194 protein-coding genes and 6 tRNA genes (1 of these 200 cut by a window edge) are annotated in these 230,686 nt (G+C 43.8%); 82 read left to right on the top strand and 118 right to left on the bottom strand.

All coding sequences use genetic code 11. The features are described 5' to 3' along the window. The 3 genes from F7Y48_RS09435 to F7Y48_RS09425 form a co-directional block, all read left to right on the top strand. Positions 1-581, top strand: partial view of a bifunctional UDP-sugar hydrolase/5'-nucleotidase gene (locus F7Y48_RS09435; protein WP_316683676.1) — the 3' end only. 1,156 nt of this gene lie to the left of the window's left edge; 581 of the gene's 1,737 nt are visible here — the last part of the coding sequence; the start codon falls outside the window, past its left edge; its stop codon occupies positions 579-581. Positions 582-1,205: 624 nt separating this feature from the next. Further along, entirely contained in the window at positions 1,206-2,225 is a 1,020-nt protein-coding gene (locus F7Y48_RS09430) for a TerC/Alx family metal homeostasis membrane protein (protein ID WP_316683675.1), read from the top strand. A 278-nt stretch (positions 2,226-2,503) separates the two neighbouring features. Then, positions 2,504-2,695: a hypothetical protein gene (locus tag F7Y48_RS09425; protein WP_005376351.1), complete on the top strand. Its 192-nt coding sequence runs from the start codon at positions 2,504-2,506 to the stop codon at positions 2,693-2,695. Positions 2,696-2,886: 191 nt separating this feature from the next. On the opposite strand, the gene F7Y48_RS09420 is transcribed toward F7Y48_RS09425, so the two are convergent. From F7Y48_RS09420 to F7Y48_RS09405, 4 genes are all read right to left on the bottom strand, one after another. Beyond that, complete coding sequence (locus F7Y48_RS09420) at positions 2,887-3,444, bottom strand: PhnA domain-containing protein (RefSeq protein WP_005395511.1); 558 nt, start codon at positions 3,442-3,444, stop codon at positions 2,887-2,889. Between the two features lie 289 nt (positions 3,445-3,733). Further along, positions 3,734-3,943, bottom strand: coding sequence for a YgdI/YgdR family lipoprotein (locus F7Y48_RS09415; protein WP_109169951.1), 210 nt, complete (start codon positions 3,941-3,943; stop codon positions 3,734-3,736). A 135-nt stretch (positions 3,944-4,078) separates the two neighbouring features. Continuing rightward, positions 4,079-6,487, bottom strand: coding sequence for a VolA/Pla-1 family phospholipase (locus F7Y48_RS09410; protein ID WP_258505221.1), 2,409 nt, complete (start codon positions 6,485-6,487; stop codon positions 4,079-4,081). A gap of 20 nt (positions 6,488-6,507) precedes the next feature. Beyond that, positions 6,508-7,752 carry an outer membrane protein transport protein gene (locus tag F7Y48_RS09405; RefSeq protein ID WP_005395507.1) on the bottom strand — a complete coding sequence of 415 codons (1,245 nt, stop codon included), beginning with the start codon at positions 7,750-7,752 and terminating at the stop codon, positions 6,508-6,510. 423 nt (positions 7,753-8,175) lie between these two features. Between F7Y48_RS09405 and F7Y48_RS09400 the strand changes: the two genes are divergently transcribed. Then, a complete protein-coding gene (locus F7Y48_RS09400; protein ID WP_257887997.1) occupies positions 8,176-9,204 on the top strand; it encodes a site-2 protease family protein in 1,029 nt (342 codons plus the stop codon). A 74-nt stretch (positions 9,205-9,278) separates the two neighbouring features. Here the strand turns inward: F7Y48_RS09400 and F7Y48_RS09395 are convergent, their stop codons facing one another. Further along, positions 9,279-10,067, bottom strand: a complete 789-nt coding sequence (locus F7Y48_RS09395; RefSeq protein WP_152814675.1) for a M48 family metallopeptidase — start codon at positions 10,065-10,067, stop codon at positions 9,279-9,281. A gap of 203 nt (positions 10,068-10,270) precedes the next feature. On the opposite strand from F7Y48_RS09395, the gene F7Y48_RS09390 reads away from it, so the two are divergent. From F7Y48_RS09390 to cutA, 5 genes are all read left to right on the top strand, one after another. After that, positions 10,271-10,705, top strand: a complete 435-nt coding sequence (locus F7Y48_RS09390) for a hotdog fold thioesterase (protein WP_012842307.1) — start codon at positions 10,271-10,273, stop codon at positions 10,703-10,705. A gap of 6 nt (positions 10,706-10,711) precedes the next feature. After that, positions 10,712-10,945, top strand: coding sequence for a DUF3389 domain-containing protein (locus F7Y48_RS09385; protein WP_005395503.1), 234 nt, complete (start codon positions 10,712-10,714; stop codon positions 10,943-10,945). Between the two features lie 79 nt (positions 10,946-11,024). Next, positions 11,025-12,734: an SgrR family transcriptional regulator gene (locus F7Y48_RS09380; RefSeq protein WP_301606863.1), complete on the top strand. Its 1,710-nt coding sequence runs from the start codon at positions 11,025-11,027 to the stop codon at positions 12,732-12,734. Continuing rightward, complete coding sequence (locus F7Y48_RS09375) at positions 12,718-12,972, top strand: hypothetical protein (RefSeq protein WP_164665623.1); 255 nt, start codon at positions 12,718-12,720, stop codon at positions 12,970-12,972. Before F7Y48_RS09380 ends, F7Y48_RS09375 begins: the two co-directional genes overlap by 17 nt. An 11-nt stretch (positions 12,973-12,983) precedes the next feature. After that, a complete protein-coding gene (gene cutA, locus F7Y48_RS09370; protein ID WP_031780471.1) occupies positions 12,984-13,316 on the top strand; it encodes a divalent-cation tolerance protein CutA in 333 nt (110 codons plus the stop codon). On the opposite strand, the gene F7Y48_RS09365 is transcribed toward cutA, so the two are convergent. After that, positions 13,278-13,874, bottom strand: a complete 597-nt coding sequence (locus tag F7Y48_RS09365) for a DUF2238 domain-containing protein (protein WP_316683674.1) — start codon at positions 13,872-13,874, stop codon at positions 13,278-13,280. The two genes, cutA and F7Y48_RS09365, sit on opposite strands and share 39 nt — an antisense overlap. Positions 13,875-14,116: 242 nt before the next feature. On the opposite strand from F7Y48_RS09365, the gene F7Y48_RS09360 reads away from it, so the two are divergent. Then, positions 14,117-14,956, top strand: a complete 840-nt coding sequence (locus F7Y48_RS09360; protein ID WP_005376329.1) for an isopenicillin N synthase family dioxygenase — start codon at positions 14,117-14,119, stop codon at positions 14,954-14,956. 203 nt (positions 14,957-15,159) lie between these two features. Then, a complete protein-coding gene (locus F7Y48_RS09355; protein WP_150916615.1) occupies positions 15,160-15,780 on the top strand; it encodes a DNA-J related domain-containing protein in 621 nt (206 codons plus the stop codon). 82 nt (positions 15,781-15,862) lie between these two features. Here F7Y48_RS09355 and F7Y48_RS09350 read toward each other — a convergent pair whose 3' ends face one another. From F7Y48_RS09350 to tesA, 4 genes are all read right to left on the bottom strand, one after another. Further along, entirely contained in the window at positions 15,863-17,518 is a 1,656-nt protein-coding gene (locus tag F7Y48_RS09350; RefSeq protein ID WP_182036303.1) for an ABC-ATPase domain-containing protein, read from the bottom strand. Positions 17,519-17,589: 71 nt separating this feature from the next. Further along, the gene (locus F7Y48_RS09345) at positions 17,590-19,500 is read right to left on the bottom strand and encodes an EAL domain-containing protein (protein ID WP_053808423.1); all 1,911 of its coding nucleotides are present in this window, start codon (positions 19,498-19,500) and stop codon (positions 17,590-17,592) included. Positions 19,501-19,680: 180 nt separating this feature from the next. Further along, the gene (gene fabV / locus F7Y48_RS09340; RefSeq protein WP_316683673.1) at positions 19,681-20,880 is read right to left on the bottom strand and encodes an enoyl-ACP reductase FabV; all 1,200 of its coding nucleotides are present in this window, start codon (positions 20,878-20,880) and stop codon (positions 19,681-19,683) included. A gap of 82 nt (positions 20,881-20,962) precedes the next feature. Next, on the bottom strand, positions 20,963-21,565 hold the full coding sequence (tesA, locus tag F7Y48_RS09335; protein ID WP_005395483.1) for a multifunctional acyl-CoA thioesterase I/protease I/lysophospholipase L1: 603 nt from the start codon (positions 21,563-21,565) through the stop codon (positions 20,963-20,965). Between tesA and F7Y48_RS09330 the strand changes: the two genes are divergently transcribed. The 3 genes from F7Y48_RS09330 to F7Y48_RS09320 all read left to right on the top strand — a co-directional run bounded on the left by F7Y48_RS09330 (position 21,564) and on the right by F7Y48_RS09320 (position 26,505). Continuing rightward, a complete protein-coding gene (locus F7Y48_RS09330; RefSeq protein WP_005395482.1) occupies positions 21,564-22,256 on the top strand; it encodes an ABC transporter ATP-binding protein in 693 nt (230 codons plus the stop codon). The genes tesA and F7Y48_RS09330 overlap by 2 nt on opposite strands. After that, positions 22,256-24,712: an ABC transporter permease gene (locus F7Y48_RS09325; protein WP_316683672.1), complete on the top strand. Its 2,457-nt coding sequence runs from the start codon at positions 22,256-22,258 to the stop codon at positions 24,710-24,712. Before F7Y48_RS09330 ends, F7Y48_RS09325 begins: the two co-directional genes overlap by 1 nt. 353 nt (positions 24,713-25,065) lie before the next feature. Beyond that, positions 25,066-26,505, top strand: a complete 1,440-nt coding sequence (locus F7Y48_RS09320) for an FAD-dependent oxidoreductase (protein ID WP_012842296.1) — start codon at positions 25,066-25,068, stop codon at positions 26,503-26,505. 27 nt (positions 26,506-26,532) lie between these two features. Here the strand turns inward: F7Y48_RS09320 and F7Y48_RS09315 are convergent, their stop codons facing one another. From F7Y48_RS09315 to F7Y48_RS09305, 3 genes are read right to left on the bottom strand one after another with little or no spacing between them, the layout of a single operon-like run. Then, positions 26,533-27,468, bottom strand: coding sequence for a biotin-dependent carboxyltransferase family protein (locus tag F7Y48_RS09315; RefSeq protein WP_046876110.1), 936 nt, complete (start codon positions 27,466-27,468; stop codon positions 26,533-26,535). After that, positions 27,465-28,148: a 5-oxoprolinase subunit B family protein gene (locus F7Y48_RS09310; RefSeq protein ID WP_065646253.1), complete on the bottom strand. Its 684-nt coding sequence runs from the start codon at positions 28,146-28,148 to the stop codon at positions 27,465-27,467. The genes F7Y48_RS09315 and F7Y48_RS09310 overlap by 4 nt, the downstream gene beginning before the upstream one ends. Next, positions 28,148-28,903: a 5-oxoprolinase subunit PxpA gene (locus tag F7Y48_RS09305; protein WP_316683670.1), complete on the bottom strand. Its 756-nt coding sequence runs from the start codon at positions 28,901-28,903 to the stop codon at positions 28,148-28,150. Before F7Y48_RS09305 ends, F7Y48_RS09310 begins: the two co-directional genes overlap by 1 nt. A gap of 319 nt (positions 28,904-29,222) precedes the next feature. Between F7Y48_RS09305 and F7Y48_RS09300 the strand changes: the two genes are divergently transcribed. Further along, positions 29,223-31,181, top strand: coding sequence for a diguanylate cyclase domain-containing protein (locus tag F7Y48_RS09300; RefSeq protein ID WP_316683669.1), 1,959 nt, complete (start codon positions 29,223-29,225; stop codon positions 31,179-31,181). Positions 31,182-31,235: 54 nt separating this feature from the next. After that, positions 31,236-32,252, top strand: coding sequence for a UDP-glucose 4-epimerase GalE (gene galE, locus F7Y48_RS09295; RefSeq protein ID WP_074190671.1), 1,017 nt, complete (start codon positions 31,236-31,238; stop codon positions 32,250-32,252). 335 nt (positions 32,253-32,587) lie between these two features. On the opposite strand, the gene F7Y48_RS09290 is transcribed toward galE, so the two are convergent. After that, positions 32,588-34,669: a TonB-dependent hemoglobin/transferrin/lactoferrin family receptor gene (locus F7Y48_RS09290; RefSeq protein ID WP_193447304.1), complete on the bottom strand. Its 2,082-nt coding sequence runs from the start codon at positions 34,667-34,669 to the stop codon at positions 32,588-32,590. A gap of 232 nt (positions 34,670-34,901) precedes the next feature. Here F7Y48_RS09290 and F7Y48_RS09285 point away from each other — a divergent pair, with 232 nt between their 5' ends. Next, positions 34,902-35,789 carry a LysR family transcriptional regulator gene (locus F7Y48_RS09285; RefSeq protein WP_048625043.1) on the top strand — a complete coding sequence of 296 codons (888 nt, stop codon included), beginning with the start codon at positions 34,902-34,904 and terminating at the stop codon, positions 35,787-35,789. Between the two features lie 76 nt (positions 35,790-35,865). On the opposite strand, the gene F7Y48_RS09280 is transcribed toward F7Y48_RS09285, so the two are convergent. Then, positions 35,866-38,499 (bottom strand): bifunctional acetate--CoA ligase family protein/GNAT family N-acetyltransferase, encoded by a 2,634-nt coding sequence (locus F7Y48_RS09280; protein ID WP_316683667.1) that lies wholly within the window; start codon positions 38,497-38,499, stop codon positions 35,866-35,868. A gap of 236 nt (positions 38,500-38,735) precedes the next feature. Between F7Y48_RS09280 and F7Y48_RS09275 the strand changes: the two genes are divergently transcribed. The 4 genes from F7Y48_RS09275 to yciH all read left to right on the top strand — a co-directional run bounded on the left by F7Y48_RS09275 (position 38,736) and on the right by yciH (position 41,272). Next, positions 38,736-39,305 carry an SPOR domain-containing protein gene (locus tag F7Y48_RS09275; RefSeq protein ID WP_005390018.1) on the top strand — a complete coding sequence of 190 codons (570 nt, stop codon included), beginning with the start codon at positions 38,736-38,738 and terminating at the stop codon, positions 39,303-39,305. A 149-nt stretch (positions 39,306-39,454) separates the two neighbouring features. After that, positions 39,455-40,444, top strand: coding sequence for a D-alanine--D-alanine ligase (locus F7Y48_RS09270; protein ID WP_316683665.1), 990 nt, complete (start codon positions 39,455-39,457; stop codon positions 40,442-40,444). Between the two features lie 128 nt (positions 40,445-40,572). Next, positions 40,573-40,959: a DUF3319 domain-containing protein gene (locus tag F7Y48_RS09265; RefSeq protein WP_316683664.1), complete on the top strand. Its 387-nt coding sequence runs from the start codon at positions 40,573-40,575 to the stop codon at positions 40,957-40,959. Between the two features lies 1 nt (position 40,960). Further along, positions 40,961-41,272 (top strand): stress response translation initiation inhibitor YciH, encoded by a 312-nt coding sequence (gene yciH, locus F7Y48_RS09260; protein WP_248379874.1) that lies wholly within the window; start codon positions 40,961-40,963, stop codon positions 41,270-41,272. 359 nt (positions 41,273-41,631) lie between these two features. On the opposite strand, the gene F7Y48_RS09255 is transcribed toward yciH, so the two are convergent. Then, the gene (locus tag F7Y48_RS09255) at positions 41,632-41,802 is read right to left on the bottom strand and encodes a hypothetical protein (RefSeq protein WP_316683663.1); all 171 of its coding nucleotides are present in this window, start codon (positions 41,800-41,802) and stop codon (positions 41,632-41,634) included. A 437-nt stretch (positions 41,803-42,239) separates the two neighbouring features. Further along, positions 42,240-42,596, bottom strand: a complete 357-nt coding sequence (locus F7Y48_RS09250; protein ID WP_316683662.1) for a hypothetical protein — start codon at positions 42,594-42,596, stop codon at positions 42,240-42,242. A gap of 81 nt (positions 42,597-42,677) precedes the next feature. On the opposite strand from F7Y48_RS09250, the gene F7Y48_RS09245 reads away from it, so the two are divergent. After that, positions 42,678-43,517 carry a LysR family transcriptional regulator gene (locus tag F7Y48_RS09245; RefSeq protein WP_316683661.1) on the top strand — a complete coding sequence of 280 codons (840 nt, stop codon included), beginning with the start codon at positions 42,678-42,680 and terminating at the stop codon, positions 43,515-43,517. 306 nt (positions 43,518-43,823) lie between these two features. Next, the gene (locus F7Y48_RS09240; protein WP_152814274.1) at positions 43,824-44,036 is read left to right on the top strand and encodes a hypothetical protein; all 213 of its coding nucleotides are present in this window, start codon (positions 43,824-43,826) and stop codon (positions 44,034-44,036) included. Between the two features lie 101 nt (positions 44,037-44,137). Here F7Y48_RS09240 and F7Y48_RS09235 read toward each other — a convergent pair whose 3' ends face one another. From F7Y48_RS09235 to F7Y48_RS09190, 10 genes are all read right to left on the bottom strand, one after another. Next, positions 44,138-44,527 carry a universal stress protein gene (locus F7Y48_RS09235; RefSeq protein WP_282150142.1) on the bottom strand — a complete coding sequence of 130 codons (390 nt, stop codon included), beginning with the start codon at positions 44,525-44,527 and terminating at the stop codon, positions 44,138-44,140. A 929-nt stretch (positions 44,528-45,456) separates the two neighbouring features. Beyond that, positions 45,457-45,618 carry a YoaH family protein gene (locus tag F7Y48_RS09230; RefSeq protein WP_005394474.1) on the bottom strand — a complete coding sequence of 54 codons (162 nt, stop codon included), beginning with the start codon at positions 45,616-45,618 and terminating at the stop codon, positions 45,457-45,459. A 42-nt stretch (positions 45,619-45,660) separates the two neighbouring features. Beyond that, a complete protein-coding gene (locus F7Y48_RS09225) occupies positions 45,661-46,782 on the bottom strand; it encodes a conjugal transfer protein TraF (RefSeq protein ID WP_316683660.1) in 1,122 nt (373 codons plus the stop codon). 60 nt (positions 46,783-46,842) lie between these two features. Then, a complete protein-coding gene (locus F7Y48_RS09220; protein ID WP_005394478.1) occupies positions 46,843-47,724 on the bottom strand; it encodes a DUF2861 family protein in 882 nt (293 codons plus the stop codon). A 6-nt stretch (positions 47,725-47,730) separates the two neighbouring features. Next, on the bottom strand, positions 47,731-48,393 hold the full coding sequence (gene vxrB, locus F7Y48_RS09215; protein ID WP_005394480.1) for a response regulator transcription factor VxrB: 663 nt from the start codon (positions 48,391-48,393) through the stop codon (positions 47,731-47,733). Next, positions 48,368-49,822 carry a sensor histidine kinase VxrA gene (gene vxrA, locus F7Y48_RS09210; protein ID WP_005394482.1) on the bottom strand — a complete coding sequence of 485 codons (1,455 nt, stop codon included), beginning with the start codon at positions 49,820-49,822 and terminating at the stop codon, positions 48,368-48,370. The genes vxrB and vxrA overlap by 26 nt, the downstream gene beginning before the upstream one ends. A gap of 155 nt (positions 49,823-49,977) precedes the next feature. Then, positions 49,978-51,354: a Re/Si-specific NAD(P)(+) transhydrogenase subunit beta gene (pntB, locus tag F7Y48_RS09205; protein WP_164665637.1), complete on the bottom strand. Its 1,377-nt coding sequence runs from the start codon at positions 51,352-51,354 to the stop codon at positions 49,978-49,980. Between the two features lie 8 nt (positions 51,355-51,362). After that, entirely contained in the window at positions 51,363-52,919 is a 1,557-nt protein-coding gene (locus tag F7Y48_RS09200) for a Re/Si-specific NAD(P)(+) transhydrogenase subunit alpha (RefSeq protein ID WP_005394487.1), read from the bottom strand. Between the two features lie 435 nt (positions 52,920-53,354). Continuing rightward, positions 53,355-53,636, bottom strand: a complete 282-nt coding sequence (locus tag F7Y48_RS09195) for an HlyU family transcriptional regulator (RefSeq protein WP_104972608.1) — start codon at positions 53,634-53,636, stop codon at positions 53,355-53,357. Between the two features lie 41 nt (positions 53,637-53,677). Further along, the gene (locus tag F7Y48_RS09190) at positions 53,678-54,046 is read right to left on the bottom strand and encodes a late competence development ComFB family protein (protein ID WP_005394489.1); all 369 of its coding nucleotides are present in this window, start codon (positions 54,044-54,046) and stop codon (positions 53,678-53,680) included. Positions 54,047-54,300: 254 nt separating this feature from the next. On the opposite strand from F7Y48_RS09190, the gene F7Y48_RS09185 reads away from it, so the two are divergent. Next, complete coding sequence (locus F7Y48_RS09185) at positions 54,301-55,539, top strand: GGDEF domain-containing protein (protein WP_316683659.1); 1,239 nt, start codon at positions 54,301-54,303, stop codon at positions 55,537-55,539. A 24-nt stretch (positions 55,540-55,563) separates the two neighbouring features. Here F7Y48_RS09185 and F7Y48_RS09180 read toward each other — a convergent pair whose 3' ends face one another. Together F7Y48_RS09180 and F7Y48_RS09175 are read right to left on the bottom strand one after the other, a co-directional pair. Further along, complete coding sequence (locus F7Y48_RS09180) at positions 55,564-56,556, bottom strand: Solitary outer membrane autotransporter beta-barrel domain (protein WP_316683658.1); 993 nt, start codon at positions 56,554-56,556, stop codon at positions 55,564-55,566. Then, positions 56,553-57,512 (bottom strand): diguanylate cyclase, encoded by a 960-nt coding sequence (locus F7Y48_RS09175; RefSeq protein ID WP_012842266.1) that lies wholly within the window; start codon positions 57,510-57,512, stop codon positions 56,553-56,555. The genes F7Y48_RS09180 and F7Y48_RS09175 overlap by 4 nt, the downstream gene beginning before the upstream one ends. Before the next feature lie 273 nt (positions 57,513-57,785). Here F7Y48_RS09175 and F7Y48_RS09170 point away from each other — a divergent pair, with 273 nt between their 5' ends. Further along, positions 57,786-58,223 (top strand): DUF3069 domain-containing protein, encoded by a 438-nt coding sequence (locus F7Y48_RS09170; RefSeq protein ID WP_005394495.1) that lies wholly within the window; start codon positions 57,786-57,788, stop codon positions 58,221-58,223. A 71-nt stretch (positions 58,224-58,294) separates the two neighbouring features. Here the strand turns inward: F7Y48_RS09170 and modC are convergent, their stop codons facing one another. The 4 genes from modC to F7Y48_RS09150 form a co-directional block, all read right to left on the bottom strand. Next, a complete protein-coding gene (gene modC / locus F7Y48_RS09165; RefSeq protein ID WP_316683657.1) occupies positions 58,295-59,401 on the bottom strand; it encodes a molybdenum ABC transporter ATP-binding protein ModC in 1,107 nt (368 codons plus the stop codon). Beyond that, positions 59,401-60,087: a molybdate ABC transporter permease subunit gene (gene modB / locus F7Y48_RS09160; protein ID WP_316683656.1), complete on the bottom strand. Its 687-nt coding sequence runs from the start codon at positions 60,085-60,087 to the stop codon at positions 59,401-59,403. The genes modC and modB overlap by 1 nt, the downstream gene beginning before the upstream one ends. A gap of 27 nt (positions 60,088-60,114) precedes the next feature. Continuing rightward, positions 60,115-60,870, bottom strand: coding sequence for a molybdate ABC transporter substrate-binding protein (modA, locus tag F7Y48_RS09155; RefSeq protein WP_316683655.1), 756 nt, complete (start codon positions 60,868-60,870; stop codon positions 60,115-60,117). A 69-nt stretch (positions 60,871-60,939) separates the two neighbouring features. Next, the gene (locus F7Y48_RS09150) at positions 60,940-62,391 is read right to left on the bottom strand and encodes a cobyric acid synthase (RefSeq protein ID WP_074190172.1); all 1,452 of its coding nucleotides are present in this window, start codon (positions 62,389-62,391) and stop codon (positions 60,940-60,942) included. A gap of 155 nt (positions 62,392-62,546) precedes the next feature. Between F7Y48_RS09150 and F7Y48_RS09145 the strand changes: the two genes are divergently transcribed. Together F7Y48_RS09145 and F7Y48_RS09140 are read left to right on the top strand one after the other, a co-directional pair. Beyond that, the gene (locus F7Y48_RS09145; RefSeq protein WP_085343791.1) at positions 62,547-62,921 is read left to right on the top strand and encodes a YgiW/YdeI family stress tolerance OB fold protein; all 375 of its coding nucleotides are present in this window, start codon (positions 62,547-62,549) and stop codon (positions 62,919-62,921) included. Between the two features lie 153 nt (positions 62,922-63,074). Continuing rightward, a complete protein-coding gene (locus F7Y48_RS09140; RefSeq protein ID WP_005394515.1) occupies positions 63,075-63,611 on the top strand; it encodes a hypothetical protein in 537 nt (178 codons plus the stop codon). 113 nt (positions 63,612-63,724) lie between these two features. Here the strand turns inward: F7Y48_RS09140 and F7Y48_RS09135 are convergent, their stop codons facing one another. The 3 genes from F7Y48_RS09135 to F7Y48_RS09125 all read right to left on the bottom strand — a co-directional run bounded on the left by F7Y48_RS09135 (position 63,725) and on the right by F7Y48_RS09125 (position 66,620). Next, complete coding sequence (locus tag F7Y48_RS09135) at positions 63,725-64,408, bottom strand: ATP-dependent zinc protease (RefSeq protein ID WP_054867620.1); 684 nt, start codon at positions 64,406-64,408, stop codon at positions 63,725-63,727. Positions 64,409-64,419: 11 nt separating this feature from the next. Then, positions 64,420-65,607, bottom strand: a complete 1,188-nt coding sequence (locus tag F7Y48_RS09130) for an aromatic amino acid transaminase (protein WP_048625063.1) — start codon at positions 65,605-65,607, stop codon at positions 64,420-64,422. Between the two features lie 155 nt (positions 65,608-65,762). Beyond that, the gene (locus F7Y48_RS09125) at positions 65,763-66,620 is read right to left on the bottom strand and encodes an AraC family transcriptional regulator (RefSeq protein ID WP_109170291.1); all 858 of its coding nucleotides are present in this window, start codon (positions 66,618-66,620) and stop codon (positions 65,763-65,765) included. 120 nt (positions 66,621-66,740) lie between these two features. On the opposite strand from F7Y48_RS09125, the gene F7Y48_RS09120 reads away from it, so the two are divergent. Next, positions 66,741-68,126: an MATE family efflux transporter gene (locus F7Y48_RS09120; protein ID WP_258507511.1), complete on the top strand. Its 1,386-nt coding sequence runs from the start codon at positions 66,741-66,743 to the stop codon at positions 68,124-68,126. An 84-nt stretch (positions 68,127-68,210) separates the two neighbouring features. Here the strand turns inward: F7Y48_RS09120 and nrdG are convergent, their stop codons facing one another. After that, on the bottom strand, positions 68,211-68,681 hold the full coding sequence (gene nrdG, locus F7Y48_RS09115) for an anaerobic ribonucleoside-triphosphate reductase-activating protein (RefSeq protein WP_005394529.1): 471 nt from the start codon (positions 68,679-68,681) through the stop codon (positions 68,211-68,213). Positions 68,682-68,765: 84 nt separating this feature from the next. Next, positions 68,766-70,886, bottom strand: coding sequence for an anaerobic ribonucleoside-triphosphate reductase (gene nrdD, locus F7Y48_RS09110; RefSeq protein ID WP_005394532.1), 2,121 nt, complete (start codon positions 70,884-70,886; stop codon positions 68,766-68,768). A 309-nt stretch (positions 70,887-71,195) separates the two neighbouring features. Between nrdD and F7Y48_RS09105 the strand changes: the two genes are divergently transcribed. Further along, complete coding sequence (locus tag F7Y48_RS09105; RefSeq protein ID WP_316683652.1) at positions 71,196-72,062, top strand: endonuclease/exonuclease/phosphatase family protein; 867 nt, start codon at positions 71,196-71,198, stop codon at positions 72,060-72,062. 91 nt (positions 72,063-72,153) lie between these two features. Here F7Y48_RS09105 and F7Y48_RS09100 read toward each other — a convergent pair whose 3' ends face one another. Genes F7Y48_RS09100 through F7Y48_RS09080 form a run of 5 tightly spaced genes read right to left on the bottom strand, consistent with a single transcriptional unit; the run spans position 72,154 to position 77,768 of the window. Further along, positions 72,154-73,209, bottom strand: a complete 1,056-nt coding sequence (locus F7Y48_RS09100; RefSeq protein WP_145472948.1) for an efflux RND transporter periplasmic adaptor subunit — start codon at positions 73,207-73,209, stop codon at positions 72,154-72,156. Further along, positions 73,206-76,514: an efflux RND transporter permease subunit gene (locus tag F7Y48_RS09095; RefSeq protein ID WP_316683651.1), complete on the bottom strand. Its 3,309-nt coding sequence runs from the start codon at positions 76,512-76,514 to the stop codon at positions 73,206-73,208. Before F7Y48_RS09095 ends, F7Y48_RS09100 begins: the two co-directional genes overlap by 4 nt. Positions 76,515-76,542: 28 nt before the next feature. Further along, positions 76,543-77,001: a YeeE/YedE family protein gene (locus F7Y48_RS09090; RefSeq protein WP_048625068.1), complete on the bottom strand. Its 459-nt coding sequence runs from the start codon at positions 76,999-77,001 to the stop codon at positions 76,543-76,545. 10 nt (positions 77,002-77,011) lie between these two features. Beyond that, positions 77,012-77,431: a YeeE/YedE family protein gene (locus tag F7Y48_RS09085; RefSeq protein WP_048625069.1), complete on the bottom strand. Its 420-nt coding sequence runs from the start codon at positions 77,429-77,431 to the stop codon at positions 77,012-77,014. A gap of 28 nt (positions 77,432-77,459) precedes the next feature. Beyond that, the gene (locus F7Y48_RS09080) at positions 77,460-77,768 is read right to left on the bottom strand and encodes an ArsR/SmtB family transcription factor (protein ID WP_012842251.1); all 309 of its coding nucleotides are present in this window, start codon (positions 77,766-77,768) and stop codon (positions 77,460-77,462) included. A 178-nt stretch (positions 77,769-77,946) separates the two neighbouring features. Between F7Y48_RS09080 and F7Y48_RS09075 the strand changes: the two genes are divergently transcribed. Both F7Y48_RS09075 and F7Y48_RS09070 read left to right on the top strand, forming a co-directional pair. Continuing rightward, a complete protein-coding gene (locus tag F7Y48_RS09075; protein WP_012842250.1) occupies positions 77,947-78,132 on the top strand; it encodes a DUF2892 domain-containing protein in 186 nt (61 codons plus the stop codon). Positions 78,133-78,202: 70 nt separating this feature from the next. Beyond that, positions 78,203-79,906 (top strand): FAD-dependent oxidoreductase, encoded by a 1,704-nt coding sequence (locus F7Y48_RS09070; RefSeq protein WP_316683650.1) that lies wholly within the window; start codon positions 78,203-78,205, stop codon positions 79,904-79,906. Positions 79,907-79,982: 76 nt separating this feature from the next. Here F7Y48_RS09070 and F7Y48_RS09065 read toward each other — a convergent pair whose 3' ends face one another. The 4 genes from F7Y48_RS09065 to F7Y48_RS09050 all read right to left on the bottom strand — a co-directional run bounded on the left by F7Y48_RS09065 (position 79,983) and on the right by F7Y48_RS09050 (position 84,863). Then, a complete protein-coding gene (locus tag F7Y48_RS09065) occupies positions 79,983-80,678 on the bottom strand; it encodes an aspartate/glutamate racemase family protein (RefSeq protein ID WP_316683649.1) in 696 nt (231 codons plus the stop codon). A 144-nt stretch (positions 80,679-80,822) separates the two neighbouring features. Then, positions 80,823-81,623 (bottom strand): PhzF family phenazine biosynthesis protein, encoded by an 801-nt coding sequence (locus tag F7Y48_RS09060; RefSeq protein WP_109170297.1) that lies wholly within the window; start codon positions 81,621-81,623, stop codon positions 80,823-80,825. A gap of 141 nt (positions 81,624-81,764) precedes the next feature. Next, positions 81,765-82,241 carry a DM13 domain-containing protein gene (locus F7Y48_RS09055; RefSeq protein WP_046875407.1) on the bottom strand — a complete coding sequence of 159 codons (477 nt, stop codon included), beginning with the start codon at positions 82,239-82,241 and terminating at the stop codon, positions 81,765-81,767. A 297-nt stretch (positions 82,242-82,538) separates the two neighbouring features. Then, entirely contained in the window at positions 82,539-84,863 is a 2,325-nt protein-coding gene (locus tag F7Y48_RS09050) for an FdhF/YdeP family oxidoreductase (RefSeq protein WP_316683648.1), read from the bottom strand. A 666-nt stretch (positions 84,864-85,529) separates the two neighbouring features. On the opposite strand from F7Y48_RS09050, the gene F7Y48_RS09045 reads away from it, so the two are divergent. The 10 genes from F7Y48_RS09045 to F7Y48_RS09000 all read left to right on the top strand — a co-directional run bounded on the left by F7Y48_RS09045 (position 85,530) and on the right by F7Y48_RS09000 (position 98,895). After that, positions 85,530-86,414, top strand: coding sequence for a LysR family transcriptional regulator (locus F7Y48_RS09045; RefSeq protein ID WP_046875405.1), 885 nt, complete (start codon positions 85,530-85,532; stop codon positions 86,412-86,414). 53 nt (positions 86,415-86,467) lie between these two features. After that, positions 86,468-87,298 carry a formate dehydrogenase accessory sulfurtransferase FdhD gene (gene fdhD / locus F7Y48_RS09040; RefSeq protein WP_316683647.1) on the top strand — a complete coding sequence of 277 codons (831 nt, stop codon included), beginning with the start codon at positions 86,468-86,470 and terminating at the stop codon, positions 87,296-87,298. 406 nt (positions 87,299-87,704) lie between these two features. Beyond that, positions 87,705-89,099, top strand: a complete 1,395-nt coding sequence (uhpT, locus tag F7Y48_RS09035) for a hexose-6-phosphate:phosphate antiporter (RefSeq protein WP_104970731.1) — start codon at positions 87,705-87,707, stop codon at positions 89,097-89,099. Positions 89,100-89,237: 138 nt separating this feature from the next. Beyond that, positions 89,238-89,846 carry a transcriptional regulator UhpA gene (uhpA, locus tag F7Y48_RS09030; protein WP_046875403.1) on the top strand — a complete coding sequence of 203 codons (609 nt, stop codon included), beginning with the start codon at positions 89,238-89,240 and terminating at the stop codon, positions 89,844-89,846. Further along, positions 89,846-91,348: a signal transduction histidine-protein kinase/phosphatase UhpB gene (gene uhpB, locus F7Y48_RS09025; protein WP_316683646.1), complete on the top strand. Its 1,503-nt coding sequence runs from the start codon at positions 89,846-89,848 to the stop codon at positions 91,346-91,348. The genes uhpA and uhpB overlap by 1 nt, the downstream gene beginning before the upstream one ends. Positions 91,349-91,354: 6 nt before the next feature. After that, positions 91,355-92,698: an MFS transporter gene (locus F7Y48_RS09020; RefSeq protein WP_316683645.1), complete on the top strand. Its 1,344-nt coding sequence runs from the start codon at positions 91,355-91,357 to the stop codon at positions 92,696-92,698. Positions 92,699-92,822: 124 nt separating this feature from the next. Further along, complete coding sequence (gene manA / locus F7Y48_RS09015) at positions 92,823-94,058, top strand: mannose-6-phosphate isomerase, class I (protein WP_316683644.1); 1,236 nt, start codon at positions 92,823-92,825, stop codon at positions 94,056-94,058. A gap of 264 nt (positions 94,059-94,322) precedes the next feature. After that, on the top strand, positions 94,323-95,585 hold the full coding sequence (locus F7Y48_RS09010; RefSeq protein WP_316683643.1) for a hydroxymethylglutaryl-CoA reductase: 1,263 nt from the start codon (positions 94,323-94,325) through the stop codon (positions 95,583-95,585). Between the two features lie 406 nt (positions 95,586-95,991). After that, on the top strand, positions 95,992-97,560 hold the full coding sequence (locus tag F7Y48_RS09005; RefSeq protein WP_316683642.1) for a DUF1800 domain-containing protein: 1,569 nt from the start codon (positions 95,992-95,994) through the stop codon (positions 97,558-97,560). 9 nt (positions 97,561-97,569) lie between these two features. Then, a complete protein-coding gene (locus F7Y48_RS09000) occupies positions 97,570-98,895 on the top strand; it encodes a DUF1501 domain-containing protein (RefSeq protein ID WP_193448239.1) in 1,326 nt (441 codons plus the stop codon). A gap of 86 nt (positions 98,896-98,981) precedes the next feature. Here F7Y48_RS09000 and F7Y48_RS08995 read toward each other — a convergent pair whose 3' ends face one another. After that, positions 98,982-100,076, bottom strand: a complete 1,095-nt coding sequence (locus tag F7Y48_RS08995; protein WP_316683641.1) for a ketoacyl-ACP synthase III — start codon at positions 100,074-100,076, stop codon at positions 98,982-98,984. A 162-nt stretch (positions 100,077-100,238) separates the two neighbouring features. On the opposite strand from F7Y48_RS08995, the gene trxC reads away from it, so the two are divergent. Then, positions 100,239-100,673 (top strand): thioredoxin TrxC, encoded by a 435-nt coding sequence (gene trxC, locus F7Y48_RS08990; protein ID WP_256955906.1) that lies wholly within the window; start codon positions 100,239-100,241, stop codon positions 100,671-100,673. 176 nt (positions 100,674-100,849) lie between these two features. Beyond that, positions 100,850-102,010: an MFS transporter gene (locus F7Y48_RS08985; protein WP_316683640.1), complete on the top strand. Its 1,161-nt coding sequence runs from the start codon at positions 100,850-100,852 to the stop codon at positions 102,008-102,010. A gap of 48 nt (positions 102,011-102,058) precedes the next feature. On the opposite strand, the gene F7Y48_RS08980 is transcribed toward F7Y48_RS08985, so the two are convergent. Both F7Y48_RS08980 and F7Y48_RS08975 read right to left on the bottom strand, forming a co-directional pair. Next, a complete protein-coding gene (locus tag F7Y48_RS08980) occupies positions 102,059-102,448 on the bottom strand; it encodes a nitrous oxide-stimulated promoter family protein (RefSeq protein ID WP_182036267.1) in 390 nt (129 codons plus the stop codon). A 13-nt stretch (positions 102,449-102,461) separates the two neighbouring features. Continuing rightward, a complete protein-coding gene (locus F7Y48_RS08975; RefSeq protein ID WP_053808379.1) occupies positions 102,462-102,971 on the bottom strand; it encodes a GNAT family N-acetyltransferase in 510 nt (169 codons plus the stop codon). Between the two features lie 136 nt (positions 102,972-103,107). On the opposite strand from F7Y48_RS08975, the gene F7Y48_RS08970 reads away from it, so the two are divergent. Further along, positions 103,108-103,299, top strand: coding sequence for a DUF2986 domain-containing protein (locus tag F7Y48_RS08970; protein ID WP_012842232.1), 192 nt, complete (start codon positions 103,108-103,110; stop codon positions 103,297-103,299). A 49-nt stretch (positions 103,300-103,348) separates the two neighbouring features. On the opposite strand, the gene F7Y48_RS08965 is transcribed toward F7Y48_RS08970, so the two are convergent. Both F7Y48_RS08965 and F7Y48_RS08960 read right to left on the bottom strand, forming a co-directional pair. Next, a complete protein-coding gene (locus F7Y48_RS08965) occupies positions 103,349-105,520 on the bottom strand; it encodes a TonB-dependent receptor (protein ID WP_316683639.1) in 2,172 nt (723 codons plus the stop codon). Between the two features lie 89 nt (positions 105,521-105,609). Beyond that, the gene (locus tag F7Y48_RS08960; protein WP_316683638.1) at positions 105,610-106,347 is read right to left on the bottom strand and encodes a siderophore ferric iron reductase; all 738 of its coding nucleotides are present in this window, start codon (positions 106,345-106,347) and stop codon (positions 105,610-105,612) included. A gap of 420 nt (positions 106,348-106,767) precedes the next feature. Between F7Y48_RS08960 and F7Y48_RS08955 the strand changes: the two genes are divergently transcribed. Continuing rightward, the gene (locus F7Y48_RS08955) at positions 106,768-108,099 is read left to right on the top strand and encodes an anaerobic C4-dicarboxylate transporter (protein WP_005394592.1); all 1,332 of its coding nucleotides are present in this window, start codon (positions 106,768-106,770) and stop codon (positions 108,097-108,099) included. Positions 108,100-108,187: 88 nt separating this feature from the next. Here the strand turns inward: F7Y48_RS08955 and F7Y48_RS08950 are convergent, their stop codons facing one another. Then, complete coding sequence (locus F7Y48_RS08950) at positions 108,188-108,676, bottom strand: NYN domain-containing protein (protein WP_005394594.1); 489 nt, start codon at positions 108,674-108,676, stop codon at positions 108,188-108,190. Positions 108,677-108,793: 117 nt separating this feature from the next. On the opposite strand from F7Y48_RS08950, the gene F7Y48_RS08945 reads away from it, so the two are divergent. Next, positions 108,794-109,234 carry a DUF4174 domain-containing protein gene (locus tag F7Y48_RS08945; RefSeq protein WP_012842228.1) on the top strand — a complete coding sequence of 147 codons (441 nt, stop codon included), beginning with the start codon at positions 108,794-108,796 and terminating at the stop codon, positions 109,232-109,234. A gap of 13 nt (positions 109,235-109,247) precedes the next feature. Here F7Y48_RS08945 and cobA (F7Y48_RS08940) read toward each other — a convergent pair whose 3' ends face one another. From cobA (F7Y48_RS08940) to nirB (F7Y48_RS08925), 4 genes are all read right to left on the bottom strand, one after another. Further along, positions 109,248-110,006, bottom strand: coding sequence for a uroporphyrinogen-III C-methyltransferase (gene cobA, locus F7Y48_RS08940; protein WP_316683637.1), 759 nt, complete (start codon positions 110,004-110,006; stop codon positions 109,248-109,250). Between the two features lie 173 nt (positions 110,007-110,179). Then, positions 110,180-111,031, bottom strand: a complete 852-nt coding sequence (locus F7Y48_RS08935; RefSeq protein ID WP_316683636.1) for a formate/nitrite transporter family protein — start codon at positions 111,029-111,031, stop codon at positions 110,180-110,182. Between the two features lie 196 nt (positions 111,032-111,227). Then, positions 111,228-111,551, bottom strand: coding sequence for a nitrite reductase small subunit NirD (nirD, locus tag F7Y48_RS08930; protein WP_046875391.1), 324 nt, complete (start codon positions 111,549-111,551; stop codon positions 111,228-111,230). A 12-nt stretch (positions 111,552-111,563) separates the two neighbouring features. Then, a complete protein-coding gene (gene nirB, locus F7Y48_RS08925; RefSeq protein ID WP_316683635.1) occupies positions 111,564-114,128 on the bottom strand; it encodes a nitrite reductase large subunit NirB in 2,565 nt (854 codons plus the stop codon). 529 nt (positions 114,129-114,657) lie between these two features. On the opposite strand from nirB (F7Y48_RS08925), the gene rnk reads away from it, so the two are divergent. The 3 genes from rnk (at position 114,658) to F7Y48_RS08910 (ending at position 118,521) form a co-directional block, all read left to right on the top strand. Then, positions 114,658-115,065 carry a nucleoside diphosphate kinase regulator gene (rnk, locus tag F7Y48_RS08920; protein WP_005394604.1) on the top strand — a complete coding sequence of 136 codons (408 nt, stop codon included), beginning with the start codon at positions 114,658-114,660 and terminating at the stop codon, positions 115,063-115,065. Between the two features lie 238 nt (positions 115,066-115,303). Then, positions 115,304-116,257: a diguanylate cyclase domain-containing protein gene (locus tag F7Y48_RS08915; protein WP_104970831.1), complete on the top strand. Its 954-nt coding sequence runs from the start codon at positions 115,304-115,306 to the stop codon at positions 116,255-116,257. Positions 116,258-116,736: 479 nt separating this feature from the next. Then, positions 116,737-118,521, top strand: coding sequence for an Ig-like domain-containing protein (locus F7Y48_RS08910; RefSeq protein WP_316683634.1), 1,785 nt, complete (start codon positions 116,737-116,739; stop codon positions 118,519-118,521). 64 nt (positions 118,522-118,585) lie between these two features. On the opposite strand, the gene F7Y48_RS08905 is transcribed toward F7Y48_RS08910, so the two are convergent. Beyond that, entirely contained in the window at positions 118,586-120,181 is a 1,596-nt protein-coding gene (locus tag F7Y48_RS08905; RefSeq protein WP_124007964.1) for a DUF11 domain-containing protein, read from the bottom strand. A 679-nt stretch (positions 120,182-120,860) separates the two neighbouring features. On the opposite strand from F7Y48_RS08905, the gene F7Y48_RS08900 reads away from it, so the two are divergent. Continuing rightward, complete coding sequence (locus F7Y48_RS08900; protein WP_225461124.1) at positions 120,861-122,147, top strand: DUF11 domain-containing protein; 1,287 nt, start codon at positions 120,861-120,863, stop codon at positions 122,145-122,147. 72 nt (positions 122,148-122,219) lie between these two features. On the opposite strand, the gene F7Y48_RS08895 is transcribed toward F7Y48_RS08900, so the two are convergent. The 3 genes from F7Y48_RS08895 to F7Y48_RS08885 form a co-directional block, all read right to left on the bottom strand. Then, positions 122,220-123,902: an Ig-like domain-containing protein gene (locus F7Y48_RS08895; RefSeq protein ID WP_104973724.1), complete on the bottom strand. Its 1,683-nt coding sequence runs from the start codon at positions 123,900-123,902 to the stop codon at positions 122,220-122,222. Positions 123,903-124,884: 982 nt separating this feature from the next. Next, positions 124,885-124,958, bottom strand: a tRNA-Cys gene (locus F7Y48_RS08890). A 36-nt stretch (positions 124,959-124,994) separates the two neighbouring features. Continuing rightward, positions 124,995-125,081, bottom strand: a tRNA-Leu gene (locus F7Y48_RS08885). Positions 125,082-125,442: 361 nt separating this feature from the next. Here F7Y48_RS08885 and F7Y48_RS08880 point away from each other — a divergent pair. Both F7Y48_RS08880 and F7Y48_RS08875 read left to right on the top strand, forming a co-directional pair. Continuing rightward, positions 125,443-126,294: a CHAD domain-containing protein gene (locus F7Y48_RS08880; protein ID WP_316683633.1), complete on the top strand. Its 852-nt coding sequence runs from the start codon at positions 125,443-125,445 to the stop codon at positions 126,292-126,294. Between the two features lie 86 nt (positions 126,295-126,380). Beyond that, entirely contained in the window at positions 126,381-127,169 is a 789-nt protein-coding gene (locus tag F7Y48_RS08875) for a lipase family protein (protein ID WP_316683632.1), read from the top strand. Positions 127,170-127,243: 74 nt separating this feature from the next. Here the strand turns inward: F7Y48_RS08875 and F7Y48_RS08870 are convergent, their stop codons facing one another. From F7Y48_RS08870 to F7Y48_RS08855, 4 genes are all read right to left on the bottom strand, one after another. Continuing rightward, complete coding sequence (locus F7Y48_RS08870) at positions 127,244-127,498, bottom strand: hypothetical protein (RefSeq protein ID WP_012842214.1); 255 nt, start codon at positions 127,496-127,498, stop codon at positions 127,244-127,246. A 130-nt stretch (positions 127,499-127,628) separates the two neighbouring features. Further along, positions 127,629-129,152 (bottom strand): alpha-amylase, encoded by a 1,524-nt coding sequence (amyS, locus tag F7Y48_RS08865; RefSeq protein ID WP_053808368.1) that lies wholly within the window; start codon positions 129,150-129,152, stop codon positions 127,629-127,631. Between the two features lie 308 nt (positions 129,153-129,460). Further along, positions 129,461-129,534, bottom strand: a tRNA-Cys gene (locus F7Y48_RS08860). 36 nt (positions 129,535-129,570) lie between these two features. Further along, positions 129,571-129,657, bottom strand: a tRNA-Leu gene (locus F7Y48_RS08855). A 552-nt stretch (positions 129,658-130,209) separates the two neighbouring features. On the opposite strand from F7Y48_RS08855, the gene F7Y48_RS08850 reads away from it, so the two are divergent. The 4 genes from F7Y48_RS08850 (at position 130,210) to F7Y48_RS08835 (ending at position 134,624) form a co-directional block, all read left to right on the top strand. Continuing rightward, positions 130,210-131,841: a methyl-accepting chemotaxis protein gene (locus F7Y48_RS08850; protein WP_316683631.1), complete on the top strand. Its 1,632-nt coding sequence runs from the start codon at positions 130,210-130,212 to the stop codon at positions 131,839-131,841. A 199-nt stretch (positions 131,842-132,040) separates the two neighbouring features. Next, on the top strand, positions 132,041-133,270 hold the full coding sequence (gene alr, locus F7Y48_RS08845) for an alanine racemase (RefSeq protein WP_316683630.1): 1,230 nt from the start codon (positions 132,041-132,043) through the stop codon (positions 133,268-133,270). Between the two features lie 317 nt (positions 133,271-133,587). Beyond that, complete coding sequence (locus F7Y48_RS08840; protein WP_316683629.1) at positions 133,588-134,319, top strand: AzlC family ABC transporter permease; 732 nt, start codon at positions 133,588-133,590, stop codon at positions 134,317-134,319. Next, the gene (locus F7Y48_RS08835; protein WP_005396412.1) at positions 134,316-134,624 is read left to right on the top strand and encodes an AzlD family protein; all 309 of its coding nucleotides are present in this window, start codon (positions 134,316-134,318) and stop codon (positions 134,622-134,624) included. The genes F7Y48_RS08840 and F7Y48_RS08835 overlap by 4 nt, the downstream gene beginning before the upstream one ends. A gap of 140 nt (positions 134,625-134,764) precedes the next feature. Here the strand turns inward: F7Y48_RS08835 and dld are convergent, their stop codons facing one another. From dld to F7Y48_RS08805, 6 genes are all read right to left on the bottom strand, one after another. Next, the gene (gene dld / locus F7Y48_RS08830; protein WP_031780543.1) at positions 134,765-136,471 is read right to left on the bottom strand and encodes a D-lactate dehydrogenase; all 1,707 of its coding nucleotides are present in this window, start codon (positions 136,469-136,471) and stop codon (positions 134,765-134,767) included. A 384-nt stretch (positions 136,472-136,855) separates the two neighbouring features. After that, entirely contained in the window at positions 136,856-137,758 is a 903-nt protein-coding gene (locus tag F7Y48_RS08825) for a LysR family transcriptional regulator (protein ID WP_203342454.1), read from the bottom strand. Between the two features lie 236 nt (positions 137,759-137,994). Further along, positions 137,995-138,070, bottom strand: a tRNA-Gly gene (locus tag F7Y48_RS08820). A 36-nt stretch (positions 138,071-138,106) separates the two neighbouring features. Further along, a tRNA-Cys gene (locus F7Y48_RS08815) sits at positions 138,107-138,180 on the bottom strand. 206 nt (positions 138,181-138,386) lie between these two features. Then, a complete protein-coding gene (viaA, locus tag F7Y48_RS08810; RefSeq protein WP_012842207.1) occupies positions 138,387-139,841 on the bottom strand; it encodes an ATPase RavA stimulator ViaA in 1,455 nt (484 codons plus the stop codon). A 9-nt stretch (positions 139,842-139,850) separates the two neighbouring features. Beyond that, complete coding sequence (locus F7Y48_RS08805) at positions 139,851-141,512, bottom strand: ATPase RavA domain-containing protein (protein ID WP_005396405.1); 1,662 nt, start codon at positions 141,510-141,512, stop codon at positions 139,851-139,853. Positions 141,513-141,780: 268 nt separating this feature from the next. Between F7Y48_RS08805 and F7Y48_RS08800 the strand changes: the two genes are divergently transcribed. From F7Y48_RS08800 to F7Y48_RS08780, 5 genes are all read left to right on the top strand, one after another. Next, a complete protein-coding gene (locus F7Y48_RS08800) occupies positions 141,781-142,296 on the top strand; it encodes an NUDIX hydrolase (RefSeq protein ID WP_182035665.1) in 516 nt (171 codons plus the stop codon). A gap of 22 nt (positions 142,297-142,318) precedes the next feature. Continuing rightward, positions 142,319-143,323, top strand: coding sequence for a low-specificity L-threonine aldolase (gene ltaE, locus F7Y48_RS08795; RefSeq protein ID WP_005396402.1), 1,005 nt, complete (start codon positions 142,319-142,321; stop codon positions 143,321-143,323). A gap of 79 nt (positions 143,324-143,402) precedes the next feature. After that, a complete protein-coding gene (locus tag F7Y48_RS08790; protein WP_005396401.1) occupies positions 143,403-143,723 on the top strand; it encodes a c-type cytochrome in 321 nt (106 codons plus the stop codon). 205 nt (positions 143,724-143,928) lie between these two features. Continuing rightward, positions 143,929-145,461 carry a putative basic amino acid antiporter YfcC gene (gene yfcC / locus F7Y48_RS08785; protein WP_316683628.1) on the top strand — a complete coding sequence of 511 codons (1,533 nt, stop codon included), beginning with the start codon at positions 143,929-143,931 and terminating at the stop codon, positions 145,459-145,461. A gap of 109 nt (positions 145,462-145,570) precedes the next feature. Then, positions 145,571-146,566 carry a succinylglutamate desuccinylase/aspartoacylase family protein gene (locus tag F7Y48_RS08780; protein WP_316683627.1) on the top strand — a complete coding sequence of 332 codons (996 nt, stop codon included), beginning with the start codon at positions 145,571-145,573 and terminating at the stop codon, positions 146,564-146,566. 198 nt (positions 146,567-146,764) lie between these two features. On the opposite strand, the gene F7Y48_RS08775 is transcribed toward F7Y48_RS08780, so the two are convergent. Then, positions 146,765-147,298 (bottom strand): lipocalin family protein, encoded by a 534-nt coding sequence (locus F7Y48_RS08775; protein ID WP_256952379.1) that lies wholly within the window; start codon positions 147,296-147,298, stop codon positions 146,765-146,767. 314 nt (positions 147,299-147,612) lie between these two features. Here F7Y48_RS08775 and F7Y48_RS08770 point away from each other — a divergent pair, with 314 nt between their 5' ends. Next, positions 147,613-147,993 (top strand): cystatin family protein, encoded by a 381-nt coding sequence (locus F7Y48_RS08770; protein WP_005396397.1) that lies wholly within the window; start codon positions 147,613-147,615, stop codon positions 147,991-147,993. Positions 147,994-148,049: 56 nt separating this feature from the next. Here F7Y48_RS08770 and F7Y48_RS08765 read toward each other — a convergent pair whose 3' ends face one another. From F7Y48_RS08765 to tagH, 22 genes are all read right to left on the bottom strand, one after another. After that, positions 148,050-151,106, bottom strand: coding sequence for an AAA family ATPase (locus F7Y48_RS08765; RefSeq protein ID WP_258507464.1), 3,057 nt, complete (start codon positions 151,104-151,106; stop codon positions 148,050-148,052). Positions 151,107-151,115: 9 nt separating this feature from the next. Beyond that, positions 151,116-152,249 carry an exonuclease SbcCD subunit D gene (locus F7Y48_RS08760; protein ID WP_012842192.1) on the bottom strand — a complete coding sequence of 378 codons (1,134 nt, stop codon included), beginning with the start codon at positions 152,247-152,249 and terminating at the stop codon, positions 151,116-151,118. Between the two features lie 324 nt (positions 152,250-152,573). Beyond that, a complete protein-coding gene (locus tag F7Y48_RS08755) occupies positions 152,574-153,413 on the bottom strand; it encodes an NAD/NADP transhydrogenase subunit beta (protein WP_167427554.1) in 840 nt (279 codons plus the stop codon). Continuing rightward, entirely contained in the window at positions 153,414-153,704 is a 291-nt protein-coding gene (locus tag F7Y48_RS08750) for a PAAR domain-containing protein (RefSeq protein ID WP_005375969.1), read from the bottom strand. It lies immediately after the preceding gene. Between the two features lie 11 nt (positions 153,705-153,715). After that, entirely contained in the window at positions 153,716-155,551 is a 1,836-nt protein-coding gene (tssI, locus tag F7Y48_RS08745) for a type VI secretion system tip protein TssI/VgrG (RefSeq protein WP_258507462.1), read from the bottom strand. Positions 155,552-155,599: 48 nt separating this feature from the next. Beyond that, on the bottom strand, positions 155,600-156,079 hold the full coding sequence (locus tag F7Y48_RS08740) for an Hcp family type VI secretion system effector (protein WP_005375967.1): 480 nt from the start codon (positions 156,077-156,079) through the stop codon (positions 155,600-155,602). A gap of 208 nt (positions 156,080-156,287) precedes the next feature. Then, positions 156,288-158,855 carry a type VI secretion system ATPase TssH gene (gene tssH, locus F7Y48_RS08735; protein ID WP_258507460.1) on the bottom strand — a complete coding sequence of 856 codons (2,568 nt, stop codon included), beginning with the start codon at positions 158,853-158,855 and terminating at the stop codon, positions 156,288-156,290. A gap of 10 nt (positions 158,856-158,865) precedes the next feature. Then, a complete protein-coding gene (gene tssG / locus F7Y48_RS08730) occupies positions 158,866-159,831 on the bottom strand; it encodes a type VI secretion system baseplate subunit TssG (protein WP_258507458.1) in 966 nt (321 codons plus the stop codon). Next, positions 159,828-161,651 carry a type VI secretion system baseplate subunit TssF gene (tssF, locus tag F7Y48_RS08725; protein WP_258507456.1) on the bottom strand — a complete coding sequence of 608 codons (1,824 nt, stop codon included), beginning with the start codon at positions 161,649-161,651 and terminating at the stop codon, positions 159,828-159,830. Before tssF ends, tssG begins: the two co-directional genes overlap by 4 nt. Beyond that, complete coding sequence (gene tssE, locus F7Y48_RS08720; protein WP_012842186.1) at positions 161,648-162,112, bottom strand: type VI secretion system baseplate subunit TssE; 465 nt, start codon at positions 162,110-162,112, stop codon at positions 161,648-161,650. The genes tssF and tssE overlap by 4 nt, the downstream gene beginning before the upstream one ends. A 7-nt stretch (positions 162,113-162,119) precedes the next feature. Continuing rightward, positions 162,120-162,914 carry a type VI secretion system accessory protein TagJ gene (locus tag F7Y48_RS08715; protein ID WP_256894166.1) on the bottom strand — a complete coding sequence of 265 codons (795 nt, stop codon included), beginning with the start codon at positions 162,912-162,914 and terminating at the stop codon, positions 162,120-162,122. 10 nt (positions 162,915-162,924) lie between these two features. Next, positions 162,925-164,436 carry a type VI secretion system contractile sheath large subunit gene (tssC, locus tag F7Y48_RS08710; RefSeq protein WP_258507453.1) on the bottom strand — a complete coding sequence of 504 codons (1,512 nt, stop codon included), beginning with the start codon at positions 164,434-164,436 and terminating at the stop codon, positions 162,925-162,927. A gap of 52 nt (positions 164,437-164,488) precedes the next feature. Then, positions 164,489-165,982, bottom strand: a complete 1,494-nt coding sequence (gene tssC / locus F7Y48_RS08705) for a type VI secretion system contractile sheath large subunit (protein WP_005396386.1) — start codon at positions 165,980-165,982, stop codon at positions 164,489-164,491. Then, positions 165,982-166,512: a type VI secretion system contractile sheath small subunit gene (gene tssB / locus F7Y48_RS08700; RefSeq protein WP_005396385.1), complete on the bottom strand. Its 531-nt coding sequence runs from the start codon at positions 166,510-166,512 to the stop codon at positions 165,982-165,984. Before tssB ends, tssC (F7Y48_RS08705) begins: the two co-directional genes overlap by 1 nt. A 15-nt stretch (positions 166,513-166,527) precedes the next feature. Next, complete coding sequence (gene tssA, locus F7Y48_RS08695; protein WP_258507451.1) at positions 166,528-167,643, bottom strand: type VI secretion system protein TssA; 1,116 nt, start codon at positions 167,641-167,643, stop codon at positions 166,528-166,530. Beyond that, on the bottom strand, positions 167,636-168,430 hold the full coding sequence (locus tag F7Y48_RS08690; protein WP_258507449.1) for a PP2C family protein-serine/threonine phosphatase: 795 nt from the start codon (positions 168,428-168,430) through the stop codon (positions 167,636-167,638). The genes tssA and F7Y48_RS08690 overlap by 8 nt, the downstream gene beginning before the upstream one ends. Positions 168,431-168,439: 9 nt before the next feature. Next, positions 168,440-169,135: a type VI secretion system-associated protein TagF gene (tagF, locus tag F7Y48_RS08685; RefSeq protein ID WP_046875356.1), complete on the bottom strand. Its 696-nt coding sequence runs from the start codon at positions 169,133-169,135 to the stop codon at positions 168,440-168,442. Further along, positions 169,117-172,635 (bottom strand): type VI secretion system membrane subunit TssM, encoded by a 3,519-nt coding sequence (gene tssM / locus F7Y48_RS08680; RefSeq protein WP_258507446.1) that lies wholly within the window; start codon positions 172,633-172,635, stop codon positions 169,117-169,119. Before tssM ends, tagF begins: the two co-directional genes overlap by 19 nt. A 16-nt stretch (positions 172,636-172,651) precedes the next feature. Further along, positions 172,652-173,944: a type VI secretion system protein TssL, long form gene (gene tssL / locus F7Y48_RS08675; RefSeq protein ID WP_046875354.1), complete on the bottom strand. Its 1,293-nt coding sequence runs from the start codon at positions 173,942-173,944 to the stop codon at positions 172,652-172,654. Positions 173,945-173,955: 11 nt separating this feature from the next. Further along, positions 173,956-175,281, bottom strand: a complete 1,326-nt coding sequence (gene tssK, locus F7Y48_RS08670) for a type VI secretion system baseplate subunit TssK (protein WP_080936786.1) — start codon at positions 175,279-175,281, stop codon at positions 173,956-173,958. Between the two features lie 21 nt (positions 175,282-175,302). Beyond that, entirely contained in the window at positions 175,303-175,758 is a 456-nt protein-coding gene (tssJ, locus tag F7Y48_RS08665; protein ID WP_005395676.1) for a type VI secretion system lipoprotein TssJ, read from the bottom strand. Positions 175,759-175,769: 11 nt separating this feature from the next. Then, entirely contained in the window at positions 175,770-176,963 is a 1,194-nt protein-coding gene (gene tagH / locus F7Y48_RS08660) for a type VI secretion system-associated FHA domain protein TagH (protein ID WP_256952370.1), read from the bottom strand. Between the two features lie 312 nt (positions 176,964-177,275). On the opposite strand from tagH, the gene F7Y48_RS08655 reads away from it, so the two are divergent. The 3 genes from F7Y48_RS08655 (at position 177,276) to F7Y48_RS08645 (ending at position 180,416) form a co-directional block, all read left to right on the top strand. Next, positions 177,276-179,426: a serine/threonine-protein kinase gene (locus F7Y48_RS08655; protein ID WP_316683491.1), complete on the top strand. Its 2,151-nt coding sequence runs from the start codon at positions 177,276-177,278 to the stop codon at positions 179,424-179,426. Between the two features lie 428 nt (positions 179,427-179,854). Further along, a complete protein-coding gene (locus F7Y48_RS08650; protein WP_005395669.1) occupies positions 179,855-180,190 on the top strand; it encodes an Hpt domain-containing protein in 336 nt (111 codons plus the stop codon). Between the two features lie 34 nt (positions 180,191-180,224). Continuing rightward, the gene (locus F7Y48_RS08645) at positions 180,225-180,416 is read left to right on the top strand and encodes a hypothetical protein (protein ID WP_054868056.1); all 192 of its coding nucleotides are present in this window, start codon (positions 180,225-180,227) and stop codon (positions 180,414-180,416) included. A 32-nt stretch (positions 180,417-180,448) separates the two neighbouring features. Here F7Y48_RS08645 and F7Y48_RS08640 read toward each other — a convergent pair whose 3' ends face one another. From F7Y48_RS08640 to F7Y48_RS08625, 4 genes are all read right to left on the bottom strand, one after another. After that, positions 180,449-180,946 (bottom strand): ATP-binding protein, encoded by a 498-nt coding sequence (locus F7Y48_RS08640; RefSeq protein WP_053808346.1) that lies wholly within the window; start codon positions 180,944-180,946, stop codon positions 180,449-180,451. 23 nt (positions 180,947-180,969) lie between these two features. Further along, complete coding sequence (locus tag F7Y48_RS08635) at positions 180,970-182,163, bottom strand: PP2C family protein-serine/threonine phosphatase (protein ID WP_258507434.1); 1,194 nt, start codon at positions 182,161-182,163, stop codon at positions 180,970-180,972. A gap of 29 nt (positions 182,164-182,192) precedes the next feature. After that, complete coding sequence (locus tag F7Y48_RS08630; protein WP_005395662.1) at positions 182,193-182,453, bottom strand: hypothetical protein; 261 nt, start codon at positions 182,451-182,453, stop codon at positions 182,193-182,195. A 213-nt stretch (positions 182,454-182,666) separates the two neighbouring features. Continuing rightward, the gene (locus tag F7Y48_RS08625) at positions 182,667-183,281 is read right to left on the bottom strand and encodes a glutathione S-transferase (RefSeq protein ID WP_145535219.1); all 615 of its coding nucleotides are present in this window, start codon (positions 183,279-183,281) and stop codon (positions 182,667-182,669) included. A gap of 145 nt (positions 183,282-183,426) precedes the next feature. Here F7Y48_RS08625 and F7Y48_RS08620 point away from each other — a divergent pair, with 145 nt between their 5' ends. Together F7Y48_RS08620 and F7Y48_RS08615 are read left to right on the top strand one after the other, a co-directional pair. Then, entirely contained in the window at positions 183,427-184,002 is a 576-nt protein-coding gene (locus tag F7Y48_RS08620; protein WP_005395660.1) for a TetR/AcrR family transcriptional regulator, read from the top strand. Between the two features lies 1 nt (position 184,003). Next, the gene (locus tag F7Y48_RS08615; RefSeq protein ID WP_316683483.1) at positions 184,004-184,408 is read left to right on the top strand and encodes a DNA-binding protein; all 405 of its coding nucleotides are present in this window, start codon (positions 184,004-184,006) and stop codon (positions 184,406-184,408) included. A gap of 98 nt (positions 184,409-184,506) precedes the next feature. On the opposite strand, the gene nirD (F7Y48_RS08610) is transcribed toward F7Y48_RS08615, so the two are convergent. The 11 genes from nirD (F7Y48_RS08610) to F7Y48_RS08560 all read right to left on the bottom strand — a co-directional run bounded on the left by nirD (F7Y48_RS08610) (position 184,507) and on the right by F7Y48_RS08560 (position 198,146). Beyond that, complete coding sequence (gene nirD / locus F7Y48_RS08610; RefSeq protein WP_316683481.1) at positions 184,507-184,842, bottom strand: nitrite reductase small subunit NirD; 336 nt, start codon at positions 184,840-184,842, stop codon at positions 184,507-184,509. Continuing rightward, positions 184,843-187,362 (bottom strand): nitrite reductase large subunit NirB, encoded by a 2,520-nt coding sequence (nirB, locus tag F7Y48_RS08605; protein ID WP_316683480.1) that lies wholly within the window; start codon positions 187,360-187,362, stop codon positions 184,843-184,845. A 10-nt stretch (positions 187,363-187,372) separates the two neighbouring features. Continuing rightward, a complete protein-coding gene (locus F7Y48_RS08600) occupies positions 187,373-188,209 on the bottom strand; it encodes an ABC transporter ATP-binding protein (protein ID WP_005450080.1) in 837 nt (278 codons plus the stop codon). 11 nt (positions 188,210-188,220) lie between these two features. Then, positions 188,221-189,186, bottom strand: coding sequence for an ABC transporter permease (locus F7Y48_RS08595; RefSeq protein WP_012842517.1), 966 nt, complete (start codon positions 189,184-189,186; stop codon positions 188,221-188,223). A gap of 337 nt (positions 189,187-189,523) precedes the next feature. Then, positions 189,524-190,888 carry a CmpA/NrtA family ABC transporter substrate-binding protein gene (locus F7Y48_RS08590; protein WP_104972687.1) on the bottom strand — a complete coding sequence of 455 codons (1,365 nt, stop codon included), beginning with the start codon at positions 190,886-190,888 and terminating at the stop codon, positions 189,524-189,526. A gap of 265 nt (positions 190,889-191,153) precedes the next feature. Further along, positions 191,154-191,735, bottom strand: coding sequence for an ANTAR domain-containing response regulator (locus tag F7Y48_RS08585; RefSeq protein ID WP_005395647.1), 582 nt, complete (start codon positions 191,733-191,735; stop codon positions 191,154-191,156). Positions 191,736-191,808: 73 nt separating this feature from the next. After that, complete coding sequence (locus F7Y48_RS08580) at positions 191,809-192,726, bottom strand: dienelactone hydrolase family protein (protein WP_167713226.1); 918 nt, start codon at positions 192,724-192,726, stop codon at positions 191,809-191,811. 170 nt (positions 192,727-192,896) lie between these two features. Next, complete coding sequence (locus tag F7Y48_RS08575) at positions 192,897-193,850, bottom strand: glycosyl transferase family protein (RefSeq protein WP_134645740.1); 954 nt, start codon at positions 193,848-193,850, stop codon at positions 192,897-192,899. Next, on the bottom strand, positions 193,847-194,752 hold the full coding sequence (cobA, locus tag F7Y48_RS08570; RefSeq protein ID WP_316683438.1) for a uroporphyrinogen-III C-methyltransferase: 906 nt from the start codon (positions 194,750-194,752) through the stop codon (positions 193,847-193,849). The genes F7Y48_RS08575 and cobA (F7Y48_RS08570) overlap by 4 nt, the downstream gene beginning before the upstream one ends. A gap of 20 nt (positions 194,753-194,772) precedes the next feature. Then, positions 194,773-197,418 (bottom strand): nitrate reductase, encoded by a 2,646-nt coding sequence (locus tag F7Y48_RS08565; RefSeq protein WP_316683436.1) that lies wholly within the window; start codon positions 197,416-197,418, stop codon positions 194,773-194,775. A gap of 293 nt (positions 197,419-197,711) precedes the next feature. Next, positions 197,712-198,146 (bottom strand): GNAT family N-acetyltransferase, encoded by a 435-nt coding sequence (locus F7Y48_RS08560; protein WP_005395641.1) that lies wholly within the window; start codon positions 198,144-198,146, stop codon positions 197,712-197,714. Between the two features lie 381 nt (positions 198,147-198,527). Here F7Y48_RS08560 and F7Y48_RS08555 point away from each other — a divergent pair, with 381 nt between their 5' ends. The 5 genes from F7Y48_RS08555 to F7Y48_RS08535 all read left to right on the top strand — a co-directional run bounded on the left by F7Y48_RS08555 (position 198,528) and on the right by F7Y48_RS08535 (position 205,159). Next, positions 198,528-199,784: an aromatic amino acid transport family protein gene (locus F7Y48_RS08555; protein ID WP_150918067.1), complete on the top strand. Its 1,257-nt coding sequence runs from the start codon at positions 198,528-198,530 to the stop codon at positions 199,782-199,784. 616 nt (positions 199,785-200,400) lie between these two features. Beyond that, complete coding sequence (locus tag F7Y48_RS08550; protein WP_316683430.1) at positions 200,401-202,314, top strand: tetratricopeptide repeat-containing diguanylate cyclase; 1,914 nt, start codon at positions 200,401-200,403, stop codon at positions 202,312-202,314. A gap of 7 nt (positions 202,315-202,321) precedes the next feature. After that, positions 202,322-202,663, top strand: a complete 342-nt coding sequence (locus tag F7Y48_RS08545; RefSeq protein WP_256894154.1) for a hypothetical protein — start codon at positions 202,322-202,324, stop codon at positions 202,661-202,663. Positions 202,664-202,912: 249 nt separating this feature from the next. Next, complete coding sequence (locus F7Y48_RS08540; protein ID WP_164665693.1) at positions 202,913-204,691, top strand: S8 family peptidase; 1,779 nt, start codon at positions 202,913-202,915, stop codon at positions 204,689-204,691. 12 nt (positions 204,692-204,703) lie between these two features. Next, on the top strand, positions 204,704-205,159 hold the full coding sequence (locus F7Y48_RS08535; protein WP_164665694.1) for a hypothetical protein: 456 nt from the start codon (positions 204,704-204,706) through the stop codon (positions 205,157-205,159). Between the two features lie 147 nt (positions 205,160-205,306). Here F7Y48_RS08535 and F7Y48_RS08530 read toward each other — a convergent pair whose 3' ends face one another. The 3 genes from F7Y48_RS08530 to F7Y48_RS08520 all read right to left on the bottom strand — a co-directional run bounded on the left by F7Y48_RS08530 (position 205,307) and on the right by F7Y48_RS08520 (position 208,206). Next, positions 205,307-206,236, bottom strand: a complete 930-nt coding sequence (locus tag F7Y48_RS08530; protein WP_256949971.1) for an SRPBCC family protein — start codon at positions 206,234-206,236, stop codon at positions 205,307-205,309. 88 nt (positions 206,237-206,324) lie between these two features. Then, on the bottom strand, positions 206,325-207,566 hold the full coding sequence (locus F7Y48_RS08525) for a sensor histidine kinase (RefSeq protein ID WP_258507415.1): 1,242 nt from the start codon (positions 207,564-207,566) through the stop codon (positions 206,325-206,327). Next, positions 207,538-208,206, bottom strand: coding sequence for a response regulator transcription factor (locus tag F7Y48_RS08520; RefSeq protein WP_047009266.1), 669 nt, complete (start codon positions 208,204-208,206; stop codon positions 207,538-207,540). Before F7Y48_RS08520 ends, F7Y48_RS08525 begins: the two co-directional genes overlap by 29 nt. Before the next feature lie 90 nt (positions 208,207-208,296). On the opposite strand from F7Y48_RS08520, the gene F7Y48_RS08515 reads away from it, so the two are divergent. From F7Y48_RS08515 to F7Y48_RS08500, 4 genes are all read left to right on the top strand, one after another. Then, a complete protein-coding gene (locus tag F7Y48_RS08515; RefSeq protein WP_316683424.1) occupies positions 208,297-209,496 on the top strand; it encodes a DUF5666 domain-containing protein in 1,200 nt (399 codons plus the stop codon). A 125-nt stretch (positions 209,497-209,621) separates the two neighbouring features. Next, positions 209,622-209,921 carry a hypothetical protein gene (locus F7Y48_RS08510; protein ID WP_145472013.1) on the top strand — a complete coding sequence of 100 codons (300 nt, stop codon included), beginning with the start codon at positions 209,622-209,624 and terminating at the stop codon, positions 209,919-209,921. 292 nt (positions 209,922-210,213) lie between these two features. Continuing rightward, positions 210,214-210,846: a hypothetical protein gene (locus tag F7Y48_RS08505; protein WP_256894148.1), complete on the top strand. Its 633-nt coding sequence runs from the start codon at positions 210,214-210,216 to the stop codon at positions 210,844-210,846. A 3-nt stretch (positions 210,847-210,849) separates the two neighbouring features. Further along, complete coding sequence (locus F7Y48_RS08500) at positions 210,850-211,128, top strand: hypothetical protein (protein ID WP_046875328.1); 279 nt, start codon at positions 210,850-210,852, stop codon at positions 211,126-211,128. 488 nt (positions 211,129-211,616) lie between these two features. Here F7Y48_RS08500 and F7Y48_RS08495 read toward each other — a convergent pair whose 3' ends face one another. After that, on the bottom strand, positions 211,617-212,666 hold the full coding sequence (locus F7Y48_RS08495; protein WP_316683420.1) for a Preprotein translocase subunit SecY: 1,050 nt from the start codon (positions 212,664-212,666) through the stop codon (positions 211,617-211,619). A gap of 438 nt (positions 212,667-213,104) precedes the next feature. Here F7Y48_RS08495 and F7Y48_RS08490 point away from each other — a divergent pair, with 438 nt between their 5' ends. Together F7Y48_RS08490 and F7Y48_RS08485 are read left to right on the top strand one after the other, a co-directional pair. Next, positions 213,105-213,566, top strand: coding sequence for a hypothetical protein (locus F7Y48_RS08490; protein WP_164665699.1), 462 nt, complete (start codon positions 213,105-213,107; stop codon positions 213,564-213,566). Positions 213,567-213,659: 93 nt separating this feature from the next. Beyond that, a complete protein-coding gene (locus F7Y48_RS08485; RefSeq protein WP_301616579.1) occupies positions 213,660-214,133 on the top strand; it encodes a copper chaperone PCu(A)C in 474 nt (157 codons plus the stop codon). Between the two features lie 166 nt (positions 214,134-214,299). Here F7Y48_RS08485 and yegD read toward each other — a convergent pair whose 3' ends face one another. The 3 genes from yegD to F7Y48_RS08470 all read right to left on the bottom strand — a co-directional run bounded on the left by yegD (position 214,300) and on the right by F7Y48_RS08470 (position 217,034). Continuing rightward, on the bottom strand, positions 214,300-215,652 hold the full coding sequence (yegD, locus tag F7Y48_RS08480) for a molecular chaperone (protein WP_316683413.1): 1,353 nt from the start codon (positions 215,650-215,652) through the stop codon (positions 214,300-214,302). Between the two features lie 112 nt (positions 215,653-215,764). Next, positions 215,765-216,388: a hypothetical protein gene (locus F7Y48_RS08475; protein ID WP_316683411.1), complete on the bottom strand. Its 624-nt coding sequence runs from the start codon at positions 216,386-216,388 to the stop codon at positions 215,765-215,767. Positions 216,389-216,713: 325 nt separating this feature from the next. Next, on the bottom strand, positions 216,714-217,034 hold the full coding sequence (locus F7Y48_RS08470; protein ID WP_005375836.1) for a DOPA 4,5-dioxygenase family protein: 321 nt from the start codon (positions 217,032-217,034) through the stop codon (positions 216,714-216,716). A 656-nt stretch (positions 217,035-217,690) separates the two neighbouring features. Here F7Y48_RS08470 and pdhA point away from each other — a divergent pair. From pdhA to F7Y48_RS08455, 3 genes are read left to right on the top strand one after another with little or no spacing between them, the layout of a single operon-like run. Beyond that, positions 217,691-218,785: a pyruvate dehydrogenase (acetyl-transferring) E1 component subunit alpha gene (pdhA, locus tag F7Y48_RS08465; protein ID WP_012842500.1), complete on the top strand. Its 1,095-nt coding sequence runs from the start codon at positions 217,691-217,693 to the stop codon at positions 218,783-218,785. Then, entirely contained in the window at positions 218,778-219,761 is a 984-nt protein-coding gene (locus F7Y48_RS08460) for an alpha-ketoacid dehydrogenase subunit beta (protein WP_104972702.1), read from the top strand. The genes pdhA and F7Y48_RS08460 overlap by 8 nt, the downstream gene beginning before the upstream one ends. After that, the gene (locus tag F7Y48_RS08455) at positions 219,758-220,906 is read left to right on the top strand and encodes a dihydrolipoamide acetyltransferase family protein (protein WP_047009272.1); all 1,149 of its coding nucleotides are present in this window, start codon (positions 219,758-219,760) and stop codon (positions 220,904-220,906) included. Before F7Y48_RS08460 ends, F7Y48_RS08455 begins: the two co-directional genes overlap by 4 nt. Before the next feature lie 66 nt (positions 220,907-220,972). Here F7Y48_RS08455 and F7Y48_RS08450 read toward each other — a convergent pair whose 3' ends face one another. After that, a complete protein-coding gene (locus tag F7Y48_RS08450) occupies positions 220,973-221,938 on the bottom strand; it encodes an electron transfer flavoprotein subunit alpha/FixB family protein (RefSeq protein WP_316683383.1) in 966 nt (321 codons plus the stop codon). A 138-nt stretch (positions 221,939-222,076) separates the two neighbouring features. Between F7Y48_RS08450 and F7Y48_RS08445 the strand changes: the two genes are divergently transcribed. Next, a complete protein-coding gene (locus F7Y48_RS08445; protein WP_316683381.1) occupies positions 222,077-223,738 on the top strand; it encodes an electron transfer flavoprotein-ubiquinone oxidoreductase in 1,662 nt (553 codons plus the stop codon). A 159-nt stretch (positions 223,739-223,897) separates the two neighbouring features. On the opposite strand, the gene F7Y48_RS08440 is transcribed toward F7Y48_RS08445, so the two are convergent. Beyond that, a partial coding sequence (locus F7Y48_RS08440) for a VCBS domain-containing protein (RefSeq protein WP_316683380.1) occupies positions 223,898-230,686 on the bottom strand: 6,789 nt, incomplete at its 5' end.

The following is a 230,686-nucleotide window of genomic DNA, read 5'->3' as shown; positions in this document are numbered from 1 at the left end:
TTGGTGAGAGCGAGCTGGCTTCTTCTGTTGCGCGTTCATTTTTGTACAGCCTAAATAAACGCGGGCATGAGGTTCAATTTGCGATTCATAATGCGGGTGGCGTGCGAACATCATTGAATCCTGGCAATATCACAGTGGCAGATATTGCCGGACGGTTGTTGCCTTTTGCCGTTCCGATCGGCTTTTACGACGTAAAAGGCAGTGCTATTCGCCGAGCACTTGAAGGCGCCATAAACAATGCACTCAACAATGATGTGGAAGGTACTGGCTCTGGCAGTTATCCATACACTTACAATTTAAACTTTGAGTACCGAGCTGATGCCCCTAAAGGTGAAAGAATTCAGTCATTAGCAATTTTTGATGGTCAACAATGGGTCGACGTTCAAGACGACACCTGGTATCGAGGCACTTCCTCCGCTTATACCATGAAAGGGAAAGAAGGTTACGATGCGCTACTGGAGATGAAAGGCGAGGGGCGTGTAACCAACTTATCCATGGCAGACTGTTTTATTGAACTTCTGACCGATGAGCCAAACTGCTTGAATCAAAGTCACAAACTTTATACACAGCAACACAGGTAGTAGATATTGGTATCGATTTTGCTGTCTTTCAATTGCTACATGCGATGATGAGGGTGGCAGTATGTGGAATAAAGATTGGACAGATACGGCAGTGGTGGTTGCTTGGGTCGCAATTTGGTCAACGTTAGTTTACTTTGTACCTTTGAGCGGTTTTTGAATTGCTAATAACACGGAAGTTAGGAAAGGAGCAGTTATGCTCCTTTTTTTGTGTCTATGCTCTCAGAGACATCGCTCCGACTCTTAAATGTATCACCTTGAGTCACTTGCTGATCTTTACATCTAACAAAAGTTCACGAGGTTGAACCAATTCCTTTGTTTTTATATTTCTTTCTGATTTTTAATAAGAATTTTATTTCGATTGGACAAAGTTTTTTTGTTGGAAAGCGTGACATTCGGCGTTATCATTGCGGCGTTTGGGGAGTAGTTAGCGCAAGTTTACTTATCGTCATCTCGTTAAGCATCAGCTTATCCGGTAAGTAAAGGTGTTGCGTGATTCATCCACGCCGACACTTCAACGAGACCAACGCATTCATTGACTGGCAGCACATGATTACTATGTGACTGCTTGTTGTTATTGTCTGCGGAAGGTCACCAAACTCATGTCCTTCCGCCATGGGAGGAAGCATGTCTCTTATCGAAAGTACCACCCAATTGAGCCAATCGGCACCACTTCAAGAATCATTATCGATGTATGGTGCTTTTGGCCTTTTTACGCTTGTTCTTGTTACGCTTGATATCTATCAAACGCGTGGTGGCGTTATAACGATGAAAAAAGCCATCCTTTGGAGTGTTTTCTGGTTCTTACTTGCCTTTGTTTTTGCAGGTTCTATCTATTTATTCTGGGACTTTTACGCACCGCACAGCACTTATACGAACGATAAAGCAACGGTTTCATTCTTAACAGGCTACTTACTAGAGAAGTCGCTAAGCGTGGATAACTTGTTTGTGTTTGCCATCATCTTTACACAATACAGTGTGCCGGAGCATTTGCGTCCGCGAGCGCTGCTTTGGGGCGTGATTGGTGCGTTAGTTCTACGGGCTATCATGATTGCGGTTGGTGCTCAGTTACTTGCGCAGTACCACTGGGTATTGTACCTCTTTGCCGCATTCCTTATTTGGACAGGTATTAAGCTTGCTCGCGACAAAGGTGAAGCAGAAGAGGTTAACCCATATCCTGAGCAGTTTATTCGCAAAATATTGCCAGTTACAGATGATTACCAAGGAAATCACTTAATCTTAAAGCAAGCTGGTAAGTGGGTGGCAACACCAATGCTGATCGTAGTCGGTGTAATTGCTGTGATGGACGTAATGTTTGCACTGGATTCTATACCAGCCATATTCGCGGTAACACGAGAGCCATTTTTAGTCTTAGCCGCGAACGTGTTTGCACTGTTGGGTTTGCGATCTTTGTACTTTGTTCTGCAAGCGATGTTAGATAAGTTTGTGTACTTAAAACCAGCATTATCGGTGATCATGATGTTTATCGGTGTAAAGATGTTATTGGTAGGAACAGAGTATGAGATTCCGACAACGTGGTCACTCACATTCTTAATCGTTGTGATGACATCAGCGGTTGTGGCATCGCTCCTCAAAAATAAGTCGAGCCGTCGCTCTAGCGTTAAAATTACTAATCAAAAAATATAAGTAAAGCGCTAAAAATAAAATAAATAACGAAACTTAATGTTAAAAATATGTTGTTAGTCGAGATGACTTTATGCAGGTAACGTTAAGTTATTCAACATAATTAGACAGTTTGTGACTATTTATGCTGTTATTATTCATTTGTATTTTTGATGTTTGTAATGGGCTTGTTTTATTAGATAATCTAATTCGAATAGGTAAAATTTGTCATTTCTTAAACAATAAGAAACTGACTAATATACAACCAACAAAACAGACTACTGCTTTAAAGAGAGGCAATCATGGCACAAGCAATGCAAATGACAAATGTAGCTTTACCAACCTCTATGGATAAGAAAACCTACGCGGTTAACTTCAAAGGACTGATTGCTCACTTACTAGACATTCTATTCGTAGATAATACTGCACCACGCAGTTACTATGCGGAAGATTTGTCAGCTCACATTCAAAAAGATATCGGTATGTACCGTTAATCTTGAAATAATGAATGAAAATACCGGCCTATAAGCCGGTATTTTTTTAGCTGCTCAAACGTGAATAACGGAGCTAGAACTCTATACAGAGTCAATACCGGAGTAGAGGAGCTTATTCCAAATTGGTGTTCATTAGAAATGAAAACGGGGCACTAATAGTGCCCCGTTTTGACTTGTAGAGTAATACGATATTACTTCTTACGGCAGTATTCTGCGATCACGTACATTGACTGACCGCCATTTGCCTTGCCCGAAACTAGTTTCGGATCATCACCAAGGCTGATACCACGGATCACTGTGCCTTGTTTGATTACTTGGTTAGTGCCTTTAACTGGTAGGTCTTTGATTACCGTTACATCGTCACCTTTCTTAAGTTCAGTGCCGTTGCAATCCAGCGTTTTGTCATCATCAGACATACCCTTCATCGCCCAGTTCATTTGCTCTTCTTCCATGTACATCATGTCAAGAGCATCTTGAGCCCAGCTTTCAGAGTTTAGGCGAGTGAGTTGGCGCCATGCTGTCACTTGTACTGCAGGAACCTGGCTCCACATGCTTTCGTTTAGACAACGCCAGTGGTTAATGTCTTTTGGCTCATCGATCTCACCCAGACACTTATCACAAACCATGATAGCAGTATCAACGGTCACGTTACCGTGAGGTGGGACAGCGTATGCTGTTAGTTGAGATTCAGAAGAACACAGTTCACATTTTGACTCGCAGCGCGCAAGCAGAGTAGCTTCAATAGACATAAGGACTCACCTTAGTAATGTTATTTTGTGGCGGTATTATCCACTTTATCCTGAGAAATAAAAGGGTGTTAGCGAATTAAAGCCGAGATTTTACAATATTCCAACCTGATTAGGGTGAAGATGTAAAATATTCGCTAAACAAATAATACCTGTATATAAGAAAATGCACTGATTGCTTTGGGTGATGAATTGGTTGCTTCATTTCTTGAGGAAGTTAGAGGTTCGTTGGGAGTATTAACTGCGCTCAGAAGTATGGGTAGAGCCCTCTAAATACATAGAGGGCATGTTGCTAGCGTTCAATAATCTGCACAATTTGATCTTTTGAAATGCTCATTTCTTTCCCATCCATGTCTTCATACTCGTACATACCCGTTTCTTCGTTAAGGTCTGGTTTACCGTAAGAAGTAATAATTTTTCCTTCATTTGTCGACATAAGATATTGGCTACTTCCGCATGCAGCAAGAAGTAAAGCAGTGACCATTATAGTGAATATGCGCATAGAGTTTTCCTTTCAAACAAGTAAGTTAGGTACGACACCGATTTAACTATAGCAAAGGATATACGGGACGGTTTTTTATGATAGAGAACGAAAAAGCCCAGTCGAAACTGGGCTTTGGTAAGAGAGGTGATATGATTACTTCAGAACGGAAGTATTAGTCACACCCGTTAAAGTGTCATCCATTAAGAAGTCTGTGTTTTCCATTTGCATCTCAACGTGATGGTCAATATCAGAAAGTGTGCCATTTGGAGAAACAAACGTAATGTGCGATGCAGTAGCGTTATACTGCACAAAGCTTGCCATTGGAGACACTGCTGTATTAGCACTGTTTACGGTCGTTAAACCTAGCTTAGCTGCTAGAGGCTCAGTCCCGGCAAACGGTGCATTTGGAACGCTGTTTGGTACATTGCCATCGCCATCAACCTCGGTCATCAGGAATGGTGTTGTTAGTGAACCAGAAGCAACTAAATCTGACGCGTTTGTGAACGGGTCTACGGTATCTAGCGTGGTTTGTGCCGCGTAGATAAACTGGGAGAAGCCAGCTTCTAGTGTTGCTAACTGAGTTTCTGTTGCTGCGGCCTCAAAAGCTTCGTAACACGTTTTATCTTCCAATTGTGTACATGACGCATCTGCATAACTCGCGTAGTCTGCAGACGCAGCATATGCTAAGTTATGCCTGATCTGAGCGCCATAGGCTTCTGAACCTAGTAACAAATTGCCGATTTGGCCACCAGAGTTCTGTACAGAAGCAGAGCTAAATGTGTAAAGTGCATCTGCGTTGGGGCTACCTAGCGTGTTATTTGCTGCTGCCACGGCAGATGTAGCCACAATACCGCCAAGTGAATGACCTAACATTTTGACTTTAGAACCCGTCATTGGGTTAAAGCCTTGCAGAGGCCCTTCTGCCAACAGACCACCTTGCGCCGATACCACTAAGCTCGCGCGTAAACCCAATACATCCAGTACACTTTGGCGTAGGTTATCACGAGCGATTGCCAAGTTAGAAAGATTTAGATACGCCAAGATATTAGAATTAGCTGAACGTTGCTCATCTAAGCTACGTGTGCCGTGAATAGGTAAGTCGATAGCAATAACAGCCACACCTGCTTTCACCATATTAAACGCGAAGGCATATGAATCCTCTTTTGCAGAAGTGATGCCGTGTTGATAAATCACAACGTCGGTCGCGACACCAGATTTAGGTGTGAAGACAAGTACTTCGACATCTTCTACCGATTTAACGACTGGAACTGGGGAGTAGCGAGTCACAATACGTTCACTGTCGAGTTGGGTACCATCGCTTAATGTGAGTTTAGCACCCACCAGTTTTAGCTGCTCTGTAGGATCGGTTGCAAGCTTTGTCACGTCAACAGGGTTATTTGCGAAAACGCCAGTTGATAGCTGCTGAACCATGTTCGCTTGCTCGTTCGGATCCGCCAGTGCTGCACTTAGCTTCGCTAGGCTTGGCATCGCAGATACCATTGGCTGCATGTTCCAGTTTGCCCCTTTTTCTAGATAATGAGGCAGTCTGACCACACCTTGAGTCACATTTACATCGGCACCTGACTTCGCATAAAGGCCTTTAATTGCCGTTTTTGCCGCGTCTAGGTCACTAACGTACTTACTAAAGTCATCGTCAGAGTCTAGCGCAGTGCTAAAGTCTTGGGTTGCACCAAGTGTCATTGTGTAGGCTGTTGATAAATCTACTGAACCTTCGTTCGCATCGTTTTTGTAAACGGCGTTTAGTGTATTTGCACCTGTTGAGAAACCGGTTGCGGTTACACCTTTAACCGCCGCCAAAGTATCACCTACAGACTGAGTGCTGAACCATGAGGAGTAAACGATGTCGTCAGGGTTAACTTGAGCTAGACCAAAAATGCCTTCCACCGCTTGTGTCACCGCTTGAATAGAAGCAAGAGCACCAGTTTCATAAACGATTTCTTTAGATTTACCTGTCGCGTAACTGGCTGATGTACCGATTGGCTCACCATTCACGTCAGTGACATCTTGTGTTACTGCAAAAATGTACTCGCTTGACTCATCAAGCGCATCCATGAACTGGATATATAGAGAGTTGCCTTTTGCTTGAACAACGTAGTCTTGGTTCTGAACGAGAACTTCTTCGATTGGGTTAGACTTACCATCCCACTCGGTCAAACGTTGATTAATCTTGATGACTTTAATACCAGACGGCAGCATACCCGTTACAAAACCATCGCCTTTAAAGTTCAGAACGATTGGCATAGACGTTGACCATCCATCCATCGTATTCATCGAGGCTCTTGGGTTGGTTAAGGCATCATCACCTTCAGTTGGCAGACCAAGCGTGCCATCTGTTGTGTCCATTAATAGGTAAGAGGGCGCAGGTACATCCGCATTCGCACCTTGAAGCGTAAAGCTGATAGATGTTCCACGGTCGAGCAGTGCTTGGACTTCATCTTCAAATTGAACTTTGTCGGAAGTACCAGAGCTTGATGTATTATCACCACAACCAGCAAGAAGGATTGCAGAACAAAGCATTGATAATTTAAACGTGTGTTTCATTGGTTTACTCCGTAATCCCATTATTTGAAGGTGTAGTTCATCTGTACCGCGCTGATGTAAGCAGTACCTTCAGAGTCGAACTTGATCTCTTCATCCTGAGCGTTCGTCTCGGTGAAAGAGCCTGATTTACTCTTAACAAGTGCAAAGCCTGCATCGAAAGTTAAATTCTCATTCATTGCGTAAGTCAGGCCCGCGCTGTACCAAAAACGGTCACTGTCAGGGATGCTCAATGTGGCTTCACCTGCTTGTTCGTCGTATGCAAAGCCTGCACGGAATGTCCAATCCGCATTGAGGGTGTAAGTTGCACCAATAGAATAACGGTTGTTGTCTTCGTATTTCTCTGGTTTGTAGAAACATTGACCAGCAGTTCCATCATTACATTGAGGACTCGTCGCTTTCAGTTCTTTAAATGTGCTCCAATCGGTCTGTTGCCAGCCGTAATGTACTGCCCATTGTTCATTCAGTTGATGGAAAGCCGATAATTCGATAATTGAAGGGAGAGAGATTTTTAAACGGCCATCCACTTTTGGTGATGGAGCTCGGCCTGAGTCGTAACTACTAAACTCACCGTCGTCAAAATCTAGATCAACTTTAGAACGGTAACCAAAGCCAAAACGGTTGTTTTCATTTAGCTCGTACAAAGCGCCAATATTCCAACCCCAAGCAAAAGTTTCGCCTTCCATGCCGACAAGGTTATCGGACTTATTACCACCTAAAATACCGGCGAGTGCGCCTTTATGACGAGTCAGCTCCGCTTCCGCGTACACTAGGTTGATACCGCCACCGACACTGAAAGACTCATTGATACGGTAAGCGACATTAGGGTTGATGTTTACTGAAAGTAGGGAAGTGTCACCCGCCATGTCACCCGCAGAAATATCATCTGGATAATCAGTAGCAACACCGTATGTTGTGAACATACCGATACCCCAAGCCCAGTTATCGTTGATAGGGCTGATGTAATAACCCGCTGGCACGACTTGTAAAGGGGCAACATCTTTCGCATGTTCTTTGTTAACTGTGTCATACACATCGACTTCAGGATCGATGATAGATAACGCGCCCGAGAATTGAGCTTCTTTGAAAAGCGTCATCGCTGCTGGGTTTCGTGCAAGAACGCTGGCATTGTCTGCGACCGCTCCTTCACCTGAAAATGCTCGACCAAGACCAGATGCTGAATGCTCAGCTACCTGGAAGCCCGCTGAATGGGCATTACACGCAAACAATATCGAAATTGTAAGCAGAGAGCAGTGCTTCTTGTTCATCCTTGACCCTCCTAGGGTGTCATAGTGTTGGACCGAAGTCCTTGTAATTGTTGTGTGATACTTACACCAGTTGTTAATACGTGAAATACAACCGTGATGTAAATGTAATGTTAATTGTATGTTTAATAACTTGTCAAAGTTTGAGCGTATTTTGCGTTTTAAATATGATGCATAGGTCAAACGGTGATTCGTAAGGGCATGTATTATCGTTATATTTTTTAAGAGAATGGTACGACCAGAATTGTTTTACGGGCTTTATGGTTAAATGGCATTCAAACCAAGAGATAGCGGGCTTTGCCGTTTCTGTACTTAGCAGGCATAATTCGCGCCTCGCTTTGTTGTTATTCAATAGACGCAATAGGAATCGTGTTGGAATTACTGAATATTGAATTTTTAGGTCGTTCGTTAAGGCTCGAAGGATCGATGGCTGGTTGGCAGCAGTTATATTGGGATAACACCTTGGTGTCCCAAATAGATGCCAGTGATAATGTTGCAGACACTTGTCTTCACCAGTTTAGACTCTCTGCAGGGGAGGAAGTCCTGGTATGCGATTTGGAGTGTTCATTAACATGGCAACCGTTTGAATTGAGTTACAAGGTCACAATTAACGATGAGCTTATTAGCGAAGGTTGCCGAAATGAAAAAGACATCGAACGCCAAGTACCAGAAGTTGAGCCGCCAACGGAAAAGCGTTTAAGTGTGATAGGGCTAGTATCGCTTGGAATGAAAGCACTCAAGAGTGCGAAAGTAATCAAAGTGGCGCTAGCATCTGCAAGTCTTGCTGCATATTCTTGGCTATTTTCTATCGAGTTCGCGTTAGCTTTGATCGCCTGTTTAGTTTTCCATGAGTATGGCCATATCAGAGCGATGAAGTACTTTGGAATGAAGACCAAGGGCATCTATTTGATTCCATTTCTTGGCGGTTTAGCGCTGAGTGATGAAAAGATCAACACACGCTGGCAAGATGTGGTTATCTCGATTATGGGACCATTTTTTGGTTTAGTTCTTAGCATCGCGTTTACTTTGCTTTATTGGATGACTGGAGAGGTGCTCTTCGCTGGCCTAGCAGTGTTTAACGCGTTACTAAACCTGTTTAATCTGTTGCCTATTCTGCCACTAGATGGTGGTCATGTACTCAAAAGCATTACCTTCTCAATGAACACTTGGGTTGGATTAGTCGGCAGTATAGCTGCTGCCTTATTGGGTATTTTTATCAGCTATTCTTTCGGGCTGACGTTGCTAGGGTTTTTATTGTTAATGGGGATGCTAGAAGTGGTCATGGAATGGAGAGGTCGACATCATAGTCATTTATTGCCGTTAACCCGTTACGGACAACTCTTCTCACTTGCTTGGTACTTGGTTTCTGTCGGTGGTTTTGTCGCTATCATTTGGTATTTTGCTACCCTTGGAGATAGCCTGTTGAGCTTGCCACTACAGATACTGGGTACTTAAACTATTCCTTATACCCATTAAAAAAAGCTCCCTAGGGAGCTTTTTTGCGAATAATAGCCGCTTTTAGCAGAAGTTTAGCCACATTTTGGCGCTTTCGCCTTATACGCAGGCAACTTATTTATGGTTGCTTGTAAATCTTTAATACGCGTACTGTGCGATGGGTGAGTTGAGAAGAATTCAGGCGGTTGAGAACCACCTGATGCAGCACTCATATTTTTCCATAAATCGACACTTTGACGTGGGTCGAAGCCTGCTTTTGCCATAAACTCAAGCCCGACAATATCAGCCTCGGATTCCTGTGTACGACCGTATGGCAAAATAACACCGTATTGGACACCGACACCAAGTGCCGCCATCGTCATTTGCTGATACTGTTTGTACTCGGAAGCTCCTATAGCAACGTTTGCCAGAGACAATCCCGCATTTGCTAACTGGCTTTGTGAAAGGCGTTCATTACTGTGGTCAGCAAGGACGTGAGCCACTTCGTGACCAATGACTGTTGCCAACTGATCTTGGTTTTTCGCGACACCTAAAAGCCCTGTGTAAACGCCGATCTTCCCACCAGGTAGAGCAAACGCATTGACTTGTTCACTATCAAAAACAACCACCTCCCAATCTTTAAATCCAGCTTGCGCAGGGATGGTGTCAGTGATGTGTTTGGCAACGCATTGTACATAGGCATTCGTTTTGCGATCTTTGCTGATTGGGATATCTTTCTTCATTTGTTCGAAAGATTTGGCGCCAAGCGATGACATTTCTTGATCTGAAAACATCAGGATCTGGTTACGGCCGGTCGGTGATGCGCTACATGCCGTTAAGCCCGCGATAGTTAAAAGAGCAGAGGCTTTCATCCATACCTTCATAATAGGCTCCATCTAAATTATTTTTGTTTTGAAGCAATAGTATATACCCAAATAGTAACATGATGCATGGATCAAATTATTCATCAACTGGCAAAGAGGCCAAGATGTTACACCTTGAAGTTAGACCTAAGTAAAGTCTATGCTAGCTCTCTAATAAATCGTAACAATCCGACAAACCAATTTGTGAAATTAAGAGTAAAACAATGAGTATATGGAAAAAGCCCGTTAGCATAGAGATTCTGAATGCTACATCAAAAAATACCCTGATCGAGCACCTACAAATTGAATACACAGATTTCACGGATGACTCCCTTACAGCAACTATGCCCGTATGCAGCTTTACTCATCAACCTTTAGGAATGCTTCACGGTGGTGCATCAGTCGTGCTCGCAGAAACATTAGGCTCTTTAGCTGCAAACTTCTCTGTCGATGAGGGGAGTTACTGTGTCGGTTTGGATATCAACGCGAACCATGTACGTGCAATGCGAAGTGGTCATGTGATTGGTACGGCAAAACCCGTACACCTTGGCGTTTCAACACAAGTGTGGCAAATCGACATAACTGATGAACGAGGCCGATTAGTGTGTACCAGTCGCTTAACTATCGCAGTGAAGCAACATAAAACGAAGTCGGTATAAAGCAAGATGGTGATTGAGTTTTCATTAGGAAAAATCATTGCTACCCAGCGTGAAATCGTGATTAAGCTCTCCGGCAGTGCAATGGTAACCTTACAAGCGCAAACCGATTCTATCCAGTTACTGGGTAGAGGAGCGAACGTTGTTTTATCTCATGGTGCAGAGTGTAAATGGTCTATCAAGCTGGATAATGAGGAACAACTTGCCGATCTTGCACGAGAAATTGGCATCGATATTCAATAATTTACTGCGTGACGTTTGCACTTTTTGATAAAAATGAGGAAACTTAGCTTATCAACAATAAGATAAGAATTTCCTCTTTATGAGTAGCCCTCGTTTACGTGTTCAGTTCGAAACACTGTTTGAAAAATTCGCCGGTCACGATACGGACGTTCAGCTAGAAGACATTACCGAAGCGCTGTTTTGTACACGTCGCAATGCCCGTATTGTTCTCAATAAATTAGAAGAGGAGGGCTGGATTGAGTGGCATCCAGCGGCGGGTCGAGGAAAACTCTCAAAACTCGTTTTCAAACGTAATCGTAGCGATGTCAGTGAAAACCTCGCCAGACGTTATCTTGACGAAGGGAAAATTGGCCAGGCTCTAGATGCGCTTGATAACGACGCGGCTCGATTAACGCAGGTTATTCAGGGTTATTTAGGGCTTCAGCATCGGCAGGGCGAACAGGTGGTACGTTTGCCATATTATCGACCATTGGCGATGTTAAACCCACAGAAACCGATGCGGCGTTCAGAACAGCACATCGCCAGACAAATTTTTAGCGGGCTAACTCGCCTTGATGAAAATGAACAACTTCAGCCAGATTTAGCCCACACATGGGAAGCCATTTCTGATACGCACTGGCGTTTTTATCTTCGTCGTGGGGTGCGTTTTCATAATGGTGAACCGTTAACAACCAGTTGTGTACTTGAAAGTGTGCTCGCACTAAGTAGCCTGAACCTGTTTTCTCACATAAAAAAGGTATCTTCACCACAGGAATGGACCGTCGATATTGAACTTGTTCGTCCTGATCGCTACCTGCCTTTGGCGCTGAGTGAGTCGCAAGCAAAAATTTTGCTACCAAGCGCTTTACGTTCAGAAAACTTCGATAGACAACCGATTGGGACAGGGCCGTTCCAAGTTAAAATGAATGATGATAAGCGTCTCATTTTGACTGCTTTTGATGGCTACTTTGGCTTTCGTCCCTTGCTGGACCAAGTAGAGGTGTGGGTAATTGATGAAGCGTACTCTTCAATGGTCTATCCAAGCTTGTCTAAGCCAAAGATGGATAAACAAGGTTCATCTGATGAAGTCGAGCTGGACCCTGGCTGTACATTCCTATTACTAAACAAAAACACCGGGATTGCAAAAGATCCACGCTGGGCAGAATTTCTATCACAAACTCTCAACAGTCACCAGATTTACGCGCATGTTCCTCAAGATAAAGTGATGGAACTGGGAGTGTTGCAAGCTTTTGGCCTTAAGCCAGGTTGGATTGACCTTAGGCCAGCAGAGGCGGGCAGCGTGCCGCAGGCTGATAAGGTGATTTCTGTAGCGTATCAGAAAAAGCATCCGATGTTTCCAGTAGTTGCCAAGGCCATCAAGACACTCTTAAAACCGCATGGTATAGAGGTCGAGTTTATTCGTTATGATTCTCAACCGCCCGCACCTGAGGAAGTGGATATTTGGGTGAAAGCCATGGGCATCGCAACGAACCGAAATGACGCGTTAGCGGGCTGGCTTCTGGATTACAGTGATATTGAGAAATTCAGTTCTGGTTACGATTTTAGCGATTGGGCTAAGCTCGTTGATCAGTGGCGTGCTGGTGTTTATCCAGACTTCCCTGCACGTGAGTTAGGACGTCAGTTGGTAAAAAGTTGTCAGGTGATTCCGATGTTTCACTGCTGGTTGGGTGTCAATAAAGACCACAGCGGTGCCTTACAAAATGCAAAGTGTAATGCCTTAGGTTGGTTTGACTTTAATAACGTATGGGTAAAACCTGATATAGAAAATAATCATGGCGAAACCGAATAAGAAACAGCCGACGAAAACCGTCGATATCTATTGCTCAAAGTGTAAAACTCAACTATTCAAGTACCGTAAAGGCGGAAAAGGCGCACTGGTCAAATGCTTCAAAGAGCGCATTGTTGACGATTTAACACAAACCCCATGCATCTGCCCCAGTTGCGGGCAAGAGTTTGCAAGAGACACCCTAGTGAGAGGAACGCCCGCTTACAAAATGATTGGCGGTAAAGTGACGATGAAAAAATGAAGGGCTAGAAAATGAGTATAAAACATGACTACTGCATGGTGTTAAGCACAACCAGCAACGAAAAAAATCGAGATCAGATCATTAAAGGTTTGCTAGATGCCCAATTAGCCGCGTGTATTCAAACGATGCCTATTGAAAGTCACTATGTGTGGAAAGGGGAGATTTGTACTGACAACGAATGGTTGCTGGTGATCAAAACTCGCCGAGAGCTCTATGAATTGGTGGAAGAGAAAATAGAAAACCTGCACGAATATGAAGTAGCACAGATCGTACAGGTTCCAATTGTTGATGGGTTTAACCCTTATTTAGAGTGGCTGAGAGAATCGACGCTGAGCCGACATTAAAAACAGCGACAACGCTGCACCGATGGTGTCGCACAACATATCTTTCTGGGCGTCCCATATGTCACCTTGTGAGCCCAGAAAGGCGATTCCTTCATCGCCGCCAGCCAATTCTGCATACCACCATTCGATAATCTCATAGCCTGCAGCAAGCGACATGATCGCAAACAAAGCAAACCAGCAAGAGAACGTTTTGTTGAACTTGTTCTTGTGTATCAAGTATTCAGCTATCGGATACGCATAAAGGCCAATCGAAAAGTGCGCAACGCGATCAAAGTTGTTTCTATCTGAACCAATCATGTCGTTAAACCAGTCAAATGGTACTTCAGAAAACGTATATTTCGCTCCGATAGTGTGCAAACAGAGCCAAATGAACATTAAAAAGTAAGCCGTATTACTGAATTGATAGCGAATCGAGATTACCCAAATAGCAACAAGAATACCAATTGCTGGGATAATCTCTGCAAACCAAACGGCACGTGAGTTAGGTTCTAACGCAGAAAATAAAAACACGATGGCATAAAAAATCGTCAATCCTAAGAGTGTCGAGGTGCTTTTCATAGAGTTACTTGATCCTTCAATTTATCTTACAGTGGGACTCCATAGACTTGGGTAATGATTACACTTAATTGAACGGTGTGCAATTGTTATTTTGATGGTGTTTTTGATCACTGAAAATGTTGATTTATTGCCAAACTGCTCAACATTAAAACGTTTGCGCGTGCACTTTTCATTAAAGTTTGATTTACAACATGCCCATCCATAGAATCCGTGATTCAGTCTAATAAAAAAGAAGTAAAGCCATGAAACTGGAAACTGTCGATTATCTTGCTGACGATGCTGCTCAACAGTTCGTTACCTCTCTGCGCGAAACAGGGTTCGGTGTGTTAAAAAACCACCCGATTCCACAAGAGCTTGTAGAGTCAATTTACAAAAACTGGCATGAGTTTTTCTGTTCAGATCAAAAGAATGATTTTCACTTTAACGTAGACACCCAAGATGGCTACTTCCCACCTTCTGTGTCTGAAGTAGCGAAAGGGCACAAAGTGAAAGACATCAAAGAGTACTTTCATGTTTACCCTTGGGGCCAGATCCCAGAGCAACTTAAAGCTGAAATCTTAGAGTACTATGAGCGGGCGAATGCATTTGCTCAGGAGCTATTAGGCTGGGTTGAAGCGTACGCACCTAAGGACGTTCAAGAGAAGTTTTCTATCGCGTTGTCAGAAATGATCAATAACAGCGACAAAACATTACTACGCGTTCTTCACTACCCACCAATGACAGGCGAAGAAGAGCCTGGCGCTATTCGTGCTGCTGCGCATGAAGACATTAACCTACTAACGGTTCTGCCAGCCGCTAATGAGCCTGGACTGCAAGTAAAGAGCAAAGAAGGTGATTGGATAGATGTACCATGTGACTTCGGAAACTTAATCATCAACATTGGTGATATGCTTCAAGAAGCGTCGGGCGGTTACTTTCCTTCAACGACTCACCGTGTAATCAACCCAACGGGTGGCCGTCAAGAAAAGTCGCGTATTTCATTACCGTTGTTCTTGCATCCAAAGCCAGAAGTGGTTTTGTCAGAGCGCTACACCGCACACAGCTACCTTATGGAACGTTTACGTGAACTAGGGGTTATTTAACCTTTACGTGATCTCCTTACAAAGGCCGATGGTTGATGACTATCGGCCTTTTGTTGTTTATGGTACAAAATGATACCCACGCTTCATTCGGTGCCACAGAAATTAGGCCTGAAACACGCGTCAGCAAGCATTTTTACCAGTACAGATGAGCAGCTTTCTCTGAGATTAGTGCGATGCTTCAATATTAAAAACAGAGAGGATGAATGGAAGGACAACGCACGGTCAGTAGTATTGAGACTCACGCAATAGAAAACCCGTTGCTTTGGCCAATGCTAGAAATTCTTAGAAAGCAGCCTTCCGATTGGAAAGTTCACACCTTAGCAAGCAAGTTGAGTGAACAGGGCTACATTTCGACATTGGATGACTCTCCTGATAAGGATTTATTCAAACGAAATTTCTTAATCATGAACGCGCTATACCAACTGCAAGAAACGCTTTACCCAGATGCCTGGCTGCAAGTTGAAGCGATGAATATCCAACTGATGTCTTCGTTAGAAGCTTCGAGGCATATCGTTGATATTAACGATCCTTTGCGTGAATATTATCTGGATTGGCGCAACTACGAAGCGGACGAAGATGAAGTGCGTCGATTGTTGAATGAATTTTGGACCACTTATCAAAAATTCATTGGTGGTTCGTCTACAGTCAGTGTGGATAAAACAAAAGCACTCTCACTGTTTGAGCTTAACCTTGATGCAACACCCGCAGAAATTAGAAAGCAGTGGCGAAAACTCGCGCTTCGTTGGCACCCAGATAGAGAGAATGGTGATGCAGAAAGGTTTAGAATTCTTTGTGAAGCGTGGAATGTACTGAGAAACGAATGATTCGGTATGAATAAAGATAAAGGAAGGCAGCTAACTATTAACTGCCTTTTTTCATTGGATTGTCTCAATCAGCGTATCAAAACTAGCATGAAGGCTTAAACTGAGATTTTCTCATGCGGTTAAGCGCAGCCATTACGTCTAGTGTGCGTGGTTTGGCTAAGTCCCCTTGCTTAGGAAGCGATGCATGCCACTCACCAGACAGCATTTCTTCAATTTCTTTCGCTGGATGATTACACCAGCCTGGAAGCTGAGCGATTTGGAACCATAACCAGCCAATCGTGTTGACTTCATCAGCGGACTCAATCTGTTCCAAAGCGCTAAGGTCAGTAAACTCTTTGCCAAATCGAAGTGACTCTTTGCCTTTCGCATTCACACGGAATTTACCGTCAGTGAGAATATTCATCAAAGCAACGCGATTCAGGGCGCGAGGCGGGAAGGTTTGTAAACGTTCTTCCGATTCGTTATGACGTTGAGTAGGGTGCTGAGCGATCACTTCTTTCGCTTTTTCTGTCACATCAACCGCTTGGTAGTCGTGCATCTGAATGACTGTGTCGGCAACGTCTAAGTAGTCGCCTGAACCACCCATAACGATAATGGTAGAGATATCGAGATCATCTCGCAATTGACCAATGCGATCGACAAGAGGGGTAATTGGTTCATCACCTTTTGCCACCAATGCCTGCATACGTTCATCTCGAATCATGAAGTTCGTCGCAGAGGTGTCTTCATCAATCAATAACGTGCTCGCACCCGCTTCAATAGACTCTTGAAGCCAAGCAGCTTGTGATGTTGAGCCTGATGCATCTTGAGTCGAAAAGTCCGCTGTATCTTTACCCATTGGCAAATGGTTGATGTAATTCGACAGGTTCAAATGATGCACGCATCGACCATCTTCGGCGCGGATCTTCATTGCCTTGTCATCAGCTACGATGTATTCACGACCATCTCCTGGAATATGGTCGTAAATCGAACGCTCAATCGCATTCAGTAAGGTAGATTTACCGTGGAAACCGCCACCAACGATTAGCGTAATGCCCTTTGGAATCCCTAATCCCGTGACATGGCCTTTGTTTGGCGCATGTAAAGTCACTTGCAGCGATTCAGGGGCTTTGAACTCAACCGCCTCTTTCATTGGGAGATCACAGTTGCCAGCAATTCGAGGAAGAATGCTGCCATTTGCGACAAACGCAACTAGGTTATTGGCTTCCAACTGTGCACGCAGGGCATCTTGGTCTTCAACAACTTGGCAATGCTCAATCAATGCTGTTTTGTCGAGTTCACGTTCTAAGGTCGCTCGACGGATAAACTTAGGCAAATGGAAAGTCAGTATGTTGTTGGCTTTTTTCCCCAACACTGAACGACCTTCAGCAGGCAAGTTAACTCGAAAACGCAGTTCAATACCTTCCTCGGTAAACAATACTGCGGTGCTATCCAACACAGTTTGGCCATTCAATGAAATGGATACGGAGTTTTCTTGTTTAGCAAACTGCTCAAAACTGCGCGCAATAAAGTCACGTGCTGCTCGTTGAAAAGCAGGGGACTCGTCTTTCAACCATTCCAGACCAGTCAAGGACCAGGCGCGAGTTGCACGAAAACGTGACGCGGAAGCATACGGATCTCCTTGTACGTGATCGATGAACAAAGTGAAATCAGTGAAGTCGTATTGACCTTTGATTTGCTGATAAGCGCGGTAGTTCTGCTTTTCAATTTTCTTAAGCGTGGCAGTCAACTGATCCATGAAGATATTGGCCTTTTAATAGAAGCGGGCGGCGATTATAGAAACCACCGCCACCTTAGTAAAGAGAATGCTTAGGAAGAGTAGGCGTATTGTCCGCCTGAAAGACGCTGATTAAACAAACTTTGCTCAAATTCATTACAAGGCATCGGTTTACCATAGAGAAAGCCTTGCCCAATATCACAACCCTCACCAATAAGAAACTGCTCTTGTTGGGGGGATTCAATGCCCTCAATAACCACTTGGAGGTCCAGTTTTTTAGCTATGTGTATGATAGAGCAAATGATCGCACGATCATCGTCCGACTTTTCCATTTGCTGGACAAAGCTCTTATCAATCTTGATGGCATCAAATGGGTATTTCTTCAAATAGCTGAAAGAGGCGTACCCTGTACCGAAGTCATCTAGTGACAACGTCACACCTAGTTCGTGCAATTTGTTTAGCGTTGTGCGTGCTACGATTTCATCGGCAATTAAAGCGCTCTCGGTCACCTCGAGTTCGAGAAAATGTGCTGGTAAGTGAAAGGATTCGAGTAGGTGTTGCACTTGCTCCGCAAAGTTCACGTTTTGTAATTGAATTGGAGATACGTTAACGGCAATTTTGAAATTATCAATTAACTCCGACCACTGTTTAGCTTTGTCTATCGCGGTACGAAGAACAAAAGAGCCAACTTCAAAAATAAGTCCGTTTTGTTCGGCCATATGTATTAATGCTTCGTTAGAGACGTCTCCCAGTATTGGGTGTCTCCAGCGCAGCAATGCTTCTGCGCCAATCCATTTGTGAGTATGGGGATGAACTTTGGGCTGAAAGTACAGCATCAGGTCGTCATTTCTTACCGCTTGCAATAAGTAGCTTTCCAATTGATTGTGGTTGTTTAGCTCATTCGAATGACTTTCACAAAAATAACTATACGCTTCGCCAGACTCTTTACACAGCAGCATGGCATAGCATGCATTTTGAAGAAGTTGTTTGGCATTGCTGGTTTGGTGGGCTTGTACAACACCAATATAAGAGTTGAGGTGAACCTCTGTGTCTTTTATATAAAAGCTTCCCAAGCCAATATTGGTGATATCATCCAGTAGCTTACGCAATTTCATATCAATATCGTTGCCCCAAATGAGTAATACAAGGTCATTCGAGCTCGGCCTCCCGGTAACAAAATAACTCGATTCTCGTTTACCAAGGCGATACCGAAATTCTTTTAATATCTCGTCAAAGGCCTCAAAGCCATAACGGGTTTGGATACTGCGAGCATTACTAAAGCCAATGTTTATCACGAGCAGTGATTGCTGGCTATGATCCAACGTTCCGAGCGTTTCTCCGACAACACTTTCAAGTGCTGCGCGGTTTAAGAATCCGGTTCCCTGATCGTGTGTTTTTTGGTAGCTCACTTGTTTTTCTGCGGCCTTACGACGATCAATCTCTTTTGTTAGGGAGTAACTCAACTGCGCTAGGTCCGTAGTACGGTTCTCAACTCGATTTTTGAGTTCATTATTAAGACGCTGGAGTTTGTGTTGCTGATACACGACGGAGAGCTGCGCTTCGATTGAGTCTTTGAAAGTTCCGAGCAATTGGCGGTAAGTGTCGCTGTATTCATTCTTCTTGGAATCAAGCATGCAGATGGTTCCAAACGTCTCTCCATTTGGCCAGAATAACGGTAAACCGCAATAAGATATCATGCCTAGTTTGATGTCAGGGTTATTGCACCATTCTTCATCCTCGAGCGCATTAGGAACCATGAGTTCGCTCTTATGCTCAATGACATGCTCACAATATAAACCGTTGCCGAGTAGTTCAGCATCGCCGGTACGATAGGGGTTACCTTGAGTTTCACTGGATGTGTTGACTTCTATACGATCTGGGTGGATACGCATGATTAATGTGGTGGGTACGTGCGTGATTTGAGCCAGTAAGTTGACGATTTCCTGCCAGCTTTTTTGCATAGACTCAGGGATTTCATAATCTAATGTTTGCAATCTCCCCATATAGGTCATCCTTTACGTGGTTTCACTTCCTGTGAATTTAAAATGTAGACTGCTCTATCTTGTTCTCGGTTTTTAATTAAGTATAGGGTGGCTGGGGCTTGAAACAAAAAAAAGTCCTGAAAAGTGTTCAGGACTAGGAATAGTTATCACATATCTCATACTTGAAACAGATAACAAGCATTAAGGTTTAAGCGATTTTAGCGACTCAATAGAAATGTCTTGCGAATAGTCGACGTCTTCAAAGTTAAAGCCATTTAGCTTCATAAATTCATCTTTAAAGCCTTGGTAATCACCAATCTCTTTAAAGTTATTGGCGTTCATTTGTTCTAAAAGAGAATTGACTTCTTGTTGTACTTGCGGGTCAAGCTCTAAGTCGTCTATCCGGATTAAGCGTTCGCCGTCAACAGGCACTTTATCTTGAGCGTACAATTTAGTGGTAAACAGTCGCTGCATTTGTTCAATACAACGTTCGTGAGTACCTTTTTCCTTCATCACTCGATAAAGTGCTAATAGGTAAGGACTTAGCGCAGGAATGAACACACTGGCTTTCGTCACCAACGCCTTACACACTGTTGCGTAAGCACCGCCGTCAAAGTTGGCAAGTTTTAGATTCAACGAGTGACTGGTTTGGTGTAAATCTATTTTCGCTCGACCTAACGTACCATCGAGATAGATAGGGTGCGTAACGTCTGGTCCCATGTAAGAAAACGCGATGGTTTTGCAGCCTTGTGCAATCGAGTCGTTATTAATCAGTGTATCAATCCAGCTTTCCCAGTCTTCACCGCCCATCACTTTGATAGTGGCTTCGGCCTCTTCCTCTGTTGCGGGAGTTAAAATGGTTTCTACCCACTGATCGTTTTCCAGCATAATTGAAGCGCCAGTAACAGGCTCACCAATAGGCTTAATGACGCTGCGCCAAAACTCATCAGACTCTGGTTTAGGTCGAACACCCGTCGCTAAGCTATAGATGACTAAATCAACTTCACCTTCAAAGTACGTTTCAATGGCTTCAATCACTTGATTGCGGACAGAGTCAGAGAATGCGTCACCAACAATATTGATGGCGGTACGCCCCGCGTGATTTGCTTCTTGTTTAAAAAAGATGTTGTTATACCAACCCGCACTTCCAACGCCTTTGTCTGAAGGCCCGCGCTCGAAGGAGACACCAATGGTATCAGCTTTAGTACCTCCGAAGGTGAGGGCAATACGAGCCGCTAACCCGAAACCAGAGGAAGCACCAATAATCAAAACCCGTTTTGGACCGCTTTTGATCTGCGGGGCGTGTTTTACGTATTCAATTTGCTCTTTAATGGATGCATGACACCCGTATGGGTGAGCAGAGCGAGCAACAACACCTTGAATTAAAGGGTCTATTCGCATGTTGTTATCTATCCTCGATGAGTGGAATTGAAAATAGATTAACGTAAAGTTAAGTAAAACTTATTGAGCTAGACCATTAAAATTAGAGATGTTTAATTAATTCTTGAGCAACAAAGTCAGCAATCCAAGGCTGTGCATCAGGCTTTGGGTGAAGGCCATCATCCATCATCCACTCGGGTTTGATGACCACATGCTCCAAGAAGAATGGCATCAAGGTAACTTGTTGATGTTGTGCAAGCTTAGGGTAGATATCGTAAAACATATCGCTATAGCGCTTACCATAATTAGGTGGAACTCGAATTTGCATCATGACAACGTCCGCACCTGAATCTTTTATCATGGTAATCATTTTTGAGAGATTCGACGTAATAAGTTTAGGAGGGAAACCCCTCAGGCCATCGTTGGCACCTAACTCAATAAGTACCATATCAGGGCTGTGTTGGGTTAGCAGCTGTGGTAATCGAGCTAAGCCGTTGCCTGTGGTATCGCCAGAAATGCTGGCATTAATAACTGTTACATCTTGACCATGTTCTGACAACGCATCAGGGAGTAAGCTAGGCCAACTCTTTTCGATCGGCATCTGATAGCCCGCGCTCAGGCTATCACCTAAGACAAGTAGCTTTTCGCTCGCATGTGCAGTAGCGGAAAAACAAAAAAATAGAACTAAGGAAAGTATACGAATCATGCAAACACCTGTACTTAATGCACCTATTGTTCAAGCCAATTTGGTTTCTAAACAAGTCTCTACTAATCAAGAGCAATTAACAATCCTCAAAGATGTAAATGTTGACATCAGGAAAGGAGAAAAAATCGCCATCGTCGGTACTTCCGGTGCAGGTAAGTCAACGTTGATGACGTTGTTAGCTGGCCTTGATACACCAACATCAGGTGAAATTACCTTGTTAGGTCATGAGTTATCAAAACTTGACGATGAAGCTCGCGCAAAAATTCGAGCTGACTCTCTAGGTTTTGTTTTCCAAAGTTTCTTATTAATCCCGAGCTTGAGTGCATTACGCAATGTCACGCTTCCTTGTCTTTTACGTGGTGAAGCCGAAGACGAAGCAAGAGCCGCCGAATTATTAACCGCTGTTGGATTGGAAAAACGTGTCGATCATCTTCCAAGTCAATTATCTGGTGGTGAACAACAACGTGTCGCGCTAGCACGTGCCTTTATGACACAGCCTGAACTGTTGTTCGCAGACGAGCCTACCGGCAATCTTGACCATCAAACCGCAGACAAAGTGATTGAGCTGCTATTCGATCTTAATGAGCAGCATGGAACAACGCTGATATTAGTTACACACGATGGTCATCTAGCAAGTCGATGTGACCGTATTTATCGTATGGAGGCGGGTGAGCTTAAGGAGGAGGTGTAATGTCTGCAGTATCATCAAGCGAAGCAACATCGACAGAAAGAAGCAGTGCAATAAAGCACTCGTCAAACAAAAGCCTAATACGTTGGAGTTTCGGCGAAATAAGACAGGGGAACCTTTGGCCTATTAGCGTTGCTCTTATTCTTGTGATTGCGAGCATCTTTGCGCTTTCTGCATTAGCGGAGCGAATGGAGCAGGTGATCGTCAAACAGGGGAAGGATGCATTGACAGCGGATGCGGTGTTTGTGTCTGCTAATCCTATACCTGACACGTTGTTAGCCTCGACTGAAAACCTAGAACGTTCGACGATGACACGATTTGCCACGATGGCATTTAGCGACAATGGTATGCAGTTGATTTCCGTAAGGGCAGTGGACGACAATTACCCTTTAATGGGAGAACTGGTACTAGACAACAACCCATCCGGTCGCGTTAAAGAGAACCAACTCTGGCTTGATGAGCGGATTATGGCTCAACTAGACGTCAAGTCGGGTGACAGCGTCACTATAGGCGATGCCGATTTTACGGTTTCAGGTGCAGTGCTGATGGAACCTGGGTTAAGCTTTAACCCATTTCAACAAATGCCTTCTGCATACATCCATCAAAAAGACGTTGAGAAAACAGGAGCGATTCAAGTCGGGAGTCGAGTTCAATACCGTATGTTTCTACAAGCCGATGATAAAACGCTAAAAGGCCTGCAAGAAGATACTGTTCTTTCTCCTAGTGATCGCTGGCGCACGCAAGATACTGCCAGTCGTAGCAATGAGGTCTTTGAACGAACGACGCAGTATTTGTCTCTAACGGTTGCGATTGTCATCATTATGGCAGCGACAACATTGGTTCTTACTTGCCAAAACTATGTGAATAGTCGAACACAAACCATTGCGATGCTAAAAAGCCTTGGCGCAAGTCGACGATGGATTGAAAAATGGCTGTTTATTCAAGTCACAATCCTGCTCATTAGCGCCAGTGTCGTTGGGTTATTGTTGGGAAGTGGGCTGGAGTACTTGTTGCGCATTCCACTCAAAGACTTATTACCCGAGCCATTACCTAGTTACGGCGTCACTCCATATCTAGTGTCGTTTATCTCAGCGGTCCTGATCACCGTTCCTGCCCTTGGCATACCATTGTTAGGCTTGATTAAAACTCCAGCCTTAGAAGTGCTACAGCAGGGCAAAGCACAACGTTCTTGGAAGCGAATGTTGCTCGTTCTAGTCCCCGTTGTTCCATTACTTTTGCTTTATGCTGATAATACCTTAGTTTGGATTGTTCTTATTGGTATTGCAGTACTGTTTGTTGTGCTTGCTGCAGTGAGCGTCGCACTCACAAAATTGTTTGCGCGTATTTCAACACAACCAGCCATGAAGCTTGCGTTGAGTCGTATCAACCGCACACCAGTAACCAGTGGCCTGCAGTTTGGTGCTTTGGCGTTGTCTTTGATGCTGCTATCTATTATCTGGCTTGTGCGCAGCGATATTCTCGCGGATTGGGAGAGAACCTTACCTGCAGACGCGCCAAATGTCTTCGCATTAAATATTGGTGATTACGAACTCGATAGCTACCTAGAAACCTTAGATAAAAATGGGGTTACACGGTCACAAGCTTATCCAATTATTCGTGGTCGATTGACAGAGATTAATGGTCAAAACGTCAAAGAGATTGAATATGAAGGAGAAGGCTCTGACGCAATACGTCGTGAATTGAACCTTACGTGGGGAGACAGACTGCCAGAGTATAATGATGTGCTTGCGGGTGAATGGACAAATAAGGGGAGTGTCTCCGTAGAAGCCGATGTAGCAAATGACTTGGGCATCGAACTTGGTGACAAACTGCGCTTTGTTATTAATAGCCAGAACTACGATGCGGTAGTAGATACCATTCGTTATGTTGAATGGCGTGATATGAAGCCTAACTTTTACTTTATTTTCTCATCCGACGTTATGGCTAATCTACCGGGTTCTTACCTCATCAGTTATAGAATTGATGAAGGGAACGAAGCACTATTAACGTCTATGTCTCGATCTCACCCAACGGTATCTGTTTTAGATATTCGTACCATGGGCGAAAAAATCCAGGACTTGATTCAACAAATCGTATCGGCAATCACTATTCTTGCTCTTTTAGGCGTGGTTGCGGGGTTGCTACTTATCTTTACGCTATTGAGATTAAGCTTATCCCAACGTCAGCAGGAGATCCGTTTGTATCGCACATTAGGTTCAAGTAAAAAACGGATCAATACAACTCTGTGGGCCGAATACGGCATTATGGCGTTGATAGCTAGCGGTGTCGCGGTATTCGCTGCGGAAGTTTGTGTGGCCGCGGTAATGACATATGGCTTCGATCTGAACGCACAAATTCACCCCGAATTGTGGATAGCTTTACCACTGGCAACATTTGTTACGTTGGCACTTGTCGTAATGAGTTTGTTGAAAAGATTGTTAACGCCAGTAAACACTTAATCACTGCAAATGTTATTAAATGTGGAACACTCCATGACACTTTTATTTTAGTTATCCACAAAAACAGTGGATAACTTTTGGGATAACTAAATGGGGTAAAAAGTGGGGTGTTTCTGCAGGCTTTGCGCCATGGGTCTTACAGTGAAATTGTTATTCACATAGGCATAAAAAAGTGTCTTCCTAACCATGTCGTCAAGTACTTTTTTTGCAATTTTTTTCTACTTTAACGCACCATAAAGGCGCAGTTGGATATTTCGCAAACCCATGAACTTTTTGTGATTTTAATCAAGCCCAAACACGAGTAGAATCCACCGTTAGTAAAGAATTTTCCTTATAAAATTTTTAGTGAAGCAATGAAGTCTGAGTTTCCAAATTACAAAGATAAGCACATCGCTGTTGTTGGTGGCGGTGTCGCAGGTGCAACAGCAGCAATTCATTTTGCGGAGCTGGGTTTTAAAGTTTCCGTAATAGAGAAGGGTGTATCACTGGTAAATGGTCCGCCCATTTGCCATTTACATGCAGGTGGCAACTTATATCGAGAGATTTCTGAGCAACAATGTTTAGATTTGTTAGCACAATCCATTGATACCGTTCGCCTATATCCGCTTTCACTGAATATTCGCCCGACGATCATTGCAGTCCCTTATTCTGATGGTGGAGATCCATCCGCACTGATTCCTCGACTAGAGGTGGTGAAAAATGCTTATCAAACGCTCGTTGATAAAGATCAAAGCAACAAAGTGCTTGGTGAGCCAAGCGAATACTACAAATTGTATTCAAAAGAGGATCTAGAAGCACTCGCACAACGTACTCAACCAAGTCACCCTGCAACCTTTGATGAGTGGTGTATTCCTTTTGCTCAACATGCTGATCTAGAAGCGCTAAAGTACCCAGTCGTGGCGGTTCAGGAATATGGCTGGAGTGTTTTTCGCCTTGCCGCAATTGCCAACTTAACGTTGAACGCTCTGCCAAACGCCTCAGTATGCACACAAGCAACGCTCAAACAAGCGGACTGGATGGGTAATCACTGGCAACTTGGTTACGAACGAGATGGCATTGATTATCTTATGACATGTGACTACTTGGTCAATGCATGTGGTTTTGAAACAGGATCCATTGACAATACCATCGGTGCCAAGCGTGATAGGTTAGTTGAGTTTAAAGCCGCTTACGTAACCAAGTGGGCAGACTGCCAACAACTGTGGCCAGAAGTTATTTTCCATGGGCCGCGTGGAACTGATAAAGGAATGGCTCAACTGACCCCCTATGGTGATGGTTATTTTCAGCTTCACGGCATGACGAAAGGCATTACGCTATTTGAAGATGGCTTAGTTGAGAGTACGCCGTCTTCTGCTCAACCCGAACTGCCAGTACCTTTACTCTCAAAGATACGTAACGGTTGGCGAGAAGAAGTCTTAGAAGAACGAACCAATAATGCTATTAAACACATGGCGCAGTTCATTCCCGACTATCATTCTGCTATCAAAGGGGGAAAAGCCCTGTTTGGTGCCCAGCAAATTCCTGGAACGGATCCGGTACTCAGGGCAGCCGATGTGACCTTTGAAGACAACCATTACGCGCGGATAGAAGTGGTAAAAGCGTCATCAACACTACTTGCAGCGCAAAAAATGCTTCAGTTCTGGTTTGATATTGAACCTAACCAAAATGTGGAATCCCAACATCCTGTCGCTGTGCATTGGTCTGAACAAGAAATTGAACAGTACGCGATTAAACTCACTCAAGAGCGAGACTATCCGCAAGCATTAGCAGAGCGTTATGGGATGCCTGCATAACCGTTACGTATGGGCTCAGAGGTTGTACTAATATCCAAAAAACTGAGCCCATTGGCACCATACTTCTTGCAAGCCTTGTCTATCTCCTTTCACAAAATTGACTTTTTGCCCGGGTTTCGCCTGTGCCAACCTTGGCAGGTCAATACGTGCTACACAGCCAAACTTAGGATAGCCACCGATGGTTTGGTGATCGTTGAGCAACACAATGGGATTACCATCGTTAGGAACTTGAATCGATCCTAGCGCAATTCCTTCCGACAGTACGCCTTCGTAAGGCGGTTTGATTTTGTTTCCTTCAAGACGATAGCCCATACGATTTGAATCAGGGGATATGGTGAATGCGTTGCTATAAAAGGCTTGGCGAGCGTCTTCATCAAAGTCCTCATTTTGATAGCCTTCAATCACTCTCAGCTTGATAGGTAAGTTGTAATCCGGCTTAAAGCGAAATGTCATCAGCCTTGGTTTGTGTTTCGGTAAGTTATGAGGAAAAAAGGGAAGAATATCGCCTGCTTTTAAAGCGCCACCATTTGAGTCATAACCACCAAGAGATTCTCTCGTGACTGTAGAGGCACTTCCTAAGTGCTGAGCAATATCGAACCCACCTTTAACCGCAAGATAGGATCGAAGTCCATTTTTTGCGACTCCGAACTGCAACTTCTGCCCCTTCTTCAACGTAAAGTCAGACCAATTTGAGATAGGCTCACCATCTACTTTTGCATTCAAATCACCACCACATATTGCAAGATGGCAGTTATGTAGTGCGACAAAGCAAGCGTTACCCAAAGTAATTTCAATCGCTGCACAATTGACTACGTTACCAAGTAAATGGTTTGCCCAACTGTAGGCGTAATCATCTACGGGGCCACCTTGAGTCACGCCAATATGCGCTAAGCCAAAACGACCAAAGTCTTGAATCAAAGAAAGTGGCCCTGACTTTTCCACCAGCAATCCAGCGTAACTCATAGAACACCTCCTAACTCGATAAACTTTTGTTTGGAAATGGCATTAAACGTGACCTTGTCACCTACTTCAAACGGTATAAAAGGTGGCGTATCAGAGAAAAGGGGAAGCGGGCTTCTACCGATAATGTTCCATCCGCCAGGACTATCTGATGGATAGACGGCTGTTTTAGAGTCTGCGATTCCCACGCTTCCGGCTGGTACTTGCGTTCTTGGTGTAGCTAACCTTGGCATATGTAATTGAGTATCGACATCGGAGAGGAATGCAAAACCTGGAGCAAAACCAATCGCTGAAACCGCATACTCGGCTTGAGTATGTAAGGAAATGAGCGCGTCTAATGATAGTCCACGATCTTGAAAGCGTGGCAAATCTAGCGCGGTTTCTTCGGAGTAGTATACGGGAATAGTGATGTGGTTAGGTTGAACAAGGCTGAGCGATTGAGTATCAAACTGACTGATCATTTGATGCAGTTTATGCACTAAATCTTTTTCATTGATTCGAAAAGGCAAGTAATCAATCAGGATGGTTTGATAGGAGGGGACCACGTTCATAATGATTGACGCTAAAGTGTCTTTGATGTTGCGAGCAAGTTCTCCGACCGCATTTTCAGAGATACTCTCGTCAAACTTAATGAAAATACTGCACTCGGAGATCAAAGAGATACTAAATTTCTCTTTATGCATTAATTTCCTCCCGCGTATAGGCTTTGACGGATCTTTTGGATCAGAGCGATCGACTCTTCATTGTCACCATGAACACAAATCGTATCGGCTTCCAGTAAAATGTAGCCGCCAGAAGCGGTTTTGACACGCCCAGAATCTGCTAACGTACGGACTTGCTCAAGTATCGCATGCTCATTCTTTAACACGGCATCAGGCTGTGTCCTAGGTGTAAGTAATCCGTCATCTTGATACAAGCGGTCTGCAAATGCTTCAAACAGCAAGGGAACGTCATAATCATCTGCGATTTCTAAGTATTTTTCGTTTTCCTGTGACGCTAGAATCATTAACGGCACTTTGAATAAAGCTGCCGCCTTTACAACTGATCTAAATATCGCATCACTTTTCATCATGTCGTTGTATAACGCGCCATGAGGCTTTATATAGCTGATATCTGTGTATTGAGCCTGACAAAGTGCCTGTAAAGCGCCTACTTGGTATATAACCATGTTAGTAATTTCATCACCCGTCATGTTTATACTGCGCCTGCCGAAGCCTTGGAGGTCGGCGTAGCCCGGGTGTGCTCCAATATCAACATCGTTGTCGTTGGCGAGAGTGATAGTGTCGTGCATGACATTAGGATCGGAAGCATGAAAACCGCACGCGATGTTTGCCATATCAACATGAGGCATAACATCTTCGTCTGCCCCCATAATCCAAGAGCCAAAGCTCTCACCCATGTCACAGTTCAATGTAAGTTGCTGTTTATTCAATGTCATACGTTTTATTTCTACACAAGCAATGGGTTCACGATGCAGGAAAATGCATCTAGGTTCAGTGACTCACTTCATTCTTCTATCATGAAAGCGAGGTTTATGATCTGATGGCTGACGAAAAAGATCACTTTAGTCCATAAAGATGTTGCCGTTATTTGAGTTGATCCGAATTTTAAGGTATTTCGTTCCTTTTCCATCCAATTTTTGAGAATTTAAGGTTATTTTGCATTGGCATCGTGTTAATCTTGTCGCCCTTAATGGGTAATAGATTGCATAACAACGCTTCTGTCATTTTTAGTGGTTGTCTGCGACAGGAATACATATGTCATTACGAGCAAAGCTTATTTGGCCAATTTTGGTCTTTATAACGGCTATCTTTGTTATCTCAAAAGGTTATACCTCGTATACTGCATACCAATCGTCTAAGCATGAGTTGGTCGAACAAACGAGAAAGTTGATTAACAATGTTTCTTTCTCAATTAAAGATGCGCTAACGACAAAGAACAAGCAAAAAGCTCAAACTACTCTCATCAACTTTTTAAATCAGCCAAATGTTACGCGGGTCAAACTTTACGACCAAGATGATCAACCTTTCGTTGTTCTTGAAGGAAGTGGGGTATCAGCTCCCGTCCCTAATCAAACTGAAAGAAGCAAGTTACACGCGCTAGGTTATGCCTTATCAGCCAAATTTCTTTATGTTCTAGAACCGATTATTCACGATGGTCGTGTCATTGGCAGTATGAGGGTTACGCTTTCCCATCGTCCAATCATAGAAGCCCAACAATCTTTACTTCAAGATGGTGCTGTACTTCTTCTGTTGCTGTTCGCTGGTGGCACTATCTTTTACATAAGTATCGATAGGCTTGTTCTCAAACCTGTCATAGAACTGAGTCATACGATAGAGAGTGTGACACACGGACAAAATACGGATACTCAAGTTCGCTATTACTCCAAGGATGAAATTGGAGAACTCGCACATTCCTTCAATCAAATGATGAACAAGTTAACAACACGCGAGAAACAGCGGCAACATTCATTAGAAATGTTAGAACAAAAGCGGGCGTTTTCAGAAGAAGTCATTGAATCTATTCAACATGCATTAGTTATTACCGACAACTTCGGGCGTGTTATTTACTGTAATACTGCGACTCGGCAGATATTTCAAAAAAAGTCAGAGGAACTTGAGCATGCCAATATCCGTGATCTAATTAAAACGAAAACACCGAATGAGCTGAGCCAAATCCTAAGTAGGGGGTTAGAGTGCGATGACATTCACCTCAAAAATGCAGACAACGAACAGCAGTTGAGTTTAACCAGTCGTCGTTTGTCCACACATGGACACTTATTGTTTTCGATTCAAGATATCACCGAAATTGAAGAGGCCATGAGCAGGCAGCGTGTTGCGGGGCGTGTTTTTGAGAGCAGCCAAGATGGCCTCATCGTTCTTAATCATCGAGGTGTTATCACAATGGCTAACCCTGCGGTCACTAAGTTAGTTGGACTAGAGATGGATCAGCTTATTGGGAAGTCATTTATCCAAACACTTAAGTGGCGCAAGTTGCAGGAAATGATGCCTAGCATCATTGAATCGATAGAAAACTACGGGGTATGGCAAGGGGAAGTTATTGAACAGAACCATCTTGGCCAGTTTGTGCCGATGTTTGCAAGGGTTAATCGCATCGTTAAGTGTGAAGACCATGGGTTCTACGACCTGGTCATTGTTCTTACCGATCTTTCTGGCGCAAAAGAGATGGAACGGCTTGAGTACTTAGCTCATCACGATGCATTAACGGGGTTAGCGAATCGCTCTAAGTTCCATTTAGAGTTGGAAGAATTAGTACAACGGTCGGGATACTTACGTGACGAATTTGCGGTGCTTTACCTCGATCTCGATGGTTTTAAAGAGGTTAATGATACCTATGGCCATGACGCAGGTGATGAAGTTCTGAAAAAAGTAGCCGAGCGTCTAACATCTGCGACTCGACATAGTGATTTAATCGCAAGGCTTTCGGGTGATGAGTTTGTCATGTTGGTTAATCCTGCCAATCAAAAAGTCGTCACCCGAATTGCAGAACAACTGCTCGAAAGCGTATGCACACCAATCGAGTACAAAGGTAACTCGCTCAAGGTTGGCGTTAGCATCGGCGTAAAATTGGTCGGTGTTAATGAGCGAGATGCCACTCGAGTGTTAAAAAGTGCAGATACTGCAATGTATCAAGCTAAAAAAGCCGGAAAAGGCCAAGCAATATTAATGGGATGCGAATTGCAGGAGACAGTTTAAATCGTAACGTCAAAGCTTTAAACTAAACCCATTCGCGTCAGAAGGAATGATAAAATGAAAGTACTTGTTACGGGTGGTATGGGCTATATTGGTAGCCATACATGTATTCAAATGATCGAAGCTGGTATGACGCCAGTGATTCTAGATAACCTGTACAACAGTAAGTCTACGGTCTTAGATCGCATTGAAAAGGTATGTGGCGTAAAGCCAACCTTCATTCAAGCCGATATCAGAGATAAATCGACAATGGTAGAGGTTCTAAAATCGCACGATATCGAAGCGGTTATCCATTTTGCAGGTTTAAAGGCCGTCGGTGAGTCCGTAGCAAAACCTCTAGAGTATTATGACAACAATGTGAATGGCACTTTGGTATTGGTTGATGCAATGCGCGAAGCTGGAGTTAAATCGTTGGTATTTAGCTCCTCAGCAACTGTCTATGGCGATCCTGCATCTGTTCCAATCACAGAAGACTTTCCAACTAGCGCAACTAACCCTTACGGACGCAGTAAATTAATGGTGGAAGAGTGTTTAACAGACTTCCAAAAGGCGAATCCAGATTGGAGCATCACACTTCTTCGTTACTTTAACCCTGTAGGTTCACATCCAACAGGTGAGTTAGGTGAAGATCCTCAAGGTATTCCAAATAACCTAATGCCGTTTGTTTCTCAAGTTGCGGTGGGCCGCCGAGAGTTCCTCTCTGTATTCGGTAGCGACTACCCAACGAAAGATGGCACCGGCGTGCGTGACTACATTCATGTGATGGACTTATCCGATGGTCACGTCGCTGCTTTGGAAAAAGTAGGTAACAAAGCTGGGCTTCATGTCTACAACCTTGGCACTGGCAATGGCTACAGTGTGCTTGAAATGGTGAAAGCGTTTGAAACCGCAAGTGGTAAAGATGTTCCATACCAACTTGTTGAACGTCGTCCAGGCGATATTGCGGAGTGCTGGGCTGATCCATCAAAAGCAATGAATGAGTTAGGTTGGAAAGCGTCTCGCACTCTAGAAGAAATGACGGGTGATACATGGCGTTGGCAATCTAACAACCCTCAAGGTTATCCAGACGCCTAATTTTGATTTACACAATAATAACAAAAAGACGCATAATTGCGTCTTTTTTGATCCAAATCGGAAAAAATCGTAAATTACTGGTTAAAAGGTAGCAAGTCTATATAGAGCTGTTAAACTATGTCCGACTCTTAATTTGGGTTATAAATTTTCTCATAGCTATTGGGGTAGTTCATGGAACTCGGTCTGATCATCACTTTTATCATTGCAGCAGCAGTAATGGTGAAAAAAGAGATGGCAAAACAGTAAACTTTCATTTTTCATACTTTTCTTTACATTTTTGAAATGAAAGCCATAAAAAAGCCAGCATTAAGCTGGCTTTTGTGTTTTCGGAGGCTTTAGAACTCGTATTTAGCTGTAATTGACCAGTTCCGCCCAGCTTGAGTCAGATCTTTGTTTTCTGTCTGAAGGTCACGCACATCATTCCAATTGTAGTACTCTTCATCTGTTACGTTGAACATACCTGCTCGCAACGTAAGGTCTTTAATAGGTTTGTAGTACGCGGTGATATCTACAACCGTAGCTGCGGAGATAGGCAACACTTTATCGTCATTTATGTCGCTTTTATCTTTAGATGCGGTGTAGTTAATGGTTAACGTGGTTCCCCAGTTTTGTTCTGAATCGTAATTAAAACCAGCGACAAGGTTCCAAGGGTTAACACTGTTTAGTGGATTATTGTTTCCATCTTCACCTTCCGTATACGCCGCTGCTACACGAGAGCTAAATCCTTCGATTGGCATGAACTTGTTCCACGAAAGTTGGTTTGAAAACTCAATTCCTTTAATTGTCGCTTTGCCAATATTTACGTACTGCAGAATCGCAGGGTCAGTCACAGGAGTCCAAGTGCCAGAGACGGTTTTACTTTCGATGAAGTTGTCGTAATCGCTGTAGAAAACTGACACTTCACTGCTAGAAATGTCATTATTATGTCGCCAACCAAATTCGTACGAAATGCTGTCTTCTGCTTTTAAATCAGGATTTGGCTTAAAAATATAGCCATGCATTGGGTTGCCGAAGGAGTAGTACAACTCTTGGAAATCTGGAGCACGGAAACCTTGGCTGATTTGCGCGAATAAACGATGTTGTTCATTAAGCTTATAAACAGAACCTAAGCGGCCTGTAAATGCAGAATCAGAAAACTTTTTGTAGTCGCTAGCCGCGTTACCACTTGGGTTGCTGCTTGTGTCACCTGGATCGGTTTCAAATGCATCCCACCGTACGCCCGGGGTAATCGTAAAGTTACCTACCGTAATTTCGTCTTGTAAAAAGAGCCCGTAACGACGCTCGCTCGCAGAAGGGATATAGAAAATTTCTTTGTTTCCGCTTGCACTGTTGTACTCTTTGTTAACGTTCTTAATGTCTTTATCACTGAAGGATGCACCGTACACAAAGTAATGCTCTGTACTACCAAGCATGAGATATTTGTCGAACTGAGAATCAAACTGGTAGCCTTCATCCTCGTAGATGTAGTCTTTACGTTGGTTATTCTGACCTTTAACACGATCAGTAATGCCGTTTTCTTCTTTGCTAAGCCAATCTAGTTGCCAGGTAAGGGAGTCCGCTACGGCCGTTTGCATCTCCCAAATATGTTTTATACCAACTTGATATTGTTCTGTTACATCTTCACTTGTTGCATTAGTATAACCGTTGTAAGACTGCTTTCCGTTGCCTTTGTTGCGAATATAATTCCCATTGAACTCAACACGATGTGCATCATTGAGTTGGTACTGAAGCTTAACCAGTAAGTTGTTCGCTTCTGTATCTGCATCTGCTAGATCTCCAAAGTTATCCAGTTCATTGCCGTCGCGACGCGTATAAGCAAGTAAAGATTCCAAGTCGCCAGTTTTGTGCGCTAATGCCACAGATTCACTGAATGTATTGTCTTCGGAAGAGTAGTTGAACTTCGCATGCCCACCAAAGTTACGACCCTTAAGGAAATCAGCCGGATCTTTAGTTTCAAATGCAACAATGCCACCAATTGCGTCAGAACCATGTAGAGACGATGCTGCACCTTTTACAATTTCAACCGCTTTTATTAGGTCGGTATCCACGTTAACGCGAGCAGAGTTAATGAACGTATTCCCTGATTCGAACTGGTTACCTTGAGATACGCCGTCCACAAGAACTTTAATTCGATTGCCTTCGATACCACGGATATTGATACTCTGGACACCTTGGCGAGAGTTTGTCTTAACCGTGACTCCTGGCGTGTACTCAAAGAGGTCATCTAAGCCAGTGACCATGCTTTCTTCGATGTTCTTATCAGTAACGACCGCAACAGAAGCAGCAGTGTCTTCGATTTGGCTATTAGTACGAGTCGCAGTCACGACCACTTCATTGAAGGTTGAATGATCTTCAGCGTAGGCACCTTGGGATAGTGCAATCAGAATAGAGGCTGACAAAATTGTTTTTTTATACATTGGCTTCAATACCTTAGATCCATAATAGGTAACAACAAACGGGATATTAATGGATCTAAATAATAATTACTATCATTACCATTGTCGTTTGTGGTTTTATCTTGAGTAGAACTCTTAGGTTATGAGCATTTCTAGTCTTTAGTTATCAGTGTGTTATATTGTTTAACGTTAGTTCTTGATAAGATCATCCAAATACAATCAATGTGACAAAAATCACATTAAGAGAGGTCATGTGCAGAGTCCAATTACGTTAGAAGCGCTCCATATTCTGGATGCCATTGACCGAAGAGGGAGTTTTGCAGCTGCTGCGAGTGAGTTAGATAGAGCCCCGTCATCACTGAGCTACCAGATACAGAAACTCGAGCAAGACTTAGACATCATTATCTTCGATCGCTCTGGCCACAAAGCCCATTTTACTGAAGCAGGAAAGCTCATCCTTGAAAGAGGACGAGCCATTTTACAAGCCAGTGAAAAGTTAGTGAATGATGCAACGTTATTGGCGAATGGTTGGGAACTGGATATTACCATTGCTTTTGATGGCATTATTCCTATATCCAATTTCTTCCCTATGGTTGATGCATTGGCTGAAGTCAGCTCAACACGAGTCAGACTGCAAGAAGAGATCTTGGCTGGTAGCTGGGAATCGCTGAATACAGGTAGAGCGGATTTACTGATTTGCCCATCACTGGATACACTTCCTCAAGAAGTCAAATCAGAAAAAATTGGTAAGATGAGCATGTTTTGGGTAGCGGCAGCTGATCACTATGTTCACAAGCGTAGTGGTAAGTTTGATGAGGCGGCGCGAGAAAAGTACCGAATCATTGCCATTGCAGACACTGCACGCGAACAACCCGCGCTCTCAATTAATATCATTCAAAAACAGCCTCGCTTGACCGTCACCAACTTTACGGCAAAAGTAGATGCGCTCACTGCAGGTTTAGGCATTGGTACGTTACCAAGCCAAATTGCACAACCTTTGATTGATAGTGGCGTATTGAAGCGAATCGAAGGTACAGAAGAGCAGCCGATGGATATTATCTTAGCATGGCGCCGAAATACCATGGGTGAGGCGAAATCCTGGTGTATTCAATACTTGAAAAAGAATTGGAAACTAAAGTAACAACGTAACTTTTACTTCTTAGGTTCCCATTGCTTATCTAATCTAAGAAGTAAAGTTATCGCTAATGCTTTATTTTTCAATTTAAAGGGAGTACCATATCTGCCGTACCATCGGCAAACTGAACATCGACTTCAAATCCCAGGTTTTGAGCTAACATCAACATCCCTCTGTTTGTAGGCATGGTCATTCCAGACATTTGCTTTGTGCCTTTAATCTTGCAATAGCTGATAATTTTCTGCATCAGCACTTTACCTAAGCCTTTTCCTTTCAAATCTGAACGAACCAAAATAGCAAACTCAGCATCACTATTATCTGGTGTAATCAATGCGCGGGCTACGCCTATGATAGACGGTCCGTCGGTATTAAACGCTACCGCTACAAACGCCATTTCGCGGTCATAGTCGATTTGAGTGAAGTTTGCCAAAGCCTCATGGTTGAACTCACCAACCTCAGAAAAGAAACGCTTATAGAGATCTTCTTTCGATACGCTATTAATGAATTGAGCATGCAGCGGCTCATCTTCAGGCAGGATAGGGCGCAGCAGGATAGGCTGTCCATCTCGAAGCGTCACTGTTTCGACAAATTCTGCCGGGAAAGGACGAATCGCCAGACGTTTTTGCGCATCTCCCTCGTATTTACACAGTGTGATGTCCGCATCGAGGATAGTTAAATCGCTTCCCGATACCAGCACTGGATGGATATCCAGCCTTTGTATTTCTGGCAACTCAACCGCCATTTGGGAGATACGAACTAAGAATTTCGACAACTCACTAATATCGAGCGCATCTTTGTGTTTCTGCAGGCGAATCTTTCCAGACTTTAAAGCCACAACGACAAGGTAGCGCGCAAGCGTCATGTTCAAAGGAGGAAGTGCAGCGACGGCATCTTGGGCGATATTCCACTCCGAGCCGCCTTGACCAAGCAAGATCACAGGTCCAAAGACCTTATCTACTGCAATACTAATCCGTAGCTCTTCAGCGCTGCCGAGCTTTGCCATACCTTGCACCAGCAGACCGTGTACATTGGCAGAAGGGTAACTGAGCTTTACGGTATCTAAAATGGATAGCGCTGCGTTAGAAACTTCTCGACTGTTTCTTAAATTCAGGGCGACACCGTGTACATCCGATTTATGAGGAATGTCTGGAGATCGCAACTTAACCGCAACAGGGTATCCGATATTTTCTGCCATATGCACGGCTTCAATTTCGTCAGATGCAATCCATGTTGGCAGAACATTAAACCCGAACAGCTTAAATAATGGGCTGGTTTGATGCGTATCCAAGGTGACTGTATTTTTATCCAGTAGTCGTTCATTTACCCATTCTTTTGCAGAACTCACACTTCCAGAGTGCAATGGCTCAGCCGTCGTTGGCGTTTCCATTAATTGCTTCTGGTTTCGTCGATACTCAACCAAGTGCATGTATGCAACGACCGCACTTTCCGGCGTTCGATAGGTTGGAATGCCAGCTTGAGTAAATGCCAGTCGTGCCTCTCTCGACGTTTGTTCTCCTGACCAGTTGGTCAAGATATTAAAATGCTTATGCCGAGGGTGAGCCTTGATCGCTTCAATAACAGCTTGAGCAGTTTCAAGAGGGTCGGAAACTGCAGAAGGACTATGCATAATCAAGATCGCATCTGCACAGTCGTTATTCATCAGTGCGTTAATGGTATCAATGTAGCGTTTTTTTGTTGCGTCACCAGACAGATCAATCGGATTTCGAGCGCGCCAGTTGGACGGGAGTACAGTTTGTAATTGCTCAATGGAAGCGTCATCAAGCGTTGCTAGCTGACCACCACGTTCAATCAAAGTATCAACGGACATAACAGCAGGGCCGCCGCCATTGGTGATGATCGCTAAACGCTCCCCACGAAGTGGCACAGAATGCGTGAGTGTTTCTACCGCAGCGAATAGCTCATGCGTATTGCTGACTCGTAACATACCAGTTCGACGGATGGCAGAATCGTAAATTACATCAAGCGTATCACCATCTTGCTGTTCGAAAGTATTCATCTCTTTAGAGCGGCCCGCTTTTAATACCAATATACGGCGGTTCCGTGAAGCAGCTCGCGCAGCAGACATAAATCGCCGAGCATCCTGGATATTATCCACATAAAGCAGAATAGCTTCCGTATTCCCATCCATACTTAAGTAGTCAAGCAAATCTGCAAAATCGATATCCTGTCCGCGTCCAATCGAAATGAACGAAGAAAAGCCAATATTCTTATCATTTGCCCAGTCTAACACTGTGGTACACACCGCCGCAGATTGTGAGATGAACGCAATTTTTCCGGGCTTAGCCGCAACAGGAGAAAACGTGCAGTTAAAATTGTGCCAAGGCAAGATAATACCTAAGCTGTTCGGTCCTAAAACTCGAATATTCAATGATGAAATATTTAAAGGCTGAGCGTCATCAGAGATAACAATCGCAAACGGCGTGCCTCTTTCATCTAACTCTTTAAGCAGTTGCTCGTTGCGTGAAACGTTCGTACATAAAATCGCAATATCTGGCGTATAGGGTAGGGAAGCCACATCAGGGTAGGCTATAACTCCGGATACCGCTTTGTATCGCGGCGTTACTGGCATAATCGCGCCACCAAACCCACTTTGTAGAAGGTTGCGCATAACTACATGCCCTGCTCGCAATGCTTTTTGAGATGCCCCAATAACGGCCACAGAGTTGGGTTTAAAGAGTTTATGTAGTTTATTCATGCTGACTCCTAGCCGTTTGCAAGTAACGTTTGCCTATCGGTTTCATATCAATCATAAACGAATAATTTATTGATAAAACGTCTTCAGACCAGACATTGCATAAAATGTGGGCGATGCTTATGGAGTTTGTGTTATTCATCACATCAAAATCACAGATTATTGTATTTGATGCTTGATAAACGGCCCTGCTATCGGCATGATTTATCGTAATATTTATCCAGAGCATTTGTTACTTCATGAAAAAAATCGCAATCATCGGCTTGTCAGTCCTGCTTTCTGCTTGTGCATCTGAAACTTACATCACAGACGTAACTTCTGAAAGTTATCGAGAGGACTACAAATCAGATCGTATCTCTAAGCCAATTATGGCGTCTGAAAACGCTGTAGTAGAAAAAGACGTACAACCAACTGTTGTGAAAATGACGGCAAAGCCTGAAGAGAAGAAAGTAGTCAAGCTAACGCCAAAAGAGCAGGCGAAGCCAGTTAAGATCGTACCACCGAGTAAAAAGCAAGCAGGTATTCAACGATTCGGCTATACCATTCAAGTCGCGGCTGTGGGTAGCCAAGCGAAAGTCGATCAGTTTGCAAATAAGCTGCCACAGAACGGTCAGCCAATTTGGGAAAACTACAAAGTCGTCAACGGTACTAAGTGGTTCTCAGTTTTATACGGAGACTACGCAACAAGCGCGGAAGCCAAGCAAGCGATTTCGACTTTGCCTGCTCAATTTCAGCAGTTAAGACCATTTGTTAAAAGCATTGACGCCATTAAAAACTCAGCTTACCCAACGCTTAACAAATTAAACTAACACATCAAATAAGGGAGCGAATAGCTCCCTTATTTATTTGTTCAAATCCTACTCGAACAAAATTCCTCACACTAAAATTACTGTACGTCACACTTCAAAGGTTTATCATAATAAATAGTATCTTTTGTAGGTCACGGAAAGATTGATTCATGATTAAAAATATTCTTCTACTATGCGGCGGCGGCTCTTCTGAGCACGAGATTTCATTATTGTCTGCAAACTTTGTCGAACAACAATTAAATCTTATTGAAGACGTTCACGTTACACGCGTAGAAATAAAAAACGAAGGTTGGATGACCAACCAAGGTGAGTTGGTTTACTTAGATCTCAATACCAAGCAGTTGTGCTCAAGTGAATCTAATCAAACCATCGATTTCATTGTGCCTTGTATACATGGTTTTCCTGGCGAGACAGGTGATATTCAATCTCTGTTTGAAATCGCAGGCATTCCTTACCTGGGTTGCGGGCCAGAAGCAAGTAGCAATAGCTTCAATAAAATCACATCTAAGCTTTGGTACGACGCTATCGGCATTCCCAATACGCCATACTTATTCTTAACGCGCAACGATGAAGAAGCTCATGCTCAAGCTCATAAAGCGTTTGAAAAATGGGGAAAAGTCTTTGTCAAAGCCGCTCGTCAAGGGTCATCTGTTGGGTGTTACAGCGTCACAGAAAAAGATAAACTTTCCAATGCAGTAAATGATGCGTTTGGGTTTTCTGACCAAGTGTTGGTTGAAAAATCAGTAAAACCACGAGAGCTTGAAGTTGCTGCATATGAGATGAATGGCCAACTGCACATAACGAAGCCAGGCGAGGTTATTGCACCTGACGGTGCTTTTTACTCGTACGATGAAAAGTACAGCAGTTCAAGTCACTCGCTCACTGAAGTTGAAGCGAAGAATCTAACCCAAGCACAATTAGATGCAATTCAGCACGCATCTGAGATGGTATTTAAGCAAATGAATCTTCGCCATTTGTCTCGTATCGACTTTTTCTTAACGGAAGATGATGAGATTTACTTAAACGAAGTAAACACATTCCCAGGTATGACTCCTATCTCGATGTTCCCTAAAATGCTTCAAAATAACGGGCACAAATTCCATGAGTTCTTGGAAGATTGTATAAACAGTGCAAAGTGATTAACGTTATCGAGGCGCGTTTTATGATAGAAATTGTTTTCTAGAGCAAGGTTTATTCAAGCCGTATTTGAATATTGCTCAGTAGCAATTATGATTATATCAACGCATTAAACAGATGACTCAGTGGTATGGCGATTTCAAACTATAGAGGTTTTAACCTGCAGTCAGGCGGACCAGATGGCAGTATTTGGAAGGTTAAAATCAAGAACCACGTCTTACAAGGTAGTTTGACGGCGGTAAAGAAAAGCATTGATTGGTGGTGCGATACCGCATCAATTATTGATCCCAAAGAGTTTGCTGCGCTTGGACAAAGAGCGCAGCAAGTTGTTGGTGCAAAATCAGAAGTCTTTAACGGTTATACTATTCAAAATGATACAGGTCAGACCAACTCTTGGTACTGTATGTTTAATGGTAAACTGATTAAGGGTAGTAAAACTGCTATTCAACGTCATATCGAAGCTTATTTAGTTGCAAAGCAAAAAGCGATGCAAGCTCAACAACAAAAGAAACAATAGAATGACTCTGGTATATTCAACAGAAACCGGTCGAATTAAGCCGGAAGAAGAAAAAATATCTCGCCCCAAAGGCGACGGTATTGTACGAATTCAGCGCCAAACGAAAGGACGTAAAGGTAAAGGTGTATGCATCGTTACAGGTTTAGACTTGGATGATGCACCTTTAAAATTATTAGCTGCAGAACTCAAAAAAGTCTGCGGCTGTGGTGGCTCGGTAAAAGATGGCAATATCGAAATCCAAGGTGATGCTAGAGACAAGATCAAAGCGCATCTTGAAAAGAAAGGCATGACAGTCAAATTAGCCGGTGGCTAATTTACATTAAGGAAAACTCAGAATGGCGTCTAAAAATAGACGCCATTTTTTATTTTAGTAAGCAATACGCTAATTGAAGAACAAGCAATCGCAGATTGATAGATCGATATTAGCTATTTTATGGTAAATAGCCATTATGTTTAATGGTTATGATAGAGACCTTAAATTTCAAATCGACAGGGGAATAGGAGTGCTCATTGGCAACATTTGGCGTACGAGCATGTTCAATTTAACATAATATACATAATACGCACTTTAGACTTAGAAGATTAGCATTGGCGATGATAGCTTAGTGACACCGTATTTGGCTGTTGCGGCCTTGCAAGCTTCATCAGCTGTCTTGTATGGGCCGTGAACTTTTATTTCACCGCAGCGACCACTTGATAAGAACCAGTCATCAACTTTAAAACCGTGTAGCTGATTAAGTTCCTGCACTGTATCTTTGTATCTTTGATTACGTTCGACACTATACGCGTTTGTTCTGCTTCTTGCTCATTCAAGTAGACGAACAGTTGGATTGGATATTCCATTATTTCTCTGCAACTTTCTGAGTTAACAAGATCTTTTGCTGGCGTTCTTGAAGTTCTGATACTAACTCTGCTGGGCATGAGCTAGTGTTTAAGTTATATCAGATAAGCAACCTAACGATTGCTTAAAGCCTTTGTCTTCAAATCTCATTATATCCTTTCGATAACTTATGTTTTAAGTTATCGAAAGGACGAGAAAATTCAATGTTCTCACTTATGGCCACATATTGTTCATCCCCAAAAGTGTAATTATTACATTAGCTTTATAGGAACGTAAACTCTCTACTTTTCAATCTATACCTAGATCTTTCTTCATATGTTCACTCAACTCACTAGTGGTTCTTACATTAATTTTATTTTTGCAATGATGGATTCTCAACTCTTCACCAAATAATTTTACTAACGATTTTGTATACAAAGCACTAATATTATTTATTATTTTATACAATGTACCTTTCTGATAAACAGATCTTTTCGAATTTTGTATTACAGTCTTCATATTTAAATATTCTCACATTTTTAACTTTATAATTTAAAGAATTATTTTCAAGTTCGATCTTTATTATTGCTTTTGTCGATATTGAATGAGTCATTATCAATGATGCGCAATCGACAATTAAATTACCTGAATCTAACTTAGTAATTTCACGAGAGAGAACTTTTATTTTTAAATTTTCCGTTTCGTTATTTAAGTCGATTGAGTTAATTTCTTCAAGATATTTGTTTAACTTAATATCCAATATGGTTTTATTAAGATAGTAGTCTGCCATTATTTCATGACGGCTTTTAAATATCATTGTCCCCCTCCGTTGATGCAAGTTATACTTTCCCTCCCGTTAAAAGACAACGTGACTCAGAGTTGCAAAAAGGTAACAATCATGGAATTGATGAACAATGAGCTGGTCTGCTTTGCAGCCATTTGTAAACACCTCTCTCTTACAGAGGCATCAAAAGAACTTGGAAAGTCGAAAGCTCAAGTCAGCAGGCAGTTAGCGGCATTAGAAAAACAACTTGGTGTAACACTCGTCCACAGGACAACAAGAAAACTCGTTTTAACTGATCATGGTGAAAGCATTAGAGAGCTTGCCATCAAAACGTTAGAGAGCTTGCAGGAGTTAAATTACAGAGCTAGCTCGTTGAGTGAATGCATTAATGGAAAGTTTAAAATTACAATGCCCAACTCTATAGCCTCTTCTATTTTTGGCTCTGTTCTTAAAGGCTTACAAGAACGATATCCAGCAGTGAACTTTGAAATATCATCAAGTAACAATGTTGAGAATTTATTAGAAAGCAGTGTAGATTTAGCGATTAGGCTTAATAACATTATTGATGACACTCTGATTGCACATAAAATCGGTGATTATAACGATGTTTTAATATCTACAGTTAACAATGCCAATAACAACACGCTATTAATCTACAAGAATCACTCGAATAAGGAATCAATTAAAAAGCAGTATACTGACGTTATCGAAGTTGATAACACCTCTATTTTAATAAACTTTGTCTCTGAGGGGGCTGGGGTTGGCGTCATTCCAAATTACCTTGTAAAAGGTAACCATATAGACAACAATATCCAAATCTCACAAAATTTTGATATAGAACGCTCCATGTATATCGCCTACCCTTATCAAAACCCTCTACCAAGAAAGCTAGCTGAAATATCTACTTTTATTAGGTCTGAGTTATCAAAAATATTGAAAAATGAATCACTTTAGGATGGCTTTTCAGGTTTATAATTTTCCTTTGATAACTCATGAGGTCTAGCGAGAAGCTTTGTAACGTATTGTTTCAAAGAGTCTCGTTAGGCATTTATGAAAATCCCCATCTTTATGCTTGTTATCACAACATGAGATGCTATACCGTTTCATTATCAAGGCTTTGCGTGGAATAAATCACGTGGGTTAAACGATAGATTGACTTACATTAAAAATTTAATCGAAATCAATTTTATATTAAATTGATTTCATACAGTTCTGCGTGTATCTTCTACCCATATCCCCACAATAACCAAGGAGAATGCCATGGATAAGCTACTCGCGTCTGCACTAGAAATTAAGCAGCGAACTATGGTGACTGGCTTTTTTGCTAGAAATGGATTCAAAATCGCTATGACCGATTTTGATGATGTCACTTTTGAGCGAGAAGGTGTGCAAGTTAACGTACATTTTGATTTGCAGTCAAACGCAGAGTCTGCATCTGTTTTATCCCAAGAGGCATCTGCCATTCCTGGTTAATTATTTTGTTGTCAATCATACGCAAAGCCGAACACAAACGTTCGGCTTTTAATATGCGAAAAGCGGGATTACAGAAGATGTGGCACAAACCTTCGTTACTGTCACTCATTCAAGTAAACAATCAATAAATCCGCTTCAACCTCATTTGCTACCTTTGGTACCGATGAAAAGAAACGGCTCAATAAATTATGATGATGACCGCAGACAACTAGGTCTATTCCCTCTTTTTTTACGATTCCCGATAATTTGATATGAAGGTCACCGATAACTGCCATCGTCTCGTGTACTGGATATAGGCATTTATCAGCGAGTTCTTGTAGCTCCTTTTGCAACTTTTGTTCTTCTTTCGGCTCCATGATCACACGATCAACATCCACATAAACGAATGAAAGTTTGGCGTTCGAGTTCTTTGCTTGAGTTATTGCTTTTTCGATAACGACTTGGCTAGATTGAGATAAATCAACAGCGACTAAAACGTGCTTGTAACTCATTCTTTCTCTCCTAGTTAGTTTTCATGTGCTTATAGTAAGTCTAGTTCACTAAGAGCGAATGCAATGTCTAAACTCATATTTCATGAAAATATGGGAGTTTGATATAAGAATGTGGAAACAGCCGAGCGATCAGCTATCTAATAGCCATTGAAGGCTCGTGAAGTCAACTAGTGACTTAGGAACCGGTTATTGATATGTGGCCCATTTTGTTCTCCCTCCTTAAGATGTACATAACTATGTAACTAACGCAAACAAACCCACGCTACACTGTCACTACGCTTCTAAATCCTGTCAATTTCTATTGCAGCTTGTTTTATATTCCTAATTACAACGTCGCCTAGTTTAGTAAAACCACTTGGCAATAAGTAATTTCTTCGTGTAATCCATCGATCAAGATTAAGAGCTATTTTCATAGACAACACTGAATTAAAGACAAGATTTAGAGTTAAAACAGAGTCCAACACTCCTATGTTCAACCTAAAACCGACATACGTCTGCGAGCACTTACTGTCTCTATAAGGTCAACTATATAACTATATTCAGATTTTATTTTTCTGTTACAACGTGTCTTTTTTGTCTTTTCAGCATAATCCTCTACTTGAAAACAGACCCAATAACCGCCTTGTAATTTAATTACACAAAAAAACATGACCGAAATAGAAACGCAAGACAAAAAACCAATACAATTTGCTGAATTTATTGATTTTAATTTAAAAATAGCATTTTACCCCATATCCGTTCAAGCCAGAACGCATCAAGGTTAACTTAAACAAGTAAAATTTTACCAACTGCTTAGTACAGAATAGAGGGAGTTGAATAAATTGAATGGTATAGAAATAACGTTACGACGTAACTACGTTAAGGTGTGAAAATATTTGAGGATATTATGAGACCAAAAAAAACAGGGCCAAAGCCCTGATATGAATTAATTAGTTTTGTTGCTGTTGTTTTTCTGCGTATTCAGATCGAATTTGTTCGGCAACAATTTTGATGGCTTCTGCTGTACTTGTGCCCTTCGCCATCAATTCTTGAATTTTCTCTACAGCTTGTTGTTGCTCTTGGTGAGATAGAGGGGGTAAATCGTCAAACATAAAAAAGCTCCTCATTTTGAGGAGCAGACTATAACGATTCAATTAATAGGTCGCAAGGAAATTAATGGATGCCCCCATAGCGTTCTCGTTCGTGTACTGAGCAGCAATATCTAATTCGATCAACTTAAGTGGAGACAGTCCAATACCTGCAGTAATGGTACCTTCGTCGCTACTTCGAGCTAAGTTTTTCATATAACCCGCTCGCAATGCCAGTTGACGCAAGATATCAAATTCAATACCAGCTCGAATCATTTGTGTATTATCATCGAAGGATGAAAAACGTTTTTCTTCATTAAGATCGTAGTCGACACTCATAGTAAAGTAATCGGCAACAACCCCTGCCCCGACCGTATATACGGGACGCATGCTGTACTCGTATGATTTAATCGTATCACTGCCATACATGAACGATTTTGTTTTAACGTCTCTTCCGATCAAGTTTTTTGCTGAAATACCGACACGATATGGGCCAAAGAACCAAAGCGCGCCCGCATCCAAGTTAAACATCGTTTCCGCTGTTTCATGTTCACGTAAGTCTTTGGTATCGAAATTCTGAAAACTCGTGGCGTAAGAGTACGTATAAATACGCTGAAGTTTAGGCGTAACACCAAATGAAAGGTGTTGATTCATAAAGTTGGTGTATTTAGCAAGTGATACACCTGCTTCAGCAACACCAATAGAAACACCTTGTACGTAGCTATCGTCTAACGGATTAGTACCTGACGTATCTACTTTTGGTTGCACGAATGATTCAGTGTATAACTTACCGTATGCAGTTGCAGATAAAAATTTATTAGGAATACCTATAGCGACAACGCCACCAAGATCAAAGTCAGTTTTTTTTCCATCTATGGCATTCATCGATTTTTTGATTTCATCGACATCAGTCAATTTGCTGATGCGTTCGATTTCATCGACAAGATCATATTGATCATCGTAGTTACCACCAAAACTTGGCACGATCATTCCTGCATCATCGTTTCGGCGATAAATTGCAGTAAGTGCGGGGTTGAAAAAAGGAGCAGTCAGATAAGTTGCTGATACCGTACCAACGCCACCCATCGCATCGCTATGAGCTTCTATCGCATAAGTGGCAGCCGAAGCAACGTTTGCGAAAAGTGTGGTGGCAACAGAGGTGGCTAGAATTTTATATTTGGTTTTCATACTACACTTGTGATTTTGGTTCTTCCTGAACCTTTATCGGCACAAATGGTATTTCTTTAACTATTCTTCTTGGGAAAGATCATAGGTTCGGCTAATAGTTTGAGCTTGCTCAACAATTATATCGCCCTGCCAACGACGACTGTTGATACTCACTGCTAGCACGTATCTATCATTTGGGACGCCCGCAAGCTCTAGTGAATTGGGATAGTTAGACTCGTAAGTCTTTTTCCACATTTGCTCGTATTGACCATCAATGTAGTCATATAAACCAACTTCAAGTTGCGGTAATGGACAATGGGGATTACGAAGTGCGCTCTTTTCTACTTTCCAATTCTCTTTAGATGTCCAACGAACATATTGCGAAGAATTGGAATCTCCTAATATTACCCAAGTTCGATACTCTTGTTTATCTTTAGAAACAATAGTTAAGTGATACAAGCCTGCTTCAAGCTTACCCGTGAGGTTATAGCGTTTCGAATAACTACGCTCATTGGCTAATTCCGTACCGCTCGGCTGTTCTTCATAACTGAATGAACTGTCTGCGGATATAGAATCATCCACCCATCGATTAAATGAAATATTTTCGATGTCAGTTGTAGCTCTTAGCTTGATCACTAACCTAAATGTATCTCGCCCAGGGCTTTGGATGGTCTGACGAATAACGTTCACGCCACTTATCCATTCAGGCAGCGTTACACCAGTGAGAGACTTGCCACAGTTTTTAGATAGTGACTGACCAAGAAGATCATTGAGATGAGGAGTCAAATCTTTGCTTGGTTCCGTTTGCCACAGTTCAACAAGAGAGTTGAACATACCGGCAAGATCATCTTCAAGTAAGTGTTGATGTGCCTGCGTTAAAGGCGTGTTGGTTTGAAACCAGTCCATTGCATGGACTGGTTTCACTAACGCTAATGAGAGAACTACGGGGAGTAGTGTTTTCATTATGACTTATGCTTTCATCTTGTAGCCAACACCGCGAAGTGTTTCAATTTCCAGTCCGGGCAGTTTTTGACGAAGCTGCAATACGTGCGTATCCACAGTACGTGTTGTTGGGAAGTGATTATAACCCCAAACGTGGTCAAGTAGCTCATCACGAGTAAACACGCGACCTAAGTTCGACGCTAAAAATAGCAGTAGATCAAACTCTGTACGAGTTAACGTAATTAGCTCATCTTTATAGGTAACTTCACGAGTTGAACGATCAATTTCTAAGTCTTTTGTGATCACTTTATCAGCGCTGCTTTGCTCTGCTGAATCCGGTGCTCGTAGCTGTGCACGGATTCTCGCAAAGAGTTCCGCTTCAGCAAAAGGCTTCGTTAAGTAGTCGTTCGCGCCGGAATCAAGGCCTGCAACTTTATCTTTTACGGTAACAAGTGCCGTTAGCAAGATAACTGGTACGTCTTTAATCTGTTTCCATTCTGGGAGACATTGTACAGAGTCACCATCTGGGAGTTGGCGATCGAGAATAACCAAGTCAGCTTTTTTCCATTGTGGTTCTACGTCTGCAATACGTTCCACATGTAAACACTCATATCCTGCTTGTTCCAGGCTTACTAACAGGCCATCAGCCAAGTTTTTATCGTCCTCAACGAGAAGCAGTGTCTGTTTCACAAGGTATCTCCAATATAAAGGTTGTAGGTGGTCCCATCAGGGACATTTTTCCGCCCATGCGGCCTACCATAGATTCAACGATTGTTAACCCAAGTCCTAACCCGCTCTTACTGACGAACGGTTTCTTCAAATTTGCCCAATCTTTAGCCGTTAGGCCACCAGCATCTCGGACTTGGAATACTATTTTTTCTTCACTAGTTGAAACATCCAATTCAACTGGTGCAATACCGTACTTAAGCGCATTACGAAGCAAGTTATCGATACAAGTTCCTAACCAGTACACATTAACTTTAGCAGCCACATCTTCATTGATGTTGAAAAGCACGGCACTATCAAATTCTTCTTCGATCTTAAATTCTAACCAGTCTGCGACAGACGGAACCCAGTCTGTTGCAAGCATTTGGTTATCAGATTGCAAATAATCTTTACTCGCTTCTGCCAATTGACGCAAACGACGTGTATCTTCACACAATCTGCGAAACTCGTCATATACGCTTTCAGGTAGATGCTCGAACTCTCGGCGAAAGCCCTCAACCGTCAGTGATAGAGATGCAATCGGTGTTCTGAGCTCATGCGTTAAAATTTGCAACACAAGCATTCTACTACGGAGCTCTTCTCGCTTACTATTCCAGCGGTATACAGCCCAACCAATCACTAGAAGAATATTTGCGATTACCAGTATGATCATACTGATCCGCAAAACTTGTGAGTGATCTTCTACATCCCAACAAATATTGCCTCGTTTAACAAAGCAACTTTTGCTTTGAGACGCTAGAGCGTACGACAGACCCGCATTAGCGACGTTTTCTTCCCAGATATCTTTCTCGAAGACAAAGTAACGGTCACCACGTCGTAACCAAAGTTCGTTACCTTCGATAAACATGCTCGCGCCTGCAATCAAAGCATTAATGGCGTCGTCGTCCATGTTTTTCAAGCTTTCTAACAACTCATCCCCTTCCTCATTGTCACGCTCTTTAATATGCATGTATTGAGCAAGCTTGGGTTTGAGTTCTGGATACTTATCCACATAGCGTGCAGCGTAAGTCCCACCACCAGGGTGAATGAGGCCACTACGCGAGAACCAACGTGGTGTCAGTTGCGTCCCTTTACAGATAGCTCTTGTAAATACTAACGGCTCAGTAATTAAAGGACTTAGTGGCAATTTACCACGACAAGTATTCGCTAAGCTATAAAGCTGTTGTATATCTTTTAACGGATAGTCAGACGTTTGCGGCAGAAGCGAATCTGGCGCAAGTAACTTGGTAGGATAATTTGATTGCAGAATACGAATATCATACGATTTAAGAGCTACTTCATAATTAAATAGCTCTGTAAACGTATCTATTCTTTCTGGTAGTGAATCGGAAAATGCAGGTGCCGAAAAAAGCGGCAATACAGTTGCAAAACCGAGCAAAAACTTTTTAATCAAACTGTTACCGTCACTTGTTACATTAGCCAAAACTATACATCAATCTACAAGCAATTGACATCTGCTAACAGAAGGATTTGCATTACTATAACATTGAAACGGAACAAAAAAGGGCCAGCGATTGCTGACCCTGTATAGTTTTAAATCAAGAATGGTTAGAGTGCTTTAAAAATAGACTCAACACTTTCCTTCGCATCACCAAATAGCATTGATGTATTTTCTTTGAAGAACAGTGGGTTCTGTACACCTGCGTAACCAGTATTCATTGAACGCTTGAATACCACTACATTTTTCGCGTTCCAAACCTCCAGTACAGGCATACCAGCAATCGGGCTGTTCGGATCTTCCAGAGCTGCTGGGTTTACCGTATCGTTAGCGCCGATAACCAGTACGGTATCTGTTTCATCGAAGTCATCATTGATTTCATCCATTTCAAGAACGATATCATACGGTACTTTCGCTTCAGCAAGTAACACGTTCATATGTCCCGGAAGACGACCTGCTACTGGGTGAATACCAAAGCGAACCTCAATACCTTTTGAACGAAGTACGTCAGTAATTTCATGCACTGGATACTGCGCTTGCGCTACAGCCATACCATATCCTGGAGTGATGATTACTGATTTTGAGTTCTTCAGCATTTCAGCGACTTCTTCTGCCGTTGTTTCGCGGTGTTCGCCCTGCTCTTCGTCACCTGAAATTACAATCTCTTGACCAAAGCCACCAGCAATAACACTGATAAACGAACGGTTCATGGCTTTACACATGATGTAAGAAAGAATCGCACCTGAAGAACCAACCAACGCACCTGTTACGATTAATAGGTCATTTGCGAGCATGAAACCTGCTGCTGCTGCTGCCCAACCTGAATATGAGTTCAGCATTGAAACGACAACTGGCATATCAGCACCACCAATTGAAGCAACTAAGTGGTAACCGAACGCGAACGCAATCAGTGTCATCACAATCAGAGCGAACATGCTGCCATCTGCTTTTACGAAGTAGATCATAAGAAGCGTAGAAATCACAACCGCTGCAAGGTTCATTTTGTGCTTGTGAGGAAGGTTAAGCGGCGAAGAAGAAATCACACCACGTAACTTACCAAATGCAACAATTGAACCCGTGAATGTTACGGCACCAATGAAGACACCCAAGAATACTTCTACAAGGTGGATAACATGTTCAGCATGTGTCGCCGCTTCTGGCGCATCTAGGTAACTGTTGTAGCCAACTAAAACCGCAGCTAAACCTACAAAGCTGTGCAGTATCGCAACCAGTTCTGGCATTTCGGTCATTTCTACTTTCTTCGCATAGAAAATACCGATCGCCCCACCGATCGCCATCGCAATAATGATCCACCCAAAGCCTTGAGCATCAGGGCTGAAGATCGTCGCGATCAGCGCGATCGTCATACCTGCGATACCATAGTAGTTACCATTACGAGCGGACTCTTGCTTTGAAAGCCCCGCCAAACTCATGATGAAAAATAATGCAGCAACAATGTAAGCTGCTTGTACTAATCCTGCAGACATTGTAACTCCTATTTATCTTTGCGGAACATTTCAAGCATACGCTTGGTGACGGTGAAACCACCGAAGATATTGATGCTGGCGATCAATACAGCAATAAAGGATAGGAATGAAACGACCCCATTACCTTGCCCAATTTGCAGTAATGCACCAACCACAATAATGCCGGAGATAGCATTCGTTACCGACATAAGCGGAGTATGAAGTGCATGGGTAACATTCCAAACCACGTAGTAGCCGACAACACAAGCTAAAACAAATACAGTAAAGTGAGAAAGGAACGCTGCCGGCGCAACCGATGCAATCCAAGCAAAAGCACCTACTGCCGCGGCTACACCAATAATTTTCTTCGTTGGAGAGGTAGGTTCTTCTACTTTAGGCTCTGGTTTCGCAGGTTGCTCTTGTTTCACTTGCGGCTGCGCTGAAACCTGGATTGGTGGCGCAGGCCATGTAATTTCACCTTCTTTAACCACGGTGACACCACGGATAACAACATCTTCGAAATCAATATTGATGTTACCGTCTTTTTCTTTACACAGCAGTTTTAGAAGGTTAACAAGGTTTGTCGCGTAAAGTTGAGAAGATTGCGTTGGCAAACGGCCGACCATGTCAGTGTAACCAACAATTTTTACGCCATTATCTGTCATGATAACTTGGTCTTTCACAGTGTATTCACAGTTACCGCCATTAGCAGCTGCCAAGTCAACAATGACACTGCCCGCTTTCATGCTGTCGACCATTTCCTTGGTGATCAGCTTCGGAGCAGGTTTGCCAGGGATTAGTGCCGTTGTAATGATGATATCAACATCTTTAGCTTGCTCTGCATATAACTCTGCCGCTTTTTTGTTGAAGTCATCGGACATTTCTTTTGCGTAGCCGTCACCAGAACCAGAGTCTTCTTGGAAATCCACGGTCAGGAACTCTGCTCCCATGGACTCAACTTGTTCTTTTACTTCTGGGCGAACGTCAAATGCACGAACAATAGCCCCTAGGCTACCCGCAGCACCGATTGCAGCCAAACCAGCCACACCCGCACCAGCGACCAATACTTTCGCTGGTGGTACTTTACCGGCAGCCGTGATTTGACCTGTAAAGAAACGACCAAACTCATGAGCTGCTTCAACAACCGCACGATACCCAGCGATGTTAGCCATCGAAGAGAGCGCGTCTAAGGCTTGTGCACGAGAGATACGAGGAACAGAATCCATGGCAAGAACGTTAATGTTCTTACTTGAAAGTTGTTCCATCAACTCTGCGTTTTGAGCTGGCCAAATAAAGCTAACAAGTGTTGCACCATCTTGTAGTAGTGCGATTTCGTCAATGCCTTGTTCTTCATCTACGATTGGCGCATTAACTTTTAGAATAAGACCAGATGCCCAAACTTCTTCACTAGAAACGATTTTCGCACCAGCAGCTTCATAAGCAGCATCATCGAAACTCGCAAGCACCCCCGCTTGGGATTCAATCGCGATATCGAATCCCAACTTTATTAACTGCTCAACCGACTTCGGCGATGCAGCTACTCGCGATTCACCCGCAAGTATCTCTTTAGGTACACCGATTTGCAAAACGCATACTCCTTGTATACATATCAATAAATTAGTCCCAAAACAGAGCGTCGCTCTACTCTAACTCTTTTTTATTTCTATCTGTTTACCACGCAAGACAATTGCAAACGAAAGATGGTGTTTGGGGCCACCCATTTGCACAATAACACCTTGACTAACAGCCCTGTTATTATTCTGTTTGTATCGAACGCGTCTCATTACTTCAAGTGTTTTGTAATTTAAATACTAAATTTCATTACATATAACGCTAAGTAATGAATGATTGTCGCTCTGAGCACGAAAAATAACAACGCCATGCCTTACTAGACTGAGGTCTAACCAGATCATAATTAAATGCTGACTTAACAAACATTTAAGCTCTAAAAAAGAAAGAGCCATCAGCATATACACTAATGGCTCTTTTTAAGATGATTGGAATCAAGTTGCGGTGAATTGTTAGTCGAAGATTTTATCGCCCATTTGATCGATAAACATTTGAGATTTCTTCAACATAAGTTCATTGGCATCTTGTTCCGAGCCGAGCAAGTCTGAACGAATAAATCGATGCGTTTTCACTTCATCGTCGTATTGCTTTTCTATTCGACCAGCAATGCGGTATTGCCCACCCTCTGAAAGGCTCTCTTGATAAATAAAGAAACCTTTGTACTCAACTGGTTCCACAGTTTTTACTTCAGCAGTCTTTTCACTACCACCAAACAAACGCGAAAAAAATCCCACGGTTCCTCCTTGGGTAAGCTCATCGATAGATTAAGCTTGTATCACTTAATATTGACATTGAGGATTGGTTTTTCATACCAGTCCAATTCTTTGTCTTCATCATAACTGGTATGGGTAAAAATTACAGGTACATCATGATCTCGGTTTTTACGCCGGTCTTCTTTCACCATTTCTGCCGCGTTTTTCACCGCGATATCTGCACTTTGCTTAAATTGGGTGAGCTTTTGTTCCGGAAGCGAAGATAGAAAATCAATATCATGACGAATATAGACAGGTTTGAGCTGAATAAGTGCAAGGCACGCGATATCTGCGAGCTGCTCGTTGTCATACTGCTCTACAAACTGAGGCAAACTGAGCACTTGTCCAACAAGTGTTTCCATGTAGTTATGCACATCTGAACTTATCTGCATTGGCAAATCTCCCTTGTTCTATGAAAACAAGTATAGCAACGACTTGTTTATAACAACTTATTGATTGCTCTTAATTTAATCAATCTCTCTCTTTTTGTCGTAATGTCTCCCAAAATACTTGGGAAAATGAGCAAATAGACGTATTCTTGCTAGTTCTCGAAGAAAGAAAATCGATAGCAGATTAATATCTATATTGATGAAACGCTTAACCTAACCAATTATATAATCAACTATTTTCAGGCAATTTGTAATAGATGTCCTCATCATCAATGACTTCATCAGGCTTTCGATTCCTAATCCCATTTATGTTGCTGGGATTAGTGAGTTCGAGCATGAACAACATCATTCAGATGACTCAGTCAAACTGGGGTATTGCCGCAAATTTGCCGTACATACTGTTAGGCTGTGCACTGCTCCTTTGCTATTCATTTAAGCAAGGTAGGGAGTCAATGGTGTGCTTAGCGATGTTACTGGCCTATTTCGTGATACAGCACAGGCTACAAGTCCCACTTCAAAGTGGTACAGCCTTACTTGAGCTGACCATTTTAGCCACGCTACTTCCTGTTTCTTTTCTTGCGGTATTTTTGTTTAGTAAAGACGGTTTCGACTCAAGAGCCATGTTTACTTACCTCTTGATGTTAACGATGTTCGTTCTTTGGTCTTACCTTACGTTAGCGTATTACGTTGAAGGTGGGTTTGAACAATGGACAAGCGGCATTTTATTTATCGTACCTACGGTTTCTAAACTGCCTTTTATTCTAGTTTTATATTGTGTGGGTATTGTCTGCTTCCTCGGAATTCTTGTTTTAAAGAAGAATGAAATCATCCATGCTATGACCTACTCTGCAATGGTGCTGGCGTCCGCGACGTTCATTTTCTTTGATGTGCAATACATATCTAGCACCATGTTTACCCTAACGGGATTGCTTATCATTATTTATGCTGCCTCTGCCAGCCATCAATTGGCTTTCACAGATAGCTTAACTCGGATCCCGAGTAGGCGCGCACTCGACCTTGACTTAAAACACATGGGCAAAAAGTTCACGATCGCAATGCTTGATGTTGACCACTTTAAAAAGTTTAACGATACCTACGGTCACGATACGGGTGATGACGTATTAAAAATGGTCGCTTCGCGTCTAACTAAAACTCCCGGTGGCGCAAAAGTATATCGATTTGGCGGAGAAGAATTTACCATCGTCTTTAAAGGCAAGTACGCAGATGAGTGTAAAGAGTTTTTAGAAGAAGCACGTAAATCCATTGCAGAGTATGAGATGATTTTACGTGATGAAGAATCCCGCCCAGATAACCATAAACAAGGTCAAAAAAAGCGTGGTAACGACAGTTCGAGGAGAAAGTCGGTCTTTGTTACCGCAAGTTTCGGAGCGGCCGACAGCAAAAACGGGCAAGTACCTCAGGACGTGATTAAGTTAGCGGACGAAGCGCTTTACAAAGCGAAAAAAGCTGGACGCAATTGCGTGAGGCTTCATTAATCCCCCAGAGCGAAAGTTAGCTGACTAATCTTGATTAAAGAACAAGACTAAGCTTCCTCCTTTTAACGCACTGCCATAATTGATCGTTAATCCGATCCCGATATTATCTATCCAATCGGAGTCAAATGGTGGTGTCATTAACCATCCAACACTGGCTTCGTAGTAGTGCACAGTATTCATGGGTTTTCTTGTATCACCACCAATATCAACTCGATTGAAGCTCGAATACACTGACTGCACAGTATCTCTAATGTGGGTAAAATCATAAAACACCTTTATTCCATTGACCCAATACCAGCCTTCCGGATTGCCAATATCACCATTATTTGCTTTACCCCAGCCAGTGCCATAAAAATAGTGAGGAGCCGACCAGAGGTACCATTTCCCCCACGATTCATGCTCTAGGTATTTAAGCTTTGTGTTGACTTCTCCGACAACGGCCCAAGCACTGGTGTTTAGGTATACACCTTCTAGAAATGGTTTTAGGTCATTCAGTGCATTACTACGATAACTATAATCGTTTTGATAGTACATTAAGTGTGAGCCGATTGCGCCACTAAGCGTTAGCTTATCAGTGAGGTATTTTTCTCCAGCAAACTCAATATATCCGCCCATGACTAACTCTTTACTTTTATCTGGAATCTGTCCTTTTTGGTCTACATACACATCTTGCTCTGTACTTAAGGCATAAACTCGGCCATTCAATAGATAATGAGTTTGTATTCCCTCTTGTTCAAACAAATCAAAACTAAATGGTAGTGTTGATACAGCGATCTTCTTTCTGAGATCAACCGAATCTTGAGTACCAATGTCTTCGTTATCTATGTTGAAGTATTCGTTCGGATCGAAATCATGAAATCCTACCGTAAAGACATCGCTATCTGACAGAACGATCCCAATAGCAAAGTTCCTTTCATACTCTTTTTGTATCTGATCTTGAATCGAATTAGCCTTAGAACATAATGAAAAAAGTGACAGTGTAGCCAAGGCGTAACTATTGATAACAGCTTGTTTCAACTTGCATTTACCACCGTATGTGTATTTCTTCCTAAAGACTTTGAGGTATACAGTGCTCTATCCACCGTCGCATACAAATCAGACTGTTGCTCTTTTCCCGTCGGTTGAAAAACAAAAACACCTTGTGACACTGTCACCCTATTGGACACGCTAGAATACTCATGTGGGTAATCCAGAAAATACATGGCCTCTTGTATACGTTCTGCTTCTCTCTCTGCAGTTTGGGCGTCTGTGCAACCCAGTAACACCACAAACTCTTCTCCGCCATAGCGCCCTACGTATTCGCCAGAGCGACAAAATGTTGCTTTAAGTTGGTTCGCAATGGCTTGCAAGCAACGATCTCCTTCTATATGACCGTAATTATCATTAAACGGTTTGAAAAAATCGACGTCCAATAAAATCAAAGCCATTGGCATGTTGTGACGGCCATGCCATGCAACCATCGATTCTAACTTATGATCGATATAACGACGGTTATAGAGTTTGGTTAAGCCATCTTCATTCGCTTGCTGGGTCAAAAGTTGATTCACTTTCTCCAATTGAGCTGTCGCTTGTTTAAGCTCTCGTCTCATATGAGCAATACGCTGCATTGCGATAAGCTTAGAGTTCAGTACGAGTTTATCTACGGGTTTAATTAAATAATCATCACCGCCGGCCTCTATGGCTTTTGCAATCATTTCTGGCTCTTCGTGACTGCTCAGGAAAATTATTGGAATCCAGTCGGGAAAGGTTTCTCTGATATGAAGAGAGACTTCAAAACCGTTCATATCTGGCATCGATATATCGAGTAATACCAGTTCAGGATCAAAACTCTCGTAGGTGTTTAGTGCTTCTAGCCCACTACCCACCGCTTTTACAATATGTCCAAGTTGCTTAAGACGAATAGCCAACTGCATCCTGTCTAGCTGAACATCGTCAACCAGGAGGATTCGCATTGATGTCCCTGTCGGTTGCATAACGCGTTCCATTTCTTATTTTGTCTTTATTAAACATATACCATACTCATAGAGTTGTTGCATTCGACTCATAATTAAGTGCTATATTTTTGTTTAAATATCACGGAATCAATTGTCTATAACGATTACACTGAGAATTGCCCTACCAAAACATGACCAACGAACGTTAGTTCAACAAACTCACGTGTTCTGGTCATCTTGCGGACACATGGGTATAGCTATTTGATGCATTTGGTATTAATATTCCCGCCTTTTTGTAATGAGAGACACACCATGTCAGAAGCAACTAACAGCGAAAGCAAAAAAATCGATCTAGCAACCATTTCTCCTGAACTACGTAAAGTTATTGAGTTTGACGAAGTTCCAGAGCAAATGTTCGAAATGGTTACCTCTATCCATGAAGTGTCTGAAGAAGCAGTGCGTGAGTCTTGGGACGAAATGCCTGCAAGTGCTCAGAACATTCTAGATAACTTCGAGCAATTTCATGCTCTAGTTTCTGTTGGCCAAGCATTTGCTGGTATCAACGTGATGGAAGAATTCCCTACTCTTAATCTGCCAGAAAACATGACAGATGAAGATAAAGAAGAATACCGCGCTCAATTACTTGATAATGTGCTTCACAACTGCGTGAAAGACATGGTTAAGCAACTTAAGAAAGCACGTCGCGACCCACTTCTTAAACGCGAATTCAAAGAAGTGTTCGCAAAATAACGTTTTTCCGACAAAATAAAGGCCGCGTTTGCGGCCTTTTTTGATCATTAAGTGTGCGTAGCTTTAAATGATTAATGCGGCGCTAATGCCACGTCTTTTTGCGTGACACTGACACCTTTAATTTGTGCGAATACACTATCACCTGCCTTTAAGTCGAGATCATCAAGCGCCCAAGGTGTTATCGTTGCCCACAAATAACATCCCTCATCTAGCTTTAGCGATACATTAATACTCTGTTTATCATCTGCCGCGTTAAACACCTCTATTGAATCGACAGTCGCAGGCAGGATATTTCGAATAGAAGTCGCCTTAGGTTGCTCTAGCGTAATAGAAACGTCGTTGGCACGCACTTGTAAGCGAATTAGCGTCTCTGGTTCACCATCAATCTTTTGCACCCATAGTGATGCATTAGGTGCAAGGCTGACACAAGTCAGCGCATAACGCTCATGATGTTCAGCAATTCGGCCTTCAAATAAGCTGCTTTGATCCGAGAAAGACTGCCATGGACGCATAGCATGAGAAGCCCACACGTCTTCAAGCTTACCTGAACTCGTAATTTTACCTTGATCGATAATAGCGAGGTGTTGAGCAAGCCTTATAATTTCCTGGAGACTGTGCGTGACATAGATAATAGGGATATTTACCTTCTCCGACAATTCCTCCAGAAATGGCATCACCTCACGTTTTCTCGGCATATCAAGCGACGCAAGTGGTTCATCCATCAAAAGCAAGTTGGGTTTTGATAGTAATGCGCGCGCAATCGCAACACGTTGCTTTTCACCACCAGACAGTGAGATCGGGAAGCGCTTTAGTAACGGTTTGATAGACAAGAGTTCGGTGACTGCATCAAAGTACTCGTCATCTTTTTCTTTAACGCCATACAACAAATTGCCTTGAACCGAATAGTGAGGAAATAAACGCGAATCCTGAAACACGTAACCAATGCCGCGCTTGTGTGTTGGTAAGTTGACCCCCTGTTCACTATCAAACAAAACGTGATCACCAATCGCAACATGTCCCTGCTTTGGTGCAACTAATCCGCTGATGATATTAATTAACGTGGTTTTTCCCGCACCAGATCGCCCAAACAAAGCGCTAATTCCGTTACAAGGTAACTTAAGTTTAATATCGAAATCAGTATCACCAAGTATTTGTTTAAATTGAACTTTAATCGTCATTACTTCGCACCCAATCGACTTGCCGCTTTACGATTTAACCATTCAGAGATCATTAATGTAGACAAAGCTAACGCGATAGAAATGATACATAGGCGAGCCGCCTGCATTTCCGCGCCTGGCGTTTCAATAAAGTTGTACATTGCCAGTGGAATCGTTTGAGTCTCTCCCGGAATGTTAGAGACGAAACTGATCGTCGCCCCAAATTCACCAAGACTACGAGCAAAGGACAGCATCGTCCCAGTAATAATTCCGGGAATGGCCAGTGGTAACGTAATGGTGAGAAAAACTTTTAAAGGAGAAGCGCCTAACGTTGAAGCGGCATGTTCCAGTTTTGGGTCGACGTTCTCTAAACTTAACCGCACAGACCGAACCATCAAAGGCAAGGCCACCACAATACAAGCGACTACTGCTCCTTTCCAATTAAAGCTAAAGACTAGCCCTACATGTTCATAGAGCCACTTGCCAAGAAACCCTTGCCGCCCAAGAGAAATCAACAACAAATAGCCGATAACCACTGGCGGCAATACCAGTGGTAAATGAATTAAGCTATCGAGGATCGATTTACCGAAGAACGTTTTTCGAGAAAGTAGCCAAGCAAGAAAAACGCCGAGAGGAATGAGCCAAAGTACTGCGTACGCGCCCACTTTGAGGCTTAACATTAAGGCTTGGTATTCCAGTTCTGTCACGCTTCGTTCCTATTATTGAAAGCCGGTTTATTGCTGAAAGCCATATTGAGCAAAAACGCGTGCGGCTTCGTCCGATTTTAGGTACTGGAAGAACTGCTCGGACTCAGTAGAATCATTCACAACTGCAGCCGGATAAACAATAGCTGCATGCGTATCACTCGCAAATTCACCGACAATTTTGACTTTGTCGGTTAACTGCGCATCGGTTTTGTAGACCACGCCTAAAGGTGCTTCTCCACGTTCAACCAACGCCAAAGCTAGGCGCACATTCTTTGCTGGTGCGATTTGAGTTTGAATCTCTTTCCATACACCCAGTGTAGTCAGTGATTCTCTCGCGTACATACCAGCAGGCACTGACGTCGGATTGCCTAACGCAAGGCGATTTCCATGCAATGCCTTTTCCCATGCTGTTGCATCAGAGAAGTTAAATGAGGTTAATTCTGAAGACTGAGGCGCAATCAACACTAAGCTATTGCGCACCAAGCTTGTGACATTGTCACGAGAAATAACGTCTTTATCGACCAAATAATCCATCCATTTAGTATTCGCAGAAATGAATATATCCGCTGGTGCGCCGTTGATAATTTGTCGAGCGATAGAAGAAGAACCACCATAAACGGGAGTGATAGAAACGTCATACTTTTCTTCAAAGTTTTGTGCGATTTCGTCGATCGCATTCGTCATCGAAGACGCCGCATACACTTTGAGGTTCGTAGCTGCGTTAGCTGAAAATGAAATGCTTAATATTGCCGCGAGGCAAGCATGCGTTTTCCATGCTTTCATAGAGAAACTCCAATACAAGGCAAGCGAAAGAACTGGTTATTTGGGTTGAAAGTTCAATCAGTTAATGTGCTATTTAAACAAAAAATCAAGGTTCATATGTTGTTCTATCGCATCTGCAATACGATTAATTCCTTGTTCCTTTAACTCTTCAAAGTCTTGTTGTTTGATTTGAGTGCCGTTTACCCACTCTGACACCAGGCTTAAGACATCTGCCTCATCAAAGAACCCGTGAAGGTAGGTTCCCATGATTTGGCCACACTTGCTGATAGCCCCCTCTGCTTCACCAGTACTCAATGTAAGAGGTTGAATGCCCTGCACTTCACTTTGTCCCACGTGGATTTCATACCCCTTTACATTGGCTGTTTTGCCATTAAGAGAAAGCTGTGCTTGTGTATTTGTAAGCTGTTTGCTGTTAGTTAGCGTCGTGGTGATGTCTAGTAAGCCAAGCCCTTCGCTTTGACCCGGCTGGCCTTCGACGCCATTTGGATCATCAATCAAGCTTCCAAGCATCTGGTAGCCACCGCAGATACCAATCACTTTTCCACCAAGACGAATATGACGTAAGATATCTTTATCCCACCCTTGGCTTCTTAGATACTCTAAGTCGTCTCTAACTGATTTGGTCCCAGGCAAAATAACAAGGTCGGCTTTATCTATTTTCTCGCCTTTGCCTACATAACGTAGATTGATGTCGGGATTCAATCGCAACACATCAAAATCAGTATGATTACTAATCCGGGTTAAAACAGGCACAACGACATTCAGTTTTACCTCAGAGTGCAACTCTTGCTGCGCGGTGATCGCGTCTTCTGCTTCTAAATTCAAACCATGAAGAAAAGGAAGCACGCCGAGTACAGGTTTGCCTGTTTTTTCTTCTAGCCAGTCGAGGCCCGATTGCAATAAACGAATATCACCTCGAAAACGGTTGATAACAAATCCTTTTACTCGCGCTTGTTCAGATTCAGAAAGTAACGCGAGTGTTCCGTACAAATGCGCAAATACACCACCACGATCAATATCAGCAACAATGATCACCGGAACATCAGCGGCCTCCGCAAAACCCATGTTCGCGATATCGCCTTCACGTAAATTGATTTCAGCAGGACTCCCTGCACCCTCGATCATGATCGAATCAAATTCTTGAGTCAGACGAGAGAAGGAATCTAACACCGTATCCATCGCAACTTTCTTGTAATCATGAAAGCCAGCCGCATCCATATTTGAAAGCGCCTTGCCCTGCAAAATGATCTGAGCACCTGTATCACTGTTAGGTTTAATCAAAACCGGATTCATATGCACGGTTGGCTCAATATTACACGCCTGTGCCTGAACTGCCTGCGCTCGACCTATTTCACCGCCATCTTTGGTTACCGCACTATTTAGTGCCATGTTTTGTGGCTTAAATGGGGCAACGTTTATCCCTTTTCTCGCTAATACACGGCATAAACCTGCCACAAGGACACTTTTTCCGGCATCCGAAGTGGTGCCTTGAACCATTAAAGATGGGATCGCTGATTTCATGAACATTTGTAAGGAATAGAGGAAGATGAACAATCATAACGTCATCGTCCCCACTTACTCAAGCAAATGAATAGAATATGAATGTTGAAATCATCATTGGTTCAAACAAGCTCTGTTTTAATGAACCCATCAAAACAAACCGATGAGGATGTAACATGAAAAAGAATACAATTATCGCAACAATCGCCGCCTTAGTTATTGCTCCTTCTATCGCGTTCGCGAAAGATCACGCTCAAAACCAATCAAACTTGCAGTTTAATGGTCCTGTCACTGTGGAAAAATTGGACGCCTTGCTAAACGACTCCAATATGTTTACTGAAAAAGATGTAGTCGTTGAAGGTAACTTATTACGTCAAGTTCGCGCGGATAAGTTTGTCTTTAGCGACGGTTCCGGTGAAGTGATGGTGGAATTCGATGACGATATTCAGCTAAACACTCCGATTGATCACACGACTAAAGTCCGTCTGTTTGGCGAATTTGAAGGCGGAAATAAGCCAGAAATTGAAGTCGAGCAACTGGTGATCATGTAAAACAACCCCGATTGCTTTGGATATCAGCATGATGTGGTGACCATTACAGCTAAATGGTGACGGCAAGCACTTAAAATGATAGCTTTATCAATCTTGGTCTGCTTTTTGCAGACCATTTTTTTGTTCATTTTAATCATCTTGCCCGGAGACACCATGCTAGGTAAAGCTCTAAAGGTTGCAGCCTTTGGTTTGTGCGCTGTTTTGCCACTTTCCGCACATGCAAATAATTTCAACTACAACACGATGGAATTTCGCATGGGCACTAGCCCTGGTACATTTGGTGGCGAGTTCAATACCTACTTTACGGAAAACACCCACTTCATTGCTCGCGCAGACAGTGAATTCAGCGGAGACTGGGACATTGCTGGTGGTATTGGCTTTAACGGCCCAGCAGGCCAATTTGCAGATATTTATGGCCAAATGTTAGTACACAACATTAAAGAAAACGGCAGTGATAAAGTGGGTGACGAGTGGCGCACTGAGGTGAATATTGGTACTCGTATTTGGTTCATGCAAAATGTTGAGCTACATGCCCGTATCGGTCAAATAATGGATAACGACGATTCCAATACCGTTTATAATTTTGGCGCAAGATTCCACTCTACTCAGCAACTATCACTTGGCGCGGATTTCAAAAATAATGGTGTCTATGGCCAACAAATTGTGATGTCTGCTCGTTTTGCATTTTAATTAAGTAACTAAGCAGTTGCATTAATAAGTGTGTGATTCAATAAAAATGGCCTCCGGTTTCGGAGGCCATTTTTGTTAAGTACCGATTGTTAGCAGGAACTAGTAACAAGGCTTTAATTTTTGCCGGATTTTTTAGGTTTATCTTGGACATACTTTTTCGATACATCCACAACGGCGATATCTCTAAAAAAGCTTCGACCAAGTAAAATTGGAAACTTCATATGCCCACGCTCAGCTAACGTAAACTCTGTCTTTTCTTTGTGGTCACCGACGGTAATATACGCTTTTACTACCGCTCGTTTATCCACCTCTTCTGACGATGACTGCTTGATTTTAGCCCAGCGCTCTACAGGTACTTTAAACTCTTTAGTTTCTTTATCGCCCAAGTCGATCTTAAACTGAACCCAATCTTTACCATCACGCTCAAACGGAACAATGTCTGTCGCGCTAATTGATGATGTTGTCGCCCCTGTATCAACCCTAGCTTTGAAGGTTTGATCAATTTCAGGAACGTAAACCCACTCTTCAGAACCAAGAATCAACATGCCGTCTGGTGTCTTTGTCACTTTGGCTGGTTTTGTCGGTTTTGGCTCGGGCTTTTTCTCAGGTTTTACTTCAGGCTTAGGCTCAACCTCAGGCGTTGGATCAACCTCTGGTTTCACTTCTGGCTCTACTTTGACAGGTTCTTCGACCTTCGGCGACTCAGGCTCAACAGGTTCCTGCGTCGTTTGAGTTGACGTACAAGCAATTAAACTGCCGCTCATCATAAGCGGCAGAATCAGTTTCCAGTTTTTCATCCACACTCCAATTAAGCTTGAGATACTTTCTTAATTGCGTCCGCTACGTATGGAATATGAGTTTCGGTAAGTCCAGCGATGTTAATTCGACCATCGCCAACACCATAAATGCCATAATCTTCACGCAGTTGCGCCATTTGGTTTTCACTAAAGCCTAGCACAGTAAACATGCCTTTGTGACCCTCAATGAAGTCAAATTGATCGGTATTATGGTTGTTTCTCAATTCGTTACACAAACTTTGACGAAGACTAACCAAACGATGTTGCATTTCACTCAACTCTTGCTTCCAAACGGAAGTCAGGTTGTCATCTTGAAGAATCGTCTTAACCAAAGCAGCTCCATGATCGGGTGGCATCGTGTAAGTAGAACGCGCTAACGTAAGTAACTTGCCTTTTGCGTTGGCCACGTCTTGCATGTTCTTACCAACGACAATCGCCGCACCTGTGCGCTCGCGATATAGGCCAAAGTTCTTCGAACATGATGTCGTAATTAACATCTCTTCAACGTTATCTGCCATGAAGCGAAGCCCTTTTGCGTCTTCCTCTAGGCCATCACCAAAGCCTTGGTAGGCAATATCAACAAATGGTGTGAAACCGTTCTTCTGTGACAATTCCGTAATGGCTTGCCAAGCAGAAAAATCGATATCTGCGCCTGTTGGGTTGTGACAACAACCATGCAGCAATACAACATCAGAAGGCCCTGCTTTCGCAAGATCATCCATCATTTTTGCTGTGTCTACTTGTTTCGTTTCTGGAGAAAAGTAATGGTAGAACTTAACTTTAAGACCTGCCGCTTCCATCACTGGTTTATGGTTTACGTAGCTAGGGTTTGAAATCCAAACCGTCGTATCTGGCTGTGCGACCTTCATTAGGTCACCTAACATACGCAGCGCACCACTTGCACCTGGCGTTTGAATGGCAGCAACACGATCCATTGCTGACGTTCCCGTCAGTAGCAGATCGATCATGCTTTTATTAAATTCTTCGCAACCCGCAAGACCAACGTAAGATTTGGTTTTTTGAGTTTCAACAACGACATCCTGCGCCATTTGAATGGCTTTCATGATCGGCGTTTCGCCTGCGCTGTTCTTATAGACGCCAATACCAAGGTCAACCTTGTTTGGACGGTCATCGTTACGGTATGCAACGGATAGAGATAAAATAGGATCTAATACGGGAGTTGGGAGATTAGAAAACATGAAAGTCATAACCCTTTGAAATTCAAGTACCGAACCTCACGTTAACACCATCGCAAAAAATGGCGAAATGATTTTTCACTTATTTCATCAATTAGAGAACAAAATTCTGGGTTACGATAAGTTTTGTGCGCTCTATCGGTTATAAAAAGAACGATTCACTCCTCAATATACCAATCCACTCTTCCGTTTTTCCTAAATTCTCTTGGCGTCATGCTCGACCACGCTTTAAAACGTGTACTAAAGTTGGCACTAGTTGGATATCCGACTATCTCTCCAATATGTTGAATCGGCCATTCTGTTGAACGAAGTAACCTAGCAGCGTATTCCATGCGCATACGTGTTAAATGTGCCATCGGGCTTCGACCAAACTGCTTTTGAGTCAGACGGTGCAAATGTGGCTCCGAACATGGATATAAAGCTGCCACTTGCTCGACACTCCAATCCTTATGGAGCTGACGCTGGACAAGATCGAATACGCGCCGAAGCCTCAATTGGCTGCGTGATATCGACTCTGAGGGCGGCATGTTTAACATCAGCTCTAACTGAGCCACGCTATGTGCACCAACCGCACCACCATAATCAATAGGAAGATTAATACTGCGTAACAACGTTTGGATACACGCATACATCACCTCAGGTGCAGATGTGAGCTGGTAACTAATATTACTCTCTATCATTGGCCATGCTCTATCAGGAGTAAGAAAAAGCCATGCGATCTGCCAGAGTTCCTCTTCCATACCAAAACCGTTTTCAACACCTGCTGGCACCGTGATCAACGAGCCAGGCTCCAAATCATATCGACACGCCCCACTTTCTAACCAACCTTTACCGCGCACGGTGTAAAGCAGCATGTGTTTTTTTTGGTTTTTACGATAAACAGAGAAGAAGTCACGACAGGTTGCAATTCCGCACTGCACAATGCCTCTCTCCTCCAATGCCAGTACTCGACTGTGATCAATAAACTCTTGATAGGTTTTTTCTGAAATCGCGTAGCGTTCTTGTTTATCTTCCATGATTTATTGGCTCACATATACACTAGTGGAGAGTTTTACAAAGGTTTTGGATGCCTTTGAAAAATACACCGCCAAATCATAGGGATAAACTACTCGCATTAATCTTTAAGGAGAAATGCGATGCTCTTAACACGCGAATACATCGATAAAGCATTTTGGCAAAAGCTGATTGCGATTGGCCTTCCTGTTTCACTTCAATCCATGCTTTTTGCGTTACTCGGCGTCGTGGACATTTTCATGGTGAGCCAACTCGGCGAATCCGCCACTGCAGCCGTTGGAGTCGGAAATCGCATTTTTTTCTTTAACCTTGCAGTCATTTTCGGTCTTTGCGGTTCAGTAACAGTGCTGACTTCTCAATATTACGGTTCAGGGAACCTGGCAGGAATCCGCAGAACATTGGCGCAATCTTGGTTTATTTCCATTTTAGTGACGCTGCCGTTTATTGTTCTTTATGCGATTTTTGATAAAGAGATCGTCTCTTTCATGTCAGACGATCCTGAATACATCACTTATGCACGTGATTATCTTGTGGTTACGGGCTTTAGTCTTATTGCAACGGCGATAGTGGTGCCAATAGAAGCGGTATTGCGCGCCGTAGGCCAAACCAAAATGGCAACCAACGTTAGTATCTCCGCGATTGTCGTGAACGTCGTGCTTAATTATGTTTTGATTTTCGGTTTATTCGGCTTCCCTCAATGGGGCGTATTTGGTGCAGCCGTTGGCAGCTTTGTTTCTCGATTTTTCCAAACGGCAGTGTTGATTTACTTTTTCTGTAAACGCTACGCATACCTTATTCCGACCAAGTTCGATTGGGCGCAAGGCCGTTTAAAGCAGTATCGTCAAAAATACTTTAAGGTTTCTCTACCCATGTTGGTCCACGATGCGCTCTGGACTGGTGGGCTGATCGTTTACAGCATCATCTATGGTCAATTGGGCGTTTCAGAACTTGCGATCATCTCATTCTTATCACCGATTGAAGGTGTACTGATTTCAACCTTTATGGGATTTGCGGTCGCTGCATCCGTTCTTCTTGGGAATGATATTGGCGCAAAACATTATGATCGGGTCGAGAAAACAGCGTGGTGGTATGTGTTAACCAGCGCAATCTTAGCCACCTTATTGTTTTTCCTAGTGTGGTTGAGCTCGCCTTTGATTCATCATCTATTAGTACTGAGCCCATTAACCGATGCAGAAATGGCACTCAACGTATGCTTAGTCATGGCGCTGGGTATGATTTTGAGAGTGTTTAACATGGTAGGGATTGGAGGCGTACTAAAGAGCGGCGCAGATATTCGCTACAGCATTTTCATTGATACGTTTGGTCAGTGGGCTATTGGTATTCCCCTTACCTATTACACTGGTATGGTACTCGGGTTGCCTTTGCATTTTGTCTTGATGTCTCTGCTAGCTGAAGAATTTGTGAAAGGCGTACTGACGACTTATCGTATCCAATCTAAACGTTGGATAAACAATATGGTCGAAGATGACCAAACGGTGACAGCGTAACTGAAAATACACTGACGAACTCACACCAAAGGGGCTCACACGTTATGCACGTGTGAGCCCTTTTTATGTTTGGAGAATGCTTGATTAAATATCCGTAAAGCGATGAATGATTTGGTTTGAACTGCCACGCCATTCGAGATTGAGGTCTTTCTTGTCTTGTTCAAACTTACCATCAATCAAAACATCGATGTATTGCACCACTTCTCTTTGCGCGTCATCCAGTTCAGCCAGCGTGTAGCCTGTCCAAACCCAGATGTCTTTACCGGGACACTCTTCTCTCACCCTTTTCACGATCTTTAAAATATGAGGCACATTAGCAGGATGAAGCGGATCTCCGCCCGACAACGACAAACCGCGACGTTTAATGCGCGTGTCATTCAAGTCATTGATGATTTTGTCTTCCGCTTCTTGCGTGAACAACACACCCGAATCCAAGCGTTGCGTCGACTGGTTATAACAGCCACGACACTGATGTACACAGCCCGACACAAACAATGTGCAGCGCGTACCCGGTCCGTTAACAACGTCAATTGGATAATATTGGTGGTAGTTCATAATGCGTCTCTTTGTTATCGCGAAAAAGAAAATCAACCTAAAGCAGGTTGATTTTCAAAGTGTTGAATCGAGTGGTAATTAACCTTATAGGTGTTTCACTCGACGTTTAACTTCTTCTTGTTTGCCGAAGTTAAACGGACGTGCATCTGGGCTGCCCAAGTAGCCACATACGCGACGTGTCACCGATACTTTGGTTGAATCGTGGTTGCCACAACTTGGGCAAGTAAAGCCTTTGCTTGTACATTCAAACTCACCGGTGTAACCACATTCATAACACTCATCAATCGGAGTGTTGGTTCCGTAGTAAGGAACGCGGGTGTAACTGTAGTCCCACACGTTTTCTAGCGCTTCTACGTTACGTTGCATGTTCGGGAACTCACCGTAACAGATGAAGCCACCGCTTGAGATTTCTGGGTAAGGCATCTCGAAGTCGATCTTGTCGTAAGGGTTAACCTTCTTCTCAACATCTAAGTGGAAGCTGTTGGTGTAGTAACCTTTGTCTGTTACGCCTTCAATCAAACCAAACTCTTTGGTGTCGATGCGGCAGAAACGACTACATAGGTTTTCACTTGGTGTTGCGTACAAGCTAAAGCCATAGCCAGTTTCGTCAGCCCATTGATTCACTGCATCTTTTAGATGTTTGATGATCGCGACCGCTTTTTCACGCAATACGGCATCATCGTAAACGTGCGCTTCAGTACCAAACAACGCGTTGATAGTTTCATGCACGCCAATGTAGCCTAGAGAAATTGATGCACGGCCGTTTTTGAAGATTTCTGCAATCGAATCGTCCGCTTTCAAGCGCACACCACATGCACCTTCCATATATAGAATTGGGGCAACGCGCGCTTTTACGTTCTCTAGACGAGAAATACGCGTTTCTAGTGCTTTACGAGCAAGACGTAGACGATCATCAAGCAGTTCATAGAACTTCGCTTCGCTGCCTTTTGCACGAAGCGCGATACGTGGCAAGTTCAAGCTAACTACACCAAGGTTGTTACGACCTTCATGGATAAGTTCGCCATCCTCTTCGTAAGTGCCTAGGAAGCTACGACAGCCCATAGGTGTTTTGAATGAACCCGTTACTTCCACGACTTTGTCGTAGTTAAGAATGTCTGGGTACATACGTTTTGAAGCACACTCAAGTGCAAGCTTCTTAATGTCGTAGTTAGGATCTTCTGCCTTGTGGTTTAGACCGTCTTTAATACCGAACACCAATTTAGGGAATACGGCGGTTTTACGGTTTTTGCCAAGACCAGCGATGCGGTTTTTCAAAATCGATTGCTGAATAAGACGAGACGCCCAGCTTGTACCAAGCCCAAAACCAAACGTAACGAATGGCGTTTGACCATTTGCCGTGTGTAGTGTGTTTACTTCGTACTCTAGCGATTGGAATGCGTCGTAACACTCTTTCTCAGTGCGAGCTTTAGCGAACTCTTCTGGCTCAGCAATGTTCCACTCTTTCGCGATTTCTAAATGCTTTTCATAGCTCGTGATGACGTAAGGTTCTAACACTTCGTCGATACGGTTGATGGTTGTACCGCCATAAATATGGCTAGCCACTTGAGCAATAATTTGCGCTGTTACTGCGGTCGCAGTTGAAATCGATTTAGGCGTATCGATTTCTGCATTACCCATTTTGAAGCCGTGCGTTAGCATGCCTTTCAAATCGATAAGCATACAGTTAAACATCGGGAAGAATGGTGCGTAATCCAGATCGTGGTAGTGAATGTCACCCACTTCGTGTGCTTGAACCACATCACGAGGAAGGATGTGCGTTTTCGCGTAGTGCTTCGCCACGATACCCGCTAGAAGGTCACGCTGAGTTGGGATAACTTTGCCGTCTTTGTTCGCGTTTTCGTTGATCAAATCAAGGTTACTTTCTTCAATCAAACCCTCGATTTCACGAGTTAGTGCACTTTGCTTTTCACGCGCGATGTCGCGGTCATGGCGATATTCAATGTAAGAACGTGCTAGGGCTTTGTAAGGACCTTGCATGAGTTCATTCTCGACTAAGTCTTGAATCTCATGGATGTGAACTTCATCGTGATCTTTTAGCTGTAACTCGACAGCAAGAGCGACATTAAGAGCATAAATGGCGACATCTTTATCTTTGTTTTCCGCTGCCGCTTCAACTGCTGCTTGGATACGATCCCTGTTGAACGGAGCTCTTGAGCCGTCACGCTTGATTACGATTGGTTTCACTTTCTTCTCCTTACCCCAGCATACTCACAGAGTTATCCACAAACACACTATATGGGGTTATTTTTTATTCTGCTAACACAATATATTGTGGCGTATTTAACGAAAAGCACCACTTGAAAACATTGATTTTGATCAATAAAGATCGGCTAGCGGACAAGAACAAATCGATCTTATTGGTACTGATCTCAGTTGCGAAGAAAACCATGAAAATTGCAAAATTGGTACGAAATCTACTTGCTTTTTTTAGAGCGCTTATAGGATAAAGGTTGGAAAGGAATACGCTAAAATCCAGGAGTGAAACAAGCCAATATGCGATCACTATTTGTTACTGCCTTATTAATTTTTAGTTCAACGTCACTTGCTCAAAACTCCATCAACTTAACCAGTTGGAATATAGAATGGCTGTCTATAAATGGAGGTAAGGTTTCTAGAACCAGTGACGATTTCGTCAAACTCAATCAATATGTGGATAAAACTCAAGCCGACATCATCGCCTTTCAAGAGGTCGACTCCAAAGCCGCCGTTCAAAAAGCCGTAGGAAATGGCTACGCGATTTACCTCTCTGATCGAGCTCAATCAAACAATAAGCACCTTCAGTTTTCTGATACCAACCAGTACACCGGTTTTGCTGTGCGTAAAGACATTGAAGTGTCTGACCCAGCAGACTTCTCAATCACGCGTGGTAATAGCAAGTTGCGCTTTGCCAGCTACATCGTCGTTAACCAAAACCAAAAGGACGAGCTTCACCTGCTCTCTGTGCATTTAAAAGCAGGATGCAGCGGAGCATACAAAAACAACCGCAATTGCCAAACACTGAGCCAACAAGGAGAAGCACTTGCGAAATGGATGAGCGAGAGAGAAAAGAAAAAGCAGCAGTACGCCGTAATGGGCGATTTCAATCACAACTTGTCATATCAACGTGATTGGCTGTGGGCGATCATGACGCTTGGTAACGATGCACAATTGGTAACGCGAGATACCAAAGCGGATTGCAAGGTTCGCTCAAATAAGAACCCAAGAAAAACACACCAATTCCGCTCTTTGATTGATCACATTATTGTTAGCCCGCAAATAAAAGCGAAAAACGCGCATCAAACGCTGTTTAGCTCACAAGATGTTTTAGATTACAAACTGAGTGACCATTGCCCTGTAAACGCAACGGTAACGCTTAACTGAACGAACAAAATAGCCCAGCATCATGCTGGGCTATTTTATCTTCTTGTTTGTTAGATAGACGTTTAACTAGTTAACAAGAGAAACCGTTCTATCAAAGCGATCTTGGATTCAGCAGTACGACGTCACCCTGCTTCAACCCCGTTCGCACTCTCCCCAACTCTCCAAGCTGAATAAGCCGAGTTTCTACCTCACCGCTGTCTTGCACCACTTTTACGTAGTCCAATTGGCCAACTTGGTAAACCGCCTCTTTTGGCACGCGAAGTACAACATCGTCGGTCAAGGTCAACGCGACTTTGGCGTATGTACCTGGATAGATAGCCGTTAGCGGCTCGAATTGAAGCTTTACGGTATAACTACGCGAGTTGGCATCTGCCGACGGCGTCACTTCTTTTACTGCCGCTTGCGCGTTGAGGTTGTAAGACGGAAAAACAACGTCCACTTCTTTATCGTAAGTCACATAAGGCATGACAGACTCAGCAAAGTTCACCTCTATTTCCAACGAGTTTGGATTGTACATTGATAAAAGCAAAGCCCCCGGCGTCGCGGTATCACCTTTGTTGATGGGCTTTTGCGTGATCAAGCCATCAAACGGCGCAGTAATAATGCTGTAGCCAAAGGTCGTTTCCGCCTCAGAGACCGCCGCCTGAGCTTTATTGAAGTTGGCTTGCGCGGTTTGCAACGCACTTTCCGCTTGGTCAAATTGCGATTGAGGGATCAGTTTTTTGTTTAAAAGCGCTCTGACACGAGAAAACTCCTTTCTCGCCGCATTGAGCTGCGCTTGTGCAGAGGATAAAGCCTGCTCACTTTGACGAACTCGCGCGTCGAGATCATCGCTTTCTAGCCGCGCCAACACGTCTCCTTGCTTCACCCTATCGCCAACCTTCACCAATACCTCCATCACCGATGCCGTTAACCGTGCCGCGATATCGGCGTGCTGCTCTGCAACGACGACGCCCGGAAACTCTCGAACAACCGGTTCGCTGGTTAACATCAGTTGATGTGTCTCTGCATTATTTACATCAATCTGGTTAGTTTTCGCGTCATGTTCGGTCGGCAACTTTTCTGTAAAAAATCCAGCCATATAGAGAAAAAGAAGCGCGAGTATGGCAAACAGAATCACGCCTAACCATTTGGTATCTAATTTCATTGCTCTTCCTCCATCTGAGGTAATCCATGTCCTTTGGTGTTTTGGTATGCAAGGTTGTAAACCACCGGAACCACAAGCAACGTAAAGATGGTCGAGGCGGTAATTCCGAATATGATTGCCCAAGCCAAACCGTTAAAAATTGGGTCTAACGTAATCACAACGTTACCCAGTAACGTTGTGCCCGCGGTCAGCAATATTGGCCGCATACGAACAACACCAGATTCAATCAACGCATCATGTAAACTACGACCTTCAGCCAGCGATTGCTGAACAAATTCAATCAAAACGAGTGAGTTACGCACCACAATCCCTGCTAGCGCAATCATGCCGATCATCGCGGTCGCCGTGAACAGCGCCGGGTTCGGGTAATTACCGATGTCACTGCTTAACACATTCAAAATCCAGAACCCCGGCATAATCCCAATCACGGTCAGGGGTATCGCCAGCATGATGATGCCCGATACCGCAGGTAAACCAGTTTGAATCAACATCACCACAAATACGCCAAGCAGCGCAGCGCCATAAGCAATGCCTAAATCTCGGAATACGTCTACTGTGATTTTCCATTCCCCCTCGCCACTCCAAACCACCTCGATGTTGTCTGGCACGCTCCAAGTGACACCAGCGCCATTGCTCAAGTACGTGCGATCTTGCCAGTGACGATGCGCCTTTTCCTCGTGAATTGTATCTTGGTCAGCCATCACATCGGCAATCACTTCACCCGGAACACGCCCAACTACCTCAGCGTAGACATACACAACAGGCTTGAGGTTTTTATGGAAAATCGGTTTGTCCGCTGCGCGTTTCACAAAATGACCGACTTCAGACAACTGCACGATAGGCTGAGGAGCATCCACAACAGCCCCATTGGATTCTACTTTTGCAATGCCAGGACGGCCTCGCACATAAAGTTGCTCTAGTTGATTAAGGTTATCTCTGTCTTCGCGTCGGAGCTGCACTTCGATAGGTAATGGGGCCACTTCTCTTGGATCGGCGATATAACCGAGCACTTTGGCGTTCGCGGCGGTAATAAGCGTGTTATTGATATCAGCAACAGAAACACCAGACAGCGCCGCTTTTTCTTGATCAACGATGAACTGCCACGTTTCTAAATCACCTTGGATGCTGGTATCCACCTCAGAAACCAACTGTTCTTTGCGAAGCCTATCCGCGACTTTCTCTGCTTGAATCATCAGATCTTCATAAGATGTCGCTTCATCACCGTAAACTTCTGCCGTAATGGTGGCGATAACAGGCGGGCCTGGCGGCACTTCGACTAGCTGCACGTCAGCGTCAAAATTATCTGCAATCTGCTCTAAATCCGCCCTGAGTCGTGTCACCAGTTCGTGTGATTGCATTGCGCGGCGATTCTTCTCTGCAAGAACGACTCGAAGCTCGCCTTGGTATGGTTCGCTACGCATAAAGTAGTGGCGCACCATGCCGTTGAAATCCATTGGGGAAGCGGTGCCTGCAAAGCCCGACACACTTGTCACTTCCGGCACCGTCATTAAATAGTCCGTAAAGCTCGACAGCGCGTTGGAGGTATCCACAAAGCTTGAAGACTCTGGCATGTTTAATACCAATTGGAACTCATTTTTATTGTCATAAGGCAGCAACTTGAGTGGAACTAAGCGAAGTGCTGGCAACAATGCTGCCAAGACGAACAACAAGGCAACCAAACCGAGGAAAAGCCATGCTTTCTTGCGGCTTTCAAGTAGCGGAATCAACACACCACGATACAAACGATACATCGACGAAGATTGGATGTCATAGTGGCCGTTTTCCTCAGCACCTTTGAGTAGCTTCTTGGCAAGCCAAGGCGTGATCATAAACGCGACAACGGTACTAAAGATAACGCTGATCGGAACGTTGAACGCCAGTGGCGCCATGTAAGGCCCCATCATCCCAGTGATAAAAAACATCGGCGTAAACACGATAACAATCGCGACCGTCGACATTAACAAGGCGCTACGAATTTCTGCCATGGCGAGAACAATCGCGTTGGTTCGTGTTAGATTTTTGCGTTTGAGGTAGCGTTCAATATTGTCGATACTGGCGATCGGATCGTCCACGATCAAACCTAGCGCCAAAATCAATGCAAAGAGTGTGACTCGATTGATGGAATAGCCAAATGCCAAGTCCATCCCGAGCGCGGCACCATAGCTAATCGGAATCGCGATACCAACCACCAATGCGCTTCGCCAGTTCAAGAACAAACCGACAAACACCACGACCGTTAGAATAGAGATTCCAAGGCTTGATACCAAGTTGTTCACTTTCGCATTCGCCGTTTCGCCATAGTCACGAATGACTGCAACTTGAACTTGTGGAGGAAATTGCTCGGATTGAAGCTCCGCCAGTTTATCCCGAACAGACTGAGCGACGTTAACCGCGTTCGAGCCTTTTTGTTTAGCGACAGAAATGAACACCGCTGGGTATGCTTCATCGTAGTTTTTATCGCGATACCAAGTATCGGATGTTGCCTCACCTTCACCGTCGTAAATACGCGCGACATCTTTCAAGTAAACGGGTTTGCCATTGAGCACCGCGATAACAAGATCGCCAACCTCTTCGGCGTTAGTCAGAAACCGTCCCGACTCCAATGTGAAATTTTGCCCGTTTACGCGAACGTTCTTGCCTTGAGTTTTACTATTACTGAGCTGAATGGCCTGTTCGAGGTCATCGATGGTTACTTTGAAGTTTGCCATCGCAACGGAATCAAGCTCTATCTGGATTTTTCTCGGCTCACCGCCAATCACTTCCACCTTGTTGGTGGCATCCAATGATTTAATGCCTAACGTGGCTTGGTCTGCAATACGTCTCAACTGATGGCGATCGAGAATGTCTGGATCGGTGGAATAAATTGCGGCAACAACAATGGGGACATCATCGATTTCAACAGGCTTTACAAGCCAGTTAGTGACAGAAGGAGGAACTTTGTCTTGGTTGGAGTAGAGTTTGTTGTAAAGCTTAACCAGAGCATCTTCGCGGTTTTCGCCGACATAGAAACGAACGATGACTTGCGCAGCACCTTCCATTGACGAAGAATAAACGTATTCCACACCGTCAATTTGGCTAACAAGCTTTTCTAATGGTTCAGTGATTTGATTTTCGACTTGAGAAGCGCTTAGTCCGGGAGCCGAAACCAATACATCCGCCATCGGCACAACGATTTGCGGGTCTTCCTCTTTCGGGGTCAGCCACAAAGCCGCGGCACCGACCATAAGCGCGAGTAAAATCATGATCGGAGGGAAAAAGCTGTTCATCACGGACTGAACAAAACTTCGCTTTAGTTTGTCGGGCATCCTTTCCCCTCCATATCAGATTGATTGTTTACGCGTTCGCGGTTTTCATCTTCTTCGCGTTACGGTAAGTAATGATCGCCTTCGCGAACAGAGATCCAACTAACATCGCAAGGAAGAACACCACAATGCTCACGTTGCCTAATGCCAGACTCGCAACCGCAGGGCCAGGGCAAATACCTGCCAAACCCCAACCTAAACCAAAGATGGCCGCACCAGATAACAAACGTCCGTCGATGTTCTTATTGGTTGGTGTGCAAAACGCTTCACCGCTAACTGATTGTTTTCTCGGCTTGATGATTAAAAAATAGCTTGGCATGAATACCGCGAGTGCGCCGCCCATCACAAAAGCCAAACTTGGATCCCAACTGCCAGAAATATCTAAAAATCCAATGACTTTAGCTGGGTCGATCATACCAGACACCGCAATGCCCATACCGAATAACACACCGCTCAAAAGAGCAGAAAAACGAAAAATAGTCTTGTTCATGGAATCTCTCTTAAACTAGGTGAAGTCGAACGAATACCGTTAGACCAGCGACAGCCATAAATACACAGGTCGCCACAATAGAGCGCTTAGACAAACGGCCCATGCCACAAATGCCGTGTCCGCTAGTACATCCGTTACCCAGTCTGGTCCCGATTCCTACCAATAAACCAGCGGCAATCACCATCCCTAAAGAAAGGTTCGCGGTACTAGGAACCGCAACGCCCAACATTAGGACGCTAATCAAGCCACCAGCTATCATTCCAACCGCAAAAAGCAATCGCCACGAATAATCGCCTTTTTTCGGTGACATAATGCCATTCATAATTCCACTGATTCCGGCAATTTTCCCGTTAACCAACAACAATATAGTGGCGGAGATTCCTAACAAAAGGCCACCAAACAACGATTCCCATGGAATAACGTTTAACATTATTTACCTCTAAAATCTTAGCTACGAATTAGTTACAGAAAACGCTATGAAGCGCCTTGATTAATGACTCAACTCTCGGTTCTGACAACGAATAAAACACTTGCTGTGATGCCTTACGAGCCTTGATCAATTTGTGTTTGCGAAGCACCGTCAAGTGCTGTGAAAAGGCGGATTGGCTGAGGAACGAGTTCTTTTGCAGCTCCCCAACACCAACCTCACCTTGGGTCAGTTGGCACAACACCATTAGCCTTTCCGGATGTGCCATTACTTTTAGGAGATCAGCAGCTTCATTGGCATTGCCTTTCATTGCTGCTACATCCATATCTGTATAGCTCATGACTAACCTCTACATTAAAAGCTAAATTAGATATTACTAAAACAAAATGTTTAGTCAACGCTAAATTAGCAATTGTGAATTTAGACAAATTAACATTAGACATTTCTAATTTAGATAATTATAGTGATGAATATCAAAGGATGGCGTTCTCAGTTTGAGAGTACGAAGGAGAAGAGTTATGACGTTAGAAAATGCAGTACGAATTTTTGCAGGCACGATGGTATTGATCTCGGTCATACTAACCGTGTTCGTTCACAGTAACTTCATTTGGTTCACCGTGTTTATCGGCGTTAATCTTATTCAAAGTGCTTACACGGGAATCTGCCCTGCTGCTTATTTTTTAAAGAAATTTGGTTTTAGATAATCTAGAGCGTAGTGACCTTTCACACTGGCTATTCGTGAAGGTCAGCTCGCCCTAAAACTTGGAGTTAAAAATGACTAAGATCTTAATCGTCGGTGGTGTTGCAGGTGGTGCATCTGCGGCGGCGCGTGCTCGTCGTCTAAGCGAAGATGCCGAAATCATCATGTTTGAACGTGGCCCGTTTGTTTCATTTGCCAACTGTGGCTTGCCTTATCACATCGGCGGCGATATCCAAGAACGCAGTAAGTTACTACTACAAACGCCAGAAAGCTTTTTAGCACGTTTTAACGTTGATGTTCGCGTGATGAATGAAGTGGTTTCTATAAACCGACAGGACAAGACCGTTACGATCAAAAACCTGTTGGATGAGTCTGAATACGTAGAATCGTACGATTTTCTACTGCTTAGCCCAGGTGCCGGCCCTATTGTTCCGCCAATTCCAGGTCTCGATAACCCGCTCACCCACTCGCTACGTAACATTCCAGATATGGATCGCATCATCGAAACGATCCAAATGAACAAGCCAGAGCATGCGACGGTTGTTGGCGGCGGTTTCATCGGTTTAGAAATGATGGAAGCCTTCCACCAACTTGGCATTAAAACCTCTCTGATCGAAATGGCAGACCAAGTCATGACGCCAGTAGACCGTGAAATGGCAGGCTTTGCTCATGAAGAAATTCGTGACAAAGGTATCGACCTAAAACTTGGCGTCGCGCTTGAATCTGTGAAATTCGTACCTAACGAGCACGTTGCAAGTTTCGACTCTGGTGAGAGTGAGAAACACCAACACCTAGAAGGTGAATTGGAGTTAACACTGAACAACGGTGAAAAACTCACTACCGATATTCTGATCATGGCAATCGGTGTACGTCCTGAGACAAAACTGGCGCAAGAAGCCGGCCTTCAAATTGGCGCGCTAGGCGGTATTTACACGAACGAATACATGCAAACCAGCGACCCATCTATCTACGCTGTCGGCGACGCGATAGAAGAGAAAGACTTCGTGACAGGCGAGCAAACTCTAGTGCCACTTGCAGGCCCGGCAAACCGTCAAGGCCGTATGGCAGCGGACAATATGCTTGGTCGCAAAGAAACTTACCAAGGTACACAAGGTACTGCGATTTGTAAGATCTTCGACCTTGCTGTGGCTTCTACCGGTAAAAACGAGAAGCAACTAAAACGCGCTGGCGTTGAATACGAAAAAGTGTACGTGCATACCGCAAGCCACGCGAGCTACTACCCTGGTGCAGAAGTGGTGTCGTTCAAAATGTTGTTCGATCCAAAATCAGGCAAGATTTTAGGTGCTCAAGCAGTTGGTAAAGACGGTATCGACAAACGTATTGACGTTATGGCTGTTGCACAACGTGCTGGCATGACGGTTGAACAACTGCAGCATCTTGAACTGACTTACGCGCCACCTTACGGCAGTGCAAAAGATGTGATCAACCAAGCGGCGTTTGTGGCAAATAACATCATCAAAGGTGACGCAGCGGCGATTCATTACGATGAAATCGACAACCTGACTGAAGATCAAATTCTCCTCGACGTCCGTAACCCGGGTGAATTGGAGTCTGTTGGTTATCTTAAAGGGGCAATCAACATTCCGGTTGACCAGTTACGCCATCGTATGGGTGAACTACCAAAAGACAAAGAGATTGTGATTTACTGTCAAGTAGGCTTGCGCGGTAACGTGGCATACCGTCAACTGGTCAACAATGGTTACAAAGCTCGTAACTTGATTGGTGGATACAGAACACTCAAATTCTCGCGCTTATAACGGGATAATAAAAACAGAGAAAACCGAGAGATTGGTTTTCTCTTTTGTTTATTTACATGGACTCAAATCTAACTCATTAACCTTCTATCGCCAAACGGACTGCCGCTTGAGCATGGATAGAAGTGGTATCAAGTAGCGTAACATCGGTGTGACTTTGGTTTACAAGTAAGGCAATTTCAGTGCACCCGAGAATCACAGCTTCAGCTCCCTGCTCTTTTAGTTTTTCAATGATTTTCAGGTATATCGTTCTCGATTCCTCTTTGATTTCACCTTGGCATAACTCTTTATAAATAATGTTATGCACTATAGAGCGATCATCTTGAGCAGGAGTTATGACATCCAGCCCATAGAGGTCGGAAAGCCGTCCTTTGTAAAAGTCTTGCTCCATTGTGAATTGAGTACCTAGGAGTCCGACCTTTTGAACCTCTTTCTCACGAAGTAACTCAGCAGTCACGTCTGCGATATGTAGTATGGGGATATTAATGCTGGCTTCAATTTGAGGAGCAACTTTGTGCATTGTGTTCGTACAAATAAGAATAAAATCAGCGCCCCCTTTTTCTATTGAAGATGCAGCATCAGATAGAATACTTGCCGTTTCTTCCCATTTACCTTGGTGTTGAAGTTTCTCTATCTCTGAAAAATTCACGCTATACATACAAATTTTTGCGGAATTTAGGCCACCTAACGCCTCTTTGACCCCTTCGTTGATCAATTTGTAATAACTAAGCGTCGACTCCCAACTCATGCCGCCTAGAAGACCGATAGTTTTCATATAACTCTCCAATCGTTATACACCACCATGGCAGGGGTGTTTTTACAAACAAAATCAACCACGTGAATAGACAGCCTTCTAGCTTTGTCACTAGTGAGAACTGGATAAACCTGCAATCAGAAAAACGAGAACCAAAAAGGACGACTACGCAATTCTCATATCTCCTCGCAACATTGTTACCGCACTTCCAGAAAGCTTAACGCATTCCGGATTCAATAATTCTGTATAAACAACTCCACTTCTCTTGGATGCTTGAAAGCCTTTTAATTGCGCTTTACCGAGCTCTTTAGCCCAGTAAACACATAAAGCGCAATGAGCAGAACCTGTCACTGGATCCTCATCAACACCCACCCAAGGGGCAAAGTAACGAGAGACAAAATCAGCGTCAGTGCTTGATTGAGCAGTGATAACAACTCCACGACCTTTTTGTTTAAGTAACGCACTAAAATCAGGTTCGAGTTGCTCTATCAAAGACTCATCATTGATGACGATCAACTGCTTATTATCAAACTGACCATAAGCGTTTACATCAGCCACATCGAGCCCTAAGCCGTAAAGCAAGTCTGTGTTAATACTTGCTCGCATATCTAAAATAGGAGCAGGAAACACCAAATGAATGTCGTCATGATCAAGTTGTGCAGTTAAAACGCCGGATAGCGTGCCAAACTCAATGGTATCACCAGTACTATATAACCCTTGCTCTCTCAGCACGTGCGCCGTGGCCAATGTGCCATGTCCACACAAAGCGACTTCCGTCCTCGGTGTAAACCAACGAAGTTGCATTGTGTTTAATGACAGAAACGCGGTTTCAGATAGTGACATCTCTGCCGCTATGGCCAACATCATTTCCTCATCAAGGCTTGATTCTGTGATACACACACCTGCAGGATTGCCTTTGAACACATCTGATGTAAACGAGTCGACCTGAAAAATTTTAACTTCCACAAAATATCCTTAAGTTCTATCAACCACTGTAGAACCATTAGCAGCACTTAGTGCATTTGTACCACGTAATGTATTGCACCAGTTATTTGAGCAGTAAGCCTTTCTTAACTAAGAAGAAACCACTTTTTCTCCTGATGGGATTTATTGGTATTTTGCCGAAGTAATGAACTCACCGAATGTTTCACACCAAACAACAACAGTATTGTATTCAGAAATGGAAATCCCTTGAGGAACCTCAACAACGAAGTTATTGAATGTTTTGACATCACCAACCAAGCTCATCTCAGATTTAAGGTCATTAAACGCTTGTTCCGTTTCGACAAACTTAGGAGATAAATAGAGTTTATAGTCAGGCCCGGGAGCGAGTTTTCCTACCAGCGTAATAGCTTGGGAACTCAAATGAATTTCACCTTCTCCCCAATGAAAAGCGTCGCTATCTTTGAGGTCCCTCGTGACAACTGCACTGTATTCTGCACCTTGCATGCGCTCAGAAACTTGCTCATCGGTCGGCGCAGGCGGTGCAATAAGAATCGGTAAAGTATAGATACCTATCGCAATACCAATCGCAACAGCCACTAAGTGGCTTAACGTTAATTTAATTATACTTTTCAAGGTCATCTATCTTCTTGTTAGTTTCATCAGCTTAGATTTAGGCTCAAATACAGACATCCGTCAGGTTATACGTCTAATAGCCTAATTTCATTAATATTATACACAAGCTGGACCAATGCGCCTTAATTGCTGCCTTTTAGAGTGCTATCCAATAACCCCGTTATTAACGAAAATAACTACTTTAATTCAGCTCCCTACACGCCTTAAGCGAAATGTTCTAAAGGCAAAGTGAGCAATTAAAAACGGCTGATAATTGATATCAGCCGTTTGGTTATCTGGAATGTCGTTGTGCTGGTTTGGGAACTATTCTGCTTCCACCAAAGCGATCTTATCGGATGTCGATTTTTCCAATTTGATCGCAATAAACTTAGAGGTTGGCGTAAACGTTCTATCCCCATAACTATCTAAAGGAACCAATGGGTTCGTTTCTGGATAGTAAGCCGCCGCCTGACCTGCTGGCACGTCATAGGCAACAAGCGTAAATCCGCTCACGCGACGCTCTACGCCATCTTCCCATAATGACACCATGTCCACTTTGTCTCCCGGTTCAAAACCGAGTTTACGAATATCCGCTTCATTGATAAACAGCACTTCGCGCATACCAAATACTCCACGATAACGGTCATTCAAGCCGTAAAGTGTCGTATTGTATTGGTCGTGTGAGCGCATGGTTTGCAAGATCAAATCTGGCTTTTGGCCTTTTTCGAGTATCGCTTCGCTGATCAACTGCTTCGGCAACTCGCTAGAGCTGAACTGTGCTTTGCCGCTTGGTGTATTCCATCGACGCTCGGCAGCTGGGTTTACCAAGTGGAATCCACCCGGGTGTTTAAGCTTATGGTTAAAGTCGGTAAAGCCCGGAATCGTGTCGGCAATCAAATCGCGAATACGGTCGTAATCTTCAATCGCCCACAACCAATCAATTGGTTTTACCCCGAGTGTGGCATTAGCAATACCGGCAATAATCGCTGGTTCTGAACGCAAATGCTCCGAACGCGGTTTTAGCTGACCAAATGAGATATGCACCATGCTGAAGGTATCTTCAACCGTCACGCCTTGTGGGCCAGTCGCTTGCTGATCAATCTCAGTACGACCTAAGCATGGAAGAATAAGCGCATCTTTACCTGTGACAAGGTGAGAACGATTTAACTTCGTCGAAATGTGTACGGTTAAATTACAGTTTCGCATCGCGTTGTGCGTACGTTCTGTATCTGGCGTTGCTTGTGCAAAGTTACCGCCCAAACCGATAAATACTTTCGCTTGCCCTTCTTCCATCGCTTTAATGGCTTGCACAGTGTTGTGGCCTTCACCACGCGGGACGGCAAAGTTAAATCGACTTTCAATGCGATCCAATAACAGATCTGAAGGTTTTTCATCAATGCCCATCGTACGGTCGCCCTGAACGTTACTGTGACCACGCACTGGTGAAAGACCCGCGCCCGGCTTACCAACGTTACCTCGTAACATTTGCACGTTTGCGACTTCTTTAATGGTTGGCACAGAGTGACGATGCTGAGTCAACCCCATCGCCCAACACATGATCACACGTTCTGCACGTCGATACATGCTCGCCACCATCTCGATTTCACTTAAATCAAGACCCGATTGTTCCGCGATGTGTTCCCAAGAGGTTGCGTCCACTTCAGCCAAATACTCATCAATACCTATCGTGTGTTGCTTGATGAACTCACGGTCAAATACCGCTTTGCCACCGTTTTGCAATGCCTCGCGTTCCCATTGCAACAAGAATTTCGCGATACCACGAAATACTGCCATGTCTCCGCCCAAAGCAGGACGCAGGTACGCCGTGTTTGTAGGCTCTGAGCCATTACTCAACATCTCAATCGGCATTTGTGGGTTTTGGAAACGCTCTAATCCACGCTCTTTCAGCGGGTTTAGACAGATAACCTGTGCACCACGTTTTACCGCTTCGCGCAGAGGTTCAAGCATTCGTGGGTGGTTCGTGCCCGGGTTTTGACCTATCACGAAAATCGCGTCGGCTTCTTCAAAATCATCAAAGATCACTGTGCCTTTACCAACACCAATGGTGTCTTTCATCCCTATTGCACTGGCTTCGTGACACATGTTGGAACAATCTGGGAAGTTGTTGGTACCGAATGCGCGGACAAATAGCTGATACAAAAACGCCGCTTCGTTGCTTGCACGACCAGAGGTATAAAACTCCGCTTGGTGCGGTGAATCCAATTGATTGAGATGTTTCGCGACAAGAGCAAAAGCCTCATCCCAAGAGACTGGCACATAGTGATCGGATTCAGCATCGTATCGCATTGGGTGCGTGATACGGCCTTGGTATTCCAACCAGTAATCGGTTTGCGTTGAGAGAGAAGAAACGCTGTGATTGGCAAAAAAATCAGGATCAACCAGACGATTGGTCGCCTCCCAGTTTACTGCTTTCGCGCCATTCTCACAGAAATTGACTTTACCACTATCTGGCGACTCGCCCCATGCACATCCCGGACAGTCGAAACCGCCATTTTGGTTGGTTTTGAGCATAGTGCGAATGTTTTTAACTGCATTTTCACTGCCCCACCAACTTCTGGTTACGGCTTTCAGTGCACCCCAACCACCAGCTGGACCTTTGTATGCTTTTATTTGTTCTTTTTGGCTCACGACTTTACTCCTCGCAGATATACCAGCAAGCAGGGTGCCCGTGAAAACAAGCGCGTTATTTATTGAGATAATGCGGAAGTATTGAAGGGCTTAGTTTCTAATCCATGTATTTTTTAATCCAAATAAGTAACCACTCAACATGCTCTCGCTTGTCCGAGCGTTTACTTATCTAGATTCTTGATATCGGATACCCGCCTACTGTTTCTAAGACTGTTAGATTCAATTCGCATTGTTGCGCCTTGATCTAAATCAAAGATTAAGTCGATATTCAATATGCGTCCAATTGATAATCCTGACCGAGTGATAAATAAAATCTATGACGAATTTTTCCACTGACGGTCATCACATTTTTAATCAATACAATTTATGAGGTTAATCGTTTTCCCATTCGATTCCACCTAGTTCGCTTAACAAACTCAATAAAATCGGCACTCTTGATAATAGATAATATCTATCACACTATAGATACTTTAAATTTGACCCTAATTAATATCAGGAATAGCCTTGATTCAGATCAATTTTGAGTGTGGTTTTATTCTTGACTTGGTTTTGGTTTTCCATTCCCCAGTTAAAACGTTCCAGCGCTTAAAAAGTACGGTAGTGCTGTGCCCTTTTTAGGGAGTTCCCCCGTACATGTGACTCACAACGCAAGGTGAACAAGCCATTATGGATATCAAACAACTTAAATATCTCATCGCACTTGAACAGACCAAACACTTTGGTCAAGCCGCCGCATTGTGCCACATTACGCAGCCTACCTTGTCCATGAGAATCCGAAGCTTAGAGGAAGAACTCGACCTCGAATTAATCCAGAGAAGTCAAAGATTTGAAGGATTTACTGAAGCCGGAGAACGCATTTTAGCTTGGGCGAAAACCGTCTTAGCCGCTCATGATGGATTGCAAGCCGAGGCTGCTAACTGCCGTGGTCAGTTGGTCGGTTCACTTCGGCTTGGAATGGTGCCACTCGCCAGCCAAAACCCGATGCAATTGCTCAAACCATTAGCTCAACAGTTCCCTGAGTTACGTTTTCAAATACTCTCCATGACGACCGAACAGATCATAGACCAACTCAATCGCAATCAGCTTGATTTGGGCATGTGTTATGTCGATCAAGTTAACACCGCTTACTTCGATGTTATCGAGCTCGACTCGACCAAACTTGGCGTTTTATTCGATGAGCGTCATTTTGACTTTGCCGAATCTGAAGTGTTGTGGGAGTCACTCAATAACATTCCGCTAGGGCTGCTTTCGAAGGGCATGCACTATCGCCACTCGATTGATCTTAGCTTTGTGAGTAAAGGGCTAGTTCCACAAACCGTCATTGAAAGTAACTCCACCTTTCACTTGATCCAAGCAGTAACCAGTGGCCTTTGTTGCGCCATTATGCCGCTGAATTGTGGATTGGAAGAGTTGAACGATACGCTTCGCATTATTCCTATCGAAGAAGCCGCCGTTCACGCCCCGCTAGGTTTGTTAAAGCGAAAACAAGAACCCTTCTCCGCGCTAACCGATCAGTGTTTCGCAGAAGCAAAAAGCATATTCAATCGATAACAACAATCCACACGTCAATTTTTGGCATACACAACGGCTTATGAGGTGATTTCATGAGATGTACTACTCAATCTTATTTTGAACTGTCCGATTTCAATCACGCACCACCTCAACCAAGTGCGTTCAATTACCGAGAATTGATTGATGGCCGCCCAGTGCAACAAATGTCGCTGGCGAGTGAGTCAGCTTTAGCTATCAGCTATAACGGCATTAGCCAAGCGGTCATGATGGTGACGCCAGGCCATCTGGAAGACTTTGTGAAAGGGTTTAGCCTAAGCACAGGCATCGTCCACGACTTCAAAGAGATCAAAGACATTGAAATTGGCGGCGATCACGAATCTCACTATGCGGAAGTGGAAATCAGCAACCGCGCTTTCTGGGCGTTAAAAACACAACGCCGAAATCTTGCTGGCACAACCGGATGCGGCATTTGTGGCGTCGAGGCTCTTGAACAAGCTTTGCCTGATTTGGTGCCACTGACACCGTCTCTTCCTCCGCGCTCCGATGTATTCGAAGGGCTGCGAGACAAAGTCGCACAGCATCAAGAAGCCGCACGTGAATCTGGCGCGTTACACGCCGCTTTATTTGCAGATTTACAAGGCAACATCAAGTTGTGCCGAGAGGACATCGGCCGCCACAACGCGCTAGATAAGTTGATTGGCGCATTGGCCAACAATCACATCGAACCTCAAAGTGGCTTCGCAATCATGACCAGCCGTTGCAGCTTAGAGTTGATCCACAAAGCCGTTCGCGCGCGTATCCCCACTCTGGTTTGCTTATCTGCACCCACAGCGTTAACCGTCGAATGGGCAAGAAGAAACCATTTGAACCTAATTCACTTGCCAAAACACGGCTCGCCGCGTCTATACAGCCCTGCGCCTTAACACGTCAACCTAGCCGAATTCCTAATATTTCTAACAGAGACCTCCGGGTCTCTGTTGTTTGCTTCTCGTTCCCAATTGATACTTAGCGACAAGACACTATTCTGTCCAACCAAACGTGCTCACCCCTTGTCAGCACTAAGCTTATGCATATTAATCCGTTTGCATTTGAACGCTTTCAAATCCGATAAGAACCCTGTCAAAAACCCATAAATTAGTAAGGATTTTGTGTGACTCTTTTCACGCTTTTCCGCCTTCCTAGGCATTTCTAGGAATTTTTCCTAGCCGATCTAGGCAACCATCTCATGTGCCTCACAAAACCACTCTCTAGAATTCCGCTCAGTCAAAGGTAACAAGAGCGCATAGCGGTCTCCGTTGTGTTTCTAAAACAATTACAAGAGAGTTCATCATGTTAAAATTCCTCGAACAGGTGCGGAAGCCGACCCTCGATCTTCCTGTCGAAGTTAGAAGAAAGATGTGGTTTAAACCGTTCATCCAATCTTACTTGGTCGTATTCATCGGCTACCTAACCATGTACTTGATTCGTAAGAACTTCAATGTCGCGCAAAACGACATGATCTCAACTTACGGTCTGAGCATGACAGACCTTGGTCTTATCGGCCTTGGCTTCTCCATCACTTACGGCATCGGTAAAACCGTTGTTTCTTACTACGCTGACGGTAAGAACACCAAGCAATTCCTCCCTTTTATGCTGATCCTTTCTGGTCTTGCAATGCTTGGTTTCAGCTTCAGCATGGGCGGCGGTAGTGCAAGCCTGTTCTTGATGGTGGCTTTCTACGCTCTGAGTGGTTTCTTCCAAAGTACTGGTGGCCCTTCTAGTTACTCAACCATTACAAAATGGACACCTCGTAACAAACGCGGCTCTTACCTAGGCTTGTGGAACATGTCGCACAACGTTGGTGGTGCGGGCGCAGCGGGTGTTGCTCTTTTCGGTGCTAACTACCTATTCGACGGCCACGTAATCGGCATGTTCGTGTTCCCTTCTATCATCGCAATCATCGTTGGCTTTATCGGTATGCGCTTTGGTAGCGACTCACCAGAAGCTTACGGTCTAGGTAAAGTAGAAGAACTTTTCGATGAAGCAGTGAGTGAAGAAGACACCGCTGCTGAAGAAAACCAGATGACCAAGAAAGAAATCTTTGTTGAATACGTTCTTAAAAACAAAGTTATCTGGCTACTTTGCTTTGCAAACATCTTCCTTTACATCGTTCGTATCGGTATCGACCAATGGTCAACGGTATACGCATACCAAGAGCTTGGCCTGTCAAAAGAAACGGCAATCTCTGGCTTTACTCTGTTCGAAGTCGGTGCACTTGTGGGTACGTTGATGTGGGGTTACCTGTCTGACCTAGCAAACGGTCGCCGCGCATTGGTTGCTTGTGTATCTCTTGGTTTGATCATCGTATCGCTTGAGTTCTACCAGCACGCCACTAGCGAGTTCATGTACTTGGCCTCTCTATTTGTATTGGGCTTCTTGGTGTTTGGTCCGCAACTTCTTATCGGTGTTGCCGCGGTTGGTTTTGTCCCTAAAAAAGCAATCAGTGTGGCTGACGGCGTAAAAGGTACTTTCGCTTACCTAATCGGTGACAGCTTTGCAAAACTAGGCTTGGGTATGATTGCAGACGGTACACCTATCTTCGGCTTAACAGGTTGGAAAGGTACCTTCGCAGCCCTAGATACCTCCGCCATGATTTGTATTGTTTTGCTTGCTTTCGTTGCTATCGCGGAAGAGAAGAAGATTCGACACGCGAAGAAGCTTCAACTTGCACAAGACCAAGCCTAACTTCTCTGCGCGCTTTACTTCGGTAAAGCGCGCAAGATCATTAAAAAGCATGGTTCAATTCAGTATCATTAAAGATTTTTCTATTGGCTCCTGTTGGAGCTTATTGTTGTTAGTCGTCTGCTCTATTTGGTTGTAATAATGATTCATGTTGCTTTAGTTGATGATCACGTCATCGTGCGTTCAGGTTTCGCACAATTATTAAATTTAGAAAGTGATATTACCGTTGTTGGTGAATTCGGCTCTGTCGCCGAAGCACGCACAGGCTTGCCTGCGGTACACCCTCACGTCGTCATCCTAGATATTTCCATGCCAGATGAAAGCGGCTTAAACTTTCTCAGCGAAATACCAACTGGCATTGCCTGCGTGATGCTTAGCGTGCATGACTCCCCTGCGATGGTGGAAAAATCACTAAAGCTAGGTGCAAAAGGCTATCTTAGTAAACGCTGTAGCCCAGACGAACTTATTCAAGCCGTGAGAACCAGTGCTTCTGGCGGCTGTTACCTCACATCAGATATTGCACTTAAACTTGCAACGCCTAGCGACAACACCACCTCTCTATGCCAACTGACAAAACGTGAAAACGAGGTCTGTCAGCTACTTGCGACCGGGTTGGATGTAAAGTCAGTCGCGGCAGAGCTTGGCTTGAGCCACAAGACCGTGCATGTTCATCGTGCAAATGCCATCGACAAACTCGGCGTGAAAAACAACGTTGAGCTCGCCAAACTATTTTCTCAAGAGTCCTTTTAATGCGAGCTTATGCTATTACCACCATTTGCGGACTTTTTGTTATGGCTTGCGCCTGGTTCTGCTTATGGGTGATTTCCTATTACTTTGTCAATGATCCCGAGCTGGCGATCTTATTGTTTCCTTTCGCTTTAAGATTAGGTGTCGCCCTGCACACTCGCACCGCTTATTGGCCGACTATTTACCTTTCTGAGTGGGGGCTTTCCATCGCACTTGCGATGTTACTGGGTCAACCGCAGTGGCTTACCGTGCTGATTGCGAGCATTGCCAGTATCCCGGTCACTCTGATTGCGAAAAAATACTACTACGGAGACCAAAACCGCCATTTAGCCGTGATGAGCGTTGTCATTATCATTAGCGCGTTTATTAATGTGATGGCCGTTGGTTTTCACGTTCCTTCGGTTTACATGGTGTGGCTGGCTAGCATTTCTGGAGGCTTGCTCGTGGTGCCTATGTGCTACTTGTTATGGAGTTATTTGTTCCAAAGTCGTTGGTCTCCGCTTAGCTCTCTCCTACTTAGTAATGCCGTTGTATTTCAGGTGCGTCATATCGTGCTTTATGCACTGCTTTTGATCGGCAGTATTTTGGTGCAAACCAGTTTGCCTGAAGAGCTAAAACGATTTGCGCCATTTTGTATGGCGATTCCAATCATCGTGCTTGCTCTGCGTTACGGCTGGCAAGGTGCCCTACTCGCCACCATGCTCAACAGCATTGCGCTGATTGCGGCTCGCAGCGGCGTATCAAATCTAGAAATCACCGATTTGTTATTATCTCTCTCGGCACAAACCATCACCGGCATTATGCTCGGCTTAGGGGTTCAGAAACAAAAAGACCTCAATCACAAACTGCGCGGCGAACTTGCACGCAATCAGAATTTGTCTCGCCAGCTTATCAAAGCGGAAGAGTCCGTAAGACGCGATATTGCGCGCGAGCTACATGACGAAATCGGCCAGAACATCACGGCGATCCGCACACAAGCCAACATAATCAAGCGGGTAAATAACGCAGAAACAAGCGTCGGTTGCGCCGACACCATCGAAGGGCTTTCCCTCAACGTATACGACACCACTAAGCGACTGTTAAGCAAGCTAAGACCAAAAATGCTGGATGATTTGGACTTAAAAGAATCCGTCGAGCAACTAACGCGAGAGATGGAGTTCGCCAATCACGGAACAACTGTTCAACTGAACTGGCAAGGCGATTACACCAGACTGAGTGACACACTCAAAGTCACCCTATTCCGTTTATGCCAAGAGTCATTAAATAACGCAGCCAAGTACGCAGAAGCGCAGTTGATCAATATTGAACTGACAATTGGAGAAGCTGCGGTTTCACTGATGATTAACGATGATGGTGTCGGCTTCAAAGTTCAGGACAGCATGAAAGGCATGGGCGTTCGCGGCATGCAAGAGCGTGTGCACGCGTTAGGTGGAAAAATGGTTATCTACTCCACCAGCGATCAAGTTATTGGCACACAAATCAGCATTACTTTACCTAAGGTGTAACTCAAGATGTTTGGATTTTTACGTTCACCTAAATTTACTCAACCGAGTCTGAGCAAAGAGCAAATCGACCAGCGTTACCGCCATTGGCGTTTGCACATTATGTTGGGGATGTACATCGGCTACGCAGGTTTCTACTTTACCCGTAAGACCTTTAACTACGCCGCACCAGCTATGATTACCGATCTTGGCCTAGACAAAGGCGATTTGGGTCTTATAGGCACGCTTTTCTACATCACCTACGGCTGCTCGAAGTTTATTTCTGGCACGATTTCGGATCGCTCTAACCCTCGTTATTTCATGGGGCTAGGCTTGATTGCGACAGGTCTGGTCAATATCGCGTTCGGCTTTTCTAGCTCACTCGCGGCTTTCATCACTCTGTGGATCTTAAACGCGTGGTTCCAAGGCTGGGGCTGGCCTTCATGCTCCAAGCTGCTAACCACTTGGTATTCACGCTCCGAGCGTGGCTTCTTATGGGCGATTTGGAACACCGCACACAACGTTGGTGGCGCGCTGATCCCTATTTGGGTGGGCTATTTAACGTTGCACTACAGCTGGCGTGAAGGCTTTATTCTACCCGGCATCATCGGGGTATTGCTCGGTCTATTCGTTTGTTGGCGATTGCGCGACAAACCCACAACAATGGGCTTACCAAGTGTCGGACAATGGCGCAACGACGCACTAGAACTTGCGCAAGAAAATTACGGACGTGGCCTCACCTACCGAGAAATTCTGAAATCGTACGTATTTAACAACAAATACATCTGGCTGCTCGCGTTCAGTTATGTGTTGGTTTACATCGTCCGAACCGCAATCAACGACTGGGGAAACCTGTATTTAACCGAGCAGCATCACTATAGCCTGATTAACGCCAACGCTGCTCTGTCGATGTTTGAAATCGGTGGTTTTGTTGGTTCATTGGTTGCGGGTTGGGGCTCAGACAAACTCTTTGGCGGTAACCGTGGGCCAATGAACTTGCTGTTCGCGATTGGGATTTTCTTATCTGTCTCTGCGCTTTGGCTGATGCCCCTGACCAACTTTGCATTCCAAGCCGCGGGATTGTTCTCCATCGGCTTCTTTGTCTTTGGGCCACAAATGCTGATCGGTATGGCAGCGGCGGAGTGCTCTCACAAAGATTCTGCAGGCGCGGCAACAGGATTCGTGGGCTTGTTCGCCTACATGGGCGCAGCATTGTCTGGCTATCCACTGGCGTTAATTCTTGAAGAATATCATTGGACGGGTTTCTTCATCACCATTTCAGTTTGTGCAGCCGTCATTGGCCTTTTGTTGCTGCCATTTTTGCAAGCGCAACAACCATCACGAAAACCACTAGAACCAAAACCTCGGTTGTAAATCGACTTATCGCCCTTCGGGCAAATTGGCGAGTGACCTAACCGCGCTCGCCATCCTTATTTAGCGTATCTCTGCTCAATTTTTCTTCCGATTCAGTTCGGAGGGTTAACTATGGGAAAAATTCATGAATTTGAACACTATTTCATCGCATAGCTTCTTTCAAATGAACAACAAAATCCAAAACTACGCTTGGGGAAGCACCTCTTCTATTCACGATTTGTTTGGCTTTTCTAACGAAACGAATGAGCCTCAAGCAGAAGTATGGATGGGGACTCACCCAAACGGCTGCTCTGAAGTTCAGATTGAGCAAAACACGCTGCCTTTGTCTGAACTGATCAAACAAAACCAACCCGCTTACTTATCAGCAGAAACCGCAGCGAAATTTGGCGACCTGCCCTTTCTGTTTAAGATCTTAGCGGCCGAACACGCACTGTCGATTCAAGTTCACCCAAGTAAACAAGATGCTGAAATAGGTTTCGAAAAAGAGCAAAGTGCTGGCATCCCACTAAACGCGAGCCATCGTAACTACAAGGATCCAAATCACAAGCCTGAGTTGGTATACGCATTGACAAGTTACCAAGCCATGAACGGTTTTCGCTCGTATGCCGAGATTATTGAGGCATTTAGCCTTTGTGATATCGATGAGCTACGCGCGCCATTAGATGCATTCAAACGCGAAATCAACTCACAAGGTTTGCGAGATTTCTTTGTGCACATTCTGACCATGGAAGGCGAAACGAAAGAAAGAGCACTGAAACAGCTTCTTACCCACGCTTCACGTCAATCGGAACAAGGCACTGACTCGGAGCAAGGCACTAACAGCGACGTTTACCAGCTCATCTTGGATCTATCCACTCAATACCCTGGCGATGTCGGCTTGTTTGCGCCATTGCTGTTGAATGTCATCACGCTGCAACCTGGCGAAGCGATGTTCCTGAGCGCAAGAACGCCACACGCTTACATTAAAGGTACGGGATTAGAGATCATGGCGAACTCAGATAACGTTTTGCGTGCAGGACTCACGCCGAAGCATATGGATGTTGAAGAACTGGTTAAATGCACAGATTTTGTGCCTAAGCCTTTTGACAGCCTTGTTCTTGAACCCAATGCAAATGGTTGCCAGAGCCTTTACCCCGTTCCAGTGGCAGACTTTAGTTTCAGCATTCTTAACCAACCGAACAATGAAGTGGTTGAGGCAAACAGCGCAGAGATTTTGATGGCGATTGATGCCGACCTGACACTCATCAGTGATAACGGTGAGACATTAACCGCCGCGAAAGGACAATCTGTATTTGTTCCGGCTTACGTTGGTCATTATCGCATTCAAAGTGCGGGACGTGTGGCTCGCGCCTTCAACTAGTTTTTGAACAACTGATTCAAACTAGCGTCTGACCCAAGGGACTGGGTTAGACAATGTATTCCTTTCATAGATTGAGCCAGTCCGCTTTTAAGGCACTCATTGTCAAAACCCATTTATTTCCGGTAAATTCTCCGCTCCAATATCAAATTACTTGGATAATAAAGGCGCTCACACAGTGGTATTTGTTGCAAAACGTATAATCAACGTTGTAATCAAAGCCTCAATCACTACAATCTCTGGTTCGATTTTTCAGTTAACGTTTGTATGCCGAAGTTAAACCAAGATAACCCTGTTCAAAGCTCCGCCCTTTCAGATATCGAAACCAGCAGTAAGATTCAATCGGCATTAGAACCGAAGTTTCACAAGCCAGAGAAACGTCTCTGCTTAAGCCCTGGCCTATCGGATAAGCATTTGGCGCGCCGTTGGCAAGTATTGGAACACGTGACCAATAAAGATCATCTTCTTGATCCTTTCACACAGTCACATTGCGACGCATACTCCAACAACATCGAGCACTTCGTTGGCACTGTCAATGTGCCGGTCGGCATCGCAGGCCCTTTGCGCGTCAACGGCTTGTATGCGAACGATGACTTTTTGGTTCCGCTCGCAACGACAGAAGCCGCGTTAGTCGCTTCCTACAACCGTGGCGCAAATCTTATCACCGCTGCTGGTGGCGCGAGCGCATTGTTGCTGAGTGAAGGGGTGAGCCGAACGCCAGTGTTCGCCTTTAATAACCTTGCCGATGCGGGTCAGTTCGTCAGTTGGGTTGTGACCCAGTTTGACGCATTTCGTCAAATAGCGGAATCCACCACCTCACATGGCAAACTCAAAGACATCAATGTAAATATCGAAGGAAACCACGTTTATTTGGTCTTTGAATACTTGACCGGTGACGCTTCCGGACAAAACATGGTGACCATCGCAACAAACGAAGTGTTCCATCATATTTTGGCGACCAGCCCAATCAAACCAACGCAAGCCTTCTTGGATGGCAACTTATCAGGCGACAAAAAACCAAACGCGCACACGCTGCGCTCGGTACGCGGTAAGAAAGTATCCGCCGAAGTGGCCATTCCTGCTGAGTTGGTGGAGAAATATCTGCATACCACGCCAGAGTCTATGGTTCAATTTGGCAAAATGACCACGGTGGGTGGTTTACTCAGCGGGACGATTGGCGTCAACGCGCATTACGCGAATGCCCTTGCCGCGCTGTACATTGCTTGTGGTCAAGATGCCGCTTGCGTTGCAGAGTCTGCCATTGGTATCACTCGTATGGATGTGGACGCTCAAGGGAACTTGTATGCGTGTGTTACCTTGCCAAACATCATTGTTGGCACGGTTGGCGGGGGCACTGGTCTTCCAACACAAAAAGCATGTTTGGATATTTTGGGTTTGCACGGCAACGGCAAAGCGAAAGCCTTAGCCGAAGTCGCAGCTGCGCTTTGTCTGGCTGGCGAACTCTCGATTGTGGGCGCATTTTGTGCCGATCACTTCTCCCGGGCTCACCATAAACTTGCTAGAAAATAATCCTTTTACTTTGTACAAGAGAACACCCATGCGGTTTTCTCTTGTGCCAATAAAACAACTTTATTTATTAGCTCATAAATTAGTTTAAGTTATATTGCAGACTTAATAATTGCATCACTCTCACGTTGACCGCATTATTGCAGTATCACCACACATTCCTCGCTATATCACTGTTTGACCCTATCCTCACGCGACATTAAATATCAGTACGTTACCTAAATAAATATCAAAAACATCTAGCACTAAAGTACCAAATTCATAGATTGAGTTTTTTGTTAGTCACTTATAGAGACTATACTCGTTCCTGCAGCTGCTTGATTTTTCTAAATTTATTATTTAGCTCAAATGAGCTTAATCACTCCCGTTAAATGGATTTAAGTCGTTCCCTCGGGTAAGCGAGTTAACTATGAGACGTCAGAAACAGTATGAAATCTCTTGTTGGGTACTAGGGTTGATTATCGTATTACTAAGTTACGTCCCTTCAGTACCAGCAGAAATGGAACTAACGCCCTCCGATCAAACCGTTGCGCGTTTCCTCTATCAGAGCACTTTTGGGCCAACACCAACATTAATTGATGAGGTAGAAGAAGTCGGGATGGAAAGTTGGATATCTCAACAAATCTACCTTCCTGCCACCTATCATCAACCGCTCTATCGGACACCTTTTTCCAAAGGCGCACAATCCAATCGCGAAAACGCTTGGTATCAAATTGTTATTACTGCTGATGATCAACTCAGACAGCGCATGGCGTATGCATTAAGCCAGATCTTAGTGGTCTCTCGCTATGGCGGTGTTCTTTCCAGTAAGCCCACAGGTCTAGTCGACTACTATGATGTATTGATTGCTAACGCTTTTGGCAACTACCGAGATTTATTATATGACGTTTCCATTCATCCTGTTATGGGCAGCTATTTGTCCATGCTCGGTAGCGCAAAAGAGAACAACACGACGGGTGCATTACCTGATGAGAACTTCGCTCGAGAGTTGATGCAGTTATTCACCCTAGGCTTGTATGAACTGAATATCGATGGCAGTAAAAAGCTTGATCGTAAAACGGGTAAGCCTATCCCCACATATACCCAAACGGATATTCAAGAACTCGCTCGAGCATTAACTGGGTGGAAAAATGCCGATTTAGCGTTTGTTGAACCGATGCGAGTCATCAGCCACCGACACGATGGTGGCGAGAAACGATTGCTTGGTAACACAATTCCTGCTGGTTTAACTGCGCAAGAAGAGCTTTCAAAAGTGATCGATATTTTGATGTCTCATCCAAACATGGCGCCGTTTGTTTCTAAGCTACTTATCCAACGTTTTGTAACTTCGAATCCAAGTCCGGAGTACATCGCACGTGTTGCTTCGGTATTCAATAACAATGGCAAAGGAGAAAAAGGAGATTTAAACGCGGTCATTCATGCCATCTTGCTCGATTCTGAGGCTCTAGGCATGACAGATACCCCGCCAATAAAAGTGAAAGAGCCAATACTGGTCCTAACTAATTTTCATCGAGCAGCGGGTTTTACAATCAAATCTACACGTTACGAAGACGCCACTACGATGATGAATATCGCCAATCAAGGACCTCTTCGTTCTCCTTCCGTATTTAATTTTTACTCTCCTGACTACCAACCATCTAACGAGTTTACGGAGTCTGGTATTAGCTCTCCTGAGTATGAGCTACTGAACTGGTCCGTTTATACCGATTTGGTCAACTATATGTTGACCAGCACTCGCAGAGGCGGCGGTGATTCCTACACTCTCGATCTCGGCGAGTTTTATCTTCTTTTGGATGATCACGATGCCTTAGTCGAGCTGGTTAACGAACGCTTCTTTGCAGGAACGGCCTCGGCGGAATTAAAAAAACTCATGCTCACCGTGTTAGATGAATATCGTGAGGACTATGTGCCAACAACAAAGCTCGCCTTGGTGATTTTTACCGCCATTTCCGGCGATGAATTCTATATTCAGGATTAGGAGTGGATTATGGATATTTCAAGACGACATTTTATAAAAAGCACTGCATCGATGGGCGCTTTAGCTTCGCTTGGTCTACCGGGTTATTCTCTCGCGGCGCCATCCAATGACTTTCGAGCATTAATATGTGTCTATTTAGCAGGTGGAAACGATGCGTTCAACACTGTACTGCCGTTGTCTGACGCGCACTATAACCAATATGCCAAAGTCAGAGGGGCTCTTTCTGTCGCCAAAGACGACATACTCCCTATCAATTTGCGTACCGCCGATAGCTCGGATAATCTGGTAGAACTTGGCTTACACCCCAAACTAAAGGCGCTGTCTTCAATTTTCGAACAAGGCGATGCCAATATCGTGCTCAATAGCGGCATTCTCAACCATCCCGTTACAAAACAAGCGATTGAGCTAGGTGAAGCGTCACTTCCCGAGCAACTGTTTTCCCACAATTCACAAACTGACGCTTGGTTACTTGGTGGTATGCAAGAATCTAGCAACTTGGGTTGGGCAGGAAGAATGTTGGACGTATTAACTTCTGAATCAGAAATAACCCCGCTATACAGTGTGCACGGGAACTCGCTTTGGTTACGCGCGATGGAACACCGCCAAACCGTGCTGAAAAAAGACCGTGCGGTTCAGCTTACCGCGATTGATAACCCACTATACAAGGGGATCTATGATCAACTGCTTTCTCATCAAACAGAGAATCCGTTTAGTGGTCACTTTAATTTGATGGTTGATGAGTCGATGATGATGAGCCGTGTGCTAAGCGAGCAACTCAATCATATTGATGACGCGCCGCTGTTCACCTCATCAACACTCGGCAAGCAGATGCAAACCGTCTATAAATTGATCGCAAGCCAAGATGTGTTAAAGCAACAACGACAAGTCTTCTTCGTTAAACACTCTGGCTACGACCTACACGATTCTCAATTAGTTCGACACCCCGTACTACTCGAAGATCTAGCAACTAACCTCTTAGCAATGTATCGTGCGATTGCGCGGTTGGGGCTAAACAAGCAAGTCACCTCTTTTACAATGTCTGACTTTGGTCGACGGATGACAAGCAACGGTAACGGCACCGATCACGGTTGGGGTGGTCATCAACTATTGATTGGGGGCGCGGTTAATGGTCAGCGACCTATCGGCACATGGCCTGAACTAGTATTGGGTGGAAACGATGACTATTCTCAAGGTCGACTCATACCCCAAATTGCAGCTGATCAAGTGGGCTCAACCCTCGCGCAATGGATGGGCGTGAGTGATAACGCGGCATTGGAATACGTGTTCCCGAATATCCGCAACTTCGCTAATTCAAACCTTGGCTTTATGGCTTAAGCTGCTTTAATGAGCTCTTAATTAACTTGTCATGAAAAAGGGAGCATTTACGCTCCCTTTTCAATATCATTTCCGCTGAGTGTCCGTTACGCTTCGTCGCGACGGCGCTCGTTACACAGCTTAATGGCACGCTCAAGCAATTCTAGCGCGGATTGTTCACATTCAGGCAGCGCCGCATCACTTTCACCAATTGGCGTTACGCGGTCACCCCATTTCAATACTGCCGCACCCCATGTCAAACCTGCACCAAATGCAGCAAGAAGCATGTTATCACCTGGGTTAACTCGGCCTTGCTCTACCGCTTCACACAATGCAATTGGCACCGTCGCTGCAGAAGTATTGCCGTAGTTTTGGATGTTCACAAACGCTTTGTCGTGTGGGATCCCAGATAGGTCACATAGGGTTTGAATAATACGAATATTCGCTTGATGAGGAATAACAACGTCGATTTGGCCGGTAGTTAACTGTGATGCTTTAAGCACGGTTTTCGCAGCTAGCCCCATGCCTTTTACCGCACGTTTGAAGATCTCTTGTCCTACGAAGTTGAAATCCCAGTAACCGTTGTCTTCCGCAAAACGGTCCATACAAGTACCAAACTTTGGCACGGATAGAATATCGCGACCTTTAGCGTCACAACCAATTTGAGATTGCAGTAGACCCGTTTCTTTTTCTGTTCTTGATAACACAACGGCGCCCGCGCCATCACCAAATAGAACAGCGGTATCTCGCATGGCCCAATCGATGTAGAAAGACAATCTTTCCGCGCCAATAATGATCGCGTTGCGATAGTTACCTGATTGAATCAAACGTGTGCCCGTTTCAAGGCCGTAGACAAATCCCGTACATGCGGCATTTAAATCAAAGGCCGCCGCAGAACGAATGCCCAAGTTCTGCTGTATTTTAGATGCGATGTTTGGAATAAGTGAATCCGGAGAACAAGTCGCCACAATGATTAAATCAACGTCGCTTGCGTCAACGCCCGCGCGCGCCAATGCGTGTTTGGCAGCAACGGTTGCCATGTCTGAAGTATTTACATGGCTAATACGGCGGTTTTCGATCCCTGTGCGGGTACGAATCCACTCATCTGAAGTATCAAGGAAAGTGCTAAGATCATCGTTAGAGAGCACGGCAGGAGGAACACATTTCCCCCAACCTGTAATTTCAGCGTAGTAATTTGTCATCGCAGACCTATTTATTGTTGTATTTTAATAAAATTTCTTAGAACCTTAGGCTCAAATACAAACCTGCTCTGCGTTATTTCGGCAGGTTAAAAAATAAGTATACAAATAATGAGGCTGACTGGTAAGTCATGTTTTCATCAATACGTAATAAAGGAAGAAGTCATGTCATCGTTTAAAACTCGCTGCCCTTCATGCGGCGGTCTGAATCGTGTCCCCAATGAGCGTGTTGCAGAGTCTGCAACTTGCGGTAAATGTAAAAGTGCACTTTTTGATGGCACGCCTATCGAAGGAACGCAAGATAACTTTTCTGCTCTATTACAAAGTGATACGCCTGTTGTCGTCGACTTTTGGGCCCCTTGGTGTAATCCGTGCGTCGGTTTTGCCCCTGTTTTCTCGGATGTCGCTCATGAACAAGCAGGAACGGCTCGTTTTGTAAAGATTGATACAGAAGCACAACAAGCGCTCGCTGCACAATTTGGCATTCGAAGCATTCCTACCATCATGGTTTTCAAGAACGGTCAACGCGTTGATATGATCAATGGTGCGCTACCTAAAAGTCAGTTTGATCAATGGTTAAATCAAGCACTTAATAAGTAATTCTCCACGCCAATCTTACTGGTAGGTTGGCGTTTTTATGCAACTTATCGACCTATCTATTTAACAAATATTATTTGTCGAAACGACTTAAATTAATCATTTTACTTGCCTAACTATTAGCCTCATATTCGCGCCGAATAACCCATAGATTTCATTTAACTTATAGGCGCAAAACAGTGGAAAACACAGTCGTTCCTGCAGCATCACCACGAGTTACAGTTCCAGTCGTCGCACTGTCTCTTTATGCGGTGGCTTCGGGCTATTTAATGAGCTTGATCCCTCTCATGCTCGGTGAATACAATATCTCAGCAGATTATGCGAGTTGGTTGGCGAGTGTTTTTTATGGCGGCTTATTGGTCGGCGCGATGTTTATTGAACGTGTCGTGCGTCAAGTGGGTCACCGTAAAGCGTTTATTGGCTGCTTAGCGGCATTCTCGCTAACGATTGTCACGCTACCCGTTTTTGCTAATGGGTTAGTGTGGCTTGCTGCTCGTTTTATCGCAGGTATTGCCGTTGCGGGCGTTTTTGTCATTGTTGAATCTTGGCTAATGTCTGGCGACGAAGCATCACGTGCAAAACGTTTGAGCTTGTACATGCTATCGCTTTATGGCGGTTCTGCATTAGGCCAATTTGGCATTGGTGTACTTGGCGTAAGTGGCGGTGTTCCGTTCATTGCAATCACAACGCTGATCCTAATGGCGATGTTGGTGCTGATGTTTATTGAGTGTGAACAACCAAACAGCCATGAATCAACCGCTTTGTCATTTAAGCAAATTGCCAAGCTAAACCATGCTGCAATTATTGGTTGTGTTGTATCAGGTTTGACCTTAGGCGCGATATACGGATTAATGCCTGTTGAGCTAACTAACCGTAAAATCAACCATCAAGACATTGGTACATTGATGGCACTAGTGATCCTAGGTGGCATGTTGGTTCAACCAATGGTGACCACATTGAACAAATACATGAGCCGCACAGTGCTAATGGCGTTCTTCTGTATTTTGGGTATTTTTTCGATCGGTTTGACCTTTATTTCATCGTCAGCCGTGGTATTAGCTGCTGCATTATTCTTTTTAGGTGCAGCTACTTTTGCCTTGTACCCAATTGCGATCAACTTAGGTTGCAAAGGACTTGATGAGCGCTTTATTGTCTCTGCCACACAAGTCATGCTGTTCAGCTACAGCATTGGCTCTGTTGCTGGCCCGGTTGTGGCTGATAAATTTATGGGCCAAGAACATGGCTTACTAGGCTACTTGTTTGCCGCTTTGGTTGCAACAGGCGTATACATGCTACTTGCAGCGAGCAAAACTAAGCAGCGTATGGCCGCTGGCCTCTAACCATGCAACTTCTACTCAACGAAAACGAGGGCATGTCGCCCTCGTTTTTTATTCTTCGCTTTTTTGTTTAGATAAACGTTTATGACGGTTTGACGCGTTCGCTGCAGGTTTTTCCGGTACCGTGCGCTTTTCATGAAGTAAATGACGAACCGCCAAGATGGGATGTTTCAGTAGCATTCTGGGGCCAGAGTAACGCATGACCAAACGCATTTGCTCTTTCGGGTCCGGTTTATAACAGTGAATCGGACACTTGTTACACGTAGGTTTATTCTCTCCGTAAGGACAACGGTCAAGACGAACTTCTGCGTATTCAAGCAGCTCACGACATTCTGAGCACAAGTCACTTTTTGTTCCATGGTGATCGTGACAGTAAACCTCTACCATGGCTTTTACCGTCTTAAATTCAGTGGCGAGCTTGCCAAGTAAAATATCGCTCATGAGCTTCCAAAAATCACAACGTCATTGTGTAAAGTTCTAACGTTCGACCATTATCGTATTGCTGCTCAACTCGTTCAAACTCAAAGCCCAGTTTTTTAAGCAAACTTATACTACGAATATTGTCATTGTTGGTGATGGCAGCCAACTTATCGAGTTTCATTTCCCCTCGAGCATATTCCAGCACCGCGGTTGCCGACTCGACTCCGTAGCCGCAACCATAAGCAGAAGGTAAAAAACCATACCCGAGATCGTAGTGTTGCAATGTGTCACGCTTAACTAGCCCACAAATACCGATCGGCTGTCCATCGTCCTTTTTCTCTACTACGAGTAAACTCACGCCTTTAACTTTTTGCATGCGTAGCATGTTTTCTTTTATATAACGCGCCGCTTCATATTCAGTACGAATTTGTTTATCTCCGACAAAACGGTAAAAGTCTGGGTGGTTATAAAGTTCTAATATGAATGGTGCATCATCTACACTCACAAGACGTAATATCAAACGTTCAGTGATCAGTGTTTTCATTTGGACTCCATTAAAACGCGAGAGATGATTGGACATAGAAACGTACTTGAATCTTGCGACCGACGTAAGGGCTTATTTAGTTGTAACTTGATAAAAAAATAACTATCCTGCCCCGCTAAATTAAAGGACCACCACCATGAACCGCAAGAAGAAAATCAATCAGATCTTAAAAGCGAAGCAGAAGAAGCATAACGCTAAGCTACATAAGAGCAATAAGCCGCGTTATATCTCCAAAGCTGAACGTGCAAAAATGGAAGCTGAAGAGCAAAACCAAGCCTCGGAAAGCACGGAAAATGTTGTAGACACAGTGCCGACAGATCAAGCCTAAAAGAAAAGCCGCTTTATGCGGCTTTTTTGATACTCGAAGAGAGTTAGCTTTAGTATTCAACACTGTAGTTCAGTGTGAATGTGCGACCTCTTCCTTTGTAGTCGTACGCTGCTGCATCGTAGTGTGCTGCATAGAGAATCTGCGCACGTTGTGCCCAAGCGGTTGTGTAGTCTTCGTCAAATAGGTTTTGAATACCAAAGCCTAACTGCCCAACAGGTAGTGTTACATTACCCAGAAGATCAAACGTGGTGTAGCCCTCCAACTTATTGTTGGCGTCATCTTCGTAATCAAACATCGTCTGACTTTGTAGACGAATTGAGTACGAATCTTGGTAGTATGCAGCCCATGCATTAGCCTTAGACGTACTGGCTTTACCTGCGCTCACATCCTCCCATTTACCATCGGTTTTCAGCTCAGAAACTACGTAGTGTCCTGATGCCCCTAACAGGATATCGCGGGTCACCCAGTAATTGATGTTTGCTTCTGCACCGTAAACACGCTGCTCGTCGTCAACATTCGTAATCAACAACGTTTTTCTATCATACTTGATGGAGTTGTCGGAAAGCGAGTAGTAGCCTGCCGCCTGAAGCGCAAGAGAGTTGGTATCAAGACGGTAACCGATCTCATAGCTGTCCGTTTTAATACCTGACATTTTTGAGTCAGATACATTAATGCTGTTGTTCAACGCATAGTGCCCGTTTGCATCCACAGCATCATAACTGCCTTGACCATAGTACTTCGCAGGGTCAGCAAGTTCGAAACCTTGAGAGAAGTTTGCCCAAAGTTGAGATTCATCATTAAGCTGATAAATGGTGCCCAAATTAAACAGACTTACAGAGTAGTCGGTGCTGCCACCTGGTACCGCATCCGCTGACACCCCCTTACCCGAGGCAATCTTCTTTTGTACGCTATAGGCAACAAAGTCATCAATCTTGTTGTCCATGTATTGATAGCGGTAGCCTGCTTGAACGGACCAATCTTGATTAATTTGATAGTCACCTTGAACAAACATTGCGTAAGACGTTACATCTACACCTGGGTAACGACCAACTTCGGCGTACGTTTTATTAATCAAGTTTCCAGAGTTGTTTGCAATGCTTGGATCGAACAGAGCTTGATTGCTCTCAAAACGGTCTAAATACGCATCAACACCATAAACAAGGTTGAATGATTCCCAGTTTTTTGCCAGTGCCAAACGTCCAGCAAAAACCTCTGTTTTTTGCTGAGAAGCACCTTGATAATAAGGAGTAAATGTTTGGTCTTCACTTCGGTAAGATAACTCGCCAATCAGTTGATGACCGAATACGCTGTCGTGAGCGTAGTTCGCACTTAAGAGAACTCGCTCTGTACCGTGTTCACGATCGGAATCGAATCCCTCTCGTACATCAACAAATTTATTGTTAACAATGTACAAGCCGTATGGCGAATCTTGCTGGCTGTCATAGTATTGTGCGACAAGGTTTAACTTGCTGGCATCGGAGATTTGAATCTCTGTCGATCCCATCACATCAAGCGTCGAGTTGTATTGCAGAGAACCTTGGGAAATATCTGGGGTGACAATGTCGCCATTTGCGTCAAATGCACCTTGTGTCTCGGTGTACACAACCGAACCCCTAGCGGCAATTCGCTCATTCCCACCTGAGATAGACTGAGCTAGTTTGTAATCAAAGTCATCGCTGCTATTAAAACCTGTAGTGCCACTGACATACGATTCAAACGATAAGTCATCCGAGTAAGCTTTCTTGGTGATAATGTTAATAACACCACCTGTAGCGCCAGCACCATAAATGGAGGTTGCACCAGATAGTACTTCAATTCGCTCGATGTTGAATGGGTCAATCGCATCAAGCTGACGACTAATCGGGCGAGAAGACTGCAGTGAGACACCATCAATCATCACCAACATCGCTCTGCCACGCAGGTTCTGGCCGTAGTTAGTTCGACCACCCGTACCAACGTCTAACGAAGGAATGGTCGCAGAAAGAATGTCACCAAGTGTCTTGCCCGCGCGATATTGCTGAGCAATTTCCTCTTGCCCTACAAACCAAACCGTTCCTGGAATATCAGAGATCGACTTCGGCATCACACTGCCCACGACCACCATTTGTTCATCACTTGGTGTTGATGTTTGTTGAAGTTCTTCCGCAGCTATTGAGCTAACTGCGTATCCACTGCTCATCGCAAGTACGATGAGATTAAGAGAAAACGTCCTTTTTATCATTGTATTTATCTTTTTGTTGTCAACAAGAGCATGCAATGATACTTATTCTCACTCTCAAATCGAGCACTGTTACATAAGTTAAACAAATGTTAATTAGGATTATGCTTGCTCATAAGCTGTCGATTTTTTTCTAAACGAGGACAATCTTCACAAAGCTTTCTGCCTTCACACTTATAGACTAAACAACAGCTTTTTCTGACCAATTTTAGCGGCTGATCCAGTGATGTCTCATAAAGTGAATGACTATTGTTGGCATCTAAACCCAATGCCTGTAACCACAAGATGGCATGCTCACGTAATGTTGTGTTGGTCATTTGCGGAAAACGCTGTTGAAGACGAATCAAACAAGCCATGATCCCATCCGACATCAATTGATAAGTGAAGCCTGGGCGAATGCGCGTCCATTGACTCATTTCTTGTTGGTAGAAATCGAACAACTCTCGAATTTGACGTCCGGCCTCTTTTATTAATTCTTCTGGCTTACCATGTATATGTGTTTCGTCAGCGAATCGATATCCAGACACAAAACAAGGCTTGAGGTGCTGCGCCATCTCACGAATGTTTGGCAACGTGTGGAAACCGTAGATAGAAATGAACGCAACATAAACAGGCTGCCAACACAACAAATCCCACGTTCTCGTCAACCAATACGCTTTCCCCGCTTCCGGATGAGCCTCAGACAACTGTTGGTAAAGGCCTTGAATGATCGGATTGATATCATTTTCGATATGAATAACTTCTTGCCCTATTTCGCCAATATCACCGTGCAGGTAAGGCGTAATCTCACTCGAAGTTTGAAATAGTTGCGGGAAAAATTGCTCAGACATGATGGTTTATTGTTGGTGTAGTCATTCTGACACCTTTATACCCAAGCACTAATCGCAATGCAAACTATTATCTTTTGTGTTCACATAACAAAAGCCTATTCTCATCTGTGGTCTCTGTCTCTATTTTCACGCTCTTTGCGCCCGTAAGGTCTGCTTACGTATGCGATGAATAGCAACAAACTCTTAAACCTCTTCGCATTTAGCACTGACATGATCGCAAAAATACACAGCATAAAAACACCCTGATAAAACTGTGTTAACAGTTTCCCTGTTTAGCGTGAGTTATTGCCAATAATTGAATATTGCTGTTTCTTATCCAAAGGAGTGTGAACAACATGAAGTATTTTCTTTCTGAATATCGGGACAATGTAATTAAGTAATTTGGCTATATAGCCCCCTGTTTTGAATAAGGAAATCCACATGTTGTATCTTGAGTTTCTATTTTTGCTCGTGATGCTGTATATCGGCTCACGTTATGGTGGTATAGGCCTTGGGGTCGTATCTGGTATTGGTTTGGTGATTGAAGTCTTCATCTTTAAGATGCCGCCAACCTCCCCTCCTGTCACCGTTATGTTGATAATCTTGGCAGTGGTAACATGTGCATCCATTCTTGAAGCGGCTGGTGGTTTGAAATACATGCTGCAAGTTGCCGAACGTGTGCTTCGTAAGAACCCAAAACGCGTCACCCTCATCGCTCCTTTTGTTACTTACTTTATGACCTTCTTGCTCGGCACAGGTCACGCGGTTTACTCCATCATGCCAATCATTGGCGACGTTGCACTGAAAAACGGCATTCGTCCGGAACGTCCAATGGCAGCCGCTTCCGTCGCTTCGCAAATCGCGATTACGGCCTCTCCAATTTCAGCGGCAGTCGTTTACTACTTGGCACAACTCTCTGATATTCAGCACGAGATCACTCTGCTTTCTATTTTGCTCGTTACTGTTCCAGCGACGCTATTCGGTACCTTGCTGATGTCACTTTACAGCCTAAAACGCGGTAAAGAACTGGAAGACGATGAAGAATACCAAGAGCGTTTAAAAGATCCGGTGTGGCGTGAAAAGATCCTCAACACCACTGCAACGTCTCTTGATGAAGTGCTACCAACAAGTGCTCGTAACTCTGTGTTGCTGTTCATCGCGTCTATCTTGGTTATCGTCGTTATCGCGATGTGGCCGGACATTCGTACCATCGTGGATGGCGCGAAACCAATCAGCATGGCCGTTGTGATTCAAATGATGATGCTCTGCTTCGGCGGTATCATTTTGCTTGCAACCAAAACTGACCCACGTGACGTACCAAACGGCGTAGTATTCAAATCAGGTATGGTGGCTGCCATTGCTATCTTCGGTATCGCTTGGATGTCAGATACTTACTTCCAATACGCAATGCCTCAGTTCAAATCTGGCATCGTTGAGATGGTAACCAACTACCCTTGGACGTTCGCGCTTGCGTTGTTCATTGTATCGGTTGTGGTGAACTCTCAAGCAGCAACGGCTCGTATGATGCTACCTGTTGGTCTTGGCTTGGGTCTAGATCCTGCACTGCTTATCGGCCTAATGCCTGCGGTATACGGTTACTTCTTTATTCCGAACTACCCTTCAGACATCGCGACAGTGAACTTCGATACGTCAGGTACCACTAAGATTGGTAAGTGGTACTTCAACCACTCATTTATGTCGGTAGGTTTGATTGGTGTGATTGGTGCTTGCTGTCTGGGCTACTTGTTAGGACAAATGATCATTCCTTCATAATTAGCCAAATCAACAATAAATTAGAGGCGAGTCATTGTACGTTAGCGTACAGCCTGAATGACTCGCCTTTTCTTTGTCACGTTAGTTATTACAGTAAGAAGTCATCATCAATCGCGACAAAGTTATCTGCACAATCAATCAGAGTTTGGGATGTTAGCTTAGGCACACCATAAACGGTCACCGTTTTATTGAAGCGCTGCTGAATTCGTTCCACTAACAGACTAAAGTCCCCATCTCCAGAAACGAGAATCACTTCCTCAACTTCAGGGGCAATTTCAATCGCATCAAGAGTAATACCGACATCCCAGTCGCCTTTCGAGCTGCCGTCACGACGCTGAATATAGGGTTTAAGCATTACCTCGAACCCAACACCGCGTAAAATGTGATGAAACTGACGCTGTTTTGGATCGTTACTCGCGATGGCATAAGCACGAGCACTCACCACCTCTTTCCCTTGCGTCGCAACATACCAAAACTGGTTGTAATCAAAATTACTGCGATACGCTTCGCGACAGGTGTAATACACATTCTGTACATCAACCAAAATGGCGATCTTTTGTTTTCTTTCCGAATTCATCTTTTCTACGCTTGATTTATTTGCTGCCTACCCTAAGTCAGTTTTGGTAAAAGCACAATGAGCCAATTCCACTAAACTTAACGTATAAACGGTATTTGGGTTTCTAGGGGAACTGTCATGGGCGGAAAGTTACTAGTGATACTACTTTCTTGTATCTTGTCATCGACAGCATTCGGTTATCCAGCACATTCAAAGTACTGGCCGCATCGGAGTGTGCTTTACTTCGCTCCAGAAAACGATGAATACGTTAAACAATTCTTACTAGAAACACTCATGAATGAGTGCGAGTTGGAAGACAGAGATGTGGTCACATTAGTCATTACAGAACAAGGCTATACGTCTCCAGCTTGGCTCAAAGAAGAGTTTGATTTGAAAATGCTTGCCAAGCTGTATGAAATTGAAAAAGGCTCACATACCGCAATTTTACTGGGTAAAGATGGTCAAGAGAAATACCGATGGGGCGCAGAAACAGATTGGCCATTTATCAACAATTTGATTGATCAAATGCCAATGCGTAAGCAAGAAATGCAGAGACGTCATAGCCCCTGCAAAATCTAACCATTAGACGAACTTATTTTCTAAACCAGTCTAGTTTGTTGTGCAACTGAGTCACGCTGCCAACGACGATCAACGCTGGACTGATCGCCTTCTCAGCCATTTCAGAAAGTTCGTTCAGTTTTCCTTGGAACACGCGCTGCTCTGGACGCGTACCATTTTCAATAATGGCGCATGACATCTCTGGATCTAATCCATGAGTGATCAGGTTATCCATGATGTGACCGCTTTGCTTCAAACCCATGTAGAACACAAGTGTGTTGTTAGATTGCGCTAACGAATGCCACTCAATTTCGCGACCGTCTTTTTGCACGTGACCTGTAATAAATTGAACGCTTTGCGCGTGGTCACGGTGCGTTAATGGAACACCTGCGTAAGCCGTCGCGCCCGCCGCCGCGGTGATCCCCGGCACCACTTCGTATTTGATGCCATATTCTACAAGCTCTTCTAACTCTTCACCGCCGCGTCCAAAGATGAAAGAATCACCACCTTTTAGGCGCACAACGCGTTTACCTTCTTGTGCTTTTTCCACCAAAATTTGATTGATCTGGTCTTGTGGTACGCAGTGAAAATCGAGCTTTTTCCCGACATAAATCATCTCGGCGGATACGTGTGCTAACTCTAGAATCTCTTTAGATACCAATCGGTCATACACCACAACTTCAGCCGCTTGAATGGCTTTCAAACCTTTGACCGTCAGCAAGTCTGGATCGCCCGGACCTGCACCAACTAAAGAAACAAAGCCGCTGTTTAAAGATGAGTTCGCAGTAGTCATATCAACGCCTATCGGAAATTTGGATATAAAGAGTAACACTCACGTTATTAACTTAAGGTTTAAACTACCCCAAGGAGTTATTACTTTTTATAGCTAAATCAATACAATATCTATTGAAAGTTAAATGAGTTGAGTAGCCCTACCTTCCATAGGTAGGGCCAGATAAAAGCAGTTTATTTTGCGATTGCAGGCTCTGCTTTTACTTCTTCTTCAACTACGTTGATAGAAGGCGCTGTTTTCGCATGAGTTAGGTACAGTGGCAGACAAGTCATTACAAGACCACCAACGATGTTACCTAAGATGGTTGGGATAAGGTTGAAGTTCAACCAAGTCGCGATACCAAAATCCGCACCTAGAATCATACCCAGTGGGAATAGGAACATGTTTACCACGGTGTGCTCAAATACGAGTGCGAAGAAGATGAAGATTGGGAACCACATCATCGCTACACGACCAGATACTGAACGTGCCGTCATGTTGCCGATCACGCCCAGGCACACCATTAGGTTACAGAAGATAGCGCGTACAAAACACGTGATCCATCCGTCCATACCCATGTTTTCGAAACCAAGGCTACGGGCAGTCGATACAGCGACAAACTTCTTCGCTACCGCGTTCAATTCTAGAGAGAAGTTACCGGTTAGAGAGATAGCCACTAGGTAAGCCACTATTAGAGAACCAATCAGGTTACCCAAACCTACCAATCCCCAGCAACGGAAAATACGACCCCAAGTGATGCCCGGACGGTTAGCAAACTTAGCCAAAGGAGCAAGACCAAAAACACCAGTGACAAGGTCGTAACCCATCACACTGAGAATCACAAAGCCCACAGGGAAAACAAGCGCCCCCACAAGGCCGACGCCCGTTTGTACAATTGCGGTAATAGCAACCACCACTGCAAGAGACAGAATAACGCCTGCCATCGTGCCGCGAAGCAGAAGATCTCGTGTGCTGGTATTAATTTTCGCTTCACCCACGTTGATCATGGTTTGCACGAATTCAGCAGGTTTAAAGTCTGTAGACATGAATGTGTCCTTATTCAAAATTGAAAGTTAAAAAGTTAAAGATTGAATAGAGAAAGGCTTCCCGTTGACACCCACTGCTGTCGACATCATCTCGCTTCCCTGTTCCCCCAAGATGACGCTTGGAAAGCCTTTGTCTATTGAATCTAAGTACTCGGTGCATTCCCTCCCCTTAAGGAGGAGGGAATGCAAACCAAGCTTATGCAGAAATTTCTACTTCACCGTTGGTTACGCGCGTTTTGTACGCTTTCACGTTAAAACGCTCGTCTTCCATGCACGCACCTGTTGTCAGGTTAAAGCGTTGCTTTTTAAGTGGGCTTGCTACCCAAAGTTCGCCTTGGTGCTCACAAATCAAACCGCGAGAAAGCACGTTTGATTGGAAGAACGGGTCTGTGTTGCTGATCGCCAGCACTTCTTCTGCTTGTGTTGGGCGGAATACCGCAACTTGCTGACCATCAACCAGTGCACAAACGCCAGTGCCCGGTACGATGTCGTTGATTTGGCAAATCTTTTCAAATGACATGTTCAACCTCCCTTATGCTTCAGTGATCGCTACGTGTAGGATGTCGCCTTTCGCTTCAGGATGTTTCTCCGTGAAGGTCGCTGGACGATGCTGTTCGCGCTCTTGAACAAACACAACATTGTCATCGCGCTTCTCAGAGTTGATGAAGTGTGCGAAACGAGTCAGTTGTGATTCGTCATTGATGGTTGCAGTCCACTCACATTCGTACTCGTCTACAAGCTTCGCTATGTCTGCTTCTAGTTGAGCGTTAATGCCAAGTTTGTCTTCAACAATCACTTCGCGTAGGTAGTCAACGCCACCTTCCATGTTTTCCATCCAAACCGATGTACGTTGCAGTGGTGCAGCAGTACGGATGTAGAACATCATGAAGCGGTCGATATACTTGATTAGCGTTTCTTTATCTAGGTCGCTGGCTAGTAGGTCTGCGTGACGAGGTTTCATACCACCGTTACCACATACGTACATGTTCCAGCCTGCGTCAGTCGCGATGATGCCAAGGTCTTTACCTTGTGCTTCCGCACACTCACGAGTACAGCCAGAAACACCGAACTTCATCTTATGAGGTGTACGAATGCCTTTGTAACGGTTCTCGATGTAAGAACCTAGACCAACAGAATCTTGAACGCCGTAACGACACCACGTTGAGCCCACACATGTCTTCGCCATACGAAGTGCTTTTGCGTACGCTTGACCTGTCTCGAAACCAGCGTCGATAAGCTTGCGCCAGATCTCTGGAAGATCGTCTTTTTGAGCACCAAACAGACCAATACGTTGAGCACCGGTTACTTTGGTGTATAGGTTGTATTCTGCAGCAACGTTCGCTAGCGCACCCAGTGCTTGAGGTGTTACTTCACCACCCGCCATACGTGGGATAACAGAGTAAGTACCGTCTTTTTGGATGTTACCTAGGAAGTTATCGTTCGTGTCGTGCAGCTTAACCAGTTGTGGCTTAAGGATGTGCTCACCCCAGCAAGACGCCAAAATAGAGCCCACAAGTGGTTTACATACTTCACAGCCGTAACCTTTACCGTATCTCTCCAGAAGCTCATCAAACGTTTTGATCTCTTCAATACGGATTAAGTGGAATAGCTCTTGGCGTGAGTAAGCAAAGTGCTCACAAACGTCGTTCTTCACTTCAATACCAGATTTAGCAAGCTCTGCGTTTAGAACAGAAGTGACTAGAGGAATACAACCACCACAGCCTGTGCCAGCGCCAGTCACTGCTTTGATGTCACCCAATGTGTGGTGACCATCAGCAACCGCTTGAGCGATCTTGCCTTTGGTTACGTCGAAACATGAACAGATCACTGCGCTTTCTGGTAGTGCATCCGCACCGAGTGCTGGTTTCTCAGCACCTGCGTGTGCAGGAAGGATCAAGGCATCTGGATGCTCTGGTAGGTCGATTTCGTTCAACATCAATTGAAGCAGATCGCCGTAGTCAGATGTATCACCCACCAATACCGCACCGAGCAGTTTCTTGTTGTCTTCAGAAACGATAAGACGTTTGTAAACTTCTTGCTCTTCGTTTTGATAAACGTAGCTCTTACAGCCTTCAGTACGACCATTCGCGTCACCGATTGAACCTACTTTTACACCAAGAAGTTTCAGCTTCGCAGACATGTCAGCGCCTTCGAATTTGCTTTCTGTGTTACCTAGTAGGTGATCAACGGCAACCGTCGCCATCTTGTAGCCAGGAGCAACAAGGCCGTAGAACATGTCGTTCCAAGACGCACATTCACCAATCGCGTAGATGTTCTCATCAGAAGTCTGGCAGTGGTCGTTGATGGCAACACCACCACGAGGGCCAACTTCTAGCTCCATTTGACGAGCTAGTTTGTCTTGTGGACGAATACCTGCAGAGAATACGATGAAGTCTGTTTCTAGCTCAGTGCCGTCAGCAAAACGCATAACATTGCGTGCGTTTGTGCCTTCTGCCGCAATCTCAAGCGTGTTTTTGCTGGTGTGAACGTTCACGCCCATACGCTCGATCTTTTGACGAAGTTGGTTACCACCAGCAAGGTCAAGTTGCTCAGCCATCAGCTTTGGTGCGAACTCAACAACGTGTGTTTCTACACCCAATGCTTTTAGTGCGCCTGCCGCTTCAAGACCTAGAAGACCACCACCGATAACCACGCCTGATTTGCTGTTTTTCGCACACGCTTCAATCGCTTTTAGATCTTCGATCGTGCGGTAAACAAAACAGTCTTTGCTTTCGTGGCCTTTGATAGGCGGGACAAATGGGAATGAGCCTGTAGCAAGAATCAGCTTGTCGTATTGAACTTCACGGCCAGTGCTTGAGTAAACAATGCGGTTTTCACGGTTAATGTTAATCGCACGTTCACCGATCAACATATTGATGCCGTGTTTCTCGTAGAAGCCTTCTTTCACTAAAGAAAGTTCATCTGCAGTGTGGTGAGAAAAGTAAGAGGAAAGGTGCACACGGTCGTATGCGACACGAGGTTCTTCACAGAAAACGGTAATCTCCATATTAGAGATATCAGCTTTCTCGACTAAGTCTTCAATATAACGGTGCCCTACCATACCGTTACCGATGACTACTAGCTTCAACTTGCTCATTATAATTCCTAAGGGTTAGGTTCTTATCACTGAGCTCATTGTTAATTGTGAAAGAAAATTAATACATGATGTAAATCAATTACAATTTCAAACTACCCCAAAGGGGTAGATGAACGTTTTTATCTTGATATTGAAGAGTAAAAGGTAATTTATTAACGGATGTTGGTAGTTTTTACAAAATGAGATAACCGCAGTCATGCTCACAAAGGGCTATACAGTTTTGGCTTTTACAGAATGGCAATGATTGTCGAGTTAAACCACGCTAACGATAAACCCTGCTTTGTTTAAAAACAAAGCATTCGTTTTAACCTAGCAGTTTCAAGGCTATTAAAGGTGAACAACTGAAGTGACTGAAAGTTTTAGAAAAATCAAGTCTCACAACAAAAATCTTTTACTAGCTAAGTCGCACTATAAAGACTAGAATCTGATTTAGTTCATATGGAATAAAATCCATATGATTGATACCGTAATTGACATATAGAGTGCCGTCCCATGTTTGTGAGGCGGCCTTTTATTTGGGAGTCATAAAATGTCAGAAAACAATTCTATCTACATTTCAAGCTTAGATATGAACCGAATCACGGCTTTGTTGGATAAAATGCCAAACATCGCGGCGGAGCTTGTTGAGCTAGAAGCAGAGCTAGACCGTGCGACGGTTCTTGAGCCAGAACAAATGCCAGATAATGTGGTCACGATGAACTCAACTGTAGAGTTTAAATTTGCAGGTGAAGATAGAACCATGACAAAGACACTGGTTTACCCATCTGAGCTGAAAAGCAGTGATGATATTTCCATTTTTGCGCCCGTAGGCAGCGCACTGATCGGTTTGTCTGTTGGTCAAAAACTTGAATGGCCAATGCCAAATAATCAAGTGAAGACAATTGAAATTGTCGATATCACCTACCAGCCTGAGCGTTGTGGTGCACTAAACCGCTAACCCTCAGTAGTCCCGGTGCAAAGGCCTCATTTATGACTTTGCACCAGGAGAGCCCCTCGCTTATCCCCTATTTCCCTCTTTGTTTTTCCAAGCATTTACTTTGCTGCTCTTAAGTAACATCACCGATTCTTTATTATTTACCGCATATTCAATACTTATATCTCCAAGCTCAATCATAGAAATTGCAAAGTATTTTTCGTATATTGTCGCTCCGAAAACGACGTAAATTATGCGCAAAATGGAAGAATATCTAACTCGAATTGCCGTCTTAGAAAAAGAAAATGAAGAGCTGAAGCGGAAAAATGCGCGACTACAAGAAAAGTTGAATGCAGCACTCGACAGTAATGGACTGTGTTTGTGGGAGCAGCATATTCCTTCAGGTACTTTGACGATATTCAATATGCAGTGGGGCAAAATGCTAGGTTATCAGCCCCATGAGTTAACCGCGACGGTTGAAACGTGGAAAAACAATCTCCACCCTGAAGATTATGATCTTGCGGTGGGTGCATTTGAAGATCACCTAGCTGGCAAAACCGACCTTTATGAGGTAGTTCATCGCATGATTCATAAAGACGGCAGTGATAGTTGGGTCTACGATCGAGGGCGCATCGTCGAGTATGGTTCTGATGGCGAACCACTACGCATGATGGGCACTCATATCGATATTACAAAAGAAAAGCGATATGAGCAGCAACTGGCTAAGTTAGCTTCGAGTGATCCATTGACCGGACTGTTAAATAGAAAAGCAATTGAGGAAAACTTTAATCATCAACCTCAAACCAAGCCGTCTCAGCAGTCTGCCTTAGTGTTTGTTGATATAGATAATTTTAAAGCAGTTAACGACCAGCTAGGCCATCATACTGGTGATACTCTCCTCATTAATATCGCCAATAGCTTAACAGAGCTTGCGCCAAGCAAGTCTCAAGTCGGACGCATAGGAGGAGATGAGTTTGTCGTTTTAAGCTCTTATTCAAATCAAGAAGAAATATCTCAACTTTGTGATCGACTCTTAAGTTCCATCATTCCTGCGATAAATCAGGACTTAAATAAAGTAACGATTGGAATGAGCATCGGTGTTTGTCTATTTGATAAAGGAAAACAACAGTTTAATGAAGTTTATCAAAAAGCCGATCATGCAATGTATGAGATAAAGAAAAATGGCAAAAATGGCGTTGCCTATATCCAGATATAATAAGTCTCTTGTTTTTTGAAATTAATATTTCTTTAATTTGACAATTTTCTCTATGGAATTGATAGCGTCTTATTTTTAATAAGTCATTTATATAGGAAACAAAAGAAATAACAAACAATTAAGAGTGTTGCATACTACACGGTGTAATATTATTACTGTCTTTGTAACTGCTTTTGTTGCATACAATATTATTTCTTATTATTTTTATAAAAACCACTAGTAAAAAGTAGTTAAACATTATAATTCATAAGCTTATAAAAACCGAAATGCATGGTTGAATTTTAACCACCCCTTCTGCTAATATCTCGCCTCGTGTTTAAAAGTAATAAACACACACAAATATAAAACAAACTTTATAAAACATAATGCACACTTGATAATTACTGGTTCTATTTGGGTAGAGCTCGGTATTTATTTTATTTAAAACATTATGAATTTGTAATTTCATTTAATATCAAAATATTAAGTAGGTATATAAATTGAAGAAGGTCATCCTCCCTCAATTGGGCTTTGTTGCGTCAAATTTACGCTTGCTAGCTCTTGGCTTTGTAACCCTCGTGTCAGCATATTCTTTTTCATCAGAGGCTTATGTTGAGCAAGTGGCTAGTGGTGAACAAAAAACATTAGTTGTACTCGTCAATTTCCAAGAAAACCCTCAAGAGATCCCGATCTCTAAAGAAGACGCCCATCATGTTGTTTTTAATACCGTTAGCGACTTCTATTCGCAAATGTCCCAGGGGCAACTTTGGCTATCTGGTGATGTTGCTGGAACATTCACCTTACCGATATCAAACCAAATTTGTGATGATGATGCTGTAGCAGCGGAAGCCAACAAAATGGCTGAAACTGCGGGATATCAACTATCAAACTATGACCGTTTTATCTACTTAACAACCAAAACTGGATGTGCATCAGAAGGCTCTGGTAGTCAAGGAGTAACTCCCTCTAGAGCGTCAATAAATGCGGTTTTCGAGCCTCGAGTTATTGCCCATGAATTAGGACACAATTTTGGATTGCATCACGCTTCCGCACTCGACTGTAAAGACGGTACGTTGGCTGGTGATTGCCGTGTCATAGAGTACGGTGATAGCTACGATACAATGGGTAACTACGATATGGGTTACTTTAGCGCCTTCCAATTGGAAAACTTAGGGTGGCAGACCTCCCCTGCTCAAATCATTTCTAGTGATGGTGTTTACTCTATTGATGCCTATGAAGACTTTGAAAGTACTTCATCAAAAGTTTTAAAGATCCCAAGAGGTACCGATCCAATTACAGGTCAGCGCCAATGGTTTTACGTTGAATATCGACAAGCTCTTGGCTACGACAGCTTTTTACGTGACCGTTCGTACATCGTATACCGCCAAGATGTGACAGAAGGTGTGGTTGTGCGCCTAGCGACAGACGGTGATCTTAAAAGTAGCCGCTTGCTACACATGAAGCCTGACTCCACTTTCAAACAATTATTTGGGAGTAATGACTGGGAAGACCCTGCTCTTCCAATTGGTGGAACGTTCACCGATCCAAAAACAGGCGTGTCGATTACTTTGGAAAGTGCTAATGGTCAAAACGCACAGGTCAGTGTCATATTTGGTGGTGAATCAGGGCAATGCGTTGCGACATCGCCTCTACTCTCTCTAACCCCACTATCAGGTTCTGATGCTAATGCCGGAGAAACGTTAGCGTATAATCTTAAAGTGACGAACCAGAACAATACAGAATGTACAGACGCGACCTATACAACGGCTTTAAGCGTTCCTGACGGATGGAATTATGACGCAAGCGCCTTGACGGTTCCTTCCGGCATGAGTGCAGAAACGACGGTCATGGTTACGTCAAACATCGATGCTCAACCGAACTCTTACAGCATAGCCGTTGACGTTATAGATGCTGAAAATGAACAATCAGCCAAAACCGAGCTATCTTACACAGTGTTATCTGAGTCAACGTCACCACTTGAGGCGGTGAATGATAGCGTAACGATCAGTGATAAATCCGTCGTTCGCATCGAGCAGTTAAATAATGACTCGTTTGAACAATCGACCTCTCTTGCGATTACGGTCGCTAAGCCAAACAAAGGCAGCGCCCGTGTACTGAGTGATGGCTCCATTGAATACACACCTTCGAAGAAGTTTAAGAATAATGATTCATTTACTTATACGATCAGTGACGGTCAATCTTCTTCAACCGCGACGATTAGTATCACCTTACAATCGACTTCTGGTGGGAATGGTGGTGGAAACGGTAAAGGGAAACCGAACTAAATCACGCAATTCAATATGAAAAAGCCTGGAGAATACTCCAGGCTTTTTATTCACAAGACGTCAATTAGTTGCTTGGTGCTGGACAAATATCACAGTCTGCAGAAGCTGTATTCGTCGCTTGAGTATTATCGATTTTCAAGAAACCAACCGCTGTCACAGTATCACGGAAAGATTGTGTTTCTGCATTGCTAAATGCCGTTGGGATATAACTACCAGTATAAGACTGGCATTGATCCGAAGCGAGTTCGATATTATCCACTACTGTCACGTCATCAGAAGCATCCTCAGGCGTACCTGAGTCATCCACCACAGAAACATTCACTAAAGTAAGTCCAGGCGTTGTGTTACATACCATTCCCGAGAAGCTCACTTCTGCAATTATACCGTTTTCAGTAAGTTTGAAGCCGCTTTCACATGATTTCGTTACACTAATCATTGGAGACAAGCTCAATGACTCACATGGATCACTTGCAGTATCACTAATGGTCGCTTGGCCACCCGGAGTCGCAGCTGCTGTGACTTTCACCGTATTAGTTAGACCATTGCTTGTACTTTCAAAACTGCCGCTGTATGAAGCACTGTCACCTGAAGCAATGGCACCTAAGCTATGTGTAGTACCTGCTTCTAAATCCTCTACAACAACATCGTAGAGCGTACCGACACCATCATTAATCACGTCGCCGCTGTATGAGTAAACGTAACCATCTTCTGTTTCATTCACGACCGCTTGATTACATGTTTTAGTGATATCAACACTACACAACTCAAAGTCACCAACCACAAAGTCTTTCAACTGAGCGGTAATACTGCTTGATGCTCTTGTTTCGGCTGCAAACGAGCTAAAACAGGTGTCTGTTTGTAGAAGTTCAGTAAGGTTTACACCACCTTCAAAGAAGGTTTCTGGAGGGAAGACATTTTCGACACCACTTTTTGGCGTATACGCCCATGGTGCAGGTGAGTCAGTTGTATTGGTTGAAGCACACACATCTTGCGCGCCTGGTGAACACAGTGCATTTGTCTTAACTTTCAAACGTAAGTTTGTCGCAGCACACTGACCATCTTGTGGATTATTGTTATCAGCTTTCGCACAAGTTGTGTCCCATTCAAGAACCAAAATTTCTGGCCCCTCATTTGCCCCTTGCAAATAATTCACCTGAATCAAAAGGTCGCCAGCAATATGTTGACCCGTGAATGTACCGTCTGGGTTTGTACTGACCGAGTCTTGATAAAACCAAAAACCTAAGAAGGCATCACCGCTGTTACCAAAACGGTCTGCACCAAAGGTGAGTACAAGGTCATTATTAATGTTGTATGCCGCTGCATACGCATGAAGAATGTCCCCTTTATCAAGTACCGTACCAGTCTTCCAACCAAGTTCCGGTATGTCTTTGATGTCTTTATTACCACCAGTAAAGATTGTATCCGGTGTTGCCGTGTCATTCTCAAAGCTAAATACTAATGCTCCACCACTGTTTGGCGGCGTTGACCAGTCATCTGGAGCACCTACTCCAGAGTCATCTATCGCATTAGCATTTGCTTCTAACTCAAATACGCCATCTGTTGGTGTTGCAAATGCAGAGCTACCTATTAGCAAGCTTGTAAATATTGCATAAAGAAAGCTCTTCATCGTATGCCAGATACCTGACTTACAAGAATTCATAACCTACTCCTTAGAACGCTTCTAAAGCTAGACGAAGGTCCCTATGTCATTAATTGCCTTTTAAGAAAGAGTGAAAGCGAGATACAACTTTCGTTTCGAGCTCGTATAACGCATAGAGCATGCCACTACTTAAGGTTATGATTTTATTAAACTAAATATTTTCAACAGCGAAGAGAATGAACAGAGTGTTCAATTTTAAAGAAAGAGAAAGAAAACAAAAGAGACAAAAAAACCTACGATAACAAAGATATATACGTGTTCTAGGATAATGTTACAGATTGACACTTTATTGTTTACACCTGTGACAGATGCACAAAAACGACGGTATTGAAACTGTCCACTATGAATATGAAATAGACGCTTACTCACCTCTCCAACTAATGTGAAGGTGATGTGTAAGACCTGTTTGCATAGTGTTACATCCTTTACACATCTAATTGAATACTCATTTAACTAAAACATATTCAGTCGTTTAGCGAATAAGTTTTAGCTCAACCATTTATGAAAATATAAACAAACTGTTCACCCCTCTGTACAAAAATAAAAAATAATCAACAAATACAAAAGGTTAAATATGGAACACTCTATGCTAGTCAACTGGCGCAGTTTAACTCTGTGAGAAAACTATCACGTATGTGGGCTCAAGGACGTAGTGAGCCCACTTACACAAGGAGGTTTTATGAAAACCATATTTAACTCTTGGTGGGGCAATAAGAGTTACCGTTGTTCCACTTTATGTAGCCAGAATATACTTACAGCGATCAATATCAGCAGCATGTTTAAGCTGTTTACTTGGGTCATAGCGGTTAGCTTAGTGCTGAGCTCTCAAATTGTTTACGCATCCGCTGGCGACCCTTCAAGCCGAGGCGTGCAACCAATATTTGTTGAAGGGAATAACACCTGTCAACAATTACTTCCAGGGATCGATGGTTTGATAGAATACAAGCTTGAGCCAGTTACAGACGGCACTTTCGGTGATGGCATGCTTGAAGTGGTTATTGATCAACAACCTGGGGCAAAAACCTTCAGTTGGGATCAAGGTGATAGCCCTGTGATCATGCAAGCTATCTTCGTAAAAGGTGGTCCTGACGGAAACCTATATAACTACTTTACAGATGGATTATTGTATCAAGATGATGCCTTACTACATGCACCTGTGGGTAACAATGGTAGATACTATGGCTTAAGTCATATTTCATTCTGTTACACACCAGGCGTCCCAGACATTAAAATCACTAAAACTTGTACATTTGGTGATGTTGTCAATGGTAACACTCTGAAATACAACTATAAACTCACTGTAGAAAACACCGGTGACTTTGCATTGTATGATGTTGTGGCAACAGACACTACAGCCGTTGACAACGATATGGCTGCTGGTGACCATGTGTTCAATTTAGCGATGCTCGCCGTTGGACAAACGCAAGAGTTTAATGGTTCGTTTATTATTGACCAAAACGGTATCACTAACTACGCAGAAGTAAGCGCAGCACTTGAAACTGGTGGTGGTGTTGCGGTTTCTGACAACGCAGATTGGGAATGCCCAAGCCAGAACATCCCTGGTTCATTGTCTCTAGAGAAAGACTGTAGTGTCGTCGTCGTGAATCGATTTGAAGATACTGGTATTAATGAATACGGTCTTCAAGTCAATTACAGTGGTAGTGTATGTAATACCTCCAATGTCACCATTGACGGCATTGTCGTAATCGACAACAAAGACTCGAATCCAATCCAAGTTGGTATGCTTGCGCCTGCTGAGTGTTACGACTTTACTGGTAACTACGAGCCAATCCCAGGAGATGGTGAAGGCCTTCCATTACCGGGTGAAGAGGTCAGAGCGTTTACAGATACTGTGGATGCGAGTGGTGAAACTATCTTCGGTAATGTTGTCGTAGAAGCGATAACAGCGTCTGCAGAATGTACGCTATGTCCAACTTGTCCAGAGCCTGTTAACTGCCCTGAATAAGGTCTACTTACAACTTAATAAAACAACGCCTGACGTTAACTCGTCAGGCGTTTTCTTTCGAACTATATCGTTCTATTTATTCTTACCTTTCCCATTGTTACCAGAGTTGCCAGAATCGCCACCAGATGAGGACTCTAACTTCACTGAGACCTGAGCGGTCGAGCTGCTTTGACCATCACCTATGGTATAGGTAAAGCTGTCGTTATTTTTGAATTTCTTCTCAGGTGTGTAACGCAGGGTGCCATCTGATAACAGCTCTAGTCGCCCCTTACTTGGTCTAGTAAAAGAAAGCACGCTTGCAGAGTTTTGCTCTCCAACAACATCGTTTGCCATCACATCGATAATCACCGACTGTTTCGAAGACATAGTCACCTGATCATCAACAGCAACGAGCTCTGGTGATGGCGAGATTTCAGTAGTTACAGAGTAATTCACGGATGCTGCGGTTTGCAGACTTGAGTCCTCTCCGTGCGTCACGATCATATTCAAAGCATAGTCTTTATCACTAGCGTCAACCGAAGATACGACTGATATCATTACTTGTCCGGTTTCACCTGCTGCTAGCGTGATTGCATTGCTGCTTGCTTTCCAACCAGTTGGCACTGACGCGTTTACAGAAAAACTGCTCGCTGAACAATCTGCACTATCTTTGTTGGTAATAGTGACCTGATATTGAACCTCATCGCCGGCTGCAACCGAGTTGTTTGTTGCAGCTTTCGCAGTCACTGATGGAGCATTTACAGTACAAGTCCCGATATTACCGTTGTCAGAGCCGTCAAAGACAACGCTTACTTCGGCGATGCCGTTCGCTGCACTCACCAAACTCAATGTTACACCTGAGTCTGGGTCAGTATAGCTACCACCGACCGGCATAGATGGGTCAAACCAGTCATTTCGGCCAAAAACCGCACGATATTCAGAATCAGTTTTAAAGTGAAGCAGATTACTGCTGCGCCCATCGCCTTCTACAGCGCTTCGAATGATGATGCCATCCGTAACGTCCCCACGATAGAACGAGTAAGAACGAGCATCTAAAAAGTCGTCAAACCCAATAGACTGGCGGTATTCAATGTAAAACCATTTTTTTGCACCTGTAGAAGGATCAGTACCACGAGGTACTTTTATCGTAACTGGCTGATCACTAGTCGTCTCGTAATTCGCGATGGAGTAAGTACCATTTTGAGTAACTTCCAGTGTCTTTGAAGCGTGCTCTCCCTCTAGCCATCCTAGTCGCTCGCGCTGGAAAGTATTCAAATAGCCGATGTCTGGACCACCCATTACATCATAGGTATCACCGTATTCACGCAACGTACAGTTGTCTGAAAGCGTATGCTCGCCACAATCAAGAGCACGAGAGTGATGCAAACCAAAGTTATGTCCAAGCTCATGAGCGATATTCATCGGAGAAAAATCACCATTGATGTGCGCGCGTGAAGGCATGCCATCAATAGTTGCCGATCCAGCGACACCACATGCCGTTTTTGTCATCAAGTAAACAATACGATCGTACTCTTCAAGCTTCACTCCCGCAGCGATGGCTTCTTGATCCGCTGCATCTTGAACAGCGGTAAAATCACAAACCTGATTAGACAACGGCAAATTAAACCAACCTACGACTTTCCCAGACAGCCACATTTGATCAAAAGAGCTTTCACGGTAGAAGTCATTCACTGTGCCAAAGATTAGATTATTTGCCTCTGACAAAGTTAATGGCTGCTCATTTGGGTTTTCTTTGAAGTTCAGCAGGATAACCAATGTATTTTGCTGTCCCGTCGTACTTCCTGCTGCACTGGCGTAATGGATGCTCTGTAAACAAGCGAATATTACTAATAAAAATGACAACCCTTTATTTAGGATTGTTCTATTTATTTTAATATTTTTTATCACTGCTTCACCTAATTTTAAATTAATAACTAGTTCACCTTCCCGACAATATAAGCAGAAATGGTAGGGTAAAATAATATAAATTTTAGGCAATAAAATGCCCTAGCCTATAAAGCCAAATATGTTCCTATATACATCAACATGGTTATAAAAGGATAACCACCAAAAATATAAGAGCCGGAATCATAGCAAAGCAACCGGTCAAAATTCAACCAGAGCGATAAGTAATTTAGGTTAAGTTTGTGTAATAATAAATTTGTCCATTTTTGTCAGTTACTTAAAATAACCTTATGATTGTTTTATATGAACAAACTTTGTATTCAACAATGACTTTAATAAATCACTTGCACTACAGCCAATTTAAATCATTAAAAATCAAACAAGTAGAAATTGAACTAAAACAACCTCAATTTCATCGCATGAAATTATAACCTTTAAATTCATTAACTTAATAACGAGTCATTCGAATAATATACCTCAACAACTCTTGAGTAATATTATCCATCTTTAATTGTTAAATTTACGTTAAATTAAAGTGGTGAAAAGTTTTTTGCTCACCTAGTTTTATACTCGATTAAAAGACAGACTGAGCGATACAGTGCAATATCAACTAGAGACATATAGAGAAACAAGCAGGATATATGTGCAACTTTATTTTCAGTATTGAACTAAAATCACGTGACAATATGACGCTATAGATAGCAATTCGGGAAAACTAGTTAAAGAATGATTAACTGATAATTGAGGTTGGTATTTGTACAAAAATTAATTATTCAATTAAAAAGTGTGTATTAGAATAGTTTGACAATACCAGATACTAAAAAACCGGCACTAGGCCGGTTTTTAGAAATAGTGGAGGCGCCTCCCGGAGTCGAACCGAGGTCCACGGATTTGCAATCCGCTGCATAGCCACTCTGCCAAGGCGCCTTTCTGATTTTGTATCTCTGATACCAAAGATTTTGATGGTGCCCCGGGCCGGACTTGAACCGGCACAGCGCGAACGCCGAGGGATTTTAAATCCCTTGTGTCTACCAATTCCACCACCAGGGCAACGCAATCATGCGATGGGTTAGACACCATCTGTCTCAGCGGCCTTTGCCGTGAGAACGAGGCGTACTTTAACGGATTAATTTATCTGGTCAACAAAAAATTAGTCTTTTTTATTCAAATGGTTAAAAAGCCAACTCAAACGAACAAAGGGCGATCATTTTGCTCACAAGAACATCAGCATGCTTTGCTCTGGTTTGCTTTGCTTCATCACTTCATGTCAACGAGGAATCGACAAGTCGCACAAATAGACAATATGGGTATAAACTTAACTCGTACTGCAGGGGACAAATAAGCGCTCATCATGTTTCGAAAGTCATCATTTCAATTACCGCTACACACTGATTCCGAACTCGACTTCGTAGTGCCCCACTTCTTACTTACTGAATTTGATTATGCACGCTCTCTGGAACAAGGGATCGTCCATGACTTGGACCCTGAATATACACACCAGTATCGCGTCACACTAAGGCGCATACGCTCACTATGCTTGCTACTTCGCGAATTGATACCTCCTTTTGAACAGCGTATTTTGAAACCTCATTTAAAAATAATGATGAAGAAAACAAATAAGCTGCGTGATTTAGACGTATTTATCTTGGACAAAAGCCAATACATTGAAATGCTCCCAAACCACAAACCCTCTCTTGAGCCGCTTTTTGGCTTTATAGAATCCGAACGTGCTTACGAACAGGCAAAAGTTGCGCGTTGGCTAGCGACACAAGAATACACTATGCACTGCACTTTGGTCAGGAATAGTCTGCTGCGAAGTACACAACACGAACGAGTGGATAACAACGTACCTGCGTTACTCTTCGCAAGCCAAAAAGTCTCCGAACAATTTAAAAAGGTCGACAAAGCACGGCGCAAGATTTCGGACAAAAGTCGTGACAGCGTGATCCACTCAATGAGGATAAAGTGCAAAGCGCTGCGTTATTTGTTAGAAGGGTTTTCCGCACTCTACCCTTCCCCACAGCACAAAAACAACGTGAAACAATTAAAACTATTACAAGACAAGCTCGGTGATTTTAACGACACTTCAAGTCAAATTGAATTTTTCACACAGCTCAAAGAGGCAGTAAACCTCAATAAACAAGATCGTAAGGCTTTGAAAAAGCTAATTAACGTGCTTAGTGAACATCACGATACTTCGCGCCAGACCATCTTAACGCACTTAGACCAATTTGAGGCTTTCATCCACGATACCAACACATAATGCCTCTACCAGCACTAACCTAGGTTCACGTATTTTTAATATTCATTAATTACAGTCAGTCGTTAGGCTCCATAAAGAAAGATAACGTGAAACCATTAAAACGATACCAATATGAGCGCTATGCCGTACTCTGTAATCTCGCCTATCCTCGCGTCTTCAGACAAACTCAATACGGATTCGATCCTAATGGGCAACGAGTCATTAGAAATGAACACGGTAAGATTATGATTCGCGTGCTCTGGAGTAAAAAACAGAGTGAAGTGGTCGTAGTGATTAAAGGCTCACACAGTATCAGTGATTGGTTGTTAAACTTCGCGATGTGGACGAGAAGCTGTCGAAGGTTGGGACTGAATTACCGCATTCACGCGGGTTTCTATCATCTTCTGTTTCAAGAAAGTTTACCGAGCCGAAATGAAGATCGGTTGGGGTTGACCGTGCTCGAGCGCCTCGAAGGTATCGTTGTACCGCTCATTCTTAGGGGAAAAAGAATCACTATTACTGGTCACTCTTCAGGTGGCGCGATTGGCAGTGTTTTTGCCGACTATATTGAGAAAAAATACCCAAAGAGCATTAAACGCGTCGTGACTTTCGGTCAGCCCGCGGTTGGAGATTGGACGTTTAAGAAACGCTACCGTTTGGGGCACAAAACATACAGGATTTGTTGCGACATCGACATCGTGACCTTTATGCCGCCCGTACCTTTTTTGTATTGGCATGTAGGCAAAATGCTATGGTTATATAACGGGAAAATATACGAGAACACCCCAACGCTCATACGGCTTGGGCGCTCCTTATTTAGCTGGCTAATGCGACCGTTCTCTTATCACTTTATGAGTAAATACATTCGCGACAAAGACTTTTTTGATGAACGCTGAGTTAAACATCCGAAAGGTATGACGTACAGGCACTAAAAAGCCGGACTTAGCCGGCTTTACGTTTTTGTGGTGAATTACAGAGAGGCAATTTCTTTTTCAAGTTGATATTTGCTATCTGTGACTATGCGCTCTAACACTTCAACGCGTCGCTTCAAGTCACCAATTTGCTTGTTAAGGTTATCTTGTTCTTCTTGGCTCATCGTATTACGTTCAGATATCTCCAAAGCTCTTACTTCTTTACGATGATTCAAGATTAACTTAATTATCCCGCCCCCAAATATGGCACCGAACACAATAGCCACAACCAATACATCAGCAATAGATTCCATTCTTCATCTTCCTCTAGATAATGCTCAAATATAAGTTACTCATTTGTTATATGAATATCAAATAACGTATTGATTCACTGCAAAGTTTCATCAAAATTTGCCTGTTCTGTATCAAAATCACAAGAATGGATTACTCAACGCTAACCCAAACCGAGACAGATCCACCATTTACAGGGAACTCAGCCCACCCGTTCGCATCTGTCCAAATGTCTTCAGTTCGGATGCCCAACTTGTCGACATAGCGTGTACTTGGCTTGCCCGTATACATCCACTTCGAGCCACCTGGTCCATCGCTCATGATCACTGCCATTGAATGTGGATGTTCTGCATCGCCCTCGCGAGTCCAGCCAATTACATCCCAATGGTCGAGATAAGAATGTTGTTTGCCATACGCATAGTCTTTACGCAGTGTTACGAGCTCTTCGATGTAAGGCACTTTGACCATATTGATGTCATGCCCTTTATCACTGTACTGCGCGCCGTAGTAATCTGCATAAAACACAGATGGATAACCTTCTTCACGCAATAAGATAAACGCGTAAGCGAGCGGCTTAAACCACCAATCGACCGTCGACTCCAACGCCTGCAAAGGTTGAGTATCATGGTTTTCTACTAAGGTTACCGCTTTGACTGGATTGTCCTTCATCAGCGTACCATCCATGATTTGACGCATATCGTAGCTACCACCCGATTTAGACGCATTGTAGAAGTTCATATGTAGCGGTGCGTCGAACAGAGACATGCTGCCAGAAGTTTTGGTGATAAAGTTATGCAGCTGATTCACATCGTAGTTCCAGTACTCTCCGACCGTGAAGAGTTCTTTCCCTGTTTTCCAACGTAGGTGATCAATCCATTCTTGAAGATATTGGTATTTGATGTGCTTCACCGCATCCATTCTAAAGCCATCAACACCAGTCATATTGATGTACCACTCACCCCAATCTTTCAGTTCTTGTTTAACTTCAGGATGATCCATGTCTAAGTCAGCATACATAAGGTAGTCGTAATTCCCCTTTTCAGAACTGACTTCCCAATCCCATGCCTTACCTTCACCTTTGAATTTAAAAATGGCTTTTTCTTTACCTGCATCGTCCCAGTCCACGCCATCAAAATGGTACCAAGTCCAATGGAAGTTAGAGTACTTGTCGTTGCGTCCAGGGAAATCAAACTCCACCCACGCTTCAATCCATTTATCACCAAGTTCAATGTTGCGGTTGTTCCAATCTACCCGCTTAGTATCAACCCAAGATTTCCCATCAGCACCACCACGGTGGTTAAACACCACGTCACCATAAACCTGGATATTGTTATTGTGAGCGGCATTGATAGCACTAAGATACTGATCTTTCGTGCCGTATTTGGTGCGCACTGATCCTTTTTGATCAAACTCCCCCAAGTCGTACATGTCATAAACGCCGTAGCCGACATCATTGCTGCCACCCGCTCCTTTGTATGCAGGTGGTAGCCAGAGCGCTGTGAATCCGTTTTCTGCTAGCGTTGGAGCGTTATTTTCCACTTGAGTCCACAGTGTGCCATCGTTAGGCACATACCAATGGAAATACTGCATCATTGTGCCATTCTCAGCAGCCAATGCAGATGAACTTAGCAGCAAGGTCAAAGGTAAAATAGTGCGTTTTAATTTAAATGTTTTCATTATTTTTCTCTCACGTTAAGGACTAAAATCCTCCTTTCTGCTCATACACACCAAGCATTGCTAACGATAACGCTAGCCAAGTTGCTGCCTGTGATACAAAAAGTTCGGATTACAATCGAAGAGAAATTAGCACCAATCACCCTATACAATTATTGAGTTATTTAACATTTATAAAATCAATGACTAGCGCATTGAAAATATTGAATGGTGATCAAAACATGGGAGGAATTTAGAGAAGAGTGAACGAGTATAGATTGATGGATTTAAAACGAAGAAAGCCAGTCATTTAAGACTGGCTTTCGAAATAGTGGAGGCGCCTCCCGGAGTCGAACCGAGGTCCACGGATTTGCAATCCGCTGCATAGCCACTCTGCCAAGGCGCCTTTCTGATTTTGTCTCTCTGTCACCAAAGATTTTGATGGTGCCCCGGGCCGGACTTGAACCGGCACAGCGCGAACGCCGAGGGATTTTAAATCCCTTGTGTCTACCAATTCCACCACCAGGGCAACGCAATCATGCGATGGGTTAGACACCATCTGTCTCAGCGACCTTTGCCGTGAGAACGAGGCGTACTTTAACGGATTAATTTATCTGGTCAACAATAAATTTTATCTTTTTGATTTAAGTGCTTAAAAAGCGATCCAGACGGTACAATTGGCATTCAATTAGGCCAAGAAACACTCGTTAGCTTTCATAACTCTCAAGTCACACACATGTTGATGCCCGTAACTGCTTAGCTTGTAAACGCCTGACTAACGCGGATCGTAGTCACCACTCTCTTCAGCTCTGTAACATCTGTAACAATTGGAGCCCCTACTCTTGGCACTGTTTCACACGAAATATCATATTTTGTTACCGATAACTTTGCATCGAATGTGGTCGTACCTTTATAAAATCATTGACATTTTTTATTTTCAAAAAAAGCTCAATTCATTATCGAAAATATCAATAAATAATGATAGCTTACACTCGTTGCAGTAATTTAATGGACATATATCACATATAAGGACGTGGTTTACTTTGGCGACACACCATAAGAAAAACAAGGTATATCACTAATGTCTATCAAGAATCTTTCTATAGCGAAAAAGATATCGCTATCGTTTTTACTCATTGCCATCGTCAACATTGCGTTTGGCGTATTTTTATCTACAGAGCTCAAAAGCATTAAATCTGAGCTTTTAAACTATACCGATGATACGCTTCCTGCTATGGAAAGAGTAGATTCGATCCGAGATCACTTGTCTCGCTGGCGCCGTGCTCAGTTTGCGACATACACTTATGAAGACTCAGACCAAATCAGAAACAAAATTGCCAGCAACATTCGCGAACGTGAAAAGATCAGCAAAGAGCTCGATTCTTACGGTGAAACGATTTGGCCAGGTGAAGAGCAACAAACTTACCAGCGCCTTATGCGTCAGTGGAAAAAGTACTTGGTCACTATGGATCAGTACAACGAAGCGATGCTAGCCAACGACAAAAGCAAGGCCCACCCTATTTTGGCGAACTCTTTACCTGCTTTCGAAGCGGTTGACTCTGAGCTCGGTGAACTGATCCGTCTACTTAAGAATGCTATGGACAGTAACAAAACTCATATTCTTTCTTCTGTAAATGGATTGAGTAACTCGTCAATTGCAAGCAACGTGATTATTCTGCTTATCATGGTAGGCATGACGTACGTGCTGACACGCCTTATCTGTGGCCCACTAAAACTTGTTGTCGAGCAAGCAAATGCCATCGCAACAGGTGACCTATCAAACGACATCGATCGTAAAGCCATCGGCAATGACGAGCTAGGTGAGCTGGCAGATGCGACCACTAAGATGCAAGATGACTTGCGCCAAGTTATCGACAACGTGATTGCTGCGGTCACACAGTTAAGCAGTGCAGTAGAAGAGATGAATCAAATCTCTGATATTTCTGCGTCTGGTATGAAAGATCAACAACTGCAAATCACGCACATTGCTACGGCAATGACAGAAATGAAAGCAGCAGTAGCCGATGTTGCACGTAATACTGAAGATTCAGCGAACCAAGCTAACGAAGCAAACCGTCGTACACAACACGGTGTTCGTGAAACGCAAGGCATGGTTGACGCGATTCATGAAGTTTCAAACGTAATTGGTGCTGCGGGCGATACTGTGGCAGAGCTTGAACAGCAATCGAATAAAATTAACGTTATTGTTGATGTTATCCGTGACATTGCCGATCAAACCAACCTACTTGCTCTTAATGCAGCCATTGAAGCTGCGCGTGCTGGTGAGTCTGGTCGCGGTTTTGCCGTGGTTGCGGACGAGGTTCGAACGCTTGCAGGCCGTACGCAAGATTCAACCAGCGAAATTACGTCGATCATTGAACAGCTACAATCGCTTGCAAAAGACGCGAAATCTGCGACAGAACTTTCTAGAACCAGTATCTCAGAATGTGCAGAGCAAGGCATTCAATCAAAACAGCTGATGAGCGACATTGAACACTCGATTTCTGATATCTCAGACATGGGCACCCAAATCGCCACGGCTTGTAACCAGCAAGACTCTGTTGCAGAAGAGCTTAACCGCAGCATTGAAAACATACACTTGGCATCTCAAGAAGTATCACAGGGCTCAGAGCAAACCGCACAGGCTTGTCGTGAGCTAAGCCAGCTGTCAATTTCTCTTAAAGATGTAATGAGCCGCTTTAAACTGAGCTAAACTCAGTGGATACCTTAGTTGATATTGAATCAACCTCGATTTGCGCAAATTGAGTGCAATCACTGAGATATATTTAGGTATATTGAATCATGATCTTCAAAAACGCTCCAAAGCACTACTTGGAGCGTTTTACTTCGTCAGGTACTTTCCCCAAGTACTCAATAACATAACCAATACAAAAAACGCGTACGGAGACTTTATGCGCTTAAATAAAACCTTACTATCACTGACTATCGCTGCTGCAACCGTTGCTCCTGCGATGCAAGCCAATGCTGCCCCTCTTCAAATTAGCAACACTGTAGTAAAAGCAGAGCAAGTTCAAGGCGCTAACGCTTGGCTGGAAATAAACTTAGGTCAATTCCGCGATAATATTGAGCAGTTCAAGTCGCACATGGATGGCAAAACGAAAATCTGCGCCGTGATGAAAGCCGACGCATACGGTAATGGCATCGCAGGCCTGATGCCGACTATTATCGAACAACAAATTCCTTGCGTTGCCATTGCAAGTAACGCCGAAGCACAGACCGTTCGCGACAGTGGCTTTAAAGGTCAACTTATGCGTGTACGCTCGGCGGATATTGGCGAGATCGAAGCCGCAATCGACCTAAATATCGAAGAGCTGATTGGTACTGCAGAGCAAGCCAAAGCACTGTCTAAGCTAGCAGAGAAAGCGGATAAAGAAATCAAAGTTCACCTTGCTCTTAACGACGGTGGTATGGGACGAAATGGCGTTGATATGACAACAAAAGCGGGCAAGCAAGAAGCGCTAGAAATCGCTCAACAAGCTGGCGTTAATATTGTTGGCATCATGACTCATTTCCCTAACTACAATGCAGACGAAGTTCGTCAAAAGTTATCTTCGTTCAAAGACAGCTCTGCATGGCTGATTAAAGAAGCGGGCCTAAAACGCGAAGATATTTTGCTGCACGTGGCCAACTCTTACACCGCACTCAATGTTCCTGAAGCACAGCTTGATATGGTTCGTCCTGGTGGCGTTTTATACGGTGATCTGCCAACCAACCCTGAGTACCCTTCTATCGTGTCTTTCAAAACACGCGTGGCATCCGTTCACCACCTGCCAAAAAATAGCACTGTCGGTTACGACAGCAGCTACAAAACGAGCAAAGAAAGCCTAATGGCGAACATTCCTGTTGGTTACTCTGATGGCTACCCACGAAAAATGGGCAATACGGCAGAAGTACTGATCAATGGCCAACGAGCAAAAGTTGCAGGTGTGGCTTCAATGAACACCACCATGGTTGATATTACAGGTATCAAAGATGTTGAGCCTGGTTCTGAAGTTGTACTGTTTGGCTCTCAGCAAGACAAAACGATTTCGGCAGCAGAAATGGAAGAACATGCAGAGGTCATCTTCCCAGAACTATACACGGTTTGGGGTACTGCGAACCCTCGTGTCTACGTAAAATAAACCCTTTCAGTTGTTCGTAACAGAACGAAAAAGCGAGCCTCGTGCTCGCTTTCCTACTCATATACTAATCTGTAACAATCCGTGCTCTTCTCAATTGAGCAGAGCTTACTATTTGCGTTGCGTTACTTTCCTAGAGCCCTAGCAAATGACAAATCCTCTAACCCCTTCATCTTAAAATCGTTCAGGTATACTTGTTTTTTTATATAGCACTTAGTGTTTGAAAGCCCTTTCAATTGATGTTAAACATGAAGTTTACAAAAGAATAACAAACGCATTCATATGGCACTGCCCTTTTTGCCTGCTGGCTAGGTATCTCTATGACAGAAAATACTCAACATCTTCAGCGTTCCTCATCTGAGTTGCACGAATTTACTCGGATCGACGTGTGGAACGGTTTCACCCAACTTTTACCTCTGTCCATGTTTGTGGTCATATTTGGCCTCGCATTCGGTGTTGCCGCCGCACAAACTGGACTAGATGTATTTCCCACTATGTTGATGAGCACACTGGTCTTCGCCGGTGCTTCACAATTTGCCACGCTAGAAATGTGGGGAGCAGAAGTACCTCTGATTCCAGTGCTTATTACTGTATTTGCTATTAATGCTCGTCACCTCTTGATGGGCGCTACGCTTTATCCATGGTTACGACAACTCCCACCGACAAAACGTTACGGCGTAATGCTGGTAGCATCAGACGCAAACTGGGCAATGGCACTCAATGCATTTGGTAGAAAAGAACCAGGTTTTGGTTTGCTTGTTGGTGGCGGCTTAGCGATGTGGTCGTTTTGGATTGTTGGAACCTGGATCGGCATTTATTTTGGTAACGCAATCAAAGACCCGGTGGGCCTCGGGCTCGATATGGTTATGGGATGCTTCCTGCTGTCTATGGTGGTAGCAGGGCCGAAAGACTTAAGGATCTTTGCGATTTGGGCCACAGCAGCAGCCTCTTCTATGTTGGCGTATTGGTATTTACCAGAGAATAGCCACGTAGTGGTTGGCGCCATTACTGGTGGAGTCTTAGGTGCTTGTTGGAAGGAGAAAAAAGCATGAACATCGAAACGAGCGTAGGTGGAACACTGCTTATCATCATCGCTATGGCGTTAGTCACGCTCATAACCCGCTGGGGCGGGGTGTATGTTATGTCATTTATTCCAATTAGCGAGCGGGTTCAACGTTTCATCACTGCGATGTCAGGTTCCGTATTGGTTGCCCTTTTAGCCCCACTAGCGGTTGAGGGTGATTACGGTGCTAGAGCAGCACTTTTTTCTACTGCTGTCGTCATGTTCATCGTGAAAAAGCCTCTGCCCGCAATTGCAGCTGGCATCATCGCAGCCGCCGCGGTACGCGCTATTTAACCGTTGTTTCGACGTCAATACCAGTCATCAATAAAAAGCCCCAAAACACGAAGCCCTGATGTAACGAGTGTCATCAGGGCTTATCTTATGCTCATTATTTTAACGATGATCAACGATATTAATCACGGTGAGATAGCAAATTACGCACAGCAGTTACAATTGCGCTTGTATTTGTCCATTTTGCCAATGCCAGGGTTAAAGGTGTTGGTTGGATCTAGCTCGTGGTAAAACTTCTGCAGCGAATTTTCAGCTTCGTACAAGTGACCCACATTATGTTCTGCTGGGTATTTAGCACCACGGCTATTGAGGTGTTCTAGCATCAGCTTTTTCATCAACTTCGTGTCGGTCCCTTTTTTGAAAATGTAATCTTGATGGAATACATAACACATAAAGTGACCATAATAGAGCGCTTGAACAAGGTTCTTACTCACCTCTTCCGGTAAAGTTTCTAGCCACTCTTCATCATTACGTCGCAAAGCGATATCAAGTGCAACGATGTCTTCTACGTCTTTTCGGTGAATCGTCTCGTAACGAATTGCTGCACCTGCTGCTGCAAAGCGATGTAAATAAGCTTTTTTACCCTCTTCCGGCGTACACTCGAAGAAATCACAGTCATCTTCAACAGCCCAAACTTCATTGAGGTATTTTTGCGCCTCAGCAATACCACTATCACTCATTTTTAATACCAGGTGATGCTCATACTTATCGCGGAAATCCAGCATTCGTTCTGGTAAATGTTGTGGGAACAACTTACTCGCGTAGTACAAAATGGTATCCGGCAGATATTTACTAACAAACGGGACGCGCTCTAAGAAATTTTCTACTTTAGCTTTAAGTGCAAACATTTTTGGCAGTTTATCTGTGCCTAATAAGTCGATGGATAAAAAGACGTCTTTGCCGTACTTCTCTGCCATGTTGAAGATATCTCGATGCAAGTATTCTCCCATCTCAGGCAAGTTCTCAAACGTAGATAAGAAATCTTTTCGCAGCTTCGTCAGTTTCGCAGGATCATTGGTGCCAAGGTAAAAAACCTGCTCTTTTTCGGGTACTGGGTAGCTATCAACTCGAACGGCGAAAACACCCAATTTACCAGCGCAGCCACTGGCTTCAAATAATCGACGTTCATCGGCATTAAAGCGAGAAGGAATGTCAGAAGTCACGTCTCGAACACGTTCATCGTATTCTTTGTCTGATGCCATTCGCTCGTCATGAATGATCTTCGCTGGGTCAAAGTTTCCTTCTTGCAGGTTTGTCAGAATTTCTTCTGGCGTTTCACCTAACCCTTCAATACCAAGGTGATTAACCAGGTGTAACTGGCCTTGCTTATCGACCTGCGCATAGATCGCCAGTTCCGTGTAAGCAGGACCACGCTTGACTAACGCACCGCCTGAGTTATTGGCGATACCACCAACCACAGTGGCACCTAATGATGAAGAACCGATGATAGAGTGCGGCGCTCGGTTCACCGCCTTCAATTCTTTTTCCAATGAGTGCAAACTTGCACCTGGCAAGCATACCGCCTGCTTACCGCCATCTAATAAGTGAATCTTCTTGATTTTGGTAATATTGATCACGACCACATCACGGTCATAATCATTACCACTTGGAGCTGAGCCTTCTGTTAAACCTGTTTTGGCAGCCTGCATAATAATAATGCAGTTTGCTTCAACGCACTGTTTAATTATCTTCCATTGTTCTACAAGAGTATTAGGAAACACGATAGCAAGCGCAGTGCCACTACCTGAGCGAAAACCTGAGCGGTAGTATTTTGTTTTAACCTCGTCGGTTAGGACATTTTCTTCCCCAACGATAGTTTTAAATTCGTCAATCAGCTGCTTTTGTTTCATATCCGTATCTCTCGTTATTGTACTTCGCTCACATCACCGTTTAGTGACGGTAATGGGCGTTTGAGCCACTATAAGCAGTCCATTTATCGGCGTCTATGTCAGGCAGGCGAGCAACACTTAGCCAACAGACAACAAACAAAATAATTCTTTTATTTTTCTGTCACTTATCTTTCACATTCGGAAAGTTTAACGCAAGAAACAGACCGTTTCTTAAAAGAAACAATAGCAAAACCATTTGTTAACAGTTGTGCGCAGCATCTTGTTATCAATATTAGTGATAAAACAAGGAGAAAGCTTAAGCTTCTAAATTTATAAGAATTTTTAGAAATGAAGATGGAAACAATAACTCAACACCAACATAACGATTGGTGTTGAGTTATTGTCTTAAAATCGATGATTTTGACTTTGAAAGCTGGTGTATAGATGATCAATGAAGATCTTAATTTTTTCTGGCTGTTGACGAGTGTAAGGATACACTGCATAAATACCCAAGCATTTGGCGGTTTCGTCTTTGAACAATTGAATCAGGCGGCCTTGCTTTAAGTCTTCATAAACCAAGACACGCGGTACATAGATGATTCCCTGCCCTAACAGCGCCACATTTCTCAATACAGAAGAATTGTTGGTACAGAGGTTACCGTCGACGGTGATTTGATATACCTCGTCTCCATCTTTAAACGCCCACTCATGCGCTCCGGTTTCTTGGTAGGAATAGACTAAACAATTGTGTTTATCCAAGGCTTGAGGTTGTTTAGGTATGCCATGTTTAGCCAGGTATTGGGGTGACGCGCAAATAATCCAATTCGCATCCACCAGCTTTCTTGCAATCAGACTAGAATCTGGCAACACACCCGTTCTAATTGCCAGATCAAAACGTTCATTCACGATATCGACGAAACGATTATCTAGATCCATATCGATATTGATGTCAGGATATTTCTGATTAAACTCATTGATCACTTGAGGAAGAATTAACTCACCAGAGATAGTGGGTACAGAAACTTTAATGTTTCCAGATAAATTCTTACCTAACCCCACAATGGATTCTTCTGCCGTTGCCACCGCTTGATAAACGGCTTTTGCATGAGTAAAGAACGCTCGCCCTGCCTCCGTCAACGTTAACGTTCGCGTTGTTCGGTAAAGAAGCTGTACACCAAGCTCTTGTTCAAGCTTCGCGATGCGTTTACTGACAACCGATTTGGTCAATGACATGTGTCTTGCTGCAGCGCTAAATGAGCCTTGCTCGATCAGGTGATAGAAAATGATGTAATCGTCGGTATTTCTCATGCGTCTTCGTCAAATCCTTTGGAGACCGATATTGTAAACGGATATTGGTCAATCTGCGAAACATAGGGGCACACTTAACAGCATAACTCGCGAAAGAAACAAGGGTTATACCAACAGTTCAAGAAATTGAGATGGCGTAAATTTATCAATATTCAGATACAAAAAAACCAGCTTTCGCTGGTTTTAAGTTGATGCACTTGGCATCGAGATACCGCAATTGCCATATCTGAATAATTTGGAGCGACACACGAGGTTCGAACTCGTGACCTCAACCTTGGCAAGGTTGCGCTCTACCAACTGAGCTAGTGTCGCATTGATTCTCGAAAGCCATTCACTCTCAAAGAATAATGGAGGCGCCTCCCGGAGTCGAACCGAGGTCCACGGATTTGCAATCCGCTGCATAGCCACTCTGCCAAGGCGCCCTTTTTACTTCGCTTCAGGGCTCTTCCCCGTTGCGTTGGTGGCTACTTTACGGATTGAGAGAAGATAGTCAAACAAAAATCTTTCATTTTCTGTTTGTTTGATTTCTTTTAAGCCAATTAGACCAAAGTTCGATCTTATCGGCTTAAAACGAAGCAATATAAATCTAGCTTTCTGTACGTTTTACTCAATAGAATTTCAATGTCACTTAGTAATTACCGACTCGTTTAAGCAGCCTGCCCACAACATTAGGATGATAAGACCACGTGTGATCAAACATCGACATCAATGCCGGGTTTCCGTATTTAGATAGGCTGATCGCGTGAAAACGGTTTTTCTTCGCTTTAAGCGCATCCACTTTGGCAAGCAACTCGTCTTGTTGTTTTGGCGCGATAAAGTCGGAAATGACCACCATATCGGCATTTTTGTACTTATCACCGCTCATCAAGTCGATAGATTTGATCAAAGTTGGCTCTAAGTCTGTACCACCATGGAAGCTATAAGTTAAAAAGTCCGCCGCCTCGCGCAGACCATCTTGTTTGGTTAGCTCATACGTAATGTGTTCCGTCGAAAAAATAATGACATAGCAATCACGTTGCTCCGCTAATGCAATTTGCATCAGCGCATAAGCCATGGCTTTGGCGCATTGTTCAGGAAACCCGCTCATTGAGCCGGACGCGTCCACACACACAATAAACGGTCCTTTTTCGATATCTACCGCTTTGTTGTCAGGTCGGTGAGCTTTAACTTTACGTAACGTGCGCGATTTGCCCTGTGTACGGTAGTTCATAAGTCGTTTATCGACTAAGTGTTTATAGAACACGACCTCGAGTTCAGGATACGCCAAAAACATCGTTTCGTTGGGAAGTAGCTTATTTAAATCATCGCTTTCGTGAATGCCGACAATATCATCTGTCGCTTCATCACTCTTCTCTTCGATCATTTGTAGCTCTTCAGTAGGCGCGCGGTTAAGTTCGGGATCATTCACTTGCCCCGCCATACGGCCAAGTTGCTCGGCTATTTCTTGCAAGCCTTGGTGCTTCTTCAGAAACTCCGCATGGCGTTTCATCACTGTTAAGTCAGTTTTGCTCAACTTGGCAGATGCCATATCCCATAAGCGCCCTACACTTTCAGCATCACCCGACTCCGTGACCTTATCCATATTACGCATGGTCTCCATACGCTGATACAGGTCATTCAGCACTTTCTCTTTATTGGCCTCAAGCTCGCTTACTTGCGCTTGCTTAATCGCATCGGCTAGACTTTGGTACCATTGATCACAGAAGTAATGTGGGAACATGGGATTATTCATCCCCTTGTTCTTCTCCATCATTCGGCGAGCCTGCATATAAAAAGCGGAGTGCCACTCAAGCTTTTTAATCACATCTTCGATGTTTTCGAAAAACGCCTCTTCATCCCAGTGAATGACTTCTTGATATAAAGACAGCTCTTGTTGGAAACGCTCTGTCTCACATACCTTGGTAATCCGTTTTTTAACACTGCCCCTCCACTTTAATAAGTGGCCTTTGACTGAAGATTTAACGCCTCGGTTTTCTGCCATCATCATGACTTGTGAACGCGCCATTAAATCATTAACTGCACTATCGATGATGCCAGAGTCGGCTACCATCAGCGCGAGGTTAAGTCCGTCTGCACCTAGCATGTCGTCTCCTTATGAGAAAAACTGATGTAAGTTTTTAAAGCGTTGGATAACTTTTTCGCTTTCAGCTTGGATAGACTCAAGTCTCTGACTGACCTGCTGCAGACTCGACTCCATTAGGCGTGGTAATTCAGGATCAACAAAGCTATGCGGAAGCGCATCATGGAAATTCGCTTTTACCTTGCGCATATGGTGCTCTGCTTCACTGAGTTGATTTACGGCTTTTTCACTCTGCGTTAACCACTTTTGGTAAAGCTCTACATCCAAGCCCTCTTGAGTCACTAAGCTCACCAGAATGCCTCGGTTTGCGATATCACGGATAACTAGGTTATTTGCGGCATCAACATCAAATCGTAAACGACACATGTTGGTGTTTTGATTGACGTAGCCATACACATCACCGTGTCCTTCTTTGATCACTCGGTCTAGTTCATCTTTTGGCACGTAAACCCAGCGGCTATCGCCTTTCTCTGACTCTGAAACCGACATGTTGCTTTGCAAAATAACCAATTTAACTAAGTTAACGGCTGCGCCAACTTTGTAGGTCTTAGCTTTAGAGGTATCAAAACGCATGGTTTCTTTGCGCAGAATACCCGTTGCCGCTTCAGACGTTAACGTCATGCGGTAGGCATCTTCAAGCTCATGCTGAACATCGACCAAAGACTCGCGACAGTATTCAATTTCCTGTTCGGCGTCTTGTTGGTCAAATGCATGTTTTAGGGCGAACTCTTGGACCACTTCGCGTACCACGTCTCGCGATTCAGGGCTGTTCCATAAACAATCTTGCAGCAACAGTAGATCAAGTGGGTTGATTTCATCGCGGCCATTAAAAAACGCGCTCGCTTTTAGCAATTTCACGGCTTTCTTCCAGCGGCGGTCAGAGACATACATGTCGGTATTGGCGACATCGCCAAACTGAGCTTCGACTTTGCTTTCTAACATCGTTTTAAGCTGGAAAAGCTTCTCGAATGCATTATCGGTTAACGTCAGCTTGTCGAGCTGCTGTTGCCATTGATGATATTCTTCATCTGTTATTGCTAGCCCTTCTGGCACTTGTGCCTCTTGTGACGTGCCTACCGTCAACATCGACTTAAAGTTTTGTTTATTCTGAATTCGATTCACAAACACGCGCACCAACATGCGGTCATAGAGTGCATCCAAACCGCTGTCTTCATCTGGCAGTTCATTGGAAGCCGATACCAACAAACGCATTGGCACACGCTCAATATCGCTGCCATTTTTGAACGTTTTCTCATTGACCACTGTCAGCAATGTATTCAGAATGGCGGGGCCCGCCTTCCAGATTTCATCTAAAAATACGACTTGTGCGGTTGGCAAATACCCTTTAGTTAAGCGAACATAACGACCGTTATCTTTGAGTTCTTGAATACTCAGTGGCCCAAAAACTTCTTCAGGTGTTGAGAATCGAGTCATCAGGTATTCAAAGTAACTGCTATTATCGAACGCTTGGATAAGTCGCTTGGCAATTAAGCTTTTTGCAATGCCAGGTGGGCCTAAAAGAAAAACACTTTCACCAGCAAGTGCCGCAAGGAGGCAGAGCTTGATGGTATGTTCGCGTTCATAAACGCCATCCGTTAACGCTTTAGCCAACTTGTTGATGCGTTCTGAGAGAAGCGCTTTTTCGGCATTTGAGGCAAATAAGGTTTGTGTCATACGTTCTCCGGCTGCTGAACTGGTATTGCGTTAACATTTTTATACACTTGTTATAACTTTGTTACAAATGTATTTTGTTGAATTCCCCTTATAGCAGATGCTTACCCCCTTCTTTAGCAAGCAATCAAAGTTTCCATTTATGAGATACAGCTCACTGAAAGTGCAAACGCTTTCGTCGTGTTGCAACATTTTTTGCTTTTGTTTCCCACCATTTGTGGTTAATGTCGAAAAACGTCAAAATGCGGTAACAGCTAGGGTTAATAACTGCATGAGCAAAATAATTCATAAATGGAAGCAAATTTCTCTGATTGAAGAAGAGGTTATGCTTCCTACAGGACAGGCAATTACGCACACCACAATCCATCACCCGGGCGCTGCGGTGATTCTCCCGATTACAACGGAAGGTGAGGTAGTCCTTGTCCATCAATTTCGCCCTTCACTTAATAAATGGCTTTTGGAGCTTCCTGCTGGTACAAGAGAAGGCAATGAAAACCCTCTCTGTTGCGCGAAAAGAGAGCTAGAGGAAGAAACGGGCTATAGTGCAGAAAAATTTACCTCTCTCGGCCAAGTCACTCCCCTTGCCGGATTTTGTGATGAGATACAGTACCTATTTGTCGCTGAGAAGCTCAGCCAAACCAACCGTTACGAATGTGATGAAGATGAAGTGATTGAGGTTGTTACCTTGTCACTCCAACAACTCGAAGACAAGATTATTGATGGCACAATTACCGATGCCAAAACGATCGCTTGTTTAAGCAAAGCGCGCCTTTGCGGATATATTTAGGACTTTGACCAAGGAGACATTCATGGATTTTCGATCAGATACCGTTACACAGCCTACCCAAGCCATGCGAGAGGCCATGTTTAAGGCCCCAGTTGGGGATGATGTTTATGGTGATGACCCTACGGTCAATGAGCTTGAGGAGTTTGCCGCAGAGCTTGCAGGATTCGAAGCGGCTTTGTTTACCACTTCAGGCACGCAAGCCAATCTGCTCGGCCTAATGGCGCATTGTGAACGCGGAGATGAATATCTGTGTGGGCAACAAGCACATAACTACAAGTACGAAGCCGGCGGCGCAGCAGTACTTGGGTCAATTCAACCTCAACCAGTCGAAAATAACCCAGATGGCACACTCCCATTTGATAAACTGGCAGCGGCGATTAAGCCAGATGATTGTCACTTTGCTCGTACCAAGCTGCTCAGCTTAGAAAACACGATTAATGGTAAAGTATTACCTCTGTCTTATTTAGCAGAAGCACGTGACTTCGTGAATAAACATAACTTGCAGATGCATCTAGATGGCGCTCGCGTTTTTAATGCAGCCGCTGCGCTTGACGTTCCGGTAAAAGAAATCGGTCAGTATTTTGATTCAATGACGATTTGTCTGTCGAAAGGTTTGGCTGCCCCTGTTGGTTCGTTACTGCTTGGTAGCAAAGAGTACATCGCAAAAGCACGTCGCTTAAGAAAGATGGTCGGCGGGGGTATGCGTCAAGCGGGTATTCTTGCCGCAGCAGGCAAACTCGCCCTTACCGAACAAGTGGAACAGCTAAAACAAGATCATACCAACGCAAAAACCTTAGCGGAAGGTTTAGCTGAACTGCCTGGTTTTTCAGTCAACCCTGAATTTGTTCAAACGAATATCGTATTCGCGAAGCTTGATCCTCAAGTGGACATAGTAAATATCGCTGCGAAACTAAAGGAACAAAATATTACGATAACACCTGGAAACCCCATTCGTTTCGTGACTCATAAAGACATTTCAGCGCAAGATATCGACAATTTCTTATCAAGCATTAAATCTCTGCTTTAGTTTGATTTTGATCATTGAGCTTCCCCTAAGGGGAAGCTTTATTGTATCGATATGACTTTTTAGTGAATAGACAATCTTCATGTTCAGATTTGTACTTCTAACCTCTCTTATTTTCTCTTCCGCTAGCCATGCCGCGCCTTTTGGTGATGCTGATAAAGGTAAAATCAAATCCCCTAGCTGCGTCTATTGTCATGGTGCAACAGGCGTCGCAGGTAATGATGCCTATCCAAATCTTGCAGGTCAAAATGCCCAGTATCTATACGATGCGATGAAGTCTTACCAAGCAGGCGAACGTAAAGGGCCGCTTGCCGAAATGATGGGCGCACAATTAAGAATGTTAAATGATGAGGATCTTCGTGATGTCGCTGCATTTTATGCAGAACAGACGCAAGACAAATGATTTGTTTATCTCGGCTCACAACAAGAGCTTGTGAGCCCCCCCGAACCGAGACAAAATATTTAACCAAACTCTGCTTGTAAAATAATCACAATGACTTCACTTCAAATATTTGATGAATTTATAGTTCAATATTTCCATTAATATTGACTTTTTATTCTGGTTTATTGATATTTCATGCTTCATTGAATTTAACGTGAAGTTAGTTATGTCTCACACACATGCGCAACCAGCAGACTCGGTTGCTACACCCAAATCATGGCAGATGCCAGATACCCTCATTTTGATCTTCATTGTTGGTATTCTCGCTGCGATTCTTACCTACTTAATTCCTGCTGGCCATTTTGACAGTCAGCAAGTGACTTATATGGTCGATGGTGCGGAAAAAACACGCACGGTTATTGATCCATCTTCATTCTCTTATGCAACCGATGAAAACGGTGAATTGGTTTACAACAAGGTTGGCCTGTTTGCTTCTGGTGGTGGCATTGGCCTGATGAACTTCCCTTTCGAAGGGCTAGTTTCTGGCTCTAAATGGGGCAGCGCGATCGGCGTGATTATGTTCATGTTGGTTATCGGTGGTGCTTTCGGCGTTGTAATGCGAACAGGCACCATCGACAACGGTATCTTGCGCCTTATCGATAAGACCAAAGGTAACGAAGCGCTATTCATTCCAGTGCTATTTTTGCTGTTCTCTCTGGGCGGTGCGGTATTTGGTATGGGTGAAGAAGCCGTAGCATTTGCGATTATTATCGCTCCGCTTATGGTTCGCCTTGGTTATGATGGTATCACTACGGTAATGGTGACCTATGTTGCGACTCAAATTGGTTTCGCAACATCTTGGATGAACCCTTTCTCTGTTGCTATTGCACAAGGTATTGCCGGAGTACCTGTTTTATCCGGCATGACAGTGCGCATGGGGTTATGGGCTGGCTTTACGTTAATCGGTATCGCTTTCACAATGCTCTACGCCGCTCGTGTGAAGTCAAACCCAGAACTTTCTTACAGTCACCGCACAGACAAATACTTCCGTCAGCAAGAGCTTGGCAATCAAGATTCTCGTTGGAATATCGGCGATACACTCGTTATTCTTACGGTTATTACAACCACAGTATGGGTTGTTTGGGGCGTGGTCGCTAACGCATGGTACATCCCAGAAATCGCTTCTCAATTCTTCACTATGGGCTTTGTTGTCGCGATCATCGGTACGGTTTTTCGCTTAAACGGTATGACGCTCAACTGCGCAGCCGATGCGTTTAAAGAGGGGGCGGCTATTATGCTTGCTCCTGCTCTATTGGTTGGTTGTGCGAAAGGTGTGTTACTTATCCTAGGTGGCGGTACGACTGATGAAGCGAGTGTACTGAATTCTATTCTGAACAGTGCTGGCGGCGTGATCAGTGGGCTTCCTGACGTAGCTGCGGCATGGTTAATGTATGTATTCCAATCTATCTTCAACTTCTTCGTTACTTCCGGATCTGGACAAGCGGCACTGACGATGCCTTTATTAGCACCATTGGCGGATATTGCAGGTGTCACGCGCCAAGTTGCAGTTTTGTCATTCCAACTTGGAGATGGTTTTACCAACGTTATCGTCCCTACTTCAGCATCCTTGATGGCAACACTTGGTGTCTGCCGCATCGACTGGGGTGATTGGGCAAAATTCTGCTGGCGATTTATCCTATTACTCTTTACCCTGTCGAGTGTCGTCGTTATCGCAGCTCATATGATGGGGTTTGCGTAAAACGAAATCAATTGGCACTAAGGCGAGACACGTTCTCGCCTTATTAATACTCTTCGTATGGCGACGTTAAGGTTTTAGATTGGCTTATGGTTTTGGAGTGGTAACTTTAATGGCAACACAACTTCTCGATGACATGATTCAAGGTCATCAAGTGATTCAATCTCTCAATGTAGCAGACCTAGGTCCGGGTGAGCATAAGTTTTGGTTCCGCATCGCGACCAACGCGATCTCTCAGTGGCAACATCTTCCTGTTTTGGTATTCAAAGGTGAAAAACCTGGCAAGAAAATCATGATCACCGCAGGGGTTCATGGTGATGAATATAATGGTGTGTTATCAGCGCAGAAGACCGCTAGAGAACTCATTGGCACTGAAGTCGCTGGTACTGTCACTATTATTCCAACCATTAACATGCCAGGTATGCTAAACCACAGCCGCGATTTCTATTCCGCAGACCCGGATGCGTCTCCTGCAAACTTAAACCGCTTTTTCCCTGGTGACCAAAACGGCAATGAGGCACAACGCTACTTATATGCATTGTGGAATGATCTGCTCAAGCCAAATGCTGATTTAGCCATTGACCTTCACACTCAAACCAGTGGTGCGGCCTATCCACTATACGTGTTTGCAGACTTCCGAATTGAGCAATCATTAGAAATGGCTCGTCTCATTAATCCTGATGCGATTTTAAATGATCCCGGAGATGCTGGCGTCCTTGAAACAGTTTGGAATAACCATGGTGTCCCAAGCATTACGGTTGAAGTGGGTATGGGGCGCTACACAGAGCAAAAACTCATTAGTCGAACCGTATCAGGCATTTTTAATGTGTTGAAGCAGCATAACGTCGTAGAAGGTGAGATAGAGCCTATCACTTCATGCTTGGAAGGAAACGAGATAGTCAGTGTGAAAGCGACACATGGCGGCTTTGTACTACCTCATGTTGGTTTGATGGATTTTGTCGAGCAAGGCCAACTGGTTGCGATTCAATACGACAGCTTTGGCACTGAAGTTGAGCGCTACACCGCCCCTACAAGTGGTACAGTGCTCAGCCACAATGTGGAATCTATTCGGGCGCCTGGCTCTCTGATCGTTCGTTTGATTAAGTAAACCATAACCGTTTGTCGATAGATCTACCTTTCAACGCTCACTCAAATTTATATAAGCCCCATCACGAGTAATCAAAAATGATGGGGCTATATTTTTGATTACTTGAAGTTACAAGGTAACAAAAGTATTCCAAGCAAAACTCAAAACCGCTAGACAGAAACTCCGCTTCTGTTGATTTTAGAAGTCACATTGATGAACTTAAAACTGTCGTCCACTCTCTTGATCAACGAGAATTAGCTCATCTAACGCGAAACCTTTCTCTTTAGCAACCTGCTTAAAACGCTCCAGGATTTTCTCATCAACGTTGGGTGTTCTAGACAATAGCCACAAGTAGTCGTGGTTGTAACCGGAGACAAACGCATAGTCATAGTTTTCACCTAGCTCAAACACAATGTAAGAAGAATAGATTGGCCCAAAAAAGGAGACTTTTAAGTGCCCAACCGTTTCGTCTTCAACAAAATAAGCTTTACCTTCAGCTTCGGACCACTGTTGCTCTTCTTCTGAATATCCGCGGTTTGTCACCTTAACCCCACCATCCTTGCGAAGCCGATACTCGGCCGTAACGTTGGATAGACCACGCTCAAACGAATGATCGAGCCGTGCGATTTCGTACCACTTGCCTAGATAAGGCTCTAAATCAAAATTGTTAACTGGCTCCACCCCATCAGGTTTAGAGGTACAGCCAAATAAAGTTACAAGTGATAAAAGTAATAATGTTTTTAGCGATTTCATACAACACCTAAATTTGATTTAGTGATTGATTTTACTGTAGAAGGTAGCAAATCGATCACTAAGTCGCACCACTGTCCCAAAGGTACGTAGCTACACATCACAGTTCTTCATTATCAATAGCATGCTGAACACCAAAACCTCGTTATGTCAGCAATTCCCTAACAATATTGTTCTATGTTTGACTTACAAGTTGGTCATACTTGTATATTTTGCCAGCATTTAACCGTATGCATATAGAAATTTTGCACAATATAGACATACGCTGTCATATCACCCTCCTATAATACGTCGCGATATAGACAGAGGTTATTGTTATGAAATTAAAAACAGTGTCAGTTTGTGCACTTTTGGTATTGCTTGCAGGTTGCCAGCAGGAAAACCCAAGCCAAGCGACACAATTAACAACCTCGGCAGATGTATGTAATACACAAGGAAACATGCCAGGTGGGTGGAATGAGTTTAATGCTACCCCTGATGCACAAAAGGCAATGGCTTTTGTTTTGAAAAGAATGGACACAATAGCGTCGTTCAAACAAATACTGAACGTTCACGCGCAAATCGTTAGCGGCGTCAACTATGCCATTGAGTTTGAATTGGATGATGGCTCTATTTGGAATACAGTTGTTTATCGCAACCTAGATGGTGAGTATGCGATTACCCAATCGCCAAAAGAAGGCCACTTTTGCGAACAGTAGCGATTAAGTAAGAAAGCCCCTAGATAGGGGCTTTGGGTTTAGTGATAGCAACTGAATTAGACAGCGAAGCTACATTGAGATTTGACCGATACTGTCGAACCGAGTCTTGATGGTTCAACATCAATCCTCTGCGCCATTTGTTCTTTTAACTCAGAAACGTGAGAAATAACACCGATCATGCGTCCAGTCTGTTGTAAATCCACTAACGTTTGAATGGCGAGATCCAAAGACTCTGGGTCTAAACTACCGAACCCCTCATCAATGAATAAAGTGTCTAAACGGATACCACCACTATAGGATTGCACAACATCCGACAAGCCAAGCGCCAATGCAAGCGCTGCCATAAACGATTCACCACCGGAAAGTGTTGCAACATCACGTGTTTTTCCTGTGTAGCCATCTTCAACCATTAAGTCTAAGCCGCGACCCGCAGCGCCTTTGAAGCCCTCTGTTTTTCGAGCAAGAATATAGCGCCCTTTACTCATGAGGCTTAAACGTTGAGAGGCCTGAATCAACACATCATCCAACAGTACACCAAGAACAAAGCGATGCAGGCTAACCCTGCTGCCTGTTTTACCGCTGGCAACGTCGTATAACGTACCAAACACTTTGTACTCTTCTTCTAACTTACTATTTTTCTCATGCAGCGTAGCAATATCTTTACGAACTTTTTCAATTCGCTCAAAGGTTGAGCGCGTGGTATCGAGCTGATTCCTTACTTCAATATACTGCGCCTGCAGAGTGGTTAAGCTGTCGTTAAGCGAATCCAAGTCCGGTCTTTCAAGCGCTTTCAATGCATGGTTTAAATCATGTAGTGTTTGTTCAAGCTTGGTTTGTGTCTGTTTGAAGTTGTCTATTTCTTTCTGCCACGCTTGAAGCTCATCATCTGTCACTCTGCTATTTAGATAACTGCTTTCATCCTCAAATTTACTCGCCTGTAATGCCTCATTCCACGCTAATTCTGCTTGGCTAAGCTTTTGTTCTGACTCAGATAGCCACTGCTTGTTCGTCACTAACTGACTTTCAGCATTCGATTGCGCTAATACCGCTTGCTGCAAAGCGTTTTGCGCCTTTTCTAAACCTGTATTCAAGGTCAGAATTTGCTCTTTTGTCAGCGTAATTTCGAGATCAAGCGCATCAACGGAACTGTATTTTGGATCGATAGAAGCTTGTAACTGAGTCAATTGTTCTTGGTTTGCTTGAACAGTTGATTCATTTGCCGCCATTTTATTCTGCAGCTCATGAATTTTGTTTTCACCCACTAAGCAGCGTTGATTAAGCTGCTCAACGTTCTTTTCTAGCTTTTCAATATCAATAGACTGTAGACGTAGAAGTTGATCATTAAGCGCCTGTAACTCAGTTTGAACCGTCGAGATCTCAGATGCTGCATGCTCACCAAGCTCTTCTTTCAACTGGTTACATTGATTCTGATACTGACTAATGACAACGTTATGTTGCTCTAGCTGATTACTTAGCTGGTTCAATGATGCTTGAGCTTCTCTTTCTTTCGCTCTAGCCGCCTGAACTTGCTCTTTTGTAACGATTTCTTCAACAAACGTTGCAGGGTTAGGATGCACTTGGCTGCCACATACCGGACATGCTTCCCCTGACTTTAGTCGCTGCGCTAATACTGCCGCTTGAGCGTTGTGCCACTTAAGCTCTATCGTATCAGCGGCTTGCTGACACTGCATATAGCGCTGACTGGCTTCCTGTAATGACTGCTGCTTGCTTACGGTTAACGCCGTGAGTTTAGAGAGCTCCAAAGTAAGACCATGCAGCTTTTGTAGATCCTGTAGGAGTCGTTGTTTTTGTTTTATTTCCGCATCGATGCTGCCAACAAGCGCAACATCTACTCGGGCTTGCTCTAGATCTTTCTGGCCCTGTTGCGCCTGAAACGCTAACTTGTCTTTCAGCTCTATGTACTGTTTTAACGTTGCTTCAAATTGTTGTTTTTGTTGATGACCTGCCGTTATTTTGCTTTCCAAGTTGGCTTTTTCAAGCAACTTGTCTTTCATGCTTTCAAGTTGATACTGCAGCTGCGTTAACTGTGGGACTTTTGCCGAGGCTTCTTTTGCACTTTGCTGCAAGTTTTCTTTTTCTTTCGTAACAGCATTGGCTTTATCAAGGCTCTCTTTCAAAGCAACTATTTTTTGTCTGAGATCTTGAGTTTGAGCTTTTGCATTTTGTAATGAAACGTAGGGTAATTCTATCTTATTGGCATTTTTAGCGTTTTCTAATTGCTGTTGACGAACTTTTATCGAGTCTGAGTGTTCTAGATGCAGCTTGAGTGCGTTTTCTGCTTGCTCTCGTTTCGAAAACTCTCCATTAATAGTTTCCGCTTTTTGTAATTCAGATTTAGCAATATTTAGCTTATCTAAAGAAGCTTGTTCATTCTTTCTATCGACTTCTAGCTGCTCAGCTGCTTGTTCAAGCTGGTGTAATAATTCCTGCTCTGAACTCACTCCTGCAACTTGTAAAGCGCCTCGAATTTGATTATCAAATTCATCTTTCGCTTTACTGATTGCGCTCGCTTTATCCTTGAGCGCGTACTCAATTTTTTTATATATGTCCGTTTGAAAGAGCTGACCAAAAATTTCTTCGCGCTCTTTAGAACTAGCAAGCAACAGCTCCCGGAATTTTCCTTGAGGCAATACCATTACTTGGCGAAATTGCGTTTCATTCAAACCAATAATATTGCTCACTTCTGTTTTAACCTGAGTCGTCTTGCTAGTGATGAGCTTTTCGGTCTCGCCGAGTTCATAAAGAGCCGCAGTGTGCTTTTTTACCGTCATCCCTTCACCACGCGCTTTGGGCGCTTCCTGCTCTGGAGATCGCACAACTCGGTATTGTTTGCCATGTAACGAAAATTCTAGAACGACTTCGGTTGGTAAGTCTTGCGCCGATAAGTCACATCGCATCTGGATGCCTTGCCGCTCATTACCGGTAGTTTCACCGTAAAGGGCAAAGCAAATGGCATCTAAGATCGACGTTTTACCTGAGCCTGTAGGACCATTAATCAAAAACAGAGGGTTACGGCCAAGCTTTTCAAAGTCAATGACTTCGGTTTTTGCAAACGGACCAAAGGCTTGCATGGTAAGTTTAATTGGTTTCATCTTTGGTCCCTATTGCTGTGATAATTGCTTAATAATGTCAGTAACGGCTTGTTCTTGCTCTTGGGATAATTGACTATCTTGTGCCTCAATAAAAAAGTCTCGGAACATATCAATTTCGCTTCGGGCCAACTTTGCTTGCGCCATTTCCTGCTCTACCCCAATTAACATACCCGGTTTCTCAAGATGTAAAACGTTTGGATACACCGAACGAAGCTTTTCCATTGGATTTAAAATCGCATGTTTATCCATCAAACGAACTAACAAATAATCTTCATTTTTAGGGTCAGTCTTGCCCTGCTCTATGACTTTATCTAGCTCTCCCTCAACAATGCGCATTTCATGAGGGGCAATTAGCTCAATATGTTTAGCAGAGACAAATCCTTTCTTGTCTAGTTCGACTAACGTGAAGCCTTTCTTCTGGTTCTGTTCACCAAAACTATACTTCATAAGTGAACCAGAATAACGGATATGCTCTGCGCCTTTCTTTTGAGGCTGATGTAAATGACCAAGTGCGACGTAGTCGAAATCCAAGAAATGCTCATGACTTACGCGATCAGAGCCACCAATAGATAGTGGTCGTTCAGAGTCAGACTCAATAGCACCATCAACAAAACAGTGGCTAACGAGAACACGCCTTTGCTCTGAAATGAAATGCTCTCTTATTTGCTCTACAAGCAGTTGATGTGCCTCATCATGAGTTGATACCGAAGTTTTGTAGGCAAATCTGACCTGTTCAGGGTCGTTATAAGGCATGCCATAAAACGCTACCTCACCCGCAGAGTCCGTTTTTATGATGATGGGAGTTAGCATATCTTCAAAGTTACTAACAATATGAAGGCCTGCATTTTTCATTTGCTCTGAGCCAAAACCTAATCGTTCTGCACCATCATGGTTGCCAGATATCAATATCATCGGTGTTTTCAGTTCAGTACAAATACGCTTCACGACTCGATTTAGCAGTTCTATTGCAACCGTTGGTGGCACCGAACGGTCATAAATATCTCCCGCCACTACAACGGCATCGACGGGGTTGTGTTCAATATAGTTAATCAGTTGTTCGAGTACTGCTTGTTGATCTTCGAGTAGTGATACATTGTGGAATTGTCGACCAAGATGCCAATCTGAGGTGTGGATAAACTTCATTCGAATTCACTTTCCGCCAAATCTTTAAGCAAGGTTTGCTCCTGCAAGAATCCGAATTTCAGCCGTGTAAACATCAGAGTATTACGTGACTGGCTGAATCTGGCACAAACCAAAGCTCAATTTATTTAATTTGGGTTAGGATATCTTGAGTCGAACAGCTTTTCATGTAGTTTATGTTCTATGGTTCACTATTTCACCGGAAAGCGAGAAGAACGTTGTATAAACACCTTTTAAGCAACATTAAGTGATGGTCTCGAGTAAACATAACCGTCACATTTAAACCATTAAAAGCCAACGTTTAGAAGGGACAAACTAGATCCAGAACTACTCGTTATGCCAATTGTATAGAACTCCCACCGTATAACCATCTGGCTCGATATCAGCTTGCAAAACGTGGAAGTCTGAGTTGAGGCTACTTCTTTGATGCTCCTCAATCATTAACACTTTTAAAACACCTCCGCATGCGCCCAGCCCTCCTAGTTTAACATCAATAAATTGATACTGAGTTTGATCGGTCACCCAGGGAGACAAGAGTTGCATAGCATTTAACCATCGCGGCTCATCTCCATCAATGGATAAATGCAACTCACTAAGTGAGTGATCACACCCTACTCCAAGTTGTTTGAACACTTTATCGACAGCAATGCTTTGTTGTTTGGTATCTAAATCAATTCGAACATCATCAGTAACAAGGCCGGACTGTTGAAAAAAGCACTTCGTCAAAATGATCGAGTTTTGAGATTTGGCATGCTCTTCTGCATCGCGAGCAATTTCTATAGCCAGTATCCAAGTTGCTTGTGTTTCGTTAACTTCACGGTTTATCCGATTTAGCGCCATCAAGAACGCCGCTTGACCATAAGGATAAAAATAAATTTCTCTATTAGCAGAGTTACCAAGGATAAGAGAAAACTCGTTTATCAATGCCTTAAGCAAGCTTTTATCTACCGAAGACGGTAAAAGAACACAGATATTCCCTTTGATATCACTTTGCTCCAGTATCTCGCGCTTAGAGCGCACAAGATTTAATATCTGCTCATACAGTGATTGATCAGGATAGGATCTTGGTGTTTCTGCGGGCAATCTAAAACATTCGTTAGCTATATCACGAACAGTGTATGGCCTGCCATTAATGGCAAGAAGATGAGTTTGAAATGCGAGTGGCATCTAGCCTCCGATTAAAACCGTAGGCATGCCAGACAGAATTTTACCACCATGAGACGTTGAATCCCCGACCCTTGCCGCTGGCTTACCGTTGATTGTAACGCTAGAAGAGCCTGCTGAGATGCTATCCGGAGGACCTATACAGATAAGCTTATCTCCCTGCCTAGCCGCTGGAATGCCGCCAATTGTCACGTTTGGCGAGCCAACTACGACCGGGCCACCTACATGAGGAATTTTTCCTGTTTTTTTAGGACAAAGATGAAAGCTGCCCAATATTGCGGCTGGTTTACCCACTTTAAATCACCTTAGTTCAATGAAATTTGCCCAGCTTTAAGAGCGATAGCAGAGCCGTTAATAGATATTTTATTGCCTTTGATGTTGATTTCTCCGGAACTAGACATCTGAATCGAAGCGCCACCGACTTTGATCTCGATACTCTTTCCTGCATTAAAAGACAACACTTCACCCGTTTCATTAGAAAAGTTTTTACCTACTTTCAAGGTCGCATTCTTGCCAACCTCTTGATTGACATCATTCGTCACTTTTTCGGTTTTACTGTTTTCAACGGCAATATCAACACAGTCCTCAACTAGCATTTGGAAAAGTTTTTCGGCATGAAGATAGATGTGTTCTTCACCGGGTTTGTCATCAAAGCGCAACTCATTAAAATTAGATGTGCCTTTTTGTACAGAACGCGATTTATAACCACTTTGAGAGCTTTGCTCTGGTAACGTGTAGGGAGGGAGTTGACTACCATTGTACAGTGACCCCGTAACAATTGGCTGGTCAGGATCGCCATTGACAAACTCGACGATGACCTCTTGTCCTACTCTAGGATGAAACACCGAGCCCCATCCGTTACCCGCGATATTTTGCGCAACACGAATCCAACATGAACTGTTTACATCGTATTTGCCAACACGATCCCAGTGAAACTGAACTTTAATACGACCGTGTTTGTCTATGTAAATTTCGCCATCTTTGTTTCCCGTTACCACTGCGGTTTGCAAACCTTTCATCTGAGGTTTCGGATAGTTCACAGAAGGGCGAAGGATTGTTTTTGAGTCAACACAACTAAATGATACTTTAACACCTTGCGCAGCAGTGCCACCTTGACCAGTCTGATTATAAACAGCCGCAGATAAAAAAACGGAGGACAGTACGTATTCTTTGCCGACTCGAGACTTATCTTCATGCTTTTTAAACTTAAAGCACTTTCCCACACTGAACGTTCGACACGTTGTCTCGCCACGGCACAGATATGCGTTTTGCTGTAGTGCTTCTATAGCGTGCGTGTTTCTAAGTGCGTATTGATCATCACTTTCCGTTTCACCCATGTATTCAAAATACTCGCTTTCAGGCACGGTAAAAAAATCACTTTCACCCTTGGCAGTATTTTTAGGATTAGACGAAGGCTTAAGCATGTTATAGCCAGACTTTTGGCTTGCTTTAGTCGTCAAAACTTGGGTTTCATGCCAAGAAGAGATATGGCTAGACTTAGCTGTACCTGTATCAAAATCGACTAAAAACTCTGTACCCGGCTTATAGAAACTGATGTCGTCAAAAATCTTAAGCGTGTGGACAGACTTAGTGTGTGTGAAACAGAACGATAGCCCTTCTTCTGACAATAAGCGTCGGACAAATTCAAGGTCTGACTCTTCATATTGCACTTTGTATGTGTATTTAGGGTACGACTTAGTTAACTCAAAACTAAAGGCGACACTATGCTCCGAGAGTACTTCGGAGATAATTTCTTTTATATCTTTATGCTGAAATATTCTGCAATTTTTTCTGTAATCGGCGAAACGTAATTTAGGCTCTATTAATAACTCTATATTTTTATAATTCTCACCATTATGAGTATTAGAAACTCGTTGCCCTTCTAATCTTGCAGCAGATACATAACCATGTATATAACGAGGTTTTGAAGAAACATCCTCACTATTTTCAAGGGTAATTGTTACTTCTTTACCAATTATTTCGTTTAACTCACTTCGTTGATCATTAAAGTAAGCTTTAGCACGCAATGAAAAAAGTTCTGAGATCTCTTCTCTATACTCAAATGAGTTTAGTATGATGGCATCTTTTCCGAATGGAGAGGAAATTCGGATGAAATTGTTATCTTGAGTTGCTCTTTTCATTAAATACTTCTTTCAAAAAATGCGGGGGAATATTCCCCCGCATAAAAATTACATTTGTTGACCTTTAACACCGCTGTAGCCGTATACCAATGGCGCAGAAGTGTTGTTTTTATCGTCAGTAGGAGTCACCGTCATCATCATTTCAGTGTAAGAAATAGTGATGGTTTCAACTGGACGATCATCCTGGATAGAAACTGAGTAGTTAGAAATCATCGCATCAGTCAGTTCGATCTTCATGATTTCTTCAACTTTCTCACCCTGCTTAGTAATATGGAAAACCGCAGGTTTACCTTTACCAATTGTCGCTTCTTTAAATAAGTCAGGAGAAGAACGGTCTTGAAGTTTAGTGATAGTCAAATCATATAGACGAGTAGCGCTCGCTTCACGGTCCATCGCTGTACCAGTGTATGATGAGATCTCACGACCTACACTCCAATCTACAGATAGTAGTGTAATCAAATCTTTATATTGCTCGGCAGTTGCCTCACCCTTAATATCTGCGTATTTAAGATACGTATTAGACTGCATGCTAATCTCCTATAGCATTATTAATTGACATATATCGTAGTAATTTAATTATCTGACGTTTGATGATAATTAGTGATTAATGTATCAAAAACTTCATTTTAAATACGCCTTGTTATATCTTTAAATAAGACTTAATTTAAGCGTTTTTTATAAAAAATAATAGTTAATATGAACCAACTCCCAATTATTATTGAGAGTGTAAAGGATGTTAAACTATTGAGACATCAAGTCCACTAGTTGTACCTTTAACAATAATTTCATCAAACGTCTTATCATTAAGAATTGCATGCAATATTTCATGAGAAATCTTAGGAAGTAATGTGTTTTCTATGGTTGTCTGTACCACACGTGCACCGCTCCCCGACTCATTACTATTGTCTACAATATCATTAATTAGTTCTTCATCAAAAAATAGGTCAGCGCCGTAATTTTTACGAATGCGATTCGTAACTTTGGCTAATTTTAATTTTGTTATTTCTATCAATACTTCTCTTGATAGAGGCAAATAAGGTAATACATTAACACGTCCTAAAAATGCAGGTTTAAAGTCAACCAACAAATCGTCACGCAAAGCATCTTTTAGTGCTGAAGGTTCTGGAGATAAATCAGGATCAGAATACAACGACATCGTCGTTTCGGTCCCTGTATTCGCGGTCATAATAATAATAGTGTTTTTAAAATCTATATCGCGACCTTCACCATCTTTAATTGAGCCTTTATCGAATACCTGATAAAAAATATCTTGAACTCCAGGGTGTGCTTTTTCCATTTCATCCAAGAGAATCACACTATAAGGTTTGCGTCTGACGGCTTCAGTAAGTACACCACCTTCGCCATACCCAACATAACCTGGAGGCGAGCCTAATAATAAGGAAACTTTGTGCTCTTCTTTAAACTCGGACATATTGATAGTTGTGACATTCTCTTCACTGCCGTACACTTTCTCTGCAATAGCTAAAGCAGATTCAGTTTTACCCACTCCACTTGGTCCCGTGAGAAGAAATACACCATTTGGTCGTGTCTCATCCGTGAGCTGTGCACTGGCAGTTTTTATCACTTCAGACATGACTTCCAAAGCGTGCTCCTGTCCGACAACTCGTTTACACAAACTCTCTTTCAAACTCAGTACTGCTTGGATTTCATCATCCTGGAGTTTGCCCAGTGGTATCCCGGTCCAATCTGAAATTACTTCTGCAATAAGCGCTTCATTGACATGCGAAAATACTAATGGCTGCGAGTTAGCGGAGAGGCTACTTTCGAGCTCCTGTAACTTGTCCCTAGCAGTCTCAGAACCCTCCTTGATTATTTGAGCTCTAAGTGACTTAGCTTCACTTACCCACTCTTTTTCTTTCTCCCACAGCGTCTCTAGTTCAACTATTTCACTAGATAGAACATCAATCTCTTTTCTGACATCTTGCAACTGCATATCAAGAGGTGCACCTAGCTGACTTTCTTGGCTTAGGTGCTCATATTCAGCTTGCTTGGCTTTTAGTTTATTCCTTTTCGCATCTAGACCTCCCGGTGTAGACGATTGACTTAACGCGACTCGCGAGCAGGCTGTGTCTAAAACAGACACAGCCTTATCTGGCAGTTGTCGGCCATTAATGTATCGAGCTGAGAGTTGAACGGCAGCATTGAGGGCCTGGCTAGTGATGTGGACGTCATGGTGTTGTGCCATTACGTCAAGTAAACCACGTAACATCTCGATCGCTAGATCCGGCGCTGGCTCGTCGACCTTCACTACTTGAAAGCGTCTGGTAAGAGCCGCGTCTTTTTCAAAATACTTTTTATATTCTGCCCAAGTTGTTGCTGCGATCGTTCTGAGTTCACCTCTCGCTAACGCTGGCTTTAGAATATTCGCTGCATCACCTTGTCCAGCTTGTCCCCCACCACCAATCAGACCATGTGCTTCATCGATAAACAAAATAATGGGTTGTGGTGCGTCGTTAACTTCTTTCACAAGGTTTTTAAGTCTGTTTTCAAACTCACCTTTCATGCCAGCACCAGCTTGCAATAACGCCAGATCCAAAGACTTAATCGCTACATTTTGTAGAGCAGGAGGTACATCGCCATCAATAATCTTTTGCGCCAAGCCTTCAACAACGGCTGTTTTTCCAACGCCAGCTTCACCAGTTAAAATCGGGTTGTTTTGTCGACGTCTTAATAAGATGTCGATCATTAAGCGGATTTCATTGTCTCTACCAATAACCGGATCTATCTTACCTTCCCTAGCCTGCTCAGTAAGATCTGTTGTAAATTGATTCAGCGCAGAGTTCGCGTTTGATTTCCCTAGATCATTCGATCCTGATTGACGCGTATTACTTTCTTTAAAGTTCAATAACCGAGATGGTTCTATCTTGTTTAGCTCAGGGCTAATCGAACCAGCCATGTTGACTAACGTATCATCGGACAAGTAGGCAAATAAAAGATGAATGCAATTCAACTGCTCCTGATTGAATTCAATCGTTGCCGATAGCAAAGCATTTTGCATCACAGTCACTGTGTGAGCTGAAAGACCTGGGACCGATTGACATCCCGTTTTGTATTTTTCAAGTGTCTTTTGAAGATCAGTTTCAACCTTGATTTTATCGACATCAAATTCGTCGAAAACTTCTGAATAAATATCGGCAGGATGTTGAATAATCGTCATTAACCAGTGAGACATTTCAATACTGTGATGGGTTCGAGAGCTTGCCATCGCAGCTGCTTGTTCAAGTGTTTCCTTAGCCTGAGGAGACAATCTTTCGACCAACGCTGGAAGTGAGAGTGAAGCCATTATGTTTCCTTTAAATAGTAATTGTTATGGTTCGATCTTTTGTGCGTTTATGTTTTTTAAGTACAGAACCAACACCTAACTGACCATGTTTTTTTGATAAACAAACTTGAGGTAATAAACTATGTTTGGTGGTGAGCTGCCATTTCACTTGCTTATGCTTACCAATAAATTCATAAGCCGCACGTTTAATAATTTCTACATTTGGATGGTTAGGCAGTAGTTTACTAACCAGATCTTTGTGCTTTGGCAGAAACTCGATCGTTGTTCCTGCGTTTATATTCCAAGCTTTCGAGCCTAAGGATGCTCCGGAACCAAGTTGAGCAAACTGCCCTTCTGGCATAGTTCGAGATGAAAGACGTGTTTGCTCTTCTTTTGCAAGATGTAGCCACTGCCCTTGAAACTCATGAATCTTTACTTGGCATCCAGATAAACATTCAAGAACACTTTTTAGTCCAGCTTTGCTTCTCGTCGGTGAAGCAAAAACACCACCATAATACAGGGACAACGAACTACCCTGGCCAGTTAATGCCGACTTACAATCTTCTAAAGGTGAACGTAATCCCTGTGCATGAGCACGAGACTGAACGGTCAATTGACTCAGTTGCCAGCATCGATAGTAAAGAGACAGTAAACGATGGTTAAAAATATCGTAGAAGTCCACCATTGCCGTATCGCCTTCTTTTTGACGATGCAAAGCTAACTCGCTGTAGTGCTGAGGAAGCACCCCCTGCTCACCCGTTAGGCCTATTAAATTGGTTTCAAGTGCTAGCTTGTGGCTATCAATATGTTTTAGATCGCAAAGCTGCGCATTTTCAAAACCTAACGATGGATTGACCTTTAAGTTTAGTTTTTCATGCTTCGGTAGAGCATCTGTCCCTATTTGTGCCTCGGCTTGCAAGATCTCGTGTTCGATAAGGTGCATTGCTTCAAACAACGGATGTTGCTTTAGATCTCGATAAAATTGCTCCGCGATCATAGCAACACCTTATCGCCAGTTAATGCAGGCCATAAGTGGAAGGTCTTTCCCGTTGACTTAAGTCTTATTTCTAGCTGCGTAAAAATGTTAATTTCAGCATATTGTGCAAAGTAAACGGATAGCACACTACCTAGGAGGAAGATTTGCTCTTTAGGTAAAATTTGATCAGAAACCGTCAAAATGATTTTTATACCGTGCGCAAAACCAACTTTACCTTTCTGACTGACTCTACCTGTAGTCGGCTCGAACTCTAGCTTCGCTAAAGCATCAATTACCGCTTTCGTTTCTGCGGTCCCAGAAAACGCGTAGAGATTCAGGGTTTGCTTCAAAGTTGTTAATCCATCTTCTTCGGTAAAGTGGTTTAAAGTTAGAAGCTTAGTTAGCTGCCATCGTGTACTTTCATCCATTTCTGGCCGGAGGGTTTCTGATATAGAAACTAAACAACGAACTGACTCGAAGTTGTCATTTACTTCCGGCAAAGAGACTTTTGGAAGACCACCTCCAAATGGAAGCTTCTGCGCTAAATTACGATTGCAGCACTCAGCTTCAACGTACATTAACCAGTTTTCTCGGCTCTCCGGACTGAACAATTGATGCCTTTTATCAACAAAAGAAATGTAAGTTTCCCTACCCGGTTCATCGTATCCACCAGCCCAATTTTTATCCTCACGTCTCATCAACCAATAAATTTCACTGGCGTTCATATAATGCGTGTGCTCACCAGCGTGATAACATGGCAGGTTGTGATACGTTTTGTTCCAGTTTCTCAACGTTACGTCAGAAATAGAGACAACCTCATTACTCTCGGCTTCCTGGTATTGCGGTGATAAGTGGTAATCGTACTCGGTTGGTAGAATACGCTTGGGCTCCATAACACTTTTAAATAAGTTGACCACTGGTACACAACCAACCATCAAGCTCTCTTCATCCACTTGCTTAGGAAGCCAATCATCATTGGTATCAAAGTAAAAATACAGTTCAGCTTGCTCTCCAAGAGCTAGTTCTGATAATCCGAGTTCAGTGATATCAAAGAACATGAACTTCTCAGGAAAGTGCAGATACTCAACAAGTAATCTTGCTCCCGAAAAGCTTCTCTTACTGTATGGAACAACCTTCTCATCTTCTGAAAATCCCACTTCAATAAGATGCCTTTTCGTTAAAGAACGAACTTCTTTGCCACCCGCAACGACAGATAAACCAATTAGATTTTGAAATAGCATTTGGTAAAGTTTAAACGTCAACTGAGATTGCCCGTTTAAATAAAAGCGCAACCGTTCTAATCCCATGTCACTCAGAGATGTCTCTTCATCTTGGGCGGTGAGCTGGATTTTCAAAACTGAATGAGCATGGCTTTCCCATTGGGAGCCCACCGATTTAAGCGGTGCGTTTTTGAAAGCGCCAGAGGTCACATCAACAGGGTACATTCTGACCGGATAACAGGTTCTAAACTCGCATTCGTGGTATCCAGGAGCACCGATAACGACTCGCTCACCTTCTTCTACGTCAAAAAAAGAGGAAGTGGAGCTAGAGCAGTTCATCTTAATGACGGACATTGATGGAATTGGTGCGTGAAAATCCGGATATAACTGCCCCATCAAAGATTCAGTGAACTGAGGATAACTATTGTCTAAACTTTGTCTAATCCTTGCCGTTAGAAATGCACAGCCTTCTAGCAATCTTTCTACATGTGGATCGTCAACCTGCTCCTCACTGATACGGAGTCTCGCAGCGATCTTAGGATACTGCTCCCCAAACTCTTGTCCTTTGTGACGTAAATAAGCTAACTCGCGATTATAGTATTTGAGAAACTCTTCACTCATTTCGCTCTACTCAGTTTCATACCTAAATTTACCGGCTCTACTTCAGAATTGAATCGCACTTCATGAATGCTGTTATCGATTAAGCAAGTGGCGCTAATTTGTAACCTCAACACCCTATCAATAGCGTTTTTCTCGTCCGAAATCTGGACATAAGGATTCCTTAACCTAGGCTCGAACTCTTTAATTGCATCATGAACAATGTCACAAAGCTGATTCTGCCCCTCTTGGCTGCTATAAGGCATCGAGGAAAAATCTGGCAGACCATAATTCAATATTGAATAGCGAACCTCTAAAAGGTCATCAGGAATGTTTTTCCATCCGATACGACTATTTAACATAGACTCCAGATCTCTAAGCAAGCTGTTCAACATCTGTTGTTGGCTCGTAGGGAAGTCTTTTTCATCTCTAGTTGAAGGATCACTATCCATCAATTTGTCGAGCAGAGAAACAGTTAAAGACATGTTATTATTACGCTATTTGTTTCGACTCTAACAATGTAGTCAAGTCACAGATTGGGAGGGCTGAATCACCAACTAGCCAACATTTTTGGCCTAAACCCACGAAGGATTCTTGCTCACCAAGCTGTTTCCAATCCGTTTCTCGACCTAGCTTTTGTGCGTCAGTTTCTGAGTCAACATAAGTCAATGGCATATGGCCTTCTCCTTCGCCAAGTCCGTCAATATCAAACTCTACAGGTCGCCAAATACTTTCTAATAAAGAGGTAGGGGCTTTTATTTCTAGTGCTTGAATGCTAGAAATTGGAACAAGAAAATAGTTACCCGCGGTGGAAAACAGTTCAATGTAACCACCTAAACGATCATCAATATCCCTAGCATCTTCATAGTTTGTACCGTTTATGTTAAAGCCTTTAATAGTACGCTGCTCTTCAATGCTATGCGCTAGGTGTGACGCTTCTGCATAGTCTTGATTTCCGAGAGCAAGGTTAAAGCGAACAAGCTCTTTAGTGAATTCCTCGTCACCTAATACCTTGGCACTAGCCGCACCGTCGATAAAATCTTTTCTAGCCTGGGCCGCTTTCACTAAATGTCGCAACTGACTTGCACCAGGTAGATACTCAGGAAACAATTTGATCGATTGCATAAGTTGCTCATCCGCACGCTCGAAGTCTCCATCAATGCAAAGCAGCTCAATGAACGAGCTTCTCAAGCTTGCATCTTTAGGCGCCGCTTTAATTTCATCAATTAATAGCTCTAGAGCTTGTTGCAATTGGCCTTGGGACAAAGCATTTTTCCATTGGGTCATTGTTATTTCCTTACACCAAGTGCTCTGGTGATAATTCAGTAATTAATTTAATGCTAGATACCATTTGATCGAGCTGGAAGTGCGGTCGCAAATGGATGACAGAGTAATAGTGTCCTGGAGTTTCTCTTTTCTCTCGAACCGTAATTTTCGCTTCATTTAAGGGGTACTTCGCCCTAAGTTCATCAGATGCTTCATCCGACGCGGTAGTGTACTGATGCAACCATCGTTGAAAGTCCCGCTCTAAGCTTTCTGCATCTTGATACCCACCAATCTTGTCACGCCCCATAACCTTGAGATAATGTGCGACTCGCGACACACACAACGTGTACTGCAACATCGACGTGAGCTTTGCATTCGTTGAAATGTGTTTTTCTGCATATTGCTTAGGCTTGTAGAGAGATACATTCGAGGTCATCCCTACCATATCGGTTTCAGGTACAGGAGAAATAGAAATGAAACCGCATTCAGACAACTCTTGTTCTTTTCTCTCAGAGATCTTTAAGTTTAAAGGACATCTTTCACGGTCATTCTTGCCATTAACACGCATTTTGTTCCTAGTAGGAGCGACGATAATACCCTGACTATAATCCCCTTGCTTAATGCCTCGCATGTGCGTAAACCACCCATGCTCCTGAAACGCTCTAATTGATACGGCCGCAAAACAATACGCGCTACTCCCCCATAGCAAATCGCGATTAGAGTCGTAAACATGCTCTTGAAAGTCGAACTGATCGTTGCGCGAACCATCACTTTTATATGGCTGACGGAATAAAACATTCGGCGCAGTCAGGCCAATAAATTTGGTATCATCGTTGTCTCTCAAACTGCGCCATTTTGCGTAATCTGCCTGTTCAAATTGGGCCGCAATATCTCTTATCGCAGAGAGCTGTGAAAAACTGTCAACACCAAACATCTCCGGCGATGCTGACATAATGAACGGGCTGAATGCTGCCGCTGCAGACTGAGAGATCTTGCTGAGCACAGACAGATCTCTATCAAAATAATTTTTACTCGCATCACAACGAAGTTGATAATCGCCAACTACCACGCCAAAGGGTTCTCCCCCGGCCATGCCATATTCATTTTGATAGAGCAGCTTAAATAGTGCTGATTGGTCAAACTCGATGGCTTTTAGTGCATCTTTACTGACTTCATTCCATGTTGCCGCCAACACCTTGACTTTGACGGAGTCTGATGAGCGAGTGTCGACCTGTTCGCATAAATACCTCACGCCGATCCAACCTCTTTCGAGTTGTTGAAACTCAGGATGATGTATTATTTCGTTTAATTGAGATCCTAATAGCTCATCAATTCGGTTTATCGTGTTCATCACACTATGACGAAAACTGTCCAAATCTCTTGAACGCGTACCTTCTAGCCAAATTCGAGCTGACTCTACAAGATCAGAAGATTCATTGAATCGAGTCAACCACGGGCTATCAAGCTCAGCATAGCCTCCTGTGCTGAATTCATGCTTTAGCTTACTGGGATCGCGAAAGTTAAGTGACACTGCTATTTCCATCTAGAACATAACGATTTGGTATGGCTGGCCTTACGACCAGCCAATTCATTTCTTATCCACCCGACTGAGGGATCTTTGCAACAAGTCGCAAAGATGTCGTCAATTCTTCCATTTGCAGCCAAGGCTTAAGCCATGCTACAGCATTGTAAGAACCTGGTGCGCCTGGGATTTCCTTAACCTGGACACGAGCATCTGCTAGAGGGTATTTCGCTCGGATCTCCTGACCACCACCCTCTGAAGCATTTACATAGCCTAGAATCCAGCGGTTCAACCAAGACTCAACGTCTTCTGCTTCCATAAAGCTACCGATTTTATCTCGAGCCATTACCTTCAAATAATGCGCAAAACGAGATGTCGCCATCATGTAAGGTAGACGTGCTGAAATCGCCGCATTAGCCGTTGCTTCTGGAGATTCGTGGTTCGCCGGTTTTTGACAGGTTTGCGCACCAAAGAACACCGCATAGTTGGTGTTTTTGTAGTGACAAAGCGGTAAGAAACCAAGTTTACCCAGCTCTGCCTCACGCCGGTCGGTAATACCAATCTCTGTTGGACACTTCATATCAGGATCGCCATCATCACTCATGAAGAAATGTGTTGGCAAATTATCCACTCGACCACCACCTTCTGCACCACGGATAGCTGTACAGAATCCATATTTTGAGAAGGCGTCTGTTAACTTAACACCAAGAACATACGAAGAGTTCATCCAACAGTAGTCATTATGCTCAGCATTGACAGCAATACCTGACACTGGATCTACTTCGAACTCTTCAAATCCAAATTCCTCAACTGGAGCAGTGGCTTGTCCGTATGGCAAACGAGCCAGAACTTTCGGCATAGTCAGGCTAACAAAACGTGAATCAGCACTCTCACGGAACGAACGCCATTGAGCGTATTCTAGCGACTCAAAGACCTTGTCTAGATCGCGTGGTTTTGACAGTTCAGTCCACTCATCAAAACCAAATAGTGCTGGTGAGGCCGCGGACAAGAATGGGGAGAAGCCTGAAGCGGCTACATTTGACATTAGGCGCAGCGACTCAATATCCTCTGGGTGGTTGGTAAACTCATAGTCACCAATTAATGCACCATAAGGTTCACCACCTGCACTGCCAAACTCAGACTCGTAAACTTTCTTAAAGATCTGGCTTTGGTCAAATTCAACCGCTTTACTCAAGTCTTTATGTAACTCTTTCTTGGTCATACTCATCATGCGAATTTTCAGAGTAGAGCTCGTCTCTGAGTTCATCACTAGATAATTTAAACCACGCCAAGAACCTTCAAGTTTCTGTAATTCAGGATGATGCATTACTTCAGACAACTGATCAGAAATCTGTTTATCAAGTAAATTAATCGCTTCACGAAAAGTTACCGTTAGGTTTTTGTTCCAAGTAACCGTCCCTTTCATCGCTTCTTCAGTGAGCGTTTTAATTAGCTCTTCAGCACGAGAGGCTTCTGTCTGCTTAGTTGCACCAATAGCTTGATCTAAAAATGAAGTTGTTTGTTCATTAACAGTTGGATCTAACTGCTTTTCAGCTTCAGTCGTCATTATTCCGCTCCTTCAGTACTGTCTGACTTCGCTTTCTTGCCAAGATCTAACTCGCCCGCAAGTTTTGCCAGATTGTCTGTGTTGTTCAAAACATCCTCTAAGATGTTTTCAAGCTCTTCAGAACGGTCAACTTTTGTCATCAAATCACGCAGTTTATTACGCGTTTCCATCAGTTGGCGCAGTGGATCAACTTGATTTACGATCGCAGCGGGCTCAAAGTCTTGCATTGATTTAAAGTTCAAATCCACCTCAAACTGTGAATCGTCGTTCGCAAGCTTATTCGCAACTTTGAACTTAACCGATGGGTTCATCTTTTTGAGCACATCATCGAAGTTGTCTCGATCGATCTGAATAAAACGGCGGTCTTTCAAAGGCTTCAACGCTTCAGTGTTTTGACCAGCGAAGTCACCCATTACACCTACAACAAAAGGTAGCTCTTTCTTAAGAGTTGTACCTTCAGTTTCAACATCATAGGTAATGTGGACACGAGGCTTCCGTACTCGTGACAGTTTCGAGTGGATACTCGTCATACCATTCTCCCTTTATTAATTTTCATTTTGTTCTGCTATGCCAACCAAACGGAAGTAGCTTTTCTTTGCATCTCCGTCGGAGATAAGTTCCGCCAGTAACTCCGGCAGAGGCATTCCACACCAACGAATGATCTGTTCGATGGAGTAAGAAACTGGTGAGTGAGGCTCACTCTCTCTGAAGAAATCAGCCACTTGCTGCAATTGTCTAATCGCCTGCTCTCGTGATTTCATGTTTGTCGCTAATAGTGCATCAGAACTTTGTGAACTCACTTGTTGTTCCGAAGAAGATTCATCCACCTCCTCCAGTTCTTCAAACACAGCTTGTGGTTGATTAAAACGCTCTCCAAGGAGATGCTTTAATGCCGAGTGTATTGATTCAAGCCTTTTTGATATATAAGAGCTAGGAGTGACATCACCTACCGCTTCATCTAATCGCTGACTGAATTCATTAAATGACTCTGTGGCGAACTCCAGATCAGCGATTAGCTCACGATAAAAGGCATCAGAGGTAGATTTAACTGTAGTTGTAATATCAGATAGCTCTGTAGCGCCAAGATCGACTCGATTTCGGCGCTTATCTTCATCTAAACGCTCCAACTCAATAGCTTGCTGATATTCCCAGTAGGCATACGCTTGCTCAACGCCTACGTCAGTAAGCGGGATACAAGCAATAGGGAAAATAAGTGTTCCTTCGCTATCGATACCATTGAGGCCAGTAATCGCCGATATTCTTGTTTCAATACCATCCTCATCAGGCATTGGATAGAGATCATCCCAGAACTTCTCGATGAACTCGGTTGCGAGTTTGTACCCAACGCCCATACCACGAAAACCATGCAATCGAGTTAGAGCCTCTATAAGCCAAGCCACAAACTCTAAATCTTTAGATTGATTCGTAAGTATCTCTGGTACTTCTTCAATAAATACCCGCCATAAGTTACTGTGGGTATAAATACTTTCTTCTTCTATAAGCGCATTACGCTCTGCATTTCGCGCAGCCATACGCTGATCTTTTAATCGGTAATAAGCGGACTGTGGCGATACATCTTCTCTAGGATCAACACCTGTGGGATTCTCTTGAGATATAGGAGCCAACGCTTGTTCATACCAATCGAACATCTCACTATTCATAAGACCTCCCTCTAAGAAAAACGGGGATCGTCGCGTCTTCTCTCGTTACTGCTTCAAATTCTGTCTGCGCTTGGCGAACTTTGACTAACGCACAAGTAACGTTATCACTTGCACCTCTCACTAACGCCGAATGCATGAGCGCTAATCCTGCTTGATTTACTGAGTCCGCATACAATGTCCGGTGAATTTCATCACTCGTTAATTCTTTAGAAAGCCCATCACTACACAGAAGAAATTGATCTCCGTCAGCCAACTGCCCCGAAACTTGATCAATAGTGATACTCTCATCTACCCCAACAGCTCTGGTAATAACATTTGCGAGAGGATGTGACTCAGCATCTTCAAATGCCAATAACCCTTGATCGACTAAATCCATAACTTGACTATGATCGCGTGTTTTTTGAGAAAAATGACCATTTCTAAGCTGGTAAATTCGGCTATCACCGACCCAAAGACAGTGGTAATACCCGTCCTGGATAAACAACAAAACGAGAGTTGTTCCCATCGTTTTACCGTCTAAGTGATTTTTTGCGTATTGATAAATTTCTAAATTCGCGGCTTGAACCACACTCCGGATATCATCGATATTGGTATTTGGGACATCCTGCATATGGCGCGCGATTCTATCCACTAGCATCTGGCTTGCTATGTCGCCAGCACTATGCCCACCCATTCCATCGGCTACAACCCAAATATGCTGCTCTGTCATATCTAAAAGAGCATCCTCGTTATAAGGGCGTACTTTTCCTGCGTGCGATTTAGCAAAGGTAAAATAGTTCCAATTCATTCTTCTATCCTACCAATTCCACTTTTTCCAACCGCCATCAAGCATGGCAGAAAATTGACCAATAGAAGGGAAACCGCTGGTCATAAACATACATGGTTCAACTAGAGTCGAGCCTTCAGTCCACCAAAAGCATGGCTTACTCAATTTTTCTTTAATGAGGTAATTCAAAAGTGCGCTTTGATCTGCTCCACCTTGATCATGAAAAATCGTAGATATTTGGCTTTGATAAAGAAACTTAAGAGGCCGCACTTCACTTTTTACATTCGCCACTAAATCGTTTTTTTCTTGCATGCTCTTATGCCAAACATCAAATACAAAGTCGTCCTCAAGTACTGCTAGGGCAAGAGATGCACTGTCCTCGGTCCAAGCTTTGTCCTCCCAATATTGCGCAGCTTCACCTTTTACGGCACGAGCTATAGTAAAGAAAAAGTATCTACCGCATGCATCTACACTAGGAATCATGCTACCAATGTATGTCGAGTCTTCTAAGTAACTAACATCCAGAGCAAAGTGCCACACAGGCGCGGTTAAAAAGTGCTCATTCCAACTTTCACCCAATTGTTCTCTGCTGACTGCAATAACAGCCTGCTGCCAGTCATGCCAGCGCTCTGAAAAATCTTGTGATAAGCCATCTTTCACAAAGTCTCCTTTTGCAGGCATTTTACCGATATAACCCCAGGCTGATGTTACAAGGTTCGTGGACATCTGAACCTCTCCATTTCATTTGACCAAAACGGATTAATGGCACTAGACGGAATAAGCTCTAGTTGCACCTTATTTCCCTTTAAATCAATCATAACTATGTTGTCTTTACGTGATTCTGGTCTTGCTTTAAGTGATTGATCTAACAGTTTGAATATGCCCCACTCACCTTCATAAGTATGGGCAATCTCACGTTTAGATTCTGGTGGTGTGAACACTATTCGAGTCTGGTCTTGACCCGCAGGCCAGCTCAAGGATTTAGCTCGTGCTGGTCCATGCTTATAAACCAAATCTTGCTTACCTAACTCTAGAACAAACCGAGTAATGTGCTGATCCAGATACACTGGTTTCATACCGAACTCTACGCGCAATGAATTATCAGATTCAAAGAAAGACTGCCTGATACGCTTCGCTCTTTGAAAGACCATCAGCGTTTCTGGACGAACTCCAATTTCCTTTTCTAATCGCCAACGACTTTTCGACGTATCGACAAACGGTTCAAGATACTCTTGGAAGAATGAGTCAAGCGTACCTCCATAACCAAAGAAACGTTTGAAGTCCTTCAGCCTTACTTCTCTGCTCGCATTTGGCTCGAATGGGTATCTACCCGCAATAGTCCGCTGATAAGGGCGCACCACTTGCGTAACCCAAAGCTGATTTAGATGATCTTTCGACCCGCTCTCCGCAAACTTAACTGACTCTTGAGAAAGTTCACCTAGCCATTGATTAAATGGCCTAGGCAAAAGTTCTTTAGCGCGAGCAAAGGAAGCAGCCACATCTTGTGTAACGGTCCCATCTAAAATACTTTTGTAAGCAATTTTCTGATTATTACCTGAGCTTGATAAATCGCTTAAGTACGAGCGCAAGTTAACCATAGCTTGTTGAATATCATCAAAGTCTTGTTCGCCGAGACGTAAGATCTCCGAAAAATGAGATTCGACTTCTTTACCTGGCAGTGCAACATTGAAACCATTTTCTTCAGGCAAGTACATGTCTAGTCTATCTGCCGTATTCGAAAATTTAACTTTGGCAACCTTACCAGCGACTTCAGAAGTGGCCTTCTGATTTTCTGACAATGATACTTTCGACAAACCAACTTCTTTTTGGATTGCCCTCAACAACGATTCGATTGGTCTTTCAACTCCAGATAGAACTCTAGCTTGTTCTGTTGCAAGTTCTAGGCTCGGAGCCTGCTTAAGTTGAATATCTTCGATCAGAGTTTTCCATTCATTCACATAATCTTGATAGTATCGAGATTGGACTCCTTGAATAGCGCTATCTTGATCAATTTCATGAGCCTTAAGATCGTCACCATAAACCCAGTTCTCTTCCATTAGGCTTTTTACTGTACGGTTGATCTGAATCTGAAAAATGCTATGAAAGCCATTGTACGTATAAAAGCCCGAAATGCCTTGTGATAACGGCTTTCCACTCGCTCGTTCAAACTGCTCAAGCCCTTTAGGCCCCAAGACATCAGTCAAACGAAATGAAGGAACATGACTCTTCGAAAATTGTATCTTCATTCGCTGATAAGCACGTTCTGGTAGAGACATTTGTGTCAAAACCTCGCGAGCATTAGTCACGGCAGCAGTATTATAAGAAAAGCCTTGTCCATTATTCTCTAATAAATTTTGAGTGTGCTGTAACAGACCTTTTCTTAAGTCTATATTTAGTTCACCCGGATATTGACGTTCAAAATAGAAGTTAAACCAAGCCAACACTTCATCTTGTTGGTATTTGTCTGGATTAAACAACATCAAATAAGTTTTCAACGTTTCATACAAATACTCTCGATGCTGTTGATTACTTTCCATTTCCGTCACCAAGCTATCAAGAAGCAAGGGAGCGTAATATTGGGTCAACGCATCAGAATATGCATTGTTTGCCGCCTGTGAGACTTTATCTCCTTGATAGAGACCAAACCTTTTTACGGAATCAGCATCGCCGTAGTTGCTTTGTTTTCCTAGAGGAAGCGTCATCAATCGATCTAATGTCTCTACGGCTGAGATAATATCCGCCTCAAAATCTAGGCTCTCAGCACCAATCATCGCTTCAACATGGCCGGCTTGCTCATTGGTATCGACAATCAACTGAGAATTCCACTTGTAGCTCATAAGCCAAAGTGCAGACGCGCCTAGCAGTAGAGAAGCACAGCCAATGTAAACACCTCGGCGCATCCACCCTGACTGCTTTTGATAGTGACGATTAACCGTTCCTAACAGTTGTTCCTTGAAAATAACCTTATCAAACAAGTTCTTCACGAAATAACTATGAGATCCTGTTGGGCTTTTTGCTAGAGCGAGGCGATTTAGTCCAAGTCCATTGGTCGATTCATTCATTAACTTATCGACTGGTAAGCCTTCTTGGACCGAGCTCAACATAAACACACCACGAATCAAGGCTGGCTCTTCAAAACTATTTTGTGCAAATATTTCCGCTAAAAATTCATCAAGGTTAGCTTGTAATACCCTTAGCTGTTTAGGAAATTCAAAAATAAGTGCTCGCTTCTCTAAATCATCTTCAGTTTCAAGGATTCTCAGCATTCGCGCATCAAGGCGCTCCAGCATGCCATGAAATTCTTTATTGAATAAAGAAATAACCCCTCTTTCATCAGCCACTTCACGCGGAAACATGAAACCGAACAATTCCTCACGATCTTCCTTGCTTAGATCAGAGAAGAACTCATTGAAACCCGCAACTAAATCCATTTTGGTCAGTAGTACGTAAATAGGAAATTGCATCCCTAACTGATTCTTCAGTTCTTGAAGGCGCGACTTGATAGCTCGAGCATGAAGGCTTCGCTCGGTTCTTGTCTGCGACATCACACTGGCTAAACTAATTGTGACAATTGCACCATTAATTGGCCTTTGCGTTCTATATTTTTTCAACAGCCCCAAGAAGCCGTGCCATGCTTTAGAGTCGACTTTTTCTTGACTGTCTTGTGTCGTGTATCGACCGGCCGTATCAATCAGAACTGCTTTATTTGCAAACCACCAATCACAATGACGAGTTCCACCGACACCAGCAATAGAGTCAGAACCAAGGCTATCCGCTAACGGAAACTCCAGCCCTGACTGCTTTAACACTGTTGTCTTCCCTGTCCCTGGAGGGCCGATCAACACATACCAAGGCAAGTCATATAAGCTTCGCTTTCCTTTATGTGTTTTCGTTACTACTTTGACAGCTTGCTCAATACGCTCGCGCATTAAGTCAATTTCACTCGCCGCTTCTTTATCTGACTGACTATCAACCTCAAGTAACGTTTGAATACTTTCGTCTTCTTTAACTTTTTGCTTGTGCTGCTTAGTCACGTTGAATAAAGCCCACACAAACACCAGCACCAAAATCGTGACGAGTCGTTGGAAGTCGCTCTTTAGTGGCTCATATCCCGCTATCGTGATAAGTGGACCAACAACCCAAATAAAAATTGAACAAGCAGCGACACCGATAAGACCGAGAAACCACCTTTGAGTAAATATTCTGCCAATTTCTTTAATACGCATCTCTATCTACCTGTTATTAATTCGCGACAAGGAGGTCGATTTCAATTCGACGGTTAATAGCTCGGTTTTCGTCACTATTGTTTTCAACCAATGGTCTTGCATCACCCAGCCCTTCTGGTATGACTCGACCTTCTAGTGCGCTATTCGAGATAAGTTGTTCAGACATAGCAGTAGCTCGAGCTAATGATAGATGCCAGTTCGAAGGATATTTACTCGTGAAAATTGGCCTATCATCGGTATGACCTGTCACAATGATCTTGCCTTGGGTCGACTCCAACGTTCTAGCGAGTTTAGAAATTACGGGTTGGATATACGCAACAACATCAGCACTACCTGATTCAAATAGATCTTGCGACTTTAACGAAATTCTTACCCTGTCTTGCAACGGCTCGACGTTAATTAGCCCCTTCCCGATCTCAGTTGCCAGATACATAGAGATCCTTTCTGCAATTGGCGCTGATTTTGATTCTGACGTTGTATCTTGATTAAGCTGTTGCGGTTGAACCAAATTGACTAATTGAGAAAAGGTGCGGTTGGAAGCCTTGTTTAGCTCATAGCTAAAATACATAAATATACAAACCAATAATGCAGCCGTTACGGAGCACACAACCCAGAGAGGAGCTCTGTCGGAAGCCTTAGAGCCATTCAAAATATGTTGTTCGATACTATTGCTTAGCTCTTGAGGTATCCCTCTTCCGTAAGACTTAAGAATAGCGATAATCTGCCTTCTCAGTTTTCGGTGAGACTCCAGTCCGTTTTTTTCCAAACGATATTGGCCGAGAAACCCAAGCGATAGGCACACGTACATCAATTCAAGCAAATCTAAATTTGTATCTGGTTGCGCCATGCACTTATCAAGGTACTTAAAGAACGCTTCCCCACCCTGGCTGCTGGCATAGAAAGAACTAAGCAATGAGTCATGGCTCCAAAATGAATGCCCCCCCCAATTAGTATTGAGCACCGCTTCATCTAACGAGCAACACAAACAGTAACGAGCCGTATCAATAGTGTCCAAATCAACGTCGTGGTGGCGTAGTCGGTTCTCATAATCTCTAAGTTTTTGTGCCAACGTCTCTTTTAGAAACAACGGGTCAGAATGAGTCGCTGTCGCTCGAATTTGACCAATAATGGATAAAAGACCATTCGCTTCTGCCAATAAAGGGTTGTTCCCATAAGCAACCACTGAATCGTTATTCACCAATTCAGGACTTTTTGAGATAACTACCGTATTATCTGCTGACTTTTCTGATTGTGGTTTCGGTGCGGGCGCTCTTCCACCCGGTGTTGGTTTTACGATCGTTTGTTCCATACTGAGCACACCTATTGACTAATACTCCACAGCTCAAGGTCAGCATTCGGAAAATGCCCCGATAAATGCAGCGCAATACCACCACTGTCTTTCAGCCTCATCCAAAACGGGCCTTTCTTGACTACTTCGAAGTAGACATAACCCGTTTGGTAAGGGATCTGCCTCGGAACTACACTCAATGGCGCTACGTTTATGCCATTAATCTGATTGTTGATCAGATCACGAATCTGCTCCGCTGGTCCAAACTTGAGCTGCGCCGGGACTAAACGTCTAATTTCATCTGTTGTCGTATCAGCTTTGACCGCAAGCACAAACTGGCATGATTCAAGTAAACGCTTATCTGGAAGTGGCGTCACTTGAATTCCATATTGTCGTGGCTCCAAAGGAAGTTTGCTTGCAGTTTGATCAAGGACAACGCTCAGATATTGACTCAGAACTTGATTCAATTCGCTATAAACACTTGATACATCTAAGTGATCGTATGCAAGTAAGCTTGGCATCCTCTTGGTTTTGTCAGAAAACGTAGCTAATTCACCAATATAACCTTTCAGGGTCGTCGCTAATTCCAATGGGTGTAGCCTGTCTAGGTCACTAAAGTGCTTTAACATCGCCTCATACCTGTTCAACATTTGTAGCATGATGAAATCAACAGCAGATGCAGATGCGGCTTTGCCCTTAATCAATCGCTGCGCAATAACGTCGGCACGCATCTTTGTCATCGCAACAACGTTACGCAAGTAAGCCGACATAACTTTGTCGCTAAGTAGATTGATAAGCGGTGGAACATACGAATCGTCTAGTATTACTTCGCCTTCTGCCGTCACCTCTTTTATTTTCAATATCGGTAACTCAACATAACCCGCTAATTTGTCATTGCTGGCTTTCAGTTCCAGGTTTAGGGCTGCGACTTGAATCGTTTCTTCATCCTGCCCAGTGAGATTATCTATAACGTCAACGTCTTTAAGTACATAACGAGAAACGATCGCCTCACTTACATCAGAAACATTTTTACCTTTGACATTTGAAAGGGGAAGAGTGATTTTTACTAACGTATTTTCTACGTCTTTATCAATAAATAAAGGCACAACCGAATCGCTGGCTGTTAAGGTATTAACCAGAGTCATATCTGGCAAAACTGCCTCAAAGTGATCTAATTCAATCAGACCATCTTTTAATGCATGTTCTTTTACTCGACATTTCCAAACCCCCCAATTATAAGCCCCACCAAACTGATGTAAGCCTTTGAATTCTTGAGAGGTTGCGCGTTCATGTTGTTGAAAGTGCTGGGGACGTAAAAACATCCCTTCGCACCAAGCCGTCTTGGAGTATTGCGTCATTTATAATTAGCCAACTAAACGTTATTTTACGACCAAAGACAGATCTTCTAACAGAATTTGATAGGTGTTGTAACCGGTCTTATCCACTTCAATGACTTGTCGCCAATTTGAATTTTCAATATCTCGAAACGCTGCGACAATGCCTAAGTATTCAGTCTTTGGAGACATACTTGCCTGATATGTTTCTTTCTGACCTGGAGTTAATGATATTTCATATTTATTCACTAAATCAGGGCCTAAGACTTTTTCACTTTCTTCATAAATTGAAAAAAAATCCTGACTTTCAAAAAGGGTATTTGATGTTAATTCAAAAACATACACGACTACAGGGGATGGCCTACCATTGGAGTCAGGGTTAATATTGTGATTTGCTGTTATTTCTAAATCTGAATATGGATCAACAACTAAATTGGCTGCTGAGCACCCAAATAAAACCATTGAAATTAATAACAAAATGTACTGATAAACTCTTTTCATCACCCTATTTCCTAGCTTTTATTTTTTAATGCTAACTCATAGTGTTTAGCGAAATCTTCTAAATAAAATGGAGATTCTTTATTGATAATGTCATCGGATAGCTTTTCATGAATATCCTCAAACCGCTTCCAACTTTGAGCATATTTTCTTGCTGGAATAACCTTATTAATAACCGTGTCTTTAGCTAAAGCTTCTGAGTATATCGACGTAGGCTCAACAAGCGACATAACACTTGAAACCGTACCCTCAACACCTTTCATTAACGCTTGTTCATGATTTTCTATATCACTAAACGCTTCTTTAATGGCTGCACTTGGTTTTAGGAAACTTGCAGTTTGACGGTTATATAAGTTATGAATTGCATCTTCTAAATTCGCAGAGAACTTCAGAGGATTATTTTCTGACTTCCGAAACGCAGTATGACTAAGTCGATTTGTTTGTTTAAATACCGCTCGATTGTGCAGCGTTTCCATTAAACCAACTAACATCAAAGAAAATGATTCCCCCAGTTGTTCAAACCATTGCTCTCTGTTATCGCTGGGAATCATCGTTGGATCAATACCCGCTCCTTTAATGAACGCCGCAAGCTCGCTCCCTTTACTATCAAATTTGGGAGTTGATTGACGTTCTAGCTGTCGTGGGGTTTCCGGTACAGGTGTAGGATCTACACTCTGTTTTTCTGGTTTGGGGATATCAATAAAATCATCGACTAAGCCAATATCTAGTTGAAAGTCCGAAGGAACACTCTCATTCAAAAGCTCACTGGCACTAAGGCCGAGGTCTACAAACTCTGCTTCAGATGAACTCGAGAATGCTTCAGGTTCTGAACTGGAACGAAAGTTACTTTCCTGATTATTGAATGCCTCAGTGCTAGTTTGAATACTTACTGAAATTTGGTAATCCCCTAAACTAACCGTATCGTCGTCACTTAGTGCAATCTCATGTCCTTGGCCCACAGGTGTCACAGCGTTATTAACAAACGTGCCATTAGTTGATAAGTCTTTTATCAAGTATTTATCACCAAACTTGATGAGCTCTCCGTGAGTTCCGGATACTACTCTTTCAGGGTCTGGCAGTGTCCAATCACATTGCTCAGACCGACCAAACGTAACTTTGGCATGCTCATCACTTGATTCAAACACAAACTCACTCTCAATCTCTGGAGTAAATTTGTGAAAACTTGTTATGGTTAAAACCAACTTCATGTAAACCTCGCCAAAGACCTGCTAAATATTATTTTTAATTTTATTATTAGTCACTTTCTTATTAACAGTAAGATTAATAAAAACCTTAAACCTGCCATTGAAAATCATGCACGGAATAATGAATCATTTTTTTATCAAAGCAATCACGTATTGTTCAACAATTTTAATTATCCAACCAAGTTCAAATTTTTGACACTTAGACTTTCATCAATAAAAAAACGAATGTTAGTTTGGCCGCGAAATTCTAACATAATGACTTTTCATTGAGCAGAAAGGTATATATTCCCCCATCATTTATACGGAGTTCTTGTGATGGAAGACAGCAATAAAAACAATTCTATAAATAATAAAGATAGCGGAGACAAAACTAAAATTGTAAAGACTCAAAAACGAGACAATGCAATTCAATCAAATAAAGTTGCTAGCAATGAAGGCTCCGTTCAAAATAAAAATGAAACAAATACAAAACTGTCTCAAAAAGAAAACACTCCGTTAGTTAATAAGAAAATAAACAATAAAAATAACACATCAAATAATGACAAAGATGTTATTAATGAGAATTTAATAGGCACAACTGTCAAAAATCGATATGAAATCGAGTCGGTTCTTGGCCATGGCGGACTTTGTGATGTTTATTTGGCAAAAGATAAGATATTAGAATCTTCAGGTTCAGAAACCCCTTACGTAGCATTAAAGATTTTACAAAAAGAGTTTGCATCTCAACCAGAGACTGCACGCATGTTGATACGTGAAGCTCAGCAAACACAAAGATTAAGCCACCCTAATATTATTAGGGTTTTTGATTTTGGTGTTGATGGCGAAATATATTTCTTAGTGATGGAATATATTAACGGGGAAACATTAGAGAATTTAATACAACGATCTAGGCCGCATGGGCTGAAGTTTAACGCAACTTTATCGATTATAAATCAGGTACTTGACGCGCTGTCTTACGCCCATTCACTTGGTGTCGTGCATGCCGATTTAAAGCCCGCTAACGTCATTTTAACGTCTGAAGGTAATGTTAAATTACTCGACTTTGGTGTATCTAAAACTCATCAATTAAAGCAAGATCAATACGCAGCTAAACGTAAATCCGAAAATGTGGAGACTCTTGGTTATACTCCAAACTACGCATCGCTCAACTTGTTGTCGGGTAAAGAGCCAAACTTAAGCGACGATATGTTTGCGCTATTTTGTATTGCTTACGAGTTATTGAGTTGCAAGCATCCTTATTCAAGAACTCCTGTTAATGAAGCTCTCAAAAAGAAAATGAAGGTCTCGAAACCTGCTAATATGCCAGCATCTAAGTGGCCTATCTTTGCACGCGTTTTTTCAACTGGCATCATCCCCAAAGACCTTACCCCAGAGCAGTTAAAACAAAAGTTGAACATGCGATATTGGCCTATCGTTAGCGGTGTAGCTGCAAGCGTACTATTGGTTACCGGAATCGTATTTGGCTATCAACAACAACAAGAAACCATCTCTGATTTAGAAATAGCTATTAACAAGCAAAATGATCAGATTAATGGGCAGGAATGGTTGCTTGATACACCGCCAGAAAAAAGCTTGTCACTGATTAATAGTGAGAAAAACTTACACCCGGTGATTAAAGCTGGCTTACTACGACAGCACAAGAGCTACCTTCTAAGTGAGTTTGAATCTGAGATTGATCAGGTTCTGAATTCTGATGCTAACAACTATCCAAATTATGATGAAATCGAGTCTGTACTAAACAAAGCAAAAACCTACTACCCTGACTCACATAAAATTGAAGTTCTGGCGTTAGATATTCAATCAAGCAAGCACTCTACATTGCTTTCGATAGCCAGACAAATCAATAGCCAACTGGAAAAGTCTCGATACAGTAAAGAAGAAGACAGTAAGTCCATCTATGAACTGAAAAATGAGTTAAATCAAATTCATCAGGATTACCCATTTACACCAAGCTCATTATCTAGCGATGTTTTTGGTAAACACCTAACTGAAGCACTCAAAAATAAAGATGCTGCAGCACTTGTTGCGCTAATTAAGGTTGGGAATACTTTCTTCTCAAACGTTGAAGAGCATCAAAACAACTTAAAAATAAGCAACGCGATGAAAGATGCAGTTCTCGAAATGAAACTGTATGAGACCGCGCTAGACTCTAACGATCCTCTACCATTTCCGGACGAGGCTGCTCGAATTTTGTTCCAAGAGGAATTTGAAAACTTCTATTACCGCCTAGAAAAGGCAAGAACAACAACTCACCTCGATAACTTAGTGAAAGATGTTGATCAGTTTTCGAAGAACTTTCCTATCGGTTTTCAAGATATTAACGATTTGAGATTCAAAACTGCAGATAAATACCTGCGCTTCTCCGACATACTACTCAATAAGAGAAGGACCACAAGCGCAAGACGTGCAATGAAGAAGGCGAACGAGTTAATGAGGCAGGTAGAACAGGACTCCAAGCAAAGCTAATTGTACAAAAGGGGCTCAAGGCCCCTTTTTTGCGTCAAGCTACTTGCCATTATGCAACTAGGTTGCTAGTTTGTATTTGTACTCGATTAGGAGAGTTAACCTTGACTGAAGGAATAGTCAAAGTTGGCGAGCGCTTGGCTTACTTATTTGATGATTGCTTTAAACTAGGTAGACAAGATTGTTCCCAACCCAGCATTTTATTTGGAACCCACTATCACGTAACTTGTGTTGCCACGACACGAGTGAAAATGCTTTGCACAAAAGATTAGATCATAGACACTTGTATATAAGTCAAAGTGTACCGAACAATAACTTTGTTTTTATGAGTCTAGCTCAAGTGATAAGCACACTGTTCAGCGCTCAACTCCCCCCACTTCAACATTCCTATCCGATACATTTTTCTACCTCGCGGTTAGTCAGAGGTAAACATGATTAATTTTGATGTTCTCAATAAATACATGGAGAACGACGTAGATCTTATCGTCACCGTTTTTTCCACATACTTAGAAGACCACGCCAATGACATACAGCGTATCAATGAGTTGTACGCAAACAAATGTTGGCCGGAACTCTACTTATTGGCTCACAGTCTAAAGGGCATTCTAGAGAGCTTTGGTGAAGAAACCGCTGTCATTGTTTTCACAAAAATAGAAGCAGAAACAAGAAACGATAACGAGCCAGATAGCTCAGATATAGCTATAGTTACTAAAGAGCTAGCTGCCATTAATCAACAAATCTTTGCTTACTTGAAGAATATGCAATAAAACAAATTAAGGCTTAACTGGGGGAAATATGGCAATGAACAATAGCAATTTCAAGGAGCTGATTGAGTCTCTCAAAGACTTAACGCCAACTCAAAAGAGGTACTTGCTTAGTCGTACAAAGATGGCGTTAGATGATGAGAGCAATATGCTAAACATCAGTGATATCCTGACACCAGAAGAGTTGGAAGCATTATTGTCGCCTTCACCAACCACAAATACAAAATAACAATAATATACAACGTAACCGTCAGATTAACGCTAGGGACCAGGTGGGGTGAATAGATCTTGCTTGGTTGTTAGTTTTTCTCCGTTCTTCTTCACTAAAACAAACGTGTTTTTTCCAATCTCTTTTTCTAACTTGAACTGGTCAGATAATTGAGCGACTAACATCAGTCCACGACCTGAAGCAGACCAACTATCATCATCCATTAAGTTAGGAGCCTCAATCTGTTTATTTTTATGTTGGTTGAATGTCATTTCATTGATTGACGCTCCGTAGTCAGAAACCCTAAGTTCAATGAAATCTGACATTTGGTCACATCTAATCCTACACTCCACGTCTATCGGCTTGCCTTCAATTTCACTGTAAGAATGGATGTAAGCATTGTTCATAAGCTCAACAACACAAAGCTCCAACGACTGAGCCGTACTTAACGATACTTGATTATCCATTAAAAACTTAGCAACCTCTTTGCTCGCACTTCGAGAGCGAGTAAGGGATCCGCCGTAAGTTCGTTTAAACTCGCTCTGGAACATTCTTTTCCTTTATCCCTAGGCTATCAGCCACGCCACCTTACTTGTAAAAGACTCGCATCATCATCAAACTCATCTTTGTTCTGCCACGATTGTACTTGTTCAAAGACACATCTAGCCTGCACTTCTGCTTCTAATTGCGAAGTACAAACAGCTTTTATACTTGATGCCAACCTTTGTACTGAATACATCGCCTCGCCTCGCCTCGCTTCTATCAAACCATCCGAATAAAGCCATACTACATCCCCCTCACTCAGAATAATTTGATTATCAACGTACTCCATCGGCTGCAAAGCGCCAATCATAAAGTTGTCTTCACCCGCCAGCTCTGTAGTTTCGGTGCTCGCTCGCCAAACAAGGAATTTAGGATGACCAGCAGTACAATAGCGAAGTTGTCCTGATTCTGTATTAAGAATGGCATAAACCATAGTGAAATAAAGCTGACTGTTTCTAGTTTGCTGATACCGTCGGTTTAGCCGATCAATAACGGCTGCTGGTTCACTGATACAGTAGTCGCCATCTCTTAGCTCCATGGTTATCGAATCAGGTCCCAGATTTTGAGATAACGTCTGTTGGATAGAAAAAGCCATCAAAGCAGACGAAACACCATGACCTGAAACATCGAAAACATAAAATGCGACATGTTGTTCATCAAGCTCAAAATACCCCAACATGTCACCACCAATCTGGGAGCACGGTTTGTAGGCGTAACTAAATTTCATGTTCTGGATCGACGACTCCGCTGGGAGTAGTTGCTCCATCAGGTGACTAGCAGACTGTAAATCTTGATGGATCATTCGATAGGCTGCATCTAACTCTTTATTTCTCTCAACGAGTTTGTTGTGCAGTTCTAAAGTACGAAACCCCGCGCGGATTCTGGCCTGAAGTTCCTCTACAGACGTCTTCTTATCCACAAAGTCATCTGCGCCAGCATCGATGCCTTTCACGATCGAGCTTTGGTCATTTCTAGAGGACAATAAAACAAAGAAAATGTAACGTTCGCTAACTTGTGATTTTAATTGCCGACACAGCTCAATACCATTAATGCCAGGCATCATTAAGTCACTAAGTACAAACTGAATATCTTTGCGATAAGTCAGCACTTCAAGTGCGGATTGTCCGTCTTCAACAGCAATAACTTCATATCCCTGCTTTTCTAATGCACTGCTGATATAAAGTAGTACTGTTTTACTGTCATCGACCAAAAGAATGGATTTCATTCGCCTCCTTAAGACGGTAGTCGGGCACGCTAACGTAGAACACTAGTCACTGATTGCTCATTTCTAAAACGACTATAATCTTCAGCTAATAACTGGTGTTGATATCGAGTGTAAGACAGCGCCTCATTGGAGATTAATATCTGATGCTCTTTCTCTATTAACTGACTTTGCAGTTTTTCAATCTGTTCATTCTGCTGTGTGTTATTGAGGTACAGCGCGACGAGACCAAAGACCGAAACCATTAAAAGAGCAATAAGAACATTATTGATAGTTTTAACTTGAATACGCATGACCTCTCCTTGTCTATTAATAGACTTCCCACTATGAAAAGAACGTCTACAGACTAAGAGCGCTAGGCTCTAAAACGCATTGAAGCCCATTGAGGTTGTTTTTCCAATTATAGGCGATAGGAGACAAAATAAGAAAAAAGCTGAAGAATTTGAATATCCTTGTGAATTCGAAAGGCAATAGCAGCGAGCAATGATCTACTCGCTGCTGGTACATCAACTTAGAAATGCAGGCCGAGCTGAAACTTGCTCATACCAACGCGCAATGTTTGGTGCAGTAGTAAACACATCGATTTCTAGGCCTTTAATTGCAAAACCAATCAAAATAAAGCCTGTAATATCGACGATAGTAAAATGGTCAGCGGCAATGAACTCGCTTTCACCAAGTCGCTTATCTAACAACGGTAAAAACTCTTGCACGCGTTGCTTGGACTCTTCGCCCCACTCTTTAACACAACGCTCTCTATCTTCATAGATAGCTGTGATGTTTCTAAATGCTTGAAAAGCGGCATATAGACCTTGAAACTCCACCACGCGATGCCACATTTCCACTTGCGCACGCTCAAGTTGGTTTGCCCCAAACAACGCCAAATCGTTTTCAAACGCTTCATCGAGATAGCGGCAAATTGCGACGCTCTCACAAATCGTCGTGCCATCTTCAAGCTCAAGCAATGGCACTTTTCCATTGACGCTTTTTTGCTTGAAATCTTCCGCTAGATTTTCGCCGTCACGCACATTTAAAGCGATGCGTTCAACATCGCCACCAATTTCCTTTAAAAAAATGCTAACTCGCTTACAACTCGGAGTTATCGCGGTTTCGTAGAGCTTCATTTTATATCCTTTTTTCTTTTTCTAACCGATTGGTTAGGATATACTGTAGCCAGTTTATAAACGATCAGTCAAGAACTTCATTTCCCAAAAGTTGATCAATAAGTTTAGGAGTGGTTTGAGAAAAACCGCTCAGGTAGGTACACATATGGCAAGAAAAGCCAACTTCGATCGAGAAGAAAAACTATTAGTCGCTATGGACGTTTTTTGGCGCAAAGGTTTCGCTAATACATCCATTTCTGATCTCACCGACGAGTTGAACATTAACCGCTTCAGTCTTTACAACACCTACGGTGACAAGCAACAGCTTTACTACGAAGCGCTCGATACCTACTTGAAAAAGGTCTCGCTACCGTCACTGAATGATTTGGAAAAAGACGACGCGTCTTTACCTGAATTGGAATCGTTCCTTAAATCTTTTGCTGAGCTGCAACGCAAACGCAACTGTGGGTGTTTTATTCAAAATGCGTTGATTGAGCACGCTGGCGAAGACGATGACGTACTGCGCAAAGGGCATTTTTTGTTTGACCATCTTATCGACATCATTGCGGATGCACTAACCAACGCGCAAAAAGAAACGTTAGTGCCAAAAACGCTGAAACCAGAAGAGCTCGCTCGTTTTGTTCTCAACAACATGCAAGGTATGCGCGTACTTGGCAAAGCCAAACGTTATGCCGATTTGGATACGGCGCTTTCCTGCTTGCTGGTTTTAATTAGGAAGTAATATGTCGATTGAAGTGATAGCAGTTCGTCTTACCAAAGGCATGGACTTAAAGCTGAGCCTAGCGAAATTGGTCGCGGAGCACGATGTCAAAGCAGGCTCGATTGCTTCATGCGTTGGCTGTATCTCTCACCTCAACCTTCGTTTAGCAGGTGCAGAGAGTACGTTAACCAAACAAGAGCCATTTGAAATCGTCTCTGTGATGGGAACCCTAACGCCTGAACATCAACACGTTCATATCTCGGTGTCTGATCGTGGAGGACGAGTCTGGGGTGGGCATTTGCTGGAAGGTACAGTGATTGATACCACCGCAGAATTGATCATCCATTCTTACTCAGAACTTGAGTTCACTAGAGCGATGGACGATTCGACTGGCTATACCGAACTCCAAGTGAATCCTTCCAAATAGTAAAAAGCTCCAGAGCCATACTGTGCTGTCTCTGGAGCTTTATTCGCTTGTCTCTTACGCTAAGAATTTACTCATATCGAGCAAGCTAATTTCGAGGATCATTCTTCGGCTAAATAACAAACCTGATTATCGTCTACCGTTACTTGCCACGTTTTTAGGCAGTGCGCATCGTCTTCTAGACATTGCCCACTCTTTAAACTGAAGTGCTGTTTATACAGTGGTGATGCAACACACATCTCACCATCAATATCACCGACAATCCCTCGACTCATCACATAAGCCTTACCAATTGGGTCCCAATCCTGAACAGCGTAAACACCGCTATCTGGAATGTAGAACAACGCCACATGCTCGCCTTCAATCAACACCGTGGCACCTATAAACGGCATTAAGTCATAAAGCTGACACAATTTCACTTTGGTTAAAGCTGTCATTTACACCTCCTGTTTCACGGGTATACGCTGACCACGCACACGTTGGTACGGTAAGACTTTGCTGCCCGACGTGCTGTTCAAGAAAGGACGGAAGCGTTGCAATTTTTGAGGATTATCCAACGTACTCTTCCACTCACATTGATAGGTATCTACGACGCGCGCCATTTGCTCATCCAATGAATCACATAGGTTGAGAGAGTCATCCAAAATCACTTGTTTAAGGTAATCTAAGCCCCCTTCCATGTTCTCCATCCACACTGACGTACGCTGCAAGCGATCAGCGGTGCTGACGTAGAACATCAATACTCGGTCAATCATGGTGATCAACTCTGATTTGGATAAGTCGGATGCAAACAAATCAGCGTGTCTTGGTCTCATGCCGCCATTTCCACAAACGTACAGATTCCAGCCGTTTTCGGTGGCGATCACCCCAATGTCTTTACTTTGCGCTTCTGCACACTCGCGAGTACAGCCCGATACGGCAAACTTAAGCTTATGGGGCGCTCGCAATCCTTTGTAGCGGTTCTCTAACTCAATGGCTAATCCAACTGAATCATCAACACCATAACGACACCAAGTAGAACCCACGCACGATTTCACGGTGCGCACCGATTTACCGTAGGCGTGCCCTGTTTCAAAACCAGCATCAATTAAGGTTTGCCAGATTTCAGGAAGCTGTTCTAACTGCGCACCAAATAAATCCACTCGCTGACCGCCAGTTATCTTGGTGTACAGATCGTATTGCTGAGCAACTTCGCCAAGCACGATGAGTTTGTCTGGTGTGATTTCACCGCCCGGAACACGAGGCACAATCGAGTAAGAGCCATCTTTTTGCAGGTTCGCCATAAAGGCATCATTAGAATCTTGCAGAGATTGATGTTGAGGCTCCATGATGTGTTCATTCCACAAAGAAGCAAACACAGATGCCGCCGTCGGCTTACAGATATCACACCCATGCCCTTTGCCATGCAGTGCAATTAAGGTGTCGAAGTCTTTGATTTGTTCCACTTGGCAAATATGGAACATCTCTTGGCGACTGAGCTCAAAGTGTTCACAAAGGTGGTTGCTAACCTCTACCCCCATGGCTGCTAATTGAGTATCCAATACCGACTTCACCATATTGCTGCAGCCACCACAGCCAGTACCGGCTTTGGTGTTGGCTTTAAGATCTGTCAGGTTGGTGGTGCCAGCTTGAATCTCGGCAACTAAGTCGCCTTTTGTGACGTTGTGACAAGAACAGATGATGGCGCTGTCTGGCATCTCTCCATCCAGCATTCCGGTATCAAACAGCAGGTTCGCCGCGTGGTCTGGCAGGACAGTTTTGTTCAAATAACACTGTAAGAGCGCATCGTAGTCGCTGTTGTCACCAACGAAAATCGCACCAAGCAATTGAGTGCCACTCGCATCAACCACCAGCTTTTTGTAGATGCCTGCAACCGCATCTTGCAATACCATTTCTTGTGCGCCTTCGGTTTGCATTTGTGCATCGCCGATAGACGCCACATCCACTCCAAGCAGCTTGAGTTTAGTGCTCATGTCTGCACCTTTAAAACCTTCGCTCGGCATCCCAGTCAAGACATCGGCGGTGGTTCTCGCCATGGTGTAACCGGGTGCGACTAAACCAAAGATCTTCTGCTCCCAAAGGGCACATTCGCCAATCGCGTAAATATTCTCATCGCTGGTTTGGCATTGGTTGTTAATCACAATGCCACCTCGCTCACCTACTTCTAGCTCAGCCAGCCTTGCCAACTCATCTTGAGGGCGAATGCCTGCGGAGAAGACTATCACATCAACTTCGAGAGGATCTTTGTCTTTAAACACCATACGATGCTTAGCCGTTTCACCATCGCAGATTCGTTCCGTACCCGTTGAGGTGTGTACTGTTAGCCCTAGCGCTTCAATCTTCTCTTTCAGCACTAAGCCAGCACCATCATCTAACTGTACGGGCATCAGACGAGGCGCAAATTCAATAACGTGAGTTTCTAGCCCCAATAGTTTGAGTGCATTTGCCGCCTCTAAACCCAATAAGCCACCGCCAATTACTGCGCCTGTTTTTGCGCCTTCACATGCTTTTTTGATTTGTGAAAGGTCATCAAGCGTACGGTAGACAAACACGTTGTCGCGGTCTTTACCTTCAATTGGCGGCACAAATGGGTAGGAACCGGTCGCGAGCACAAGTTGGTCGTAACCCAGCACATCTTCACCATCAAGCAGAATACGCTTTTGCTCTCTGTCGATGCCTGTTACTTGGCTGCCAAGTACTAGTTGGATGCCATGCATGTCGTACCATTCTTGGTTACTCAGCATCAAATCATCATGGGACTTACCCGCAAATAAAGAAGAGAGTTGTACACGGTCATACGCGATAAAACGCTCTGCACCAATAACGGTAATTCGGTGCTCCAAATGCGCGTTTTTCTGCACTAATTGCTCGACGAGGTGTTGCCCGACCATACCGTTGCCTACCACAACGATGTGGCTCAATGCGTTCTTTACTGGAATCGTTAAAGGACTGTTCATCACTGCCTCCTTATGCCGTTTGCGCTGCGGTTTTGGGTTTGTCTTCTTTCGAAGCAGGAATCTCGACTTTGGATTGCTTCTCGTAAAGGAACTTCAGCACCGCTTGTCGACACTTCTGATACTGCGCATCATCCGCCAGTGCGACACGCTCACGAGGGCGAGGTAGATTCACTTCTAACACTTCACCAATAGTTGCCGCCGGTCCGTTAGTCATCATCACGATTTTGTCAGATAGCAGCACCGCTTCATCCACATCGTGAGTAATCATGATGACGGTGTTGTTTAGCTCGGCTTGAATCTTCATCAATGCATCCTGTAAGTGCGCACGTGTTAACGCATCCAACGCGCCAAATGGTTCATCCATCAGCAAAACCTTTGGTTGAAGTGCCAGTGCTCTGGCGATGCCGACTCGCTGTTTCATACCGCCCGATATTTCATCCGGCTTTTTGTGCGCGGCATGCTGCATTTGAATCAACTCCAAGTAGTGATTCACTTGTTCCTGAATCCACGCTTTGCCCTTTTTGCCGGCAATTTGTTTTACTGCGAGCTCAACGTTTTGATACACGGTGAGCCAAGGCAATAATGAATGGTTTTGGAACACCACTGCGCGGTCTGGTCCCGGTCCAGCTACTTCTCGTCCATCGACGATCACGCCACCGTCTGTTGGCATGTGTAGCCCTGCGACTAAGTTCAATACCGTTGATTTACCGCAACCAGAGTGACCAATCAGCGATACAAACTCGCCTTTATTGATTTGCAAATCGACGTTCTTAAGCGCGATGAACTCACCATCTGGCGTTGGGAATCGCATCCCTAATCGCGTTAGATCTAATAATGCTTTTTCCATGATCTTTTCCCTTATCTCAACGCTTGTTGTTTATTCCAAGAAAGCCACTTTTGAAGTTGCAGCATGCCTCTATCGAGCATCAAACCGATAAAGCCAATGGTGATGACCGCCACCATGATACGCCCCAGTGATGCTGAACTGCCGTTCTGGAACTCATCCCAAACAAATTTGCCTAACCCTGGGTTCTGCGCGAGCATTTCTGCCGCAATCAATACCATCCAAGCGATACCTAAAGAGAGACGTAAACCGGTGAAGATCATTGGAATGGCAGAAGGTAAAACGATGGTGCGTATGTGCTGCCACCACGAAAGTTGGAGCACTTTGCTCACGTTGATTAAGTCTTTATCAACGCTTGTTACACCCACAGCAGTGTTAATCAGCGTCGGCCATAAGCTACACAGCGCCACTGTGATCAGAGAGTTAATGAACGACTTAGCAAACATCGGGTCATCACTCACATAAGTGGCACTCACCACCATGGTAACGATGGGTAGCCAAGCTAAAGGTGATACGGGCTTGAGCAGTTGAATGATTGGGTTAAAGGCTTGATACAGCCCTTGATTAAGACCAAGCACGATGCCAAGTGGAATCGCGATAACCGTCGCCAGCAAAAAGCCCGCTGTCACAGTCACTAAGCTCGTCACAATTTGGTCGAAGAACGTAGGCTTACCTGTGTAAGGACGAATCTTCACTTCCGCATCTGGATTCTTGGCTAACTTCGCAGCATTGCGCTTTTCCTGACGCTCGATAAACGCTTGTTCCTTCTCTCGCTCTTGCCAATGATCATCGACAAGGTTGCTGAACTGCTGAAAAGTTTGCACTGGTCCCGGTAGCGTACCTAATGAGGTTTGCACTTCTCTCGCCGCTAAGTGCCACATTGCCAAAAAGATCAGCAAACCAATGACGGGTAAAAGCACCAACCGACTTCGGTTCACTACCTGCTTAGCAGGAAAAAGGGAAATGACGTTACTAGACATACTCACTCCTAAGAAATTTACATCCTTGTTGCCACAAGCGAATCCCCTCGCCTGTGGCATCTATACCCAAGTGACCTCAAAGGGGCGGATTCAGAGCGTTGTCACTGATTCAAATTCAAGGCAAACAATGCCGTGGAAGAACCTTTTCTTTCCAAATTGTTTAACGATGAAGTTGTGTCAGTGACACGCTCCCACAGGGCGAGTTGTTTTTGCTTGTATACTTCGTTAACGACCTTCAATTTAGAACCACTAGATTTTCAACTCGTTGCCTCGTCTTCAAGCAAATACATTCTCGCTGAACCTCGCCTCTTGGGGTTACTTGGGTATACTGTTATGGTTAAACTTTGTCTTTTCCTTTAAGCCCGATAGAGAACTTCTCTAGATATTTATTTGGCTCACGACCGTCATAAACGATGTTGTCGATAAAGTGTGTTTGTGGCGCACGGAAACCATCTTCAGCACTGAAATCTGGGAAGTCTTTTTTGCTCAACACACCATCTTCAATTAGCGCTTGAGCTGCTTGTTGGTAGATATCTGGACGGTAAACCTCTTTTGCCACATCCATGTACCAATCATCGGATTTCTCGCTTGAGATCTGTCCCCAGCGACGCATTTGGGTCAGGTACCAAATCGCATCGCTGTAATACGGATAAGTGGCGTTATGACGGAAGAACACGTTGAAGTCTGGCACGTCGCGTTTATCACCTTTCTCGTATTCAAATGTGCCGGTCATTGAGTTAGCGATAACTTCGGCATCGGCTCCCACATACTCGCTTTTTGATAGCATCTTCACTGCTTCTTGGCGGTTGGCATTGTCGTTTTCATCCAACCAATGTGCAGCTCGAATCAAGGCTTTCACTACGCGAATGTGCGTGTTTGGATACTTCTCAGCCCAAGCTTTGGAAACACCAAATACTTTCTCTGGGTTGTTCTTCCAGATTTCGTAGTCGGTCACGACGGGCGTACCAATGCCTTTGAATACGGCTTGTTGGTTCCATGGTTCGCCTACGCAGTACCCTTTGATCGTGCCCGCTTCCATTGTCGCTGGCATTTGTGGTGGCGGTGTAACACTCAAAAGAACGTCAGCATCCAACTGGCCACTGTTGTCACCGGATTCTGGTGCATAAAAGCCTGGATGAATCCCACCTGCCGCTAACCAGTATCGCAACTCGTAGTTGTGCGTCGATACAGGGAACACCATGCCCATGTTGAACGGGTTGCCTTTATCCAGATAGCTGTCGACAACTGGTTTTAAGGCATCTGCTTTGATTGGGTGAACAGGCTTGCCATCTGGTTGTTTTGGAATGTACTGCTTCATCTGCTCCCAAGTATCATTGGAAACCGTGATTGCGTTACCGTTCAAATCCATACTGAACGCGGTAATCACTTCTGCTTTTGTGCCGACACCAATCGTCGCGCCCAATGGTTGACCAGCAAGCATGTGAGCGCCAGCAAGCTCACCATCGATGACTCGGTCTAAGAGCACCTTCCAGTTTGCTTGCGCTTCTAAAGTGACGTACAAGCCTTCGTCTTCAAAAAAGCCTTTCTCATAAGCAACCGCCAGCGGTGCCATATCGGTTAACTTAATAAAACCAAACTTCAGGTCTTCAATTTCTGGCTCACCCAACTCTGCCTTTACGCTGACCGTGGTGAATACCGATAACGAAATTGCTGACACTTTCAGCATCGAACTCCATTTCATTGGTTTGCTCCCATAAAAAAAGCGCCACTACTCCGAAGAGCAGTAGCGCCGTTGCTAAGTCTACAATTACCGCCGTTGATAATTGAGATAAGCGATTCAACAATAAACCCGTATTAACTAATCCAAGTACTGTGCCAACTTATTTTCTACTTTAAATACAGCACATTAGAGTTTACCCCGATTACCAAACAACTGTTTTTGCTTGCTGTTAGTGCAACACGCACCACGGTAGAATTTCTGCCATAACTCCAAAGTAGTAGAGAAGTTAATCCATTAACTGCAATGCCGTAATCAGATTCTTCGCCACTTGTGAGAGCGTTTGACTCGATTGCATGGCGGAGTTTCTTAACGCTTTATAAGCCTGCTCTTCATCAACGCTGTGCATCTTCATCAGCAGACCTTTGGCTTTTTCCACCAGCTTGCGCTCTTCAATCTTATGGGTCAGCGATTCAATTTCCGATTGCATACTTTCGAATTTCGCTCTCACTAATGTCGCATGTTCAATCCAGGGTTGAAGTGCAAACTCACTATCATGTGGCATGAGAACATAGTCCATTTTTTCTGATAACCGATTGATATCATTAGATGATAGTTGCTTCAACACGATAAGGAGTGGTGCCGATTTTCTGCGGCAGAAATCGACGATCAAACGCAGTTCCGCGGTTGGTTGCTGCCATCCAACCACAACGCTTGCCGACGGTTCTCGTTGCATTAACGTTTCTAGTTGTGCCAATTGGCAGCCGATGATGTTGTCGTAATCTTTGCTCAATAAGCCGGACAATCGAGCCTGCTCTTGGAGGCTATCACAGCATACTATGATGGGTGTTTTTGACGTTGATTGAGTCATGCACATTCCTTGTTTATATCTCACTCACTAAGAGAGACATAACAAGGAATGTGCCAACTAAAGTAGACGCGTTTTAACTAGAGGCGAGATGTTCTTTGAAGAAGCCGAGTGTGCGCTCCCAAGCGAGTGCTGCTTCTTCCGGTGCGTAGCGTGCTGTTGAGTCGTTATGGAAGCCGTGGTTGACGTTTTCATACATTAACGCTTGATATTGCGCATCGTTCGCGATCAATTGCTGCTCATAGGCAGGCCATGTGTCGTTAACACGCTTATCGAGCCCTGCGAAGTGAATCATCAACGGCCCTTTGACCTGCTTTTGAATCTCTTGCGCCGCTGGTGTTCCGTAGAAAGGCACACCTGCATCCAGCTCTTCTGGCATTACCGCTGCAAGCATATTGACGATGTATCCACCGAAGCAGAACCCAACTGCGCCCAATTTACCGTTCCCACCCTCGTATTGTTTGAGGAAGTTAGCGGCTGCAATAAAGTCTTGTTCGATCTTGGCTCTGTCCATCTCTTTCTGCATGGCGCGACCTTCATCGTCGTTCCCCGGATAGCCACCGAGTGGATAAAGCGCGTCAGGAGCAAAAGCAATAAAGCCATCTTTCGCGAGTCGCCTGGCGACATCTTTGATGTATGGGTTTAGACCTCGATTTTCATGAATCACCAACACAGTCGGCGACTTTAAGGTCTTCTTCTGTGGCACAACCAAATAGCCGTTACCTTCCCCATGTCCATTGGGCGAGGCAAAGGTTTCATAGGTTGCTTTGATCTCAGGATCATTAAAGGAAACTTGCTCTGCGAGTGCATAATTTGGAGTCAGAGCATCAACTAGGGCCGTCATACTAAAACCTAAAACGGCGAGGCCACCAAGACGGTTGAGAAACTCTCGGCGAGATATTTTGCCATGTGCGTATTCGTCATACCAATCGAAAGCCTCTTGTGGAATGGGATGTGACGCCTTGTTGTTAGAATTTGAGTGCTTTAGAACCATTATCCTTGTCCTCATTTCTTATCGAAAAGTAAACTCGTCAGGCCTAACTGATGTTTGCCCGAACCAGGTGTGAGACACTTCAAGTGATAAATACATCACTGACAAGCTTACACAAACAATAGATAAAGGATTCCGATCCAACAACGTTTCACGGTTAGCTCGTCACAGGATTAACTGCCACAACAATAGTTTTCCCAATAAGTAAACGCACGTTCAAAGGCCTGTTCCCTATCGTGCACTTGAGCAAAGAGCACAACGGTCATCGTTGCCAACACCGTATTCGCCATTTGGTTCATATCATCTTCTGACGTCCCAAACGGACAGTTCGTAGGCATTGGCACCTCAGACAGCATTTGCTCCGTCCAGTAGTGCGATGTCACGCCGCTTGTTTGGCTTAACCATACCGTTTGGCTTACTTTCGGGTTGTATTCTGATTCGCCCGATTGCCCTTTGAATGACACAACGGCGTGAGCGGTTTGACCGATTTCATATTCGACTTCTGCATGAAGTTGTTGGAAACCAGGATGGAAGCTACCGCGAATACCAATCGTTGCTTGCCCCGGGTTCAATGCTCGAACCACAGTATTAATCGGCGTTCTCAGCCCATAACGATTCTTCCAACCGATCATGGTTTCTGCTTGAGGAGCAAATGCACTGAGCGGTAGATACACGATGTTTTGTGTTTCTAACACACGCTTTGCGTCTTCTGCTGATTCCGCTTTCGCAATAGCAAATTTGCCGAGGTAGTCTTCGGCGTGTAAACGACCAGATTGGCAGTCGTGATAGCCATGCATCAGCACTTTATGACCATTGTCGGCAAGGATCTTCGCTGCTAACAGGTGCCAAGGCTGACCTGCCGCTTCACGTTTGCCTGCGTAACATGGCCAGTCGATGTCTGCACCAATAGCAGGCATGCGGGATTGGAATGCTTTCACAAAGCCAGCGATTTCTTGTTGAGTCTCGTTTTGTACGCGGATCAGCATCAATAACATCGCCATCTGATCATCGCCGCACTCACCGTTTAGGTATTCATCCATAACTCGAAACGCTTGGTCAAAGTTCAGTGGTTTTCTACCACGTTCGCCACGACCGACTGTTCTGATACACTCCAAAATGCTGCTCATATTCCCTCGTATTCCGTCACTGACTGTACGGTTTCTATTAGTTGTTCGCGCAGTTTGACAACTTCTCCCATCACAATCAATGCTGGGCTCACGCCTTTAAGTGTAATCGATAACTCATTGAGCTGATTGAGTTGGTTAACATGAACTTGTTGCTGAGGGCTGCAACCATGAGTGATGACCGCAACAGGGAAATCTTGGTTCAAACCAGCGCCGACTAAACCGATTTGTATGTCTGCCGATTTTTCTAATCCCATATAGAAGACTAACGTTTGTCCGCTTTGCATCAATTGGCTCCACGCTTCAAATGCGCCTGTTACCACTTGCCCTGTAACAAAGGTAACGCTGCGAGCAACGCCGCGATGAGTCAGCGGAATCAAGCTGTTTGCGGAACACCCAATCGCAGCAGTAATACCCGGTATGACTTCGTAAGCGATAGAGTGTTTGACGAGCGCTAATGCTTCTTCGCCTCCACGACCAAATACAAAAGGATCTCCCCCTTTTAAGCGCACAACTCGCTTTCCTTGCTGAGCGAGCGACACCAACAAATCACAGATTTCTTCCTGACCAATACTAGGTTGTCCGCATCGTTTGCCCACGTAAATCCAATCGGCTTGTGGCGAGGCCAACTCCAAAATATCTTTGTTTACCAGACGGTCGTACAACAGCACCTCTGCCGACATAATCGCTTTCACTGCCTTCACGGTTAACAAGTCTGGGTCGTGCGGTCCTGCTCCGACAATAGAGACAAAACCTTTGTGGTTCGCATCTAGATCTTCGGAGTGATTTTCTAAAAGTTGGTTCAGTTTGCTTGCTTGGTCATGTTTAGAAAAGCGAGACGAGCGTTCTTGATTCTGACTCGCTTGTCCTTTCTTAAACCAAGACTTTTGATAAGGCGCTTCCATGTGCTTATCCTCTTTATGATTTACTTTATTTGCATCGCCAGACTTTGCTGGCTCGCTTGCTGTTTGCCCTTTTGATGCTGATGGCTGTCGACCATTTGTTTGATTTGAGAGACGCATGAGCCACAGTTGGTACCGCATTTGAGTTTGTTTTGAAGTTGGGTCAGTGAAGTGCAGTCTTGTTTCTCCATCGCGTCATGTATTTGTTTATCGGTGACACGGAAACAACTACAAACCAGTTTGGCGCTGCTTTGCGATTGAATGATGGTAAGCAGTTGCGATAGCTCCATCGGTTTGCCAATCAAGCCAGTAAAGTTGGTGTAGTCGGTTTGAATCGGTTCACTAGACACCACCAAAACAGAACGAATGATACGAACGTCTCCAACAAGATCGTAATCCACTGCTAGCCAACCTTGGGCAATATCAATCGTGATCCTGCGGCTCTTTTCCGTTCGACAAAAACTCTGCTTTTTTGGTCGTTTATCGTGTGCAAAGCGCCAGATGCCCAAATTACTTTCTGCTTGAAATGCGCTGTAGAGAAACTTGCCAGAATCAAACTGTGTACCGATAAACATACCGTAGGTTTTTACCGCCGCGTCTTGCACTTCAACATAAGACGACTTAAACGCAGGCTGCCCAGAAATAGGGTCTTTTACGCTGTTTACTATCGCGTTAACACTGCTTTCACCTCCATATCGACCAGCCCAGTGCATTGACATAAACAGCTCCTGAAACCCCAAACCTTCATCAATGGCAACTTTGGCATAAATACCAGTGTTTGAAGTAGGCTGGAACAGCTTGATGAGCTGTCCGGCTTTTAAGCGATTTTGAGTGGCGGAGAGTGTGTTCATGTACACGGTTGGCTCTAACTCAGAGGCGGCAAGGTGTGCGATATGCCCTGTACGCGTCATGGTATGCCATTGGTCGCGTTGTCTACCCGTATTGAGCCACCAGCCTTTTGCTCTCTCTAAGCGTTGAGGCAATTCACTGGTCACGACAAAACGCGCTTTACCATCTGGGTGCGAATAGATTCCATCAGCAAAAGGGCGCTCTCCTCCCCATTGTGTCGGCACCCACTCTTCGTATTCTTGCTCGGTTAAGTTCGCGTGTTGAGACAGGTCGAGCTTCAATGGCGAATCTGCATTCATACCTGTCATCGCCGCATATTCCCTGAATACCGCATGTTCTGAGGTAAATGCAAAACCATTCTGGGCCTTCTCTAGTTCACACAAAGCTTGCCCGACCTGGCTTATCGCCCACCAATCTGGTTTTGCTTCACCAGGTGGTACTTGAAACTGACGTTGACGAGACATTCTACGTTCAGAGTTAGTCACCATCCCTTGCTTTTCACCCCAACCAACTGCTGGCAGTAGAACATCTGCATATTTAGCAACGTCCGACTCCGCGGTAATATCAGACACAATCACAAAAGGACAAGCCTCTAACGCGCGCTTAACCATCTGATTATCAGGCAAAGAAACCACGGGATTCGTTGCCATGATCCACAGAACTTTAATCTCACCACGTTCTACCGCCTCAAACAGCTCGACAGCTTTTAATCCAGGCTTAGTGGCAATTTCGGGTGAATCCCAAAACGCTTGGACTTGCTTGATAGACTCTGAGTCAAAAGCGCGATGAACCGCTAGTTGGTTTGCCAAACCACCGACTTCTCGCCCACCCATCGCATTCGGCTGACCTGTAATAGAAAACGGCCCACAACCTGACTTGGCAATTTTACCTGACGCCAAATGTGCATTAATAATGGCATTGCCTTTATCGACACCATTTTCGGCTTGGTTAACCCCTTGGCAAAACAACGTGATTGCGGTTGGGCTTTGTGCAAACCATTGGAAGAATGTCGTGAGTTTTTCTTCTGAAATCCCAATGGAAGAGGTTAGATTAGTGACATCGTAACGCAAATCAAAAACTTCTTCTGCAAGCGCAGAAAAACTTTCGGTATAGGAATTTATGTATTCAGAATCAATATATTGCTGCTCGATAAGAAACTTGATCAGCCCATTAAAAAGTGACACATCACCATCGTTTTTAATCGGTAAATGCAAATCCGCTTGTTGTGCTGTGACCGTTTCACGAGGGTCAATGACCACCAGCTTGAGATTAGGGTTGTTCTCTCTCGCTTGTTGAATACGTCGAAATAAAACAGGATGCGTCCAAGCAGTATTCGCACCGCAGATGATCAATAGCTCAGTCTTATCAATGTCGTCGTAATTAACAGGAACCACATCTTCGCCAAATGCGCGCACGTGAGCAGCAACCGCAGAAGACATGCATAAACGGGAATTGGTATCGATGTTCGCGCTACCCACATAACCTTTCATGAGTTTGTTGGCGACGTAATAGTCTTCCGTCAACAACTGGCCTGACACGTACATAGCGACGGAATCCGGTCCAAACTCTGCTTTCGCTTGATGGATCTCTTGTGCAATTAAGTCTGTGATCACCTGCCATGATACTTCTTTTTCCCTTAGCTTGGGGTAGAGCAATCTTGAAGGCATTTGTAAGCTTTCTGCTAATGCGACACCCTTTACACACAGTGAACCGGAATTGACCGGATGAAGCGCATCTCCAATAATCTTGTTATTGCTGATTTCAATTCCGCAGCCTACTCCGCAATACGGACAAGTTGTCTTTCTACACCCTTGTGACATAACGCCTCCTGCGCGACTAATCCTAAATTACAGGCAAAAAAAAAGCCTCTCCCGAATCGAGAGAGGCAGCAATGCCTTTAACGCTGTTAGTACATTTTCAAAAGTAATACCCTATCCCGCTCTCGCCTGCTATAGAGAGCGGCGCATCGAGTTAACGATGAACATTTATCTCAAAGCAAACGAGGTGCCAAGATTGAAAATCATTAATTTACAAAACGTTAGAATGTAAACAACTATTGCAAAGTAATACCGCGCACTGATTGAGTGCAAGTTTCGTTCATTATCGTGCAGGGTTACTTTACTAATTCCATGACCAATCTAGACTCTTCGTCACCGAAATAATGCGCTTCTTCTTTTAATACTTTGAAGCCAAGGGAGAGGTACAAAGACAATGCAGGCTGATTATTCGGATCGACCGTCAACTTCACACTTGAGCCCAGCTTTAACGGCGCGATGGCACTTTCAATCAGAGAACGCGCAATACCCTTACCACGATGTTGAGTATCGACAGCCAGTGACATGATCCAATATTGCTGCGCATTTGTGCTCGTCGTCAGCAAAATATATCCTGCGACTTGCTCCCCCTCTTTCGCCACTAGTAAGCTTTCCCCCCAACAATCAAAAGCTTGTCGAAAGAAAAATTGAGGATAGGCATGTTCTCCAAACAAAGTATTTTCAAGCGTATACACAGCCAATAAGTCGTCTTTATGTGCAGACAGAATGTCCATTCAATGATTCCTCCTTTAACATTTGTGGCGGCAGTATATACCTAAAGCTCATCTAAATGCAGGACTCATAGACCTGCCACTTGCTAGCCCTACAATATGCACCATGGCTCATTAAGTAAGAGCAAGCTTCTTTAGCATATACATCCATGATTAAGTTTTAACCACGAAATCAAAAACCACCCATTAGTAAAAATTTGAAATATAACACCAATTTATTACTCAGATATCAGATTAAAATTCTAGTTTTTAAAAAAATTCATAGTTTGATAAGTTACAACCACCCCTTATCTTCAGCATGATTCACCACACTTCCGATGTGATAACAAACACCAAAACCTATACCATTCTCCGCATTATTATTTTTATAAAAGCGAGTTTTAAGTGAAAGAATCTCGAAATGCGTTAAATTCCAGTGAATTAAACACAACAACATCTTGGTCAAAACACGATACACATTGGGTCCTTAGTCTGTTTGGAACAGCCGTTGGTGCAGGCATTCTATTTCTGCCGATCAACCTTGGTATTGGCGGGTTTTGGCCGTTAGTCGCAATGGCTGTGCTTGCTTTCCCAATGACTTATCTTGCCCACCGTGGTTTAGCTCGCTTTGTACTGTCTTCCAAGATCAAAAATGCAGACTTTACTGATGTAGTAGAAGAGCACTTTGGCGCAAAAGCGGGTCGCTCTATTTCACTGCTGTATTTTCTTTCGATCTTCCCGATCCTGTTAATTTACGGTGTCGGTATTACCAATACCGTAGACAGTTTTATGGTTAACCAAGCTGATATGGCTTCTTTGCCTCGCCCTCTGCTTTCAGGTGCACTAGTGTTTGCATTAATTGCCATTATGATGGCGGGCGAAAAAGTCATGCTACGGGCTTTTGCCATTATGGTTTACCCATTAGTGGCTATTCTTGCCTTTCTTTCATTTTACTTGATACCAAACTGGACCATGCCAATCATGGACGCCCCTGAAGCGTCTGCTTTTGCTAGCACTATGTGGTTAGCGGTTCCTGTGGTTATTTTCTCGTTTAGTCACGCAGCTGCGATTTCAAGCTTTGCAAATGTGCAACGTCGCCATTATGGCGATCAAGCGGATGCGAAATCCGAAGTAATTCTTCGACGCACTAGCATCATGTTAATTGCGTTTGTGCTTATTTTTGTCTTTTCGTGTGTATTAGCGCTGTCACCAGAGCAATTGGCTCAAGCTAAAGAACAAAACGTGTCGGTGCTGTCTTATTTAGCCAATGCAACAGACAACCCATTTATCGCAACGCTTGGTCCTTTGGTGGCTTTTGTTGCTATCACTTCCTCTTTTCTTGGGCACTTTTTAGGTGCACGCGAAAGCTTAAATGGTTTAATTACCAAACACTCTAAACTGTCTGAAAAGCGGGTTGATCGTATCAGCGTTGCAGTACTTTTCTTTTCAATCTGGGCAGCAGCGATCATGAACCCAAGCATTCTTGGTATGATGGAAGCGTTGTCAGGGCCTGTTATCGCGATGATCTTATTTATTATGCCAATGTTAGCGGTATACAAAATCGATTCATTGAAACAATATCGCGGAAATGGCTCAACTTACTTTGTTTTAACTGCGGGCATTGTAGCGGTAAGTGCATTGATTTTTAGCTTCTTCAGCTAAAAAGTAGTTATTAGGTTGGATTTTCAGGGGAATACCTTATACGAGATTAAGGTGATTCCCTGAATTTTCTTACTCTTAAGCGGGTAACCATCGTTACCATTGACTCTTAAATAAGAGCAAAAACGCCCGCAATCATAAGTACTGAAGCGATACAAGTGCGGCCAATAATACCGAAGTGTGAAGGTTGAATCATTTCATTATGCATAGTTAATCTCCTGTTTATTATAAAAGCCATTTTTTATTGGCTTAATAACACTATGTCTAATATCGAGTTTTTTAACAACCCATACAAACATTAAATATTTATGACAGAAAGATAATTTTTTAGCGAACCAGCCATCTTTCGAGATGCGAATCGCACCGACTAAATGATGAAACTTACACCACTAACAATGTTCGACACACTAGATTCGTCGTACTGTTTATCTTGTCGTTAAATCAATCTTTCCACTTTTGAACAGATTTATCATTATAAATCATAATATTAGCCTCACCTTTCGCGAAACTTTCTTCACAAGCCGTTTGTAACTCGGAATCCATCCGTACTTAGCCAATAAGAAGTGATAGACTTACCTAGTATTAGGGTTAAACGAGATCACATTTTATTAATAAGCTCATGCACTTTCCGATTAAAACGCTAACTTGCGCGCTGTTCTCAGTACTTGGATTCTTCTTCCATCCAACCCATGTACTTGCCAACACAGAAAAACAGGGCTACCTGGAAGAACACATTTCTCCTCAAAGCAGCTCCATGCTCAATCTCTATTTTCGTTCAATGGGTAAGCCGCGCTCAATTGAAGAAGATGAATTAGTTGCGCCACAGAATGCGTCAGCGGAATCTCTTGCCCTTTATTACTTTGCGCGCCTTTACCTAAAGCGCTACGAAGGCGTTCCGCTGCCCAAAGATATGCCTGATTTAATTGAGTTTGGGACAGAGCATAATTTACCGTGGGTAGTCGCTGAAGCACAGCTTAATAAAGCGGTAACCATGATTGAACTAGACGACAATTGGAATGCAGAACTTGTACTCCATGACATCATCGCTGAAGCCCGCGATCTCGGCTATTTAGCGCTAGAAGGAAGAGCATATCGCTGGCTAGGGAACTTAGAGGTTTCACGGAATCAACTACGTAGCGGACTCAAGTATTACCGAACCGCCTATGAGTTGTTAGAGAGAACCGTATTTGAAATGCAAGTTGCCATGACGCTGAATAACATCGGTACCGTCTATATCGATGCATCCGATTGGGCTCGCGCCAGTAGCTACCTTACGCAAGCACTCGATACCTATTTAAACAGCGAATATCAATATGACAACAGCCTTTTCATTGGGGTTATCTACGCAAACTTAAGTATTGTTCACTTAAGCAGTGGAGATAGCGAAAAGGCAGAATACTATTTTAATGAAGCGATACGACTCTCAATGCAAACGGGATCAGACGTCATCAAACATTATTCATTATCCAGCTTCTCACAAATGTTAAGTTCGATAGGGAAAATTGATGAAGCTTTGATGGTTGCACAACGTTGCGTAGCTCTCCCTATCACGGGAAACTTAGAGGCGAAGAAAATGCCTTGCTATGAAGCATATGCAGAAGCATACCTCGCAGATGAACAATACGATAAAGCCATTTCGACAGCTATCAACGTACTTGAGCAAACTAAATCAACCGATGAGCTAGAAATACGACAGCGCATTGATATGCTGTCGGTCCTAGTAAACGCGAATCAAACCCTTAATAATTTTGAAGCGGCTTTTCGTTACTTAACTCAATTAAGAGAGCTAGAAGCTGAATTTTCTCATCATATTCACGGCGAAGAGATGATTAACATTAAGTTTGACCTCGAAGCTAAGTTAGCCCAGAAAGAACTCAAGCTACTAGAAACGAAAAATGCGTTGCAAGCTTCAGAGCTGCGTTCACAACGCTATAGAGAAATGTTCTACTTTATCGCTATCGCAGCGATTGGTGTCGTTGGCTTTCGTTACGTACTACGCGTTAGGCGTATTAATAAAGCACTCACTCAAGAAAATACTACCGATCCATTAACTCAATTGCACAACCGTCGCTACCTTCCCATTTGGCTGGATAAAATGGCTCGTAGAAGCCCAGATAGAACGTTTGCCTTAACCGTATTAGATATCGATCATTTTAAAACGTTTAACGATGAATATGGGCATGATATTGGCGACAAGATGTTAATTCATATTGCCAGGTTATTTAATGAATCGACTCGCTCTGGGGACCTACTCATCCGTTGGGGTGGAGAGGAGTTTGTCTTATTATTTGAAGTAAACAGAACTGAAGATTGCGCTAAATTCTTGGATCGATTGAGATATATCGTGGAAAACACGCCACTAGTGGTTGACTCTAAGTCATTAAACGCGACAATTTCTCTCGGGGCTGTCGACAGACTGTCCGTAAAAACTATTCAACAAGAATGGGATCAATGGTTTTTCTTCGCAGATCAAGCTTTGTATGACGCAAAGCAAGCAGGAAGAAATCGCTTCGTTATTCACCCGACGTCATAAGAGCAAAATGAAAAAAATTCTAACCATCGCTATTTTTGCGCCTGCACTTCTCACTGCGTGTAGTAACCATCAAGCCTCTCAACTGGGAATGCGCAGCAGCAGTGTTAACGTATATGCCCAACAAATGAGTAACACTCAGTTGTGCGAGACCCTCTACTACAACCGTGCAACCAACCAAACCAAAGTTGCGATTGGCGCTGAGTTTAACCGACGTGGTTTAAACAAGAAGTGGTGTGATAGTGAGTTCAATAAGCTATACATCAAAAAGTGGATTGATAACGTGTTACCCAAAGAAAAGGCCAAACCGAAGAAACCAATGGCGACAATTCAACCCGCTTTAACTAAATAATCCTTCCTCTCAAAGCAGACAGTACGACCGTATTTTCTGCTTTTTACTTTTCATGCGTGCGCTATTCGACATTAAAAAACCCCATAGTTTCAGTGAATTAACACTGACTCATGTTGTTCGTCGAACTTTTTATGTAAACAAGTTGTAAATGGTTTTCGTCCTTATTCTTTGTCGTTAGCTTTGTTTATTCCTGTTAGAGGAATATGAAACAGGAGCTAAAAAATTCCAAACAAAGACATGAGGTCAAAAATGGAAATACGCATTAACCGCCTATTTGCTGCTATGTTGGCAGTAGGCATTGCACCTGCCGTCTCGGCGTTTGATCCACTCTATTCTGAACAATGGCACTTAGACAACACAGGGCAAACTGCTTTTGCTGCTAACCCAGCTGTTGCTGGGAACGACCTAAACACCAAGCTCACTCAAGCAATGGGTATTGCGGGTATTGGTGTAAAAGTCGCGGTCATTGATTCTGGAGTGCAGATCGATCACCCAGATCTTGCAGGTAATATAGTTACAGGTAGCAGAAACTTCGTCGAAGACTCTTCTTTCCCATTAAGTTATCCGGTTGATACCAATGGTCACGGCACTGCCGTAGCCGGTTTGATCAGCGCAGTCGGCAACAATGGTGAAGGTGGACGCGGTGTTGCTTCTCACTCTTCTCTTATTGGTTTTAACTGGTTAGCCAACCAGACATTGGAAGGCTGGCTAATCTCTCACGGCATGGACCCAGCCACACGCGATGTTCGTGTATTTAACCAAAGCTATGGTTTCAGCCCGATCAACCCAATAACTTTTGATGAAAGCGATCCTCAACTTAAACTTGAAATGGACGTGATAAAAAATGTCAGCGAAAGTAACTCATGGGGACGCGGTGCTGTATTTGTTAAGTCAGCCGGCAATGGTTATCGCTATTTCAATGCGGGAAGATTCTTCGTATTACCAAGTAACTTCTTTGCTGGTGGAGACAACCAAGGCTTGCCGATGCACAACTCCGCTCAGTCTTATGACAACGCCAACTATTTTAATTTAATCACCAGTGCACTACGTGCGGATGGCACGCGAGCGAGTTACTCATCGGTGGGATCTAACGTATGGGTTGCCGCACCAGCAGGTGAATATGGGCAAGACTTCCCTGCCATGGTCACCACCGATTTGATGGGGTGTGAAGAAGGGCAAAATACCAGCGACGGCCTTGGTATCAATGGCTTACACGGCGGTACGGAGCTAGACCCGAACTGTAACTATACCAGTACAATGAACGGAACCTCGTCGGCTGCGCCAAACACGTCCGGTGCCATCGCGGCAATCATGTCCACAAATCATGCACTTTCTGCTCGTGATGTACGTGCTTTACTAGCAGAAACAGCAAAAGTAACGGATAAAACGCATCCAGGCGTACAACTTGAATTTACTAACCACAAAGGTGAACAGGTTAGCTACGAGGCTATTTCTCCTTGGCAGAAAAACGCTGCAGGCGTAGATTTCCATACTTTTTATGGCTTCGGCGCTGTCGATTTGGATGAAGCAATGCAACGTGCTCGCATGACAAATCGTGTTTTACCGCCTCAAGTTATTACGCCTTGGGTTAATAATGCTAAAGAAGTCAGTGTACCCGATGCGAGTCTGGCTGGCGGTTCATCAAGTATCGCTATTACCGATGATCTGAAGGTAGAATCCGTTCAAGTGAAATTGACATTAGACCACTCTCGCCTGCCCGACTTAGCTATCGAGCTCGTTTCGCCATCAGGGACTCGTTCCGTTTTGCAAACACCACGTAATGGTCTTGTTGGTCAATCTCTTGACCCAACGATTACTGGCTACAAAGACCAATTAATGTTGTCTAACCAGTTCTATGGCGAAGATGCAAAAGGCGAATGGACATTACGAGCAATAGATACGAATGGCGACGAAGTCTTTTCTTACATTGCATATTTTAACTCTTCAACCATCTATGACGTTCCGATGGCAAACAACACTCAGCCAGGTGTTATTAAGAACTGGTCGATGCGCATCTTTGGACACTAAGGAGTCAATTACATGAAATACATATCATTTTCTATGCTGGCTCTTTCTATGATGACAGCTAGCGCATACGCTGAGCAACAACTCTCTCAACAACCCGCACCTGAACTGTTCGTGCCTTCAGAAGCGGTTGAGATTAATGGCCAAGATTATCGCAAGGTGCAAACGGGTACAGCTAGGAGCCTATACGAAGAAGTAAAACTTCAAGCCGGTGATGAAGTGTTTAAGAATGCGTTTAGCAATGTATCCAAGGCCACTGGACTGGTTTACATCACGGTAAACAACCCTAACGAAGCGAAATCGGTCGCCAAAGAGCTAAAGCTGGAAGTTGTCTTCGCAGAGGGAGAGTCTGCGGTGTTAAAAGCATCTCAAGATCAAGACCTACTGAGCATTAGCGACTATCTAAACGCAGACAGCCGGGTAAAAGCGTCTAAAATTGAACTAAACAGCGGTAAGTACCGTGCACAATAATTCTCTAGCAAGAGAAGTTGGCTGATAAAACCATGCCTCGGCAATTGCTGAGGCATTTTTATAGGTGGGTATAGAAACCCTCTTTTTCTTTTGTAGATTACTACGGAACTAGCATGATATTTAGGAGAGCGTGTCCGGCAGCGCCTGTCATTTCTTAAATAAAATAACTTCGGTTCTTAGTCTATCCTGCGTGGTTTCTTGCGGATTATCTAAGTAGCGCTCAATCCCTAATGGGCTGGTTTTGGCTTTCATACCACTCTGACGAACCAAGTTCATCGCTAAAGCCCATGCATTTCCCAAAAACTGATATTCCCCACGGTGCTCGACGACGAATGTTTCACTCTCAGGTATGGTACCGGAAACCGCTCCCTCTGGCGCAGTTACTGCGTTATCAAGTGGCAAGCAAGTGATAAACTCAAACGTGCCTGTCTGCATATCCATCGACTGGTAATAACAAAATAACTCGCCGTTCACAGATAAGCCCTTGTCATCAACTATCTGCTTTAACTGTTGAACTTGTTCTTCTATTACCGGACCTAATTCTGGAATGGTGGCCTCGCCTTTTATTCCGATGTAGTGAACCTGAGGCAGGGTTCGATTACCAATTTCAACCAAGTCTGAGAGCACTTGCCCGGTTTCAAGTTGGCTTTTAAGCATGCGTAGCCCACGTTGATAATCCATCTCTATCATCGACTTAAACATACTTTTCAAAAAGAACAGATACCAAGGAACGCGTGATTGCATTTGCCATTCGACTAAACAACCATCTTGTGACGGCGTCACTATTAGAGTCACCTTTCCTTGACTCTTGATTGGGCGAAAGAAATGAAGCTCCATATCTAACCGATGTTCTTGAGTGCTTTCCAATACAATGGCACCAGTTCCAATACGCTGACCATTCCATTGGTAACCGGCTCCAACGTGACCTTGATTATCGCTGAATGTCAGCTCGCAGCTCGGTTCAAGAATGATCCAAGGTGACCAATCAGGCCAGTTATTAAAATCCTTGAGATAGCCAATAATCTCGCTTTGATTCTTATTAATTTCAATACTTCTGCTGACCTGATAAGAAAGCATAACGGTTCCTCAAGTTTCCGCGTCACTTACTTCAGTCTAATTCAAATTCCAGTTTTTTCTTGTTTGACTGTGGGTTAGACGCACAAAGCTAGGAACAGAATTCCACTTTCGCACTAAATCGAACACCATCATCGTCCAGTATTAACGCCCATCCCATCCGTTCACATATGCGTTGTACGATAACAAGCCCACAACCGTAGCCGGCGTTGTACGTCTCGTTACCATCGTGACGATTCAGGATCTTGAGAGCATGACCATCCAACTCAATCTCAATATCTCCCACACTATAGCTAAAGGCATTTTTAATCAGATTGTTGATTACAATGGTCACAAAACTCTCTGGTGCATTCACGACACCACTATGTTGTTCGTGCAAAGCGTAATTCGAATCTTGCTTGGCAAATAAAGGGGCCAGCTCTTCCAGTTGTTTTTGTAAACAAGTAAGAAGCTGATGCTCTCCGTAATGCTGAGGCTCTATTTTCTCTTTACCGAGCAAGAGAAACGCTTCTGTCAGTACGCGCATGTCTTCACAAGCTGACTGCATCCTCGCGATGGCTTTTTGCGCGACTCGAGGTTGTTCTGGAATACGCGTTAGAATGTCTGTTGAGCCTTTGATCACCATGATTGGCGTTCTCAACTCATGCGATGCAAAACGGCTAAATTCTTGTTCTCGTTTGAAGTAGCCCGCGATATCGTTTTTATTATCCAGCAAAGTTTGCTCTATCTGGCGTGTCTCGCTGAACTTGGTTTCAACTTGGAAAACGGGTTGATCCGGTGACATTTGGCTGATTTTGTCTTCGATTTGCGCTAGTGGTCGAGACAATATTCGCACCATATAAATGCCATACCCGACCATAACAAATGAAAATAAGCCACCGAGCAGTAGTGTAAACTGATGCAGCGAGCTTTCGTATTCGTCGAGGTAATCATCGGAGTCATCTTGAAACACAATGTACATAAGCCCCTTCCCTGAGGGGTGTTTCAATACGACAAAGTGTTTGTCTTCTTCACCAAGCAGATATTCGTAAAAACCGGGCGAAGTAAAAGAGAGCAACCAATCCGGTGTCGGTGCTTCACTCCAATATGAGTTGAACTCCAATACGTTTGGCAATGGCGCATCCCAGCCCTGTTTCTCGAAATTCTCACTATAAAGCGCAGCTTCAGTATCAAGCCAGTGATGTAAACTCAGCACTTCGAGTTTGTTTTCTGCCACATAAATCAGCGACCAAAAAAGAGTAAACATCACAAACGTCATGCCCCCAAAACCCCAACGGATCTTGCGATAAATACTTGGATATTCGTTATGCTTTAAGTCGGTAACCTTGTCCATGAATAGTCTCTAATCGTGATTCTTCAAAACCTTTGTCTAACGCGGTTCTTAAACCATAAATATGGCTACGAAGTGCATCACTTCCGGGTGGTTCGTCTCCCCACACACTATCGATCACTTCTGTGCGCGAAACCGATGCTGGAGCACGTTGGAGAAGTAACTTTAAAATCTTGGTTTGAATTCGGCTCAGCTTAATTTCTTTGTCTTTTCTCGTCACTTTGCCTGTGCGCGCATCTAAACAAATGTCCGCAAACTTGAGCGTGCCAATATCTTGCCTTGGACCGCGATTAGCCAAAGCATGAACACGCAAACTAAGCTCTTCCATCGCAAATGGCTTCATTAAATAATCATCGCCTCCCGCTTTAAATGCCGCGATTTTGTCATCTAACGTATCTTTTGCGGTTAGGAAGAGGATTGGCGTTCCACAAAGCTCATCTTGTCGCAGTTTCTGTACCGTACTAATGCCATCGAGCTTAGGCATCATGATATCCATGATGATTACATCGTAATGATTATCCTCGATTAACTTCAGTGCGGCCTCACCATGATACGCACAATCGATAATCATGCCTTCAAGCTCAAGATAGTCCGCAATCGTCTCCGAGACATTGTGGTTGTCATCTACAATTAAAATTTTCATAAAAATCACATTTCTTCACGATCTCTTCACGATATACCCAATAAGATACAGGCAATTTCCTAAACTAGCTCGTAAATTGAGGTTAATACAATGAAAAAACTCGCTCTTATTTCTGTAGTAGGTTTGGCATTGTCTGGTTGTGGTGGTTCAGGTGGTGGCAGCAATAGCGATAGCACACCAACTCGACCAGTAGTGAAACCAAGTGTAGCGATTGGCTCTGTTGAAGCGGTCAACGCTGAAGAAAACACGTTAACCGTCAATGGATATACATACCATGTATCTGGGGTGGTTTATGGCGATACATCAATGCAGTTAGCCGATGTAGAACCCAAAATGATGGTTCAAGTAGGAACAGATGTTCGTAAAGCGTCTGACGATGGCTTCTTAGTAACACTTGAGCCAACCATTACCGGACGTGTTACAGCAATTGATTATGTGAAGAAAACATTTACGGTAAACGGCGTAGATCTGCAGTTTGACGGTTTAAGTGATGATATAGAGATCAACGACTGGGTGATGGTGTCATCCTTGCCGACTGCTGATGCGGGTTATCGAGTGTTGTCTGTGGTCGAAATCGACGTAGATAACGATTACCCAACTCTTGGAAGCTACTACGAACTGGAAGGTCGCATTACTAGTATCGATGAAAATGCTGCCATGTTTAAGCTTGGTTCAAATATAACCGTATCTTACGACAACATTAGCCAACTTAGCATCGGCCAATGGGTGGAAGTAGAAGGTGAAATGCAAAACGGCGTCTTCATGGCAAATGAGGTAGAAGTTGAAGGCTACGACGTCATAAGCAATGACAGCGATGTGGAAGGCATCGTGACTTGGGTTGCAAATGATTACAGTGAGTTTTCATTAAACTACCGAGGTGCATTCTTCATCGATAACGCAACACGATTTGAAGATGGCAGCAAAGCGAACCTAAAACAAGGTCAAGAAGTGGAAGTAACGTCTGTCATGAAAAATGGCAAACGCATCGCTACCGTTATTGAGTTTGAGCAACCAGACTTTGACGATAACAACCAATGGCACGGTAAAGAATTTGAATGTGAAGGATACGTATCAAACTACGATGTTGAAGCAAGAACATTTGACATCGAGCGTTGCGAAAACGACGCAGATCAATTGCTAAACAACACTACCGTTGTGATTGATGCACAAACACGCTTCCAAGGCATCGAAGAACTTAACCTAAATGGTGCTCGTGTCGAAGTCGATGGTGTAATCATCAACGACCAAAATATTGCCCGTGAAGTGGAGTTGGACGTTTACGACAACTGATACCTTCTACGCTAAAGAAAAAGTGTCACTTCGGTGGCACTTTTTTGTTTTCACCTTACTATGCTTCCCTAGACTCAAACTAGCAAATTTCCGCGTAACTCTTTTCTCCAAATTACACTTTACCTATGTTCCACAATATTGGTGACTACTATGAAAAACGTTATCTCACTCTGCTTATCTTACTTTTAGCTTCATCCACCAGCTTAGCTAACGTGACTCCCCCTGACTGCGATGCAGAAAAAACAACCAAAACCGTTGCGAAAAAAACCGTGGTTGGTATTGGCAGTTGTTGTACACCTAAAGAAACATTGAAAGATACCGCGATTGATCCAAGAAAAGACAAACTGCCAGATGAAAGGGTGGCGGGCAAAGCTGTTGATACAACGACACAAGAAAAAAGAGAGGAAAACGGTGAAAAGACGTGACAAAAAAGCTCAATAAAAATTAACGTCTACACCATAGAGTTTGAGCGTAGAAAGCATGTTGCCGAAATAAACTGATTACTTACCTGTTGTTTGATGCCCAAGTTCAACCCTGTTTTCTCATATTCCAATACAGGACTTTGACCTCGTACTATTTTTACTACACAAGTCAATTAATTAGTAATAGTTTCTCTTAACTCTGAGACTTTGAGCCTAATGAAAAGTGCCACAACTTGCATACAAATCACTTGTCTATATTGTACACATACAATATATGAAAAAAGGAGGTCTAACGATGGTTAGAGGTTATAGTGAGCAGACGCTAAAAACCGAACCTGTAGTTCAGTTGGCGATACTGACAGGCTTAGATGCAGATTTGAGTTTTATCAGAAACAACAGAGAAAAGGTTTTGCCTGTAATAACAGGTGTCATTTTGTATCGACAGCTCAATCGACTCGACCAAAGAAAAGTCCTTGAACAAGCACAGGCTTTAGGGAATCCGAAATTTTTCGGTAAGGTTCAAATGCTGATAGCGCAAAGTATTGCTAAGCCCATGTGGAACCCTTGGAGTCTATCAGATGGTGAGTTGCGCCAGTATTTCGATACTCATCAGGCAGTCGCAGACTTCCTTTCTACATGGTTTATCACCATCGATATTAAACTTGAGGTCGGCTTTGCAGCAGCTGTTATATACGGGCTATCAAAAGGTCAAGGGGCTGCATTGATTAAAGAAATGGCTTCTGTGCACATCGCTGAAGAGACTTTCAAGAAACTCAGCCTCTCATCAACTGCGCAACGAGCTGGCGCGAGAGCATTTTTTGTAGCGGTTATTCTCGCGAGTGTACTCAAAGGCTTTAACGAGGCTGATGCGCTAGCTGCAAAGCAAGAGTTACTACGACGTAACATGCTTAGAATAGAGGATTTGTAAGCTATGTTTTGGATACTGGGTCTTTTTATCTCGTTGTTTATCATGTACTCGGATTATGCGCATTATTTCTATACCAAGCGGCACGGAAAGAAATCTAAGGTTTCTCGCTTATTAAGCTTGCTGATCACGGTAACGCTTCCTATGATTGCTACTACCGAGATTTTGAACGATCTTGGGGCAGGGAAAGTCACCTACCAAGTGTGTGTAATTTTCGTTTCGGCTTTAGTTGGTCTTCTGGTCTGTTTGTCGGAACAGTATCGTTTTAAGGCAGAAAGAGATTAGTCGTATCATGTTGTGTAGCTATCAACAAAGGCACCAAATTAGCGCCTCTTTCATTCTTGGTGTATTAATAACCGATTCGGGCAGGTAAGTTTGGAGCAAATGTTTCCTCACGTGTATCCTCGATCACGCGACCGCTATTATGACTTCCTGAATGAAGCAAAATGTATCTTTCGGCTAATTTTTAACTCGCTGACTTAGAACCTTTAATCACCTGAATACGCATAGTTCATGCCCACCATTGAGCCGTCTGAACTATTCGCTGTACCATGATAGAAAATAGTTTCTGTATTGAAACATATATCCCTTGCGCGTGAATATTTAGCTGACTCGGACATATCAAATCTAGCCTCAACTGATATCCAAGTGAACTTTCAATTTGCAAGACCAGTTGTTCATAATTTATTTAAAAGTTAAAAACTAGTTAATGGCGAGCTAATACAAAAAAGAGCGCCGATTGACGCTCTTTCCGATCTCTAATTGATAACCAATTATGCTGTCTCTGTCTGACCTATCCAATGATAATGGTGGTTGGCTTTTTTACCCACTAAACCGAGCTCTGCCAATTCCTCAAACACCTTGTCTACCTCTTCCGCAGATAGCCTAAATTGTTTGGCAACGGCTTTTTTTGTGCACGTAATTTGATGCGTTTTAAGTGCATCGCTCACATGCTCTAACAGAGTTTTCGGTTCTTTTGGCTCTTCAGGCTCCGGCGTTACTGGTATTTCTTGCTCTTCCTCCTCTTTGATATGAGGAAGATACCCCGCTGGCTCTGGATCGATATCGCGAACCGTTTTCAGTATCATGCCCTCATTTCGGCGATAGAAATGTCTGAACCGTTGCTCTTCACCAATCAGGCCGACAAAAAATGCAGCAAAGAAATCCAACAAAATCGAAAGAAATACAACCAAGCCAAGCTGAGCTTGCTGAGAGGTGGTACCAAATGCGTTGGCTAGGCTATCAATCAAACCAATCACTGAGCCTTGCGTGACCGGTGGCAAACTATCACGTTCCATAGCCAAGCGTTGCTGCTCTTCGCGTAAGGTTTTGTTTTGCTCCTGAATGCGAGTTACACCGGTCGCGATACGTTCCATCTCGATGTATTTCTGCGCTGCCATATTGTTGAGCTCAATCTGTTTATCGATTGCCGCAATTTGGCGATTAAACGCTTCCACTTTCGCCTGCTCTACCGAAATATGACTTTGTGCGCTGTTTGTTGCACTGTTAATGCCACCAATACTACCGCCAATGGAGATCGCAGCTAAGACTAAATAAAACACGAGAGCGGTGGCCGCCCCTGTATAGTTGCGATGGGCTCGGCGCTCACCGTATTCATACCAAGCGTAGAACTTACCCGCTTCAAAAATAATCGCTAAACCACCAAATAAGGTTTGCATCATCGGGTTTTCGTCGATCGACAAAAACAGCAATAGAGAAAAAATAGTCGATGCTAAAATCGCAGCACCAGTGAATGCGTATACACTCACCATGGCAAATCGACCTTTAGGGTATCGATATCCAATCTGTTGTTCGTATTTCATTTGAGAAATTTCTTAAGATTAATCGCCCCTCCGACTAAGTAGGACGGACGTTCTGGCATGTACAAAGGAGCGCAGAATACCGTATCCTTTATTAAATTACTGTCATAATTCCGTTAATGGAAAACAAGTGAAGATTCGGTGTGCATTTTGAATCGATATCAGCCAAATCTAGCACGTAAAAACACCACCACGACACCCACTAACCGAAGCTTCAGTGACATATAAGAGAGATTAATTCGGTATCTTCAAAAGCGACTAGACAAGACTGACAAGTTGAATTAGAGGTTGTGAATGCCAGCCGAATCAAGACATTAAAGCGTTAATAACAGGCAATAAAACAAATAATGCACACTTGCATCACCTTTTAGTAAACTGATAATTACATTGTTTGGTTAATTTGTTAGTATCCCGCGCCGAAGAAGATAAGCACTCAATTGTATGGAAAACACTCTAATACAGCATAAACACCATCGCTTGCACGCTATTGCGGTTATTATCGCGGTGTTGTTTCAGTTGTATTTAGCGTCCACAGCGACTCTTAACCCAACACAAGTTCACAGCACAACCTGGCTTAACAACGTTCAAAGTGAAAAGGTCTTACTGTGTACCGCAGATGGTTTCAAATGGGTGGATATCAATACGCTGATTGAAGCTAACGCTCAACCTTCTTCTACGCTCATTCAAGATCTTAATTTACATGAAGGCTTTCAGTTTGAGTGTCCGCTTCTTCAAGCGGTTCAATTCTTTCTTTTGGTTGCGATTGGGCTATACCTGACTACCATCCATTGGCTGCGCCGAGTCAAGAATGCCCTGACGCCTTACCGATTTTCAAAATGCGATAGGCTCGTTTACAAACACATCGCGCCTAAGCACTCTCCGCCGAGTGTTTTTCCTGCCTAACAGGCATCTAATCATTAACAACTTTATTCAAAAATAACGATGACTCTGTTTGTTGTCCATTCAGAGAAGCTATTCATTCAAAAGGAAAAACACATGCTTAAATCATTTAAAACCGCCGCTATCGCGCTTATTGCTGTCATCGCTAGCCCACTGAGTTTAGCGCACGATTATGAAGCAGGAAAAATTCATATCGACCATCCATGGAGCCGCGAAGCGCCACCAAACGCACCTGTTATCGGTGGTTTTTTTCAATTAACCAACCACGGTGACAGTGAAGATGCATTGATCGCAGCAGAAAGCCCAATCGCAGGACATGTCGAAATTCACACGCATAAGAAAGAAGATGGTGTGATGAAAATGATTAAGATTGACGAAGTGCACGTTCCAGCCAATGACTCAGTGTTGTTTAAGCCAGGCAGTTTCCATTTAATGATTTTCAATCCAACACAAGCGCTCAAAGAAGGTGACCGCTTCCCTATGACGTTAACATTCAAAAACGCGGGTACAGTGGAAGTAGAAATGGCGGTTGAAAAACAAGGTCACATGGAAAAACACATGCACCATTAATGACGTAAACAAAAATGCCCGCTGATTTAGCGGGCATTTTTATTTCAGCTTAGTAAAAATCATTATTCCGATAGATCATAACCCGATTCTTCAGAAGAATAGCAGCGCTTCGCGAGACGAAGTCATAAATTTGGTAACAATGCCCATAGCGCAATTAGTTTTCTTTCTACTTGAAACAGACCTCAGCCCAACGAGCTAGGCCAGCAGTTACCGAGCCAAAATAATTTCCACTGACAACCGGAATATTTGGCAGTACGGTTTGTACCGCATCGCGCAAGATTGGCGAGCGTGCCGAACCACCAGTCATAAAGATAGCATCGGGTTTCACCCCAGCTTGCTCTACCGCTTCTGTCACCAACGCCGTCATTTTATTCTTCGGCGACTGAATCGCTTCGATCATTTCGTCTCGTTGCACATCGACTTCAATCAGTTCTGACAGTAAGTTGATGCCAGTTCGGTAAGAAGCTTGTTCTGAAAGCGCCACTTTCGCTTCTTCGGCACGGCGAACAATGTTGTAGCCTAAAGACTCATGATACACCTCTAGCAAACGAGCAAGCTTTTCTGGCTCTTGAGCCTGCTTTTGAAGCAGCTTCAACGCGGATAGGTTCTCTCGCGAATAGAAATCACTCTGCGCTTCTACATTGTTGATTGCTATCGGGTTCCAGAATTGGGTGGTCGGCATCACAATACCTGACTCCATTTTGCTTTCCATGCCAAACGGGAACATGAGCTGCTTAAATGCTAACGCGATATCAAGATCATTCCCGCCGACGCGCTGGCCACTATGAGCTAACAAGCTTGCGGTCCTATCCGCTTTGCCACGCCAAGACGGCCCCATTTGAATCAACGAGCAGTCCGTTGTACCACCGCCAATATCGACCACTAGAATGGTTTTGTCTTCGCTGAGTGTCGCTTCATACTCTAGGCCCGCCGCGACAGGCTCAAACTGAAACTCCACATTTTGGAAGCCCGCACGTTTCGCTGCCCGCAACAAAATGCGTTCAGCCTGAATGTTAGCCGTTTCACCGCCACGCCCATGGAAGTTAATTGGCCGGCCGATAACAGCATCGGTAATACTTTGCTGCGCATCGTTTTCGGCTTGCGACTTAATATTGTCCATCATCGCGCAGACAAGATCTTCGAAGAAAGCCAATTGCACGTCACGCAAGCCAGAAGCGCCAAGAAAAGACTTCGGCGACTTTACGTAATAGATATCACGAGGATCTTCCAAATAGAGATTAAGCGCCGCCTGACCAAATGCAATGTCGTCAGATTCGAGCTCAATACTTTCTTCTCTGTTTAAATTGATTGCCCGGCGTAAAACCTGCTCACCAACTTGATCTAATGGTTTAATATCTCGATGGCGAAATAAGTGCTCGGATACCGATTCACGAGTCGGTGCAGCAAGGGTGGAAGGAATAAATGGACTGCTCCCTTCTAGGTTAAGCATTACTGGCTCACCCGATTCCATTTTTGCCACTGAACAGTTTGCAGTGCCATAGTCAAAGCCGATAAACATAGTTCCTCCCACTAATAAGGGCCTGTAGACCGTTAAAAAGCCGGCAATGCTAACTTAATGGCATAGGAATTACTATCCTAAAATCGTGTGTAATTTAACGTGGCAAGTCTATCTAAGGTTTATTGCTCTCTTTTTTCATAGATGGCAAAACAACCGCAACCAATAACGCTAATAATAAGAATACAGGAGTAAGCGTTAACCCGTGCCAGATCGAATAACCGTCATGGAACAACCAGAAAATACCAACAGTCAAGATATACGCAAAGTAACTGCAAAACACTAAGCTAATCGCAACAAAGCGAGTTCGATTGATAATAAGAATCCGCACTAGATACTGACTAAGAATACCAGAACAGTGCATGGCAAGCTGCCAATTGATGATAAAGAAAGCAAGCGCAATAAACCCTGCAACCACTAGTGAATCGTGAGTATTTAAAATAAAGTAGCTACCAAATCGGCTTATGATGATCGGGTAATCCCCTTCATATACTGTTGACCAAGATATCGCATTTGCTGCTGCAATATAATTCGCAAAATAAGCGATGGCGTAAAAAGTCGTTTGAGAACTGAACGGCTGAAATACATCCGTACAATATCCTCGCCATTCTTCTTTGTTGGCGGTAGGTCCAACCCAGTTACGTTTTTGATGAGCGACGCGCTCGGCGAATGCAGGTCCGTTGCGAAACAACAACCAAAATATATACAGTGAAAGTATGACCAAGAGTATCGAAAACATACCCTTCCCCCTCAGAAATTATCGGCTCCACTGCCAATGGCGTTGGGGTCGTAAACTGCACTTCCCTGCTATACCTATTTCATTTATCTGAACTTATTATTTTATTGCTGCCAAAACTTATTTAACGACATGCTAAACAGAAACAAGGTCTCACTTGATGTTTAAGCTCAAAAACCTACTTGTAGGTTTAGCACACAAAAACAGGGCCTGCAGAATGGAGAAAAGGAAATCGCGACTTATTAACGAACATGAAAACGCTAACTTGCTACGGTGACCGCGATGAGGGGAGAAGCATTCAAAGCGGTCATACATGCGGGAGGAACAGCTATTTCTCTAGCTTCTCTTCAAATACACCAATCTCTCTACCCAGCCAAATCGCGCGTTCCGTATGATCGAGCAACTCTTCTTCACTCACAGGATGGATAAGCACAGAAAAATCACCTCGAATTGTATCGAGCCAAGCCAAAAACTCTTCACTCAATGACTCTAGGTGAATTTCAAACATCGGCATTTTATGTGGGCCAACCAATCTTCCAACCAAAGGAAACACACGCAGCACATCTTGACGCTCTTGACGGATGATCTCGTTCAAGGCTTGCGCTTTATCTTGTTCTCTTAAAGGAAAATAAACATGAGCGTGATACATAATTTCTCCATAATCACTTCGACTTGAGCGCCATCTACTGCTGATAAGCTCAAGGACCGCCGAGGGTATACATTTGTAATGCCGTCACCCTACCTTGATTCCACTCTGTTGGGAAGAAGTTATGTATTCTCAGAAGGCCGGAGTTTCGGGCACAACAAAAAATCTCAATACAACACATAACAACTACTTGAGTTGATTCATTAATAATGACTCACTTTGTCAAATTTTACAGCCAAATTTTGTTGCAAATATGTTTCATTAACCAGTAATTAAATTCGAGTTTAAAAATACCACCAACAAAATAACAGCACATTACTCTGCCAAATCAGGGTGTAAGCAAAACTTTACTACTGGTCAAAAGTCAAAATGAAGCACAATTTAACAATTTGTTTACACTTATTGTATCTGGCTATACCACGATTTAGTTAGAGGGTTAGATGCAGAAAAATGTTTCTCTGTGTCTTGCGATGAAATAGCCGCAGCGGTGTTATCGAAAAATAGTTTAAAGGACGTACAGATGCCTACAGCTATAGAAAACACAAGCAACCTTAGGTATGGCCTTTGCGCTGATATCAGAGTTTGAGTACCCATACAAACTCTGGTTTGATATGAACAGCTGCAGTCCAAAAGACACGCAGCGTCAAAAGGAGCTTGAGATGAACGTTCAGGCATTACCCATGCATCGGTTTATCGACCATCATGGGGACCTAGTCGGCCAACTACCCAACTGGGCTGACACTGAAACTTTGGTCGGGTTTTACCGAGATATGGTATTAACTCGCACTTACGACAACAAAGCCGTTGCATTGCAACGCACCGGCAAGTTAGGGACCTACCCTTCGCACCTAGGTGCTGAAGCCATCGGCATTGCAGTCGGCAGAGCGCTGAAAGCCGATGATGTATTTGTCCCTTATTATCGCGATATGCCTGCAATGTGGTGTCGTGGTATTGGCATGGAGAAGAATCTTCAATACTGGGGCGGTGATGAGCGCGGTAGTGATTTTGCTCCTGAGGGCAGCCCAATTCCTAGCCGAGATCTTCCATTCTGTGTCCCCATTGCGACGCAATGTACGCACGCTGTCGGGGTCGCTTCCGCACTGAAAATTCAAGGTAACCATGAAGCTGCGCTAGTCATGTGTGGCGATGGCGGTACATCCAAAGGGGATTTTCTAGAGTCAATAAACTGTGCGGGTGCTTGGAATATTCCACTTGTTTTCGTTGTGAATAACAACCAGTGGGCAATTTCAGTGCCGCGTAGCCTTCAATGTGCTGCCGATTTCTTATCAGAAAAAGCGCAAGGCGCTGGTATACCGGGCATTACGGTAGATGGTAACGATGTCGTCGCCGTTTATGATGCAACCAAGACCGCACTTGAGAGAGCGAGAAAAGGGAAAGGCGCAACACTCATCGAAGCGGTCAGTTATCGATTAAGTGACCACACTACTGCCGATGATGCGACTCGTTATCGTAAAGAGGACGATGTTCAAACCGCATGGCAATACGAACCTATAGCACGTCTTAAAACGTATCTCCTTAATCAAGGTGCTTGGAGCGATGAACAAGAGCAACAATGGCTAGAATACTGCAAGGAACAAGTGGAACTGGCAGTTGAACGCTACCTCAGCTTACCGTCACAAGCACCAGAAACTGGGTTCGATTATTTGTATGAATCGCTTCCCCAAGAGCTTCACGCTCAAAGAGATGAACTCATCAACAAAGCAATGCGAATGCAGGGAGGCAAACATGGCTGAACTAACGTTAGTTGAAGCAGTAAACCTCGCTCTGCACCACGAAATGCAACAAGACCAAAATGTTGTCGTGTTAGGTGAGGACGTAGGTGATAATGGTGGCGTATTCCGTGCCACCGTAGGGCTCAAACAAGAGTTTGGTCTCAAACGAGTGATCGATACGCCCCTCGCTGAAGCGTTAATCGGCGGTGTTGCGGTCGGTATGGCAACGCAAGGATTACGACCTGTCGCCGAATTTCAATTTCAAGGTTTTGTTTTTCCGGCAATGGAGCACTTAATGTGCCACGCGGCACGCATGCGTAACCGAACTCGCGGCCGCCTCACTTGCCCTGCGGTTTTCCGTGCGCCATTTGGCGGCGGTATCCACGCTCCAGAGCACCACTCAGAAAGTGTAGAGGCGCTATTTGCGCACACTGCTGGCTTTAAAGTAGTGATTCCTTCTTCACCTCAGCGCGCATACGGCCTGCTTCTCGCCGCGATTCGAAGCAATGATCCTGTTATGTTCTTCGAACCGAAACGCATTTATCGAACCGTAAAATCTGACGTCGTTGACAATGGCGAAGCACTTCCACTCGACACCTGCTTCACCTTACGTAAAGGGCGAGATATCACGCTTGTTACTTGGGGCGCATGCGTCGTAGAGTCACTTCAAGCCGCACAGACCTTATCTAGTCAAGGGATTGAAGTCGAGGTGATTGATTTGGCGAGCATTAAGCCAATTGATACCGCAACGATTTTCAGCTCACTAGAAAAAACCGGACGTTTACTCGTTGTTCATGAAGCGAGTAAAACTTGTGGTGTGGGCTCTGAGCTTTTAGCTCGAACAGCCGAACACGCCATGTGCTTACTAAAAGCCCCACCTAAACGAGTAACTGGAATGGACACCATTATGCCTTATTACCGTAACGAAGATTATTTCATGGTTCAGGAAGAAGACATTGTGACCGCAGCGCGCGAACTCGTGGAGGATTGGAAATGAAGACGTTTAACTTACCCGATCTCGGCGAAGGCCTCGCTGAATCAGAAATTGTAAAATGGCACGTTAATGTCGGTGACATGGTTAAGTTGGATCAAGTGATCTTAACTGTCGAGACAGCAAAAGCGACGGTCGACGTTCCCGCCCCCTACTCGGGCCGTGTAGTCAGCCGCCATGGGGAAGAAGGTGATATCGTCAATATTGGCGCATTGCTACTCGAAATTGACGAAACTGGCGCAGAGCGCGGGGCTACGGTAGAGAAAAAAGAGACTGCTGACGCCGCGACCGTTGTCGGCAATGTTTCTCATCAAGCGCATCACGTTAACGTCGATGACTTCTGGATTGGAGGCAATCACAACACGACTGAGAGTAATCTAGTTACTGCTCTACCGTCGGCTCGTCTATTGGCACAAAAACTTGGGGTAGATCTTAATCTCGTGTCAGGCAGTGGTCCAAACGGTCTTATCGTTGATGCCGACATTTACGACGAAGCCGGAAAACAGCGTCCGGGCACAGAAGTATTGAAAGGTGCTCGACGCACCATGGTGTCCTCGATGACTGAGTCACACGAGCACGTTGCTGCCGTGACCATTACAGAAGAAGCGTTGCTGGAAGACTGGCTGCCGAACGAAGACATCAGTATCCGCCTGGTTCAAGCGATTGTTCATGCGTGTCAGGAAGAGCCCGCTTTAAATGCTTGGTTTGATGCAGAAACCATGACGCGTTGCGTGCACAATACAGTTAACCTTGGTATTGCTGTAGATAGCCGTCATGGCTTGTACGTACCCGTATTGCGCCACGCAGATGAATACGAGCCACAAGATGTTCGTCGTTGGCTCGATCAAACTGTTGAAGGGATCAGAGAGAGAAAAATCGGTCGAGAGCAATTACAGCACGCGACGATTACGCTTTCCAACTTCGGAGCGATTGCCGGCATTTACGCGACACCTGTCGTCACACCTCCGCAAGTCGCTATTGTTGGTGCTGGTCGAATACTCGACCGAGTGGTGATAAGAAATGGTCAAGCAATTTCGGTGAAAGCAATGCCGCTATCCGTAACGTTTGATCATCGCGCTTGTACTGGTGGTGAAGCAGCAAGGTTTACTAAAGTGCTTGCAGAACACCTGCAACGCCCGAGCGAAAAGTAACTGGTAAAAACCAAATGATAAAGGCTTCCAGTTCGGAAGCCTTTTGTTTGAGAGAACAGATTATATCTACAGCTTCTCTAGCAACTCCGGCATCACCTCAAATAAATCGCCGACCAACCCATAGTCAGCGATGTCAAAGATAGGCGCATCGGGATCGCTGTTAATTGCGACAATCACCTTTGAGTCTTTCATTCCCGCTAAATGTTGAATAGCACCAGAAATTCCGACGGCAATGTATAATTCAGGTGCAACAATTTTACCGGTTTGCCCGACTTGATGGTCATTAGACACATAACCCGCATCGACCGCCGCTCGGGACGCTCCTACCGCTCCACCTAGCTTGTCAGCCAATTGTTCGACTAAAGCAAACTTCTCTTTACTCCCGAATGCACGACCACCCGATACCACCACTCTAGCCGCTGGCAATTCTGGTCGCTCACTTTCTGGCGTTTGCTGCGAAATAAACTCACTAAGTTTGTTGATAATAACCGTATCGACTTGAGTAACCTTAGGGACAACTGGCGTGTCTGACAGCTCTACGGCATCAAAAGCCGTACTTCGTATGGTCATCACTTTAAAGGGGTCGTTCGACGTGACTCTCACCAATGCATTCCCGGCATAAATGGGACGAATCACCGTATCGATAGACTCTATGGTCATCACGTCCGAAAGTTGCCCTACATCGAGCAACGCCGCCACGCGAGGCATCACATTCTTACCAAACGTACTGGCAGGAGAAAGAATGTGTGAGTAGTTTTTGGCTACTTGTGAGATCAAAGGGGCGATATTTTCCGCTAACCCATGCTCGTATTCCTTCGCGTCAACCCAGATAATTTCTGCAACGCCCTTAACACACTTCAACTCATCCAAAACCGATTGGCACTGATAACCAATAAGCAATACAGACACAGGAAGCGATTTATCACCATCCTTGATATCAAATGCCGCTTTAATTGCACACAGCGTCCCTACAGCCAAGGACTGGTTGTCATGTTCCGCAATGACAAGTGTTGCTAATGGTCGGTCGTCCATGGTCATGCCTCGTATAACACGTCAGATCCATTACTTGAGCTTAGTTCACTTCACGTTAACGTCAACTGAGCTATAGTTTTCTGTATAGAAACCAAAAACCTGTCACGCAGATGACGATAATAGAAAGGAAGCAGATAGATGGAACGAGAATGCATGGAGTTTGATGTCGTGATCGTGGGAGCCGGACCTGCGGGCTTAAGTGCCGCTTGTCGCCTAGCTCAACTTAGCCAAGATAGTGAAGGTGACGCACTTTCAATTTGCGTTGTAGAAAAAGGCTCAGAAGTGGGCGCACATATTTTATCTGGCGCTGTTTTTGAAACTAATGCCTTGGATGAACTTTTCCCCGATTGGAAAGAAATGGACGCCCCGCTATCAGCCTCAGTTCAGCAAGACCATTTCCTTTATCTTACTACTGAGCAAAACCATATTCGCGTCCCTCATTTCCTTACGCCACGTCCAATGATAAATGGCGAAAATAATTATGTAATTAGCCTTGCCAACCTTTGCCGTTGGCTCGCTAACCAAGCAGAAAGTCTTGGGGTGGAAGTTTTTCCTGGCTTTGCCGCTGCAAGCATCAATTATGATCAGACTGGCGCCGTGACAGGCATTAATACGAGCGATATGGGACTAGATAAGAACGGCCAAGCCAAACCTAACTTTGAGCCAGGTATCGAGCTAAAGGCAAAATACACTCTTTTTGCTGAAGGTTGTCGCGGACATCTGGGTAAAGAACTTATTCAAAGGTTCGACCTAGACGCAGGCAAGCAACCTCAGCACTACGCGCTTGGCTTAAAAGAGATATGGGAATTACCCTCTGACAGCAAGGATGTATCCGGCAGTGTTATCCACTCCGCTGGCTGGCCTTTGAGCGAGACAAATACCACTGGCGGCGGTTTTCTCTATCACATGGAGAACAACCAAATCGCGGTCGGTTTGATCGTAGATTTAAACTACAGCAACCCTTACTTAAGCCCGTTTGACGAGTTTCAACGCTTTAAGCATCATCCAGCTATCGAGCAACACCTAAAAGGTGCCCAACGTATCGCATATGGTGCAAGAGCCATTGCAAAAGGTGGACTTTCTTCTCTACCGAAACAGCAATTCCCCGGCGGTTTATTGATTGGTTGTGATGCAGGCACTTTGAATGTCGCTAAAATTAAAGGCAGCCACACCGCCATGAAGTCCGGAATCATTGCAGCAGAAGCGGTACATACGGCCCGACAAACTGGGGCTTCTGAGCCAGACTACCAGTCATTGTTTGAATCATCATGGTTGTATGACGAGCTCGCCGAAACACGTAACTTTGGTGCGAACATCCACAAGTTTGGCAGCATACTGGGCGGTGCACTTTCGACCTTTGAGCATAACCTATGGCAACCACTGGTTAAGAAGCCGTTACCTTGGACTGTCAAGGACTATTCGTACGATCACGAACAGTTAAAACCTAAACAAGAGTGCCAACCAATTACATACCCAAAACCAGATGGTGAAATCAGTTTTGATAAGCCTTCGTCGGTATTTTTATCGGGAACACAGCACGAAGAGAACCAACCTTGCCACCTTGTTCTGACTTATCCTCACATTCCAATTGATGTGAATTTGGGTATGTATGACGAGCCGAGCCAGCGCTATTGCCCCGCTGGGGTTTACGAAGTGGTGGAAGTTGAGAGTAAGTTGAAGTTTCAGATAAATGCCGCCAACTGCGTGCATTGCAAAACCTGTGACATCAAAGATCCTTCACAAAACATCACATGGAAAGCGCCAGAAGGTGGTGGCGGACCAAGCTATCAAAACATGTAACCAAAGAACCACTTAAAGTGCGAAGCAGTGCATTTACTACTGCCAATTTTTGAAGTGGTTAGGCAAAAAGTCGGTAACTAACAACAGCAGAAAAGAAAAACAGCACCTGATGATTCAATCAGGTGCTGTTTACTAAAATAACTTTATCTTCAGGTAATACTAATCCACGTTAAAAACTTGGTGATGGAACAGCTGATCAACGATTTCATGAGATGTCGCTGACGACCCTAGCTCCAACCCTGATAAATCAAAGTTCTCTAATGCCACTGACATTGTGTTGCTGCCTTCTCCAGTAATCGTCAAGTTCAGAGTATCTTGGGCACTATCGTAGTCTGCGCTTACGTGTTCCAACAAGTTATCCATATCCGTTGTGTCGTCACCGACAAACTCAAGAATGTCACTCAAATCCAGCTTGTCTTCATCCAGCCTAAAGTCTTTAATCACATCTCTTGATGACGTCATGTCCAGTGATTCTTGAGTAAAGGTGAAGGTGTCAATACCCTCTCCACCTGTCAAGATGTCACTGCCTAGACCTCCCGTCAGGATATCGTTTCCAAGCCCACCAACCAGAATGTCATCGCCTGCGCCACCACTCAACGTATCTTCACCTGCTTGTCCTAGCAAAATATCAATGCTTTCGCCACCAGTGATGCTATTCGCAAACTCATCTCCCACCGACGCATGGCGCTCAGTTTGCACAATATCGGTGCCAGAATCGTTCAATGTAAGTGTAAAGACGTTTTCACTTATGCCACCTTTACCATCAGACACTTTAAACAAGAAATGTAAATCCGCCTGCTGGTCTCCCTGTAGAGTAAGCTCATCGCTTTGAGTAAAGCTATAACTGCCATTGGATGACACTTCCAAAGTGCCGAACGCTGTCTGGATATGAAGCTGACCATCTACGTCACTGGATGAAGAAACTAACGGCTGATTTACAGTTACACCGTGCAGATCTGCGCCCAGCAGAGTGAAATCGCCTTCTGCCAAAGAAACGGTCATGCTATCACCATCAGCGTCCTGGCTTCCCGCCAGTAACTCACCGGCAATTGGATCGGGAGAGAACTGGTTTAGGTACTGCCCCAAGTCTTCACCTGAGTCGATAAACACCACTTTGTCGCTAAGCTCATCTAGAGCCTCTGCTGCTTTGACATTATCAGAGAGAGCAATACCAATCCCATATACCTTGGCGTCATGAGTCTGTTTGTAATCTTCCCAGCGCTCGGCTAGATCAGGAGAAGTAACAGCGCCCACGCTAGGGTTGGGTTCGCCATCTGAGATAAAGAATATGGTGTCCTTACTCTCTGACGGTTTTTCTGGACCGAAATAGTCCCAACCATCCTGCCAAGGGTAAACGGCATTACTTGCCTCACCAGGCTCCATTACAGCCTCTAAAGCTTTATCGTAATCCGTATTGGTACCGTATTCTACGTCACACCAGTTGCGCACATATTCTGAAACTTCATTTTGGAAACTTAAATCGTTTGGATCACGGCCATTCATCTCTGGTGGGCGTGTCATCAACTCAACTTCACTCAAAGTCAGCCAGCTATGTGTGGATGTATCACCGTCGAAACGTACCAGGCGGATATAGGTATTTGATTCTCCTCCATCGGCAATCATGTTTTCAACCATGGAATGTAACGCTGCTGCTGCTTTGTAAGCTCTCGATTCAGTTTTCGGTGCGGTTGCATCACGACCCACGGTATTCTCACCGTCAAAGGTACGGGTCATGCTGTTCGAGTGGTCGAACACTACCGTCACTTTATTGATCGGTAAGTCTTCCATCTGAGCAAAGCCCTGAACTGGAGATGAGGTTGGGGCATGGTTCTCAGTGACATTCAGGATAACCTGAGTTGTATCGGTATCCACACCATCGCTTGCAGACACTTCCAACTGATACGTTTGCTGAGTCGAGTGATCCAGTTTTACACCATCTTTCAGCCAAATCTCACCACTATTAGAGTCAACACGGAATAGATCAGCATCACCACCACTCAATTCATACTTTATGGTGTCACTGCCATCCGGATCAAACGCTTCCACCTGGCCGACTAATACCCCAACTTCTTGCTCAGCGACGTCAAAGCTTGCTGTATCTTCTGTTGGCATACCGTTGGCATCGGTGCCATGGGTTTGGTCTGTATCACCGACACTGATGAATTCTGGTGCGCGATCTCGGATATCAATGGTAACTTCACTATTTGTAGTATCACCGTCAGCATCGATAACCGTAACGTCAAGCTTCTCTTGTTGATGACCTACAACATTGCTCGCTTGATAGTCGTAGTGACCATTTTCAAAGTTAATGGTCAGCTTGCCGTGGTTGGTATCAATTTGCGCCAGAGAATGATCCGATATTTTCGTGCCATCGCTGGTAGTGACATCACCGTTTATTTTGTTGTAGTAATATATCTCGCCATCGATAGTGATGTGATCTACCCACTGAGCATCACCGCCATTGTCATCCAGAAGGTTACCTTGCAACTGGCCTGAGACCGTTTTGCTAAGCAAATCCCCAATCTGAGAATCATCTACAACGACAATAGCACTGCCTTTATCTGTCGCGATCGACTCCAGGTGTTCCAGAGACGCACCATTACCGATACCGACAGACCAGATATTTTCAACATCCTGACCGCTACTGCTGATGCCATTTTCCATCGCATTTTGCAGAATGATGCCCTCTTCTTCAGAAGTAGGCTGAACCCGACCATTCACTATGTCCTGATAACGCTGTTCACTTTCAAAATCATCTGATGTTGACCACTTAATCAAGTTTTCACGGGTTTGAATTTCTCCCACGTTCGTTTGATTTGTCCAATAGGTAAAATCGGAAGGTCGACCATCTGAGATAAAGTAAAGCTGGGTATTGGTATTACTAAGCAATGCATCATCTTCTGGATCACTAAGTATTTCATTTATTTGGTCAACGGCCTGGTTATATGGCGTCGATGCATATGGATGTATACCAGAGATAAAGGAATCAATGGCCTCGGCAGAATCTAGCCACTCAGAAATCTGGCCAGATGGTTGTCCGCTGTAAGTTGCAATTCTAAAACTTACTGGACCCAAATCTTGGTATTGCTCAAACATTGACTTAATAGAGTCTTGAGCAAGTTGCCAGCGAGTAACATATTGTCCGTCTGCATCTGTTACCCAGTCGAGCATTGATTCTGACGCATCAAGTGCAATCACAACACTATTACTTTGTGAATCAACATCATTTATTTCGTAGTGAGCTGAAGACGATGACGGTAATGAATCCGTCACATTCAGATGCAAGGTGGCACTCTCAGACTGACCTCCGGCATCCACCTCGACGCTAGCGCGGATATCCAGCATGTCCGCCCCCTGCTCCGCATGATCAAGAGGCATATGTTGATCAACTGTGAAATGACCCGTTTTGCTATCTATGTTGGCTTGAACCACTTTGATGCGGTCGGCACCTGTTCCAGTATAACCAGTTAGAGTGCTCTGATCTGCACTCACTTCAAACACAACCTCTTTACCATCACTGGTGAAACCACCTAGGTTTTGATCGGCGTTGAAGTGATATTCAGCCTCCGTTGCAGAACCGAGGTTTGCGATAAAGTTGCCTTCAGCATGTACGCCAGTATCCGTATCAACTTGAGATTCATCCAATGCTGCGTGTGCATCACTGAGCGACATAGGCTCACCCATCACACTAACGGTAACTTCTGCTTTATCAGTCAGGCCGTCGTCATCACGGATGGTGTATTCGAAGGTATAATCTTTCACTTCACCCGTTTTCAGAGTTTGTTGATCAGCTGGCAGTGACTCTAGGTACTTGACCGCATCAAAGACCAATTTACCATCTTGCAGACTAAGGAAACTTTCTGATGGATAGTCGATAATAGTCAGAGCGTCACCATCCGGGTCGCTGTCATTCGCCAGAACATCCAGCTCTAACGTGCCTGAGCCGTTGGTCTGGTAAGCTTCATCAAAGGTCGTCAGGTCCGCTGATACCTGAGTAATAAAGTACTCTGAGCCTTTAGGATCAATGACACCGTCTTTATAGCTGGTAGTAGACATTTCAATACTATCGAAGAAACGCCCATCTGCATTGATGTTGACTACTTGATTACCACCACGGGTACCTTCAAACACACCTGTCGCAACCAAGTCACCTTTGTAGTAAGCCTTCCAAACACCGCGCTCAATACCAGGCTCCCAGCTACCGTTCGAAGTGTCTGTCCATAGGTTTTTCACTTCAACTTCAGCATGATCGGCAACCTGACCATTAGCGAAGGAGAAGCGCATTGCTTCACTTTGTCCAGTTGCATCATCATATCGAATCTGACCATCTTGAACCCGGTCTGAGCCGCTGTCTAGCGCAGAACTAACGCCATATTTGTGGTCGCCGTCACCAACATAATCAGCTTTCGATGCATCAGAAACCTTGTTTCCAGATCGAGTATCAATCACATAATAATCAACTGTGATATCAGTGCTATCATCCCAGTTGCTCTGGTCAAGTGTCTTGGTTGTTTTTTCAATGCCCTTATCATCTTCAGCAATAGGGGCTTCATTAATATCGCGAACCAACACTTCGACCTGAGCGGTGTCTTTACCGCCAAACTGGTCACGAGCTTCCACTTCTAGCTGGTAGTTATCGATAGATTCATGGTCCAGATTTGCACCATTTTTGACACTGATCTCACCAGTAAGACTGTTGATTTCAAACAGTTCGCTATGACCGTTTAAGTGATACGTTATCTGACTGTCCTGATCGACATCGAATGCATTTACTTTTCCAATTACACCCGATTGACTGTTTTCATCAACGCTAAACTGGTAACTATCGATGTCGGTTTTACCTTGAGCATCCAGACCAAAGTTGTCATTACTCCCACTAACAAATTCAGGAGCATCATTAGTGCCCGTAATATCAATCACGATCTTTTGTTGGGTGCCATCGGTCGCCGTGAGAGTGATGATGTCTTGCACCTGGTCACCCTCGTCCAACTGTTGAACCTGGCTTTGGTCCAGCGTATACGTCCACTGACCATCCACCAATGCTAGCTCACCATAGGTGCCTGTAACGGTGGTGTTGCTGAACACTGGCTCATCGCCATTATCAACATCAGAGATGGTGATGGTGCCTGTTGCGGTCGCGACATCCCCGAGGTTGCCTTCGGTCACCTTGCCGGTGAACGTGCCCGTCACGACTGGTGCGTCTTCGGTGCCCGTAATATCAATCACGATGTTTTGTTGGGTGCCATCGGTCGCCGTGAGAGTGATGGTGTCTTGTACCTGATCACCTTCGTCCAGCTGTTGAACCTGGCTTTGGTCCAGCGTATACGTCCACTTCCCGTCCACCAATGCTAGCTCACCGTAGGTGCCCGTAACGGTAGTGTTGCTGAACACTGGCTCATCGCCATTATCAACATCAGAGATAGTAATAGTACCTGTTGCGGTCGCGACATCACCGAGGTTGCCTTCGCTCACCTTGCCGGTAAACGTACCGTCAACAATAGGCGTGTCTTCGGTGCCCGTAATATCAATCACGATCTTTTGTTGGGTGCCATCGGTCGCCGTGAGAGTGATGGTGTCTTGCACCTGATCACCCTCGTCCAACTGCTGAACCTGGCTTTGGTCCAACGTATACGTCCACTGCCCCCCCACCAATACCAGCTCACCGTAGGTGCCCGTAACGGTGGTGTTTGCAAAAATCGGATCGTCGCCATTATCAACATCAGAAATAGAAATGGTGTCTGTTGCGGTTGCGACATCACCGAGATTGCCTTCGATCACCTTGCCGGTGAACGTACCCGTCACGACTGGCGTGTCTTCGGTGCCCGTAATATCAATCACGATGTTTTGTTGGGTGCCATCGGTTGCCGTGAGAGTGATGGTGTCTTGTACTTTTTCACCCTCGTCCAGCTGTTGAACCTGGCTTTGGTCCAGCGTATACGTCCACTTCCCATCCACCAATACCAGCTCACCATAGGTGCCCGTCACGGTGGTGTTTGCAAAAATCGGATCGTCGCCATTATCAACATCAGAGATAGTAATGGTGCCGGTTGCGGTCGCAACATCACCGAGATTACCTTCAGTCACCTTGCCGGTGAACGCACCGTCAACAATAGGCGCGTCTTCGGTGCCCGTAATATCAATCACGATGTTTTGTTGGGTACCATCGGTTGCAGTGAGAGTGATGGTGTCTTGCACCTGCTCACCCTCATCTAACTCTTGAACCAGACTTTGGTCCAGCATATACGTCCACTTTCCATCCACCAACACCAACTCACCATAGGTGCCCGTAACGGTAGTGTTGCTGAACACTGGCTCATCGCCATTATCAACATCAGAGATAGTGATGGTACCTGTTGCGGTCGCGACATCACCGAGATTGCCTTCGGTCACCTTGCCGGTGAACGTGCCCGTCACGACTGGCGTGTCTTCGGTGCCCGTAATATCAATCACGATGTTTTGTTGGGTGCCATCGGTCGCCGTGAGAGTGATGGTGTCTTGTACCTGGTCACCCTCGTCCAGCTGTTGAACCTGGCTTTGGTTCAACGTATACGTCCATTGCCCATCCACCAATACCAGCTCACCGTAAGTGCCCGTAACGGTGGTGTTTGCAAAAGTCGGATCGTCGCCGTTATCAACATCAGAGATAGTAATGGTACCGGTTGCGATCGCGACATCACCGAGGTTGCCTTCGGTTACCTTGCCCGTGAATGTGCCCGTCACGACTGGCGTGTCTTCGGTGCCCGTAATATCAATCACGATATTTTGTTGGGTGCCATCGGTTGCCGTGAGAGTGATGGTGTCTTGCACCCGGTCACCCTCGTCCAACTGTTGGACCTGGCTTTGATCCAGCGTATACGTCCATTGCCCATCCACCAATGCTAGCTCACCGTAAGTACCCGTAACGGTGGTGTTTGCAAAAATCGGATCGTCACCGTTATCAACATCAGA

Origin of the sequence: Vibrio sp. 2-1-2a, assembly GCF_032648565.1 — a bacterium.
In the GTDB taxonomy this organism is placed as follows: Bacteria; Pseudomonadota; Gammaproteobacteria; order Enterobacterales; family Vibrionaceae; genus Vibrio; species Vibrio diabolicus.
Note: the sequence above shows the minus strand (reverse complement) of the source record. Positions and strands in the feature narration are given on the sequence as shown.

Excerpts from the sequence above, each read along its gene's own strand:
- F7Y48_RS09225 (WP_316683660.1), bottom strand. The coding sequence starts at position 46,782 with ATGAAAACCAAATATAAAATTCTAGCCACCTCTGTTGCCACCACACTT.
- F7Y48_RS09140 (WP_005394515.1), top strand. The coding sequence starts at position 63,075 with ATGCTAGGTAAAGCTCTAAAGGTTGCAGCCTTTGGTTTGTGCGCTGTT.
- tssJ (WP_005395676.1), bottom strand. The coding sequence starts at position 175,758 with ATGAAAAGAGTTTATCAGTACATTTTGTTATTAATTTCAATGGTTTTA.
- F7Y48_RS09305 (WP_316683670.1), bottom strand. The coding sequence starts at position 28,903 with ATGACATTGAATAAACAGCAACTTACATTGAACTGTGACATGGGTGAG.
- tagH (WP_256952370.1), bottom strand. The coding sequence starts at position 176,963 with ATGAAGTTGGTTTTAACCATAACAAGTTTTCACAAATTTACTCCAGAG.
- F7Y48_RS09085 (WP_048625069.1), bottom strand. The coding sequence starts at position 77,431 with ATGTTAAACGTTATTCCATGGGAATCGTTGTTTGGTGGCCTTTTGTTA.
- uhpA (WP_046875403.1), top strand. The coding sequence starts at position 89,238 with ATGATTCATGTTGCTTTAGTTGATGATCACGTCATCGTGCGTTCAGGT.
- nirB (WP_316683480.1), bottom strand. The coding sequence starts at position 187,362 with ATGAACAGTCCTTTAACGATTCCAGTAAAGAACGCATTGAGCCACATC.
- F7Y48_RS09230 (WP_005394474.1), bottom strand. The coding sequence starts at position 45,618 with ATGTTTGACGATTTACCCCCTCTATCTCACCAAGAGCAACAACAAGCT.
- F7Y48_RS09320 (WP_012842296.1), top strand. The coding sequence starts at position 25,066 with ATGAAGTCTGAGTTTCCAAATTACAAAGATAAGCACATCGCTGTTGTT.
- F7Y48_RS08690 (WP_258507449.1), bottom strand. The coding sequence starts at position 168,430 with ATGAATTGGAACTATTTTACCTTTGCTAAATCGCACGCAGGAAAAGTA.
- F7Y48_RS08980 (WP_182036267.1), bottom strand. The coding sequence starts at position 102,448 with ATGAGCGATATTTTACTTGGCAAGCTCGCCACTGAATTTAAGACGGTA.
- F7Y48_RS09070 (WP_316683650.1), top strand. The coding sequence starts at position 78,203 with ATGACTAAGATCTTAATCGTCGGTGGTGTTGCAGGTGGTGCATCTGCG.
- F7Y48_RS09185 (WP_316683659.1), top strand. The coding sequence starts at position 54,301 with ATGTCCTCATCATCAATGACTTCATCAGGCTTTCGATTCCTAATCCCA.
- F7Y48_RS09355 (WP_150916615.1), top strand. The coding sequence starts at position 15,160 with ATGGAAGGACAACGCACGGTCAGTAGTATTGAGACTCACGCAATAGAA.
- F7Y48_RS09400 (WP_257887997.1), top strand. The coding sequence starts at position 8,176 with ATGGCTGGTTGGCAGCAGTTATATTGGGATAACACCTTGGTGTCCCAA.
- F7Y48_RS08585 (WP_005395647.1), bottom strand. The coding sequence starts at position 191,735 with ATGACTCAATCAACGTCAAAAACACCCATCATAGTATGCTGTGATAGC.
- F7Y48_RS09350 (WP_182036303.1), bottom strand. The coding sequence starts at position 17,518 with ATGGATCAGTTGACTGCCACGCTTAAGAAAATTGAAAAGCAGAACTAC.
- F7Y48_RS09130 (WP_048625063.1), bottom strand. The coding sequence starts at position 65,607 with ATGTTTTCTAATCTCCCAACTCCCGTATTAGATCCTATTTTATCTCTA.
- F7Y48_RS08625 (WP_145535219.1), bottom strand. The coding sequence starts at position 183,281 with ATGAAGCTCTACGAAACCGCGATAACTCCGAGTTGTAAGCGAGTTAGC.
- F7Y48_RS09045 (WP_046875405.1), top strand. The coding sequence starts at position 85,530 with ATGGATATCAAACAACTTAAATATCTCATCGCACTTGAACAGACCAAA.
- F7Y48_RS08450 (WP_316683383.1), bottom strand. The coding sequence starts at position 221,938 with ATGGACGACCGACCATTAGCAACACTTGTCATTGCGGAACATGACAAC.
- F7Y48_RS08535 (WP_164665694.1), top strand. The coding sequence starts at position 204,704 with ATGAAATACATATCATTTTCTATGCTGGCTCTTTCTATGATGACAGCT.
- cobA (WP_316683637.1), bottom strand. The coding sequence starts at position 110,006 with ATGACTACTGCGAACTCATCTTTAAACAGCGGCTTTGTTTCTTTAGTT.
- tssM (WP_258507446.1), bottom strand. The coding sequence starts at position 172,635 with ATGCGTATTAAAGAAATTGGCAGAATATTTACTCAAAGGTGGTTTCTC.
- F7Y48_RS09010 (WP_316683643.1), top strand. The coding sequence starts at position 94,323 with ATGCCGAAGTTAAACCAAGATAACCCTGTTCAAAGCTCCGCCCTTTCA.
- F7Y48_RS09380 (WP_301606863.1), top strand. The coding sequence starts at position 11,025 with ATGAGTAGCCCTCGTTTACGTGTTCAGTTCGAAACACTGTTTGAAAAA.
- nirB (WP_316683635.1), bottom strand. The coding sequence starts at position 114,128 with ATGAGCAAGTTGAAGCTAGTAGTCATCGGTAACGGTATGGTAGGGCAC.
- F7Y48_RS08590 (WP_104972687.1), bottom strand. The coding sequence starts at position 190,888 with ATGAAATGGAGTTCGATGCTGAAAGTGTCAGCAATTTCGTTATCGGTA.
- F7Y48_RS08935 (WP_316683636.1), bottom strand. The coding sequence starts at position 111,031 with ATGTCTACAGACTTTAAACCTGCTGAATTCGTGCAAACCATGATCAAC.
- F7Y48_RS08595 (WP_012842517.1), bottom strand. The coding sequence starts at position 189,186 with ATGTCTAGTAACGTCATTTCCCTTTTTCCTGCTAAGCAGGTAGTGAAC.
- F7Y48_RS08945 (WP_012842228.1), top strand. The coding sequence starts at position 108,794 with ATGGGCGGAAAGTTACTAGTGATACTACTTTCTTGTATCTTGTCATCG.
- yfcC (WP_316683628.1), top strand. The coding sequence starts at position 143,929 with ATGTCTCACACACATGCGCAACCAGCAGACTCGGTTGCTACACCCAAA.
- F7Y48_RS09270 (WP_316683665.1), top strand. The coding sequence starts at position 39,455 with ATGATTAAAAATATTCTTCTACTATGCGGCGGCGGCTCTTCTGAGCAC.
- F7Y48_RS08460 (WP_104972702.1), top strand. The coding sequence starts at position 218,778 with ATGGCTGAACTAACGTTAGTTGAAGCAGTAAACCTCGCTCTGCACCAC.
- F7Y48_RS08500 (WP_046875328.1), top strand. The coding sequence starts at position 210,850 with ATGTTTTGGATACTGGGTCTTTTTATCTCGTTGTTTATCATGTACTCG.
- F7Y48_RS09420 (WP_005395511.1), bottom strand. The coding sequence starts at position 3,444 with ATGTCTATTGAAGCTACTCTGCTTGCGCGCTGCGAGTCAAAATGTGAA.
- F7Y48_RS08530 (WP_256949971.1), bottom strand. The coding sequence starts at position 206,236 with ATGCTTTCTTATCAGGTCAGCAGAAGTATTGAAATTAATAAGAATCAA.
- F7Y48_RS09220 (WP_005394478.1), bottom strand. The coding sequence starts at position 47,724 with ATGAAAACACTACTCCCCGTAGTTCTCTCATTAGCGTTAGTGAAACCA.
- F7Y48_RS08790 (WP_005396401.1), top strand. The coding sequence starts at position 143,403 with ATGTTCAGATTTGTACTTCTAACCTCTCTTATTTTCTCTTCCGCTAGC.
- trxC (WP_256955906.1), top strand. The coding sequence starts at position 100,239 with ATGTCATCGTTTAAAACTCGCTGCCCTTCATGCGGCGGTCTGAATCGT.
- F7Y48_RS08740 (WP_005375967.1), bottom strand. The coding sequence starts at position 156,079 with ATGCAGTCTAATACGTATCTTAAATACGCAGATATTAAGGGTGAGGCA.
- F7Y48_RS09170 (WP_005394495.1), top strand. The coding sequence starts at position 57,786 with ATGTCAGAAGCAACTAACAGCGAAAGCAAAAAAATCGATCTAGCAACC.
- tesA (WP_005395483.1), bottom strand. The coding sequence starts at position 21,565 with ATGATTCGTATACTTTCCTTAGTTCTATTTTTTTGTTTTTCCGCTACT.
- F7Y48_RS08540 (WP_164665693.1), top strand. The coding sequence starts at position 202,913 with ATGGAAATACGCATTAACCGCCTATTTGCTGCTATGTTGGCAGTAGGC.
- alr (WP_316683630.1), top strand. The coding sequence starts at position 132,041 with ATGCGCTTAAATAAAACCTTACTATCACTGACTATCGCTGCTGCAACC.
- F7Y48_RS09175 (WP_012842266.1), bottom strand. The coding sequence starts at position 57,512 with ATGCAACCGACAGGGACATCAATGCGAATCCTCCTGGTTGACGATGTT.
- F7Y48_RS08650 (WP_005395669.1), top strand. The coding sequence starts at position 179,855 with ATGATTAATTTTGATGTTCTCAATAAATACATGGAGAACGACGTAGAT.
- nirD (WP_046875391.1), bottom strand. The coding sequence starts at position 111,551 with ATGTCATTTGAAAAGATTTGCCAAATCAACGACATCGTACCGGGCACT.
- tssA (WP_258507451.1), bottom strand. The coding sequence starts at position 167,643 with ATGAATAGTGAGATGTTCGATTGGTATGAACAAGCGTTGGCTCCTATA.
- F7Y48_RS08715 (WP_256894166.1), bottom strand. The coding sequence starts at position 162,914 with ATGACCCAATGGAAAAATGCTTTGTCCCAAGGCCAATTGCAACAAGCT.
- uhpB (WP_316683646.1), top strand. The coding sequence starts at position 89,846 with ATGCGAGCTTATGCTATTACCACCATTTGCGGACTTTTTGTTATGGCT.
- nrdG (WP_005394529.1), bottom strand. The coding sequence starts at position 68,681 with ATGAACTACCACCAATATTATCCAATTGACGTTGTTAACGGACCGGGT.
- F7Y48_RS08755 (WP_167427554.1), bottom strand. The coding sequence starts at position 153,413 with ATGCCACTCGCATTTCAAACTCATCTTCTTGCCATTAATGGCAGGCCA.
- F7Y48_RS08515 (WP_316683424.1), top strand. The coding sequence starts at position 208,297 with ATGAAAAAACTCGCTCTTATTTCTGTAGTAGGTTTGGCATTGTCTGGT.
- F7Y48_RS09395 (WP_152814675.1), bottom strand. The coding sequence starts at position 10,067 with ATGAAGGTATGGATGAAAGCCTCTGCTCTTTTAACTATCGCGGGCTTA.
- F7Y48_RS09310 (WP_065646253.1), bottom strand. The coding sequence starts at position 28,148 with ATGCATAAAGAGAAATTTAGTATCTCTTTGATCTCCGAGTGCAGTATT.
- F7Y48_RS09330 (WP_005395482.1), top strand. The coding sequence starts at position 21,564 with ATGCAAACACCTGTACTTAATGCACCTATTGTTCAAGCCAATTTGGTT.
- F7Y48_RS08770 (WP_005396397.1), top strand. The coding sequence starts at position 147,613 with ATGAAATTAAAAACAGTGTCAGTTTGTGCACTTTTGGTATTGCTTGCA.
- modC (WP_316683657.1), bottom strand. The coding sequence starts at position 59,401 with ATGACGATTAAAGTTCAATTTAAACAAATACTTGGTGATACTGATTTC.
- F7Y48_RS09430 (WP_316683675.1), top strand. The coding sequence starts at position 1,206 with ATGTCTCTTATCGAAAGTACCACCCAATTGAGCCAATCGGCACCACTT.
- F7Y48_RS08995 (WP_316683641.1), bottom strand. The coding sequence starts at position 100,076 with ATGACAAATTACTACGCTGAAATTACAGGTTGGGGGAAATGTGTTCCT.
- fdhD (WP_316683647.1), top strand. The coding sequence starts at position 86,468 with ATGAGATGTACTACTCAATCTTATTTTGAACTGTCCGATTTCAATCAC.
- F7Y48_RS09145 (WP_085343791.1), top strand. The coding sequence starts at position 62,547 with ATGAAAAAGAATACAATTATCGCAACAATCGCCGCCTTAGTTATTGCT.
- manA (WP_316683644.1), top strand. The coding sequence starts at position 92,823 with ATGAATTTGAACACTATTTCATCGCATAGCTTCTTTCAAATGAACAAC.
- F7Y48_RS08550 (WP_316683430.1), top strand. The coding sequence starts at position 200,401 with ATGCACTTTCCGATTAAAACGCTAACTTGCGCGCTGTTCTCAGTACTT.
- yciH (WP_248379874.1), top strand. The coding sequence starts at position 40,961 with ATGACTCTGGTATATTCAACAGAAACCGGTCGAATTAAGCCGGAAGAA.
- F7Y48_RS08975 (WP_053808379.1), bottom strand. The coding sequence starts at position 102,971 with ATGAAAACACTGATCACTGAACGTTTGATATTACGTCTTGTGAGTGTA.
- F7Y48_RS08960 (WP_316683638.1), bottom strand. The coding sequence starts at position 106,347 with ATGTCTGAGCAATTTTTCCCGCAACTATTTCAAACTTCGAGTGAGATT.
- F7Y48_RS09280 (WP_316683667.1), bottom strand. The coding sequence starts at position 38,499 with ATGAATAAACTACATAAACTCTTTAAACCCAACTCTGTGGCCGTTATT.
- F7Y48_RS09410 (WP_258505221.1), bottom strand. The coding sequence starts at position 6,487 with ATGAAACACACGTTTAAATTATCAATGCTTTGTTCTGCAATCCTTCTT.
- F7Y48_RS09385 (WP_005395503.1), top strand. The coding sequence starts at position 10,712 with ATGGTGATTGAGTTTTCATTAGGAAAAATCATTGCTACCCAGCGTGAA.
- F7Y48_RS09250 (WP_316683662.1), bottom strand. The coding sequence starts at position 42,596 with ATGATATTTAAAAGCCGTCATGAAATAATGGCAGACTACTATCTTAAT.
- F7Y48_RS08455 (WP_047009272.1), top strand. The coding sequence starts at position 219,758 with ATGAAGACGTTTAACTTACCCGATCTCGGCGAAGGCCTCGCTGAATCA.
- galE (WP_074190671.1), top strand. The coding sequence starts at position 31,236 with ATGAAAGTACTTGTTACGGGTGGTATGGGCTATATTGGTAGCCATACA.
- F7Y48_RS08600 (WP_005450080.1), bottom strand. The coding sequence starts at position 188,209 with ATGGAAAAAGCATTATTAGATCTAACGCGATTAGGGATGCGATTCCCA.
- F7Y48_RS08825 (WP_203342454.1), bottom strand. The coding sequence starts at position 137,758 with ATGAGAAATACCGACGATTACATCATTTTCTATCACCTGATCGAGCAA.
- F7Y48_RS09365 (WP_316683674.1), bottom strand. The coding sequence starts at position 13,874 with ATGAAAAGCACCTCGACACTCTTAGGATTGACGATTTTTTATGCCATC.
- tssK (WP_080936786.1), bottom strand. The coding sequence starts at position 175,281 with ATGACGCAATACTCCAAGACGGCTTGGTGCGAAGGGATGTTTTTACGT.
- F7Y48_RS09300 (WP_316683669.1), top strand. The coding sequence starts at position 29,223 with ATGTCATTACGAGCAAAGCTTATTTGGCCAATTTTGGTCTTTATAACG.
- fabV (WP_316683673.1), bottom strand. The coding sequence starts at position 20,880 with ATGCGAATAGACCCTTTAATTCAAGGTGTTGTTGCTCGCTCTGCTCAC.
- F7Y48_RS08495 (WP_316683420.1), bottom strand. The coding sequence starts at position 212,666 with ATGAAATACGAACAACAGATTGGATATCGATACCCTAAAGGTCGATTT.
- F7Y48_RS09375 (WP_164665623.1), top strand. The coding sequence starts at position 12,718 with ATGGCGAAACCGAATAAGAAACAGCCGACGAAAACCGTCGATATCTAT.
- F7Y48_RS09415 (WP_109169951.1), bottom strand. The coding sequence starts at position 3,943 with ATGCGCATATTCACTATAATGGTCACTGCTTTACTTCTTGCTGCATGC.
- F7Y48_RS09290 (WP_193447304.1), bottom strand. The coding sequence starts at position 34,669 with ATGTATAAAAAAACAATTTTGTCAGCCTCTATTCTGATTGCACTATCC.
- F7Y48_RS08900 (WP_225461124.1), top strand. The coding sequence starts at position 120,861 with ATGAAAACCATATTTAACTCTTGGTGGGGCAATAAGAGTTACCGTTGT.
- amyS (WP_053808368.1), bottom strand. The coding sequence starts at position 129,152 with ATGAAAACATTTAAATTAAAACGCACTATTTTACCTTTGACCTTGCTG.
- F7Y48_RS08575 (WP_134645740.1), bottom strand. The coding sequence starts at position 193,850 with ATGAGCAGCATTTTGGAGTGTATCAGAACAGTCGGTCGTGGCGAACGT.
- F7Y48_RS09345 (WP_053808423.1), bottom strand. The coding sequence starts at position 19,500 with ATGGGGAGATTGCAAACATTAGATTATGAAATCCCTGAGTCTATGCAA.
- F7Y48_RS09390 (WP_012842307.1), top strand. The coding sequence starts at position 10,271 with ATGAGTATATGGAAAAAGCCCGTTAGCATAGAGATTCTGAATGCTACA.
- tssH (WP_258507460.1), bottom strand. The coding sequence starts at position 158,855 with ATGGCTTCACTCTCACTTCCAGCGTTGGTCGAAAGATTGTCTCCTCAG.
- F7Y48_RS09235 (WP_282150142.1), bottom strand. The coding sequence starts at position 44,527 with ATGAGTTACAAGCACGTTTTAGTCGCTGTTGATTTATCTCAATCTAGC.
- F7Y48_RS09020 (WP_316683645.1), top strand. The coding sequence starts at position 91,355 with ATGTTTGGATTTTTACGTTCACCTAAATTTACTCAACCGAGTCTGAGC.
- F7Y48_RS08640 (WP_053808346.1), bottom strand. The coding sequence starts at position 180,946 with ATGTTCCAGAGCGAGTTTAAACGAACTTACGGCGGATCCCTTACTCGC.
- F7Y48_RS08635 (WP_258507434.1), bottom strand. The coding sequence starts at position 182,163 with ATGAAATCCATTCTTTTGGTCGATGACAGTAAAACAGTACTACTTTAT.
- F7Y48_RS08800 (WP_182035665.1), top strand. The coding sequence starts at position 141,781 with ATGAGCAAAATAATTCATAAATGGAAGCAAATTTCTCTGATTGAAGAA.
- F7Y48_RS09105 (WP_316683652.1), top strand. The coding sequence starts at position 71,196 with ATGCGATCACTATTTGTTACTGCCTTATTAATTTTTAGTTCAACGTCA.
- F7Y48_RS09325 (WP_316683672.1), top strand. The coding sequence starts at position 22,256 with ATGTCTGCAGTATCATCAAGCGAAGCAACATCGACAGAAAGAAGCAGT.
- viaA (WP_012842207.1), bottom strand. The coding sequence starts at position 139,841 with ATGCTAGGTGCAGACGGACTTAACCTCGCGCTGATGGTAGCCGACTCT.
- F7Y48_RS08765 (WP_258507464.1), bottom strand. The coding sequence starts at position 151,106 with ATGAAACCAATTAAACTTACCATGCAAGCCTTTGGTCCGTTTGCAAAA.
- F7Y48_RS09125 (WP_109170291.1), bottom strand. The coding sequence starts at position 66,620 with ATGGAAGATAAACAAGAACGCTACGCGATTTCAGAAAAAACCTATCAA.
- tssG (WP_258507458.1), bottom strand. The coding sequence starts at position 159,831 with ATGATCGCGGAGCAATTTTATCGAGATCTAAAGCAACATCCGTTGTTT.
- F7Y48_RS08775 (WP_256952379.1), bottom strand. The coding sequence starts at position 147,298 with ATGAAATCGCTAAAAACATTATTACTTTTATCACTTGTAACTTTATTT.
- F7Y48_RS08525 (WP_258507415.1), bottom strand. The coding sequence starts at position 207,566 with ATGGACAAGGTTACCGACTTAAAGCATAACGAATATCCAAGTATTTAT.
- F7Y48_RS08510 (WP_145472013.1), top strand. The coding sequence starts at position 209,622 with ATGTTCCACAATATTGGTGACTACTATGAAAAACGTTATCTCACTCTG.
- F7Y48_RS09240 (WP_152814274.1), top strand. The coding sequence starts at position 43,824 with ATGGATAAGCTACTCGCGTCTGCACTAGAAATTAAGCAGCGAACTATG.
- tssC (WP_258507453.1), bottom strand. The coding sequence starts at position 164,436 with ATGGAAATAGCAGTGTCACTTAACTTTCGCGATCCCAGTAAGCTAAAG.
- F7Y48_RS08615 (WP_316683483.1), top strand. The coding sequence starts at position 184,004 with ATGTCGATTGAAGTGATAGCAGTTCGTCTTACCAAAGGCATGGACTTA.
- F7Y48_RS09360 (WP_005376329.1), top strand. The coding sequence starts at position 14,117 with ATGAAACTGGAAACTGTCGATTATCTTGCTGACGATGCTGCTCAACAG.
- F7Y48_RS09005 (WP_316683642.1), top strand. The coding sequence starts at position 95,992 with ATGAGACGTCAGAAACAGTATGAAATCTCTTGTTGGGTACTAGGGTTG.
- F7Y48_RS09055 (WP_046875407.1), bottom strand. The coding sequence starts at position 82,241 with ATGACCTTGAAAAGTATAATTAAATTAACGTTAAGCCACTTAGTGGCT.
- F7Y48_RS08620 (WP_005395660.1), top strand. The coding sequence starts at position 183,427 with ATGGCAAGAAAAGCCAACTTCGATCGAGAAGAAAAACTATTAGTCGCT.
- tssI (WP_258507462.1), bottom strand. The coding sequence starts at position 155,551 with ATGAAAAGAGCAACTCAAGATAACAATTTCATCCGAATTTCCTCTCCA.
- pntB (WP_164665637.1), bottom strand. The coding sequence starts at position 51,354 with ATGTCTGCAGGATTAGTACAAGCAGCTTACATTGTTGCTGCATTATTT.
- F7Y48_RS08520 (WP_047009266.1), bottom strand. The coding sequence starts at position 208,206 with ATGAAAATTTTAATTGTAGATGACAACCACAATGTCTCGGAGACGATT.
- F7Y48_RS09000 (WP_193448239.1), top strand. The coding sequence starts at position 97,570 with ATGGATATTTCAAGACGACATTTTATAAAAAGCACTGCATCGATGGGC.
- tssF (WP_258507456.1), bottom strand. The coding sequence starts at position 161,651 with ATGAGTGAAGAGTTTCTCAAATACTATAATCGCGAGTTAGCTTATTTA.
- cutA (WP_031780471.1), top strand. The coding sequence starts at position 12,984 with ATGAGTATAAAACATGACTACTGCATGGTGTTAAGCACAACCAGCAAC.
- tssB (WP_005396385.1), bottom strand. The coding sequence starts at position 166,512 with ATGACGAGTATCCACTCGAAACTGTCACGAGTACGGAAGCCTCGTGTC.
- F7Y48_RS08565 (WP_316683436.1), bottom strand. The coding sequence starts at position 197,418 with ATGTCACAAGGGTGTAGAAAGACAACTTGTCCGTATTGCGGAGTAGGC.
- F7Y48_RS09255 (WP_316683663.1), bottom strand. The coding sequence starts at position 41,802 with ATGGAATATCCAATCCAACTGTTCGTCTACTTGAATGAGCAAGAAGCA.
- F7Y48_RS09090 (WP_048625068.1), bottom strand. The coding sequence starts at position 77,001 with ATGAACAAGACTATTTTTCGTTTTTCTGCTCTTTTGAGCGGTGTGTTA.
- F7Y48_RS08630 (WP_005395662.1), bottom strand. The coding sequence starts at position 182,453 with ATGCGTATTCAAGTTAAAACTATCAATAATGTTCTTATTGCTCTTTTA.
- rnk (WP_005394604.1), top strand. The coding sequence starts at position 114,658 with ATGTCAGAAAACAATTCTATCTACATTTCAAGCTTAGATATGAACCGA.
- F7Y48_RS08915 (WP_104970831.1), top strand. The coding sequence starts at position 115,304 with ATGGAAGAATATCTAACTCGAATTGCCGTCTTAGAAAAAGAAAATGAA.
- nirD (WP_316683481.1), bottom strand. The coding sequence starts at position 184,842 with ATGACAGCTTTAACCAAAGTGAAATTGTGTCAGCTTTATGACTTAATG.
- F7Y48_RS09190 (WP_005394489.1), bottom strand. The coding sequence starts at position 54,046 with ATGCAGATAAGTTCAGATGTGCATAACTACATGGAAACACTTGTTGGA.
- F7Y48_RS09405 (WP_005395507.1), bottom strand. The coding sequence starts at position 7,752 with ATGAACAAGAAGCACTGCTCTCTGCTTACAATTTCGATATTGTTTGCG.
- F7Y48_RS08545 (WP_256894154.1), top strand. The coding sequence starts at position 202,322 with ATGAAAAAAATTCTAACCATCGCTATTTTTGCGCCTGCACTTCTCACT.
- F7Y48_RS08470 (WP_005375836.1), bottom strand. The coding sequence starts at position 217,034 with ATGTATCACGCTCATGTTTATTTTCCTTTAAGAGAACAAGATAAAGCG.
- F7Y48_RS08560 (WP_005395641.1), bottom strand. The coding sequence starts at position 198,146 with ATGGACATTCTGTCTGCACATAAAGACGACTTATTGGCTGTGTATACG.
- dld (WP_031780543.1), bottom strand. The coding sequence starts at position 136,471 with ATGAAACAAAAGCAGCTGATTGACGAATTTAAAACTATCGTTGGGGAA.
- F7Y48_RS09095 (WP_316683651.1), bottom strand. The coding sequence starts at position 76,514 with ATGCCCGACAAACTAAAGCGAAGTTTTGTTCAGTCCGTGATGAACAGC.
- F7Y48_RS08655 (WP_316683491.1), top strand. The coding sequence starts at position 177,276 with ATGGAAGACAGCAATAAAAACAATTCTATAAATAATAAAGATAGCGGA.
- ltaE (WP_005396402.1), top strand. The coding sequence starts at position 142,319 with ATGGATTTTCGATCAGATACCGTTACACAGCCTACCCAAGCCATGCGA.
- F7Y48_RS08475 (WP_316683411.1), bottom strand. The coding sequence starts at position 216,388 with ATGTTTTCGATACTCTTGGTCATACTTTCACTGTATATATTTTGGTTG.
- F7Y48_RS09275 (WP_005390018.1), top strand. The coding sequence starts at position 38,736 with ATGAAAAAAATCGCAATCATCGGCTTGTCAGTCCTGCTTTCTGCTTGT.
- F7Y48_RS08850 (WP_316683631.1), top strand. The coding sequence starts at position 130,210 with ATGTCTATCAAGAATCTTTCTATAGCGAAAAAGATATCGCTATCGTTT.
- F7Y48_RS09080 (WP_012842251.1), bottom strand. The coding sequence starts at position 77,768 with ATGAGCTATACAGATATGGATGTAGCAGCAATGAAAGGCAATGCCAAT.
- F7Y48_RS08955 (WP_005394592.1), top strand. The coding sequence starts at position 106,768 with ATGTTGTATCTTGAGTTTCTATTTTTGCTCGTGATGCTGTATATCGGC.
- F7Y48_RS08485 (WP_301616579.1), top strand. The coding sequence starts at position 213,660 with ATGCTTAAATCATTTAAAACCGCCGCTATCGCGCTTATTGCTGTCATC.
- tssC (WP_005396386.1), bottom strand. The coding sequence starts at position 165,982 with ATGACGACTGAAGCTGAAAAGCAGTTAGATCCAACTGTTAATGAACAA.
- F7Y48_RS08505 (WP_256894148.1), top strand. The coding sequence starts at position 210,214 with ATGGTTAGAGGTTATAGTGAGCAGACGCTAAAAACCGAACCTGTAGTT.
- F7Y48_RS09075 (WP_012842250.1), top strand. The coding sequence starts at position 77,947 with ATGACGTTAGAAAATGCAGTACGAATTTTTGCAGGCACGATGGTATTG.
- pdhA (WP_012842500.1), top strand. The coding sequence starts at position 217,691 with ATGAACGTTCAGGCATTACCCATGCATCGGTTTATCGACCATCATGGG.
- F7Y48_RS09245 (WP_316683661.1), top strand. The coding sequence starts at position 42,678 with ATGGAATTGATGAACAATGAGCTGGTCTGCTTTGCAGCCATTTGTAAA.
- F7Y48_RS09120 (WP_258507511.1), top strand. The coding sequence starts at position 66,741 with ATGCTCTTAACACGCGAATACATCGATAAAGCATTTTGGCAAAAGCTG.
- tssE (WP_012842186.1), bottom strand. The coding sequence starts at position 162,112 with ATGTCTTTAACTGTTTCTCTGCTCGACAAATTGATGGATAGTGATCCT.
- F7Y48_RS08760 (WP_012842192.1), bottom strand. The coding sequence starts at position 152,249 with ATGAAGTTTATCCACACCTCAGATTGGCATCTTGGTCGACAATTCCAC.
- F7Y48_RS09265 (WP_316683664.1), top strand. The coding sequence starts at position 40,573 with ATGGCGATTTCAAACTATAGAGGTTTTAACCTGCAGTCAGGCGGACCA.
- F7Y48_RS08950 (WP_005394594.1), bottom strand. The coding sequence starts at position 108,676 with ATGAATTCGGAAAGAAAACAAAAGATCGCCATTTTGGTTGATGTACAG.
- F7Y48_RS08840 (WP_316683629.1), top strand. The coding sequence starts at position 133,588 with ATGACAGAAAATACTCAACATCTTCAGCGTTCCTCATCTGAGTTGCAC.
- F7Y48_RS09135 (WP_054867620.1), bottom strand. The coding sequence starts at position 64,408 with ATGAAAAACTGGAAACTGATTCTGCCGCTTATGATGAGCGGCAGTTTA.
- F7Y48_RS08490 (WP_164665699.1), top strand. The coding sequence starts at position 213,105 with ATGGAAAACACTCTAATACAGCATAAACACCATCGCTTGCACGCTATT.
- F7Y48_RS09425 (WP_005376351.1), top strand. The coding sequence starts at position 2,504 with ATGGCACAAGCAATGCAAATGACAAATGTAGCTTTACCAACCTCTATG.
- F7Y48_RS08905 (WP_124007964.1), bottom strand. The coding sequence starts at position 120,181 with ATGAATTCTTGTAAGTCAGGTATCTGGCATACGATGAAGAGCTTTCTT.
- F7Y48_RS09100 (WP_145472948.1), bottom strand. The coding sequence starts at position 73,209 with ATGAAATTAGATACCAAATGGTTAGGCGTGATTCTGTTTGCCATACTC.
- F7Y48_RS09315 (WP_046876110.1), bottom strand. The coding sequence starts at position 27,468 with ATGAGTTACGCTGGATTGCTGGTGGAAAAGTCAGGGCCACTTTCTTTG.
- F7Y48_RS08580 (WP_167713226.1), bottom strand. The coding sequence starts at position 192,726 with ATGGTTCTAAAGCACTCAAATTCTAACAACAAGGCGTCACATCCCATT.
- F7Y48_RS08805 (WP_005396405.1), bottom strand. The coding sequence starts at position 141,512 with ATGACACAAACCTTATTTGCCTCAAATGCCGAAAAAGCGCTTCTCTCA.
- F7Y48_RS08970 (WP_012842232.1), top strand. The coding sequence starts at position 103,108 with ATGAACCGCAAGAAGAAAATCAATCAGATCTTAAAAGCGAAGCAGAAG.
- F7Y48_RS08645 (WP_054868056.1), top strand. The coding sequence starts at position 180,225 with ATGAACAATAGCAATTTCAAGGAGCTGATTGAGTCTCTCAAAGACTTA.
- modA (WP_316683655.1), bottom strand. The coding sequence starts at position 60,870 with ATGAAAGCATGGAAAACGCATGCTTGCCTCGCGGCAATATTAAGCATT.
- F7Y48_RS08870 (WP_012842214.1), bottom strand. The coding sequence starts at position 127,498 with ATGGAATCTATTGCTGATGTATTGGTTGTGGCTATTGTGTTCGGTGCC.
- tssL (WP_046875354.1), bottom strand. The coding sequence starts at position 173,944 with ATGGAACAAACGATCGTAAAACCAACACCGGGTGGAAGAGCGCCCGCA.
- F7Y48_RS09065 (WP_316683649.1), bottom strand. The coding sequence starts at position 80,678 with ATGAAAACTATCGGTCTTCTAGGCGGCATGAGTTGGGAGTCGACGCTT.
- F7Y48_RS08780 (WP_316683627.1), top strand. The coding sequence starts at position 145,571 with ATGGCAACACAACTTCTCGATGACATGATTCAAGGTCATCAAGTGATT.
- F7Y48_RS08445 (WP_316683381.1), top strand. The coding sequence starts at position 222,077 with ATGGAACGAGAATGCATGGAGTTTGATGTCGTGATCGTGGGAGCCGGA.
- F7Y48_RS08835 (WP_005396412.1), top strand. The coding sequence starts at position 134,316 with ATGAACATCGAAACGAGCGTAGGTGGAACACTGCTTATCATCATCGCT.
- cobA (WP_316683438.1), bottom strand. The coding sequence starts at position 194,752 with ATGGAAGCGCCTTATCAAAAGTCTTGGTTTAAGAAAGGACAAGCGAGT.
- uhpT (WP_104970731.1), top strand. The coding sequence starts at position 87,705 with ATGTTAAAATTCCTCGAACAGGTGCGGAAGCCGACCCTCGATCTTCCT.
- tagF (WP_046875356.1), bottom strand. The coding sequence starts at position 169,135 with ATGTCCACGAACCTTGTAACATCAGCCTGGGGTTATATCGGTAAAATG.
- F7Y48_RS09150 (WP_074190172.1), bottom strand. The coding sequence starts at position 62,391 with ATGAAATCAGCGATCCCATCTTTAATGGTTCAAGGCACCACTTCGGAT.
- yegD (WP_316683413.1), bottom strand. The coding sequence starts at position 215,652 with ATGTTTATCGGCTTTGACTATGGCACTGCAAACTGTTCAGTGGCAAAA.
- F7Y48_RS08965 (WP_316683639.1), bottom strand. The coding sequence starts at position 105,520 with ATGATAAAAAGGACGTTTTCTCTTAATCTCATCGTACTTGCGATGAGC.